The sequence below is a fragment of the Lysinibacillus canaveralius genome, assembly GCF_047301505.1.
Taxonomy (GTDB): Bacteria; Bacillota; Bacilli; order Bacillales_A; family Planococcaceae; genus Lysinibacillus_B.
This window is the reverse complement of sequence record NZ_CP154840.1, coordinates 2111024-2341709: the sequence shown is the minus strand read 5'-3', so window position 1 is coordinate 2341709 and position 230686 is coordinate 2111024. Positions and strand designations below refer to the sequence as shown.

Genomic DNA, 230686 nt, shown 5'->3' with positions numbered 1-230686 from the left:
CTTCTCTGTTTTTCTCAGGCAGCCTGCGTGTTACTTCCTGTATATATATATCAATTAGGTTCATGGTGCTCCTCCTCATTTAATACATTCATCAGCTTTTTCGAATTATCCAGCCATTCCTTCTTCAACAGCTCATAAATCGTTTTCCCTTCTTCACTTAGTACATAGTACTTTCTTGGCCTGCTATCGGAATTATCCCAGCTGCTTGTTACAAGCCCCTGCTTTTCTAACCTTCGTAGAAGAGGGTATAGCGTACTCTGGTCAATCATGACACCGGACTGTTCTAACAACTGTACGAGGGAATAACCATACCGTGGTATTTGCAGCTGACTTAACACTGCTAAGGTCAATGTCCCTCTTCTCAATTCAATTAATAAGGAATTTAATAACGTATTCATAATTCACCTCTACCCATACTATATGACATACACTGTATGACTTATACTATGCTTCATACACTATTTATGTGAGGGATTACCAAAAGTTAAGAAATTTTTTATTTTAAAATCCGTCTACAGTTTTATAGGGCGATTACATCAGCACTTATTCCGCTATCTAACCCTTCTTTACACCCCGATGTCTAACTTGAGAAGCTTGGACATAAAATAGCCATGTTTGAGTATAGATATATACCGTTTTTATCCTGCAATCATGGGTAATCGAATAAGAAAGCAGTTTATCGCTTTAGAAGAAACTTGAGAAAATAAGACAGCATTTGTTCATCTCGAAAGGTATCATCGATCCAAGTTCATGACATCATGCTGCAGCAAAAGGAAGTGAAATCATAATGGAAGAATGGATCAAGGATTTAATGAATAGCTGGGGGTATTTTGGTGTAGCTTTCTTAGTCGCGCTGGAAAATTTATTTCCTCCCATTCCATCAGAATTTATATTAACCTTTGGGGGATTCATGACGACCCGAACGAATATGACTGTCATTGGAGTCATTATTGCTTCGACGATTGGCTCTGTAGTAGGAGCTATCTGTCTTTACTTTCTAGGTAAGCTCGTCAGTCTTTCAGTACTCAAAAAAATGTTATCCGGAAAAACTGGTAAGGTCCTTCGCTTAAAGCCAAGAGACATTGACCGCTCGGTAGACTGGTTTCAAAGTCATGGATACATTACAGTATTCTTCTGTCGGTTTATACCTGTCATTCGCAGCTTGATTTCTATACCAGCCGGGGTAGCTAGAATGCCTCTTATTCCATTTCTAACGTATACCACTTTAGGAACTGTTCTATGGAATACAATTCTAATCGTTCTCGGCGCATGGGCAGGAGATAACTGGTCCCATATTTTAGATGTATTCAACCGTTATAAATATTACCTTTTCATTCCAGTCATTGTCTTTGGTAGTTATTTTTTTTATAAGTTTTATAAGAGAAGAAAATGAAGAGAATTTAACATATAACATAGGGAGAGGCCTGTATAGTAAACTCTAGATCACTTGGTTAAACCTTTGAGTGTGTCTAGAGTTTCTTGCATTTCTCTAAAAAGTTATCATAACAATTCAAATTGAGTTCTTTAGCAGTGGAGATTTTTGGAGCTAATTTGTAAGCTTGCCGGCAAATCAACGGAGTCACGTCTAGTCGTACTATTGCCGCTTATAAGAAGAAACCGTAATGATGAGTTTTGATCAAAACGGTTTCTTTTTGCTTAGTTAGAACATTTTATTACTTCAAGTGGTAAATGGATGTGTTGACAAATGCATATTACATTTTGACAAATTTACTTGTCAAAATGGATAAAGTAATTTACACTTAATGTAAGAGGTGAAGGAATTGAAAACAAGATTGAAGGAGCTTAGAGCACGGGAAGGAATGAATCAGACCGAGCTGGCGAAGCGAGCAAAGGTATCGCGTCAAACAGTCAGCCTGATTGAACGTGAGGAATTTGTACCTTCTCTGTTAATCGCTGTTCGAATGGCAAGAATCTTCAATGAGCCTATAGAAAGTATTTTTATTTTTGAGGAGGAGGAACTGAAATGAAACTGATTGCACAGGCACTAATGGGAGCGATAGTTGGATTTTTTGCTACGTTAGCCATTTTAAAGGGAGACATCGCGCTTTCGTTAGCCCGTTTTTCATTTGAATTGAATTTATTTTTATTAGTAGCAGGGGCATTACTTATTATCGGCTCAACTATATATTACTTCCAATTCAAACAAGCTGCACAGAAAGAGGTATCAGGCGAGGAGGAGGATGCACTAGATGACTGGAAATACAATAGATTCAGCGATATTTCAATGGCTATGCATGCTACATTAATCACGAATCTGTTATTCACGTGTACGAGTACACTTACTGAGCAGCCTCTTTGGATGATTTCGATAAGTGGATTGTTCCTTGTTATAAGCCTTGTGCTGTCATTTATCAAGCCAACACTTATAAGAATCATGTACCCGGAGCGTTCTTTTCCTTCTCCAAATGACAAGGACTATTCAAAGAAGCTGATGGAGATATCTGATGAGGGTGAAAGACATGTGATGCTGCAAGGTCTATACAAAAGCTTTAATTCAGTAAATTCGCTCTTGATGTTAGGTATACTGCTTTTGCTGTTTTATTCGCTCGCAAGCGGGGCATCTCAATTGTTTGGTATTACCGTGATTGCAGTGATTTTATTGTTTTCAAACATCCAGTATATTCTGAGCGTTAAGGGAAAATAGGTGTACTATTATCATTTAAAAAAATGGAGGAAAATACAATGGACATTAGTTTTTTCTGGTTTGCCATAGGGCTCGCCGCACTAGGCTATTTTATTGGAGATGGTTTAAAGAACATGCATGCTGGAACAAAGGGCAGCGGATATCGTACGCTCATTAAAGAGAGTGATTTACATTATTATGTCAACTTGAGCAGGGAAGAACTGGAGGAGCTAATTGAAAAGCATCCAGGTGCACCAAAAATTGAGCTCAAGGGAACAACTTACTACCCATACCAGCAATTTATGAACTGGCTCTCTTCTAATGAATTATACAAAAGTTAACTTAAAAGAAGCGGAGCAATTATAAGTATAATAGTTTAATTACGTGTTATAATACGATAGTACTTAGTCACTCATGCAATAAGAGGACTGCACAGCATAACATTAATTGTTATGCTGTGTTTTTTATTAGAGGAAGTTTCCTGTTTTTCCGTCTCTTTCAGCTAAAACTGTACCTCATGTTATAGCAATGGGTAAACATGACCCAAAGAAAGAAGACAAATGAGATAGCCGAATACAATTAACGCTGCATAAGGGGTCATCAATTTTGCCTAGAAGGTATGTAAAATTGTGATTAGAAAGCTATATTTATATAAAAATTTCATGCTGACAGTCATCTGCACAATATTAAACATTAAATTAGTGAACATAAAAAATGTAATATGATAGTAGATCACCCTTGAGGAATAACTCATATAACTGGTTTTTATAAGCAGAAGCTTTACAGCCTGGAGTAATAGTCATTTGTTGCTTAAAAGGCTATGCATCCTAATTTTAATCATGCTGGCATTGAAAGGATAATGGATGAACAGTTCACTCCGGCACGATTCCTTTTTTAAAAAAGTCGTCTAAGGAAGCAGCAACTTGGACTTTGCCATATTTTAAAATTTGTTCTGGATTATCACCTGCATCATGGAAAATTTGATAAACCGCTGATTGATTTGATTCAAAGTGAACAAAGTAAGGATCCCCAGAACCTATTGGATCCCCGCCAATACAAACATAGCCATGTTCCAAAATCGGAATGCCGGGATATGCCTTGAACGATTCATAAATCATATCTCTTGGCTGGTATATTTCCACATAGGCAATACCATCAAAATCTTCTTCAGGCTTGAATGCCTGCCAGCCTATCTCCATATGAATAAGCGGGACCTTAGCAATTAGACTTCCATACCAATCTGGTAATCTTTTTCCAAAATTTGTGTGCAGCAAAGCAATTTCTTCACTGGTAGCAGTTCGTCCTATGAGAGACTGCCCAAGCTTTTTTGCTCTCACTGTAAAGGCATTTGCCTCCTGAAAAATTGTTTTGATCATGTAAACCACCCCATTTTGTATTACCGGTCAAACAGAAAAGCCGGTTGTTTTCCTTTCAAACTCTATATAATCATCCCTTTATTTTATTTCTCTAAAAAATGGGTAATAACCTCTAAATAGTGCCTTCTTTCTTATAATTAAGGGAAAGACATTCAAAGAAGATACATGTTTAATGTTCGAGTTAATGAGGAATCTGAAATAGAAAGCAAGTAACATAAAAAAAACAGGAGGTAGTATATATGACTATTACAATGAGAGTAATCAGGAGAGGAAGAGTAGTAGAGGAAAAGATTTTCCCAGAAAAATCGATCGATCTTGTATTGAATTATTTCGGTGAAAACGATATGGCACCTGATATGACAAAGGATTATGAAAAATTGATTATGGCAAGTGCAGAAGAGGAAAATGCATATATTTGTATAGATGATACGGAAATGTCGGAACTAGATAATAACGATTTTGAAGCTAAATATACAGTAGACTATGAAGAAAAAATTGAGCATGAGCTATACCGAGTGCTGTCGAGTTAATACAGGCTCATAAGTGTCTTCCCATTCGCTAGCGGAATGAACACCGATCTCTAATAGAGATTGGTATTCAATTTAGCTTGTGAATGAAGAAACATGAGTTTTACTGGCTGATGGATTGCAGATGCCTTAAAAAAAGATCTTTTGTAATAACATTTAGGATACATTTGCTATGTGTTTCTGCCTCAATTTTTTCTAGCTCATCAGGAAATTTCGTCCCTACATCAATCAGCATATAAGGTAATTTTATCTGGGCTTTTTGAGAACGAAGATTATGTACCGCAGCACCTGCAAATACATATTCTAAACCCATCTCTTCAAAGGCGATTTTTAACATCATTTCCTTGGCTAGCTGGTTATATCCCATGCCCCAGTACGGCGCAGCGATCCACGTACCAATATGAGCAGTTTTACGATACGGGGATATAGATTTCAGCGTAATTACTCCAATTAATTGATCATCTTTATTAAGCATGACCCTGGAGAACTGTTTAAATTGCTTTTCTTCATGAAGAATAAAATCAATATATTCTTGTGTTCCTTGCAGGGAAACTTGCTTATCATTCAGCCCTAAAGCATCTTTCACCCGAGAGTCTGATGTAAGCCTAGCCATCTCTTCTGCATATTTTTGATCATGCTTGTCTAATTTTAGTTGAATCAAACGTTTTCCCCCTTTACACCTCTTGGTTCCGCAGTATAGCTGCTAATAGAAGGTTTAAGTATATACTGTTACTTTTCTCTATTCTATAATTTATTTAAATAATATATTTTTCAGAACCTACTTAAATAAATTTGAAAAATAATGCAGAGACTAGTGCTCACCTCACGATCTATAGTATAAGTACCCACAATTTAACTTCTTAACATTCTTCTAATAAAATTTTTTTACCGCTATGTAAAACACTGATTTCCAGAAAGAAATCAGTGTCGTGAACAATCTGTTTTTCTATGTTTAATGGAGAGTGTCATCTATAAAGCCAAAGAGCTTCTACTAAAAGAATGTACTTACTGGTTTCTGAATTAGAGGACTGGAATATATTTTCCTTACCATGTTTGTCTGAAATAGCCCCATATATAGTAGAAGGACCTAACGTTGATTTAGGACTAGCACTGACCCGTTACAAAAAGATACTATTACATAGCGCCTGTTAAAATTTAGAGGATCATTCTCCCTAACATTCGCTAAAGGTAGGGCAGCTTTTAGAAAAGCTTTGTCTAGTATATATTCTAAAGAGACTGAGGTTAGGAAGAATGCCGAGCGAAGTAATCATGTGCTTAAATTACTTTTTTAAAAATACTAGGTCTAAAATAAATAAGACTTCTATTGAATTATTATACTTTCCTCTGTATATTAATTATTACAGTTAACTACATAGGTGGTGAGGTTGGCCATATAGGTTGATTCTTGGCATAACTTTTATCACTAAGAGAGAAGGTTTTGAATGAAGAAATATAAAGGTGAATTGCTGATGCTCATCACGGCCATTATGTGGGGAAGTGGCTTTGTTGGGATGGCAATGGGCCTGGAGCATTGGACAGTTCTCCAATTGATGGCGCTCCGTTTTACGTTTGCTGCTATTTTATTAGCGCTTATTTTCCACAAAAAATTAAAGATGATCTCAAAGAGTGTTTTTTGGAAGGGCTCGATATTAGGAGCTATTTTATTTACGGCATTTGCCTTGCAGACACTAGGTCTTGAATACACGACTCCATCAAAAAATGCATTTTTAACCGCAATCAATGTAATCGTTGTACCGATTATTGCTTATGTTATTTATAAACGGCGGTTTGACCGCTTTGAAATTACTGCTGCTTTAATTGCAATTATTGGGATAGGTTTCTTATCACTCCAGGATTCCTTCACAATAAATGTAGGAGATATGCTATCCATACTTTGTGCAATTGCTTTTGCATTTGATATCTTTTATACGAATGTCTTTGTGAAAAAAGAAGATGCATTAGCGCTGACAATCGTACAATTTTTCGCTGCCTCCATTTTAAGCTGGATTGGTGTAGTTGGGCTTGGAGAAGTACCGACATCAGCAAGCACAGAAGGTATTCTAACAGTTGTCTATCTAGCGGTATTCTGTACGCTTGTTGCCTACGTATGCCAAAATATTGGGATGCAATATGCAGATCCGACGAAATCCGCCTTAATTCTTTCTACAGAATCTATCTTCGGAACATTATGTTCAGTCCTCATTTTAAATGAAATCTTGACGGGTAGAATGATTTTCGGCTGCTTCTTGATTTTCCTTGCTATTGTTATAGCCGAAGTAAAGCCCAGCTTTAAAAAATCTATTGCAAATGTTTGATTTAACGAGCTTTCCATTCTGTGGGAAGCTTTTTTACTTAAACCGTTACTTAATATTACTCAAATATACAATAGAGTACCATATAGACAATATATTAGATGGCAGTAATATTATCAAACACCGTTATCTCATCATTAACATAGAGGACAATTATTTCCGGCCCATTCTTAACCTTTCGTTCATAGACATATATTTGTACATCATTGTGAGCTTTATCCTCCTCTGCTTACTACTTACCTTGTGATAACGACCCACGGCAAACCTTTAATTGAATATTTTACCATATACTTTTATCGATAATGCACTTTAAAATTATCCAAAGAATCGATTGTCTACGATAGGTGCCAGTGAAGCAAAAAATGACTCGTATGATTAAAGCTAATTTCTCCATGCTAATTAAAAGGAGATGGAGTAGTTATGCGAAAAATTTTAGTGACAATAGGAGCTGTTCTTGCCGTAGGAGCAGCGATAACGTATATACCGACAATTATAAATGCTGAACAGCAGGAAACACCCGCACCTGCCTATGCAAAATGGGGAAGGGTAGCAATGGAGCATGCAAAATCTAAATATCCGAACGCATCCATTATCGATTATCTGCATATAGGCAGAGAAATGAACGATGAAAAGACAACTGAGACATTTAAACTTTGGTTAAAGGAAGGGGACCGTGAATTCGGCCTCTATTTACACATTACATTTTCAACTAAATCCGAGCAAATTCTTGAGGTAAAAGAGCAGGAAACGGATAAGTAATACTACAGATAATTTTCTTCTGCCTTCCGAGCAGCAGTATCTTTAAGGTATACAAAAATTCCATATATTGTATAATTTAAGAGTTGTAAATAAAAGGAGGGCAGCAGTGGAAGCAACGATACAATCTATCATAGCTAATTTAAATGACGTGCTGACAAATGAAAATTTTGTGGGGATTGGGTCTACCAGGAAAGCATTCAAATATAAACAGTTCGTCATAAAGAAATATGTACATGAAATAGGTTATCTCCAAACACAAAATGAAGCTGCAATTTATGAAATTCTACTTACAAGAGATTTGGCGGCTCATGTTGCACCAATATTATATGTTGACAAACACCTCATGATCCAGCCATTTTATGAGCAGTTGCCGCTTTGTAACAATAGCAGCTATGATTTAAATCTACAGGAGGAAAAGCGACTGACTGTAGATTTAAAAGAGGCGTTATCTATTATTGATCAGGAGCTTGACGGATTTGACTTTCGAGATAGCGGCAACTATGGACTTGATGATAAAGGAAATCTAATATTAATTGATTATGGGATGACAAAGACTTTGTATGAAAACAAATGGGTTCCCCTTGCAGAGGCTGGTATACTAGCTCAAATTGCGTTTGAAAGGTGCCCGTCGTGTGGCATCGAAAAGGAAATCCATACATATGGCAAGGAAGATCTAGATAGACGGTGTGTAGCCTGTGGAAAGGAGATAAGAGAGGAGAAGCAAGCAGCTTTCCAACCCCTTAACGTTGGAAGGCTGCTGTTTCGTTTAATAGGATGACCATTGCTGTCTCGTCACAAGCGAAAAATTTTGGACAGCCTAGGCAGTCTTTTCGAACCTTTTGGGGAATTGTCTCTTTTTGAATAACCTCAAAGCCGAGTTTAGAAAAGAAATCCACTTGATAGGTAAGGGAAATCATTCTACCAATACCCAGCTGTTCTGCATCATCAACAATTTTTTGAGTAATTTTCTTTCCGATTCCCTTTTTCATATGTTTGTCTGAAACGGCGAGGGATCGTATTTCGCTTAATGTTTCATCATAAATATACAAACTTCCGGCACCGATGACTTCATCATCCTCGACTGCAACATAAAAGCTTAAAAGATCTTCACATATAGAAGAATGTGACCGTATTAACACTAGCCCTTTCTTTGCGTTATGCTCAATCAAATTATAAATCCCCGGAACATCTGTTACCTTAGCTTTTCTAATCAACATTTTCAAAACACACCCTCATCATTTGTATATTTAAACAATTATATTTATAAATATAAAATATTATGTATTTCATTATTTGTCAATTTCGAATTTTATTAAATAGGATGATAGGCTTTACTTTCATGAAGCGGACAAGCAAAAGGGGTGTCTTGAAAAGAACATGCTTTTCATTATTGAGGGATAAAAGTAAGCTCCTTCACTTATAGACAGATTCCATAAATTAATAAAAAATTCTTCTTGCTCGCTGATTCTAAACCTCTTCATTTCCTTTTGAAGCTATCATGGCAGCTGAGAAAAACATATAATCATTTCAAATTGTTGTATAATATTGGGTAATATTGAGAACTTGTAATGCTAGCAGATGTAGGAGGTCTGTATGATCATTGGGAATGTATTATTTTTTGTTTTAATTTTTGTCTGTGCTGTTTATATTTTTTTCATCAAAGGACAAGGAGAATTTCTACAGCGTTATCTTTCTTTCCTAGTAATTACTTCATTTTTCTTTGCCGTGATTTTTGATGTAATGTGGGTTACTTGGCTTACTCTCCTTTGTGCAATTGGTCTGCTTATTCATTTAAAGCTATCTGCAAAGAAAACCATCGTATTTATTTTGTTCGCTGTTATTTATTTTGCAATTTACCGCGTTCCTACAAATCCAAATGATTTTGAAACATTTCTGCAAGATGAGCAAAATATTTTTTGTGCAGGGAATACATGTGTGGAAGTAAAGGAAGTGATCGTTCAAGGTCACTTGCAAATTCAAACGAATACCTATACAATCAATGAGTTTTCATTTAAGTGGTATACTGTCTTTGCTGTTGGTGAGGCCAAAATAGATAGTCAAGTAATTAGAGCTATCAATATAGCAGGTTATTGGATACTGTTAACTTAATGGAACGTATAGATGAGAACGATTCAAATATACTTTTTTTGCTTGTCGGGAAAGGTCCAGCTAGTTTGTTTAAATAATTATATACGAATAGTACATAAAAGGGATTTGGAAATATTTGTAGAATAGGTACATAGGATAGGAAAAAGGAAGTTAAGTGGGAGGGGGAGCAAAGTGAAACATAAAACGAACATTTCAATTGGTTTGATTAGCAGTCTTGTTTTATCGTTTTACGGTGCATACCATATTATGGACAAAACATCTGAAGCTAATTGGATGTCCTGGCTATTAGCAGTAAGCGGTTTTATAGGGTTCCTCGGAGGGATTTTGGAGTTAAGAAAATTCAATGCTGCCGAGAAATGATTTGATTTATATAGGATAATTGTCTAGTAAAAACATGAATAGTGGGGTTATAGGATTTATGAAGGGGAAAGCAATACTGCTCGATTTACTATTTTATTTAGCAATTCCACTTATTATGTGGAATACGCTTCGTGAAAGCCTTGGCGATTATGTCACGATGCTACTGGCTTCTGTTCCAGGAATTTTATATACAGTTTTTAGTTTCATCATACAAAAGAGAATCAATTTTTCCGGATTATTTTTACTGGTTATGCTGCTTGTTGGGACACTTATTGATATTTTGTCCGGCTCTGCACTTCAAATGCTTTGGAACAATGTGTATTACGGAGCATTTATCGGGCTCTTTTATATGGCAAGTATGCTGGTGAAGCGACCATTGGCTTATTATTTTGCATTAGATGGGGCAGAAATGATGGGTTACGAACGATCCAACGTGAAAACCTATCTCTTTTTAAAAAGAAATATGATTGTGCTCCATCTCATTACGTTTTGTTTTGGTCTACGCTCACTAATAATCGCAGCAGTGAATGTATATCTAATCAAGCAGTATGGTGTAGAAGCGTTCGAGCAAGGCATCGTTTTTAAACAGATCATATCGTGGGCACTTACCATCCTTACCACTCTTGGCTTCCTCTATGTTGCTAAGGGAGGGGGACAGCGGAATCCAAAAGAGACAGACCCGGCTATGTAATCTTATATATGGATCACTTTATGGCGGGAAGGCAGGGCTTTTCTAATTCTATATGAAATAGAGGTGGTTAGGTGACCCAAATTTGTTTAGTTAGACATGGTGAAACAGATTGGAATAAAGAGGGGCGACTACAAGGGAGAACGGATATCCCTCTCAATTCTATTGGTCGTGACCAAGCGATGCGATGCGGATATTATTTAGCGGAAAGTGAATGGGATATAATTATCAGCAGCCCGCTTTTAAGAGCGAAGCAAACAGCAGAAATTCTGTCGCTGCTTCTTCAAAAGCCCTTAATTACACTGGAAGCATTTATTGAAAGAGATTATGGAGAAGCAGAGGGATTGAGTGCTGTGGAAAGAATACGCCGCTTTCCTAATCGTCTTTATCCAGGCCAGGAAACAAGAGATGTGCTTACAAAGCGAGTGATGGAAGGGATTAGTTCTCTTCACTCGCGTTACTGCAATAAGCGTATCGTTGTAGTCGCACATGGGGCTGTGATAAACACCATTTTAGCGGTTATTTCAGATGGTCAAATTGGTTCAGGAAAAACAACACTTCATAATGCTTGTTTGAGTAAAATTCAATTTCAATTTGAAAAAAATAAGTGGGATTTACTTGAATATAATCAAATACTCCATCTGTCTGTAAGAGACGTTGAGGAACTCACATGATCAAGGCTGTTCTGTTTGACTTAGATGGTACATTACTAGACCGTGATACCTCTGTTCGTCTTTTCATTCAAAACCAATACGAGCGTCTTAAACCTTACTTGTCCCATATTGAGAAGGAAATGTATGTTGAGCGATTTATCGCACTGGATGATCGAGGTTATGTATGGAAAGACAAAGTATATCAGCAGCTAGTAGAGGAATTCAGTATCCCGTATTCTGCTGGAGATCTTTTAGCGGATTACCTCCAGGAATTTAAGCACCATTGTGTCCCTTATGAACATATACATAGCATGATTCAACAGCTGAAAAACAAAAGACTGAAGCTAGCCATTATAACAAATGGCTACGGACAGTTCCAGCTTGATAATATTAAAGCTTTAGGCATCGAAAGCGAGTTTGAGACCATACTCATTTCAGAATGGGAAGGAATAAAGAAACCGGATTCAGTAATTTTCCATCGGGCGCTAACAAAACTCGATGTAGAAGTATCAGCAAGCATTTATATAGGCGATCATCCGGTCAATGATGTGAAAGCGGCTAATCAGGCAGGTATGATCGGTGTATGGAAAAGAAATGAATGGTTTGAAGAGCGAGGAACTGATACGGGTTATGCAGTGAATGATCTACTAGAAATTCTAAAAATAATCGAGTCTATTGAAGGAGAAGATTCTTTATCAATAATCCGTTAATATGAATAAAAGGTAAAAACGGAAGGAGCTTTAAGGCCTTCCGTTTTTATTTGCATATGAGACTGGTATTAGTTTGGAACAAAGTTTGATTAAAAAACTTTTTTAAAGTATTGTTTATAAGCACATTTCAAACCCCTGTTTTAAAAAGATTGATCAAAATGGAGCTTTTCGTATTAAGTATGAGGATTTTAAAAATAGTATGATCATTCCCTAGGAGTACGGCCTCAAAATCACACCCTACTATTAAAGAAGGAATTACTTTTTACCATGTATGATTCAATCATCCCCTAATTTTGAGGATTTAATATGTAATACATTTCCTTAATCAGAGCCCTCTATTCAGGTACTTAAGTTTATTCCAGCTTCCCAGGTAATTTAAGAAATCATGCTCTTTCTTAATAATAAGAATTCACTTCTACCTTTCCATAGATCAATTAGCAAAATATTGAAAATAATATTAATAACATTGAATTGCGTAGATAACTGTCGAAATATATCTATATATAGTAATGGGGGAGAGCAAATGAAGAAAAATTTACAGTTACGAAGTATCTCAGGGAAGTTAATGTTACTAATTACAATAATAATAATTGTAACAGTCTTGATTATTGGTTCAACAAGTTATTTTATAGCCAAAAATCAGCTCCTAGAATCAGGAAAAAGAGAACTACAAAGTATTGTGGAAGGGGCTTATGCCTCATTAGAACTAATAAATGAGCAAGTAGAGACTGGTGAAATAACCATTGAGGAAGGAAAAAATCAAGCGAGAATATTATTAAATGGACCAGTGGATGAAGAAGGAGTGTATGATTACAAACAGTCTAATTTTACTTATAAAGAAAATGGTTATATTTTAGCTTATGACGAAGATTTATTTTTGCAACTTCATCCAACTAGAATGGGCCAAGCTCCGGATGATGATAATAGAAGCAATCGTGAGATGATAGTTACACGAAGCAAGTCCAGTAATGAAGCAGATCACTATGTAGTTTATTCTGATCATCAGTCAGATGGCTCATTTAAAGATAAATCAGTATATGCGGAATATTTCGAGCCTTGGGGCTGGACTATCGGGATTGCTGTTTTTCAAGATGAGTTTTACGCAGGATTAAACATTTTAAAATATGTTATCCTTGGCTCAACAATCGTCCTCATCATAATAAGTTCACTTGTGTTTTATTTAGCGATTCGAAAGAAAATAAATACATTAAAAGAGGTAGCTGAAGCATCTATAAAAATTGCCGATGGTCATGTGTATGTAACTAATCTACCTGAATCAAATGATGAAATTGGACAGCTTGCAACTGCATTCAATGAAATGTCTCAGCAATTATATAAACTGGTCGAAAAAACTAAGAATACTAGTGAACACTTATTGGATTCAGCGACAAACCTATCGGCAATTTCAGAAGAAACATCGGCTAGCAGTGAAGAAGTTGGTAGAGCAATTACCGAGATTGCTACTGGTACACAAGAACAAGCCCATGGTTTGGAAGAGATAAGCCGAAGAGTAGATTTATTATCAAGTTCTATAAGAACAATGGAAAAACAAAGTAAAGATATGTACGACATTACAAAACATGCAGAAAAAATATCATCTGAGGGAATTGAAATAGTTCATCAACTACAACAATCAAATACTGATTCGTTAGCAGCATCACAAGAAGTCAGTTATGAAATTAAAAATTTGAATGGTAAAATAAATGAAATTACCCAAGTAATGGAAACGATTGAGACAATCGCTGAGCAGACAAATTTATTAGCTTTAAATGCGAGTATTGAAGCAGCAAGAGCTGGAGAGTATGGTAGAGGCTTTTCAGTTGTCGCCGATGAAATCAGAAAACTAGCAGAACAATCGAAAAATGCAACTCATCAAGTACAAGGAGTGGTTTCCGCCATTGTTTCAGAAACTACTAAAACAGTTGAAACTGTAGAAGGAACAATGAAGACTGCTGAAAAGTTAAATGATGATGTAGTTCTAACACAAAGTAAGTTCGATCAGATGTCTGAGTCTGTTAAACAAATTGCAAAATCGATATTAGCAGTTAATAAAGAAATGGACGTTATGACATCCTATAATAAGTTGATGGGTGAAGGAATCGAAGGAGCATCTAGCGTTTCAGAACAGACGGCTGCTTCTGTACAGGAAATTGCTGCTTCTATAGTTGAGCAAATTAATGCAATTGCTGATGTCGCTAATGCTGCTGAAAAATTAACGGAATTAAATCGTGAATTGAATTCTATAATGGAACGTTATACTTTCTAAAAAGCTAGAGCTTTTTTAGCTGGTTTAAATTAGCTATAAAAGATTCCTCACGCAGCCTGTTGACAAGCCTTTATATCCAGTTTTGTTTGTCTTACTCGTCTGCTCCTGCCGTCATGCTCTCGTCGCAAATAAAGAACGACTCGCCCATGAACTTAAATTCTATTCTGGCGGCACGCCTTGTCTGGCAAACGATTTCAAGGCAGGGTGGGTAAAATTTCACTTTAATAAACTGTCTAAAAATACGTAAAGACAGAGTAAAAAACGATTATGCCTTCACTCTGCACATTAATATACTTTACCATTACTGAAGGTATTCCAGTATATTTGAAGCCAGTGGTAAACCACACAATAGATTATAAAACAAATGCATTAAATCAACTGAATTTAATGCATTTGTTCTTTTATAGGAGATTGGCCCGTCAATTTGATCATTTATATCCAAATTTTTTTGTTGTTAAATAACCAGGGACTGTTGATGAGAATTAGAATAGGATAAACCTTATTCGGATATGTCCCATATTTTATACGGCCAGTATTCTTTTTTTCATAAAACTTAATGAATTTTGGGTTGCTTCGTAGTAGATACCTTTATCCTTTAACACTAAATTTGCAAACAAGGTTGGCGTTCTGTATCCATTGTTTTTGTATTAATTGCTTAATCAAATTATTATTACCCACGGTGTTTATCCTTAACTAGCTTGATGCTGAATCACTTTAATACCTTTTCGAACTTACAAATCAACTCCTGGATCTCGCTCCGTTTTGGAAGCATGTTCAGCCATTGGTTAGGTATATTTAGCGTGTCGTAAGCAAGCGCTGCTAAACCACCTGTTAATGCGCCGATTGTGTCGGTATCCTTCCCAAGATGAACGGCCTTATGAATCGCCTCGTAATAATCACTGCTGTTCAGTAAACTCCAGTAAACGGCTTCTAGTGTGTCAATGACATAGCCAGAGCTTGCAATGTCATCACGAGGAAAATCACCAATTATAAACAGGCGTTCGAAATATTGTGCCTCACCAGGGAACTGTCTCAGCATCTTAGTCAACGCTTCGTTCGCATAGCGAATACTGTCGGCAATGCTAGACCCTTCAAGAATTTGATGGACAACAAGGGTGTAGTGATAACAACAAAAGGTGGAACGAATATGACCATGAGTTAACTCCGCGTACTCTTTGACAAACAAAAACAGTTCCTCACCTTGAATTTTCTTGCCATACGCCCATAATGATATGGGCAGTATCCGCATTAATGCACCGTTCCCATTACTGAATTCATCAGATTTTGCTAATTCATGCAGTCCAATTCGCTCCCACCGATTGATTACTTCTCTAATAGTAATTCCTACATCAAAGGCAGGCTCATCGTTAAACGTCCAATATCCACGGTACGCCCAATCGCAAAATGCCTTCTTCAGCTGATTAAGATTACCCTCGTTAATTAGATGATTCATTGTAATAAACATCATGGCAGAATCGTCCGACCATGTAGCAGCCGGAACATCCCAGCTGCCATAGCCGATCATTTCCTCTATTTGATATGTATCCCGCTCCAAAAACTCAACAGGAACACCGAAGGCATCCCCAATAGTAAACCCGTAGATTGCATTTGAAATGTTAGACATGTAAGCACTCCAATTCTTAATTGATATTTTTTATTTAAAAGACGAACGATTTCCTGCTCGGCAAGCGACTGAACATCTCCTAACAGGCGTGTCATCTTTATCAAAATGTTTTATAATGAAAATATAGAATTTTTATAATTTAATTATAACTTTTTGAAAATAATAAACCAATCTTGTGAAAGGAGGTTCTCTAAATGCCCCCATTTTTAGAAAATCCCTTTCTCGCATGGAAGGAGCCTTGCATGGACATTAAGCCAGTATAAGCCGACCCTATTATTTAGAAATTTTGAACAATGGGGGAAAGAAATTGAATAAAAATTATCAGTTTGCATTATTAATCTTTGGACAGACGACTGCCAACTTGGCGGATGTTTTTTATATTGTAGTGCTCATTAATATAGTCTATCAAACAACTGGCTCAGCATTTTATGCCTCAGTTGTCACATTTGCAACGACGATGGCTATTTTCGCTGCAGGCATTTTGACACCGATATTGCTTCACAGGATTCAAATGAATCGTTTACTAATCTATACACAGCTGCTGAAAACGGTATTGCTGCTGACATTATGGCTATATATTATGTATGCAGAGCAATTCCTCTTTTTTGTGTTAATAGCATTCGTCATCAGTATTTCATTTTTGGACGGCTTTGCCAATCCGATCAAACAAAGCCTTATTCCTCACTATGTGAAGCAGGAGGAACTAATCAGGGCGAATAGTCTTGCAGAATCAATCTACCAAATCATGCAGGTTACAAGCTGGATGATTGGCGGTGTATTATTGGTATGGTTTTCATCAGAGGGTGTCATCCTCCTCTCTTTTGGATTATATGTCCTTGCAACAGTTGCCTTTTTCTTTTTAAAGAAGGTGAGAGATGCTGGAGAGGAGCAGAGAAAAACATCACTTTTTTCTCAAACAACAGAGGGGTTTTCTATTCTCATACGCCATGAACGATTAAGAAAATTCCTGCTGATCAATGGACTCGAAAGTATCGCTTCGGCGGTTTGGATTTCCTCTATTCTCCTTGTGTATGTTGTAGAAGTAATCAATCAGGACAGTGCTTGGTGGGGATTCATAAATGCTGCATTTTTTGCTGGGTTAATTTCTATTAGTATATTAATGTACCGTTTTAATCAGTTTGTCGAAGCGAAAAGAAAGCCTATTGTGCTTATAGGAGCGGCTATAACGGCATTAGCCACCTTCATATTCGGCTATACGTCAATGGGTGTTATTGCATTGATTTGCTCCTTATTTGTTGGTATTGGAATGCAGATGAAGAGCATACCCCTTCAGACGTTGTTTCAACAAACGGCTCCAACAGAAAAGCTGGCTGTTTTGTATGCAGCAGAAGGAACCTTATTGACACTGCTTTTTGGCATTGCCAGTCTTGTATTTGGAATAATTGCGGATAAATGGAGTGCAGCATCTGTCTTCACTATATCGGCTATATGTCTCGTTGGGGTAGTGATGCTGTGTATTCAATTGTTGCTTCTGTATGAGCAAGAAGCCAAACAGTAAGTTCGATCATCAACTCTTTTGCTAGCAGGTGATTGAAGAGAGGTTACCCGAGTAGTCTGATTGCAAGTTAGGGCTATTCGAGGTTTCTTTTAAGACGCTAGAGAAACAAGTAAAGAAATTCGGTATTCATACAAAGGGGGAAGGGAAATGTATACGGTTGTAGTAGAAGGGGTCATCTCAATGGGTGATAAATGGTTATTAATAAGACGAAGCATGCAGGAGGAACATGAGCCCGGGGCTATTTCACTTGTTGGCGGCCGGGTAGAGACTACTGGGTTTTCTCATGATGTGCTCGAACAGGCGTTAAAAAGGGAAGTAGCTGAAGAAATCAATATAACAATTCAAAAAGAAATGCAGTATTTATGGAGCTCTTCTCTTAAAACGGCAAAAGGAGAGCGGGTATTGACTGTTGTGTTTCTATGTACTTATGAGGCAGGAGAGGTTTATATTAAACAAATAGAGGAAGTAGCAGATATCCTTTATTTAGATACAGAAACGGTTCTCGAATCAGAACAGATTCCCGATTACGTAAAAAAAAGCATTCAGCTGGCAGCACTAAGTATAAAACAAGAACTGGCTAAACAATGAAAAAACCTGTGTATGTAGTTGAGTTTAAATGACTAAAGAGAAATGAGAATTCTAAATCTATTCCGAATCGATTATCAGGAAGGTAGAGCGATTGTTTCTGAGTCATTTCAAGATTTTGATCAAAGATATTTAGAAAATGCTCTTACAGAGAGGGGGTCCAGCATTCTGCGGTGTTACCCAGTTACCTTTTTCTGTGTCGGATGAGGAAATTCTGGACCGACATCAAAAGGGTGTAAGAGCACTGTGTTTCAATACAAAAAGGGGCGGCTCGGAAGATTTGTCCAAGCTCGACCATTTTGCTAGAAGAGTTCGTGAGCTAGCCGGCTGGTAGAGTGAGCTATACATAGATAGTAGGGAACTTCCTGATATTTATTCTGTTATTGAGCAATTACCAGCCGTATCCATCAACCATCTCGGTTTATCGGCAGAAGGACTTCCGCATCTTTTAAAACTAGTGGACAAGGGCATCAATGTAAAGGCGACAGGCTTTAACCGGGTGGAACTGGATGTAGCAGAAACATGAAAGAAAATTGGCAACGTAAACCGGGCTGTGCTTATGTTCGGTACAGACTTGCCGTCTACAAGAGCAAGAAGACCTTTTGCCGTTTCTGATCTTGAACTGATCCAACAATTGTTTACGGATAAGATATTATACCGTAATCCATACGAGTGTTATTTGAGATGATACTAAATAATTTGACCTAACGAATAGAATATCGTTAGGTCTTTTTTGAAGCAGCAGCGTGCTGACTCTTTTTCTCTTCACTATTTAAATGCTTGAGAAGGTGGTTTTTCATTGCTGATAATGGATTAATTATAAATTGTTTATTTTTATTTGAGTATTCTATCGCTGCATTTGACATTGATAGTTGAGCAACAGCGATCGTTTGCTTCTTAAAGTCCTGATTTACCAAAAACTCTGATAAATGCTGGTCATGTTCCGTCGTTTTACCATGCATATATAAGTCAAAGGCTTTTGGGATTACTTCATATTCAATGGGAAAACTAATTTGGCCTCGCAGATAATTATGTAAACGGCCCATGGTCCCGGCAACCGTTCCTTCATTTGTAAACATCACCTGCACAGGTCTTGATGTTTGTTTGATCTCTTCAAAAAACGGTTCATCGATCTTCAAAACAGGAATGTTGATATTAAGTTTTATATGCTCCAGCAAGGTAATATAGTTTGTACACGTAATTAAAATCATATCTACGCCCGTTTTTTCAATCCACTTCAATTCATTTACTATTCGTTTGCTTAATTGACAAGTGTCTGTATTATTTTTTAGAAAATGAATCAGTCCAGGATCTACAAAATGCGACGCCTTAATCGGTAAATCTGTAAAGATCCTCTCGGTAAATTGTATATTTGAATGATGTGCGTGTAGGCAGCCAATCTGTTTCATAAATACCTCTTCTCTCGTATTTGATCTGAGTAAGTGATCCTAATCAAGTTTTCCTTCGCATTGACATCAGTGAATCATATGCTATTGTTGTGTTAAAAGGGGATGGAATAAATGTCCAATTTAACCATAACATTAGAAGGGCTTTTAAGCGATGAAAATATCGATTTATCAAATAAAGACTTAGACAAAATATTAAATCGAATGCTAGATGAAATCGGCAACCCAGACCCGTATTTACGGGATTACTGTATTTATCCAACATTTATCAAGCTAATAAGGGATAATGCTTTGACGCCTAAACAGGAAACACATCTGCTGGAAAGATGTTTGGATAATCAGCATCTATTTTTGGGGATAGAAAAAGAGGGCTGCTCCGATCAAGTGTTCACACGTTCATTCTCTGCACTTGTCATTGCCGACATACTGTATAAAGATGGTAAAAAATGCAATATAGAAGCTTTATTAATTGAAAAAGCTATAAAGGCAAGCATTCAGTATCTTTCTCAAGAAAAAGATCGCCGTGGTTATGTGGCTGAAAAGGGGTGGGCACATAGTGTGGCACATGGAAGTGATCTATTGACGAATGCTATTTTTCATCCGCTGTTTAATAGACAACATATGAATGATTGTCTCCAAGCAGTGAAGGCATGCCTGTTAGTAGAGACTGCTTATATCGATGAAGAGGATGAGCGTATCCTTAATATCATTGGAGCATTAATTCAAAAGGGTTTAGATGACAAAGCGCTGTTATTTTGGTTAGAAAGCCTACCAGGGGCCTATTCAGGAGAGGAGCATGCAAAATACCGCATCCACTGGAATGTAAAGAAATTTGCCAATACTTTATTCATCTACCTGCAGCGCAATGAACATTTCCCCCAAAGTAAGCAATGGATTTTGCGGCTGTATGAACGAACGTTTATCTAGGAGGACCTATGCAGAAAAGTCAGCTTATGAAACCTATAAGAAAAAATACCCCATTTAGTAGCAAGAAGAAATGGTCTACTACATTTATTGTAATTTACTATTTGTTAGGCAGGATACTTAGCGAAACATTTCATTTCTCTACAATAGAAAGCTATTTCTATTGCTTCGTACCAATTTTTATATATGTTTTATTTAGTATTAGCAAAAGGATGTATAAAGACTAGCATACCCACAAGTTTTATCCATGGATAAGGAACTCACTGAAGGAACCTATATTTGATGACGTGAGGTATTTGTAATGAGGAGGAGGTATAGCTATGAACATAAAAGACTTGCTGGTTTATCTACTTTTTGCTATAGGACTTTCCTCGTCATGATCATAGGAAGTACGGGTATAATTCTTTCGGCAATGAGTGATACGTTTCCAAATACCCGTTTTTTATCATACTAACTTCAATGATGGTAGTAACATAGAGTATTGGGTTGGGTTTACGTAAACATAGAATGTTAATTGCTGCGAGATGTAATGAACAGGATATTGAGAAACATCATTCTATTTAAGTAGGATAAATTCAAGCATACTTATCATCAACTGAAAGGGAAGGAGGCAATGTTTTGCTGCTCACAAGCCAACGCTTACAATATGAAAATTATACTCACCACGATATCGATTTTCTTACAACATTATTAAAGAATCCTAATATGGTTAGATATATTGGGAAGGGGGATGTTCGAACTGACGATGAAATTCATCAGTTTTTCGATTGGATAGTCGGTCATTATGAACGTAATGACCATTATGGTTTAAAATTGTTAATTCATAAAGATACAGGTGAAAAAATTGGCCATGCAGGCATAGTCCCTCAAATTATTGAGGAAGAGGAAGTATTAGAGATTGGCTACTGGATAGATGAAAAGCATTGGCACAGATGCTATGCGAAGGAAGCTGCTAATGCGTTAAAAGGTTTTGGATTGAATTTTTTACAACTAGACAAGATGATTTCTCTTATTCAAGTAGGGAATATAGCTTCAGAAAAAGTAGCTATCAGTATCGGAATGGTAAAAGAAAAACAAATAATGTTAAAAGAAAAAACGTGAATGTTTATACAATCTTTGCTTCCAATCGTTAAACATTCACTTTTAAAAACTCTATTATTTTTGAGCAGTAACTTGCATTACATAATAATCCACAACTATTTGATCGGGCGGGCTAATCGCAGTTGGGAGCTCATCTAATGAAAAGAATTGAAGAGCTGCCACTTCATTTTCTTCTTTCATTAATTGCCCGCTATATGTATTACAAATAAAGGCCGCCACCACATTATACACTTCATCCCCATGAGGGTATTGATAATACATATCTTTTCCAGAGAAAACTTGTAACAACGAAAGCTGGGCGCCTGCTAGTCCTGTTTCTTCAAAAAGTTCTCTGACCGCTACTTGCTCCAAAGATTCACCGGGCTCCATTGAACCGCCGGGAAGTCCCCAGCATCCATTATCTTTGCGAAGCTGAAATAATATTTTTTGCTCAGGGCTAACAACAATAACACATGCACCGACCATTATAACCGGTGATGTCCCGACTTTTTTACGAAGCTCCATAATATATCCCATACTAATACTCCTCCCACACTAATATTTAATCTGTTCTAACCTGACTAGTTCAAGCTGCTGGAATTCAGCTTTGATAATATCCGGCATTTTCAGCTCTTGCCAAAAAGCTAATCCAATTGCTGGATCGAATGCATTCAAAATGAGCGTAAGGATATTTCCATGAGTACCCACAACAATTTGAGCGTCTTCATAGTGCATTAAAATTTTTTGGAAAACGGGTACAACTCGTCTCTGGACAGCGAGATTGGATTCTCCGCCTTCGTAGGAAAATGCTGGATTGTTCCATACTCGATTGATAGCTCTTTCAAAATCCACCACGGGACCTAATGCCAACGTTCTTTCCTTCAACGCATCATAAGTAATCACTTGCTTTCTATTCCATTTTGCAATTCCTTGCACTGTTTCGATAGCTCTTTTATAAGGGCTCGATATAACAGCATCAATTTGTCGATCTTTTAACTTCTCCGTTATCAGATTCGCATCTTGAAGTCCTTTTAAAGATAATGGGCGATTGTACTCATCCGGGGAGTAGTTAGAATGGGCATGTCTTACAAAATAGACAACAGTCACAGCTTACCTCCTTCATCATAGCCGATCAAAAATATGAGTTATCAAACTAACGCTGATTTCACATCAATCAAAGTCTATTATACAATAAATGGAAGACAAAGATATACAAGGACACAAAGTTAAATATTTAGAATTTTCTTTATAGTTTACTAGTGAACTAATTGGCGTTATGATATGGATGAAAAAACTTTTATGAGGTGAGATCAAGATGAAATTACAAGATAAAGTCGTTATTATTACAGGCGGAGCTGGCGGTATTGGTACGGGTATGGCATTAGCTATGGCAAAAGAAGGGGCAATCCTTGCGCTAGTCGATGTGAACGAAGAAGCAGGAAAAGCAGTAGAAACAAAAGTTCAAGCAATCTCTCCAAAGTCGATGTTTTTCCAAGCAGATTTGTTAGACCGTGAAAACTTACCGAAAGTTGTCGAAACTGTTGTAAAGAAATATGGTAAGTTAGATGTATTAGTAAATAATGCGCATGCCTCGAAACAAAAGCCATTCGAAGAGATTACACAAGAAGATATGGATTTTTCTTTTGGCACAGGATTCTACCCAACATTTTATTTAATGCAGGCAGCCCTTCCTTATTTAAAAGAATCTCAAGGGAACGTGATTAACTTTGCATCAGGGGCTGGGTTATCCGGCCAGCCGACACAAACTGCGTATGCAGCTGCGAAGGAAGCGATTCGTGCCATTTCACGTGTAGCAGCAAATGAATGGGGAAAATACAATATCAATGTTAATCTAATCAGCCCAATTGCTAAGTCTCCGGCAGTAGAAGCTTGGGCAGAAGCATTCCCGGAAATGTATGAGAAAAGTTTATCTTCCATTCCATTAGGACGCTGGGGTGAACCAGAAGAGGATATCGGTCGAGTTGCTGTATTTTTAGCTTCTGAAGACTCTCGGTACATTACTGGGCAAACATTCATGGTGGATGGTGGTTCGATTCAGCTGCGCTAATATTTGAAGGAGCATCATATGCAAAAACCGAGTATATACGAATTGATTAACATGGTTGAACAAGTGAATAATGCAAGCATCATCAAATTTACAGAAGGGCTTTCACAACCAATTGGGATATCGGGTGTGATCGTATTGAGTGAGATAAAAAAGTGCGTAAAATGCAAGCCGATTGATTTAGCAAAACAACTTGGCTATTCAAAAAGCAGTATTACAGCTATCTCAACTAAATTGATGGATGCCGGCTATATTGTTCGCTCTGAGGACCAGCATGATCGCCGCACAGTCTATTTTTCAATAACCGAAAAAGGAACTGCTACTTTAAAGGAAGTAGAAATGCTTGGTCAAGATTATTATGCAACCATCTATTCTGTCTTGTCTGAAGAAGAATTGCACCAATATATACGAATTCAGCGTAAGCTATTGTTTCATATAAAAAATAAGTAGTTTATTTAAATGTTCTATCATCTGCTTGAAGGATGATAGAACATTTTTCGTTAATGAAATACACTTTTATACTAACTAATCGTAAATCATTACCTTTCGAACAGACAACAGACTATTTTTGAAAGTATCTATAAAATCAAAGGATTTTTCAGCAAATTCTTTTCAAAATGCTTCTTCACCTCGGGCCATTCTTCCTGAACAATGCTGTACATGACTGTATGACGAATTGTGCCATTTTTGCGGACCATGTGATTCCGTAAGATTCCTTCCTTAGTTGCGCCAAGTCGTTCGATTGCTTTTTGAGAGCGAATATTTTCATGGTCTGTTTTAATCTGCACCCGCTGTAGCCCTAATTGTTCAAAACAATATGTCAGCAAAAGGTATTTGCAATTCGTGTTGATATTTGTCCGCCAATACGCGGGGGTAATCCACGTATAGCCGATTTCTAATCGTTTATGCTGAAGTGATATATCAAAAAGTGTAGTACTGCCAATGATTTTGCCTGTTTCTTTACAGATGATCATGAGCTTATATGCTTGGTCGCTTTCGTGCTCTCTTAATGCATTTTCGACATATTGCAGAACTGCTTCCTCTGTTAATAGGGTATCAGACATATGCACCCATATAGTGGGATCTTTAGCAGCCTCCAAAATCTCTTTTACATCCTCCTGTGCAATAAGCCGCAATTGAACAACATCATTTTCTAATATACGTGGTTTCATAATTTCCCCTCCTTATCGTTATTAAAAGAAAAATTTGGTATGCTATACAGTACCAAAAACATTTATTTTCACCATACCAGGAGGGGCGAATGGAGCTTCAATTCATATTCACAAAAGATAAATCAAAATACATAATTATTTACGAGCAGTTAAAAGAGAAAATTATTAAGCAAATTATGAAGCCAAATGAAAAGCTGCCTTCCAAACGAAAGCTGGCGGAGCAATTAAATGTAAGTATTCATACGGTGAAGGAGGCATATGAGCAATTAGCAAGTGAAGGCTATATTTATAGTGCTGAAAGGTCCGGCTACTTTGTCTCACCTTATGACATAGCATGGCAGCAGCCTATATCCACCCAAACGGAAAAGGAGACAGAAGAGGATAAATCTGTTTATAATTTCCAAAACGGCCAGGTAGATGATCAGGCTTTTCCATTACGAGAATGGCTGAAAATATATAAGAAACAACTAGTTTCAACACATCTACCAAACGCCGACTGGCAGGGGGAGCGATATCTTCGAGAGCAGATTTCCATCTATGTGGAAAAATCAAGAGGGGTTTCCTGCAATGCTGATCAAGTTTATATTTACAGCGGGACTCAGCATCAGCTGCAGGAGCTATGCCGCTTTTTCGGCACTGTTCAGGCTGCCATCGAAGAACCAGGATTCAAAAGAGCAGCTGCTGTCTTTCAGCAAAATAGATTATCTGTTGAATATGTTCCTGTCGATGAAAAAGGGGCATCCCTTCCTCAGTCGGACTGTCGTTTTTATTATGTCACGCCAGCTCATCAGTTCCCGCTCGGAATGGTAATGCCGATTGACCGAAAGCTTGAATTATTAAAATGGGCAAGCGAATCAGGTACTTACCTTATTGAAGATGATTATGATGCAGAATTCCGCTACAAGGGCAATCCCATTCCTCCCCTTGCTCAAATCGATCAACTGCAAAGAGTGATTTACTTTGGAACATTCTCTAAAACATTGATTCCGTCTCTTCGAATAAGTTATATGATTTTACCTGTTGAGCTGCATGAGCAATTTCGTCAATTTAATAAGGAGCAAAAATCGACGGTTTCAAGAATTGAGCAGCGGGTGGTTGCTGAATTTATGGAAAGTGAACTTTACACGAAGCATATTGCAAAGATGCGGACATTATACCGGAAGAAGAGGGAGAAGCTGCTCGAATGTATCAATGAATGGTTAGGCAATAAGTTCGAAATAATCGGTGATTTAGCTGGGCTCCATATTATTTTGAAACTGCCTGAATGGCTGGCTGAAGAGAAAGCCATTCAGTTAGCAGCTCAAGCTGGTATTGCGATCGATCCCATCTCGTCATCGTATCAGACAATAGAAGTAGGGCATTATGTCATGATTGGCTATGGCGCGATTCCATTTGAAGAAATCGAAGAAGCGGTTCGACTACTCGCTAACGTATGGAAAAGTAACCAATGAGATAAAAATGGAAATTATTTGTAAAAATCATTGTGATTAATGCGGATACATTAGTGATGTAATGTATGATTTAGTTAACTAGCAGCGATATTGTCTATTAATAAGAGAGTTTTGTCTATTAAGAAGGTGATTTTGTCTATTACTACTCCGGAATTGTCTATTATCCAATGAAAAATGTCTATTATTATGACTAGATTGTCTAATAAAATTGGGAAAGTCTGCTACAAGCATGGGTTGACTGTTTAGTGAAATAAGAAGGCTTTTTTGAAGGGGTGTTCAAACTGAAATATATAGCGTTTATTTGTTAGCAGCTTTCATAATAGCTGGTTGTACGAAGCACGCAGCTGATTTTACAAATCCAAAAGAAAGGTAAATTAAACATGCCTACAATCAAATACGAAATTTTTATCAATGCCCCTATTCATATTTGTTTTGACCTTGCGAGAAACGTAAATGTACACACTGAAACGACAAGTAAAACGAAGGAAAGAGCGATTGATGGTGTTACAGCTGGACTGATGGAAAATGGTGATATAGTTACTTGGGAGGCTATCCACTTTGGAGTAAAACAAAAATTAACCGCTAAAATAATAGAGATGGAAGAACCATATAAATTCATAGATATTATGGTGAAAGGTGCATTCCACTCATTTACTCATACACACGTATTTATAGAAAGTGACGCAGGGACTATTATGAAAGATACTTTTTCTTATAAAGCTCCATTTGGAATTGTTGGGATAATAGCCGATCGATTATTTTTAGAAAAATATATGAGAGATTTTATTGTAAATCGTGCAAAAGAGTTAAAAAGGATAGCAGAAAAATAGTAATGGAACCACCTTACTCTTTTATAGAAAAGTCCCATTAAAATTTTACATACCAATACAAAAGGAAAAAGGTAATCTTTTCATCTCTTCACAAGGCTACCTAATTATATTTAAGAGTATAATTACGACTGAAAATATTTCTTCTATTAATCGAAATTACGCTCTTTGCCTTGCCTTAATTATCAAGAAATTTGGCCGATTCAGCAGCTTTTTGTATTTTTGGGGAGCCTGTTCCTTAAATAAAAGGGTTGGCTTCGGTTCGATTACTTTTTCAATGGCGAAAAATGAGAGGGTATCATTTAAAATGGTTTGAAGGGGGCGGCGGTAAAAAGGCACATCATATACCATGCCTTTTTATCCATTGATCAATAATGAGCTCTGTTGAATAGTATTGAAAATCCTTCAGAAGAGCGATGTCTGTGAAGGGGTGATGCACTGAGAACAAAAGTATCCCGTCCTGTTTCAGTACTCGTCTAAATTCTTTAAATGTTCGCTGCCAGTCCTCTAAATAATGTAGTATTAATGAACTGACGATAAGATCAAATGCATGATCTTCGAAGGGTAATTCCTCCTCTAAATCAAGACAAACTATGTCGGCTTGTTCTCCGACTCTACGTATAGCTGCGCTTACCATTTCTGGACGAATGTCTGTTGCTGCAACGTTTGCCCCTCGATTGATCAGCTGTTTCGTATACCAGCCTGCTGCACACCCAGCATCAAGTACTCGCTTTTCCTGTAAAGAAACAGGAATTTGCTCCAGCATAGCAGGGCGTTCGTAGGCGATATTGAATAACCCCTTTGTATCAACTGATCGCTCATAAATATGCGCTAACTGATCGTAAACCTCGGATACTTCTTTTTTCATCATTTGACCTCCCTAAATTTCAATCAATCCGCTTTCAAAAAGAGAACATTTGTTCTATAATAGAGGAAAAGGAGCGATACCTATGCGTGAACAAATTCTAAAAGCGATGAAGCGTCATCAATTAATCGACGTCATCTATATGGCTAAAAACGGCGACATTACAAAAAGACGTGTAAAAGTCTTGAAGATGGCAGGCGGCAGCCTGCAAGTCTATTGCTATACTAAAAATGCTAAGAGAACATTGATTCTTGAACAGGTTCTTGCGGTAAAGCCGGTTATCTTGAAAGAGCGGGGAGTCATTTGAATCGGTAAACTAAGTTCACTGTAGGCCTAAACGGTTATACAAACCTTTATTACTTAAAGTAAAAGGAAATATACATTACTCCTTTGTTTTCATTTCCTGCTCGATTAAATAACTTGTAAAGTGTTCGAATTCTCCTGTGAAACGGTGTACACCATCCACATGATAAAAGGTACTTGTTTCATCAAAATCAAAAAGTTCCGTTATCGGTGAAAAAACATAAATCCTTTTACCAAGCCCCAATGCTATGCCGAATTCAATATGGCTTCCTTTTCCGGCGGGAAGAAGAATGATAAGAAAATCAGAATTTGCTACTGCTTCTTTTTCTTCTTCACCAATTTGTTTAAGCACCTCGTAGGAAGCGGCCCGTCCATTTTTTGTCCAATCATATGCAAGTTTGAACCCCTTTATCTGCAGCTTTGCAGAGAGCTCCCTCACTAAATTGATATTTCTGAAACTCGATGCAATATAAAAATTCATACAATCTCCTCCTGTTCGTGACACAAACAAATTTTACCACTTACTTCCGCTATATGTAATCTATCAGAGAACGCTTGAACCTTGTCATGGATTGAAACAGCTGTTTAGAAGTAGAGAGCTTAAGAATTAAGAGTTCTAAATAGGGATTATTATTGCTACATATAAAGAAAAGGAAAAAAGGGGAGAACAGATGATTGTCGATGGCGTGTTCTCAGGTGGAGGTATTAAAGGATTCGCTTATGTAGGCGCAATCCAGGCGCTGGAGGAGCGAGGCATCAAATTTAGGCGTGTTGCAGGAACGAGTGCTGGCGCTATTTTGGCAACATTTGTCGCAGCGGGCTTTAATGCAGAAGAAATGGAAACAATCTTTGATGAGCTGAATATTAAGGGGTTGCTTGATTCACCAAAACGAGTGTTTCGGCTTCCTTTTTTAAAATGGCTTAATTTATATATGAATTTAGGGCTGTATCGGGGAAAGTTATTAGAGAAATTTTTTCAGGATACATTGGCGAAAAAGGGTGTGTGTACTTTCGGTGATTTACCGCCGGGGTCGCTGCGTCTTGTTGCTTCTGATTTAACGAATGGCCGCATAATCGTATTACCGGACGATTTAAGTAAATATGGTGTCAACAGCGAGACATTTCCGATTGCCCGTGCATTAAGAATGAGCTGCGGCATTCCCTTTTTCTTCGAACCGGTTTATTTACGGAATGGAAAAGGGGAGGCTGTTGTTGTAGACGGCGGGGTACTCAGTAATTTTCCTTTATGGATTTTCGATAATGGCAATAAAGAGCGGCCTGTTCTTGGGTTGAAACTAAGCAGCGCAAGCGAAGAAATCGCCCCTCATAAAATCGATAATGCGATCGATCTATTTGAAGCTCTATTTTCAACGATGAAAGATGCGCATGATAATCGCTATATTTCACGCAGACACGAACGGGATATTATTTTTATTCCAGTAGAGCACTACAGCGCCACCCAATTTGAGATTGACGATGAGACAAAGCAAAAACTAATGAGTATCGGACATGACAGGACAAAGCAGTTTTTGAAGAAGTGGAATCCTGTTTGGTAAGCAATTTGTCTGGTTGCAGATAAGGAGGTTTTACCTTTAACCTAGTTTACCTAGGCGGCTGGCCAATATACTCAATTGTTTTCATATGACTTCTCGTTAATTCAATTAGCTCTTCGATTAGCTCTTCCTTCGGCTGGGCAAAGTTTGTAGTAATCCAGTTTAGTATAATGCCATAGAAGCCAAATGCGGTGTAACGTTTAAACGTTTCCATATTCACATTACTACTATTAACTGTATCAAAACGAAATTGCTTCTTATAAATTTTCAAGATAGTTAACGGCAAATTAGTCGTTAATGAAGGAATGGTATCGGGCACGGTGAGAAGTTCAAAGAATTCCCGCTGCTCATAAAAATAATCCACTATATGAAATGACTGATGATTCAATTCTGATGAATTAATTTTTTTTATACGAAGATAAGGAACACTGACAGCTTCCTCTAACCCTTCCATCATGGCGGTTACCAATGCATCTGCTAAATCAAATTTGTCGTCGAAATGTTTATAGAACGTTGTGCGATTGTATTTTGCTTCCGCCACAATATCTGTTACCGAAACATTATGAAAGCCTTTTAACTTGACTAGCTTGATGAATGCCTGATAGAGATGGTCCTGTGTTCGTTGCTGGCGGATTGTTGAATTTTGTGTCATGGTTCTTCCTCCGTAAGGCGACATTTCCTACGTAAATGTCGCCGTAATAGACAGTTTTTACTTTATTAATGATTGTATCGAATTATTTAATAACCGTACAATAAAGGTGTTATACATCTAGTTAACAGGAGGTTGTATTCATGGCAAAATTACAAGACAAAGTAGCAATTATTACAGGCGGGGCTTCAGGAATCGGTGCTGCAACTGTTAAATTATTCGTGGAAAACGGGGCAAAAGTTGTAATCGTCGACTTGAATGAAGAAAAGGGCAAAGCATTCGAACAGGAACTTAAAGGAAAAGGTGCAGATGTACTTTTCATCAAAGCGAATATTACAAATGAAGAAGAAGTACAAAATATTTTCTCAACAACAGTTGAAAAATACAGCCGTGTTGATGTGTTATTCAATAACGCAGGGATTGGACGTGTAACGCCAACTGAAGAACTTTCTTATTCAGAATGGCGCAATACTGTGAACGTTGACCTAGATGGTGTGTTCCTTGTTGCACAAGCTGGTATTAAAGAGATGCTAAAAACAGGCGGCGGTTCGATTATTAATACTGCTTCAATGTATGGCTGGGTCGGTTCAGCAGGATCTGCAGCATACAATGCAGCAAAAGGCGGGGTTATTAATCTGACTCGTTCTTTAGGGCTTGAATATGCAACACGCGGTATCCGAGTGAACGCTCTTTGTCCTGGTTTTATCGATACGCCGATTATTCCGGAAGAAAGCAAAGAGGCTTTACGACAAATTACACCAATGCAGCGTCTTGGTCAGCCGGAGGAAATGGCAAAAGCCGTTTTATTCATGGCATCAGATGACTCGTCGTTCATGACAGGGAATACAATAACAGTAGATGGCGGTTATACTGCTCAATAAAATTAAAAATCGCTGACGAAAGCTCGTCAGCGATTTTTGATTGGCAAAGTTATTCGGATTAATTTCCTTATTCAAGAGAGATTGATGAGAAAAATAATTGTCAGCATGTAAAAAAATTAATAGTTAAATTTAATTAAAGATATACCTTCACCTCAAAAGCAAGCTCCCTCAAAAGCTTTCTCGTCTTGGCTTCAAAAATGCTAAACTCCATACAAATTGTGTCCTGCATGAACATATAAGCAACATTACCTTCAATGTCTGATTTTAATTCATTGGCTTTAATATGTATTGGCAGCATATTTGGTGATTCAAAGAATGTATCATCTACTTTCCATGTGCCAGACTCGAGCGTAATATCCTGTTCATATTTATTGGTAGCTTCGAATACGACATACATATGATTATTCGATTCATTATAATAAATGCTTGATACTTTCAAATGTAATGTATCGTCTTCCAGCAGGTTAAATGCAAGACCGGCATGATTTTCCGGCTCTCCAATCCAAGCCAGCCATTCGTCTATTGTCCATTCACTTTGCTTGCTAGTATCAAAGATTCTTCGTCCGATTGTAAGGTCGATATAAAATTTTTCTTTGTCCATAGTCTGCCTCCATTTTTTAAATTCTAGAAAAATATTAATTAACGAGTCTACATTAAAATCTATTTAGCTAAAAATTTCTCTGGATGCACCGTTCTTCTTTATGGGCTACTTTCAATATAACAGAAAGTTTTTGTAGAAATAAGTGGAAATCAAAAAACGAACAACACATACAATAATACAAAATCCATTCGTTAGAAAAGAGTACAATGTTAAGGTGCTAGAGAGTTAATAACCTCTAGCACCATTTATTTTGAGAAACATAAACCTAAAGTGATACATTGCTTCCTTAAATAAATCAAACCTAAGTTTTCTAATAAACCAACGGCCGATCCTGTCGATACAAAAGCAAATCCTCGCTGTGACCATGAACGATATCCTCTGCAATAAGCTTCGCCAAAAGCTGGCTATAGACCGTCCCATTGTCGCCAAAGGCAAATAAAAAATAACTGTTTGGATATGCGTCATAAATGCCTGCAATAGGCAGACCATCTACCGTCCCACCGTAAAATGCGGCATTCGTAAATTCCGCTTGCGCATGAATAGCTGGAAAGCGCTGATTACATTCCTTGATTAATAAATCGGCTTTATGTTTTAACTTACTATCTCGGTCTTCAGGGTAAGTAGTGGAGTCATCCAGCCCACCGATTATAATGCGGTTGTCCGCCGTAGTTCTCATATAAATATACGGCCGTGCCGTTTCCCATATGAGTGTTCGATTATGCCAGGTTGATAAGTCCGCCGGCTTTGTTGTGACAGTATATGTACTGCTAAAGGAAACCAGCTTTTCCTTTTTTAAATCGATACCTTCATAACCTGCAGCAAATATCACATGGCGTGTGCTAATCCCGTAGCCTGTTTTTGTGGAAACATTCGTGACTTGTTTATGATGGTCGAAATATTGACCATTCATTTCGGTTTGCTCGAAAATCCTTACTCCTTTATTTTTGGCATAACTAAGGAGTCCATGTGAGAATTTAAAAGGATTAAGATCTGCATCATTATAAGAATAAATGGCAGCTTCCGAACTGAATGGATACTTTGACGCTATTTCTTCTGTCGTAAAAAAATCTACCTCAAATCCGTGCTGTTTCAGTAAAAGATACTCATCCTTCAGCTTCTTCACATCATTACTAGTGCTGGCAAAATAAAGTGTATCTCTGCGGAAAAATTCGGGATCAATAGGAGAAGAGTGTGATGCAGATTCTATTTCATTGATGGCTTGTTTTAATAGCTGTAAATGTCTGCTAACAAGCTTACTGCCGAATGAATTTGTTAGTAATGTAAACATTTTCTCACCCGAATATTGGATTAAAGCTGTATTCGTACTTGTGCTGCCACTGCCGATTTTTCCCTTTTCAATAACAACTACGTCTAAACCTGTACTGGCCAAATAATAAGCGCATTGGGCACCTGAACTGCCGCCGCCAATGATTAATACATCGCATACAATATCCTTTGTAAGGGCTGGATAAGAAGGGGCGTCTTGTAATGTAGTTTGCCAATAGTATGTTCCTGACTGTAAGTTCATGAAAATCCTCCTGCAAAATCGCAATTTTATTGTCATTGTTTCCTGTGGCAACATATTTATGCAGAAGGTTAAGGGAAGAGAGGCTATCAGGATTATTACCATATAAAAGTACGTTTATGGAAAACTGCAAAAAAAACCTTCTAACCAATCGATTAGAAGGCTTTTGTTCATTAATTAAAATAATTTAATCAGAATATCGTATCCAATCATACCCATTGCAGTTAAACCATACAACGCAAAGCCGGCAGCTGGTCCAAAAACAATCAAACCACTTGGCTTTTTGAATTCCTTCACTAGCGGTACATCATTATAGAGCTCCACATCTTGTCGAATGTTTGATAAGTTAGCCATACATACCCCTCCTAATTAGGAAAATATTAGTTTTACCCAAAACCCTTTTGTTATTTATATTATATGTCGTTTGTGTCTAAATTTCAACATTTTTATTTTTTAACTTTATTTATAATTAAATTTTCTCTTTTAAAACTCATTTTTGTATTCATTTTCACAAATTAAACAAAAAATAATTATTGACAAATATAAATTTGTCATAAATATGAACTTGGTTGCTCGAACTGCAGAAAGTAGTATGGATATTTCCTCTATTAAAGGCAGGTAAAATAAAAAAGCTTCTATTATTAAGGAAGCTTTGGGAAGAACAGAGAACCGAAAATACTATTTAGTAGTAAGTGTTTATTTTGAACCGCATTTCCCCGGGGCAAATTCACGTCATCTTGCTTCCAAGTGGTGTATAATTATAGAGGTGTTATTGAAAAGTGAGTGAAATGTTGATATACCAGCATTTCTATGAAAGGAAAGAAATAAATGTTCGTATCAGAAAAGCAAATTGAAATCCGTTATGCGGAAACAGACCAAATGGGTGTTGTGTACCATGCCAACTACGTTGTATGGTGTGAAATTGGCCGTACGCAGCTTGTGAAGGATCTAGGTTTTGATTATGCGGGGTTAGAACAATCCGGTTATGTATCACCTGTACTTGATTTATCACTCCAATACAAAAAAGCTATGCGCTACGGACAAACAGCGACAGTTCGTACATGGATTGAAGCACATGGCAGACTCCGTACTACATATGGCTATGAAATTTTACATGAGGACGGCTCAGTTGCTGCAACAGCAAAGAGTGTACATACACTTGTTCACAAAGAGACATTTCGGCCGGTCGCTTTACGCAAAGTCGATGAAGCATGGGACAATAAATATGCAGCGGAAGCTCGAATCCAAGAATAATTCACAGAAGCTTATGAAATATTTCATAAGCTTTTTTCTCGCGCGGAAGCTCTACCAACGCAATCAAATTGTTGGTATAATAAAGCTTGTGACTATTTTTGAACGATTGAAAGAAAGGGTGTTCACATGCAGACGACCGCAACTGAAAAAATGCGTTTACATATCGTATTGACAAATACAGCTCGTGAAGCGTTGAAACAGCATGTTCCCGACGAACACGCCTTTTTTAATTTACAGAAAGCTTTTGTTGTATTTGTAGAAAAACTGGAGACAGACGGCGTGCAGCTATCGCTGACATTATACTTTGATCCTGTTGTAAACAAAGGGCTTGCCAAGAAATTTCCAGAACGAGTTTGTATTATGGACTGTTTATTTGATTTGAAGAGCGGGTTAGTAGCGAAAAGTTTCAGAACAAGAGGTATAGGTACCCCGGTTGCGACAAACCGCCGTGAGCGAATGCTTGTGCATTTCGTACCGACACGGATTAATGGCCATACGTATCCGGATCAGTTTATCAGCTCTCTTGCTGCTTTACCTTTTTCAAAGGAACGCTATGAATATGTCAATAAGCGTATTTCAAGCTGGGAAGGTTATTTAAAAGTATTAAATAAGAATGCGGAAATTGAAGACATCGAGGCAAATTTTTCAAGCCCTCGCTTTAATGCCGAGTTTTCACATGTGGTGGTGCAGCTGTCAGGGCTTGATGCAAAGCAATGGAAGCAGCTGAAAGGACTTAGCTCACGCGTTCGAGGCTATCATAAGGATCTAGGAGATGTCGTGAAAGTAAATCGTGGTGAACGGACAGTAGAAATTGAACTGAAACCCGATATGGCACGAATGGCTCGCAAGAACGAACTTCAATTCGAATTCAATAAGATCGAGTTTAGCAATGCGGCAACAAAAGCACAGCTGCAACGTCTCTTACGCGGTTTTGAGCGATTAAAGGAAGGGCTTGCGGCAAATGCTAACTTAGAGAATATTTTGTTTGAGGACAAACCTGTAATTGCTGAGCGCAAGAAAAATGTAGAGCTGGAATTTCACAATAATCTAAACGAATTCCAGCGTTCGGCTGTTTCAGGTGCCATGAGTGCGGAGGACCTGTACGTTATCCAAGGTCCACCGGGAACCGGGAAGACAACCGTTATTTCAGAAATTTGCTATCAAAATGCAAAAGCAGGATTGAAAACGCTTGTTGCATCACAATCCAACTTGGCAGTAGACAACGCACTCAGCCGATTGCTCTCGAATAAAGACATCAGGATTCTACGCTATGGACGAACGGAATCAATTGAAGAAGAGGGCAAAAAGTTCATCGAAGAAAATGTATCGGCGTACTGGAAAGAGCAGACATACCATGCTATTTCAACAGAAGTTAATGAGCATAGTGTGAAAGAACAACAGCTACAAGAAGAAATTGGAGCAACGAAGGACAAAATTTCTGCCTATGAATTTCAAAAAGTAGAGTTACAAAAGCAGATTGAGAAAAAGCAACAGGCAAAGATTCGTCTGGCCGAACTCGAAGATTCTATTACAGCGTTGAAAAAGCAGCTTAGTTCATTGAAGAGGGAACGCGAGGAGACAGAAGCTGCCCTTGAAAAGCTTCGGGCAAACATCGCTTCCTATGAGGCGGATATTACGAAGCTAAATGATGGGTTAGAGCAGTATGAAAGTGAAGAGAATGTGAAGAAGCTTCTCGATGAGGCATCAGACGAATTCGTTCAGGTTTCACAGGAGTTAGAGTTATCTGAACTATTAGAGGAACAAAGTCGTTGTCAAGAACAGCTCGCAGCTGTTGAGCAAAAGCTCACAAAACTAACAGGTGGTGCTACAGCAATCGAAGCACAAGCAGAGGAGATTACTGCTCTTAAGAAAGTGTATGAGGTGGAGAGCTATCTTGAGGAGCATGGACTTCGCCGCAGCTACGTGCTCGACCGGCTGCTCATGTCACTTGATGAGCGTCAGCAGCAGCTTGAGGCATATAAGGGAATAAAGGATGTTTCTTCGCGCCTCGAAAAAGCAATCGTCTATAGCGAAACAACGCTGGGTATTCATGTTGACCGCCTGCCGCTTCCCCCTCAGCACACGTACTCCGTTCAAGAGGTGAGTGATTTTCTATCCAAGCTGAGTAAAGCTTTCGTAGAGAAGAAAATAAATGTCTCAAATGGCACACGTTCCATTCAGGGGTTACACCTCCGAAAAGCGTTTATTGATGAGCAGCTTCATCGTTATAATGCACTAATTCAGGATACAGTAATCATTTTTGAACGACTCAAAGAAGCCTTGATTGCGGCACTTAAGGAACAGCAGGGAGCTAATGAGGCAGTTATCGATTCGCTGCGTGAACAAGTGCAGAAATGGAAAGGCAAACTGACTGTAACGTCAATGCATATCGAATCATTGCCGGTAAAAGAAGCAAGACCTGTCGAAACACTTCGCACACTGCGTATAGACGCTGATAAAACCAAAACTGAAATGGCCAATATCCTTGCTGTCATCTCGGGGATTACAGCAGAGAAGGATCAAAAGCTGGCGTCGCTGGAAGTGGTAGTAAAAGAATTGGAAAGTGGAGAGAAGCTGCTTACTAAAACAATTGCAGATTTGAAAGAAGTGAATAGCTCAGGAATTGCGCTTGAAAAGGAAAAGGAAGAGCTGGAGCTCCTTGTGAAGCAAAATCCTGAGGAAGCACTTGCGAATGTAGAAGAAAAGCTTGCTGCATCTTCCGTAAAAATCATGAATTTAGAAGAACGCATTAAACTGCTGCCTGTTACACAAAATCTGCAGAAGCAATGGCAGTCAATGCTTGAATCAGCGAATGAGCATGACCTGGATGAAATCCGTAAGCTTTATGTAAAACATGCCAACGTAATCGGAACTACTTGTGTGGCTTCTGCTAACAGGGAATTCATGGATAACTACCCGACATTTGATGTAGTCATTATTGACGAGGTTTCAAAAGCAACCCCGCCAGAGCTCCTATTACCAATGCTTAAAGGAGCAAAAGTTATTCTTGTTGGAGATCATCATCAACTACCGCCGCTTATTGGTGATGAAACATTCGAAGAAACGCTTGAGCAAGTTCTGAAGGAGAGCGATACGTTCGAGCAAAAACGTGAGCTTGAAAAGCTGCTGGAAGAATCTCTATTTGAGCGGCTTTATAAAAACCTGCCAAGGGCGAACAAGACGATGCTGGCAATTCAGTATCGTATGCATGAAAATATTATGGAAACCATTGCCCCATTTTACAAAAACGAAAGCGATGAACTGAAGTGCGGACTGCCGGATTCTGATGCCTTGCGCAATCATCAGCTGAAAACATCTCACTTTGATACAAACAACCATCTTCTTTGGTTTGATGTTCCAAACGAAAAGCGTTATTTTGAACAACGTATGCAGGAAGGTTCGAGTCTTTTCAATGAGGCAGAGCTCGCTATTATTAAGAAGCTGTTGCTTGAAATGAATGAAGCGACTGAGAAGGCAAAGGCAGAAGGGCGAATTCCAGCTGATGCGTTAAAATCAGTTGGAGTTATCAGCTTCTATGCTGAACAGGTTAAGCGGATTAACCGCTTAATTGAACAGGAAATTAGCGTGCCTCATCTCCATATTCGTACTGGGTCAGTCGATAAATTCCAGGGAATGGAGATGGATGTTATTTTTGTATCAATGGTTCGGAATAATGGCGGAAACGGAGAAATTGGGTTTGCGAAGGACTACAGACGACTGAATGTAGCACTTTCACGCGCACGCGAACTGCTGGCATTAGTAGGCAGTACGGAAATGTTTGCACAGAAGCCGAAGAAACGGGAAGTCCGTGATATGTACGCTCATGTGTTAAATACAGTAAAAGTGCAGGACGGCTACCGTGCATTTAAGGAGGCATAATCCATGGAACTTTTAACATTGCAAAGGCAGCTTGCTGATCAGCTGACCCAAATGGATGGTGCGAAAATCTTACACGACATGAGCTTCTGTATTCCTGTCCATTCCTTTAAGGTTACGTATAATCCTGTTTTAAAAAAACCGATGGATATTTTGATGAAAATGATGCTTATTTCTTTTCAAACGGGTGTGTTTAAGGATGGAGAGGCACTTGCAGATGTTCTCCTTGTAGAGCCGCTTTTCATAAATGATCTATTAAGCAAAATGAAAAAGACGGAGCTTGTTGAAAAGGAAGAAACACTACGTCTGACGGCTAAGGGTGAAAAGCAGCTCGCAGAGGGTGTATACGAAGAAGAGCTCGATGCAGTTAGTGATATTTTACAGTACAGCCCGCTTCACAAAGCCTTCCTGCCTGGTGATATTGAAGAAGTGCTGGAGTTTGATGAGTTTCCAGAGGAGCTTTCCTATGCAGCTGGTCTTGAAGTGAAGGAAGTAGTGGAAGACCAGATAATTGAGCTCCTTACTGATATGCAGGAGGACGACGATAAGGTAAAAACCTATGTAACCTCGATTCTTTCAAGTGAAGAAATACAAATCAATGATGTTCCGTGCCTAGCATATATCCTTCATGACACAAAAACAGATACGTTATTTGTTCGAGTATATAATACGCTAACAAAACAATGGGATACAGATTTAGAAGATGTACTTCATACGAATGAACGGGCAAATTGGAAGGGACAATACTTAGCGAAATGAAAGTTTTATAATGAGCACTAAGTAAGCAGTCATTAAACTTTTAGTTCGAAAAGGGGGATAATATATGGAAGCTGTGATTTTCTTCATTATCAGTCTCCCGTTTTCGGGCTGGGTTATTTGATTTGGCAAAAGGGTATTATAGGGCTTCTTGCTGGATTTGATGAAAAGACGTTTAAAGGAGATAAACGAAAAGTGGTAAAAGAGGGTGGGCAAACCGCCTATACGATTGCTGCGGGACTGATGATCTGCAGTATTTTATCTCTATTTATCAGCGGTTATGCGATTCTGCCCTTAGCAGCCATAATTGTTTTGGTAATATTTTGGATGAATATCCGCCTGAAACAGATTGAAAAAGAAGGGAAGAAGTGATTCAGCTAAGGTCATAGCTTTCCTTCACTTCCTTATAACTGTCTCTTGATAGCCCTCTTTAATTTACTTTAGGAATTTGAGTAAATAAACTACCTTCTTAAAATAGAACGAAAACATATATCTGAAAAATCGACCCTGCAGTAGCGCAGGGTCTTTTTGTTTATTATCAGCGGAAATTCAGTTCATTTTGTCCTGGAGTTACGAATTTATTCTTCAGTACGCATTTGGTACGTCTGCATTTCGTTATTATCAAATGCAAACATTTTACTGAATAGGTTGAGTGAAGCGATCTCGACTAGAAAAACACAAGTAATCGCCTATCTTATATGTAATATTCAGTTCATCCCAATTAAAACCGTATGTCCCCATGTTTAATAAAATACTAGTAAATATAGCAGCCATGCGCTGATTCAACTTACACTATGAGTAAAAATTACAAATCGGTTAATGTTATAAAAGGAATCGATCATTGTTTCTGATGTGAATAAACAAATCGAATAGTTAAGTTTTTAAAGAGCGGAAAGAATTTATTTGGTATGCGAAACATTTTTCCTTATGTGTAAGGCTTTTTCTGCATTCCTTGAGGACATTGGGAAGGATAGTAAAAGAATAAATCAGCACATAAAAGGGAAAATTGACATAGAGCAAATAGGCCGAAATAGTAACGATAATTTGTACAGCAATCTTAATTATTCTAAAATATGTTTTGTTACCCAAAAAGAAGGGAATAACCTAACAATGTATGGTCTATTTCCTCGAGAGGAGATAATTTTGAACAAAAGTAATTTGAAAAGCAGTGTATTTTTAGTATCAAGTATTTTTATATTAATATGTGTTTTTTTGGGGGCCCTTTCTCCCTCTACCTTTGAAAGGATAGCGACACAGCTTTTTTCCTTTACAACAGATTATTTTGGCTGGTTTTACCTATTATCTGTATTTATTATCGTGGTATTTTTAATTGCTTTGGCATTTTCTAAATACGGAACAATTCGACTAGGCGGAAAGGATGCTCGACCGGAATTCAAATTCCATTCTTGGATTTCTATGCTCTTTTCAGCCGGCCTAGGTATCGGACTCGTCTTTTGGGGCGTAGCTGAGCCGATGAGCCATTACTTTACTACGCCGTTTAGTGATGTTGAACCATTAACGACCGATGCTGCAAGGCTTGCAATGGGGTATTCGTTCTTCCATTGGGGTGTAAGCCAGTGGTCGGTGTTTGCTATAATGGGGCTTGTGATGGCCTTTATGCAATTTAATAAGAAGAAAGATTTGTTAATGTCTACAGCATTAGAACCTGTTACAGGTACTAATAAAGTGGTGAAAAATACAATCGACATTTTGGCAGTCATTGCAACAGTAATGGGTGTAGCCACTTCGATTGGGCTTGGCGTTTTGCAAACGAACGGAGGCTTGCATGCTGTCTTCGGTACACCGATTTCTGTTTGGGTACAATTGGCCATTATCGCTGTTATGTTTGTAGGCTACATGATGTCATCGATGACAGGCTTGCATACAGGTATTCGTATTTTAAGTAACGTCAACATGGCTTTAGCTCTCCTGATGTTATTATTTGTTTTTGTGACAGGTCCTACTGTATTCATTCTTGAAGCATTTATCTTGGCAATCGGCGATTACATTAATCATTTTGTTGAATATAGCTTACGGCTTCAGCCATATGTAAATGGTACATGGGTACAAGATTGGACTATTTTTTACTGGGCATGGGCAATTGCCTGGTCTCCGTTCGTAGGCTCCTTTATAGCACGGGTCTCAAAAGGACGAACTATTCGTGAATTCATCGTAGGGGTCCTGATCATTCCACCACTCATTTCCTGTTTTTGGATTGCTGTATTTGGCGGATCAGCTCTTTACTTCGATTTAAACGAAGGAACAAATATGGCAGAATCCGTAAGTAACGACTTAACGCTAGCGTTGTTCCATTTACTTGAACAGCTTCCGCTAACAATGATTGCTTCGATTACTGGCATTTTGCTTATTGTAATCTTCCTCGTTACTTCTGCCGACTCGGCTACCTTTATGATGGCAAGTATGACATCTAATGGTTCATTGGATCCAAGCAACCTTATGAAGGTAATATGGGGTGTGTTAATGGCTGCCATTGCGGGAGTTCTGCTTTTTACAGGCGGATTAGATGCACTGCAGACAGCTTCGCTTATTTCAGCACTGCCATTTACATTTATTGTCCTATTGCTGATTGTCTCGTTCTTGAAGATGATTAAGGATGAAATGGTGCCGATTTCCAAGCGTGATATTAAGCGCTTGAAAAAAATGAGAGAATATATTGAAAACGAAAAGAAATAACCATACTAACACGAGAAGACCGCAAATCAAGCAGAATTGCGGTCTTTTTTCTTGGTTGTTAAATGTATGTATAACACTTCATATCATGATAAACACTTTCTATTATAAACACGAAGGAAAAACATAAAGAAGCTGCTCGCGGAATCAGAATCAACTCTGCGGGCAGCTGCATGAAAAGGGTTAGTGGAAAATTTTTTCTACACGCTGAACGATTTCATCAGCAGAAAGTCCATTTGCATCAATTACTGGGCCTTCAATGACCGGCTCACTGATGCCCATTACGTTTCGATCCTGCCCTGTAATTACGCAGCAGTCGCATTTTTTCGCATCTGCTTCATTACGCAGCTGAATCACTTCGTAACCTTTTGCTTTTAATGCATCTTCAACGTTTGTTAACGATTGCTCAACACCAATAATTTGAGACATTCTTCTCCACCTCCTATATGTAATGTGTCATATCGCTTGAGTGTTTATGCACGTCATCTGCTTTTTTGTTTTGTAGAGATGAAGGAAATAACGGACTTATTAAGCAGCCTTCTACATCTTATATCTATTGGGAAAGTAGCTGTTATTTTGACGCACAGTTAATAGACTTGCTATTGTAGTAATATACATATATTTGTAAATCATTAGATTGAACAAAAGGGGGAATCGTTTTGAATTATATCGAAGTAAGTTTACATAAAGACAATAAACATGTAGCCATTGTTACTTTAAATCGGCCGGACATGCGACATGCGTTTAATACGCTGCTGGCGAAGGAGCTTTTACAAACATTCCGTGAACTGCAGCAAAGCAATCAAGTTCGTGTTGTCATCTTATGTTCTAGTACCGAAGATGCCTTTTGCTCCGGGGCTGATTTGAAGGAACGAAAGGGTATGACCGATGAAGACTGGAAAAAACAGCACAAGCTTTTCGAGGAAATGTTCGAGGCTCTTTCTAGATTGAAACATCCGACAATTGCTGCCGTAAAAGGCTATGCGCTTGCTGGTGGTTTCGAATTGGCACTTAATTGTGATGTAATCATCGCAGGGAAGAACGCTGCATTTGGTCTGCCGGAAGTGACAAGAGGCATCATGCCTGGATGTGGTGCTGCTTGGCTGCTGCCCAAAAGAGTGCCGCTTCATATCGCTAAAGAGTGGCTATTTACTGGACGTCTTTTCTCTGCTGAGGAAGCATTTCAAGCCGGCTTATTAAATCGAATGGTTGAGCCGGAAAACGTATTAGACGAAGCATTGGCTCTTGCAAATCTAATTAGCCAGAACGCTCCTTTAGGGGTGCAAGGTGTCAAAAAAGCAGCTGATGCCAGCACATTACCTGCAGACTTAGCGAGAGAATATGAGATACAAATCTATAATGAAGTCATTGCATCAGAAGACCGTATGGAAGGTGTATTGGCATTCAATGAAAAGAGAGAACCAAATTTTAAAGGAAGGTGATGAGTAGAATGAACAATCTATGGAATACTAATCTATCCGTGGCACAGGTCCGTATTGCGAGACCGACAGATCAGCTTCGGGAGATTGAACGGTTTTATTGTGAGGGAGTAGGTCTGGAAAAAGTCGGATCCTTTGAAGGACACCAAGGTTATAATGGACTTATGATTGGGCTGCCGAATACAGACTATCATCTAGAATTCACGGAGCATGAAAAAGGCAGTCCCTGTCCAGCACCAACAAAGGATAATTTACTTGTATTATATATTCCGGAAAGGAATACAATTGAGCGCATAGCGGCGAAACTTCAAGAGATGGGCTATCCAGAAGTCGAACCGGAGAATCCCTATTGGAATGAAAAAGGAATCACGATTGAGGACCCGGATGGCTGGCGTATCGTGTTAATGAATACATCAGGAATTTAAATAGTAAAATAAGGGACAATTCTGTAAGCAAAACTTGTGGAAATGTCCCTGTTTTTTGTACGTGGATTAGGCAGCGGTTAAAGTCTGAAAGAATTTTTTAATGATTTTTATTAGCTAAATGCTCACTCTATATACGAAAGCATTATAGGCCTTTAGGTTTATTTTTTTCTATAATTAGGCAAAATTCGCTATTGTACATTTTACATAATTTTATATATAATTCCATTTAGTTGCTAGAAGGTATATCCCGTGTTTCTTTTGAATATCCAATTAATATGTAGGAAGGGGAGAACGAAATGGAAGCCGCACAAGGGTTTGCAATTATCTTTACATTGCTTTTTATGGCGTTTTATCTTGGAATGATTATTTTCGTTATCTGGTTTATGATTACAATTGTCAAGAACTTAAAGATCCAGACAAAAATTTTGGAGAGCATCGAGTATAAACTGGATACAAAAGGTATGCATAAAACGATAGAATGAGGAGAGACGGTCCTATAAAGGGGCCGTTTTTTCATTCTTTGACCTTTATGGGATATCCTGGAACATGTTAAACGAGAAAGGAAATGAATTGGCTTGTAGAAGCGATTTGTAACTTTTTTATTATTAAAAAGTCTACTCCTCTAAAGGAGTGATCGAAATGAGAAAAATTATTATGCTGCTTACGGGAATCTTTATATTGGCTGGATGCAGCAACACTATTTTTAATACACTGACCAGCACCGAAACGATTATCGACTGGGTAGACTTTATTAAATGGGATGATAAGTCCTATGAAGTCATTTATGAAGGAGTTCTGGCTGACGAATCATATATAGGTGAGGTAAAGGGGACAGTAAAATTTAAAGTTGCTGACAATGTAACGAATCCCAATTATAAAACAAAAAACGGGGATGCGGCTTTTCATGAAAAAGGAACCGAATTTTTTGCGGTAAAAGATCATCCCGATCTGCTGGCCGTCAAAGATAAGGAAGAAATTGGCGGTTATCGATTGTACTATGCGAGAGATGAAGGAGCACCCAAGTGGCATTTCAAGGATGTGCCTCGGGAGCTCGTAAAACGCATCGAATTTTATTCTCTTTATACGGCCGAAGGAAACAAACAGTTATCTGCGTGGGAAAATCCAGAGAATCTCGACGTTATTTTACAATTACTTGCTACAAGCAAAGAGCAGCCTGACTTCAGTCCAAATACAACAGAGAAGGATCCGGATTACTATAATATCCTGCTTTATGCGGAAGGACCAATCGCTTATAGATATAACATCCAATTTGATGGAGAATCGTATTACTGGTTCCCTTGGGAAACACATATACTACCAGCCAGCATTAAACAATATATAGCTGTGGACTGATAGAAAGCTGGATAATTTAGATGATATCCTATTGAAGATAAAATTAAATCTCTTGTGTAAGAGGTTTGAATTGGAGCACGCTCAGCAGAAAGAAGAAAAATATTTTCATGTTTATTAAAAGCGAATAAAAGTTAGGGCAATCAATTTGATTCTTCACAAATAGTGAAGACAAAGTCGCTTTTGACTTTGTCTTCAATGTAAAAATCCCGTTTAGGAGATTCTTGTATGATCTTCTAAAATTGGAAAAACTCAATTCACCTATTTATTTCATGTGAGTCTGTATTACTTCACAATCAATGCAGGGCAGTTTACTCGCTTCATCACTTTATGACTTACACTACCAAGCACCATTTCCTGCAGGGAATTTAAGCCGCGGCTTCCAATAACAACGATATCAACGTTCGACTCGTTTGCATAGCGTACAATTTCCGGTCCGGGAGCACCTTTTAGAATAGTCAATTTGCAAGCGATGCCTGCTTCTTTTATAAACTGTTCGATTGGAGCTATTTTGCGGCGCCGTTCAAGCTCTAAGCTTTCGGGAGACGATGAATGCAGGACATCACGTTTTGATTTCTCAAAATCCGCTACATAGACAATATCAATCAACGAACCTTCCACGAGGCTTGCTAACTTAACTGCCTCTTTTGCAGCACGGATGGCGTTTTCTGAGCCATCTGCCGCCAATAAAATGTGGTGATACATCTCTTTTCCTCCTTAGTGACCGCCGGATAGACCAAGTAGTTTATTGTATAATTCTTCACTAGCCGGATTTAATCCTTTTACATGTACAATTGTTCCTTTTTTATAGTTTTACGAAAGTGTATTGATACAAAAACGACTTTCATTATCGTACTATTAATATTCCTGAAAAGAAATACTTTTGGGAAGGTTAGGGTTAATTATGATTTACGGATATAAACGGCCCATTCAAGGCGATAAAGAGATGCAGCAGCAGCTTCGAACTGTTACGCTTGAGAAAATTTATGAGATAACACATCCTTATGCGAAAAAACAGGGGAAAACAATTGGCAGACCCAAAAAATCGGATGATAATTTGAAAAAGGCATTTGATATGTATCAAAGTAAAGCATATACATTACAGGCAATCAAAGATGAAACTGGTATAAGCAAGTCAACCCTATACCGTTATATTGATCAGTTAGGAGAGTAGAGAGCAAATTTACAAAAGTTTAACAAGTATATCATCCCCTTGCTGCTCTAAAATCGATTTATTGCAGATTTGTAAAAGTACTCTGCGAACGCTTTGATGGGGTTTACAGAACTATTCCAGCCTGATATCTTAAAACAAAATATAGTGATTGTAAGCATGGTGGAGTCAGTCAATCTGGCATTGCCATGCTTTTTAACAGGCTGGAAAGAAGCTGCTTGTGAAAATTAAGCGCACAAAGGTACCAAATTCATTTTTTTGCGTCCTGGCGGTTTCTTCAATTAAAAGGGGGATATTATGCGAATACTTGTAGAGATTTTCTTAGTGTCATTTCGACTGGGATGTACATCATTCGGGGGGCCAACTGCTCACCTTGGCTATTTTCAGCAAACCTATGTTAAGCAAAAACAATGGTTGAAAGACGAAGAATATGCCGACTTGGTTGCACTCAGCCAGTTCTTACCTGGTCCTGCATCGAGCCAGGTAGGTATGGGAATTGGATTAATACGAGGCGGGGTGCTGGGAAGCATCGTTTCCTTTATCGGGTTTACAATGCCTTCGGTTTTACTGCTTATACTCTTCGCAGCTTTTTACGTACATACAGATATTGAGACCGGTTGGATTCAAGGGTTAAAGCTCGTTGCGGTTGCCATTGTAGCCCATGCAATCATTGATATGGCTAAAAAATTGTTAACAGGCTGGCGGCATTACTTGCTTGCTGGTGCAGCATGTTCTGTCATTCTCTTGTTAGCAACCCCGTGGACACAGGTAGCAGTTATCATCACTGCGGGGATTTTTGGGTATTTCCTACTTGAAGGGACAGTAAAAAAAGCTGCTGCAACACAACTGTTGTCTAAGAAGGCTGGAGCTGTTTTACTTTTTGCTTTCTTTACATTACTTATCACATTGCCATTAGTGAATCGTTACTTTACTGTAGAAGCTCTTATCTGGTTTGAAAAATTTTATACAGCTGGTGCTCTTGTCTTTGGAGGCGGACATGTAGTGCTGCCGCTTCTTGAAACGCAATTTGTTAGCAGTGGCATTATGTCAATGGAATCGTTTTTGTCTGGTTACGGTGCGACCCAGGCGGTACCTGGCCCGTTGTTTACATTTGCTGCGTATATCGGCATGGTGATTGGAGGAGTAGGAGGTGCTTTATGGGCAACCTTTGCTATTTTCCTTCCGGCTTTTCTGTTACTCTTAGGAGCGCTGCCTTTTTGGATCTCCTTAAGCGAGCATCCAAAGCTTCGAGGCGCTATTGCCGGAATGAATGCCTCGGTAGTTGGTATCTTAACGGCCGCGTTTTTTACACCGATTGTTTCTGATACCATTTCAGGTGTAGCGGATGGTATGTTTGCCATCCTACTATTCATATTATTAGTTAAATGGAAGTTGAAGCCTTCGAGTATCGTCATGCTTGGAATTGTCATAGGTCTTATTTGGTATTAATAATATTTCTTAGAAGAGTTATATAAAAATAGTCACTTAGAGGCAACCATTGTCTTCCTATTGGAATTATACGGACTAAAGGTTTTTAAATAATATTCATAACATAGTAGAAGCGGTTGGCCAGTAATCAATTATTGCTGATCAACCGCTTTTCGACCTTCTTTTTCTTCAGAAATTTTAGGGAACTTCCTTTATAATGAAGACGTAATGATAGGTAAAGCAGGAAAGGAGAGGAAGCCGTGCAATTTTTTTATTTATTATTTAGTTATCTTCTCGGGACTTGCATGACCGCCTATTTTGTCGGCAAGTGGAAGGGAGTCAATCTCCAACAGGAAAATACGGGAAACCTTGGCGCCCGTAATGCAGGTCGGTCGCTTGGAAAAATAGCATTCTTTTTAACGGTTTTAGGAGATGGTGGAAAAGGAATAGTCACTGTGTTGATTGGACGTTGTCTAGGATTCAATGACTTCTGGGTTACAGTAGGTATTTTATTTGTTGTCATGGGTCATCTTTATCCATTTTGGCTGCGGTTTAAAGGAGGCAAAGGAATTGCGACAGGGATTGGTGCTTTGCTTACATTCTCACCACTCTTACTGCTTTCATTTTTAGGAGGCCTCATCCTATCGCTGCCTTTTACCAAAAGCTTGACCATCAGCATGATTCTTGGATTCTTTACCTATAGCATGACAATTCTTTTAACAGGAAGATATGAGCTTGTAGTATTAATCGTTATGCTCGTCTTGCTGACTATCGAACATAGACAAAACATTATGGAAAGAGTGAAATAACATGTATTGGTGTAAAATCGCCGCAACTAAAAAGGAATTTGATGAAATTGCCGCACTTAATTACGAAACGTTTGTAGAGGAAATCCCGCAGCATCACCGAAATAAAGACCGCCGGCTTATAGATCGATTCCATCACGAAAATACATATATGCTAGTATACAAGGAACAGGAAATCGCTGGAATGATTGCTTTTCGAGCAGTACGTCCGTTCTCTTTAGATGAAAAAATTGGACCGATGGAAGAGCATCTTTCAAAAGAACTGTGTCAAAATCTTTGTGAGCTTCGTCTACTTGCAATAAAAAAAGAGCATCGGAATGGTCGAGCAATGCTTCGTCTGTTTAAAGCGTTATATGCATATTTTTATGAAGAGGACTTTTCGGCATGTGTGATTTCAGGTACGACTCGTGAGGAGAAAATGTATAAACAGATCGGTTTTGAACAATTTGCACCTTCAGTAGGTACGAAGGATGCGGAGTATCTTCCCATGGTAATTACAAAAAAAGCGATTGATCGATTCCGCTTACGAATGATGAAGGATATAAAAGTATTTTACCCTGGTCCCGTCAAGCAGACATTGCCGCTCCATCATACAAATATGTCCCATCGCAGTATTGACGCCATTAAGCTAAATAACAATATAAAAAATGGTTTGAAATCTTTAGCCGGTACCCGGTATGCTGCCACAGTGGTTGGATCAGGTACATTGGCAAATGAAATCATGCTAGGAGCTGTGAAAAATGCAGCGGGTAATCAACAAGGCCTGATGCTGAGTAATGGAGAATTTGGTGAACGATTGATCCGTCAAGCTAAACAGTGGGGGCTTTCCTATATAGAAAAGTCCTATGAGTGGGGTCAGTCATTTAACCTTGAAGAAATTGAAAAGATTATTAAAGAACAACAGGTTAGCTGGCTTGCCTTCGTTCACGGTGAGACATCAACCGGCACACTAAATCCATTAGCAGAATTACAAGCTCTGTGCACCACTTATAACGTCAAACTCTGTGTTGATTGTATCAGCTCTTTTGGTGCGCTGCCTTTTTCCTTAAAAGATGTTTTTTGTGCAACAGCGGTAAGCGGTAAGGCGATTGGTGCACTCGGCGGGCTTGCTTTTCTTTTATATAATGAGGCACCTTTAGCAGCTGAGGCTATTCCTTTTTATGTGAATCTCGCTTCTTACCATGAAACAATACCATTCACTGTGCCGGTCTATTTACTGGAGAATATTCAGCAGGCGCTGCTGCAATATCCAGAGCGCTATCGTTTGCTGCAGCAACGCCTTGAAACAGTACTTGCTTCACCGCTTTATGAAAACTTTGGCTTGCAAACGAAGCATTATCCGATTATTGTTACATTCGTGGAACTTAGAGAATTTACTACGTGTGCAAAGCTGAATGATTTTGATCTTCATGCAGCAAGCCGGTATTTGAAGCAGCGGGACTTCGTACAAATCAGTATGATTCAGCCATCTTTCGAAAGTGACTTTGCTGCGCTTGAACAGCTATACAAATACTACACGTAAGAAACGAAGCAGGAGGGGAACTACATACATGTCTGCCATACAAAATACAAGTCTCATCCTAGAGGGCGGGACATTTAGGACATTATTTACAGCGGGGGTGCTCGATACATTTATAGATGAAAAGATAGAACTGCCTTATATCGTTGCCATATCTGCAGGTGCTATCAATGCATGTTCCTATGTTGCTGGACAGAAGGAGAGGACCCTGCGCATTCTTTCTACATACCGACATGACAAGCGTTATATGGGAATCGGCAATTTCTTAAGGGAACGCAGCTATTTCGGATTGGATTTCGCCTATAATGTGCTGCCGAATGAACTCGATCTCTTTGATTGGGAAAAGTACCGCAGCTTTAATGGACAATTGGAATTCGGCGTTACAAACGCACTAACAGGACAAGTCGAATATTTGAATGCACTAGAAATGGATACGCGCTGCGATATGCTGCAGGCCACATGTGCGCTGCCGGTGCTATTCCCTGAAATTAATGTGAACGGAATCCCATATTACGATGGCGGTCTATCAGACCCAATACCAGTAAAGCAGGCTGAAAAACAGGGGTATGATAAGCATATATTTGTTCTAACACGTCCTGAAGGCTATCGTAAAGAGATGGATGGCAAAAGTAAATGGGTCATGAAGCTCTTTGCCCGTAAATATCCGAAACTCGCACTAGCAATGGCACACCGGGTAGAAGCCTATAACCAAACATTGGCTTATGTTGAATCACTTGAAAAAGAGGGAAGAGCCTTCATCTTCAGACCTGATCATGCGCTGAATAGCTTTGAAAAGCACGTGCCGACAATGAATCAAAACTATCAAATGGGATATACACAAAGTAGAAACCGATTGGATGAATTGGTGACATTCCTTGGGATTTAGAAGCTCCTATACAGACTATCCTAAAAATTTATGGATGACTGAGAGCCATAGTTAAGAAATTGACATTTGACTTAAGCACAAAAGGATTCATACCTTTTGTGCTTTTCTTGTTTTTTAAAAATCAATGTTTACTTCGATACCTGCATCGATTGAGCAATTGTTGTGTGTTGAACCTCTTTACTATTTTTTGTCTACAAAGCTTTGATGTAGAAACCGTGGCTCTTTATTTTTACTTCACTTTATTCGCTTCTGCATACTGTTCTTCATTTACAGGCTCAAACCATTGCCTTTCTGGTTTATCTGGATTACTTGTAGCAGCTAAGTGTACAAACCATGAGTCGTCTGCTGCCCCATGCCGATGCTTTAAGCCGGCTGGAATGTTCACCACGTCCCCAGCTTTTAAGCGTTGTGCGGGTTCACCTTCAGCTTGATAGTAACCTTCACGGGCAGTAACAAGCAGTATTTGTCCGCCAGCATGAGAATGCCAGTTATTGCGACATCCCGGTTCGAAAGTTACGTTGCCAATTGCATTTGGCCCGGGTGTGAGCATTTTTAAATAGCTATTTCCAATGGAAAATTGAGAATATGGGTTTGGTTCTCCTGCGTCAAATAAAAGAGTGTCTTTCATATCTTTGATAATCACAAACATTGCCTCCAGTAATTTTTAGAGATTTTATTACTGAATAAAAAGCTGGCCATACATTAAGGGCCCTACAATAAAATAATGGTACACTTTATAGTTAACTCTAAGTCAATCTTTTATTTAAAAGTACACCCTCATTGATTTAAGAGTTACTTTGACAATCTGTAAAGACCATGGTAGTATTCATTCAAAAATTTGAGTTCAATGTAAATCTATATTTTGATAATTAGGAGCCTAATAATATGAAAGAATATTCTATTAGTGAAGTTGCAAAAATACTGAACCTTACAACATATACCTTGCGCTATTACGACAAAGAGGGACTCATGCCTTTTGTGGAACGGACAGCCGGTGGAATACGCTTATTTAAAGAATCTGATATTGAAGCTTTAAGAGTCATTGAATGTTTGAAAGCCACCGGAATGCCTATAAAGGAAATTAAAAATTTCATTGATTGGTGTTCGGAAGGGGATGCCACGTTACAACAAAGATATGACATGTTCATCGAGCGGAAAGCTATTGTAGAAGCACAGATGATAGAACTGCAAAAAACAATGGAACTGATTAATCATAAGTGCTGGTATTATAAAACTGCAGTTGAATCTGGATCGGAAGATATTCATAAAAGCGACAAAATAGAAATACCTATTTCTAACTAATGAAAAGAGCCACCTGTATTTTAGTTAAATAAATGCAGTTGGCTCTTTCTCGTTATTTTGGATCTAATCAAATTAACGTATAGTATATGCTTCTTTGAAGATAACGATAAGAAATTCTACAGGCTACACCTGCAGAAGAAACTCCAGCATATTTAATAACCTAAAAAATTTATAAATTCCCCCTTGCCTTAGAGCTAACTCTAAGGAGTAAGCTCAATATATATCTATAGGAGGTAGTAACATGACAATTGAAAACAAAGTAGTAATCATCACTGGGGCTTCATCTGGTATTGGTGAGGCAACTGCAAAATTATTGGCGGGTAAAGGGGCTAAAGTAGTTTTAGGAGCTCGTCGCGAAGACAAGTTACAAGCATTGACTGAAGAAATTCAAACAGCTGGCGGACAAGCTATTTATCGTGTTACGGATGTTGTCAACCCAGATGATAGTCAGCAGCTTGTCCAACTGGCAAAGGACACTTTTGGCGGGGTAGATGTAATCTTCTTGAATGCAGGTCTTATGCCTAATTCATCTCTTTCAGCATTAAAAACCGATGAGTGGAATCGTATGATTGACGTTAATATTAAAGGAGTATTGAATGGCATTGCTGCAGTTTTGCCGACATTTACATCTCAAAAGTCTGGTCATGTTATAACTACTTCATCTGTAGCAGGGCTTAAAGCTTACCCAGGCGGTGCTGTTTATGGTGCAACAAAGTGGGCGGTTCGTGATTTAATGGAAGTTTTACGTATGGAGTCTGCGCTGGAAGGTACCAACATCCGCACAGCAACAATTTATCCAGCAGCGATTAACACGGAATTATTGGATACAATTACTGATAAGAATATTTCAGAAGGCATGACTGCGATGTATGAACAATTCGGTATCACACCTGATCGTGTTGCCAATGTTGTGGCATTCGCAATTGACCAGCCAGAAGATACGAATGTTAATGAGTTCACAATTGGACCAACAATTCAACCTTGGTAATAAAATAGAAAAGGACTAGAAGCTGTTCATTTTATAAAGTTAAGGCTGTCGAGGAGACATCGACAGCCTTTCTTTTTGGAAATAGGAAAGTTCAGTTCATATTAGACAGTTCTACTTTAATTCAAAGCCATTTACGTAACAGTCAGTCTATTATAAAGAAATGCCAGCCGTCATCGTGCATTTCTTTCGTAATAAGACCATTCATTTCTGCGTAGAGCGTATAACCTATAATTTCAGATATAATAATCGAAAACTCTTTTTCCGTTCGATCTCCATAGATGGCAAAAGCTATAGCCAAGGCTGTGTCATATCCATCTGCAATCTTGTTCACTATCCGCTGCAGTTGAAACGCAATCCGGTCCATGTTACGCTGCCCGATTTCCTGTAAACTAACGAATGGCTGCTGGTGACCGGCGAATACCATACTAGCATCAAATTGCAGGCAGATTTCCAGGGATTGCTTATACTGCATAACGGTAGGAAGAAGCTGTCCTTCCTGATCATGGTCAACTAGTGCACTCGTGGTACCTGTATAAAGTACAAGATCACCCGCAAACAACCATTTTGTCTGTGGATCGTAAAATAAGATGGAGTCCGGTGAATGACCAGGCACGGCTTTTACATGAAAATCATTCACAATGTCCCCATCTTGGAGAGGGATAATGTCAGCATTGATTCTCAACTGTTTACTTTCCTGCAAGGTTTTTTCTATCTTTGCCAGTCGTCGGCCTGCAAGATGCAGACAACCATAGTCTTTGTATAGTTGTTTAAAAAAGTCGAGCTTTTGCAACTGATAGTCCTTTGTCAAATGCAGCCGCTCAATAGCGAGAAAATGTGCATAAATAGGAACTGTCTTTTGCGATAAAATACGATTAACCATCCCTGTATGGTCACTGTGATGGTGTGTAAGCAGTATTTGATCAATGTCATGGACAGTAAAGCCATATTCCATAAGCTTACTGTGAAAAAAATCGTGAAATGCAGGAAAGTCGATTCCCGCATCAATCAGTGTCAACATGTCCCCGTTTTTATATAAATAACAGTTAATACTTTTCATCTGTCCATAGTGAATATCAAACAGTATCGGATATATCTCCTTTTTCCCCGCTTTTATGATTGGTGACATTCTTTACATCTCCTATCTTTTTCCCAATTGCAGATATGTTACTTTTCCCTTTGTTAAATTGAATCTTCATACTCTATTATTAATCATAACTGGAAAATGAAAAGCATCCAACAGAATTCTTCCATCAGAAAATGAGTACTGGAATCGTTCGATATGGAAGACCAAAGTTGCATATTGTTTGCGAAAAAGCGAAATTTCCTTAACAATAGGAATACAAGGAAGGAGATGACGGTTCTGAAAGCTGGTTCTTGGGTACATAATATAATCGGCATCCTTTTAATCATCGTCAGCATACTACAAGCGATCAACAGTTGGGATGAAAGCATGCTGAAATCTACTTTTTATCTACTTTTTGCGGCGGTTGTCGCAGTTCTCTTAGTCTTCTTAACAAAGAAGCGAAATGAGATCAAGCAGGAGGGAAAACAATAATATGAGTAAAATTAATATACCGATTTCTGTTCTAGACCTCGTCCCTGTACGAGAAGGACAGGATGCACATGATGCCTTCAATCGTGCACGAGACTTAGCGAAGCACGTAGATGAACTAGGTTATACACGATACTGGTTGGCAGAACATCATAATAGCCGCTCGATTGCCAGCTCTGCTACTCCAGTCGTCATTGGTTATATTGCAGAGGCAACAAAACAAATCCGCGTCGGCTCAGGAGGTGTCATGCTGCCAAACCATGTGCCGCTAGTGGTAGCAGAGCAGTTTGGTACACTGAATGCCATGTATCCGGGACGAATTGACTTAGGACTTGGCCGTGCGCCTGGGACAGACCCATTTACAGCGCGTGCTCTTCGCCGTAATATTGCTGGAGAGGACTTTGAAGAAAATGTTGTCGAGCTGCAGCGTTATTTAGCAGAGGCAAAAGAGACAGATTCAGTGCGTGCTTATCCAGGTTTCGGTGAACAAATTCCGATTTGGATTCTTGGCTCCAGTATGTTCAGCGCAGAGTTTTCCGCGAGAAGAGGAATGCCGTATGCATTTGCCTCCCATTTCGCACCTGACTACTTCACACGTGCAATTAAGTTGTACCGTGAGCAATTCAAGCCAAGTGAATACTGTGAAAAGCCGTATGTCTTGGCATGTGTTAATGCGATTGTGGCTGATACAGATGAAGAAGCGCACTATTTAGCAACGACTTTCTATCAGTTCTTCCTTTCCATCATTCGCCGTGACCACCAATTAATGAAACCGCCTGTAAGAAATATGGATGAGATTTGGTCACCATTCGAGCGGGATGCGGTCATGCAGCAGCGCCAGTACACATTTATTGGCAGTAAAGAAACTGTTGCAAAAGAACTGCAGAAATTTGTTGAGGAAAACGGTGTAGATGAAGTTATGATTAGTTCTTCTATCTATGACGATGAAGCGCGTAAATATTCATTTACATGCCTGCGTGACATGTTTGCATAATCAAATTTACTTATCTCTAACGCCGAGCCAGTCAAACTGGCTTGGCTTTTGTATTTGGTTAAATGCTTCTCGCTGCTTATACAAAAATCACTCTTTCACACTAGATAAATAAATAATAAGAAGGAATTTTGTAAGAATTATTGAATAATTTGCATCTCCGTGATACAATCTATCTAATTTAATCATCTTATCGAGAGAAGCAGAGGGATATGGCCCGATGAAGCTTCAGCAACCTCTAGCGCAGCTAGAAAGGTGCTAATTCCAGCAAGGTTTATCCTTGGAAGATAAGAGCGAGCGACTAAAAACCTCTCATTCTTATGCTGGAATGAGAGGTTTTTTTTGATTAGTGATAGAAATGGGGGGACATTGGAATGCCAATTAATATACCGAAAAGGCTACCAGCTGGAAATTTACTTAGAGAAGAAAAAATATTCGTCATGGAGGAGGACCGCGCTCGCACGCAGCAAATTCGTCCACTAAATATACTTGTATGCAATTTAATGCCTGAAAAAGAGAAAACGGAATTGCAGCTGCTGCGTTTACTTGGGAATACACCTCTTCAAGTGAATATTACCTTCTTAAATACAGCGACCTATGAATCGAGAAATGTATCCAAATCACATTTGCAGCTTTTTTACAAAACGTTTGATGAAATTAAGCATCGACGCTATGATGGAATGATTATTACCGGTGCGCCAGTTGAACGTATGGAATTTGAGGAAGTGCTATATTGGAAGGAAATTACATCTATTATGGATTGGGCAAAGGACAATGTCACGTCTATTATGAATATTTGTTGGGGGGCACAAGCAGCTTTATATCATCATTTTGGCATCGGTAAATACGAGCTTCCTAAAAAATGTTCCGGTGTTTATTCCCATGTCATAACGGATTTAACGGTTGACCTTGTACGCGGTTTCAGCGATGAATATGTAGCACCGCACTCCCGTCATACATCAGTTTCAATTGAAGAAGTCCGTAATCATCCCGAGCTGAAGCTGCTGAGCTATTCGGATGATGCCGGGGTATTTATCGTCCAATCGAAGGATAACAAACATATCATGATTACCGGACATCTGGAGTATGATGCTACCACGCTAAAAGACGAATATGTAAGAGATGTGGCAAAAGGAGATAATGTAGAACTTCCTGTAAATTACTTCCCGAATAATGATCCGTTAAAAGAACCAAAGAACACTTGGCGGGCTCACTCCCATCTTTTGTTCTATAACTGGCTGAATTATTATGTTTACCAAGAAACGCCGTACAAATGGGATTTTATCGAGGAAGATATCGAATATCATATTTAATGAAACATGGCTGTGCGACCGGTTACTATCGGGGCATAGCTTTTTTTATGAAGCAGCAGCAATAAAGTTAGAAAATTGAAACTATATAGCATTTTATTCGTAAATTAACTAAAAGGAGTTTATAAAAGGAGGGCTTTGCCATGCTATTCATCGTCGTTGTCCTTTCTATACCAGTATACGGCTATTGTATTTGGTCTTTATATGAGCCTGAGGAAGCCTTTTCTTCATGGATAAATGGCGCTATAAAGAAGTTCCTGAACTCTCCGATCTGCAGCTAAAACACATACGCTACGGCAGTATAACTGTGATAATTCTGATGTCGATCGGTATTTTAGCACTTGCCATTAATACAGTCGTATCAATAGTCAGATACTTTAATGGTTAACAAAGTTTATAATATCCAAACGTTAGGAGAGATTTGTCATGTGGAAACAGAAAATCATAGAAACAAAACGGGGTGCCTTTGAAATTTTCGAGTGTGGGGAAGGAGAGCCTCTTGCAGTTACACACTTATATAGTGAGTTTGATGAAAGGGGAAACGCTCTTGCTCATCCATTCACCCCTTACTATCATGTATTTTTAATCAACGTACGAGGTGCCGGACATTCTGTAAAAGCAAAAAATCCACAAGAATATCGAATGGAAGAGACGGTTGCTGACCTGGAGGCGATTCGTGAGAGCTTAGGCTTCGAAAAATGGGCTTTTGCTGGTCATTCCACGGGAGGGATGCTCGGTTTAAAATATGCAGCGATTACACCAGGGTCTATAAGCAAACTAATCGTGGGAGGGGCAGCTGCAAGTTACGAGTACGCTTTACATCCTGACTGTATGTACCATCATAAAAATAAAAACTATCCACGTATCATGGAGATTATGGAGGCACTAAATAATCCTGAGACTTCCGTAGAAAAACGGAAAAATCTCAGTTATGAATGGGCGCTGATGTCTTATTGTTCCGAGGAAAAGTTAAAGGACGCACTGAAGAAGCCAAACAGCGGCCGTACAATTGGAGAGCGTTTAGACTTTTTCAGAAAGGTAGATTACAGAGATTTTGATGTTAGAGAACAATTGAAGCATATTGATCTGCCAAGTTTTATTTATGCTGGTCGCTTTGATGCTCAATGTCCAGTGCAATTTGGCATTGAAATCGCAGAACTGCTTCCACATGCAGAACTCACAATTTTTGAAAAGAGCAACCATTTCCCGTTCTTAGAGGAGGCGGAAGCTTTCAAAGCATTCGTGGTTTCTACTCTACATACAACACATAGCTAGTCTGTCTCCTAAACAGGAAAAGCCGTGTTGCAATGAAAATACGGCTTTTTATTAGCTATTATTTTTTTATATTCTTGTACATCAGAATATCATCTACATACCGATTGTCTATTTTCACTTCATTTACTTTATGTCCTTCTTCTATAAAACCGAGCGACCGATATAAGTGAATTGCTCGTTCGTTTGAAGAAAGAACACCTAAGCAAACTTTTTCTATTTCCTCATGACATTCAGCCCAGGTCAGCAGGGCTTCAAGTAAAATTCTCCCAATTTTCATGTTGCGATATTCTTTCAGCACCATCATCCCGAAAGAACCTGTATGATTTAGACGAACACGGTTAGGGGATTGAAAAACCAGCCACCCTACCATTTCACCGTCAACTTCTGCTACGAGGATAATTTCCCGGCTATTTTGTAGAATATGTTGAATCCATTGCTTCTGATCATCAACGGTTTTATTGAACTCTTCCGGATCCGATAAAAGAAATTCCTTTTCTTCAATAATTTCTCTTTGGATTCTTAACATATTTTCAGCATCGTTTAGTAACCCTTCTCTTATTGTGATTGAATGTAACGTGTCCACTACTATTCCACCTTTCTCTTTTACAAAAAGAATATGTATAAAACAGCGTTTAAATAATTCCATATAAATACATTTTAGCGAATAAAATCAAAATAAAAAGTCCCTTAATTTTAGATCCTGGCCATTAGGCGCAATCAATCTCCTTTTAGGTACCTCCTTGATGTATGCATTAAGGAGGTACCTGTTGGAGATTTTTCTTACATACTAAATTACAGGATAATAATGTTCGTAACACGGATGAATATAAAACGGGGGTCTAGGCCCAATGATAGGTGCTTTGATCACCAAAGATTGATACGTTATTTGCGTTTTTTCGTTCGACTGATTCATTAATAAAAACCTTACTTTCGGATTGTAATAATAGTTGATTACCGTTACCTCCTATTTTTGATGCTCCTATAGTATTCAATTTTCAGAGCTTTTGACTATTAGTGGATGCACGCCTACTTCTTAATTCGCATATTCTAGGCAGAAGTCGTTTTGGGGAGGGATTCAATCCATTGACTAAGGAACAAAAATACCCGCTGTATCCCAACTACGGGAAGATAACTCGCTACGAGGAGATTGCATTAACTGTACCGGAGCAACGTCAATATCGCCAACCGGGTATAGAGGGTTTAATGATCCCAAAGCCAATTATTGAAAATCCGCTCTATATAGGAAGCGGAAAATTAAAAGGAAAAGTGGCCTTAATTACCGGAGGAGATAGCGGAATGGGGGCAGCAGCTGCCATTGCCTTTGCCAAGGAGGGAGCCGACGTCGCAATTTCCTACTTGGATGAACATGAAGATGCGACAAGGACAAAAAATAGAATTGAAGAAATTGGAAAACGGTGCCTTTTATTACCGGGCGATCTAAGAGAAAAAGCGCATTGTGCGGATATTGTGGAGAAGACAGTGGAGTCTTTTGGAAAGCTAGATATTCTATGTAACCATGTAGGGGTTCAATTTCAGCAATTAAACTTGACGGATATTACAGATGAGCAATTCGATGAAACATTTAAAATTAATATCTATTCTCATTTTTATACAACCCGCGCAGCATTAAAATACTTAACGGCAGGGAGTTCGATTATTAATACCTCTTCAGTAGTGGCCTTTGATGGGAATGAACAATTGATCGATTATACAGCTACAAAAGGGGCAAACATAGGATTTACCCGCGCATTATCCAAAAACTTAGTCAGCAAAGGAATTCGTGTGAATGCAATTGCTCCCGGACGGATCTGGACACCATTGATTCCTTCAAGTTTTTCTGCTGATCAAGTACCATTAGCAGGAAATCCAATGGATCGCCAGGGCCAACCATTTGAAGTAGCACCTACATTCGTCTATCTGGCATCGGACGATTCCAGATTTGTTACAGGCCAAACACTCCATGTGAATGGCGGTCAAGTTTTCGGTTAATGGAAAAATTTATAATATTTTTAAAATCATGAAGCGCACGCTGTTGCTAAAATAACATAAAAAAGAACGTAGAATAATAGTCAAAGAAAATCTCCTCTAGTCATAGAGAATTGGCGGAGGTTTTTATTGTTCATCAACCTGCTACAAGGAGTAGTGAAAAAAGCCGCTTGATAGAAGGGGATACATTCGTTTATCGTAAAAAAGACTATAGACAAACGCTATTGTTTCGCGTTATCTATAGTCTTACTTTCCTTTATGGGAATTTTGCTTTTTATACTATCTTGTGCGGATAAAATGCTGCGTCCAGTAGTTGCCGTTACTAGAATATCCAACACCGATATGTGTGTAATTGCTATTTAAAATATTCGCACGGTGGCCCGGAGAATTCATCCATGCGTTGACAACCTCTTCAGGGGAGCGCTGTCCTACCGCGATATTTTCACCTGCATAGCTGTAGGCAATATTGAAGCGGTTTAGGATATTTTGCATGCCGCCGTAATTTGGACTGTCATGACTCAAAATACGCGTAGCAGCCATATCATCCGTTTTAAACTGTGCAGACTGCATCAAGGAAGTACCCATCGCTAGTGGCTGAAGGCCATTTTCAACGCGTGCCTGATTCGTCAAGGCAATAACCTGATCTGCATAATTGTTACTTACCGGTCTTTCCGGAGCTCTTACTCCATCTCGCGCCCGTACAACAAAGCTTGCCATTTGGCCCCGTGTTACCGATGCATTTGGTGAGAATGTAGACGCCGATGTTCCGTTTGTGATGCCGGCGTTAAAAATAGTTTGAATATCGTATTTAAAGCTAGAACTGCTTGGGATATCATGGAATGGATACGTAATAGCCTTTGCCTGCTCTAACGAAAACGCACGAGTTAAAATTTTTGCCATCTGTGCACGCGTCAGCCACTCATTTGGACGGAATGTATGATCGCTGGAATAGCCGCTTATAATATTGCGTTCATTTAACGCCTGAATGGCATTATAATATTCAGAGTTTTTAGGTACATCCTTGAACTGCTGCTGAGCTTGATTGTTAGAAGTCAGATTGAGAGATTTCGCAATAATTTTAGCAGCTTGTGCCCGTGTTACGTAATTGTTAGGGCGAAATGTGCCATCGCTATAACCGGACAAGATATCTTTGGATGCCAGGTTTTCGATAGAGGCATAGTGGCTGTTCTTTGCCGGTACATCCTTGAATGTTGCAGCATCCGCCTTTATTGGCACAATACATGCTGCCAACATCAGGCAGCAGGCAAGGACTAGTTTGTTAATCTTCAAGATGTCTTCACCTTTCTTTCATAATAGTTTTTGATAATTATAGACGTCTATAAGTACCTATACCATCAAAAATTTACTTTGAAACGCAAACTTAAGTCTTATGAAATAGAAAGGGGATATTGTTAATAAACTGAAATGAATGTTACAGAAGATACATAAGGGAGAATAATGTAGATTATATAAATAACCCCATCTGCCTAGGGATGCAGATGGGGTTCAGCTCGTACATTCCCTCTCGAAATAGGGGAATGGGGATAATAATATATATGCGACTATGTAGTAATTTATTCTCTTATAACATAACGTTTGATTTCGAAAAGAAATACATAAAGCCTCACAAGAATAATAGGGCCAACATTTAGCTGACTTATGACTTCTGCCTAATTGTAAACAGAGCTTTCAGTACCTGTTACGAGATAGAATAGTTTTTCGTTCACAATGAGAGCCCATTGAACAATTGGGCCGAGACCGAAAGACATATTGACGGTACCAATGCCAATAGGGCCGCCCAGGAAGAAGCCTAGAACAGCAACCGTGATTTCCATCGTAGTACGTGCACGTCCAACGCTCCAACCAAGCTTATGCGTAACTAGAAGCATGAGTGTATCACGCGGACCGACACCAAGGTTTGCGACAATGTACATACCCGAGCCAAAGCCAAGGAAGAACAGACCAAAGCAAAAAGCAATCAATTGCGGGAAGAATCCATCAACGCTGGGTAATATACTGTTGAAAACATCAATAAAAATTCCGGCAAGAAACATATCCAAAAAAGTCCCCATCTTCGGGAAACGCTTCATTACGGCTGAATCGACAGCCAATATTAGCAGACCAACAATAATAGACCACGAACCAATTGTTAATCCTGCCGTTTCTGCGAGGCCAATATGAAGCACGTCCCAGGAGCCTACACCGATCAGTTTTGCTTTAATAGTTAAAGTGATGCCAAATGATAAAACAATAATGCCAAGTAAAAAGAATGCACTGCGCCAATAAATAAGTTTGTTCATAAAATTTCTCTGCCTTTTTCATATATCGGTAATAGACTGCTATATAACAAACTTTATTATAGCGGGGAGAAGGGGAGAAACGCGTTTTTCAGCAAATTCCGAAGATAAAGACTTTATCGCTCTTCTGCTTTCTTTCGTTTGGGATATGTAACCACACTACATAAAGCAACAGCCTAACAACAACAAAAGAAGCAATGAAAGAGAGCTCCTTCATTGCTTCTGTCTTATGCATTTTTCAATTCACGTTTCTTTTCGTCCTCTGCAATATAAAGAGCGCATGTTAAATCACCAGTAATATTAACCAATGTACGTGTCATATCAAGCAAGCGGTCGATCCCGATAATTAAGGCAATACCAGCAACCGGCAGACCTACTGACTCTAGCACCATGGCCAGCATAATCATACCAGCTCCTGGCACAGCTGCAGTACCAATGGAAGCCAGCACTGCTGTCAGCACCACGACCAGCATATCCTGAATAGATAAATCCACGCCAAATACTTGTGCGATGAAGATCGTGGCAACGCCTTGCATAATTGCTGTCCCATCCATGTTGATTGTGGCACCAAGAGGCTGAACAAAGCTGCTGATCGGTTTTGGAACACCTAATTTAGTTTGGGCTACATCCATTGCAATAGGTAACGTAGCACTACTGCTTGAGGTACTGAAGGCAACCGTCATTGCTGGAATAAATTCCTTCATTACTTTGATTGGATTTTGCTTCGCAAGCAGCTTCATAGCACCACCGTAGACGACAATAAAATGAAGTGCCAGTGCTAGGAAAACAACCACCATATACAAGAACATAGCTTTTAATGCATCAAAACCTTGTTTACCAACGGCTGAAGCGATTAACCCAAATGTTCCAATCGGCGCAAACTTCATGACTAATCCAACTAAAAACATCATTATTTCATTACCTTGTTCGAGGAAACGTTTAAAGATATCCACTTTTTCTCCTAATGCTGCAACACCAATTCCAATAAATAGTGCAAAGAAAATAATCGCCAGCATATCTCCAGAAGCCATAGCTTCAATTGGATTGGCTGGAATAATTCCTAGAAGTGTATCGGTAACTGGCGGAGCTTCACTCGATTCGTATTCTAAGTTGGTTGTATCAAATGAGCCCCCGACCCCTGGCTTTAAAAGTAATGCTAAAATTATCCCTATCGTAATAGCAACAGCAGTAGTAGAAAGGAAGAATACCATTGTTTTACCACCCATACGGCCGAGTTTCTTAGGATCACCAATATTGGCTACTCCCACCGCGATGGAGAAAAACACAAGCGGTACAATAAGCATTTTAATTAAATTCAGAAATATCGTACCTAGTGGTGTAAAGACATAACCGTCTAACGGCTCAAACCAGTTATCTGCAAAAATATTAATTAATATTCCTGTAATGGCACCAAGCGCAAGTGCCCATAAGATCCTTGTAGCTAATTTCATAATAGCCCTCCCTAAAAAGAATGAAAACGATAACAATTAGTTTATTTTCGCTGTAAACAGTATAAAAGAGTTTTTTCGAGAAAATAATTAATCGATTGAAATCGAAGTAATTTTGATAGAAATAACGATATTTAGTGTTTGAAGGACAAGAGAAACTTATAAATACCCTTGTGATAGAGGCTTTAGGAAGTAGTTTTCATTATCTATTAACCTATAAATTACAATTTCAAACAGCGTTTCTTCTTGTTAGACAGCCAAATGAGGGTGTCTTATACAATTTCAACTAATCTTTTAAAAAGGGATGGTTTGTAATCTTAAGTTTATGGAAATAGCCACTTTTCTAAAGAAGGGGGGCGTACTATTAAAAGACAGCGTTACTGGATCCAGGTACTGCTAAAACTGAAAGCTATGTAAAACAGCTGCAGAAGGCGATAGGTAGTTAGAGTATTAGCAATGAGCAAGTTCATTTAAATGAACCTATCCCTCAATTTGTTTACGTCATATGGAGTAGGTGAATCCTATCCAGGACAAACAAGTGCCTGACATCCCAAAATTATCTCGAAAACGTTCAAACTCAAATGGGGAACATCTATTTTTCAGTTGCTCCCTTTACTAAGTGAGGCAGCCCCTTAAACAAAATCAGTAAAAAAGCCATTCTACGAACATGTAGAATGGCTTTGTGGTTATTATGAATGCATAATCATACCACCGTTGACATGGATACATTGACCTGTAATGTACGAACCGTCATCGGATGCTAATAAAACGTAGGCACCTGCCAGTTCGCTCGGTTGGCCCGGACGCTTCATTGGTGTCTCTGTACCGAACTCTTCCACTTTATCCGAATCAAAAGAAGAAGGGATAAGCGGTGTCCAAATTGGACCTGGCGCCACCATATTGACGCGAATTCCATCATCAATAAGATTTTGAGCAAGGCTTCGAGTAAATCCAACAATCGCTCCCTTAGTCGTCGTATAATCAATCAACGTTTTGTGACCGCGGTAGGCATTAATAGAAGTTGTGGAAATGATTGAGCTGCCAGGCTTCATATGCGGAACTACCGCTTTAGTTAAATAGAAGATTCCATCCAGATTAATGCCGAACGTCTTACGCCATTGCTCAATTGTAATATCAACGAAGTGATCAACAGGGTACTGAACCGCTGCGTTATTCACTAAAATATCAATCTTGTTAAATGTATCAAGTGCAGTTTTGACAATCATGTCACTTGTCCCTGGTTCAGAAATGTCCCCAGGTGCTAATACTGCCTTAGCTCCTGCTTCTTCAACGAGGCGCTTCGTTTCCTCAGCGTCGCTTTGTTCTTCAGATAAGTAGCTAATTACTAGGTTGGCGCCTTCCTTTGCGTAAGCGATTGCTACTGCACGTCCAATCCCTGAGTCACCACCTGTAATAATTGCGACACGGTCCTTAAGTTTTCCGCTGCCCGCATATTCTTTTGGCTGAGTCGGAAGTGGCTTCATTTTTGATTCAATCCCGGGCTGCTTTTCTTGCTGTTGCGGTGGTGTGCCGCCTACTTGTTTGTTTTCAACATTTGTCATGAAAAAAGCCTCCTTTATATTGTCTCCCTACTTCTTTAACCGGCCATTATGATTTTAAACAATTTTTAAGACTGTTGAAGTCGAATAAAAAGGTTTGGAAACCCTTAATTCTTGGATTTCCAAACCTTTATTTTATTCGTATTTTAAAGTTTATATTGTTTCACAAGAGTATCAAGCTCTGTCGCAAGTGCTGCGAGGCGTTCTGTACCATTCGATACTTCAGTAATTAGTTCACTTGATTGAATGGCTGTTGCAGTTGTCTCTTCAATGCCGGCAGATGCTTCTTCTGTAATAGCCGAAATTTCTTGAATTGCTGCATTGATTGTTTGGCTTTCCGTTGCCATATTTCCGATATTATCGATTACGAGCAGTATATTTTCCGCAACATGCTGCATCGCTTCATTAATTGAGTTGAAGGTATTAGCTGTCGTCTGCAATTGTGCAGAGCCAGCGCTCGCTTCAGCGTAGCCTTTATCAAGGGACTTATTAACCTCAACAGTATCCTGTTGGATTGCCTGCATAATGATTGTAATCTCATCTACAGAAACAGCTACCTGATCGGCCAGTTTTCGTACTTCTTCTGCTACGACTGCAAACCCTTTTCCGTGTTCACCTGCACGTGCTGCTTCAATCGAAGCGTTTAGTGCCAGCAGATTCGTTTGGTTGGCAACGTCCTTGATAATCGCAACGAACGAGGAGATATCCTTTGTTTGATTATCAAGTTTGTCCATTTTCTTTTTTGTTTCCTCCACTACATGGAAGATAGAGGACATTTGTTCATTTGAACGGTTAATTTGCACTTTGCCATCATTTGAAAAATCAACAACCCTCGTAGTAAGTTCCTGTAACTCAACAGTGCGGGAATTAGTATTTTGCATTTTAAGTGCGTAGTCGTTCATAAGGGAAGAGAGTTCAGTTGCTGCATCAATCTGTCTTTCAGCACCGCTTGACAGCTCTTCCATTGTGTTCGCAATCTGCTGAGAACCGAGTGCAACCTCTTTTGAAGCAGATGCCAGCTCCTCACTATATGAGGAGACTTCTGCGGCCGATACAGTCACGTCTGATAAGGTATTTTTTAAATTCCCCTGGAAACTCCTGATGTTGATAATCAGTTCACCGATTTCATCGTTACGTTCCTTTACATGCAGCTCTTGTCGCAAATCACCCGTTGCCATGACAGTCATTTGTCCAGAAATAGCCTTCACTGGTTTAGAGATAGAACGGCTGAATAAAATAGCGATGATTATGCCTGTCCCAATTGCCCCGAGGAGTACAGCTACGGCAATAAAGAATATCTGTTTTTTCGTATTCCATATAATAGAGATGTCCTGACTAATATGTATTGTTCCGATAATTTTGGACTCAGTAGGATCATACATCGGCATGAATGTTTCATACAGGAGCTCATCCTTTTGCTGAATTGTTTCCCCGTTGTTCACAGCAGCTAAAATGGATTGATCTTTCATAGAATTTCCGATATGATCCGCCACTGAAGAAACAACAACCTTCTGCTCCTCGTTATAGAGATCGATTGCAAGACCTGGAACAAGATTCTGCAGGTCCTTAACAAACGAATCATTTAGACCTGTCTGGATTGTACCAACAATCTTTCCGTTAATCTTCAGCGGAGCAAAAGCCCTTACTGATAGACCGCTGCTTCCAAATTCAAAACCAGCCGAAGTCTCTCCGGTTAAAGCATTCTGAATGGCAGGAAGATCGCTTTTATCATCGCCAAATGACTCTGGGTTATGTCCCCTTACGAGTACCTTACCGTTAATGTCGCCGATTTCCATAACCGTTAAGCCATGTTCCTTATTCAATCGGCTATATAGAGGTAATATAGCATTTTGAACAGCGGCCCGATCTTCATCAGCAAGCGCTTGTAAAAGCACGCTGTCTTCAGCATATAAAGATGTGAGTTCTAGAAGTTCCTGAGAAGTTGTCTTAAAATGTTCTTGTACCATATACTCGAACTCTTTTTGCTGCTTTTCACTCATCGTATTTAAACTAGCAGTAGAAGTGAAAAAAAGGATTACTCCTGTAATAACGAGAGAGAGTATGATAACTGATAAAAATACGGAAATTAGTTTTTTGTTTAATGAATCAAATTTCATAGGCGCTCCTTCCTGATAATCAGCCTCATTATAGCACAAACGACTGGTAACTTTTACAGGATTTTCTGCTTACATAGTAAAAACCTGCTACACACTTGTAGCAGGTTTATATTCGTACTTTAGTTCACTTATTGCTGTATCAACAGATACATGTAAATTATGTCCGTTGAAAAACCATTCATCTGCCTTTTCAATATAGAAATGAACACCTTCTAGTTCAGTTTCCACACCGATTTCATGAGGAAGCTCTCGATTCATACCAAGAGAAAATCCTTCATGAAAAGGGGAGGAGCCGCCATATCTAGCATAAAAGCGAATGTAATCGCCGGGTTCTACCTCCATCTCTTCTTTAAACCATTCATATGCTTCATTTGCTATCAGTATTTTCAAAATTATCACCTCTAGTTCTATTATGCCGACACTCTAGCATAATGAAAATAAAAAGCCCTCAAAAAGAGGGCTTTTATTATAGAATGTTGAATGCTGAGAAACGTATGTGCTCTGATGAGTAGTAGATATCAGTTATATCCAAGTTACTTTCGGTTCTGTCCCATTCTTGATGCGCTGGATATTTGCACGATGACGATAGATGATAAAAGTGGATAAGACCGCTACTAAAATGCATAATGCCCATTCACCTGTGACAACTCCGTAAATAATACTGTAAATAAGTGCAATCAAAGATGCGATCATAGATGTAAGGCTGACCATTTTCGTAATTTTTAATGAAATTAAGAAAACGATAACCAGGATAACAAATAGCGGCCATGTATAACCGAGCAGCACACCCGCACTGGTCGCAACAGCTTTACCGCCTCTAAAGCTTGCAAAGATAGGAAACATATGACCGACAACAGCTATAGCTCCTAATAAGAGCGGATGAATTGATGAGTCTTGGAAATAAGGGATGAGCGGCAGTAATACAGCTGCCGTACCTTTGAGCACATCCATCACCGTGACGATGATGCCTGCTTTCTTTCCTAGGATACGGAAGGTGTTCGTTGCTCCTAAATTTCCACTTCCGTGTTCTCGTATGTCCGTTTTATAAAACGCTTTTCCTATCCACAGGCCTGAGGGAATCGAACCAATTAGATAAGCACAAAGTATTATCAATGCATTCACCATGCGTTGTGCCCCTTTCAATATTCAAAATTATTAGTTGGTGCTAATAGGTTGTAATAAATATTTTACACGCTTTTAAATAAATTAGAAAGTATTAATTTTGTAATGATGCGGCTTTATATAGAGGAAAAAGCCGATCTGTCATACAATTAACTAAAACAGACAGTCACTGGTGTAATTCAGTAGATAAGGAAATATTTTATTGTATATTTTGTGATAAAAGAAGGAAAAGACAAGGTGCTTCATGAATTTCAATAGAGCGTGAACTTTTAATGAGACAGAGTTAATGTTACAATAAATGTCTGATTGCGTTCTTTGGAAACATTGACATGGCCTACTTTTCGCAGTACGATTAGTAGTAAATAGAACGTTTGTTTGGTTTTGGAGGGGAATAGATTTGGCAAAAAAACAGCCAGGCATCGCGTATAACGACGATGCAATTCAAGTATTAGAAGGTTTAGAAGCTGTTCGTAAAAGACCAGGGATGTATATCGGTTCCACAGACGGGCGTGGCCTTCATCATTTAGTCTATGAAATAGTCGATAATGCTGTTGATGAAGCGCTTGCTGGTTTTGGTACACATATCATCGTAAAAATTCACGAAGACAACAGCCTAAGTGTACGTGACTTCGGACGCGGGATGCCTACAGGTATGCATAAAATGGGGAAACCGACTCCGGAAGTCATCTTTACGATACTGCATGCCGGCGGGAAGTTCGGTCAAGGCGGTTATAAAACAAGTGGAGGCTTGCACGGTGTTGGTTCATCCGTTGTAAATGCTCTCTCATCCTTTTTAGAAGTAACAATTCACCGGGATGGGGTCATCCATCGCCAGCGTTTTGAAAATGGAGGGAAACCCGCTACTTCACTAGAATCGATTGGCAAAACGAAAGAAACAGGTACCCTTGTCCACTTCTTACCGGACAAGGAGATTTTTTCTGTCACGAAGTTTAACTATGATACACTGGCGGAGCGCTTAAGAGAATCAGCATTTCTGCTGAAAGGCTTGAAAATTGAACTGATTGATGAGCGCGGCGAAGGCCAGCACGATGTTTTCTTTTACGAAAATGGGATCGAGGCATTTGTTGCTTACCTAAATGAGGAAAAGGATGTTCTACATCCAGTCAAATACGTGGAAGGGTCTCAACACGACATTGAGGTCGAATTTGCTTTCCAATTTAATGACGGCTACTCAGAGACAATCCTATCGTTTGTTAATAACGTTCGTACCCGTGATGGCGGGACACATGAAACAGGTGCAAAATCAGCCCTGACACGTGTATTCAATGAGTATGCACGCAAAATCGGCCTGCTGAAGGAAAAGGATAAAAACCTTGAAGGGACAGATATCCGAGAAGGTTTATCCGCTATCGTTTCTGTCCGTATTCCAGAGCATCTGCTGCAATTTGAAGGGCAGACGAAAGGCAAGCTTGGGACAAGCGAAGCGCGTTATGCTGTAGATACAGTTGTATCAGAGCAGCTTCTTTACGTACTCGAAGAAAACGCAGAATTGTCTGCCTCGCTTGTGCGAAAAGCTATTCGTGCGCAGCAGGTGAGAGAAGCCGCTCGAAAAGCACGGGAAGATGCCCGTAATGGTAAAAAGAATAAAAAAGGGGCAACCATTCTTTCAGGGAAATTGACTCCGGCTCAGTCGAAAAATGCGTCAAAAAATGAGCTCTACCTGGTAGAAGGAGATTCCGCAGGCGGTTCAGCGAAGCAGGGACGTGATCGGAGCTTCCAAGCAATCCTGCCGCTCCGCGGGAAGGTTATCAATACAGAGAAAGCCAAACTGCAAGACATTATGAAAAACGAAGAAATTTCTACCATCATCCATGCGATTGGTGCTGGGGTAGGCACAGATTTCAATGTGGAAGATGCGGCGTACGATAAGGTTGTAATCATGACCGATGCCGATACAGACGGCGCACACATTCAAGTCCTCCTATTGACATTCTTCTACCGCTATATGCGGCCACTTGTCGAAGCAGGGAAGGTGTTCATCGCCCTGCCACCTCTATACAAAGTATCGAAAGGCAGCGGAAAAAAAGAAATCATCGAATATGCCTGGACTGAAAGAGAGCTGCAGTCGGCTATGAAAAAAGTCGGCAAAGGCTATATTATTCAGCGTTATAAAGGCCTAGGCGAGATGAATGCCGATCAATTATGGGATACAACGATGAATCCTGAAACACGTACACTGATTCGGGTAACGATTGAAGATGCTGCACGGGCAGAGCGTCATGTGACAACACTCATGGGTGATAAAGTAGAGCCTCGTCGAAAATGGATTGAATCAAATGTCAACTTCGGTATGGAGGAAGACGGCAACATTTTGGAAAACGAGCACATTCATGAGGAGGAAGTATAATGTCACAGGAACGTTTTCAAGACTTACCATTAGAAGAAATTATGGGTGACCGTTTTGGTCGCTATTCAAAATATATTATTCAAGACCGGGCTCTGCCTGATGCGCGGGACGGCCTAAAACCAGTACAGCGACGCATTTTATATGCAATGTACAATGAGGGCAATACACATGATAAGCCATTTCGTAAATCAGCGAAGACAGTCGGTAACGTAATCGGTAACTTCCATCCGCACGGTGATTCATCCGTTTATGAGGCAATGGTTCGGATGAGTCAGGACTGGAAGGCACGTCATATGCTAATTGAAATGCATGGAAATAACGGTTCTGTGGATGGTGATCCGCCTGCAGCGATGCGTTATACAGAAGCTCGTTTATCGGCTATTTCGGCTGAATTACTGCGAGATATTACAAAACGTACGGTTGAGTTTGTGCCGAATTTCGATGATCAGGATATGGAGCCGACTGTATTGCCTGCACGCTTCCCGAACCTGCTTGTTAATGGTTCAACAGGGATTTCGGCGGGCTATGCGACTGATATTCCGCCACATAATTTGGCAGAAAGTCTGGATGCTGTATTAATGCGCCTGGATAAACCAGAGGCAACAATAGATGAGCTAATGACTGTGCTAAAAGGTCCTGACTTCCCGACAGGTGGTATTATCCAAGGGGTAGACGGAATTAAAAAGGCGTATGAGACAGGCAGAGGGAAAATTATCGTACGTGCCAAAGCGGACATCGAACCGATTAAAGGCAGCAAAGAGCAAATTGTCATTACAGAGCTTCCATACGAAGTAAATAAGGCAAACCTTGTGAAGAAAATCGATGAGCAGCGTCTTGATAAGCGATTAGAAGGAATTGCAGAAGTGCGTGATGAATCAGATCGTATGGGTCTTCGTATCGTAATCGAAATGAAGAAGGATATTCCAGCAGTAGGAATTTTAAATTACCTGTATAAAACAACGGATCTGCAAGTCGCTTACAACTTTAATATGATTGCTATTCACGACCGCCGTCCAACGATGATGACATTACCACTCATTTTGGATGCGTACATAGCCCACCAAAAAGAAGTGGTAACGAAACGCTCTGAATTTGATCTTCAAAAAGCGAAGGATCGTCTGCATATCGTAGAAGGATTAATCAAAGCTCTATCAATCTTGGATGAAGTCATTGCTACTATCCGAGGTTCGAAGGATAAACGTGATGCTAAAACGAATTTAATGACGAAGTTCTCCTTCACAGAAGTGCAGGCAGAAGCAATTGTCAGCTTACAATTATACCGTTTGACGAATACGGATATTACAGAGCTTCAACAAGAACATGAAGAGTTAACAAAGCTCGTTGATAAGCTTTCTGCTATCTTAAAGGATGAGAAAAAGCTGATTAAAGTAATTAAATCAGAGCTATTGGATATTAAAAAACGCTTTAGCGAACCGCGACGTTCTCAAATTCAAGCGGAGATTGAAGAAATTAAAGTGACATTGGACGTACTTGTACCAAGTGAAGAAGTTGTCGTGACAGTAACGAAGGACGGCTATGTGAAACGGACGAGCCAGCGTTCCTATGCGGCATCAAACGGCAAGGATTTTGCTATGAAGGAATCTGATTACCTGTTGTATGAAGAAACACTGAATACACAGCACTTCTTATTGCTCTTTACAAGCAAGGGGAATTATATCTATCAGCCTGTTCATGAGCTGCCGGATATTCGCTGGAAGGATCTCGGACAGCATATTTCAAGTATTGTACCGATCGATGCAAATGAAGAGATCGTTTCTGTTATTGGTGTTGATAAATTTGACCATGAAGACACATATATCTTTACTGCAACAAAAGAGGGCCAGATCAAGCGTTCAGCTCTTGCGGACTATGTCGTAACACGATATTCGAAGCCGATTAAGACAATGAACTTAAAAGGGAACGATGAAATGATGATGGCAGAGCTTGTTACTTCCAAAAAGCAAGTTCTTTTGACAGCGAACACAAGTTATAGTATACGCTTTGATATGGAAGAGCTGCCTGTGACAGGTGTTAAAACAGCCGGCGTGAAAGGGATTCAATTAAAAGAAGGTGAGTACCTGGCAGCGGCAAATATCCTAGAGCCAGGCACAGAGCAGGATATTGTCATTGTGACGCAGCGGGGAGCTGTAAAACGCATGAGCGTATCTGAAATTGAGCCAGGGAACCGGGCAAAACGTGGAGTTGTTACATTAAAAGAACTAAAATCAAATCCACATCGCGTCTTTGCAATTGTCGTAGTAAAGGTGTCTGACACAATTTTACTAGAAACAGAAAAAGGTGTGCAGGAAGAAATCCAGGTAGTCAATCTATCACGCGCCGACCGTTACTCAAACGGCTCATTACGTGTAGATACAGCAGGGGATGGTAAGCTTGTACGCGTTGTTACGGTAAAGCAGCAATAAGCAGCAGAGAACTCTAAAGCATTACGAAACGATTAGTCGTCTTCGTAATGCTTTTTGTGTTTCCTGTATTCTTTATCCAGCGTTTCCTTTTTCGACTTTGTCATTCGTACATGTGTAGAAAAATCAGTTGCACCACGTATTTCTGCTACATCTTTTCCATGCTGCCGCAATAGTTTCAAGCGTTTTTTTCTTGCTTCAGATTTTGCCAATTTTAACACCTCCTGTCCTATATTTTACCGGGCTGTATAGAAGGTGAAAAGTAAAAAGATTAAAACATCGTTTTCAAAATAGAAAGGACCATTACTTTTTGTCATTAGGTCTGTTAAATTGAAACTTTCTTTTCTATATAAAAAGACTCCTGACCGAAGTCAGAAGTCAAACCCCTTTATAAAACGTTGTTGAACCCTTTGTATGAATTAAAATTAGTGAGATACATCCTGAACAGAAATACCAGTTTGTGCTTTTACCTCTACTTCACGGTAAATCGTTGGATCTTCAGCAGGTGATAGGTAGCTGCCTAACCAACCAGCGATGAATCCTAGTGGTACAGAGATAATTGCAGGGTTTGTTAACATAATTAACGGATCTCCAACAAAAATCGCTTTTCCTTCTACTGGATTCCAAACGTTTGGTGACATAGATACTAATACTAGAGCTGAAATCAAACCTGTTAACATAGCCGAAATAGCGCCAGTTGTGTTAAAGCGTTTCCAGTAAATAGTGTAAAGGATTACTGGTAAGTTTGCTGATGCTGCAATACAGAAGGCGAATGATACTAGGAACGCTACGTTTAATGTTTGTGCACCTAATGCAAGAATGATTGAAACAACGGCGATTGCGATTGAGCCAATACGAGCAGCAAATACTTGCTCTTTTTCTGTAATTTTGCCTTTTTTAATAATCTGACCATAAATATCATGCGATAGGGCAGAGGCACCTGAAAGTACAAGACCAGCTACTACCGCTAAGATTGTTGCGAATGCTACCGCACATACAAATGAGAATAGGATATCGCCGCCTAAAGCTTCTGCAAGAAGCGGGGCAGCCATGTTACCCGCTGCATTTGCTGCAATAATATCATCCACACCTACAAATGCTGCTGCACCGAAACCTAGGAAGATTGTTAAGATATAGAAAATCCCTACAATCCATGTAGCCCAGATAACAGAAGAGCGAGCAGTTTGCGCATCTTTTACTGTGAAGAAACGCATAAGGATATGCGGAAGACCAGCTGTACCTAATACTAATGCAATAAGCATTGAGATTGTATCAATTCCGTTTGTATATTTTAAACCTGGGTTTAAATAGGCTTCACCATTTGCTGTTGCCGTTTTCATTTCTGAGAACATCGTTAAAATGTTGAAGTCGAATTTTGCTAATACAAGGAAGGAAATGATGACTGTACCTAACATTAATAAACAAGCTTTAATAATTTGTACCCAAGACGTTGCTGTCATACCACCGAAAAGCACGTAAACTGTCATCATAAAGCCTACCAAAAGTACCGCAACCCAATAAGGGATACCTAATAGTAATTGAATAAGTGCACCTGCACCAACTAGTTGTGCAATCATGTAGAACAATACGATAGTAATAGTCGAAAGGGCTGCAACCCCGCGAACTTTTGCTTTATCAAAACGAGCTGTGATCATATCAGCTAGCGTAAACTTACCTAAGTTACGTAAAGGTTCCGCTACGATGTAAAGTACAACTAAATAAGCTACTAAGTAACCGATTGAGAAGAAGAATCCATCGAAACCAAATAGGGCAATGGAACCAGCGATCCCTAAGAAGGATGCGGCCGATAAGTAGTCACCGGCAATAGCAAGTCCATTCTGCCAACCTGTCAAACCGCCACCGGCAGTGTAGAAGTCACTCGCACTTGATGTGCGTCTTGATGCCCACCATGTGATCACCAATGTTAAACCAACGATTGCTACGAAAAATATTATCGCTGTAGGACTCATTAGCTAACACCCCTTTCATATTCCTCGATGATAGCTTTTGCATCACGATCAAAGCTGTTTGCTTTTGCTACATATAAATGCGCAAGTACCCATGTCATGATGAATAATCCTCCAGAGTAAATCCACACCCAAGTGATATCCCCAATTGCCTTGTGATGTAAGATCTCTGTGTAAGAAGTTAATACCGGCAGCAGCATATATGCCACCATGAAAACCGCTGTGAGCGTCCAAAGAAAAGCGTTCTTTTTCTTTGTCAATTTTTTGAACGACTCCAACTGTGCGATTTTTTCATAATCCACAACTGGACTATTTTTCGCCATAAACATACCCCCTAATTTGTGAAAGTTTTTACTGCTTAATGGTTGTAAAATTCTACTTAATAGCTTTTACACCTCTCATTTTATGGGAGCGTTCACACAATTGCAATAGTTTTTCTAGAAATTATGCAAAAAAAATTTTTATAAAAATAGTTTAAAAGAGAAAATAAAAGTATTTTATAGAGAAATAATGATATTTTTTTGTGTTATATCACATGCAGTGGTGCTATTATTGAAGAAAAAGAGGGGGTTGACAAATAAAAAACAGCTGTATCTAATACAGTGCTGGTCAAATGTGAAAAGGAAAAAAAATATATTATATTATTCGTAATTAAGAAAATGAAAAAGAAATTAATATACTTTAATAGGAATTAATCGAAAAAATACGGGCTGTACAATAAGATTTTTTCTTATATACAGCCCGTATAATATACTTGAAAACTAGCAAATATATTATCGTGTTAGTGGGAAATGTCCGAGACAGAAATACCTGTATTCGTTTTTAAGCGAATTTCTTTATATACCTCTTCGGCCTGCTTTTGATCTGCTTTGCTGGCAGTAATTACAGTCGCGAGCTAACGTGCAAAGAAATCTAATCGTAATGCTTACCGGGTGTGCAAGCGGCACGATCAGTTCGCCTATAAAAATGGCAGCGCCTGAAGTGCTCTAGTTATTTAGTATCGTTGCTCCTAATGCATGGCACGACCCCAAACCTGGTACCATTGCTGCAATTGCCCTATAGGAGTTGAATTTCTACCAGTAGAATGACCGGCAAGTTTGCAGAGGCACCGATACAGAAGGCGAATAGCACTAAATGAAACGTTTAATGTCTGTGCAAAAAGCACCAGAAGAATACCTCCATCTTTCAATAGTTCACTATAAACATCTTGGGAATAGCTGATGAAGAAAAAACAGCTATCCACAAAGTGGTGAAAAGTCTGATTGTAAATTGATGTTCACGATTTTAGTGAATAGGTAGAAAAAATGCTCCCTTAACCGATAATTTACTCGGTTAAACTTTACAAATGAATGGTTATTCATTTATCATAGAGTTAAATTGTTAAATATTTTAGAAGATTCATTAAATGTTTAGCAGAAGGATAGGGGGAGAATGTATGGAATTACCGGTAATTGTGGCACCTATGTTTTTGATTTCTACACCTAAAATGGTGATTGAGTCATCAAGAGCGGGCATGATCGGATCATTTCCGCTGTTGAATGCCCGCCCTGCAAGCGAGTGCGCAAAATGGCTTCAGGAGATTAAGGAGGCATTGCCTACAGAGCCTTGGGCAGTCAATTTTATTTGTCATGAGCGGGAAAATGCTCGTTATGAAGAAGACCTCAATCTTATTAAAGAATACCAGCCGCCGATTGTTATTACATCTCTTGGCAACCCTGCACCAGTCGTTGAAGCGGTACATGCTTACGGCGGTAAAGTATTTGCAGATGTTATTTATGTTAAGCATGCAAAGAAGGCAGCGATGGCGGGCGTGGATGGTCTAGTGCTTGTGACAGCAGGTGCTGGTGGACACGGCGGGACATTGAATCCATTTGCATTTATTTCAGAGGTTCGGGCATTCTTTAATGGCATTATTTGCTTAGCTGGCACGCTTTCGAGTGGAGCAGATATTGTAGCAGCAAGACTTATGGGCGCTGACTATGCTTATATTGGTACTCGTTTCCTAACAGCAGCCGAAGGAAATACGACTGAAGACTTTAAGGATATGGTCATTGATAGCCAAATTGAAGACATTATTTATACAGATGCTTTCAGCGGGGTGCATGCTAATTATCTAATTCCATCGCTTATAAAAAATGGAATTGACCCGCGAAACCTTCAATCAAAAGGTAAACTCGATTTCTCTGTCATGACAGACGCCAAGGCGTGGAAGGATATTTGGTCAGCAGGTCAGGGCGTAGGGAATGTAAAAGAACGCCAAACAGTGGCGGAAATTGCTGCAGAGCTTCGTTCTCAAATGGAAACTGCAATCGAAAAGGCAGGCACGTTATTGTCTAAAGAAAATGTGTAAAAAATGGCCCAAGAGCGATCTTGGGCTTTTTATGTGGAAGAAAAACATAAAAGAAGAAGGTATATTCGTTCGATGGAATATACCTTCTAAGTAATTTAGATTTCGTATTCGATATTTTTAATCTGGCTATTACTGATTCTTGGGGAAGGCTGTGCATTATATACTCTTGAATAAGGAGGCACAGAATGCGTCAGCCAAATATTACTACCGAGCACTGTATCATGGCCGATTTTCGTCTGGCCGCCTAAAATCGTAGCACCTGCGTAAATAATGACATTGTCCTCAATATCAGGATGGCGTTTTACCCCTTTAATCGGATTGCCTTCTTCATCAAGCGGGAAGCTTAGCGCACCTAATGTTACCCCTTGGTAGATCTTTACGTTATTACCGATCGTACATGTTTCGCCAATTACGACCCCTGTCCCGTGGTCAATAAAGAACGATTCCCCAATCGATGCACCTGGATGAATATCAATACCTGTCAATTGATGCGCATACTCAGACATAATACGAGGGATGATTTTCACATCTAGGTTATAAAGTTCATGGGCGATGCGATGGATGCAGACCGCTGTAATGGATGGATAGCTTAATAAAATCTCCTCTGTGGAAATAGCTGCTGGGTCCCCGTTATAGGCCGCTTGAATATCTGTTTGAATTACTCTGCGAATCGTTGGCATTTTATTAATTAGCTCCATTACCACTTCATCCGCTTTTTCTCTGCATTTTTTTTCGCAGATTGGTGTGCCTTCAGCATCGCGGTTATAGATTAATACCTTTTCGATAATATCCCCAAGATCCATCGCGGCTGTTCGTAAGCAGTTGCTTGCTTCCGCATTGATTCTCATATCATTAATCGGTCTGCTCCCATACATCCCTGGGAATAATGCTACCTGAAAGTTATGAAGAATCTGGTAAATTGTATTTTTACCGTGTAAACCGATAGAATTCTCGATGTCCACGTATTGCCTATTAATCTCATCTAGAGAATTGGCGATATTCGGTACTTCGTTGTTCAACCATTCATTAAATTTCATAGCTTTATACCCCTTACAATTTATTAAGACAAATACTGCCTTGGCTACTATGTCTATTGCTTAACTTTTTTCATTGTACAATGATTTAGAAAATTATGCAGTAGTTCTGATTTCAGTTTTATAATGTAATAGCTAAAATTGTCTGCTTCCTTATTAGGTTTTTTTAAAAGAGGCAAATTCGATAGAACTGGAATCCCTTAAAAAAAGCTTTCTTGCATTGTACCATATGATTTATTTTGACAAAGAACGATTATTCACATGACCAACCGAAGACTCTCGTTAGGGTATAAATATAAAAAATCTTACATACTTATTGTTTTAAGCGGTATACATATAACAGGTTAGCAGTCATAAAGAGGAGTGTGTTGACTTTTAGGAACAAAGCTTGATAGATGAATTTCTCTCTTATTAAGGCAGATGAACGTACTATCAGAGACAGATTAATAAAATACACGGAATATATCTTTTATAGAGTAGCATATATCAAAATTAGGGAAATGAATATGCGGATGGAAAGTTAGCTGCTTAATAATGAGAGGGGGAGCAAGATGAGTTTTGGAAATCAAGTTCAGTTAAAAGTTTACCAGCACATTGAAAAGAATATCATTCCGGTTTCCTATGAGGAGCTGGAAGCAAAGGCAAAAGAGCGATTAGACGCAAAGCCGTATTACTATGTGGCGGCTTCTGCCGGGGCGGAGAGAACAGCAACACAAAATAATCGAGCGTTTGATAAGTGGCAGATTGTACCGAGAATGCTATGTGATACATCTTCAAGAGATTTACGTATCGAGCTTTTTGGTAAAAAGCTAAGCTATCCTGTTCTCCTGGCACCTGTAGGCGTACAATCGATTGTCCACCAGGACGGGGAACTGGCAACGGCTCGTGCTGCTGCAGCGATGGATGTTCCTTTCATTGCGAGTACCGCTTCAACGTTCAGCCTTGAAAAAATTGCTGATGAGATGGGGGATTCTCATCGCTGGTATCAATTGTACTGGAGCGGCGATCATGAAATTGCTGCCAGTATGGTAAAACGAGCAGAAGCAGCGGGGTATGATGCAATCGTCATAACACTTGATACGCCAATGATGGCCTGGCGTGAAAAGGATATTGAACATGCATATCTTCCATTTTTGGAAGCGCAGGGGATCGGTAACTACTTAGATGATCCTGTCTTCTGTTCTCGACTTGATTGTCCGCCGCATGAGGATATGCAGTCAGCTATTCAGCTTTGGGCGTCTATCTTCGGAAATCCTGCTTTAACATGGTCTGATTTAGAGTTTATTAAGAAGCAAACCTCGCTTCCGATTCTCCTCAAAGGAATATTACATCCCGATGATGCGAAGCTTGCAGTAGAGCATGGAATGGACGGGATTATTGTCAGCAATCACGGGGGACGCCAAGTCGACGGAGCAATCACAGCCATTGACGCCTTACCAGAGATTATCGAAGCTGTAGAAGATCAGATTCCAGTTTTAATGGATAGTGGTATACGTCGAGGTTCCGATATAGTAAAAGCCTTGTCCTTAGGTGCAAAAGCAGTTCTGGTCGGCCGTCCGTATATGTACGGTTTAGCACTGGCAGGAGAAGAAGGTGTAAAGCAAGTGTTGAGAAATTTGATAGCGGATTTCGACTTAACGTTAGCTTTGTCTGGTAAGCGGAACGTTCAAGAATTGAATCGTAGTGTATTAAAAAGGCTTTAGTTATATAGACTTTGATCCTCCCGTGCAAAAGAGGCGGGAGGACATTTTAATTGTTTTTTTAATAAGCAGCTTAAATATAAGTAAATGGTTATTTACTTATGCATATACTAACGTTATTATATAAGCAAATAGTTATTTAAGGAGGGTTTTGTTATGCAGATAGAGCTGATGGAAAAGCAGTTAAAGGCATTAGCAGATCAAAACCGTTTAAAGCTGCTTTCTTGCCTAAAGAGCGGGGAAGTGTGTGTATGTGAATTTGTAGATGTACTGAACATCTCACAGCCTGCTGTTAGCCAGCATTTACGTAAATTAAAAGAAGCAGGCATAATAAAAGAAAGAAAAGTTGGCACATGGAAGCATTACCGGATAGCCGATAATCAACCTCCCGTTGTTCAGTGTGTGATTGATGAGCTGGAAGCTGTGTCTCTTTGTGACTGCAAAGGTACGGAGGGTGGAACATGCTCGTCCTAGCCAGTTTGATTTTTCTCATCACCTTATTATTTGTTATTTGGCAGCCAAAAGGACTTAATATCGGATGGTCTGCCTGTGCAGGTGCTGTACTTGCATTAGTCGTTGGGGTAGTAGATATAACAGATGTAAGGGCAGTTGTTGATATTACGTGGAATGCCACAGTAAGCTTTATTGCAATAATTATGATTTCGCTCATATTAGATGAGATTGGATTATTTGAATGGGCTGCTTTACATATGGCACGTCTCGCAAAAGGGCATGGCATCAAAATGTTCATCTTTGTCAGCTTACTGGGTGCGGTTGTGGCAGCACTTTTCGCAAACGACGGAGCAGCCTTAATTTTAACACCGATTGTTCTGGCAATGGTCCGTCACCTGCAGTTTAAAGAACAGATGATTTTTCCGTTTATTATGGCAAGCGGCTTTATCGCAGATACGACATCGCTTCCGTTTGTCGTAAGCAATTTAGTAAATATCGTCTCTGCGGACTTTTTTGGAATTGGCTTTGTGGAGTATGCCATTCATATGATCCTGCCGAATATCTTTTCACTTATTGCCACAGTTACCGTGTTGCTGCTGTACTTTAATAAATCAATACCGCGCACATATGATGTGACGATGTTAAAGAAACCCCGTGAAGCGATTAAAGATGAAAAAATGTTCCGCTTATCATGGGTTATCCTAGGTATCCTTGTCATTGGTTACTTTTCAAGTGAATGGACAGCAATTCCGCTTTCATTCATCGCCGGAATCATCGCTATTTTCTTCTTGCTGATGGCACGAAGAAGCCCGGTAGTCAATACTTCAACAGTGATCAAAGGTGCACCGTGGAATATCGTTTTCTTCTCGATCGGTATGTATGTGGTTGTCTACGGACTGGGTAATGCAGGACTGACAGAGGCATTAGCAGGTGTCATTAACTACACAGCTGATCAAGGACTATTTATCGGAACGATTTCAATGGGCTTTATTGCGGCATTTTTATCTTCTGTTATGAACAATATGCCAACCGTTATGGTAAACGCTTTAGCTATTGCGGAAACGAATACCTCAGGGGTGCTGCGTGAAGCGCTTATTTACGCGAATGTCATTGGATCTGATTTAGGGCCGAAAATTACACCGATTGGTTCACTTGCGACACTTGTTTGGCTCCATGTATTAAGTCAAAAAGGCATGAAAATATCATGGGGCACGTACTTTAAAACCGGTATTATCCTGACGATTCCAATATTGTTTGTTACATTGATCGGGCTTTACATAACACTTTTGATTCTTTAAAGGGAGATAAAACATATCTAAAAAGTTGATCTATTTCTTATGCACAGGGAACTCTTGCCGCAGTCAAATGGCAGAAGGCTTTGGAAAAGAGGATTTACGTGATGAGTGGGAAGTGAAGAGTGCAGGTATAGAGGCACATGGCGTCAATCGGCTTGCTATAAAAGCAATGAAAGAGCTGGGCATTGATATATCCAGCCAAACATCAGATAGGATTGATTATGACACATTTCTTCAAGCGGATTTCATTGTTACGTTGTGCGGAGATGCAGCAGATAAATGTCCAATGACACCACCGCATATTCGCCGTGAGCATTGGGGATTTGTTAATCCGGCAAAAGCGACCGGGTCAGATGAAGAAAAGTGGCTTGTATTCCAGCGGGCACGTGATGAAATTAGTAAACGTGTAGAACAATTTAGTCATACAGGTAATTAATCAGGAGCTCGTCTCTTGATTTTTTTACCTCTTATATATAATCAAATGCTTATATAAAAAAACAAATTTGGAGGGAAAGAAAATGGAATTCAATATTATTAACCAATCTGCGGCTTGCTGTAAGCCGAGTACTGCATGCTGTGAAACAACATTGCCTGTGGCAGTTATCGGGGCAGGTCCAGTCGGATTAGCAGCAGCAGCTCATTTAAAACATCGTAATATTCCGTTCTTTGTAGTGGAGGCAGGAGAGCTTGCTGCTCATGTTCGTTCATGGCAGTATGTAACATTGTTTTCTCCTTGGAAATATAATATCGATTCTGCTGCACGCATATTACTGGAACAAACAGATTGGCAATCTCCGTAAAATGACCGCATCCCTTCAGGAAGGGAACTGATTGAGCTTTATTTAGCACCGCTTGCTCAGCTGCTTGAAAAACAAATTTACACAAACCATCGTGTAGAAGCCATAACACGCGAGGAAACGGATCGTATGAAATCGGTAAATCGTGAGAATAAACCATTTATCCTGCATGTAAATACTTGCTGTGGTACAAAGCAGATGAAGGCAAGTGCGGTAATAGATGCTACAGGCACTTGGGGTAATCCGAATCCTGCGTTAAGCAATGGTGTATGGCTGACCTCGGAGAAAAAGCTGGCTGACCGTATTGACTATCATATTCCGGATGTTGATGAAAACCATACACTTTATGCGAATAAACGAATAGCTGTGGTGGGCGGCGGTCATTCGGCAATTCATTCTTTATTAAATTTAGTAGCCGTAAAAGAAAAACACCCCGATACTGTTATTACGTGGATTCTACGGAAACTTCGTGTGGAAGATGCCTACGGGGGCGGCTCTAACGATGAACTGGCTGCGCGTGGAGAATTAGGTGTACGCATTGCTGGATATGTGCAAAAAGGGATTGTACAAGTAGAGACATCTTTTCGTATTCAAACGGTTTATGAACAGGACGGTATTGTACTGAAAGGTGAAAATAAAGTACTTGAATCATTTGATCGACTAGTAGTCAATACAGGAAGCCGGCCGACTTTTGACATGCACCGTGAACTGCGCTACCAGGCGGATGCTATTACTGAAGCAGTACCGGCTTTAGCGCCGCTTATCGATCCGAATGAGCATAGCTGTGGCAGTGTACCTCCGCATGGTGAAAAGGAATTGCGTCAGCCTGAACAGAATTTTTATATAGTGGGGGCAAAATCATATGGACGCGCACCTACATTTTTGATGGCAACAGGCTATGAGCAAGTTCGTTCAGTTGTCGCTTATTTAGCTGGTGATATAGAAGCTGCAAGAAACGTACAGCTCAGTCTGCCGGAAACGGGTGTCTGTTACAGCGGTATAGGCGGTTGTTGCTAGGAAAGGTATTGGGTAGAGCTTGCAGAAGGGTTGCATACACAACTAGTCTTTTAAGTAAAAGATCATTCTTTATGATTTACAAAATAAGGCGGTTTCCTTAACGGAAGTCGCTTTTATAGGAGGAACAAAATGATTCGGAAAATGGCGAATCAAGATATAGAGATTGTTGTTGCTATTTATCAGGAAGGGATGAATACGGGTTGATCAACCTTTGAAACAATCGCACCAACACCAGCAAAATGGGATATAAAATTTGATAAAGGTTTGCGGGTTGTCTACGAAGAGAATGGGGCTGTGCAAGGGTGGATATCTGTTACGCCCATTTCAGTGCGTGAAGTATACAAAGGTGTTGCAGAAATAAGTATTTACATCAGGCAATCTGTTTCTGGAAAAGGGGTTAGCAGTATTTTATTGGAAGCTCTTTGTGAAGAATGCAGAAAATCAGGTTACAGGATGCTTCAATCATCCATTTTTCTAGAAAAATAGTGCAAGCCATTAGAGTACACGAAAAAGCCGGATTTCGTTTCGTAGGCGTTCGTGAAAAAATTGCATAACGAGACGGCTCCTGGTATAACACAGTGTTGATGGAGAAGCGGCTGGTTGACTAGCTTTTTAAGTGTTAACATGCAGGATGATAGACGAGATATTTACCTATACGTGTGCTTTGATAGTTAATTAGAAATAAAAGGTGAAATTATGCAGGTAAATACATGGAATTGATAGGAATATACTTATTTCTAAGTAGAATCTGATAGGGGTTTTACTTTGGAGCAGCAACAATTCAAGATAATTAAGTATAACCCTAAGTATGCTGAGCAGACAGTAGAAATTAAACCCGATATTTATAAATATGGTTTAGAATATGCTATCGATGAGAGTAGACGTGCTGAGATTACACCAATTTTGAATAAATTTGCTTTAAAGCTTCGCAATGCCCCTTTAGTTCCTGACTGTAGTTTTGTAAGTGCGGATCGTTACACTTTTATAAAAAAATTACGAAATTAATATTAGTGTTAGTCTGAGCATGGAACAGTATATCCTTTTAAACTTTAAGTGATTTAGGACAAGTGCTTGACTTTCTGGTATAGAGTTATATTATTAATATCTCTCTTATGAAAGGTTACAAACGATTGATTGGGACAATTGTTGGCTGCTTGTAAGGATGTAGTATTTAAGTTTAAAATGTACTTGTTAATAACAGCGAACTTTGATAGAATCAAGCTAATTAAATGCATTTGCAGGGGGACACAGTTGTGTTGAGAAGGTAAAACCTGACCCTTAGAACCTGACCGTTAATACGGACGTAGGGAGCAAAGTACATATTATTTTCCTGTACTTACTATGGCTCCGCGTAATTTACGTGGAGCTTTTCTTATGCAAATACTTTAATTGCAGGGGGACACAGTTGTGTTGAGAAGGTTAAAACCTGACCCTTAGAACCTGACAGTTAACACTGACGTAGGGAGCAATTATAGGTGTAGTATACACTTTTTTGGGCGTCTCTATATTAATAGGGACGTTTTTTTGCACTTACGTCTATCTAGTGAGGAGGAAACTGTATGGGGTTTTGTAAAAAGTTCGAAAAGGTGCAGATATCTTTACTGTCGTTTCCGTTCTTTACAAAATTCCGGGTCCCAAACAACTTTACAAAAATTAAGTAAGGGGAAATTATAATGAAACTACATGAACAAACCGTTTTAGTTACAGGTGCAAGTAGAGGCGTTGGAGAAGAACTCGTTAAAGCTTTTGTTAAGGAGGGGGCTAATGTCGTACTGAATTATTATAAAAGCGAGGAAAAAGCAACGCGTTTAGCGCAAAGTTTGGGTCCTCAGGTTATCGCTTTACAAGCAGATATACGCAATCAACAAGAAGTGCAGCAACTGGTCGAAACAGCAAAGCAACATTTTCATACGCCGATTACAACCATAGTCAATAATGCGTTGATTGATTTCGAATTTAATCCACTTTCGCAAAAAAATGTGTTTGACCTTCAATGGACTGATTACAATAAGCAATTTGAAGGAACGATTAAGGGTGCTTTGAATAGTATTCAAGCATGTGTTCAGGATATGAAGGACCTGGGATTTGGTCGAATTATAAATATTGGGACAAATTTATTTCAGCATCCCGTAGTAGCTTATCATGAATATACAACAGCTAAAGCAGCATTGCTCGGATTTACACGTAACATGGCCAAAGAGTTAGGTGCGTATGGCATTACAGTCAATATGATGTCTGGCGGACTCTTAAAACAAACGGATGCGAGTAAAGTTACGACAGCAGAAGTATTTCAAATGATTGAAGCTGCAACACCGTTACAAAGAGTGACAACACCAAAAGAGTTAGCAGACGTGGCTTTATTCTTTGCATCACCTTGGGGATGTGCTATCACTGGGCAAAATTTAGTCGTTGATGGTGGTCTTGTTATGGATTAGGATTTCAGAAAAAATCGTTGCAGCGATTTTTTCACCTACACCGGGAATTGTTTGGAGTAGTTTATATTCTTCAAGTTGTACCGCTAACTGATCAATCTCACGCTCCAACGTAGAAAGCTGTTGGTGGTATGCTTGAAGTAAATCTATATATTCAGATTGACAAGCAGGCTATGAAAAAGGGTTGACTGAAATGGGTTACGTTTTGCAGCTGCGATTATATCCTCTGCTTTTTCATACGTTAATTTTCAAAATTGATAAGGGCTTGAATAAAATCAAAATGAACATACACTATGATACTAATCATATGAGGAACCGCTAATTAATAGGAGTAACGGTATACCTAATCATAAAAAAGTATTAGGGAACAACTATATGTTCCTAATACTTTTTTCAACAGGATTTATGCTAATTTCTTTTGTTTCAGGTCTAAATAATAACTAATGAACGTTAGTACACTTGCACAGACTGCAACGATCCCGCCAACCCATGCTACATCCATTAAATTACCTTGATAGTATACAAATCCGCCGAGTGCAGATCCAAATGCGATACCTAAGTTACTTGCTACTGGCATTAGTGAAGCAGCAAGTCCTGTTGCTTTAGGCTGATAAATGCCAGCGAGGTCAATTAAATAAAGCTGAGTAGATGTTGTTAAAAGGATGGCTGTTAACGACATCATACCAATGTTAACCATTCCTAATACATAATGATTTGAAGTCCAATATAAACTTGTTAGAACAACAGCTTGTATGAGAAAAACAAATCGAAGCCGACCAATTGCATTAAAGCCGGCAATCTTACCGGCAAGGATATTACTGAATATCGAGATAAATCCGTATCCAAATAAGATTAAACTAATTGACTGACTTGGTACTTCCATTCCTTTCAAAATAGGAACAAGGAAAGTAAAGACCGTATAAGTTGCACCAAACCCGAGAGCAGGAATGAAAAAGGCCATTAAAATCCTTGGCTTAGTCAATAAAGAAAATTGGTCTCGTATCGAACTGCGTATTTGGCTAAGCTTATGGGGCAAGACGAAATAGGATGTCAAAAATGCCAAACCACCTAGCAAAGTAGTAAACATAAAAGTGGCATTCCAGCCGTACCAATCGGAAATAATAGTACCAAGTGGCACACCAACGACATTTGCTAGTGTAAAACCACCGAAAATGAATGATATCGCAATTCCACGCTTTTCGATGGGCATAGTTTCACTTGCAACAATCATAGCTAAGGAAATTAATACGCCTGTTACAATCGCTTTTATAATTCGAAGTACAAGCAGCATCATATAACTTGTTGAAATTACGCACAAAGCATTTAATACGATGAAAGAACCTATTAAAAATAACATCCATTTACGCTTCGGAAAATGACTTGTTGCTGACATCACTATTGGTGTTGCGATGGCAAAGGTAATGGCAAACGCCGAAACGAGTGTACCTGCTTTTGCATTTGGTATATGAAGACTTGAAGAAATATCGGTTAATATGCCGACAATAATAAATTCGCTTGTCCCAAGAACAAATGTTAATAAAGTAAGTGTGAAAATGAGCAACCAATGTTGCTTAGATAATTTTGTGGGCTGCATAAATACCTCTTTTCTTCGATAAATGGAATTGTGTCATAGAGTAGATGCAAACTTAACCATCATACCACTAAATTATTTTTAGAAAAATCCTTTATTTAAATAAAAAAGAGGCAATCCGTAGTTTTGGACAACCTCTTTTTTATAATCAAAGCTTTACTCTAGGAAAGCTTTCGAGTAATGAATGACACCTTGCATATTTTCGAGAGCTTTAATTACTACATCAGGCACTTCAATTGGGGCTTGTATATTCCACAAGCTAGCACGTTTAAAACAAAACTTCTGATAATAATCTTTATGACCTAAAACAATTACTGAGTGATTACCAAGCTCTTTGGCGTTTTTTTACGCAGCATATATTAATTGACTCCCAATTCCTTTTTCTGCTACTCAGGCGTAACAGAAAAGGGAGCAAGGGCCAAAATTTCTACTGCCTGCACCAACTACAACTTTTAATTTATATAGAGGAATATGACCTATAATCTCTAATAAAGTAGAAAAAGAGGTTAATGCACCTAAAGCACCAGCAAAAAAGCTACACCGGTAACAAATAACAATAATACAAAAGCACCTTCAAACTCCCAATAAGTAGAGGCACCTGTAAATACACCTTCTAACCAAGTAGTACAAGCCTGGATGGTATCACCAGGACACTATCAAAACATTATGAATGCAAATTACACACATATTGGTGTAGGTTTTGTTGAAGATGGCTATTATTGGACACAACAATTTATTCAATTATAAACAAACAGAAAACATCACTATTAGGCTACTTGGCGACCAAATTCTATTGGCGTTAAGCAGCCTAACTTTTGTATATTTTGTATAGAAATCGACACAATTGTATTGTAGGAAAAATATGCAACCTTATTGATTACGTTCCGTAGATTTATTTACGAAGAGGAATAAAGATAATAAAAAATATGGCGGCCGGTTACTATTCTTATAATAAAACAGAAAATGACGAAAGATGGGGTGTGAAGCCGTGTCTACAAACGAACAACGTAAAGCCATGATTCGCCAAGAAATCATTAGCGAGCAATATCCTTACTCGGCGTAAAATACCCCATATTTTTATTTGGAAACCATACCAATTGCTCGTGAAATAGAAAACCCATCCAGGTACAAGGGAACTGTACCTGGATGGGTTTGATTTGTTTAGTGCCAAATAGCGCGTATGCCTTCTGCGGTAGATTGCTGTAATGTTTGCTGTAACTTTTCTTGTAGCGCGTCCTTCGATAATATGTTAATTTGCTTGCGCGCAGCTAAAACCGATGGCGCACTCATTGAAAATTCATCGAGACCAAGTGCGACAAGTAAAGGAATCGCGGCAGAATCTCCGGCCATTTCCCCGCACATGCCAACCCATTTCCCCTGTGCATGGGCGCTATCAATTACAAGCTTCACAAGCGCTACAATTGCAGGGTGAAATGGTTCATATAAATGTGAAATGGTTTCATTCATTCGATCAGCTGCCAATGTATATTGGATTAAGTCATTTGTGCCGATTGAGAAGAAGTCAACTTCCATAGCAAAAACAGGTGATAAAATGGCTGCACTCGGAATTTCAACCATGATGCCGATTTCGAAGTCACTTACTTCTACATCTTGTTCCAATAATACTTCTTTTTCCTCATCCAGCCACTGCTTAGCTTGGCGGAATTCATCGATTGACGAAATCATCGGAAACATAATTTTTAAGTTACCGTAGCTACTCGCACGTAGTAATGCTCGAAGCTGTGTACGGAATAGATCTTCGTTTGCGAAGCACAAACGAATAGCACGTAAGCCTAAAAATGGATTGTCCTCTTTTGGCATATTTAAATATGGGATAGCTTTGTCGCCGCCGATATCAAGTGTGCGTACCACGACTGGGCGTTCACCCATAACTGTTAAAACATCACGATAAATTTCGAACTGTTCTTGTTCAGTAGGCGCAGTGTCTCGCTCTAAGTACAGAAATTCTGTTCGAAATAAGCCAACGCCTTCTGCACCTTGCTCAAGTGCTTTCTTAGCATCGTCTAAGCTTCCTATGTTTGCAGCAAGTTCGACATGATGCCCATCTTTCGTTACTGTTTTTTCATGCAATAAAGCCTGTAAACCTTGGCGTTTTTCAAGTTGAACTTGCCTAAGCGCCTTATAATGTTCAAGTTGCTCGGCCGTTGGGTTAATAAAAATTTCGCCTGTCTCACCATTCATAATGGCGATATCACCACTTTGCACTTCAGACATGATGCCTGTAGCACCGACAATAGCTGGAATTTGCAATGAGCGTGCGAAAATGGCAGAGTGCGAAGTTTTACCTCCTTTTTCCGTGATAAATCCATGCGTGAATTCTGCATTCAATTTTGCGGTATCTGAAGGTGTTAAATCATGGGCCACTAAAATAGTAGGTTCTTTATAGTCGGAAACGCTTTCATTTGTGCCTGTTACCTTGCGCATTAATCGTTGTGAAACGTCGTTTATATCTGCTGCACGTTCCTTCATATACTCATCATCCAGTGCTAAGAAAAGCGTCACAAATTGATTTTGAACCGCTTCAATCGCCTGTGTAGCACCACTTCCTTCTTGAATAAGTGCTTCAATACCACCAATATATTCAGGGTCCTGCAATACAAGTAAATGTGCACCGAAAACTTCTGCTTCAGATGCTCCTAAACGTACAGCTGTTTGGGCTTCAAGCTGCTTTAAATCGATTTTTGAATCTTCTATTGCTTGCGTTAGCTTAGCTAATTCCTGTTCAGTTGTACCAATTTCTGTTTGCTCAAGTATTGTTGCAGGCTCAAACTTTACGATTTTTGCAATCGAAATTCCACTTGCAGCGGCAATTCCTTGAATTTTCATTAAATCAGTCCTTGCTCTGTTAAAATTGCGTCTAATTGCTGTAGAGCTACTTCTTCATCAGAACCAGTTGCTGTAATTGTAATTTCTCCGCCTGCTGGTACGCCAAGTGACATAACGCCTAAAATTGATTTCAAGTTCACGTTTTTCTCACCGTATTGTAAGAAAATTTCAGAAGAGAAACCGGCTGCTACCTTTACTAATGCACTTGCTGGACGTGCGTGTAACCCTTCCTTGCTTTTGATTGTAAATGTTTTTTGTGACATACTAAAAACCTCCATTTTTGAATGAATTTGATTGTTTTGTTGATATAACATTAACAATTTGAACGTTTGTGAACGATATATGATTGATTTTACAGAATGTTTCGTTTAAAATCAACTTAAAACTAATAACAACTCCATATTTTCATTTTTTATGGTGTTTAGTGAGAAGGTGATTACGATTATTTTTACAGAACGTCAACAGCAAATTTTAGCGTATTTGCGGCAATATGGTACGGCCACCTTACAACAACTTGTTGAATTTACTAATTCATCGGAGTCATCAATACGCCGTGACTTAACTGAGCTTGATAAGAAGCAATTCATAGATCGTTTTCACGGAGGAGCTACTTTGCGAAACCCGATGCTTGGTGAAAAAAGCTTACTGGAGAAATCTGTTGAATCGCTAGCTGAAAAGCAGCAAATTATGCAGCTTGCAGCCCAGCATATTCGTTTCGGTGAATGCATTTATTTAGATGCAGGTTCTACGATTTTACATCTTATACCTCATATCGCGAATAAACAGGTTAAAGTTGTGACTAATGGTTTAATGCATGTGCCGCTTTTAATCGAACAAAATATTGAAACTATTATCATTGGCGGTCAAGTGAAGGCGAAAACGCAAGCTATCATCGGATCTAAGGCAATTTCTCAGCTTCAAGAATATTATTTTGATCGGGCATTTATTGGTGCTAATGGATTTTCAGAGGTGCAAGGCTATACAACAGCAGACTTAGAAGAAGCGACATTAAAACGACTTGCGATTAAGCAGTCAAAGCAGGCGTATGTTGTTGCCGATCGCTCGAAATTTGGATTGAGTCAATTTGCGAAATTCGGCGATTTACAGGAAGCAATTTTAATTACAGCAGGATTAACTGATGCAGAATACGATCAAATCGATAAAAAAACGGAGGTGTTACGCGCATGATTTATACTTGTACGTTTGCACCAGCTATTGATTACACGCCTTATGTCGATCATTTCGAAACAGGGAAATTAAATCGAACAGCTGAAGTGAATTATTTACCGGGCGGCAAGGGCATTAATGTTGCACGCGTATTAAGTAGACTTCAAACAGAAGTAACGGCATTTGGATATGTTGGTGGTTTTACAGGTGCATACTTAAAGCAAACTTTGCAGGAGCAGAACATTAGGACCGATTTCATAGAGACAAATGAAATTACGCGGATCAATGTGAAAATTAAATCGGATGTAGAGACCGAGCTTAATGGTCCTTCACCGACAATTACAAGTGAGATGTACGCACAATTATTGAAGAAGGTAGAGTTTTTAGAAGAAAATGATTGGTTTGTCCTGTCAGGCACAGTGCCAACTGGCTTTGATTTAACAGCGTTACTCAATATCCTTTCTAGAAAAGGTATCCAGCTTGTTGCAGATATTGCAGGTCATGTGTTGTATGAAATCGTACCGTATCGACCTGTATTAGTGAAGCCAAATTTAGAAGAGCTTGGAGACCTGTTTGGTACTACTTTATTAACGGTAGACGAAGCGATTCCTTATGCGAAGCAGCTCATTGAGTTAGGTGTGCAGCATGTCATCGTATCACTTGGGGGCGATGGAGCTTTATTTGTTAGTGCCGAGGATATGTATTATGCAGCTGCACCAAAGGGCAAGGTTGTGAATACTGTAGGTGCGGGTGATTCAGTCGTAGCAGCTACAGTTGCGATGTATTGTGAAACGGGCGACTGGCAGAAGGCGTTTAGGCATGGGGTTGCAGCGGGGAGTGCAACAGCCTTCCAATTAGATTTATGTACGCAGCAGGATGTCTTAGCTCTAGTAAAACAGGTGATTGTTAAAAAACTTTAGGGGGAGTGTTTTATGCGAATTACAAACTTATTAACAGCAAACACGATTAAACTAAACGTACAAGCAGTGTCAAAGGATCAAATCCTAGAAGAATTAGCACAAGTATTAGTAGATGCCGGCAAAGTGAGCGACAAAGCAGCGTATGTTGCGGATCTACAAGCGCGGGAAGCACAGAGTTCTACAGGTATTGGGGAAGGAATAGCCATTCCACATGCAAAATCAGCAGCAGTTTCTGCACCAGCGATTGCATTTGGGCGCCAATTAGCAGGTGTTGAATATGATTCACTAGATGGTCAACCAGCAAAATTATTTTTCATGATTGCGGCAAACGAAGGTGCAAATAATGATCATTTAGAAACGTTATCAAAACTTGCAACATTTTTAATGGATCCAGAATTCAACGAAAAAATGATGACAGCTTCGACAAAAGATGAAATTTTAGCAGCAATTGAAGCAAAAGAAGGTGTCGAGGTTGCAGAAGATGTTCCAGTAGTAGCAACTGAGCCAATAGAAATGACAACATGCAAGCGCATTTTAGCTGTAACAGCATGCCCGACAGGTATCGCACATACGTTTATGGCGGCAGAAAAGCTTCAAACAACAGCAGCGCAAAAAAATGTAGCAATGAAGGTGGAAACAAATGGTTCGGGCGGTGTGAAAAATCGGCTGACAGCAGAAGAAATTGCAGATGCAGACGTAATTATCGTAGCTGCCGACACGAAAGTTGAGATGGCACGTTTTAATGGTAAAAAAGTCATTCAAACAAAAGTGGGTAAAGCAATTTACGAGGTAGATGCATTAATCGACCGTGCAATTTCTGGCGATGTGCCGGTGTATTCGCATGAAGGTGGCGGAGACGCTTCGAATGAGCATTCAGAGGGAACTGGCGGTTTCCAATTTTATAAACACTTAATGAATGGGGTATCGAACATGCTGCCATTCGTTGTGGGTGGCGGTATTTTAATCGCACTTTCATTCTTTTGGGGCATTAACTCTTCGAATCCGAACGACCCTTCGTACAATGAATTTGCAGCAATGCTTAACACAATCGGTGGCGGTAACGCATTCTTCTTAATGGTGCCAGTATTAGCAGGATTTATCGCCATGAGTATTGCCGATCGTCCAGGTTTTGCACCGGGTATGGTTGGTGGTTTATTGGCCATTACAGTGACAAATGATGCAGGTGCTAACTCAGGCTTTATAGGTGGTTTACTTGCAGGGTTCTTAGCAGGTTATATTGTATTAGGTCTCAAAAAAGTATTCGAAAAATTACCTACACAGCTTGAAGGGTTAAAACCAGTTTTATTCCTACCGGTGTTTGGTATTGGATTAACAGGTATTGCGATGATGCTAGTAAACCCTCAGCTTACGAAGTTATACACGGGGCTTACTAGTTTCCTAGAAGGTTTAAGTGGTACAAACACAATTCTTCTCGGCTTACTATTAGGTGGGATGATGGCAGTTGATATGGGCGGTCCACTCAACAAAGCCGCATATACATTTGGAATCGCGATGCTAGCTAGCGGTAACTATAACATTATGGCTGCGGTAATGGCCGGCGGTATGGTTCCTCCATTAGCTGTAGGTTTAGCAACAACATTCTTTAAAAACCGTTTCACGAAGCAAGAACGTGAGGCAGGGAAAACGGCTTATGTTCTTGGAGCATGTTTCATATCCGAAGGTGCCATTCCATTTGCCGCAGCAGACCCTGTTCGTGTGATTCCTTCATTTGTGCTTGGTTCTGCAATAGCGGGGGCATTAACAATCATGTTTGACATCGCATTACGTGCGCCACATGGTGGTATTTTCGTAATGGGTCTTGTAGACGGTGGTCTAGGAAAAGCAGCACTTTACTTAGTAGCTATTTTAATCGGTTCGGCAGTAGCAGCTTTTTCGATTGGATTACTTAAGAAAAAGGCTTAATAATAGGAGGTACTTTCTTCATCAAAGCGATTAGTTCACGCCAACCCCAAAATCACATTAGAGTTTTATGTACACCTATTGCCGAATGCAGATAATGACATTGCAGGCATTTTTCACAACGCTATCCAAAGTAACATTAAAAAATCGGGAAAACTCCTGCGGACAAATTGCGGACAAATCCATAAATCCACGCTTAAGGTAGGTAATCTTATAAAAAAGAAAAGCCCGTAAATATTGATATAACAACGTTTACGGGCAATTGAAATAATGGTCTCTACAAGTCTCGAACTTGCCCGCAATAAATTTAAGATAAATTAAATTCATTTCAGTTAAATAAGCCTGATTTAATAATGTTTTTAAGAAGCGCAAAATCAATACAGTTAAATAAAATCAGCACAAAAAAATAATTCTGCGGACAAAAGAGTAAACAAGTGGTTTGTATTACTCTTTTTTTGTTTTTTGTATTATAAATCTTCTGTTTATATAGGTAGGGGTCTCTGTATGTAACTTGCCTGTTCCTATTGCACTTTCTACTAACGATGATAACACCGCTAGGCGAGTTATCCAATTGATTGTATATTATATATCTTGTACGCGACAAAACCGCCTAAACGCTAGGGCGGTTTTATATTGCTATGTGCGTCCCTATGAATAAATTCTCCTTTGCTTTAAATTCCACTAACTCGACGGATTCTCACTGAATAAACGTTTTAGGTAATACAATCAATAACAGGTTCTCCAGTAATTAAGTATATGACCGTCTATCCTGTTGCAGGGTATGACAGCATGTTATTGAATTTAAATGGTGCTCATAGTCCGTTTTTTACGCGATCCATTGTTATTATTGAAGATAGCAACGGAAATTTAGGAGTAGGCTAGGTTCCAGGTGGCAATGAAATCACTCAGATATTAGAAGAAGCAAAGGAATTGATTTTAAATCAAAAGCTCGGAAACTATAAAACTATTTTAACAACGATTCATGTTGTGACAGCGGTAGAAGCAGCATTACTCGATTTAGTAGGGAAACATTAAACGTACCCATATGCGACTTATTGGGCGATGGTAAGCAACGTTCAAGTGTTAAAATGTTAGGGTATTTATTTTATGCAGGAGACCGAAAGAAAACAGATTTACCTTATCTCACATGGGAACGTGCAGAAGATAATTGGACTTATTTGCGCTATCAAGAAGCACTTACACCTGAAGTAATGGTGAAATTAGCAGTAGCTGCATATGAACATTATGGATTTGAAGATTTTAAATTAAAAGGCGGCGTGCACAAGATGAAATGGATGCGATTGAAGCATTGGCAAAATGTTTCCCGAACGCGCGAATTACATTAGATCCAAATCTATCGCATTGAAAGACAATAGGGTTAATTTATTTGAAACTATCAAAATCTTTTTTACAAAATGTTATGACCCGATGTTCTTGTAATTGTACGTTTCGTGAAGGAGGTTAACACAACTGTTTATACACGAATTATGCATTATGCGGGAGTCCACATAGTTTAAAAATTGAATAATTCTGATTAAGAAACCTAAGGTATAATATTTTATATGTATAGTATTAAAAGTATGAACTTCTTGTCCTTTTACAGCTGAATAGGCAGGGGATTGTAAAGTATCGAAAAGAAGGGAAATTAGCGTTCTATTCATTAGATGATCGTATTAATGGCAGATAACCTTGATAAACTTCCAAATACGATAAAGCAAAGTAAAAAAGCTCTGATGATTATTAAACAAAACATTATTTTTTCAATTATTATAAGGTAATTGCAATAGTGATGATTTTTCTCTGAATGGCTTACTCGATGGCTAGCAGTTTTAAGTGATCAGGGGGCTGCATTATTTGTTATTCTAAACTCGCTTAGTTTAATTAGAACAAAGTAAACGAAGGAGAAGTTATATATTAAGTATTTGGAGACAGAACTTTAACTGAAGATGGTTTAAAAGTTTATATAAACTTTTAAATTGGTGTCCAAAACTTTTTGTCTTTTTACAGAAAATCTCGCTTTCGTCTCACTATTTAAAGTATACTTTTGAGACAACTATAACTTCCTATAATTTATATTATGTAAACTAGAAAAAATCATCGGTAGAAGTGGGTCTGTCCCCTTAGATCTCCTTTATAATTTTAACATCAATAAAGCAGTTTATTTAATCTAACTGTATAAATAATGTGTAAAATAAAATCAAAACTCGTAGCAACTTTATTGATATAGCTACGGGTTTTGAAAGCATTTCTTGCCTTTTACTTTGATCTTAACAAGCGAAGCGAGTTTAAAATAACAAATAACACAACTCCAGTGTCGTTTAAAACTGCTAGCCATAGAGTAAGTCATCCAGGGAAAATCAACGCTATTGTAATTACCTTAATAATAATTGAAAAGATAATATTCTGCTTAATAATTATTAAGCTTTTTTACTTAGTTTTATCGTATATGGTAGTTTATCTAGATTATCGGCCATTAATACAATATAAGCTGTTTCAATAGTCGTATCAGTACCTGTGCCACCCATAGCGACTGTGTAGCCTTCATTTTGAAGCTTCTGAATGTCAGTCACTTTATCTTCCGGTAATAAATTTGCAAAGTAGCGTTCAACATTTACTTCAGTAGCAATCATTTTAGCAGCACCATCATTATCAACGGCTAACATTACCGTATGATTATCATTGTTTTGCTTAAATAAATTTAAGGTTGAGACAGTTGAAGATCGAATTTTATCTGATAAGGAAATTAAGCTGAAATCTGTTTATCTGTACCGATTATAACTACCGTTTTGCCGATGTTTTGAGTTTCAATGACTTTTTCACTCAGCGTAGTTAAAGGGACACCAAGCTCTTCGAACAACTTCAAATTTCCAGCATATTAAATTGTTTTCCTATTTTAGCTTGAACGCTCTTCCCTACTATACTTTGAAATCCGTACTACTTTTTCTCAATATTGCGATATACTACGTAATTTTTAATGGCTTTAGCAATAGGATGAGTGGAATATTCCTTAATGTTAGCGCTATGGCTAGTAATTCCTCTTCAGAAATCTCTTCCACCTGAGCCTCAGATACTGTAGGATTACCTTCAGTTAATGTCCCTATTTTATCAAATGCAATGGTATAACTCTTTCCGACAATCTCAAGGAATGTATCACCTTTAATAAGAACGCCATTTTTAGTTGCATTTCCAATAGCTACAATACTAGAGGTGTATAGATGCTTGCAAATTTATCAACAAATGCTTCTGTCGGTGCTTTTTTGTGCTTCTTCTGTAGCTTTAGAATCAAGTTTGATCAAAAACAATCCACAGACCCATAATTTAAGCTAAATTAAAAGAACCCGTTTTGAACAAAGTTTGTTCAAAACGGGTTAATTCTTTGTGAAACAGTGTGCAATTTTTATAAAAAAGTTTAATCATTCCTACTGTCGAATATCATTATTGAAGTAAATACTGACTAATTTAGAGATGTTAAGCATTCCTTTTTAAACCATAGAACTCTATTCAATCGATTAAGTTGCCAGTAGTTAAATTATAATTTAACCGGAACGATTCAGTAACTGCCTCTGATTCCATTGGTGTGACTATATATTTCACTTCTAACAAGAATCGATTATTCTGGTTTTCTAGTACAGTAATTTGATATCCAGATACATGTGTGTCACTTGTAAGTGAAACAAAAGCGTTTTCTATACTCTGATTGATTTTATTCTTCACATCTTCGTTTCCAAGTTTATGAATCTTCGGTAGATCGAAGTAACCTGTAGAACTACCTTTTTTCTCCCATATAAGGAACGCGCCATTGTTATTCTGTTTCACTTGTTTCGCAACTAGTTCCTTGGGTGCTGCCTCGTACTTAGAAAGGCTTGACTGTTGTACTCGAACTCCTGCGCCTAAATCGTAGACATTCATGTTGCCTTCTTTCGTAATTTTATGCACACGCCACATAGAACCCTTCTTTGCATTCATGTGGAACTGTACTGCGCCATTAGCATCTCTCTTATAAACCTTTACGTCTTTTGTAAAGACAAGTCGGCCAATTTGATAGTCGTATAATTCGTTTGCACCCCACATTACCTTTTCTTTTTGAGTCGAAGCATTTGTTGCCAGAGTAGATGCATCTACTGAGTTTCCTGCGATTGGTGAGAATAGCATCATTGCTGCTAGGACCCCTGCGCCTATAGTGCGTTTCTTCATGTTTATCTTCTCCTATAATTGAATTGATTTTAAGATTCAGAAAGTTGCTCTCCGATTGAAAATAGTAAAACCTTTAACAAATGATTTTTTCCAATTCTTTCTACTATTATACAAAGAACACATGAGAATGTATATTTCGCAAGAGATCTTTTTCACAATATGCTCCGTTTGTTGAATAAAAAAATCTGTACATTAACAGAGGATTTTTAATCAAACTTTTTTATAAATATCGCGACTTTATTTTAAACATCGTGTCTTTTTTATAAACATCGGAACTTTATTTCAAATCTACATCTTCTTATAGATGAATAATTTTAGCAATAGTAATATCAAACCTTTACTTTGTAATCTTCTTATTCTTCTTCATCAATTTCCCAATTTTCTTGTTGTGAAAAATCATATTCACACCAATTTTTCCAGTGTATATTGCTTTTCCCTAGTTCAATTAAATTGACGTCACGATGTTCTATTGCTCTTTCTAAAGATTTAAAAAATATATTTTTACTTGGTGGTAAATCTTCTACTTCTATATGCTGCCAATTTTCAGTCTTATAAAATGGTATCCATCTTGAATCCAAGTTAAACGTTTCTAGCAATTCATGCGCATTCAAGAAAAAAGCTGGTCGTAGCTCTTCTTTAATTAAACGTAATAGTGACGTTTCATATTCTATTGGATCATCAATAGCTAAATCATATGTTTGATACTGTTTAGGAACGAAATGGTATTCGTAGGTTTTTTCTAAAATAGTGATTTTGCCGTTAAATAGTTGTTCTTTTGATAATGCTTCTTCTGTTTCAAATTGAATAGTATCCAACGCTACAATACCAAAAGAAATGTCTGATTGGGTTGAATAATAATATACATCAGTTTGTGGACAGTCTTGATCGATACCTATTACTTGGAAAATTAGTAACCACTCATCTTTTTGTAGAAAAACATTAATACTTGCTGTAACGTAATCAAAGTTAGCATTTTCTAAAATAAGAAACTCATATTCTTTATAATGCATATCTAATATCGTAGTTAGATTCATATTTTATCTCCTTTTCTTTATCCCGCTTATTGTTCCTCCTTGTTTTCTTGAACAAGATATACAGTGAGGGAATAGTCTTTGTTTTTGTCCTTTTTTTGCTAATCCATTAGGAGGTTGATGATCTAGAACCCAGTTCCCTTTCTTTGTATCAGCTTTTTTAACTCCACACGTATGACATCCATGTTTATTCCCTATTTTATTCATTACTCTTCTTTCTTTTGTAGTGAAATCTCGTTTTTGACTGCGAGCTGGATAAGTTGTTTATTTTTACTCTAAATAAATAAGAGCCTTACTACATTTAGATATGGAATAAGGCTCTTAAAAGTTGATTGCTGCTATAATTATTAATCTTCAATCTCACTTCCCTGCACAGTTATTTCATTAAGATGCTTGATTATAAATTCTGCATCAAATCCTACGCCTTGTAGGAGGGCTGAACCACGACGATGTTGCCAAGGTAATCCAATAAAGTATAATCCTTTTACATTCGTTACACCCCGATGATGAATGATTTTCCCCTCTGCATTAAATAAATCGTCAATTTCTAACCAAGGGTAAATAGAATGGAAACCAGTTGCCCATATGATATTCTGGACCTTTGTAGTTGTTTTATCTTCAAAGGTTATTTCGTTATGTATTCCATTTATCACTCTAGGTTTTAAAATAATCTCTTTTCTCTTAAGTGCTTCTTTCAATTCATAACCAAAGATTGGATCACCTTTTTTCCGAATGGTTTTTCCCAAAAAAGAATTTGCACTTGCTTTAAGTATTCCGAACTTATCAAACCACCAGAAGATGCTTTTCTCCTGTATGGCTAAAGGCAAATAGGTTATCTTATTACTTATTGCTAAAAGTGTTTCTCTTTCCTTTGATAATTCATAAGCAATTTGAGCGCCACTGTTACCACCTCCTACTACAAGTACATTTCCTTCTTTCAACTGAGCAGGATTTTTATATTGTATCGAATGAATCTGAAAAACATCATTTGTTATATTACTTGAAAAGGGCGGGATTCTTGGAGATTGAAATGCCCCCGTTGCAACGATTACTTGTTTTGATTGAACTACACCTTGATTAGTTTCTATAGTAAAAATACCTTGTTGATGTTGCATTTTAACTACTTCAGTTTGAAATTGTATAGGAAGGTCAAATTCTTTTACATATTGCTTCAAATATGTAACTATTTCATCTTTCGCCGGGAATCCATGCCTTTCACCTTCAAGTGTTAAACCAGGTAAAGCATCGTACATTCTTGGGGTAAACAAAACTAAAGAATCGTATCGATCTTTCCAACTCTCTCCAACCTCTTTTCCTTTATCTATGATTAAAAAGTTGTGTTTAAATTTTTTTAAATAAAAGGCAGCAGCAAGACCCGCTTGTCCAGCTCCAATTACAATCGTGTCATACATAAATTTAGCTCCTTATTGTTTAGTAGACATGTTGTAAATTCTAGATGTTATTTTTAAAAATCGTTTTCAAAGGTAACGGCATAGTTGTTATAAGTAAAGCCTTGAACATGATATGCCTTCATTTCTTCTTTTGTGAGTTTCACTTGTTTACAGGCATTAACATTACATTCCTTTTTAAGTGCCAATGCAATAACAATCAGTTGTTTGATATGTTTATTATCTAATGAATAAAACGCTAATTTCCCTACTTTTCGGTACTTTACAATCCCCTGCCTATAAACGATGAGAAGCAGTTGCAGCAGAAAGACCCATAATATAGGCAATATCATAGACATAACTCATCAACTTTGCCTAATGCATAAGATATTCCTGTCCTATTTCCATCTGCAATTAATTTAACAATTGGACTACATTAGATACATTTTCTCTTTTTATATTTTACTTTGAATTCGATTAATTATTTTTTCGTTATAACAATAAATTCCATAAGTATCTTTCTTACTACTATAGATTACTCCTTTCATTCAAATGATCATTTGAATATAATGTACCATTTTTTTACTGATATTCAAACCGTTATTTGAATGAAAATAAAAAAGAATTGGATTATTCCAATTCCGAAATATTATGTATGTATTCAAATAAACTACTGTATACTACTTACAATTATCAGTAAGTGTTAAGTAAATAAAAAGAATATATTTAGAAGTTGAGAAAATTGTTCTGATCATACACCTATTAGCTGCGAATAAGATTTAAACAGCTTTGTTACCTTTCTGGATTCATATAACCGATCATTGGAATCAAAAAATATTACTAAGGCACTTATTCATCGGTATACAACAAGAATATCCCGCATATCGGCTCGTTTATCTATGAATACGGCTGCCAGGCTGTTGTCAGTTGATCGCCCCTTGGGTCTGCTATTATTTTCTTGTAAAGCCTTATTTGACATGCAAAAGCAAAACACCATTTTGTATTTTTTTCAAAATGGTGTTTTGCGTGAATAGTATTTTAATCTGTTATAAGACTTTTCATCTGTAAAAGCATATCAACATGAGGAATATTATCTTCTAAATATGTTTCGGATACAGCTTCAAAACCAAAGGAGCCATAGAATTTTCTTAAATACTCTTGAGCTTGAATTTTAACAGTTGTTTCTTGTAATTCGTTTTGAATAAAATCAAGCCCCTTTCTTAAAAGTTCCTGTGCAATCCCTTGTCCCCTGTATTCTTTTTTTACAATGACTCTTCCAATAGATACTTCTTGATAAGCAACACCTGCAGGTAGAATTCTTAAATAGGCAATGATTTCCCCGTTATCTTCTTTAAAAAGATGATAAGAAAAAGGATCTTTACCATCCACTTCTTGATAAGGACAATTTTGTTCCAACACAAAAATCAAGGTTCTTTCTTTTAAAATATTGTATAGTTCCACATTTGATAACTCGTCAAACTCTTTTAATTTCCAATCCATCTAACTTCACCTCTTATATTTTTTAAATGCAACAAATAGAATGTATCAACTTTTCTGCGAATTATTCTTTCTTTAAAAGATGATTCACATCATTGATTTGGTTGTATTTTGAAATATTCATACTCATTCGCCTTTCGGAAGTTATCCAATGGTTTTCGTCATAATCAAATCAATTTGTTCTTCCTCACCCATAAAAAATGAATGCGATCCTGTCTCAACGAATCCAGCTTTTTTATAAAAAGCAATCGCGTTTTCATTTTTCTCCCATACACCAAGCCAGATTTTCTTTTTATTGCTTACCTGTGCAATTTCTAACGCTTTTTTGAATAGATGCTTACCGAGCCCCTGCTTTTGGAATTCACTTTTTATATAAATTCTCTCAACCTCGAGGAAATCCTCTCCCATAGCTTCTGATTGCGCACTATCGGTATTGATTTTTAAGTATCCAGCGATGTCATTATTCACACTAATGAAAAAGAATTGAGAAGAACTATTAACTAATTCCTTTTCTAACTGTGTTCGGTTAAATGCCCGATTCAAATAGGCTGCCATGTTTTCAGGAGAATTTTGGTGCTGAAATGTCTCTTGAAAAGTTTTGGCGCTGATTTCTTGTAGGTTAGGTAAATCTTCTAATGTACACTTTTTTATATGAATAGACATATAGTCCGCTCCTATCTTATCAATATTGTCGCTTATTGCCCTTTTTTACATACTCCCAGTCTTTTTCCACGTTTGATCTTACACGCTGCAGCAAGTTGAAAAGGATTTCCGCTTCTTTTTCGGAAAAGCTTTCTAATGCCATTCGGTCAGAATAATCATGTTCTCGTTTAATAAAAGGATAGACTTTTTTTGCCTTTTCGGTTGGAAATAGTTTTTTGATTTTTTTATTTTGTTTATCGTCTTTCTTTTCAATGAAACCATTCAATTCGAGCTTCTTTATAGCCCGAGCTGCAGTAGTCCGGTCGACTTTTAGCATTTCTGCTACTTTCTCTTGAATGATACCAGGATTTTCACAAATACGTACAAGATACAGGTACTGCCCTTTTGTCAGGTCATATTCTTTGAATTCAATATTGCTGATAGAATCTAATGCTCTGGAAATCATTCCGATTTCTCGAAGAATTTCTTTCATAACTATCTCCTCCCTAGTTTTTATTGTAAATACAACAAAAACTTATAATGAATTTAACATTAATTTATTGCATTTGCAACAAAAATAAAACGACCAAATTTGGTCGTTAATTTGGAAATATGGTTAAAGTTCCAGTATGGCCTTCAGTCCTTCTTTTCTTGAGCAGCATACGAAGGTCTTAGAAAGTTTTTAATGAACAATCGTTTAAAAATGCTTGTTTTTGTTTTCTAGAAAGGAATTGTGTCATTTCAATCTCTTGATATCTAAATAACACACGGGTTTCATCCATCATTATGGGCTCTGTCAGCAATTTTGGATTCTTTTTAATGCGATGATACAATTCATCGATAGTAAGCTTATCTACTTCTTGCTGAAGGGCCATACCATCCTTTGACCGTGTCGATAGAAATTCTAGTTCTCCAGGCTCGCAATAATAAAGAAACTGCAAATAATCTTCATACTGAAACGGTCTTTTGGTTAAATCATACACCTCATACTGTATCCCGTGTGTTTCAAACCATTTCATCGCTCTTTTTGTATTCGCTTTCAATGAATGCGAGAAAATCTGTACTGTCAACTTGTCCACCTGCTTTTAAAAAGTGAAAGGAGCAGACGATTTGTCTGCCCCCAACCTTTAGTTTTTGGATTCGATTTGCTCTGTTACCCTCTCATCCGCTAAAGGTTTGTCCGATTTTTTTACTTCGATATACTGAATGTGATGGCCCTCTTTCTGGGAAATAGAGAACGTATAGCCTTGATAATAGATTTCCTTGTTCATATCTAGCTCGATATCCATCGTAAAATACCAGCCGCCCAATGTATCGATTCCATCTGCATTAAACTCAACAAATAGTAATTTTTCTACATCCGTTAAAAGTATCGTCGCATCTACTAAATAATGCTGATCTGCCAGTTTACGAACTTCCGGAATTTCATCATCATCAAACTCGTCACGGATTTCCCCAACAATTTCTTCTAGAATATCTTCTACGGTTACTAACCCGCTTGTTCCGCCGTATTCATCCAGCAAAATCGCAATATGGATTCGTTCGCGCTGCATTTTTTGCAGAAGATCATGGATTGGCGTTGTTTCAATTGTGCGGATGACTGGATTCACGAAATGAGTTAGTTGGAATGTTTCGGCAGAAACGCGATTTTTCATCCCTAATGTTAAAAAGTCTTTAATATTTAGGAACCCAATAATATTATCACGGTCCCCTTCAAAAATCGGATAGCGCGTATAGCGCTCCTCGGAAACGATTGTCAGCACTTCTTCAAAAGAAGCATGCAATTCAAACCCAACAATATCTGTACGCGGTACCATAATTTCCCGCGCAATACGATCATCAAATTCAAAAACATTGTTTACATAATTCAATTCGTTTTGGTTAATTTCACCTGACTTATAGCTTTCTGAAAGCAGAAGACGCAGCTCCTCCTCCGTATGAGATAACTCATGCTCTGAAGCGGGTTTCATACCGAATAGCTTAAGTAAAAGACGAGCCGAGCCGTTCAATACCCAGATAAACGGATAAAGGATTTTATAAAAAATTTGAATTGGTTTAGAAAACGCTAGTGTGACAGCCTCCGCTTTTTGAATAGCGATTGTTTTTGGTGCCAGTTCCCCTACTACTACGTGTAGGAAGGTCGCGATAATAAAGGCCGCCCCGATAGTGAAAACATGAATATAGTCAGTGGAAATACCAATCGATTCAAACATCGGGTGAAGAATGAATTCAAATGTAGGCTCCCCTACCATACCAATACCAAGGGCTGTTACGGTAATCCCCAGCTGACAGGCAGATAAATATTCATCTAAATGTGATGTAACTTGTTTTGCTGCTTGGGAACCGGTTTTACCTTCCGCCACAAGCTGATCAATACGTGATTGACGCACCTTAACGATCGCAAACTCGGTTGCGACGAAAAATGCTGTAAGCGCAATTAAAATTGCAAAAATAATCAAGTATATGGTCGTTGACAAATGGCTGTTCTACTCTCGTAGTAGAACATTCACCTCCTAAAATATTTACAATTATACTTTTCTCAATGAAACTATAACGTTGTGGTTTAACTATAACGTTTCGGTTATGCACTGTCCACTATTTATCCGTCTCTGTCACAAAATGCTCAAACCTTTTCTTATTTTCTCTTCATTACAGGACTTTTCTTGATGGAAATCATTACTTACTAGTTGGAGATCAAAAGAGGCCTCTTTGTTAAAGCCGCTTTCGCCTTTTCCAAACAGCCAGCTTACTATTGCACACAGTAAGCTGAAAGTCGCCGTTCACTATTTTTCTTTTCTTTAGTCCAGTAGGACGGCGCTTCAAAATAAGCAGGAAAAAGTGCTTCTTTTTACCTTATTTCAAAGTAAGATAAATAACCGTTACTTATACTTCATATCGTAGAGTACTGATTACGGCAGATTCTTTCGTATGAATAAATCAATACTTCGCATCGTACATAGCCATTGACAAGCAGGTATAGCTGTTTCCTTTTATTCGAATTTTAGAATGCTGTGATAATAAGGACGAAGGGGAGGTTTATATGAATGAAAAAATGATGGAAAAAGCTGTGCAGCTTGCGCTTGAAAGTGCCCAGACAAAAAACGGAGGTCCATTTGGTGCCGTTATCGTTAAAGAAGGCTTAATTGTAGGGATTGGGAAAAATTCAGTTACCACTCAAAATGATCCAACCGCCCATGCAGAGGTGATGGCTATACGGGATGCATGCAGAAACTTAAATACCTTTCAGCTAGATGGCTGTGATATTTATACATCCTGTGAGCCATGTCCAATGTGTTTGGGAGCAATTTATTGGGCTAGGCCTCGTAAAGTCTATTTTGCCGCCACACAGCAAGATGCCGCACAAATCGGCTTTGATGATCAATTCATTTACAATGAAATAGCAAAGGATAAATCCGAGCGTATGATTGAAATGAGACAGCTTCAGCCGAAAGGATATTTAAAACCGTTTGAGTATTGGGACAGATTGTCAGATAAAAATAGGTATTAGCAGCATTTCACTGCTGATTATGTGAAAACTCCCTTCGTACAGTAGCTCTCCAATGAATCTGCTTTTCTCTTAGAATGACAATTCTTCACCACGAATAATCCTTTTAATGCCGGTCAGCCATTATCGAGTTTTGCATTCTCTATTGTTTTATCTAAAAAAGCGACCTCTCAATCAATAAGAAGGTCGCTTTTCAAGAATATAGTTAGTGCTAATTAGGACTTATTGGTTGGAAATAAAAGAACTAATATGATCTACAAGTCCATCAGCAAGCGGCAGCGTCGGATTTGCATACGTAGCTAGATTTCCTGCCTGATCTGCCGGTGCTTCTTTTAACACATGGTTCATCTTGTCGAAGTACACAACCTCTGCACTTGGATCTGCTGCACCGAGTTTTTCTGCGTCTGTCACCTTCACTTGTAAATCATTTTTCCCTTGGACAATTAACACTGGTACATCAAGTGATTTAATGATGTCTGCGGGATTATATTGCAGCCAAGAAATCATATATGGCTGTACAGAAGGTCTAAATAAGGAATACAAGCTTTCCGGTACATCTGCTACAAGCTCTCCTTTTTTCAAAGAGGTAAGAATGGATTGACTCGTTTGCAATAGATCCGCAGGCAGTTGGGCAGATAATTGTTCAAGTAGCACTTCTTCTATCGGGCGGCCGGCACCTGCAATGGAAACGATTGAGTCTACCTCTGTCGAAGCTGCCGCAACCATACCAACTAATGATCCCTCGCTATGACCGATTAAATGTACTTCCGAGAAACGGGCGTCTTCCTTAACAGCCTTTACGATACTTTCGACATCCTGTGCATAGCTAGTAAACAGTAAATCCTCTTCCTTTTTTATAAGTGCGGCATTTTCGCCAACTCCCCGCTTATCATAACGAATCGTCGCAACCCCTTGTGCTGCTAACCCTTCAGCAAGCATTTTTAAGCTGTTATTTTCCCCGGCAATCGTATTACCATCTTTATTAGTAGCGCCCGAACCTGCAATAATAATGGCAACAGGCACCGGTGTGGAAGATTCAATAGCCGGCCATTGCAATGCAACTGCAAGTTCGCCGCCTGCTACGGGAACACTCCACTCCTCATACGTTACTTCCGGTACCTCATAAGGTGTCAAAGTCAGCGGGAACGACATGCCGTTTTGTGTGAAGACCGCTGTAATCTTCCCTTCTGCTGCTTTTCCTTCAATAACCATTTGAGAGCCTGCAATATCAATTTCTACCAGGAACGAATCACCTGTCGTTTTAATCGATTTGACAGGGTAATCCTTCAAGCCTTGCGCAGGAACAGAAAATGTACCGGTACTATCCTCTTTTATAGTTAATTGCACGCCTAAAGGACTTTGCGGAATTTCAATTGTCCCGCTCCAATGGCCAACAGGCAATGGCTGCTGTGAATCTTCTTCCATATGTAACAACCTGTATAGGAACAAGGCATATTGACCTCTCGTTAATTGCTCATTCGGTCGATAAAGACCTGTATTGCTAGTAGTAGTAATGTTGTTTCCAGCAAGAGCCTGCACGTATTCATAACTCCAGTGGCTGGCAGATACATCGTGGAAAGCGGCAGTTGTATCCGTTTTCAGCTCAAAAGCAAGCGTAAGGATTTTAGCCATTTGTGCACGTGTAACAGGTGCATCGGGTTTAAACGTAGCATCCTGGTATCCATTTATGATTCCTGCTTGATAAGCGTTTTGAATGGCATTGTAATATGGATGACTCGCCGGTACATCTGTAAAGGCTTTTGCTTCACGAATTGGCGGTAAGTCCAACATTTTATCGAGAATTGACAGTATATGCTGTCTAGAGATGGTTTCAAAAGGCCGGAATGTGCCGTCACCATAGCCGGTGATAATCCCCTCTGCCTTCAAATAGCTGATAGCTTCACTATATGAACTGGATGCAGCTACGTCCTTAAATGAGCTCTCTGCATTTACAGGTACGACTACTGCTGGGATCATCAATGTAGAGGCTAAAACCGTTGTATACAATTTCTTTTTCATTTTAAACCCTCCGTTTTCTCTATGCTTGATGCGGGATCTTAAGCTGCTCTATTCTTCTACTATTGCTATACGTAAAAAGTATACGAAAGTTTCAAAAAATAGCAGAAATGGATGTTAAAAAGGAATTTGATTCTTCTATTACGCCTTTAATAGGACCAAAGATTTTTGGATGAAACTAATGAATGTTCGGTTGTAAGGAAAACTACGAAGGATCCCGCCGATGGAGAAATCGCATTTTGCCTTTAAAAAGGCGAACGTTTAGTTGGTTTTTAGATTTAATTATTCGTTTTTTTTATACATATTTCCCTTACTATTTGATGAATTATAAAAATAGGAAAACGTGCTTAGCGAAATAAACAATTTGCCTTCTTATATGGGATAGAAGAGTAAAGGTATTTCCTTTACATTATGAAAAGATTCCAGCTAAAAAAAGGGATATGCCTCCAAGTCATGATGGGTCATATCCCTTATGTTATTTGCTTTTTACTTCCGCTCTAGCTTTGAGTCTGCATATAAGATTCTTCATACGGTTGAATGATGACAAATCCATCCCCTTCAAAACGCATTTGAATCGATTCTCCGCTGCCTCTTCCTATGAACGTTTTTAATGAAATATCCGTTTGGAATTCGGGCTGGAGATTCCCGGACCATGCTACCGTTGCATTCGGGTCCGTAATGATTGGTTTCCCGGGTGTTACACGCAATGTTAATGGCTCGTAATGTGCAGTAATTGCTACTAAACCTGTTCCTTCACAGCGAACATTAAACAAGCCGCCCGCCATCATACCGGCAACCTTTCTCATCAGCTTCACTTCATGTTTGATCGTTGGCTCAAATGCCAGTAAATCGTTGCCGTTTACATAAATTGATTCGTTCTGCAGATGAAGAATGATGATTTTTTTGCCGCTGTCAGCAAGATATAACTTTCCTTGCCCGGTTGCTTTCATAAGAGCGGCCCCTTCACCTGTTAATGCCTTTTTGAACATCGCTCCGATTCCGTGCTCTAGTACCCCTTCACGCTCAAATTTGATTTTTCCATGATAAGCAACCATTGAGCCCGCCTTTGCCCACACGAGGCTATCTAGATTCACTTCTAGCATGCGTGGTGTTTCCAATTCAAAAAAGCCTTCGCCCTTATCTACTTGTTCCGTATTTTTAATAAATTCATCAATCGAATATCGGTTCAATATCAACACTCCTCTAATTCTTACAATATACAAATCGTTACACAATTATGTAAAGAAAAAGAAATCCCTCCATATAGAAGGGGTTCTTTGCTGAATAGCAATCCATTTAGAAACCGCAGTCTTTATAGCACCTCTAACGGTGTTTTATGTAAAGGCCGCGGGAATATTGCCTCGATTAGATTGAGTTCTTCGTCATTAAGCTTAATCTCTAACGCTCTTGCATTGGCCTTTACATGTTCAGGATTACCCGATTTCGGGACGGCGATGACATCTCCTGCACGGATACACCAAGCTAATAATATTTGATAAACCGAGCATTTGTGCTGTGCAGCAATTTCCAGCAATATTGGATTTTTCGTAAAGTTGGCCTTCAACGTATCTCCATGGCCAAGCGGTGTATAGGCCATTAAAGGCATTTGCCGTTCACGCATCCATGGCAATAAATCAAACTCAATCCCGCGATTGCTCATATTATAGAGAACTTGGTTCGTAGCACAGTTTGCTGAAATCGTTTCTAGTTCCTTCATATCCGCTGCATCGAAGTTCGACACACCCCAGGCACGAAGCTTCCCTTCTGCCTTTAATTGCTCAAACATTTCAATTGTTTCTTCAAGCGGCGTATCCTCACGCCAATGCAAAAGATACAGGTCTACATAATCCGTTTGCAGACGTCTCAGGCTGTGTTCAAGACTTAGACGCATTTTGTCACCAGATGCATTCCATGGGTATACCTTTGTCACAAGCGCGAGTTGTGACCGATCGTACGGCTTTATTGCTTCTCCGACCAGCTCTTCAGCAAGCCCATCCCCATACATCTCAGCTGTATCTATAAGTGTGAGGCCATGCTCAATGCCCGTCTGAAGTGCCTTGATTTCCTGTGAACGCTTATCCGGATCTTCCCCCATATACCATGTACCCATTCCGATCGCTGGTACTTCTTTTAAACTTAATGGAAATAAACTCATCATTCATCTCTCCCATTTATAAAAAGTATTATATGTACGCTCCCACGCTTTTTCCCCACGTTCAAATTTCTTTATTATAACACTTCTACAAAAATCGCTGTGTCCCTGCTTTTTTATTAGTATTCAATAAAATGACATAATATAAAAGAGGCTATATTGCTATAGCCTCACGGATGAAAAATATACTATACATTATAGACAACCAGCTATACCGGCCACCTCGGCCTTTAGTAAGGAAGATTTTACAGATTAATGTTTCTGATAATACATGGAGTATAAGTCAAGCAGGGTCACTTTTCCTAAGCTGAATTCTGTTACTTCATTCGCCTGAAGGAAAGCTACAATACTTGTTACTTCCTGGGGAGCAGCGTTCTTTACATCAATAAGGGTTACACCATTCGGCAATGTTTGGATAGTAAGCTGCGGGAACTCTTTTACCAGAGTACTACGAACCGTCTCTGGCAGTATTTCCACTCGAATTGAAGTCAATTCTTTCTGTTCAAAGCCAGGGGATAAGTCGCTTACCAGCTCCAGTTCACCATTTTTAAAAAAGAAAATCCGGTCTGCATACTTCTCCAGGTTCTCAAGTAAATGAGATGCAACAATAATTGTTTTTCCCTCTGATTTCTTTTTCTCTAATATCATTGAAATAATCTCTACCTGAGTAGGATCTAGTCCGTTCATCACTTCATCCATCAGCATCATTTGTGTATCCGATACAATTTGCATCGCAAAACAAAGCCGCTGGCGCATGCCAAGGGAGTATGTGCCTGTTTTCTTATTGATATAAGAATTCATATCAAGTGCAGCGATTGTTTGATCAATCAGCTGCTTATCGCTGTTCCACATCGAGCAGTAAATCTTTAAATGCTCTCTGCCGGAAAGATAGTTATACAAATCACTCTGATCTGGCATCATCGAAATGAGCTGATGAATTTGGATTTCGTTTTTCTTACTTGTATAGCCTAGTTTTTCATTAAAAATAACTTGGCCGCTATGCGGGTTAAGGTAGTTCATTATGACATTCATCAGTGTCGACTTCCCTGTCCCGTTTGGTGCTACTAAACCGATGATTTCCCCTGGCCTGAACACAATAGAAATATTCTTTAGCACATCTCTTCCAGAAAAGCGGACACCGATATTTTTTAATTCAATCATATCTTCCCTCCGTCTCCATCCTTTACAATTGCTTAAACTTTCGGTGATTACTAATAATAAATGTAATAAGTAAGGCTAAACAGATACACAGACCAATGACAAGCATACCGTTCTTGAATGTAAGCATATGAGACTCATACACATAATTACGATAGCCGGAAAGCACTTGCCCTACCTGAATGAAGCTTGTCGGATACCATTCTACCTCTCGGATAAAGCCAATTCCTCTTGTGTAATACATAAACTCTCCGAATACAACAGCACATCCAATAAATAAATTAGCGAATTCATTTCGAAGCAAGATACTCGTTAAAAGTAACAACGAAATGATTAGCATAAACCAAAGAATGATAAACGCTGTATTCTGGAATATAAATTCTCCTAAGCTGATCAGCGAAAATGTCTTATCATCGTGTGAATAAATAGGAACAGGTAAATCAAAGCTGCCAAAGCCATGCTTCATCCCAATAATCAATAGACCTGCTGAAAGGGGTAAAAAAGCAAGTATACTGCCAAAGAGGGCTACTCCGCCTTTTGCTAGTAATTTACGCCAAGGCGACATTGGAAACCCTCTTAACAGCGTCGGATTCCTGCGGTCTTTCAGTACAATATCGGCCGTTAAAAGAATACAGCTGACAATAAGAATAAACGGTAAATACGATTGTAAAAGCCGCTGCCATGTCTGCAAAGCTGTTCTTTCTTCGAACACATCGATTGATAAGGCGTAGTCACCTTCTGCGTATCCCCCGTAACGGCTTGCAGCAGAGAGATAAGCAAAATGTCCATCCTCCCTTGCATAATGATTACCGTATGTATAATAGCGCGGGTGATAAAAGAGCATGTCTCCACCTGCATAGATCATCCAGTCAGAGTAGGTATACCATCCGGATGTCGCTTCTGCATATGCTTTCAAATCATTTTTAGCAAGAGCATCCAGCCGCTCCTTTTCAAATCGATTCCATTCAGGATATGTTTGCACAGCATACGCCGTCAAAGGATGCATTTCGCGGGTCATATCAACTGAATTTAAAAACTCTTCCTTCGTTAAATACCTCGCCTCCATTTCCTGTGCATCCACTTTTTCAATCGGATCATAGGAAGGAGCTGCTGTCATCGCATAATAAAAAGAAAAGAACAGCAAAATAACGTAGACAGCTATATTTTTCTTATTATAAAAAAAATGTAGAAATTCAAACTTGAAATAATTCAGCATACCCTAACCCTCCTATACTTTTTTTAGCTTCCCAGCAGTGAAGAAAGCTTTGACAATGACAAGCATGACGACAATGCAAACCCCGATTACCAGCAGGCCATCCGATGCTGGTAATGCAGCCGGTTTTGCAAGGTCGAGGGTCTCTCCATTTAAAATGCGACTAAAATTCAAGTAGTTAATAGGATTAAATGGAACAAGCGACATCATACTTGGGAACAAGTAAGGAGAAATATAGAAAAATAATTGTACGAACATTGTTAAGTACATATTTTTCAATAGCATATTTAATATGACCGATAACAGTATCGCAAATAGAGCAATCAAAATCATATAAAGAACAGAAATTCCTATATATTTAATGATTGAATATACTTCAATACTGCCGCTATAGACAGCGACAGGATAAAATGGGTCCCCTAATCCGTGGTAGTAAATTAACGGCAGGCTGCAGATAAACAGCAGCAAAATAAACATTCCTGTCATAAGCATAGAGGAAGAACATTTCGCCATGACATATTTTCCGAACGAAACAGGATAGCCTTTGATTAAGGAAGTATGTTGGAATTCTTCTATCAGGATGCCGCATGAATAAATGCTGATAAAAATAAACCAGAGTGAACCTATCAGGCCGAAAAGATAGCCAAGAAAATGAAAGTAGGACAATGGTTCTTCGGAAGCGAACTTTCCTTCTTTCTCTAAATGCTGATAATAGATTCGTTGGAGTTCATTTTCTGTTTTTGAAGGAAGGTACATAGCTATGTCCTTGTATCCCCCCATTTTAAATGCTGCATCCCTTAAGTCTGCCAGCTCTAAAGAGGTTTCTAAATACAAATCAGGTATACCCATTCTTACCGACATCCTTTGAGTCGATATGACACGTTGCTGACGTACAAGATTTTTATACAGACCGCTTCCATCCCCACCCTCGGAAGCATCTTTAATTTGAAATTTATACAGAGCAGAGGAAACAGATTGATAGTCACCGGTTCTTTCTTTTACCAAGTTACCTTTTTCCTCAGTTGTAATAAATGACATTAAACCAAACACAAATACCGCTACAATGATACAGGCAACAATATTTTTCTTGTTTGATTTTTCGATCATTATGACGGTCTTTAACACGTTCCTCATAAGCAGCCTCCATTTATTATATTCACCATATCACCCGCTCTTCTAAATGGCTTTATTCCTTCTTAATCGTTCATTAATTCCGAATCATCATAATATACTATTAATTAGAAATAATAGTAATTTTACCATTTTTAAAGAGTTGATAATACCATACAAAAAGACCTACCCCGCTATTATTCTGCTGCTTTTTATTATTCGCTTTTAATCGTCTGTTCTATTAGTTGCTTCTAGGTAAAATAATAGTTTTCCCGTTTTGAAAGGAACTTTTCGAGAAAAAACAAGGTAATTATTCGTTTTTATTGAAAGAAAGTATAATAAATTGAATTAAACGTTTGAAATACATGGTAATTTTTGGGTTATGTTTCTTGTCTTTCTATCTTTGTTTCGGTAAGATGAAGCCAGCTACCTGCCATTTTTTTCTTGTCTAAAATGGCTGGATTGCTGAATGAGCAAAAACCACAATGTTGAGAATGGGAGAATGAGTCGAATGGAACATAATGTACAAGTAAGAGAAAATCTATTAAATAGTGTAGAGACAGTGACTGATACGCAATTAAATGAAATCGTTGCTGAAGGGGTGTGGACCATTGCGCAAAATTTGGAACACCTTTACTTAATGGAGATCACAATCTCCAAAGGAATCAAGCAGGCGCAATCGCAGGAACAATATAGTGCTGTTAAGGAAAAGCCAATCCATTTAACGGTAGATCGTTCAACAAAAGTGCCGGCTCCAGCCCACTTGGAACCAACGACTGAATTCCAAACGTTAAGCGAATTAAAAAACAAACTTGCACAATCAAGAGAATTGCTTCTTCAAACAACCGCAGCCCTTACAGAACAGGATTTAAATGAAAAATCATTCAAGCATCCTGTTTTTGGCACATTGTCGATCCAGCAATGGATATCATTTGTCGGTTATCATGAAGAGCGTCACCTGCTGCAAATTGAGGAAGTAAAACAGCAGTTAAACTAATATAAATTTCGTGCCAGGAAAGCCTTTTATTCGGCTGAACTGGCATTTTTTTGTTCACTTTTCAGCAGTTTTTCTGAGAGGATAACTATTAAGAGACAAAATAAAGAGCATGAAAAGTTGATTTTTTTAGAAAATATGAAATATTATGTTATCGTGGAAGTATCTTACTAGAATTGGAGAGTTGTCGTTATGCAATTTAAAAAACCTGATGTAGAGCAATTTTTTCAAACACTGACAGTTGAAAGCTTTACGGTCAGTCCCGATGAAAAGCAGTTGGTATTCAGTACAAACTTAAATGGCCAGTTCAATATTTGGGCAATGGATTTACCAAATCAATTCCCCTATCCTTTAGCTTTTCCAAATCAAAGCACCTCGTTTCTTTCATATGCGAAAACAGGAGAATTTATCGTAACCGGTTTTGACAATGATGGAGATGAAAATATACAGCTTTATGCCCTTCCCCCTCAAGGCGGCAAATGGATACCGCTGCGCACAAATGAAGGAGAGCGCCATCACTTCAGTCATCTAAGTGAGGATGGTAAACGTCTTTATTATTTCGGAACGGTGGGAAATCCGACATACATCAACAACTTTGTTTACGATATCGAAACAGGAGAGGAAAAGCTGCTGCTTGAAGGCAGCGAGGCACCTACTGCCATTATTGCAGTGAGCCCTGATGAAACGTCATTTATTGCAGTAAAAGAATTCGGTAATACGTATTCTCTTGCTTACGCCTATATTGATGGAGAAGCGGTATTGATGACTCCTGCAACGGATGCGCAGTATACCGTTTCAGATGTTGTCTATACATCCGAAACAGAAGTATATTTCCTTACAAACCATGATTCAGACTTAACCTATTTAGCGAAGTTTGACCTGCAAACGAAGGAATTTACAACTGTCTTACAGCCGGAAAAAGAGGATTTTGGAGCGCTTCATTATTCAAAAAAGAATCAAGTACTTTACCTAGTGGGCTCCTACGGGGTAGAAGATCGAGTCTATGAATACTCTTTAGAAACTGGTGAGTTAAACAAAATTGACGCCCCTTCAAGCATTGTAGAAAAAGTTGTCGTAATGCCAACCGGCCACCTTTATGTACAAGGAAGAAGCGCTACACGTCCTACCAACCTTTTTGTATCGAAAGATAATGGTGTAACATGGGATGAGCTAACGAATTTCCGGGTACCGGGCGTTCGCGAAGAGGATTTAGTAGAGCCGGAAATTCTCACATACCCTTCTTTTGACGGACTTGAAATCGAAGCATTATTCTTTAAAGCAAAACCCGAAAATACAAACGGTCATGTGATTCTATGGCCGCATGGTGGGCCGCAATCCTTGGAACGTAAATGGTTCCGCTCAATGTTTCAGGTGTTACTGAACCGCGGCTATTCTATTTTTGCGCCAAACTTCCGAGGCTCTTCCAATTACGGGCTGAAGTTTATGAAAATGGTTGAAGGAGATTGGGGACACGGCCCACGCCTTGATAACCTGGAAGGTGTGGAATGGCTGATTCAAAACGGCTACGCCGATAGAGATAAGATGCTGTTACTAGGAGGCAGTTACGGCGGCTATATGGCGCTTCTTTTACACGGCCGCCATGCAGATTATTTCAAAGCGGTCGTCGATATCTTCGGACCAAGTAATTTATTCTCCTTCATTGAATCAGTGCCGGCATTCTGGAAGCCTTATATGGATCAGTGGGTCGGTAACGCGGAGAAAGATAAGGAGCGATTGACGCAGGATTCGCCAATTACTTATCTAGATGGCATGATTAAACCGATGCTTGTCATACAAGGTGCCAATGACCCTCGTGTCGTGCAGAAGGAATCGGATCAGATTGTTGCGGCATTAGAAGAAAAAGGCCGTCGAGTGGAATATCTTGTTTTGGCTGATGAGGGACACGGGTTTTCAAAAAAAGCAAATGAAATTCTTGTTTACCAGAAGATGCTTGAGTTCTTTGATCAACATATTTAAGGACCGATCTTTTGCCTATCCTTGGCATACTCTAATGAAGAACCGGAGTTTTATACTCAAAATATGAAGTAAGGAGTTGATTTTCGAATGGGATTCTTTAAAGCCTTCTTCATGTTCGTCGTACTGGCATTTTTCCTATATTTTGCCCTTTTATTTGTGATGAAAAGATTTCATTTTCACAAATGGTTAATGAAATCGCCAAATAAGAAAAAAAAGCGGAAGCGGCGAAACAACTATTCACATGATTCCGGTTCCTCCGATTCTTTTTGGGATTTTTTCTCTACCTCTTTTTCCAGCTCCGATACGAGCGGAGATAGTGGAGGTGATGGTGGTGGCGGAGGCGGCGGTGATTGATAGATGGCGCCCCTCCTCTACCAAACTTTTTTTAATAAAAATCACCCCAAACCATTTACTATATGGTTTGGGGTGATTTAGTTTATATTACGTAAATAACGGAGCTATACTTATTGAAAGCAACCAAATACCAGCTGGAAGCAGTAAGCTGATTGCTGCTTGGGACCACTTAAAATGCGCGTGTTTCTTTTCCAAGTACTTATCCGTTACAAAAAACAAAAGCGCGGCGAAAAGGCCGAAATAAAAAAAGAGAAGACCGAAAAAACTATGCAGAACGCCCGAAATGAGCAGTTTATCGGAAGTAGAGTTACTTTTCCTTGTAAATAACCAAGCCACTGCATCACTAATGATTGAAGCAGCGATACCATAGATCAACGTAATAGAAAAGCTAAAGATTAAGAAGCTGCCTATTCCTGAAATAATTGATATGAAAGCATCAGAAGCACCTGCTTCGACGATGACGCAAAATAGAACAGCAAATGCTGATCCGGAAATGGAGGCTGATATGATTTTTCTCTGTAACATGCTGTATTCCTCCTGATTCAGCAACCTTTATGTATTTATCATCTAGCAAACCCCTTCAAGCTAGTCATGATTATATTTCCTCAATGTCATAAACAACTACCTTTTCTTTGTTCAACATGAGAATAACTTCTGTTTTCTTCTCTTCCGGGATGCTTAAACGGATATACGTGCCATCTGCTGATGCACTAATTCCCGCTTCCCGCAGTACATTGATTGCCTGTGTGATATTTGTTACATACATTCGAAATTCTTTTTCCATGATTGCTACCACCTTTTATGTATCATTTTTCCATTCTATTATAGCATGGCAGTAAGTCATTCAACACTTTAGACCCTTCAATATGTTCTTGCAGCAGCCGTTCAATCAGCTGGACTAGTTCCTCTACTATATATTCAACCTAACTTCAGGGCTAATGATTTGTGTACTTGTAAATGAAATGTATAGATATACTAAATGGTAATGAAATATCTATCGAATTAATCTTTACCCCTTTTTATTTACGTATTGCACAAAGGGTGGAAAAAATGATCGAAGAAAGAAAACCGAAAAACGTGAAGCAATCAGAACGGGGATAAAGCTGCTTCATTAGTTTAAAAGATGACATCTGTACAGTACAGATGTCATCTTTTTTCTAGACTATTGAAGAGAAAATGGCTGAACATTTATCCTTCTATAGTTTTAATAAGATTTTCCCTTGATGCATTCTGCTTTCCATCAATTGATGGGCATACTGAACATCCTTTAGTTCAAACACATCAGCTATTGGAATGTGTACTTTTCCGGCAAGTAAATAGTCAAAAACTTTCATTGCTGCAGGAGCCAATCGCTTTGGATCCTCTTTACGGGTCGTTCCCAGGCTGAAACCCTTTATATTTCGGCAGCTGCTATGTACATCAGAAGTCGAAATCTGCCCGTTCTTGCCGCTGCTGTTGCCAAATTGTACAAGCGTTCCGTAATTGGCTAGGCAGGCAAGGCTTTTCTGTGTAATATCTCCTGCTACCGAATCGAAAATAACTGTTGCTCCTTTATCCTCTGTTTCCTCCACCACCGATTCGATGAAATTATCATAATGGCAAACTATGTCTGCTCCCAGCCGTCTTACGTAGTCTGTTTTTTTACTATCACCTATCGTAGCTATAATTTTACGTACACCGAAAAGCTTCGCAAATTGCGTTAGCATTGAACCCACTCCTCCTGCTGCACTATGAATAACAATTGTATCGTTTGGAGTAACCTGAGCAATGTCATGAAGCAGCATATAGGCTAGAATTGAAACGGTTGGCATCGCTGCTGCCTGCTCTAATGAAATACCCTCCGGTAATAAAAATACCAGCTCTTCTTGTGCCGCTACATATTCTGCATAAGATCCAGCCTTTGGAAATGCGATGACACGGTCTCCTTTTTTAAATCGGGTGTTTCCCCCGTCTTCCACAACCCCTGCAATATCCAGTCCAAGAGTAAAGGGAAACGTTCCTTTTGCCTTCGAACCAATTCTTGATTTGATATCCGCATAGTTAATACTTGTATAAGCACCTCTAATTAATACCTCATTTTTTGCTATAACTGGTAAAGGTATTTCTTCCATCCTCAGTACATCCGCTTTGCCAAACTCATACTGTCTGATTGCTTTCATCATTAGTTACACTCCCCATCTAATCTTCTATTACTCTCTCATTTATTATACACAAAATGGAAAATACAGGTTAATAAGACTTTCCCGCCAATAAAAATACCATTGCAATACTGCAAAAGATAGTAAATTGTTTTGTAATTTATAGTAGTATATTATAAAATACTATGAAAAAAGTAGGCTATATGATATATACGTAATATAAGGTGATTTTGAGGTGATTACGATGAAGCGACGTATAATGCAGGCTCTTCGGCAGCTTGAGCAAAATCCAAAGCTGCGTAGTATCCAATCCATTTCTGGAGGAGACATCAATGAAGCCTTTTTTGTAGAAACGGACTTACAACAATACTTTATCAAACTAAATAAAAAGCAGCCAATTGATTTCTTGCGTTTTGAAATGGATGGGTTATATAAAATAAGCGAGACACAGACAATAGCGTGTCCTCATGTATATGCACTGATGGAAATAGATGATATTCCAATACTGTTAATGGAGTGGATTGAAGGTCGAAAAACAAAAGATACAGAAACGCAGCTGGGAGAGAACCTTGCTGCACTGCATCTTCATGTAGGAACGCATTTTGGCTATGAAAAGCAGAGCTATATAGGAGGTTTGAAACAGGAAAACGCTCTTTTTGACGATTGGCTCTCTTATTACCGGGATTTTCGGCTGAAGGGGCAATTAGAGCGCGGGCGCGCAGAAGGACGAATTGCGAATGATCGAGAGAGGCGTCTGGAAAAGCTTCTTGATCAGTTGGACCGTTGGATTCCTTCTCAGCCTAAAAAGTCCATTTTGCATGGCGATTTATGGGGAGGAAACTGGATGACAGGTCCAGAAGGAACACCATTTATTATCGACCCTTCTGTACTGTACGGTGACCATGAGTTCGAACTTGCATTTACAGAACTGTTTGGCGGTTTTAATGACGACTTCTACCAATCCTATACTTCTGTTTTCCCTTTAAGTGACACATACGAAGAACGTAAAGAACTGTATCAGCTGTATTATTTGCTTGTTCATCTCAATCTATTTGGTGAATCATATGGTCGTCCAATTGATCAGATCTTAAAGAAATACGTCTCTCTGTAACAAAGTGGCTATTATATAAAAATAACGAAAGTATACCGAAGTAAATCAACTAAATTAAGAGAGGCAGCTATAAGAATCAATAGCTGCCTCTTTTATTCATTTACTGCTGTTTCATAAGTCCACCAATAGAATGGTGAATGGTAACGCGAATGGTCTCAGCCTTTCATAGTCATCTTTCCGATTTGAAGGTGTTGTCCAACATCGAAGATATAAGTGAAGCGTTAACCCTGGTAATCCCTCTTCAATAACCCATATACATAGTGATCCACAAAATGATCGTACAGCCATTCACTTTCCCTTATACAGCCTTCTTTCTGAAAACCAAGCCTTTCCGGAATGGCCTGGCTCTTTTGGTTGCCTGCTGCGGCCCGTATTTCAATTCGGTGAAGTTCAAGCTCTTCGAAGCAATATGCCGCTGCAGCTGCACATGCTTTTGTCATTAAGCCTTTTCCTTGAAAACCTTCACCGAGCCAGTAGCCGATGGAAGTAGACCTGTTGGACCAATTGATATTGTGCAATCCGATGATGCCGGCAATTCGCCCCTTATAGCGAATAGCTAATTGAAAGCCGTCATTTCGTGCGAATTGTTCAAGGGAGTACTGGATAAACTGCTCGGAATCCTGCGTTGTTGTTGAATAATCAACCCATGGCAGCCACTCTCGTAAATACGTGCGTGAGGAGTCGATCAGCTCTGCTAATTCCTTCGCATGACGTTTTTCAAATAATCCTAGCGATACTTCCTCATCTACCTTTATACAAAACATATATGCTATTCCTCCTCGTTTAATTTCTTTTTCATTACGCGCCATACTGGAAAGCTCACCTCTGGTTCAGGGACAAACTTTGTGATAGAAGTTTCTTCGCATTCGACAAAGTTCATTAGCAGCTGTGCTGCCTGATGATGTTCTTCTACATTTAAGTACTGATAAATATGTTTGAGCTTTTTCAGCGGTTTTGCCGGCAGAGACCGTTCGAGCGTCTTCATACCAAGCTGTGCTCGCTCCGGACAATAAATATGTAACAACAATTTAGAGAAATGGACGAGTGAATGATTAAGCATTTGGATGGACCATAGATCATTGCCCCGCTTGTGGCTGTAATAATACTGATAGAAGAACCATACTCTTCTTTTTCAAGCGAAAGACTATGCTGACAGATAAGAGCGTCTAGCCTTCCATCTGGGTCATACAAAACTTTTACCAAGTCCTTTGCAATATAAGTCTCTTTCGTCACCGTAAACAAATCGAGATGTACAAGATCTTCATACACTGCTAATATTTGCGGTGCAATTATATAAATATCATCGTGAAACAACAGTTCCTTATATGCCCGCACGTGGTCTAAACGCCTGGGGAGGAACTTCTCCACATCTTCCTTGTCTACAAGGCAGTATAAATCAATATCAGAATATTCATCGTGCTCATTTCTCCCCATCGACCCCTTTAAAAAGATTGCCTGCACAAGCTGATCCTGCTTCAAACTAGCAACAAGCTTCTTGACAGCTTCTTCAATTTTCATAAGGACATACCTGTTTTCTCTTTATGAGATAATTCTCCTTTTAAAGCTTCTATTAAAGACTGTGCCGCCTGTTCCTTACCGCTCACTTCTTGTATTTCTCCATTTCGCTTGATAAGAAGGTGCGGCTCTTCCTTGCCATAGAGAGATTTGGACGTATTCGCCACCATCATTTGTGCATCTGATGTTTCCATTCTCAGTCTAGCCCGGCTAATTAAGTAATCCATATCTTCGGTCGCTTCCAGTTTGAAACCGACAAGCGTTGTATGTGGCGCCCATTTCTTAATTTCGGCAAGAAGTTTTGGTGCTTTTTTAAAATGAATAACCGGCGGCTCATCCGATGGCATTTTGCCTTTTTCAGTCATTTCTTTGCCTGACTGATTAAAAACTTTATCAATCACCCAATCAGAGCCTGCTACTGCCATAATGACCACATCTACTTGCTTTTGCTCCAGCATTCCTTTTAGCTTTGAACCAAGATCTTCTATCCCTTCAAACCTTACTAGCTGCATTTGTTCCGCTTGCTCAGGCAGTTTTGCGAAATAGCCATGCATATAAATGACTTTTGCGCCAGCTGCCAATGCTTTTTCTGCCAGCATACACCCCATTGTTCCTTTTGAAAGGTTTGTATGGCCCCGGACATCATCCCACTTTTCCATCGTTCCGCCACTTGTAATCAACACTGTTTTGCCCTGTAACATAATGCTTCCCCCGTTGTTAACTTAATTGAATATATAAATTATTAAATTCGTTGTATCACTCCATTATATGGCATCCTATTTCTTCTCCGCAACATGATAGGGTTTCTGATTGTACTAGAAGAGAATATGCTTAGAGGGCTTCGCCATAAAGCAGCAATACCATTTTTATCAGTCTTTATATTCTTGCAAGAGGCGGAAGATTTTCCCACCCATATGTCAACAAGTTCAACCCCTCACCATATTGGGGTACCTCCTGGCTGTCAATTAACCTAGCGCCAAGTTTTTCATAAAAGTATCTGCTGTTATTCTGATCGAGCACCTTTACAATCGCATTACGGAAGCCCGTTTGGCAAAACTCTTGAAACAGCGCATCTAAAAGCAGCTTTCCGTATCCGTTACCCTGTTCTTCTTTGTAAAAGTAGATTGCTGTAACATCGCCATCATATTCAGGGTACTCCCCTTCTTTCACTGCTGAACCACAGGCAAATCCAATAATTTGCCCATTCTTCTCAGCAACTACTACGAGATTTCCTTCTATAGTCAAGTTGTTTTTCCACAGCTCTGTTCTTTTTCCTACATCCAGTCCAGCAATTATGGAGTCTTTCATAATCCCGCTATACGTCGTTCTCCAGCTCTCCACATGTACCTTTGCAATTTCTTCCGAATCTTCCCACACAGCTTTTCGAATTTGAATATTCATCTCATCATCCCCCTTTAAAAAATAAAAACTTCCCCTCTTAAAAAGAGGCGAAGTTATTTCCGCGGTACCACTCTCATTGACCATAATCGGTCCACTTATACTATAACGGTAGCTGCCGTCCATGCCTGGTTTCCTTTAGCATGAATCCTCCCGGACGAGTTCGAAATTCCGAATGCTGTCTTCCACCAGCCGACAGCTCTCTCTAAGACGGGATATTCCTACTACTTCCGATCACTGAATCAATATGAGGTTACGAAAACTATATAGAAAAAGGGAATGTTTCGTCAAGTAAATTTTTCCATTTATATTTTTAGATTTCGAAGAAATTGAAGACGCAGACATCTGAATGGTGTCTGCGCTTGTATTATTTCAAGGTTTTTTTGTAAAAGGGAAACATAACTTTCATGCGAGGGACCGATACTCCGTTACTTATAATGAATAGGAGCTTATGGATTCACCTCAAGTCAATTAGCTGTTTACTGTACCTAAGCAAACTTTCGCTCTAAAATTTGCTGGTTCTTCTCTTTGAATTTGTCATTATGTGAGGAGACCATTCCATATTCATTTGCCTCTGGTTCCATATAGAGCTTTGCACTGTTCACTGCGAGGACTGCATCTTGGAATGTACCTAAAATTAAGCCGACCTTATCATTATAAGTGACAATATCCCCCGCAGCGAAAATACCAGGAACAGTCGTCTTGCATTGTCCAGTACTAACTAAACAATAATTATCTTTTTTCTCCGGCTCAATTTCAGGTGCGAAATGTAACGAAACCTCTCTATTATATCCATGGCTGATCACAATATCGTCCACATTGATCGATAATATTTGACCATTTTGCTTAATTACGGCTGTTTCAATTTTTGATTTATCTTCATTAGACAACAACGAAGTGATTTCCGCATTTAGCAGTATATCTACATTATGATCTCGCAGTTTTTTGATTTGTGCTTCATGTGCTGTCAATTCTTCTTTACGGTAAATGACCGTTACTTTCTTGGCTACGTGTAATAGTTCGACCGCCCAATCAATTGCACCGTTGCCCCCGCCTGAAATTAACACTTCATGACCCGCAAAACGCTCTAAGCCTTTAATTGTATAGTGGAGATTTTTCATTTCATATTTTTCAGCACCTTCAATTTCAAGCTTAATCGGGCTAAAAATGCCGCCGCCAGTCGCTATAATAACAGTTTTAGAATAGTGATATTTTCCATCCGTTGTCTCGATTACAAATACCCCATTCTTTTTTCGGATTTCATGTACTTTTGAATTTAAACAAATTGTCGGATCGAAAGTCATCGCCTGCTGCTTTAGATTCTCAACAAAGTCCCCGGCTAGGATCGGCGGCTGACCACCAACATCCCATAACATTTTTTCAGAAAAAATATTGATTTTTCCGCCAAGCTTTGGCTGGAATTCGATAATCTTTGTTTTTAAATCCCTTAAGCCGCTGTAAAACGCACTATACAATCCTGCAGGTCCGCCGCCAATAATCGTCACATCGTATATATTCATTATTCATTCCTCCGAAATTTCAGTACAAAATTAATAAACTAAATTTTAAGAAACTGTATTGACATAAGTTGGTTACAAGTATAACATTCTTTAGTGATAATGAGAATCTTTTTCAATTATTTTGTTGAAAAGAATCTTCATTTATTCACTCATTCATAAGAAAAAGGAAGGTACGAACATGAAAAAAACAGTTTTCACCATGTTAATGGCAGTCATGATGTTATTTGCTTTAGTAGGCTGCTCTGATGAGTCATCAACAAAAGTAAATAAATCTGCCGGCACTTCAGAAACTGAAACTGAAACTGAGTCTGAAACAGCATACCCAATCACAATTAAGCACGCTTTAGGAGAAACGGTGATTGAGAAAAAACCTGAACGTATTGTGACAGTTCAATGGGCAAACCATGATGTGGCATTAGCTTTAGGTGTTGTACCGGTTGGCTTCTCGGCAGCAAATTTTGGTGTGCAAGATGACAGCGGTTTATTACCTTGGACAAAAGAAAAGTTAGATGAGCTTGGTGTAACAGATCCAAACGTATTTATGGATACGGACGGCCTTGATTTTGAAGCCATTTCAGATGCAAAGCCAGATGTTATTCTAGCCTCTTATTCAGGTATTACTCAGGAAGACTATGATTTATTAACACAAATCGCACCAGTTGTCGCATACCCAACAGCTCCGTGGGCAACTACTTGGCGCGAACAAGTAGAGCTCAACTCTAAAGGGATGGGTATGGAAGAAGAAGGTAAACAACTGATTGCAGATGTTGAAAAGATGATTGCTGAAAAATTAGAAGCATATCCACAAATTGATGGTAAAAAAGTGGTTTGGGTAAACTTCTCTGAGCAAGACCTATCCCAGTTACATATTTACACACCTGTGGATTCACGTGTTGCTTTCTTACATGAATTAGGCTTGTCTGTTCCTGAAAGCATTACAGAATTAATTACAGATCCAACAAGCTATTCATTAAATTTAAGTGCTGAAAACACAGAAGCTTTATATGATGCAGACTTAATCGTCGGTTATGGGAATGCAGACTTGTTAGCTGCTATCCAGGCTGACCCATTGCTTGGCAAGATTCCAGCGGTTGAACGAGGTTCAGTTGCATTTATTACAGCTGACACTCCATTAGTAGCTGCCGGAACACCTAACCCTTTATCCATTGAGTATACAATTGATGAATACCTAGAATTAATTGGCGGAGCAATCGATAAGATCAATGAATAATTCTTCGGTTTTGGGTAAAAAAAACGACTTTCATTTACCGAAAAACTTTAAAATTACGCTGATAGTGTTAGTGCTATTACTAATTGCTAGTATTGCAGCTTCACTGCTCTTTGGGGCTAGAGCAATCAGCATGCAGGAATTGGTGGATGGATTATTTTATCCGGACCGGGATTCTCATGGTGCGAACATTATTAGAAAACGCGTTTCTAGAACGATATTTGCTCTGTTTTGCGGAGCAGCTCTAGGGGTTGCGGGTGCGCTTATGCAAGCGGTTACCCGCAACCCTCTTGCCGACCCAAGTATTCTGGGGGTAAATACAGGCGCTTCGTTATTTGTTGTTTTCGGTATAGCTTATTTAAATATTACGTCTGCAAATCAGTATATTTGGTTCGCATTGATTGGTGCCGGTCTGACGGCTATTTTTGTTTTCGGAATCGGCTCGTTAGGAAGAGGCGGAGCTACACCAATCAAGCTTGTTCTTGCTGGAGCGGCAACGACAGCTGCCCTATCTTCGCTTGTAACAGCTATTATGATACCGAGCACTTATGCAATGGACCAGTTCCGATTTTGGCAAATTGGCAGTGTTGGTTCAGGTACTTGGGACAGCATTGTCACGTTTATTCCCTTTTTACTCGTAGGTCTTGGTATTGCATTTATCACAGCTCCAGCATTGAATGCTTTAGCACTGGGCGATGAAGTTGCATCGAGTTTAGGCGTGCATCCAACTTTCCTGCGATTTAGTGCTGCACTAGGCGGTGTTCTGCTATGTGGGGCTGCAACGGCTTTAGCCGGCCCAATCGGGTTTATCGGACTTCTTTCAACTCATGTAATGCGCCTCATTTTAGGACCGGATTTACGCTTTGTTATTCCGATGTCCGCTTTATCAGGAGCTATTATTTTAATTATTTCTGATTGTTTAGGCCGGGTAATCGGCAGTCCTGGAGAGCTTGAAGTGGGCGTTGTTACTGCCTTTATCGGTGCACCAATCCTTATATTATTAGCAAAGAAATCGAAAGTGCGGTCATTATGAAAAATGAATCTATTGAAATTAACTTTATACGTTCAGGGATGCAAAAAAGACGTAGACGCTGGTTACTTGTAACGGGTATTCTTACGCTCAGTACAAGCTTCTTATGTTGTCTCATGCTCATGCTCGGAAATACAATTTATCCTGTAAATGAAGTCGTTCGTTCCTTATTTGGAGAGCAGATTCAAGGTGTTACATTTGCTGTGAATACGATTCGTTTCCCTCGTATGCTGGCTGGTTTATTTGCCGGTTTTGCCTTTGGGGTAGCGGGTTATATTTTTCAAACAATGCTGCGCAATCCCCTGGCAAATCCTAACGTACTGGGGATTACATCCGGATCGAGTGTAGCAGCTGTATTTTGTATAACAGTACTTCATTCAAGTAATACAGTTGTTTCGATTGCCTCTGTAATAGCAGGTCTTGCCACCGTCATTGTGATGTATGTCTTATCAAAGGGCAAAGCCTTTTCAATCGGACGCCTTATATTAATTGGTATCGCCATTCAAGCTATGCTAGATGCTGTTATTTCTTATTTAATGCTCATAAGTGCGCAGCAAGATATTTCTGCAGCACTTCGCTGGCTAAGTGGCAGCTTAAATGGATCTCAATTAACCGAACTTCCCCCGCTTATGGTAGCGGTTCTTATTTTAACACCAGTTGCAATCATGTACGGGAAGCAATTGAGTATACTGGAACTCGGTGAACAAACCGCATCTTCTTTAGGTATTTCAACAGATAAAACACGACTCATCTTAATTGTATGTGCCGTATTTTTAGTTGCCATTGCCACGGCTACGACAGGTCCGATCGCCTTCATTTCTTTCCTTGCTGGTCCTATTGCAAATAGATTAGTCGGTGTTGGTGCATCCAATATTATTCCAGCTGGCTTGGTCGGTGTGAATATCGTATTAATCGCTGATTTAATCGGCCAATTTGCGTTTGAATATCGCTTCCCTGTTGGTGTAATCACCGGTTTAATAGGTGCTCCTTATTTAATCTATTTACTTATTAAAATGAATCGCAAAGGAGAATTATAATGGATAAGTCGCACTTGTTTCGAGCAGAGCACCTGGCAGCCGGCTATGAAGAAAAAACTATACTACACAATATCAATTTAGAAATTCCAAGCAATAAAATGAGCGTGATTATCGGCTCAAATGGCTGCGGAAAATCTACATTACTGAAAACATTAGCAAAATTGATTAAACCTTCACAAGGTGATATTACGCTAGATGGCAAGGCAATCAGAAAAATTCCACCAAAGAAATTAGCTCAAATTCTAGGCGTCCTGCCTCAATCACCAATCGTACCTGAAGGCATTACCGTTGCTGATTTAATTGGACGTGGCCGTTTTCCACATCAATCATTATTTAGCGGCTGGACAAAAAAGGACTATGAAGCAGTGGCTGAGGCAATGGAGATTATGAAGGTAACTGAATTTGCAGATTTAGATATCGATGAATTGTCCGGGGGGCAAAGACAGCGTGTTTGGATTGCAATGGCTCTCGCGCAGCAAACGGATATTTTGTTCCTTGATGAACCTACAACATTCCTCGATATTACCTATCAGGTAGAGATTTTGGATTTGTTGACGGATTTGAATAAAAAGTATGGTACAACCATTGTAATGGTATTGCATGATATTAATTTATCCGCGCGGTATGCAGATTATATTTTTGCCATGAAGGATGGACAATTAGTGTCTGAAGGGTCGCCAAAGGAAGTGATTACCGACTCATTAATTAACGACATTTTTGGTATGAACTGTGTCGTCATAGACGATCCTGTCTCCCATACACCGCTTGTCGTACCAATTGGGCGGTATCATTCGCATACTCATGTTAAATAACCCTAGCTGCTTTATCATTGTAAAGTAAAAAAAGAGAAATGAAGGCGACTCTTCATTTCTCTTTTTAGTAACCCCGATCGATAAATGGTACAACTTATCCAGCTGCAGTATCTTTTGGCGCTTTGCCCTTTTTCACTTCAATATAAATGAATATGATGACCTTCCTTTTCATAAATGCTGAAATAGTATCCTTGGTGACAAATTGAATTAAATAGACTTAAATCTTATACATATTGAAATGGCAGTATACTAATCAATAAAAAGCCTGCAGCTCAAGCTGGAGGCTAAATTTATGATTCTTATTAACAATAAATGGATCTCCAATTGTTTATCTCTATGTTAACTACGTAAAATTAAGGGCGGTATTCCTCCTAAACGAGTTTCATAATCACCCTCCCGAAAGTTCCCAACTAGCCTACGGTAAACAAATGTGTAGCTTGGCCATATAGATGCATTTCTTCCAGTTTGATCGATATACCAGCTTGTACATCCACCCTTCTCCCATACGGTGTCCTTTAGCGCCAAAGCTGTTTTTTCAACAAAGCGCTGCTGTGCTTCTCGTTTAGGTTCGATAACATCCAGTCTTTTTGCACGCATATGTTTCACTGCTTTCTGAATGTGCACTGCTTGTGCCTCCATCATCAGCAGAACTGATGAATGACCGAGACCTGTGTTTGGCCCTTGCATGAGGAATAGGTTCGGAAAGTCCGGTACTGTAATCCCCAAGTAGGCTTTCGGACTGCCATTCCAAACCTGTGCAAGTGTCTGACCTGCTTTCCCGTACACATACTCTGTTAAAGGGGCGTTCGTTACTTTAAAGCCTGTCCCATATATTAAAATATCCACATCTATAAAATGACCGCACTTATCGATTATGCCATCGGCTACGACTTCTGCAATGCCATTTATGTTCACTTCCACATTCGGCTGAGCGAGGGAAGGATAATACGTATTTGACAATAGAATGCGTTTACAGCCGATCTCATAGTCTGGTGTCAGCTTTCTACGCAAATTAGGATCAGAAATGGCACTGAACATATGTGATAACGCCTCTTCCTTTACCTTTTGCATCATCCTTGGGTGCTTGAAACCGAGTACCATGAATTCGCGTGCTGTATAGATCTTTAACCGGTTGGCTCGCTGGAGTAATGGGACATACCGGAATAGCCTTTTCTTTGTCTCGCTGATCGGGCTGTCTAATCGTGGAATGACCCATGCCGGTGTACGCTGGAATACATGAAGCTGCTGGACTTCCGGCTGGATTTCTGGAATAAATTGAATAGCTGAAGCTCCCGTGCCAATGACCGCAACCTTCTTGTTTGTCAAATCAAGGTTTGCCGGCCACTGCGCAGAGTGAAAACTTTGGCCTTTAAATTTTTCGATCCCATCCAACTTCGGAATTGATGGATCGCTTAATGCACCAAAAGCCCCTATCACCATTCTCGCTCGATATTCTCCTTCGTTCGTCTGGATATGCCAGATCCCCTTTTCTTCCTGCCAAACCATCTTCTGCACCTCATGATGAAAGCGTATAGAATCCAACAGACCGAACTGTCCAAAACAATCTTGCAAATAGCTGTGAATTTCGGGCTGTCCTGCAAAGCTATGACTCCAGTCTGGATTTTGAGCAAAGGATAGGGAATATAGATGAGACTCCACATCGCAGGCGCATCCTGGATAACGGTTGTCCCGCCAAACTCCCCCAATATCTCCGGCACGCTCCAAAATAATAATGTCATTTTCTCCAATTTGCTGTAACCTGACTGCAGCAATGAGGCCTGCAAAGCCGCTTCCGATGATAATAAATTTTGCATTTGTAGATTGCGTCATCTCTCCACACCCTTTTTTCTTTTGAATGAGTAGGCTGTTTCCTATATGTTAAGTCGCTTTTCTGTTATTACCTAAAGCTTAAAAAATCCTTTTCTTGAATCCAGTCACAATCGTTTCATTATATTCGCTGAAAAACCTAGTTATTCTTTTCCCCACGCGAATAAGAATAAGCCCGAAAAATGTCTTATTAATAGTGTTGGTATACCTCATACTGATAAATGGACAACTTCCGGATTAAAAACTTAAAACACCTTGCTGCGGCTGGGCAAGGTGTTTTTTAGTAGAAACAGTCTATTACTTTTCGCTGTCCTGTTTCTTCACATTATAAATCCTGTCGATAAGCGGTGGATGAGAGTAACGGAACCATTTGACGAGAAGCGGTGGATTTGACTCACTCAAGCTGGACTTGGCAAGTGCCTGGAATGTAGAAATCGCATCCTCTTCATTTTTTACAAGTTCAAGAGCATATTGATCGGCCAAAACTTCCTCATGACGAGATACCATATTTGACAATGGATCAGATGCAAAAAGAATGACGGACGATAGCAGTAAATAAAGTGGTAATGAATGGAGTTCTTGGATTCGTTTAATACGAAGTGTTTTGCCGTGCTTTCGAATTAAGCGGTTCATGATTTTCGCCACGAGCCAGAAAGATACGAACGTAATAGCGAAATAAAGAATCATTCCACGATAAACATCCTTCTTCACATAATGTCCCATTTCATGCGCCATCACAAAGAGGATTTCCCCTTCAGACAATTGTTTGAGGGTCGTATCCCATAGCACAATACGTGTATTACTGCCGATGCCGGTTACATAGGCATTCATCGTATTTGTCTGCTCAGCCATCTTCACCTCATATACATGCTCTGCCGGTATACCTGCCTGTCCGGCAAGGGTTAAGATTTTTTCCTCCAGCTGTTTATTCTCGATTGGCGTAAAATCATTGTATAACGGATCAATGATTTCAGGTTTTACGAATAAATAAAACAGCATAAGTGGAATCGTCAAAATCCACACATAAAGCCACCAGCGCTTGATGCTTCTCCGGATGAAGAAGTAAATAATGCTTACTATCATAAACGCCCAGGCAAAATCAAAGCAGAAATCGATTGCATTATGCTTCAGCCATTCAGCTGCAGGCTGTGTGCTGAGTCCATATTGCATTGATATCCAATGTGTCAAATAGCGCAGCGGCAGCATGAGAAGAGATGTTGTAAATGTTAAAAAGAACAGGTAAACGACCGTTTGTCCCACAACCCATTTCGAGGTTCTCTGCCCCCAGCGTTCAAACACCCGAGAAAGGCCGGTTATTAAAATAACAATATAAACAAGCCATTCAAACGGTGTAATGATGAAGTAAAGAAAATTCCTTGTTTTTGAATACCCTTCACTTAAATAAAGTTCTCGCTGTGACATGAATGTACTAGGATCAGCTACAGTTCCTCGTAAAGCATCCGGTACCCCGCTATTGTCACTTAAAAAAATATAAGCAAACATGGCAACTGCATAGACAACGTACAATAATAAGGCCCTGACAACCCACTTGGTTTTCATTTCATCCTCTTTTCATCGGTAAAGTGGTTAAAGAGCGGCCGACGCTTGTCTCAACGCTCATTCAATTTTACCGTTGAAAAAGTGAAAATATGAGGATTTCTTCATTAAATATCATAAATTTTATAATAAAATACCGTTGCATGCAGCGTGCCGTCTTCGGATTTCGCATACATGGGAATCCTGCCAGCTTCAATAAAGCCAAGGGATGAATAGAGGAGATTAGACGGATCACCTTCTCTCGTATCAAGAGTGACTAAGGATCTTTTCTCCAGTAACAACCTCTCCTCAGCAGCCTTCATCAATAATCTAGCAATGCCTTTTCTCCGGTAGCCCGGATGTGTCATTAACTTTGCAATTTCTGCCCGGTGAAGGCCGTTTTGTTTTGTACATAAATCTAGTTGAACTGTCCCTGCAATTTGACCGTCGATCTTCGCAGCGAAAACAATGATATTTGTCTGTAAAACACTCCTCCAATATGCTGCAGCATCCTCATATGAGAGCGGCGGCAAAAATCCAACAGATGCCCCATCATGGACAACTTTTATTAGCAATTCAGCCAGCTCATGAGCATAATCTACTGCTGTATCTACCTGTTCAATCATAATTGCATTTCCCATAAACAACACCTCTTCATTAATAATGATGTGAATTCCCATTTTTTCTTCTTTTTAAGAATTTAAAAAGATTGCCCGACAGGACAATCCTAGCATATCTCACTATTATTACAGATTCTCAACACCCTTTGGATAGAATGCTGAACTTCATCATTTAATGTGAAGGTCATGAATGTCTTTATATCTATCGTGGAGAGAGCATCGTTTACTAGCCTAAAAGCGGGCTAGTATAGAGATGAATCGGTACATCCTTGTTAATCAAAAATAAACCGACACATCCGAACTACCATTCGAGGGATAAATAAAATAACAGGCATAATAAAACTCTCAAAAACCGGAGCTATAAACTCTCCAACCACTATTTCTAGAAAACTTTCACTATCATATTCTTTTTGTTTTTTCTTTTTCTTTTTCTTTTTTGAGTTTGCCGTCATGTAACCACCTACCGGAATTAATTTTATTTCAAATAATTGTAAATATACTCTTATAGTAACCGACATTCCCCTTACTCATCAACTCTCAACACCTCGTATTTAAAACCTAGATATTGATAATTCTGTTTACGGTACATATCCTTTGCCGTATCTTCCCCGTCTGCGACCAGAATGATAGTTTTATCTGCGAAATGATCCATAACAAACTGCTGAATTTGACTTCCAATCCCGTTTCTTTGCATCGATTTTAAAACAAAGAAGTTATCGATTTCCACGATTTCCGGATGTTCAATTAAGTGTAAAAATCCCGCTGGCACTTCATCAACATAAGCAATGACAAAATGTCTGTCATTGCGTATAAAAAGATGCTGAAGCTGCTCTTTCTTTTCCTTTGCAAAATTAATACCGTAATGTAAATCTTCTTTATAATTCAGCTCAAGTGTAGCCTCTAGCTCATCTTCTGTTACAAATTGTACCTTTACTGCTGGGTTCCCCGTAGATGAAAATTTATTTGGTTCTATAGAATAGAGTTCCAAAAAACCAATTGAATAGCCCTCACGTGTTAGATACTCTGCTATTTCCCCGCTGATTTTTTCATTTGGAGGAAACGTAAACTTTAAATGATTCTGCCTATATTGTTTGTGATAGTTATGTAATAGCTGCTCAATTTCTTTAAACTCTCGTAAATTCGGCATCTTCTTGAAATCAATTAAATTACTGTCATAACGGCTTAACATGTCAGGAGTATGGTATTGTCTATACAATTCTTTTTCGTTTAAAAGATTTCCATCCCGATTAATATGATCAAATGTAATCATCTTTCTCTTCAACCTCTATTCTTTTTTTAAAAACAATATACTAATTAAATTGTGCCGCATATTACAGCGGCACTTATTTAACACCGGTTAATCCGTCAGGTGTCGAAGGTTTGAGGACGCCAAACTCTTAGCCAGCCTGCTGTCTTTTTCTCACGTTCTTTATTTTCTTTTTATTCCTTTTGACACCTTTTTCTGTTTACGTTTTGCTTCAAGCTTGTTTTGAGTATTTAGCTTTTTTTCGAGGAAGGCAATTTCCTTGCCAAGCTTTAAATAGCTCTGAAGCCTTGCTGTTTCGAGCTCCCCTTCTTTAATTGCTCTCTGGACAGCGCAATGAGGTTCTTTACTATGTGTGCAGTCACGGAATCGGCAATGTGCAGCAAGTGCTTCAATATCCCTGAAACTGGCGTCTAAACTTTCTCTTTGATCCCATAGCTGCAATTCGCGCATGCCTGGTGTATCTATCAGACATCCTCCAGAAGGCAGCATCAACAGCTCCCGGTGAGTTGTTGTGTGGCGTCCCCTAGCATCTGATTCACGTATGGATGATACTTTCATTGAATCATTTTCCATCAGAGCATTTGTTAATGAGGATTTCCCGGCGCCTGAAGAGCCAAGTAATGCCGCTGTTATGCCTTCTTGAAGAATTCCCTTGAGCTGTGCGATTCCTTCATTAGTGACCATACTTGTCAAAATATACTCAATACCCGGCGCATTACGCTCTATATCCATGATGAAAGGAACTGAATCATCACATAGATCTGCCTTAGTCAGCACAATAACAGGCTTTGCTCCGGAATCCCAGGCGGCCGTTATATAACGCTCCAGCCGGCGGATATTAAAATCATCGTTCAAGCTCATCACAAGAAATACGATATCTACATTGGCCGCTACAATTTGCTGTTCAATTTCTCTTCCTGCAATCTTTCGAACAAATGCGGAATGTCTCTTTAAAAGCTGATGAATAACAGCTTTTTCCTCTCCGGGCATCTTCTCAACGATTACCCAATCCCCAACAGCCGGGTAATCCAGTCGATTACTTGTTTCATAGGCAAAATGGCCAGAAACGGTTGCCAGCCACTCGCCTTGTTCGCATAGGACACGATACGAATGTTTATGCTCTAATATGATACGGCCAACTGAACGATTTTGCTGCCCGTCGATTAACTGTTCCTCAAAAAATGTTGTAAAACCAATTTGACTTAATTTCAACTGTACGTCCTCCTATTTATAAGAAAAATAAAAAACCTGTAACTGCAATTCAGCAGTTACAGGTTTACAGACGCACAGGGAAAAATTGCATAGTTAAACTATACAATACAGGCTTGTGAACATGAACTGGTTGAATTGCAGTTTCGCGAATCGTCTATTGTTCATCATGTCACATCACCTTCTTTCCATAATTTACATTAACTATACATTTCTTCAATTCGGTTGTCAATAAATGATTTGAATTTTATGTCCGCTTTCCAAGCGAAGAAATCACTATTCTTTAACAGCCAATTCACTTTCGATAAGCCATTTATAGTTTGTTACTTCTTCTCCGTTTGACGAAGTATAATCAACCATATAGACATTTATATCCTCTGCCGATTCAATCACTGCTGTAGCACCTTCCATGCCTTCCATGTGATTTGCACTGATTACAACCTCTGTACCTGGCTCTAACGGAGCTTCTTCTCCCGTTAGCAATTCTTCATGAACAACCCATTTATAATCTTTCACAGGCTCACCTTCTGTCAACGGTGTGTAAGAAACCATATAAACCGTCGTTCTATAGGCACCTGTTACCTCTCCTTGGGCACCTTCCATGCCCTCCATGTGATTTGCGAGAATTGTGACTTTATCACCCTCCTGGAAAGCCGGATCATCTGCCTTCATTAACTTTTGAGGAACTTCTTCTGGATTATCCTGATGCAGCTGCGAATGCTCGGCATTTTGATACTCCTCTGTTGAATCATCTGCATTGCTTTCTGTATTTTTTTCGTTCGCGTTCTCATCATTACCGCCGCATGCTGCAAGTAATCCCGCACTTAAGAAAGCGCCCGCTAACCATTTTTTGTTCATCATAGTCCACTCTCCTCTGTCGATTCTTGATTCAACTACCCTTTCCCCTTCAATTAGGCAACTAAAACGTAAACAGGCAGGTTCGGAATCTCTTTCTTGGATGATCTCTCCTTGTTACAACTCTGCTAGAAGGGCTCGCCAGCTTGGCGGCTATTTCACCTGTTTCTCCATTAAAATGCCCAAGGTGGATATTATTGATACATCTCGCGTTTTTAAATATGTAAAAAAGCTGTCTACGAATCTTGTAGACAGCTGCTTTTATTAACAGGTTATTTTTAAGTATTGTTCTACAATTGTAATTCAATATGATGGGCACTTACATATGTATTATTACCAATTTGAAGCGATGCTTCTATATCTACAATTGCTAGACTCGACAGTATCCCATCTTCCGTTTAAAAATAAAGTGTACGAATTGCAGCTTCCTTCCTCCTTAGCTGAAATTTATATTGTATTTCATGTTTACAACAAAAGCGCTCCTGAATAGAGGCGCTTCAGGCTGAAGACAAACTCAAAGAAATTTTAAATTGGCTTCAGTCTTTTTTCTATTTACAATTCATAGTAAGAAATCGTCGATTTCCGCTCTAGGCGCTACGCTTACCACGGACACGGCCTTAGCCTTCTCCCTCGCTGCGCTCAGTCCGGGTGCTTCAGCTCGTGCTGTTCCCTTTGGTGTCTTCGCGCCTGCCACTTCAATACTTGTATCAGCTACTGAAAAAGGGTGGCCCTTCTATATTTCTTACTATTCTGAGGTGATGATAACTATGATGACGAAAAACCAAATCAATGAACACGAACAACTTGAAATACTGACAATTGACCAGCTTGTACCAATGGACCATCTGTTTCGCAAACTGGATGCTGCCATTGATTTTACCTTTATCTATCCATTAGCAGAACATCTTTACTCTGCTGTTGGACGACCAAGCATCGATCCTATCGTATTGTATAAAATGACATTTGTTCAATATACATTTGGTATCCGTTCGATGCGTCAAACAATCAAAGAAATTGAAACGAATATGGCGTATCGTTGGTTTTTAGGTTTCGGTTTTCATACAGAAGTTCCACACTTCACCACCTTCGGTAAGAACTATGTTCGTCGTTTTGAAGAGAAGGATATTTTCGAACAAATTTTCTACCGGATTCTAAAAGAAATTATGGAGTATGGTTTATTATCAGAAGAGTACGTGTTTATTGATTCAACCCATGTGAAGGCCAGCGCCAACAAACGGAAGTACAATAAAAAAGTCGTACGTAAGGAAACACGTGCTTATGAAGAGAAGCTCCAGGCGGAGCTAAATTTGGATCGGGAGGAAAATGGGAAGAAGCCTTTTCCCCCGGAGAAGTTCGAACGCGAGGAAATGAAAGAAATCAAAGAGAGTACCACAGACCCCGAAAGTGGCTACTATGTGAAAGATGAGCGTACAAAACAATTCGCCTATTCCTTTCATACAGCGACAGACGTAAAAGGTTTTGTATTGGGGACGATCGTTACACCTGGGAATGTACATGATAGTCATCTGCTGCAGCCATTAGTTGAAAAGGTCATTGCCCATATTGGAAAACCTGTTGCTGTGGCAGCGGATGCTGCCTAATATGAGATGAAAGCGTCTCGTAGAGGCGACTCACAAAGAAAACTCAGTTGAAAATTACATTCAACTACCTGAGAAAATGACAAAATGCCTTGAGGGTCCGTCCCTCAAGGCATTTTGTCTTCACTCTGAAGCGCCTCTGAATAGAGGCGCTTAATGTGTTCATTACGGTATAGTCTGTATTCAATTCTGTAGTTGAGATCTGTTATTATGCAAATACACTTACAATTTGCAAAGGGATAGAAATTTTTACTCTTCATTTAACGTTCATTCAATGCAGCTTACTTCAAAAATCTTCGTTAAAGCATTGGTGTAGAGGCAAAGCTAGGCTAATTACTAACAGACGAACGCATAAACGAAGCTGATAGAAGGTTAAAGGGTTACTGTCTTGCTAACTATACCGTAACGTGAACAAATCTACTATAACATAAATATTCTGATAATTTAAGCGAGATGCCTAGAAGAAACTTTCATAACTTTTAGTTGTAATTATTACGTACTTTCCCTAAAATTCGTTATACTAATACAAGACTGATGTAGTATGGAGGTTTGTATGCTAAAGATAAAAAATATCGATTTTATTAAAGTGGTCTATGATGAATCTCTTTCCCATAATATATTTTCCATTGCGAATATTACTTTTTCGAATTATGAACCAATCTTCGGAGCACTTCTCTATTGGCAGAAAAATATGGACGATAAGGCATTTACGCCTGAAGGTGATTATAAATTCTTTTATGATATGGCGAACGTAACGTATTTTGCTTCGGTAAAATTCCCTAAGCATGTAAGGCTGACACGAGATCAGCGCCAAGAGCTTGCTTATATACTATTAGAGGAAAGAGGCTCAGTCGGTTCTTACAGCTTTGCTACACATGCTGGAAGAAAGAAGGGATATCCAGTTGAAGAAAGATTTCAAGAACTCGACTTCCCTGATGATTTTGATGTGACAGCGGTGCCTGCGTATGTTAAATCCGTTGTGACAAAGGTGGATCTGGATATGATTTTACATGAGTATCCAAACTATGATCAGGTATTTGTGGCGCAGTATGCCAAGTGGCGCTACCAAGTAGCACAGATGCATCCAAATGATCTAGAAGCTTATTTACCTTCTATTGATTTCAGTGTCATTTGTGCTATTAACCCATATTTGACGGAGGCATATTTGATCGATCATCTTTCTTCTGTAGACTTCGAGATGATCGCTAGTAACTACCCGGTTCTTAGCCGATTATCAAAGCCTTTCCGTGATTATATGTATACACAGTTAGAACCGGAGCTTGCAAAGGAACTTGAGGAATTTCTTGAAGCGGACGGAGAGGATGGCGAGGTGGAAGATATTCTCCCTTCCTTTGAAGAAGAAGAGGAAATGGCTGAGTTGGAGTTTTTTGAATATGACCGCGGAACAAGTAAATGGCCCGGCAGTGAGCATCTTGTAAAAGGAATCCCTTCCCTGGCATCACAATTATATGATCGATTTGGTTATAAAAAATTAACAAACAGAGAAATGGACCAGAAATTCTCAGCCTACTCAGAGAAACAGCTTGAGCTGATTAGCTATACGTTAGAGCAGCACTGGATTCACCGTTACCGAGAAATGCTTGACTGGTCGCTAATTTGCGAACATAACCCTTATCTAACAGAAGATTTTTTAGAGGCACATATTAAATATGTGGACTTTAATGCCTTAGGTAATAATACGGAATGCGAGCTTTCTGAAGGCTTTATGGATAAGCATATGAATAAATTCAATCATCAAAAGCCCGTTCCTCTTGTTATACGTCATCTGACAGAAACGCTCTATTTAACACATAAGGATAAAATTGTAGTGAACAGCCAGCTGCTGAACGAATATGGTGACTTGCTGGATGATGAACAATTCCTATTGCTGCAAAACTTGATTGAACCATAAGCCGATTTTTACAGCAGTTGTTGATATTACCTGTGCAGTATCTTCTATCATATGGAAAATTATAAAGAAAACAGACCTGCCGAGAAATCTATAACTTTCTGGGCAGGTCGTTTTTTTACTTGCTTTTATTATTTCATGATTTTCTCATAAGTTTCGACAATAAAGCTTTTATATTTTGAATCGGCAAATGATAAACAACCGTTATGTGCATAAAGAATATCCTGCTTGGCCCGCTCGTGATTGCCAAGCGTATGATAGGCTGCCGCTCTGATGGCAAATCCAAAATAAAGATAAACTAAATCAAACGGGTGGTATTGGAATTCCGGCAAGTAAAGTGTTGCTAATACATCTATCGCCTGCTGTGCTTCAGCAAGCTGCCAATGTGCATATGCCTGCTCTACTTGGAAAAGTGGGGAGACTAATGAGCCCTTCCCTCGCTTTTCTTCCAGTATAGGTAAAAAATCCTCTAATAGCATAATCGTCTTCCGATAATCTTTTTCGATGTAATTTGCGTAATGTGCAGTTGCATACATTAAAAACGTGTGCATTTGGAAATTCTGCGCAAGTTCATCGAGTAAACGAAGCTTTGTTAAGTACAACTGACTCTTTTCTTGATCCTCCATTTCAACAGCACGGGAGAACATCAGCCGATAAAAGTCTTCCAGCCTATAGTAAATGCGGTTACGCTTGGATAACTCCATCGCCTTACTTGTATACACCTCTGTTTGTTTAGAATCATTTAACGCACCGTATGCTAGAGCCAAATTGTAATATAAATCAAGCTTTACTAAATCATCCACCATAAATTCATGGTCATTCATCACCTGTTCACCTTGGAGAAGAAATTCGAGTACTGATTTATAATCCCTCTCTTCGTAGGCGTTCCAGCATAAGAAACTGTAGCCTTTTATGACGTATGTAAATGCATGGACTTCTTCGTATTTTCCAAGGATTTTTTTGTATTCCTGTAGATCGAATCCTAATTTCAGCTGACGTCTTGCACGCATCCATAAATCCATCAGCCGCACTTCTTCGAAATAGGAACCTTGTATTCTATCCATTTGAGGCGCTAATAGAAGAAGCAGTTCTTCTAGGATTTCTTCTTGTGTTTTCTCCCGGAAAACATCGGTTGCTTCTTTCATCATTTCTTCTGCCTGTAACAATAACGCACGTTTTTGTTCAAGTGATTGATTATGGAGTAAAGCCGTCACTTCCACTTCTAGCTGCCCTGCTATATAGCGAAGACTTTCCATGGATGGCTGAGCTTTTCCGTTTTCAATCAAGCTCAGCATGCCCTTTGTCAATCGATCGCCAGCCAACTGTGCAAGAGTCAATTTCTTTTCTTTACGTAATTTTTTTATCGTTCCACCTAATTCATTCATTCACTCACCTCTTTCTTCATCATAACAAATTTTAATATTTTTAAACATTTTTATGTAAAAAGTTAAAAGGGGAATTCTAAATGTTTAATTTTATTTAAAAATAATTGACGCTTTTTGAATATTGAACATATAATAAGTTTAATAAAATTAAACAAAATGGAGTGATAAAATGTTTGCGTCATTAACGAGGAGTTTATGGATGTCATTTACCTTTTTTGGATGGAAAGCGGAACAACAGCAGTCTAGTGCCTCAATGTCGATCCAGTATGAAGAAAAGGGAGAAATGGGTATCCAAGAAGCGTATAACCCTTATCGCCGTTCTCTGTATTAAAGTCTATATACACTTTGCTTCGATTAGAAAAGTACAATCGAGGCAGAGCTTGTTTTTAGCAAGGCTGTACTTATTGCAGGCTATAAAAAAAGCGCCGTATACTCATACGGCGCTTTCCTATGTTAACTTTGCGGATGGAGAGATTTTTCAATGTGATGAATGAAGTCGGTTACGTTAAGTGGTTTACTGAAATAGTAACCCTGTACATACTCACAGGAATAATTTTTTAATATTTGGAGTTCTCTTTCTTCTTCTACCCCTTCAGCTACAACGGCTAAATTCAAGGCATGGGCAATTTTAATGATTGCTTCTACCATGGCAACGCCCGTCTCTTCTTTGCTTATATTTTGAATAAATGAGCGATCAATTTTTAACGCGTCTATGGGGAATTCTTTTAAATAGCTGAGCGAGGAGTAACCCGTTCCAAAATCATCGATTGAAATAGTAATGCCCATCTTTTTGAGTTTTAGAATTTTATGAATAAGATCGCTGTTTTGATCCATCATGCTCATTTCTGTAATCTCAATTTCAAGATGATGGGGATCCAATGCAACTTCCTCTATGATTTTCTGCAGCCGTTCCACAAAGGTCTGTTCCGCTAAATGCTTTGGCGAAATGTTCACCGCCACACGAAGGTTTGTATTATATTGGTCATTCCACTGCTTCGCCTGCATCGCTGCTTTTGTAAGTACCCATTCCCCAATGTCAGCAATCAGCCCGCATTCTTCTGCAAACGGGATGAATTGATCAGGCGGAACAAACCCTAGTTCTTCATCTGTCCAGCGAATAAGGGCTTCCATTCCCTCCATCTTTCCTGTCTCCACAGTAATTTTCGGCTGATAATGTAATTCAAAAGCGTTATTTTGAAGCGCATGGTGTAGTTTCGTTTCCAGCATTAGCAATGAATCATTGATACCATTTAAATCGGCTGAATAAATGATGGAGATGTTCCCGTTCTTCTTTTTGGCTTCATACATGGCGATATCCGCGCATTTAATTATGTCAGATACCGAATCACCATGAGCAGGGAAAAGGCTGATTCCAATGCTTGCACTTGAATAAAATTCATATCCTAAAAAGCTGAAGCTTTCTTTAAAAATCGAAAGCATTCTTTCCGCCATTTCCTCTACTTGTGTGACATCTTTTAGAATGTACACGAATTCATCACCGTTCAGTCGATAAAACCTATCTTTTTGACTGTCTATAGTCTGCAGGCGATCCGAGATTTCTTTTAAAAAAAGATCCCCTACTTTATGGCCAAGACCGTCATTGACATTTTTAAAGCGATTGATATCCAACAGCAACACAGCAAAGGATGTATCAAGCTTTTTGCATTCCTTCACATCTTCTTTCAGTCTTTTCAATAGACTGCGTCGATTTGGTAAACCAGTTAAGTCGTCGTGATAAGCAATATGTGTTATTTGTTGAATGTTCTTTTGAGCCGTAATGTCTGTACGAATGGAGATATATTGATAAGGTTTACCACGGTCATCCATGAATGGAACAATCGTTGTCTGGACCCAATAGAGCGAACCATCTTTCGCACGATTGCAGATTTCACCGTGCCATGTCTTTCCTTTTCCTATTGTCTTCCACATATTTTTAAAGAATATTTGGGGATGGTAACCTGAATTTAAAATACGGTGATCCTGGCCGATCAGTTCGTCATGCGTATATTTTGATATCGCACAGAATCGATCATTTACAGATGTGATAATGCCTTGTTTATCTGTAATTGCTACAATAACGGCTTCATCTAGTGCTGATTTCATATCTTCTAATTCAACAATTGATAATTCAAGCTTTTCTAATGCTTTTGACTCATTCAAAGTTTGCATAAATTTCTCCCCATTCCCACATACTGACTCAAAACTCTTTATTTTATTATAATCCCACCACTTTCCAAATACAATAACTGTGAGAATATTAATAGTTTATAAAAAATGATCTATTACAAAAGAATTAATCGGAAACAAAGGTTTATGAAATCAACTTCTATAATCGTACCTAGCTTATACGTAAAATAGTAGTTTATCCTTGGAGCACCTATTATCCTGGAAATAATAACAGCCTTACTGAAAACTATTGTTCAGTAAGGCTGTTATGTGGCATCAGTGACTGGCGTATTCATCATGACTCCTTTTCCGCTCTGCCGATTCATTATAGGCATGAAGCTGCTCCTGGGATAAATTTAATATATAGTAACGAAAATTAATCGGTTCCAAATCATGCTTTTCACAGGCCTTCCTGTATGTTTCATAGCCATGGCGATAGTCATTCATCCTTCATTGCTTCCTTTCTTTGTGCGTGCTTGTTCATTAAAAGCATTTAATTGATCATGCGATAGCTGCATAATATAATAGCGGAAATTGATCGGCTCTAGCCCGAATTGTTCACATCTTTCACGATACACTTCATAACCCTCTTGATACATTGTCATGTGAAATGACCTCCTTGTACTATAACAGTTTTTATATTATGTAATTAATATAGTACAGAGAAAAGGCGGTGTCAATAATATTCAAAAAATTTTTATAAAAGTTTATTTCCTTTTTTACTATTGCCCTATTCATTTGATTTATTCAGCAGAAAGCAGCAACTGTAAATAAAAAAGGACTCCGTTATATAGACGGAATCCCATTTCGTTATAATATAGTACTGCTTGCAGTGGTTTTTCGAATAAGCACTTGGTACACCTTTTCTATTATAAATACGAGTATGAAAATAACTCCAATGATTGCTGCCATCATCCCGGCTATAGAAGTATCGAGCCATTTTGCTATATAATAGCCAGCAAAAGCTGCGATAGTGCCGAAACTAATACTAAAAACAAACATTTGCGGAACTGATTTGCTGATTAGGCAGGCAGTCGCTGCCGGACCGATAAGCATCGCGACAACTAAAATGGCTCCGACACTATCAAATGCTGACACGGTCGTTAAAGAAATAATCGTCATGAATCCGTAATGCAAAACGGTAATCGGCAGGCCAATTGATACGGCATAGATCGGATCAAAGGTAGAAAGTTTCATTTCCTTAAAAAATAGAAGCAGGAACCCTATGTTGATGACCAAGACCAACAACAGCATCCAAACGGCTTTAGGCATGGCAATGTTAAATAGAGTCCATTTATCCCAAGGTACAAAAGCAATTTCTCCCATCAGTACATGCTCTACATCGAGATGAACATTTCCCGCAAATAGAGTGATTAGCAGAACACCTAAAGCAAAAAGGGATGTAAATGTTACACCGATCGCAGCATCCTCTTGAATCCCAGACGTTTGCAGCAGCTGAACGAAGTACGCCGTCAAAAGCCCTGCACACGCTGCACCGATCAGCATCCAAAAACCGTTCAGTGTCTGTGTAATGAGAAAAGCCATAACAATACCGAATAGTACCGTATGACTGATGGCATCTGCAATCATGGACATTTTCCGAAGCACAAGAAACACACCAGCTATGCTGCAGGTTATACCGACTAAAATACCTGTTAGAATAATCCATAATTCAATCATGATAGATCCCCTTGCTTCCGAAATTTTGCTCTACGAATATACTTGCTGAACTGGCCTGATTTTGGACTGAATAAATAGGATATAAAGAATACCCCGGAGGCAAATAAGACGATAATCGGTCCTGTTGACAGCCCTGTTTCCAATGAGCTGATATACGTCCCGGCTACCCCGGCCAAACCGCCTGTAAATCCGCTGAACAAGAGCATGGTGTGCAGTCTGGACGTCCATAGTTTTGCACTTGCTGCTGGAATAATCAGCATGGCAGACATCAGGATTACGCCTACAGCCTGTATCCCTGTCACAATCGTCATAACAATGAGAGCGGTCAGTCCTGCTCTTAAAAAATCAATAGGCAACCCGATCCCTTTTGCATATAAAGGGTCAAAAATTATAAGTTTCCACTCTTTATAGAATAGAAGACTTACGACGATAATGATTCCAGCACTGATCAATAACCAGTTTAAATCCGACTTTGTCATCGTTGCAGCCTTCCCGAAAATAAAGTCGTTCAGCCCGCTTTGGTTGCCAAGCGGACTCCTGTTCACGATGGTTAGTAAAACAATTCCTACACCAAAGAAGACTGCGAGGACAAGTCCAATCGCGGCATCTGCTTTCAGCTTCGAGTACGCAACAATCCACTGAATGCAATATACAGAGAGTACGGAGGTAATAGCCGCCCCAATCATGAGAACGGGCAGCTCCTTTTGACCTGTCAGTAAAAAAGCAAGCGCAATCCCCGGGAGTGCAGCATGCGCAGCTGCATCTCCTACAAGGCTTTGTTTTTGGAGGAAGGAGAAGGTTCCGGTAATCCCTGCAGCAATCCCTAATAGCATCGTACCGGTCAATACCCAAAGCAAATTTCCAGATAACATAGTTTCCCTCCTAAATTGTCTCCATCAAGAAAAGGTGTCCGCCATATGTTTGCTGCACATTTTCGAGTGTAAAGACTTCTTCTGTCTTTCCAACTGATAAAATAGAACGATTTAACAGAATTGTATAATCGAAATACTCCTTTACCGTTTGAAGGTCGTGATGAACAACAAAAATGCTTTTTCCTTGTTCCTTTAAGTCTTTCAGGATATCAACCATTGTTTTTTCTGTCGCTGCGTCAACACCGGCAAATGGTTCATCAAGGAAATAAACTTGTGCATTTTGAGCTAAAGCCCGAGCTAAAAACACACGCTGCTGCTGTCCACCTGAAAGCTGGCCGATTGAGCGGTTTGCAAAGTTCTGCATACCTACACTTTCCAGCGCCTGTATAGCTGCTTCTTTGTCCTGTTTTGTTGGCCGCCTGAATAATCCTCTCTGGCCGTATCTCCCCATTAGTACGACATCAAATGCTGTTGTAGGGAAATCCCAGTCCACTGCGTTTCGTTGCGGAACATAGCCTACTGTAAGACTTTTTGGGTTAAATGGTTTCCCAAGAATCTCTACGCTCCCTGACTTATTGTGAAGCTGGTTTAATATCGCTTTTAGAAAGGTAGATTTCCCTGCCCCATTTGGACCAATAATCGCTGTTAAATGTCCTGAAGGCACCGAAATAGTTACATTTTCCAAGACAACCTTTTTGTCATATGCAACTGATAAATTATGAACCGTTAAAGCTTCCATTTTCTTCACCTACTTCAACGCATCGACAATTGTGTCGACATTATGTTTATACATACCGGTATAGGTTCCTTCGTCTGTTCCTTCAGCACCCATTGCATCCGAGAACAGCTCACCGCCGATTGTGATGTTATGGCCTTTTTCCTTTGCTCCTTCAATTACCGCCTTCATTGCTTTATCTGACACACTGGATTCCACAAAAATGGCCTTTATATGATGGTCCGATAAGAAGTTAACCATATTCTGAACATCTTTTACACCGTATTCAGCGTCTGTACTCAGTCCTTGAAGACCTCTTACATCAAACCCTTGGCTCTTTCCAAAATAATTGAAGGCATCATGTGCTGTTACAAGGATACGCTGACTTTCCGGAATTTCCTGAATGCGTGCATTGACATATGCACGCAAATCTTCAAGCTCTGCCAAATAAGCAGCCTCGTTTTTCTCAAAGTCGTCCTTGAAGTCTGGATATTCCTCGACGAGTGTTTGACCAACTGACTCTACAACGTCCTTCCACAATGTGATATCGAACCAGATATGTGGATCATGTAAGTCGGGATTGTCTTCGTCTGCCAGCAGCATTTCTTCATCCAGCGTTTCACCAACAGCAAGCACTGTCTTTTCTTCTGCCATTTGAGTGAAAATGTCTTGCATCTGCCCTTCAAGGTGAAGTCCGTTGTAAAAAATAACTTCTGCTTCATCCAGTTTTGTAACATCACTTTGGGTTGCTTTATATAGATGTGGATCTACCCCGGGACCCATTAACGTTGTGACATCTAAATGTTCACCACCAATTGCCCTTACTACATCTGCAATCTGACCGGTCGTTGCTACTACATCGCCTTCTTTTTCTTTTCCGCTTTCCTCATCTCCACATGCAGCAAGCAGTAATGACAACCCCAATACAGTAATCAATCGTTTCATCATTTACTAAACTCCTTTTATCAGTTTAAAAGAAACATATTGATCCATCCGTACCTTGCTCCGTTTCAAATGAGGAACAGTTAGGCAATTGGAAAACAACAGATCGATCATACGTATCAGTTGTTTCTTATACAACAATAAGTTTCCTTAAGGAAAAATATATGCTAACACGAAAGATAATGCAACCAATTTACACAAAAAAGTGTCCTCAATAAAAAAACGCCCCGTTATGGGACGTCCTGTTATTTATAAATTTATATAATTTTTTGAAAGAGTTTGTTGGATGGTCCCTCTTCTATTACCTTCTACTACTTGAAAGATAAAATGAAAAAGCGAATAGCTAAATAAATCATTTTACTTTACATAATAATATTATTGAAAGGATTCTTTTGCATAACTTCCCGAATTTGTTCATCCTCAATGTGTGTATATATTTGGGTTGTTGCCACACTAGAGTGGCCAAGAATATGCTGGAGACTCCGTATGTCTGCACCTGCTTTATACATCATTGTCGCGGAAGTGTGGCGCAGCTTGTGAGGAGTTAATTGCTCTTTTTGTAGAGAAGACCGATTGATCTGCTTGACGATTTTAGCTACAGTCTGTCTTGTAAAGCGCGTTCCCTTCTGCGAAACAAACAATGGTTCATCCCCTTCTCCGGTATAAGATCTCCTTTCCGGTAAATATTGTTCAAGTGCCGCTAAACAGGCATCATTCAAGTAAACCGTACGTTCCTTATTGCCTTTCCCGATTACTGTCGCTTTTCGTCCTTGAATAGAATGGAGATGTAAAGCACAGAGTTCGGACACTCGTATACCGAGATTCAAAAAGAACATAATTATACAGTAATCTCGCTTACTGTATGTTCTTTCATTAATGGAGGTGACGAAGACCTGCGCTTCCTCCATATTCAGATAAACCGGCTTGCGTTTCCCGATTTTTGGTGTTTCCAATTCTTCCGCGATATTGTACTCAATCAGACGCCGCTTTCCTTTCAAGTATTTGAAAAACGAACGCAGTGTTGCTACTTTTCTTGCCCTCGCTGCGGCTGAATTTTTTCGCTGTACCTCGCAGTACTCAAGGAATAAGTATAAATCCTCCAGTGTGAGTTCCTTAATCCACTCGATTGTTATATCAGAAATATCGATTGTATGTATTTCACTGATCGGAATATCATCCTGCACCGCTTTAAGAAAACGGAATGTAAGAACAAGATCGTATTCATATTCTTTTCGTGTACGCTGAGATTTTCCTCGTATCGTCGTTAAATAGATACAAAAATCTTTAAGTATTTTTGGTAGTTTGACTTGTGCCATGTGCTCACCTCTATCTTATATTTTATCACAAAAAAAGTTCCCAAATATGTATTTGGGAACTTTATTGCTATTTTTTATAAAAAAACGGCTTTTTTACGCTTCATATAGAACATTTGTTCTATATCCTGAGAATCGCATTCAGACGCATTGAAATATCATTTTACATATCTTCCCCCATCTCGATTCGTCTCAGCGCTATTACAAGAAATCGATTTACCGGGATCTACCCTAGTGAAATTCAATAGGTTTTTCTTTTGAAAGCTTGCCGATAATTGAAAAAGAGTAAGCATTCTATTATGCTGCTCTATCGAAAGCCCTTTTTGAAAATGGTGTGGTCATCTGCCTAGATGCACAAAATATATTTTTATACATAAGGTATTATGAAGTTATATGGAAAGAAGGTATGAAGACATGTATAATAATCCGTTCGAGGATTTTGGTTCTTCCAATAGGTTGTTTCCTCAAACACCTGGCGGGCAGTTCTTCCCGCCTGGGAGTCCTTTTCCACCAGGTGTCCCGCCACAACCCGGCGGGGGATTTGGTCCGCCTTTTGGGCCTCCTGGGCAAAACCAGCCGCCAGGACCACCGCCCGGATTTGTCCCGTCATTCCCCACTGCCCAAGCTTATGCTGGGGGAATGAATCGTTGTTTGTTCCGTAATACGTATGTATGGTTAAGAAATGGAAGGTCTTTTTGGTTCTATCCAATTTCGATGACACGGGATACTATTATAGGATTCCGCTGGAGTAATCGAAGAGGCTGGGTTTTCAGCTCCATTCGACGTAGCAATATCCTCACTTTTACATGTTTCTTCTTCTAGTAGCATTAAGGAGGAGCAGTAGATTTGTTCATTCATTAAGCTTAGGTCCTCTCCTTTTGGACCTGAGCTTTTTTGCGCAACTCACCGGACTTTAACATACGATGAGGTAAAAGAATTAGAGGTGACATATGATTCATAATGTAATGCCTGGTGAAACGTTGTCCCAAATTGCGAGGGATTTTCGGATACCTTATCAAAATTTACTCTCTGCTAACCCGTCCATTGTTAATCCGGATATCCTGTATGTAGGCCAACCTATTCAAATTCCGGGTTATCCGGATCCTAATACGCTGCCATATCGGATAGACATCTCTCTCAAAAAAAGGACGCTTCAGCTTTATAGAGACGGCGTTCTTCAAAAAACGTATCCCATTGCTGTTGGAAGAATGCTTCATGGCACACCTGTTGGCAGCTATATTATCCTCAATAAAGCACCGAACCCAGGAGGACCTTTTGGAACAATGTGGATGAGTTTATCAAAGGAGCATTACGGCATTCACGGAACAAATGACCCAAGCTCAATCGGCAAAGCTGTTTCACGCGGCTGTATCCGAATGCAAAATCGGGATGTTGAAGAATTAGCAAGTATTGTTCCTATCGGGACTGCGGTTGATATACATTTGTAGTATGTTTTGTGATATTAGAGGGATTACGGTTTGAATTACAGCTTTAATGAACGGAAAGCAACACAGCAGCAAAGCCCTGGAATGTTCTAGGGCTTTTCATGGAAAGAATATAGTTTAGTTATTTGATAAAAGCGTGATCTTCCTTACATATTCTTTGGCGCCTTTATGCCAAGAATTCGTAAGGACTCTTCCAAAACAGTTGATACACAATAACTGAAGGCTAATCTCTGCTGTATTCCTTCATCATCTGTTAATACCTTTGTCTGGCCATAGTACTTATTATAGATGCGCGCAAGTTTGAGCGCATATTTTGCAATAAGTGATGGGTCAGCCTGTTCATAAGCGGTATTAATCGTCTCTGGGAAATCTCCCAGCTGTAAAATCCCCTGCCAGGCAGTATCGCCTAAAGAAGCAAACTCGATTTTTTCAGGTATAAATTGCGCCTTATATAATAAGGAAGAAATTCTTGCATAAGTATACTGAATATATGGTGCTGTTTCCCCTTCAAAATTCAGCATCTGCTCAATGGAAAACTCGATATCGTTCATCCGGTGATTTTTTAGATCATTGAAAATAACCGCTCCTACTCCGACCTGCTCAGCTACCTTCTCCTTATCCTGCAGTGAAGGATTCTTCAGTTCAATGTTTTTCTTTGCCATCTCAATCGTTTCGGCAAGGACCTCCGCTAATAGTACAACTTTCCCTTTACGCGTCGACATCTTTTTCCCATCTTTTAATATCATCCCAAACGGAACATGCATCAATCGCTCCGCCCAGTTATAACCCATTTTTTTAATAACCGCAAACAGCTGATTGAAATGAAGCGACTGCTCATTTCCTACGACATAAAAGGATCTTGCAGGTTGATATTCTTGCCAGCGGTACATTGCTGCTGCCAGGTCACGCGTTGCATAAAGTGTAGCACCGTCTGTTTTTGTAATGAGACATGGCGGCATGCTATCTACTTCTACTACAAAGGCTCCTTGTGATTCAGCAAGCAGTTTCTTTTCGTTTAATTCCTTTATAACAGAATCCATCTTGTCGTTATAAAAAGCTTCCCCGTGATAAGAATCAAATGAAATACCTAACTGTTCGTAAACTTTACCGAATTCAGCCAGCGATACCTCTCTAAACAATTTCCAAAGCTGGGTAGCTTCTTCGTCTTGATCTTCGAGCGCCTTAAACGCCTGTCTAGCCAATTCATTGAGTCCGGGATTTTGCTCCGCTTCGTCATGAAACTTTACGTAGATCTTTAGCAGCTCCTCAATCGGAGAAGATGTAATTGCTTCTTTGTTTCCCCATAACTTGTATGCGACGATCAGCTTCCCGAATTGGGTTCCCCAATCCCCGAGATGATTGATTCGTACTGATTGGAAGCCAATCTTTTCAGCTATATTTGCTAGTGCATTACCGATAACTGTTGATCGTAAGTGTCCCATAGAAAATGGTTTTGCAATATTAGGGCTTGAGAAATCAATGACTACCTTTTTCCCATTTGCCTGCTTACTTCCGTAGCTCTCCTGTTCAGAAAGAATACGGTTAAGAATCCGGTTGATTGCATTTTCTTGGGCATAGAAAATGTTAATGTAACCGCCAACCACCTGTACATCTTTATATAACGTCTGTTGTAACTTCCCGGCCACTTCTTCTGCAATTAATTGTGGAGACTTCCGAAACTTCTTGGCTAGCGAAAAACAAGGAAACGAAATATCCCCTAAGTGTTCATACTTTGGTTTTTCAAGAAGCTCTTCTATCTCTTTGTAATCCAGCTGGCCTTCTAAAGCTTGCTCTAAGTCTTTTACAATTTGCTCCTGCATCCTAATTCCTCCCATATAAAAAGCCCCCGTCTCTAAATAGAGACGAGAGCATAGTTCCCGTGGTACCACTCTAGTTGCCGCATACAGCGACCACTTTCCATTGTTAACGGGGTGCCTCCCCGGAATTCCCTACTAATGTTCAGGAATCTTCTCCAAAGTGCGTTTCATTTATTCATTCGTATCAGGCTCACACCATTCCCTGACTCGCTTGCCGACTAAAATAAACTACTTTCTTTTTCATCGAATTTCGTGACATGTAATTTCAAATTATATTAGAGGAGAATCTTGGAATTGTCAACAGACAAAATCATAATAAACTTTTATTGCATATTTTTAACATCTTACACCCTGTGTTGTGTAAATTTAAGGAAAAAATGATTCACATACATCATGCTTCGTGTTTCTAATTAATTTACAATAGGACGTGTGAGGTTTATACATAAACGCCAGAAGAAAAAGTAGTTTTTGAGGAGGAGGAAGATGAAGTTTTGGCGGAATTACCGATTATTGATAGGAGGATTTGGCTTTTCTAACCTTGGAAACTGGATTTACCTCGTTGCGCTGAATGTATATGTATTGAATTTGACTGATTCAGCAGCTGCTGTCGCCGGTATTTTTATCGTTGGGCCAATTGCAAGAATTGTAGCCAGCTTTTTTGCAGGTTCCTTGATTGACCGGGCAAATAAACGAAAACTAATGATCGCAACAGATATAATACGTGGAGGTTTGATTATATTCCTGCCCTTCATGCAATCAATTTGGCTTATTTATACAGTTCTGTTTTTAACGAATATTGCAAGCAGCTTTTTCGGACCAAGCAGTATATACTACATTACTAAATATGTGAAAGAAGAAGATCGCACACGTTTCAATGCCCTGCTTGGCACCTTCAACTCTGGCGCATTTATGGTTGGCCCGGCTTTATCGGGAGCACTCATCTATTTGTTTAATCCATCCATAGCTATTTGGGTCAACAGCTTCACATTTTTTGTATGTGCACTCATTATATTTTACTTACCGGATGTAGATGAAAAAGTAGAAAACGTACGAGAACCTTTATCCCTTAACATGTTGAAAGCAGACTTTCTAACCGTGATGCAGTTTGCCCGTCAGGAAAGCGGATTTATTACTATCTACCTTGTTTATCAGCTTGCCTTGATGATTGCATTTGCCCTTGACTCTCAAGAAGTAACATTCATTAAGCAGAATCTAGGCGCTTCGGAAAGTATATATGGGCTCATAGTCAGTTTGACTGGAATTGGTGCGATCAGCGGAGGCTTACTAGCTGCCGCTTTAGTAAGTAAGTTTTCCTTGAAGTCTTACATTAGCGTTGGGTTTTCATTAACGATGATTTTTTATACGGTTTTCTATGCTTCATCAGTTTTATGGCTCGCCATCACAAGCTTCATTCTGTTAGGTTTCTTTATGGCCTTCAGCAATGCCGGATATGATACTTTTTATCAGAAGAGTGTACCCCCTGAGTTGATGGGCCGCTTTGGAAGTGTAGGGCTGATTTTGACAAGCACCGTCCAAATCCTATTTACGTTTTTATTAGGCATTTTTGCTGAAGTATTTACCCTGCAACCGGTCGCCGTTCTTCTTGGCAGTATCGGTGTACTGCTTGCTCTTATCCTTTCAGGGATTTTGTATACAAAACAGAGAGCTGTCGTCAACCAATAGGCGAATTCATAAACACCTTACGCTGGAAATAGGTAATGACTACCAAGGAACCAATGTAAGGTGTTTTCTTTTTGTCTTTAACTAACAAATAATAGTGATTACAGTCTCTGAAAAGGCTGTTTTCTAAGCTGGCATTTTTGTATCCGTAGGTTGGGCATAGCCATCTTTATAGTTTTCGTCAATTATTTGGCGAATTTCCTTCAATGATTTGCCTTCTTGATGCATTTTAACTGAGTTTACAGCGATTTCAATGCAAACATTACAACGGGTTCCATGATCATCCCATATAATCTTCCCGTCTTCTTTAACTTCCTGGATAAAGCAGTTCATGTTGCTTGTGTGGCCGGCAGATTCTCCACAACCACAGTAGCAAGGCATCCACTCTAAAACTTCGGGCGCCTGTCCGGCAATCTGATATGCTGCTCTAATTAAATCTGTTTGATTATCTAAAAATGATGGCAGAACTTCTGCACTTTCTGTCTGCTCCTGGATATCGCCGACGGCATGTTCATGTCCTGCATGATTTTCAGCCGTTTCTACTGGCTCTTCCTTTGGAGCTGCTGCCTCTTCATTATTACATGCTGCTAATAACAGAGCTCCCGCTACTAAAAATGACCATTTTTTCATGATAACTCTCCTAACTAAATAATAATCCTCATTCCAATCATATCGGATTAACAATAGAATATGGAATCAAAAATATGACCTCAAAGCAGAAGCATGGCTATTTTGTGACTTTTCTTGCTAATCAGTTGTTTTTTCTTCTAATAGATAAAGAATCATTTAGCAGCTTGTACTCACTCACCGGTCAAAATGGCGACTGGTGCTTAAAGAAACAATAAAAAAGCAAAACAGACGATAAGGAGATTCTCTCCAATAAGAATGGAGGAAGACCCCTGCGTAATACAGATACAAATATTAGTGAAAGAAGGTTATTATATCTCCAAGTGGCTCAATCCTTCACCATTTCCTGAAAATAGCTTTGTATATCAGCAGGCAGTTCCTCTACCTGGATGATTTTCAGCTTCTCTGTTCCAGGCGTCGTTCTTAGTAAATAAGCTGTGTCTTGATAGCTTAGTAATGTGAACTGTGAAATGATATGGGGGTAATTTTGAAGGTTACTTATAAATTCATAATCTTCCTCAGAAAAGGATTCCGTGTCTCCCTCGGCCAATAGCTTTTTTACCTCTTCATAGTCACCAGTATTTTGGATAGAACGAAACAGCTCAACTGAAGTGGACGGAGCCAGGTAAACGTTATGATATATGTTTGCAATGAGAAGACCTAAAGAGAGACCAACTAGTATGTATCCAAATGCAGCTTTCTTCATCGTTTAATCATTCCTTTCTTTTATATTGCAGCATGGGGTCTAATAGGAAACATGAAGCCCTAGAGCTAGATAAGCAAGTATGAGTCCAGGTGAGACTGCAACCCATCCTGGACTAAAACACGTAAAGTTACTTTGTATTCGTAAACCCGCCATCAATACGAATAACTTCCCCATTAATGTATTCTGCTTTAGAAGTCAGTAGGAATGTTACGAGTTCTGCTACCTCTTCAGCAGTTCCTAATCGTCTTTGGGGGATACCTGCTGTAGCATTCGCCTTCATTTCTGGATTTGCTTCATAAAATGCTTTGACCATTGGTGTTTCAGTTGGTCCTGGCGCAATGGCATTGACGCGAAGGCCTTCTTTTGCATATTCAGCTACCATACTTTTTGTCAGACCGATAATCCCATGCTTTGTCGCTGAATAAGTAACAACAGAATCTTGACCAATAACGCCTGCACTAGATGCTGTATTGACAATAGAGCCGCCGCCATTTTTCAGCATGACTTCTGCTACGTAACGAACTCCGTACAATGCACCCAGCAAGTTGATACCTACTATTTTTTCGATTTCTTCAATTGATGAATCTAAATAATAGGAGCCGCTTCCGGAAATCCCTGCATTATTGAAGAAATAGTCAATAGAACCAAAATGCTCTACCGTCTTGTCCACATAGTTTTTCACATCTTCTGCCTTCGACACGTCCGCTTTAATAAAGATAGCATTAGCTCCAGCCTTTTTCACTAACTCTACAGTCTCGTTTCCACCTTTTTCGCTTACATCGACGACCGCGATATTCACACCTTCTTGTGCTAAACGTTCAGCAGTTGCTTGACCTAAACCACTTCCACCGCCTGTAATGATTGCTACTTTACCCATAATAAAACCTCCCTAAGAGTTTTGTGCTACCATTTCATTATTACCTCAAAAGAAATTAATAAAACTTGTTAACTTAATGCTCTATTCAGGATGTGTTTACCTAAACTGAAATAAAAAAACGCCCAATCCTGCTGGCGGCAGGATTGGGCGTTTGATTGTTCGAAAGTATTACACATGTTTTTATATAAAAAGGAGTTTTTACGTTATTTACAATTCAACAAATTTGGAATAATTGCTTTTACCTGTAACAGCGGCTGTCCTGATTTTTGTGTCAAGGCTAGGATTATACCGCCTTCTATCATTGCGATAAGAGATGTGCTCAAGCTTTTTGCCATATCATCTGAATAGCCATGTTCCTTTAGCTTTTGAATATAAATGTCTTCCCAGCAAAAGAAAGTTTCTTCACAAGCTTTACGCATAGCTTCGGTTTCAAAGGCAGATTCTGCAGCCATTAATCCAAATGGGACGATGGAAAACCATTCTTCCTGCAGCCGTTCTTCTGAACTGAAGATTTCAGCAAGCATTTCCAAATGTTGCTGCACAGCTGTGACGGGATCTGCAATTTTAAAATTCTCTTTTAATTTATCGGCAACAAGATTTCTGGAAATGGTAAGTGCTTCAATAGCCAATTGCTCTTTTCCCTGCGGAAAATGATAATATAGCGATCCTTTTGGTGCACCAGATTCTTTTAATATTTGATTCATTCCAGTTGCATGGTAGCCTCTTAAACAAAACAACCGTGTAGCTGTTAATAATATCTTTTCTCTTGACTGATTATGATTCAATACGATACCCCCAAAATATAGCAATGGCTCTTCATCATTTTAATTACCTATTTTTTAAAAGTCAAATAGCCTCTATTTGTGATTTTACTCATACTTTTTTAATTAAAATCCTCAAAACCAACTAATTCTTTCCATGAAAAGCCTCTTCAAAGTACGCAGGTTTTAATCGCTGCCCCTTTCTTTGAATACATTTTATAACCTGCTCTTCATGTTATTAGTATACGAAATAAACGTATGTTAAAATAAATCGGTACTGTGAGGCAAAAAGTAATATATGTTTGGAAAGATTTCTAGTTCGTTCTTACATAGTCAACGTGATAGCAGCAGTTATTTTTAAAAGATGGCATGTATAGTGATAGGAGTTTCTTTTTAACTTAGATTTGAAGGAGTTGAGAAAGATGAACAAAGGTTGGGCGCTCGTTTTAGGAGGTGCCTGTATTGAAGTATTATGGGTGATTGGTTTAAAGCACGCGACTACTACTCTGGAGTGGATTGGGACCATCATCTGCATTTTGTTAAGCTTCTATTTCATCATTGCTGCTGGTAACTATATTCCGGTCGGCTCGGTTTATGCTGTTTTTGTAGGTCTAGGAACTGCTGGAACTGTGGTGGTTGATTTAGTAGTATTTAAAGAACCGATCGAATGGCCAAAGCTGCTCTTTATCGCTATGCTGCTTGCTGGAGTAATCGGACTTAAGCTTGTAACAGATAAGGAGAGTGATACATAATGGCCTGGCTGGCACTTATTTTTGCAGGGCTTTGTGAAGCATTTGGTGTGCTGATGATTATGCGGTTGAATAATCAACGAAACTGGCAGTCATTGGCTATGCTCGTACTTGGTTTTTCAGGTAGCTTCCTTTTACTTTCCTATGCAATGGAGACGCTGCCAATGAGTACTGCATATGCTGTCTGGACAGGTATTGGCGCATCAATCGGTGCCATATTGGGAATGATTTTCTACGGAGAATCCCGCAGCTGGAAGCGTATTTTATGTATAGCGCTCATTATTTCTGGGGCTGTTGGACTGAAGCTTGTTGCCTGAATGCTTTAAAGGAAGGCTGTTATCCTCCATAGGAAAGCAGCCTTCCTTTTAGTTTGCATATAGTTTTTTCTGATCAAGTTTCTTTTTTGTCCATACAAGTGTAAATAATAGGATTAATTCAAATGCGTTTGTAGCTGCATTGCTTCCAATATCAAACGGTACTGCACTGCCAAATGCCATGAGTACGGTACCAATCAGCATCCATGGCCATTTTGCTTTCCACCAAAGCATAATTCCAGCAATGATTAATGCTAACACTACCATAAGGATCATAATCGGCGGACCTGCAGCCTCTTCTGCTGAGGAGTAGCTTAATGCACCGTAATCTCTGGAAGCTTCCAAAACCAACCCGTTCAATTCTGTCGTATACTCCACAATCATTGCAGCGATTGTATACAAAGTGCCGATTAATAGTACCCAAGAGTTTTGAGCCCATTTAATATTTGCTTCTCGCATAACAGCTGCTGAAAATAAAATAAGGGTTGGTGTAAAGAGCGCATGGAACCAAAAGCGAAGTAAGTTTAAGGTTTCAAGAAAAGTCCCTTCTCCAATGAGAATGCCAACTCCATAAATTGCATTATCATATATAAGTGCTGCTACAACAAAAAAGATGACACTGGACAAAGTCCATGCGTTATGTGTACGCAACCCCCAAAATAGCAGAAATGCATAAGCAATTGCAAACAAGCCAAAAATAATTGAATCCATCTAAGCACCTCCTCTATCTCTATACCCACTGAAAGTATGATTATGCTATCCTGGATTCATTCTTAAAGAAATATGTAAAGCAATAATGAAGTGAATAGATTTTTTCAAATAAGATCCTTATTTGGTTAAAAGCAATATTTGTTTTTTGCTTTTAAAATCTGAATAATAACTTGTTTTTATTATTATTCCAAGTTTCTATATGATTAAGATAACTTCTTGTTTACTTTTCGTAAAATGATGTGTGTTTACTTTTTATTTGGAGCGATAAATTTTTTAATATAAAATAACAATTAGAGTCGGATAATGTGTTGATTTGAGCTGTTTAATTTGTGTAGATATTCTTTTACTTTCCATTCATTATTTGTTTAAGAATAGGCATTCTAGTATATATATGTTATAATTAACTTTTACTACGTATAAGGACGTGACTATTTTGATTAAAATTGAACTACCAAAACCTGATCTTGTGATCCGCCAACGCGAGCAAGCATTGAAACCTGGCGATGTACCGATTACTCCTTATTTTGGATTTATCGATTTCCATAAAATTACGCGTGATAAGGGCGGCATTTTTTTCTTCTATAACGAAAAAAACGAACTTCTATTTGTTGGGAAGGCTCGTAAAATCCGTCAACGTATCAAAAAACATTTTGAAGATAATGTTTCGCCAATGAAAAATCACCGTGATGAAATCTTTAAAATTGAAGTATATGAAATTGAAGATCCAATGGAACGTGAAATTTACGAAACATATGCCATTAATACATTACGTGCAAAATATAACACAGAGAAGGTCTTCTACTAATAGTCCTCCCCTCTTCATTATGTTTTATATTTACACGCTGAACGCAGGGGAAATTGTCTCTGCGTTTTTTTATTTACTAATATACTTTTGATTTTTAAGTTTACATAATAATGTTATCGGTAGAAATTATTCTTCAAGTTAAAGCGCTTTTACCGCATCCTTTCATAAAGTATATACAAAAAAGCGCCCACTCCGTTTGAAGGGGGGCTCTGTTATTATTTTTCGCAGGCTATTCCATCTTTATCGTTATCCAGCTTGCTATTCAGCTTATAAAGCTTAGCATTTACTGTAGCGCTAGATGCTTTATATGTGATTTTACCATCCTTTTGGCTTTTCACCGCATTTTTCGTATTTGCTGATGTCTTTACCCCATACTTATGAACTGCATTTAATTCCTTACACGTTTTGTATGACACTTCTCCTGCAGCTTCTACTTCACTCGTTGAAGTGATGGCTGGTACTGCAAAACCAAGTGTTAAAACTGTAGCAATAATGATTGATTTTTTCAAAGCTATCTCCCCCCTATTAGTTCATCATAAATTGAACGGTGGAAAATAGCATCCATAATTTTTTGCTATTATCAGCCTTATACTGTTAACTATTTTCTCTATAACTTTTCTCAAATTGAATTGGAAAAATTACATCTGCAACTGTTTCTCTGCTGTACTTTTCTGGTTATCAATTTTCTTAACAATAAAGAGTAGAATGATGATTCCGAGTAGACAAGTAGCAGTGCCTGCACCGGCTAGTACAGCTGAAACGCCAATCCACTTAGCTAACAGTGCCCCTGCTGTTGGAGCAATTAACATAGAGAATGTCTGAACAGATGTCGCTACTGCCGAAACCCTCCCCATCATTTCTTTTGGGGTCTCAGACTGCAGAATAAAACCATATGGCACTGATTCACCTGAACCTAACAATCCTAAGAAAAAGGCGCCAGCAATCCAGCCAAAATGAGGAAGCTCAATGACATTCATACTGCCTAGTCCCAACAAAATAATAACGGTGCCGCTGAAAATAGCTGCAGCTGCCATAAAGTGAATCGGTTTACGCTTCCATTGCGTCCAGTTCCCCATAAGCAGCGAACCTACCACACTCCCAAGACCGACAGCACTAATTAAAATACCGAAATCTCCTTCGCTGAAACCGAGTTTTTGAGCTACGAAAATAAACAGCCCATCATATAGGAAAATAATGAAGAAGGCGATTGATGATAGAAGGACAGAAATTTTTAATAAAGGTGTTTTCGAAATATGATGGATTCCGCCTAACAGCTCTCCCCAATACTTTGTTTTTTTCTCTTCCCTCTCCTGTTTTTCCACATCATTATGCTCTTTATGATCGTCAATTTTAGGCAGTGTCAATAAAAATAGAATTGCAATCGTAAAGCCTATCATCTCTACGACGAAAGGACTTCTTGCACCAAATAAAGCAATAATCCCACCGCCAAGAGCCGGCCCGACAATTTTCATTGTATTCATAGAAAGCTGACTTAGTGTTACTGCCTCTGGTAACTGGTCTTCCGTTACGGTATGTCTAATTGCACTTTGACGGGCCGGATCATAAATTGCCGCTACCGTTCCTTTTAAAAATACAAAAAGTAATAAAATATACAAGTTAGGAGCAAAGAATAAGCCTGCAACAAAGACAATCCTCAGTATTAAACAAATGATCATCACATGCTTTTTTGGAAGACGATCTACAAATACACTCGCAAACGGCCCGACAATTACCCATGGTAGTCCGATGACTACAATTACTGCAGCAATTGCTGTTTCATCCAAGCCCCACTGATAAGCAACAATTACTTGAATAGCCAAAAAGTCCAGCCAGTTGCCCAAATCAGAGAAGAGCTGTGCACCAAACAAAGAACGAAAGGAACGAACTTTTAAAGGTTTAAAAATACCTGCTTTCATCTATTAGCTCTCCTCTTCACTTTGAATAGCTGCCCGTCGCCTTGCAAGCAGTTTATCCGTATTACCGTTTGGATCCTGCCCGTTTGGAAGCTGTTTCTCCTCAAGAATATGGATTGATTCCTCAATCCACTTCAACTCAGCTTCCAAACGGAGTTCCCCGTAGCGGATTGATAACATTCCGTAATCACTAATATAAGAGGTGCCATTCGTCGGCCAATTTTTCACGAATCCTAGTAAATCCTCTGTCACTGCCTTTCTTTTTAATAAATGATCGATTAAAACTTCATCATCCATATCCGCATGCCAAGTAGACATCTTCATCAGCAATTCGTCTTTCACAACTGGGTAAGCCGGTGGAAGGGTGAGCCATTTTTCAAACTCTTTCCACCCTTTTGGTGTTAGCTCATATTGCTTCTTTTTTCGTCCCTCTTCCTCCTCTTCAATCGGATAGATCAGCCCTTCTTCTTCTAGCTTTTTTAGTTTCGGGTAAATGCTGCCGTAGCTCATGCCCCAATAAAGGCCAGCCGCCTTATGCTCGAATTCAGCTTTAATATTGTATCCAGTACTCGGCCAAAAGCTTAAAATAGCGAGTATAGAATGTTCAATGGACATCTGAAATCCCCCTTATATATCAGTTTGATATATCACCTTGTTACATATAATATGCTTAAATATTCTGAAAATCAATAAAAAAAGCCCTCTATATCATAAAAAATGACTTGAGGACTATGTTCATTTCTTTCTATAGTAAAAATAAAGACTTTCATTGCTACTTTGGCTGTTGGATAAGATGTTCAATCTTTTCCTTACCTCTGAAGCAGTTTTCCCAAGACTAACCGCTTCACAGGAAGACAAGTCAATATATATTAATAATCATTGATCTGAAGGCGCCTTCTAGACGAAATGATTGCCTTACTGCTTAACTATTTCATAAAAAAATGTTTTCATATAACTACCTACTTTTACATCTACTAATCAATTCATAATTTAGATACAAACAAGTTAAATAGATCATTTCAATATAATTTATTTACCATTGGATCAAAAAAAGCCTTTAAACATTTTTATGCTTAAAGACTTTTTCAGCCCAATCAACGATCTTTTTCTGTATTTCTACGATGCATTTCCCGCAAAACGTCCGAAACAATCCGCGTAATGAAATAGGCTGTTACAATCAAACCAATAATCCCCAAAACCATCATCCAGATAGACTGACTTGCATAGATCATTCCTACAACAAAGAGAATGAAGAAAAAAACGATTCCTATTATATAGGATACTGGCATTTCACTTTCCTCCTTATGCTGCTAGGGCTGACTTCTACCCTGTTGCTTTCCTTCCTCCACCATTCCCCGAAAAGTCTCTCTTTAAAAGTCTTGTTAGCTTTCACGACAAGATGAAAATGTATGCTGATTAGGTCATTTATAAAAAATAGCGAAATAATATTCATTGCTTCTATTCCAAATAATTTAACTTACTAAAAAACCGACATGTGGACTTACCCCTGTCAAGTAGACAGCTTTAAAAAAGACTAAGCAGCCATCTGGTGTCGATATTCTATCGGTGCCAGGTGGTTGAGTCGTTTTTGGAAGCGTTGGAAGTTATAAAAGTAGATGTATTGTTCAACGGCTTGTCTCACTGCTTCTTCCGTATTATCGTGTAAAAGATATAAACACTCGCTTTTAAAGTGCGAGAAGAACGACTCGATACAAGCGTTATCATGGCAGTTTCCTTTGCGAGAATGACTGCCAATCATGCCAAGTTGACCTACGGTCTGATGATACTTAATCGATGTGTATTGGAAGCCCTGATCCGAATGGATGATGCTTCGGTACACCTTTCTTTTTGCCGTCAATTCCTGTAGTGTGTCCATGACTAATTCTAAATCGTTACGCTCACTAATTTTCCAGGCGACAATTTCGTTGTTATATAAATCTTGTACAGCTGATAGGTAGAGAAAACCATTTTTCGTCGGTAAATACGTAATATCTGTCACGAGCACCTCATTTTCTACACGCTCTTTAAAATTACGCGCCAGCACATTATCAAATACACGCGATAGTCGATTCCCCCATATACGATGCTTTTTACGGATAATCGATTGAATACCCAGCTCACTCATTAATCGATAGACCTTCTTATGATTCACATGAAATCCTTTGTCCCGTAAAGCGATTTTCATACGAGGATAACCATACATTTTATGCGTTTGATGAATCCCTAAAATATGCTCCTTTAAAAGGATATCATCACGTTTACGTAACGATACCTTGCCATTTTTAAGCCATCTATAATAACCTGAACGTTCAACTTTCGCCATTTCAGTGAGCCATGTAATCGGATACCGATCTTTCATTTCTTCGATAATATGATAACGGTCTGGATAAGTGGGCATTCCTCCATTTACAGATTTGGATACTGCTTTTTTAAGTATTCTACCTGTGCCTTATAGTAATCACGTTCTTCTTCTACAGTTTTAAAGTGGGTACGTTTTCCTTTTAACGGATTCTTCACACCTTTCGCTCCAGAACCCGTAGATGGAAGGCGATTAAAGGCTTCAATTGATTCAACTTCTTTAAATTTTTTCACCCAGGCCTTCACTTGTGAAACATTGCGAATTTCATATCGATCCGCAATCTTTTGCATACTTTCATTGCTCGTTAAATAGGCTTGTACAATTTCTAACTTCAATTCATTTGAATACGTATTATTTTTTCGCGACATAGAGAAAATCCCCTTTAAGTAAAATGTTTATCTACAGCGTACTGTAGGTTTTTTAACATTGTCTACTTAAAGGGGATAATATCACATGCATATTTTGCATATCGGTTCATTTAAATATATGTAGCTGCACAGCAAAGGCTGCCTGGTGGATGACATACGGCCGTGATCAGTCAATGCCTTAACCATGACTCCAGGATTTGAAAGAGCCTTCAGCTTTATACTTTCAGCTTTAATAGTATAAGAGCTTTGAAACGTGAGCTTTCAGGTTTGAGCCTTCAGCTTTGAACTTTCAATTAAGGAAAACCCTATTTACTAGTTGTTTGATTGGCGTTTATTATTTCAACTCGTCAACGCCAAAAGACGAGCGACTGATCGTTTTTTGTTTTCGCCAGGCCATGCATAGTTTTCATTGCACCACTTCTATAAAAGTCGTCGCGTTCGATTCAGAAAGCACTGCATCAACCTCTGATTCAAATTCATTAATACGATCTTCCATAGCTTCGATTACTTTCTTTACCTTTAGCGGATCAAGCAGTTCGTATTCATTTCGTTTCATAAAAGTCTCTGTATGCAGCTCTACCTCTTCCGGTGTTTGCTTTTCTTTATTCCCCAGGATATTGACGAGATATGCTTCCAGTTTCTCCGGGAGTTCATCATTATTTTTTGCTGCTCGCTGTATCGCGTTATTATACTGCTGAATGAGAGTGGATAACAGATTTTTCTCATACTGTATCGACTGTTTTCGTTCAATCGCCTCAGCAACAGTCATTTCATGACTACCAACTTTTACTACTGTTCTTGCATTGGATTCTACAACTAATGCCTTCAAGCGGTTTCGGTAAGCAATTAGCCCGACAACCTTGTCATGCGAGCTTTGCATGTTTTTTATAAATTCCTCGACTTCAAGTCCGTCAATTTTTTTATCACTTTTTCGATGGGCAACAACCGCCTTTACTGCACGGTTTGCTTCTTCGATTCGTTTATGCAGCATTTTCAACTCCGTTAATGCACGGTGAATTGTCATTCTCTTAAACTCTGTCATATGAATCTCCTTTTCGATAAAAAATATCATTATAGGAAAATGATTTGTATGTTGGGCGTTCTGTAACTAAAATGAATCATCATTCTTTCATCAACTTACATGATATGAATAACAATTTATTGTTAGCTACGCATTATTGTACGTGAAATGCTTACGCTTATCCAGTATTTACAAATAGTAAATCTATAATTTCCATCCAAGTGACATCTCTTGATTTAATTGTTAGAGAAATGTTTCCAAAATGAAAGAAAGGGAATGAGAATCATACAAAACTTTTTACTGAACGAAGGGAATGATGTTGAAATGATGAAATGGTATCATACAGCAATGGCGGGAGCAGGTGTGGTATTCGGTATCGTAACAGGTGTCGTCATCTATATGAACTTTATTTCCGTAGTGTAAGGAATTGAGGGCAAGCCAGTATCTGGCTTGCCCTTCCTTTTTAGCCTGTTGATAATCTGCCATTCGTTCTGTCACATACAATCTCCCATATAGCTTTCCTTTATACAGTTAATTTCTTTTCGTTTTCACTACAATCAGAGCAAGTAAAAATAGAATGGTGCTTAATTTTTATTTATTTGCCGTTTTTAATAGTAATAATTATGTTGAACTCCTCTTACTAAACCAGCACTGAGTCCTATTAACAGCAGCACAACGATTGCATAACCATTTACTTCAATCATCCTCTACCCCTTCACATACCATTGCTCTATATCTGTTAGTAAACTTAACTTTCTCAATCAACTCTTCCTATACAACCATATTTATAAAATGCTACCATATAAAGTAAAGAAGTTTTTTTAATAATTCTATTATAAATAGACATTATCTATAGGGAGGTAAAAATGATGAAGAAGTTTTTCGAATATAATTGGCAAGTTAGAGATGAATGGTTTGAATGGTGTCATCAGCTTACCCATGACGAGTTGATAAAGGAACGACAAGGAGGAGTCGGCAGCTTCTTACATACGCTTTTTCATATTACCGAAGTGGAATTTAGCTGGATTCGCGCTATTGAAGGAAAGGAAGATTCCCCTTTTCATTTTGAAGACTTCAAAACGCTTCCTGAAGTCCGGTCCCTTTCTAATGAGCTGCGTATTGAAAACGCCGCATTTCTTCAAAAGGATTTATTGGCTATCAAAGAAGAATTCGTAACTGTGGTGTGGGATGATCAGTCATATTCAGTAGAAGATATTTTGCATCATATCATCGCCCATGAAATTCATCATATTGGCCAGCTTTCTATCTGGGCAAGGGATATCGGGCGTTCCCCGGTGCCTGCCAATTTCATTGGCAGAAAGCTTGGGTTATCCAGTGATTCGATTAAATGAAAAGACGTAACGAAAGAGGAGGTACATGAATTGAAATTTCTCCTGCTGCTTTTCGGTTTTCTTTCTATTTCAATATCAGCTTATAGTTTACTAACAAAAGATTTTTCATATGGCCCTGTTTCTATTTTATTTTTAGCAGCAATGTATCTTTTATTAGGTATACGAGATATGAAATTGAACGGAAAACGAGGATATGGCGTGTATATCATTTTGGCAGCACTCGCAGCCGGCACGATGGGGATGTTGTCTTTATAAAACATATAATGAAAGAACCCGTATGTTGAAATAGCTCCTTTCAATCATACGGGTTTTCTAACTTGAATTCTAATAGCTACATAAATTCTCTACTGAGAGAAATGATTATACCGGGCTAACACCGTGCTTGCGTTCTGTAAATGTCAATTTCTTGGATTTATAAGCATCTAAACGAAGCTCTAATGTTTTACGAAGTTCGTTCGGTTCAATGACATCATCAATAATTAATTCAGACGCTAAACGGTATACATCAATTTCTTTACGGTACTCTTCACGCTGCTGCTCGATAAATGCTGCCTGTTCTTCTTTAGGCAGTGCTGCAATTTTATTCGCATAAACAGCATTGACTGCAGCTTCCGGACCCATTACGGCAATTTGTGCACCTGTTAATGCAATACATACATCCGGTTCAAACGCAGGACCTGCCATTGCATAGAGACCTGCACCGTATGCCTTACGAACAATTACTGTAATTTTCGGTACTGTTGCTTCGCTCATCGCAAAGATCATTTTCGCGCCATGGCGGATAATACCCATTTTTTCTACTTGAGTACCGATCATAAAACCAGGTACATCTGCAAGGAATAGCAGCGGAATGTGGAAAGCATCACACAAACTAATGAATTTAGCTGCTTTGTCTGCAGAATCATGGAACAGTACGCCGCCTTTAACCCGCGGCTGGTTAGCAATGATACCGACAGATTGACCATTAATTCGAGCAAATCCCGTGATGATTTCAGCTGCGAACAGCTTCTTCACCTCACAGAATGAGCCTTCATCAATAATGCGGTCAATTAAGTCATACATATTAAACGCAGCATTTTGATTTGCAGGGATGATTTCCTCGATAGATTTTTCAAATGTCGCAGGAAGTTTAGGCTCTTCCACGTTCGGCTTATTTTTAAAGTTGTCTGGGAAGTAACTGATGTATTGTCTAGCATAGGCAATTGCTTCTTCCTCAGTTTTTGCTAGTACATCTCCACAGCCTGAGATCGAACAGTGCATCTTTGCCCCACCCATTGTCTCAAGGTCAACTTTTTCTCCGATAACCATCTCTGCCATACGAGGCGATCCAAGATACATCGATGCATTTCCTTCTACCATGACTACGACATCACAGAAGGCAGGAATATACGCACCACCTGCAGCTGAAGGACCGAACAAAAGACAAATTTGCGGAATACGCCCAGATAATTTGACCTGATTATAAAAAATACGGCCTGCTCCGCGACGTCCCGGGAACATTTCTAATTGGTCCGTAATACGTGCTCCAGCTGAGTCCACTAAATAAAGTAAAGGAACGCTAAGCTTTTCAGCCGTCTCCTGGATGCGGATAATTTTCTCAACTGTTCTCTTTCCCCATGAGCCTGCTTTGACTGTTGAATCATTTGCCATTACACATACAGTTCGTCCATGAATCTTTCCAATACCTGTGACGACGCCATCTGCAGGTAGGTCGCCTGCAAGTACATTGGCAAACGTTCCATCTTCAGCCTGTAATCCCTCATCAAATAGCAGCTCTAGACGCTCACGAACAAATAATTTTCCTTGTTCTTTATTCTTTTCATGATACTTTTCGTGACCGCCCTTTAATACGGTATCCTTCATTTCTTGGTGTTTATTATCAGCTGTTAATTTAGTCATTTCTCCCATCCCCCTTTTATTTGCCGCTGTAGACCGGTGAACGTTTTTCCTGGAAAGCTTTCAATCCTTCCAGCCGATCTTCCGTATGAAGTAATCGACTATAAGCTAATGATTCGATTTGTAGTCCGGTAGAAATATCCGTCTGCATCCCCTGATTGATAGCCGTTTTGGCCTGAATAAGTGACAGTGGTGCATTTTTAGCAATCTCACGTGCCAATTCCTTTGCCTGTTCCAGAAGATCTTGCGGTTCAACAATGTGCTCAATAATGCCGTATTGATAAGCTTCTTCTGCAGACAGTCGACGAGCCGTATAAATCAGCTCCTTTGCTTTTCCCGTACCAATAAGACGGGGGAGTCGCTGTGTTCCTCCTGCTCCTGGAATGATACCAAGTGCAGTTTCTGTCAATCCGATTTTTGCTGTACTGCTGGCCATCCGAATATCACAAGCAAGGGCAAGCTCAAGACCGCCTCCAAAAGCGACACCGTTAATAGCTGCAATAACCGGCTGTGCGAGTGATTCAAAATGATTCACCGTTTTGCCGATTAGTGCAATTGTTTTGCGGGTTTCTTCTTCATTCATCCCCTTGCGTTCCTTTAAATCGGCTCCGGCACAGAATGCTTTTTCGCCCTCTCCAGTAACAATTACTGCACGAATAGAACGATCATAGTGGATTGCTTCTAGTGCTTCGTTGATCTCTTGCAGCATCTGAACGGACAGCGCATTGGCTGCCTCAGCCCGAGTAAACACGACAACCGCTACACTATCTTGCACTTCTACTGTTACGAAATTTGGCATGATTCTTCCTCCCCTCGTGCAATAGCCACCATTTTAGATGATAGTTTTTTACCGACAATGTCTTCTAAGGATAGGGCTGTCTGCTGGATTTTTTTCAGGTTCACTCCTGTGTCGATACCCATCCCATGCAATAAATATAATAAATCCTCTGTTGCCACGTTGCCTGAGGCTCCTTTTGCATAAGGACAGCCGCCAAGCCCCCCGACGGCACTATCAAACTTTGTAATACCATGCGTCAAACTTGTCATGACATTTGCTAATGCTGTTCCTCGTGTATCATGGAAATGCATCGCCAGCTGTTCTGCTTTAAAATGACGCAGCATTTCCTGAAGCAGCGCATCCACTTGAGTCGGAACACCGACGCCGATTGTATCTCCAAGCGATATTTCAGAAATGCCCATATCAAATAATTTTTCGGCCACATATACGACCTGTTCTGGTTTTGTATAGCCATCGTATGGACATGAAATAACAGTAGAAATATAGCCGCGTACCGTTTTCCCTGCTGCAAGAGCACCATCAACAACTTCTTTTAAAACTGGGAAAGTTTCATCAATTGATTTGTTGATATTTGACTTGTTATGGCCTTCACTTGCCGACATAAACACACTCACTTCATCCACATCGGCATTAAGTGCTCTTTCTAGTCCCTTGCTGTTCGGCACAAGTGCAGCATACGTAACATCGTTGTTTCGCTTAATTTCTTTTAGAACTTCTACGGCGTCTGCCAGCTGCGGAATCCATTTCGGATGAACGAAGCTCGTAACCTCAATGTAATTGAGCCCCGTATCACTTAAACGATTAACAAGCTTTATTTTCTCTTCAGTCGAAATAAACGTCATTTCATTTTGCAATCCATCACGTGGACCTACCTCTTTAATTTGCACTTGCTTCGGCAGCTGCATGGACTACACTCCCTTATTCGATTTCGACTAGATCGTCGTCTACGTTGATAAAATCACCTTCAGCAGCAATGATTCGTTTTACTGTACCTGCCTCTTCAGCGGCAATTGGAATTTCCATTTTCATTGATTCTAAAATGACTACATCCTGACCAGCAGAAACTTGCTCGCCTTCCGCCACTAATATTTTCCAAACCGTTCCTGCCATACTCGCTTTTACTATTGTCATATATTATCCCTCCGCGTAAAATAGAATGTAGAGAAGCGGCACGCAGTAGATGTGATCTCGCCAAAGTTCAATCTTTCGCGCCACTTCTCGTTTTATTTACCTATTGCTGTTGCTTTTGGTAAATAATATTCCTCTACAAACTTTGTTGTTGTAATACCGCTTAAAAACTGCTCATGTGTCACTGTGTCCAACAGCATCGGAATATTTGTTTGAATTCCCTCAACTATATAATTCTGCAGGGCGTTAGCCAGTCTTGCACATGCTTCCTCACGTGTCGCTCCAAAAACGACCAGCTTCCCTATCATTGGATCATAGAAAGGAGTAACGTCGCTTCCTGTTTCTACGGCTACCTCATGTCTGATTCCTTCACCTTCCGGTAATACAAGCTTTGTAATTTTTCCGGGTGAAGGGAAAAATGTTACCGGATGTTCCGCATAAATTCGAACTTCGATTGCATGCCCTTTTTTCTGAATGTCTTCTCTTGAAAAGGCAAGCTTCTCGCCGTTTGCCACTTTCAGCTGCTGCTCGACAAGATCCAGTCCTGTAATCTCTTCTGTAACCGGATGCTCAACTTGTAATCTCGTATTCATTTCAAGGAAGTAAAAGTTTTGATCACGGTCAACTAAAAACTCAATTGTTCCTGCATTTGTATAGCCGATATGCTTAGCCGCCTCTACTGCTGCATCGAGCATTTTATTACGTGTTTCTTCTGATATAAATGGTGAAGGTGCTTCTTCCACAACCTTCTGATTGCGACGCTGGATAGAACATTCACGCTCAAATACCGGTACGACATTCCGATGTATATCTGCCAGTACCTGTACTTCCACATGATGCGGCTCTGCAATGAATTTTTCGATGAACATTGTGCCATCTCCGAAGAAACTTTGGGCCCGTTTTTGATTGCCCTCAAACGCTTTACGCAGTTCCTCTTCATTGTTTACCAGCTGCATCCCGATTCCGCCGCCGCCTGCTGATGCTTTCAGCATCACCGGATAACCAATCTCATCTGCAATTTTTGCTGCCTCGTCCGTATCTGCAATCGGTTCATTGACACCTTGTACGATTGGTACTCCAGCCTGCTGCATTGTTTTACGAGCTTCCAGCTTGCTGCCCATTGCCTGAATCACATCAGAGTTTGGACCGATGAATGTCAGACCAGCTTCTTCCACTCGTTTGGCAAAGGCAGCGTTTTCTGATAACAATCCATATCCTGGATGTACAGCATCCGCTCCCGTTTGCTTTGCTACGTCTAAAATGGCTTCCACATTTAAATAACTTTGAGCCACCGGCGGTTTACCGATGCAGAAACTTTCTGTTGCCTCTTTTACATGAAGGCTGTTAGCATCGGCTTCTGAATAGATAGCTACCGTTTCGATATCTAATCTTTTACAAGTTCTAATGATGCGACGTGCAATTTCACCTCGATTGGCGATGAGTACTTTTTTGAACATAACAAAACCTCCCTACTGCAGTGTTTTCACGAAGCCTGCGAACTGTTCGCGAAGTTTGAACTTTTGAATTTTCCCTGACGCCGTCATTGGATAGCTGTCGATGAAAAAGATATAGCGCGGTATTTTGTGTCTTGATATTTTCCCTGTACAAAATTCCTTGATTTCCTCTTCCGTCGCTACCTGTCCTTCTTTTAAGATAATCCAGGCTGCTGCTTCCTCACCATACTTCTCATCCGGTACCCCTGTCACCTGGACATCCAGCACTTTTGCGTGTTGATAAAGAAATTCTTCGATTTCACGAGGATAAACATTCTCTCCCCCGCGTATGATCATATCTTTCAGCCGCCCTGTGACACGCACGTAGCCATTTTCATCCATCGTGCCTAAATCCCCCGTATGAAGCCAGTTATCTGCATCGATTGCTTCTTCTGTCGCCTCCGGATTATTGTAATAGCCCTTCATAACGACATAGCCCCGTGCACAAATTTCTCCCTGTTCACCTCTAGGGACCTCTTCATTAGTACCTGGCTTCGTAATTTTCACTTCTACATTCGGCAGAGCGCGGCCAACTGTTTCTACCTTGAGATCTAATGGGTCATCTGCCCTTGTCTGCGTTAATACCGGCGAGGATTCTGTCTGACCATAACAAATTGTCACATCTTCCATTCCCATAATATTGATGACGCCTCTCATAACTTCTATTGGACAATTGGAGCCTGCCATCACGCCTGTGCGAAGTGTAGAAAGATCGAATTCCTTAATATTCGGTAAATTCAACTCACTAATAAACATTGTCGGTACTCCATGAAGCGCCGTACATTTCTCTTTTTCAACCGTCCGAAGCACTTCCTCGGGATGGAATTCCTGAACAGGAACCATCGTGCCCCCTGCCGAAACGATAGCCAATGTGCCGATTACACAGCCGAAGCAATGGAAAAATGGTACTGGGATACATAGACGGTCTTCGTATGTCAGCTTCATGCATTCTGCAATATTGATTGCGTTATTGATCAGATTTGAATGCCGGAGCATTACACCTTTTGGAAACCCAGTTGTTCCTGATGTATATTGAATATTGATGACATCATCATATGTTAAGGATTGTTTGCGCTGTTCTAGTTGTTCATCTGACACCTCGGTACCTTTTGCCAAAAACTCCTCGTAGGTAAAAGTCCCGGGATATTTCTTATCACTAATCACAACAACGGTTTTCAAAAGCGGCAGGCGGGCACTTTGTAAATTACCTGGATCACAGTCATTCAGCTCTGGGCAAAGTTCATATAATGTATCAATAAATGAGTGGTCCCGATACTGATCAATTAATATAATCGCTCTTGTATCAGATTGCTTAAGCAAAAATTCAAGTTCACTTGCCCGGTAATTCGTGTTGACTGTTACAAGCGGCGCACCCATTTTGCCAGACCCAAACTGCAATCCAGGCCACTGAGGTACATTCGTTGTCCAAACTGAGAAATGGTGTCCTTTTTCTAGACCAATTGCCATCAGTGCTTTTGCTGCTAAGTCACTGTGTTCGTTAAACTGTGCATAAGTCAAACGGTAATCGCGGTCTGTATACACTAATGCCTCTCTTTCTGGATATAGTGCAGCCTTTTCTTCAAGTAACTCACCTAACGTTTGATAAACCAATTCTGCCATACGCATTCCTCCCCTTATTTATTTGTCAATGAACTAACAGCCCAATACACGTGAAATAACAACGCGCTGGATTTCGGAAGTTCCTTCCCCAATTTCCATTAATTTAATATCACGTAAATGACGTTCAACATCGTATTCCGCCATATAGCCATAACCACCGTGAATTTGGATAGCTTGATTACAAGTACGGAAGCCCATTTCAGACGCAAACAGCTTAGCGAACGCTGCCTCTTTTTTGAACGGCTTTCCTTGGTCCTTCAACCATGCTGCCTTCATTACCATGTTACGAGCTAATTCAATTTCCATTGCCATATCGGCTAATTTGAATTGGATTGCCTGCAATTTTGAAATGGACTTCCCAAACTGTACACGCTCTTTCGAATATTGAAGAGCTTTCTCGTAAGCTGATTGTGCAATTCCGACAGATAATGCAGCGATCGAAATACGTCCGCCATCTAACGTATTTAAGAACTGCCCAAAACCTTTCTTTTCGTCTCCAAGTACATTTTCGCGTGGGACGCGTACATTATCTAAAATGATTTCACATGTATTTGATGCACGCACTCCCATTTTTTGATAATCTGAACGAATTGTTACTCCCGGTGTGTCGGTTGGCACGATAATGGCTGTGATGATATTTTTACCTCGGTCATCTTTACCTGTAACTGCTGTCACAACAATTTGTCTTGCATATCCTGCATTTGTAATCCAGCACTTCTCGCCATTAATAACCCACTCATCCCCCTCGATGTAAGCTTTCGTTCTTGTACCGCCTGCATCAGAGCCTGCATTTGGCTCTGTTAATCCGAATGAGCCAAGTGTCTTCCCCTGCGCCATCGGAACAAGATATTCTTGCTTTTGCTCTTCTGTACCAAAATTGTAGAAAGGCGTTGCTCCTAAGCTGACTGCGGCTGCATAGCTCAGACCAGTACCGCCGCATGCACGGCCGATTTCTTCTACTGCTAATGCATAGGAAATTGTATCTCCTCCTGAACCACCGTACTCTTCAGGAAACGGAATACCGAATAAACCAAGCTCCGCCATTTTATCAAAGCTTTCTTTTCTAAATTCATGCTTTTCATCTAGCTCGCGTGCATATGGAGCAATCTCAGCCTGCGCAAACTCTTTGACCATATCACGAATCATCTGTTGTTCTTTAGTTAGTTCAAAATTCATCCCATAATCCCCCTTTAGTTTGCCGACTATTCAGTCAGTACCGACTAGTCGGTTTGTACAATTGTTTTAAAAAACCAGGCTTCAATGACTGGTTGACTGCTCTTTTACAAAATGTACTTTTTCCCTTTTGCTTCTTCCATGCCCTGTTCTGTCATAATCCCTCTAAGAATCAAATCATTGAAATGGAGTGTAATTTGCTCCATACTCAGGCTGCCGTTCTGCCGGTACCATTTATATGTCCAGTTCACCAATCCTATGATTGCCATCGTTGTGATTGTTGTCGAAATCTCTGGTCGAAAATAACCGCTTTTTTTCCCATCCTCGATCACCTGCTCAATCAGCTTGCGGTATTCTGTTCTTTTTTCCTTGATGATATTTTTATATTCAGGCGGCAAATAAGCGCTTTCATCATAGAAAACAGTAATATGCCGCTGATACACATCAAATACGTTTGTAAACGCATACAACATAGCACACACTTTGTCGATCGGTGTCTCATTCTGGTCATAAGCTTTTTTAGTCTCTTTCAACACATGTGATATGAACACATCATGTATTTCATATAACAACGCATCTTTTGATTTAAATTTATGGTAAAATCCGCCCTTGGACGTTCCAGCAGTCTCAACAATTTCATCAACCGATACGCCGTGGTAGCCTTTATGCCTGAAAAGATCCAGTGCCGTTTCAATAATTCGTTCCTTCAATGATTGTACAACCATCAATTTCTCGCCTCCCATCAACCACCCCTTATAACTCAGGTTATTTTTTCAGCGAAAATACCTTTATTTTCTGCTTTTTGTCGAATAATACTATTTTCAATATAGCACCCATCATTTTTCGAGTCTAGTATATTACAATAAAAAGCATCGAAAGTAGCATTTTTTTCTGCTTTATGCATAGTTTTTTAGATTTTCAGTTACAGCAAAATCAGCTTCTGTTTTTTCCCGGATTTCCTCTACTGAGACACCTGCAGCCGTTTCAACCAGCATCATACCTTGATCAGTAAAGTCAAATACGGCTAAGTCGGTAATGAGTCGGTGAACTACCTGCCTGCCTGTCAATGGTAGCGTGCATTCCTTTTTAATCTTTGACTCTCCGTATTTTGATACATGCTCCATAATAACGATCACTCGTTTTGCACCTTGCACAAGATCCATCGCTCCGCCCATACCTTTTACCATCTTCCCTGGAATCATCCAGTTTGCGAGATCCCCGTCCTGAGACACTTCCATCCCCCCCAGAATCGCTACATCGATATGACCGCCGCGAATCATGGCAAAGCTTTCAGCACTGTCAAAAAAAGATGCACCTGGAACAGCTGTAACTGTTTCTTTACCAGCATTGATTAAATCAGGGTCTACCTTGCTGTCGTATGGATAAGGTCCAATGCCTAACAGACCATTTTCCGATTGCAGCAATACCTGATAATCACTCGGAATTTCATTGGCAACTAATGTAGGCATACCAATTCCAAGATTGACATTCATGCCGTTTTCAATTTCCTGTACAGCGCGCTTAACAATTCGCTCTTTTACAGTCGTCATCCAATCGCCTCCTCTGCTCGTGTTGTACGCTTCTCAATTTTCTTTTCATAAGCTTCTCCAAGGATTACATGCTGGACAAATACAGCCGGTGTATGAATTTCATCTGGATCTAGTTCACCAACCTCAACGATCTCTTCCACTTCGGCAATCGTAATCTTCCCAGCCGTTGCCATAATTGGATTGAAATTGCGGGCAGTTTTCCGATATACGAGATTACCCAGTTTGTCTGCTTTCCAAGCTTTTACGAAGGCAAAATCTCCTACAATTGCACGTTCCTCAATATATTCTTTTCCGTCAAATTCCTTTACTGGCTTCCCTTCGGCAATCGGTGTTCCAACCCCTGTCGCTGTATAAAATGCCGGGATACCAGCACCGCCTGCACGAATACGCTCTGCTAATGTTCCTTGTGGCGTCAGTTCCACTTCAAGCTCTCCGCTTAAATATTGCTGCTCAAAAATTTTGTTCTCTCCTACATATGAAGCAACCATTTTTTTGATCTGTTTATTAGCTAGCAATAAGCCCAATCCCCAATCATCAACTCCGCAATTATTACTAACAACGGTTAAATCCTTAATGCCTTTTTGACGAATCGCGTCAATTGCTATTTCGGGAATACCACACAACCCGAAACCTCCTACTAAAATAGTAGCGCCATCCCGCATTTCCTCGACGATTTCATGTATCGTTTTTTCTACTTTATGCATAAAATACCTCCTTTGGGTCAATTTACATTCATTATAAACATATGATTTTAAAATAGTAAACTAAAATATTCCCAATTTTTTTATTTTTAAAATAATAGTATTTTATAACGATAAAGATATCAGTCCTTCCAGACTACCAATTATCCTTTTTACTTTATGTATGATGAAACAGTTTTTATGTATGAGAAAAGCTATTTATATCGGTGCTAATACAGCTTTATCACACGTATAATGCAGTATATATTCAGATGGGTTAGTTATAGTGCGGACTGTAATTGAATGATTTCTTTTAAAAGGAGTGGAAAGTTGTTAGTAAAGCCTTATCAAATTATATTGGGTCTTATAGGTATCATTATGGGGATTGTTGTTGGTATTGTGCTTTATACACAATTTATTTCTACATTTTAGACAACACAGTGGAAAAAGCCAGGCTTTCTTCCTTCTCACATAGCGGGCGATTGTTTCTCGAAGATATTAGATGCTGGCCATGCTCTAATGAAAACAAAAAATGCAGGCGAAGCGTTATGCTTTACCTGCATTTTTTAGCGGTATGCCGATTAATGGAATACGATTGTTTTGTTTCCTTCAACGATAATACGGTTTTCTAAATGCCACTTTACCGCATTAGCTAATACACGCCGTTCAATTTTACGTCCGATTTTCTTCAGGTCCGGAACATCAGAACGGTGATCCACTCGTTCCACATCCTGTTCAATAATCGGTCCTTCATCCAGATCATTTGTCACATAGTGGCTTGTTGCGCCAATCAGCTTTACTCCACGGTTAAAAGCTCTTGTATAAGGGTCGGCTCCGATGAATGCCGGCAAGAATGAATGATGAATATTAATGATGCGGTTTTCAAAATGAGAAACAAAATTTGGCGTCAAAATCTGCATATAGCGAGCTAATATAAGTACATCCACCTTATATTCATCCATCAAACGGATTTGCTGCTGCTCAACCTGCTCCCGGATATCTTTATTGGCTGGGATATAGTAGAACGGAATACCAAGCGCCTCCACAATCGGACGCGCTGCCTCAGCATTACTGACAACAACCGCTATATCCATCTCTAAATCGCCGTTTTGCCATTCCCACAGCAGCTCCATCAGGCAGTGCGTTTCTTTTGATACATAGATTGCTGCACGCTGACGAATCGCCCGGTAATGGAAACTGAATTCCATATCATGTTTGACTGCAATCACTGAAAATTCTTTTTCCATATCATCTCTCTTCTGAACAAGATGGTCGCAATGATACTCAATACGTATGAAAAAAGTGCCGTTTTCTGGATCACTGGAATATTGACTCGATTCGATGATATTGGCATTATGTTTATGTAAAAATGAAGACAAGACGGCCACAATACCCGGTTTATCAGGGCATTTCACTAAAATACGAGCACGGTTTTGCAATTGTGTATCGTTCTTTGTGATAGTTGATGTAGTCATTCCTTTACTCCTTTTCTGCTATACCGATCATCGGTGCGATTTTTTCCATATCACTGATTATATTTTCCTGTTGCTTTATAATCCCTTCAAACCAGGAATGGATGACACGCTCGACCTCTTCTGTCGCTGCCATTCCCGCCTGCTGCGCAGCAACAAGCTTATTGACCATTGTTGTCCGCTCCTCATAAAACTTCTCCCGCTTTTGAATGTCTGTTCCAACATTTTCATTGAAAAGCTTTCCTAAATGAAGTATTCCAGTAATCATTAGCTTTTCTGCAAACAGTGAGGAGGCAACAATCCGCAGCTTATATTCGTAGGAAGCATTCAATGGTTCAAAATAATGATTCATCATTTCCTTAACACCCAATAAAATAGATTGAAGTTTACCTCCCTGCGATACAGTTAACACTTTTGTCTGGCTGAACATCGGCATAATAGCATTAATAGAATCAAAGTAATCTTTCACTTGTACAAACTGGTTGCTTTCTTCCTCAAACCGCCCCTTAACCTGCTCATTAACATATAAGCGCTGTACGTATGAGGCAAGCAGCAGCATGCCATTATATTGAATTTTTGCTGTCACGTGAAATGACCGTCCTTTCTTCCCTCGTCATTTCCACTGAAAATCTGAAGTTATTTCGTGATGAGCGTACCATATTTTCAATATTTTGAAAAGATTATCTTGAATATTCTGATAGTATTAGAGATTCTATCACCTGTATAATTAAAAATAAGTTTCTTACGACACACGTTTTGGTTTTAAAAGAGAAGGAGCTGATTCCAATCCAATCAAAAATTCATCTACCATTTGTTTATTTCCTTTTAGATACTGGGGAATCTCGGGTCGTAATGGTATATAGATTAGTATCACCAACCTATATAACAACAGCAGCGTTTAGTCTATCAGGCAATAGCGAATTCTTTTTTCTTAAAGACGGCGAGGATCTTGAAACATTCCAGCATGAAGGCAAACAGCCAGCAGCATCCTACAGTATCATTCTTTCTGAAGAACAGTTACGAACGATGGTCGACCGTATTAATTCCGCAATCCAGCTGGACAACAAGATCCGGTTTGATCCTTCAAACCCTATCGCGCAGCAACCCAATCATTTTCATCTCGTCGCCTCCGAATCCGATGCCGGCTCTCTTCGTGCTGCACTAGATAGATCTGACACCGTTATTCCCATTCCTGGCTATTTCGCATTTGGTCCATTATGGGCGGTGTTAAAAAAGGAAGGTCAAGCATACCGAAACGAATGGCTGTACGACCATATCAATTTGGAAATGGAGGTTGATGAATATGCGCAGCGATTTATCAACTCCCTGCGCCGGATTAGAGATATACCTACAAGTGTAAAAATTTACATATGGTACGGTTCCAATGCAGAGGAACAAACAATGCTGCGCTTCCTGATCAATTTATTAAAGGAATATAACAATGACATTATTTTGATTGATACCAACATAAACGGACATTTAAGCACCGGACAACTTTCCTTAAGCGATATGCAGACACTGTTCAGTACACAGCATAATAATGAACCGGTAAATTCAAAAGAACAGCTGCGGCTGCAGCGGGAATGGCATGCGCTTTCTGAAAGCAAGGCGGTGCTGCGTGTTTGGCAGGATGGTGTTTTAATAGATTCACCGGAAGATATTTATGATCATTTACTCATTGCGGCAATTCGAACACTCCAAAATGAGCAGGAAACATCTGATTTCATTCAAGTAACAGATGTTGTTTTTCACGTATTTTTCAATGCAGATACCTTCATCAACACATTATTCCTTGAATATAGAATTCGGTATTTGATTTATACAGGGGTACTGGCAGTTAAAGGGGTACCAAAATCTATGAGACATTACCGGGTCAAATTGAGATGACAGCACAGAAAAAAGGTACTTTCGTTCTCTAGACTATTACAATTACCATAACAAACTGCTTAAGTATTTCTTTCGTTATTTTTGAAACTTTTTTGATACTTGTCCGTATACATATATGGAAGGTAGCAAAATAGACTTTTATGTCTGTTTTGCTATACTTAAGTAATAACTATCTAAGATGGAGGCATAATATGAAAAAATTTGCAGCAGTATTTTTAGCATTTACCCTAGTATTTTCAAGTGTAGGTACACTATTGCCAATGTTTGATGATCATCAAGTGGAAGCAAAATCTTACAAATCGGGTAAAAAAGGCTTCAACTCAAACAACAATAATTCAAACATTCAAAGAAACAATGATGATACAAACACGAACAACAATGGCACTGTATCAAACAGTAATAATACGAACAACAAAAACACTGCAAATACTACAAATCAAAAAGGCGGTTTCTCAGCTGGCGGCTTGATGAAAGGTTTATTCATTGGTGGACTAGCTGGTCTATTATTTGGTAGTCTTTTCAGCGATTTAGGAATGATCGGATCAATTCTTGGCTTCCTGATCAACGCTGGTGCCATTTTGTTAGTTGTCTTCCTTATCGTGAAGCTTGTTCAAAAAATGACACGTAAGAAAGAAAAAGAGGCTAATAATGTATGGAAAAACTAATATTGCAGGAGCAGGACTTAATCAATGCAGTGTGCTTATTTCATGCTCGTTTCAAGCAGACACAGCCGGAATTAGTCGAGGTTGAGCTTTGCTATGATGATGCAGTTGGCTATACAGCAGAAGCATTTGTTAACGGTGTAATGGATGAATACAAGCAGGCAAATTTCATCACGGCAATTCGTCTCTATATTGACGAGCAGCTTGGCAAGGATTCGATGGCTGCACGCATTAATCTTGATATAGATGATGAACTGGGTATGATTGCAAATATCGAATGGTAATACGAAAAGACGTCTTCGAGGCGTCTTTTTTTTGTATGGAAAAGTAGAGAATTTTATAGATAGAGAATTAGACACAGCTGCACTTTTCTTGTGGTAAAATGCTGTTATAAGGAGGTATGGCGATGACTGAACTAAATAAACTAGTACGTGATAAAGTCCCTTCTCTCGTAACAAAAGATGGGGGCAGCTACTCATTAAAGCTGCTTTCTCCATTAGAGCACAAGCATGAAATAACGAAAAAACTATTTGAGGAATTAGAAGAATATCATGAAGCTAACTCAAAGGAAGCGGCGATTGAAGAGCTGGTCGATATGGTCGAACTTATTTACTCCGCTCTAAAGCTGCACGATGTTTCAATTGAAGAATTCGAATTAAAACGAAAAGAGAAAAAGAAGCTAAAAGGAAGCTTCGAAAAAGGAATCTATTTAAATAGCATTTCACAATAAAATAGGTGACAGCTAGCGACTCATACCGCTTGATAGCCTCTAACGTGTCCGATAAAAAGAGTTCAAAGGTAACTTCGCCTTTGAACTTTTACATAATGGAATCAAGCATCACATATTCTTTTGTCAATGTCTTCGTATCTTTTAAATAATAATATTTTACATTTTTAATAAGCATTTCGAGAAAAAAGCCCATTTCCGCCCGTGTTTCCAATGGCCATTCTACTAACGCTTCCAGCCCTTTTGTTGTAGGAAACTCATACAGACAATCTAACACTTCCTGCCGGTCGAACTTCAATAAATAATACTGCCCACTGCGAAGCTTCGCCAGCAATACGTACCGCGACATATACAATCCCCCTCTATTATTTTCTATTATTCTACATGATTCGAGCCGAAAACAAAAGAATCTTTTCCAAAATATGATTGTAAAAATTCTATTTTTACAAATTTATGATTTTATAGGAGCATTATACTTTCATAGACTATGTACCTGCCACTTACTTGATCATTACGGGGCGAAAACAAAATAAAATCTGCCACGTCTCATAGTAGTGGGCAGATTTTATCTTAGATGAAGAGTGATAATTAAAAATCTTCATTTTTAATGTTTCATATTACTGATTCCATTAATGATGGTGATGGTGGTGTTCGTAACCGTGCTCTTCTGCATACTTTCTAAAATTCTCAAGATCCTGCATCCCCGTAGACGTACCGTTCATCGCTTGCTCGGCACGTTCAATCAGTACATGCTGAAGTTTTGGATGATAGCCGAAGTAATCAGCAATCTGAATTTCTACGAGTGGATATCTTACTTGATAGCTTTCCCGCATTTTATGCATACGCTCCATCAGAATTCCTGTAAATAAGAAATATGGCAGCATGATTATTTTTTTCGCTCCAAGTCTTACACAACGGTCCATTCCTTCTTCCACTGACGGTGTTGTGACGCCCATAAACGCACTTTCCACCCATCGGACATCTAGTTTTTCCCAAAGCAGACGTGTAATCTTGTAAAAGTCTCCATTTGCTTCCGGGTCACTGCCTCCTCTTGCAACAAGAAGAATAGCCGTATCTTCATGCTTTGCTGTAGTATCAAAGCCTACCTCCGACAAGCGCGTTTTAAGAATTTCAAACACCTCATCATGAATCCCGATTGTTTGTCCGTATGTAAATGTAACATCGGGGAAGTGCTCTTTTGCATGTTCAATCTCTGCTGGGATGTGCATTTTAGAATGTCCCGCATGGAGTAGGATGATGGGAATGACATGGATCTCCTCAGCCCCCTTTTCAACACAAAGCTCAATGCCGTCTTCAATGTTTGGGGAAGCAAATTCTAAAAAGCAAGTTTCGACCATAATGGCCGGGTCAACTAAGTAGCTCGTACGTTTTACAAATTGTCTTACTTCCTCATTTCCAGCTTCCAGTTTACTGCCATGCCCAACAAATAAAATTGCTTTTTTCATCGCTTCTTGTTTCCCCCTTCTTTTTCGTTTTTTCAATTTTGATATCCCTTTTGTATAAGCTGGGGACACTTCCGACAGACCGTTTTCCGTCATACTGTAAATAACATGTGCGTCATCTGCCTCGTCATTGACGATATCACGGCCAACTTGTTCTTCAGGAACGCTGTACCATTTCCCCTCCGGATAAGCAATAACAACACATTTATCCCGGCAGCGCCCGTTGCATCTTGTTCTGGACGTGTGAATTGATTCATCCAGCTGTTGTTTCGCAATTTCATCTCTTATCGCTAAAGTGATTTCTTCCGCTCCAGCACCCATACATGTACTGCCGTTACAAATGAGCAAATGCTTTTGCATACCTTGTAAATTCCAAGTAGTCATACCCTTCCTCCTCTATACATGTAATTGCTTTTTATGCTCTAAACATTCAGCCAATTCAGGATGGCGTTTAATATATACAGCAAACGTTTCAATCTCGCTTGATTCCACTGAGTAACGCTCAATTAATTTTTGAACAAGCACGAGCACAAAGGCTTCAGGAACTTTTTTTACCAGCAGCTCCCCAGGCTTTGCATGTCACCCATTTGAACAGCACCTGCCGTAAGATCCACATATCCATCATGATAAATCAGCGTTATATCATCATAGACGGCGTTATAGCATGCTGAGTCACCGGCGTTAAAGCCAATGCGCAGCCTCTTTTTTGAGGCCATTCCTTCAATAGATTGCAGCAGTTCATTGATTTCCATTAGAAGCTGCCTGGATAGAAGCCTTTTGCTAAAATTTCAAGAGCTTCAGCGACACGTACACCTTCAGATGCTGCTGAAAGCGGGAGGATGACAAAGCGTTCATTTTGCACAGCAGGTGTTGTGCTTAACGCTGGGTCGGCCTTTAAGAATGCGATTTTTTCTTCAGCTGTTGTAGAACCATAATCAATCACAACAATAACCTCAGGTGCACGCTCCACTGCATCTTCTTTAGATACAGTTGTCCAGTTTCCTTCAACATCTGCAAAAATGTTGGTACCGCCTGCCATCGTAATAAGCTCATTCATAAAATTTTGTGCAGCAGTGAATACTTCTGTCTCCCCGCTGTCAAATACCAACACCGGCAAATCCTCTTTTACTTCAGGCAGTTTAGAAGTAATCTCATCAACATCTTTCGTCATTTGCGAAATAAGCTCTACCCCTCGCTCCTCCACTCTGAAAATTTTTGCGATATTGCGAATATCCTTATAAATATCTTCAAGGCTCGGCGAGGCCATAACGGATGACGATTGTAAATATGAATGAATCCCAAGTTCCATTAACTCCTCACGAGAAGCGATACTTTTTTCATCGAAAGCACTGCTCCAGCCACCATATAAAAAGTCTGCTCCGCTTTCGATTACCTGCTCCTTTGTCGGATATTGCGCTGCAAGTACAGGGACTTGTTCATATGCTTCTTGCAGCGGTTCATATATTTCATCATCCAAATAAGCAGTGCCGACCATCGAATCCTCAAGTCCTAAAGCCAGCATGATTTCTGTCACATGCTGATTTAAAGAAATTGCCTTTGTCGGTGCCTCCTTGTATTCCTGGTCCATGCCTTCATTCGTAACAAGAACCGTTTTGGAGGACGTTTCTTTGTCTACACTAGCAGCGGCGTCCTTTAATTCCTCTTCATTTCCGCATGCCGCAAGCAGGAGGATCGCTGCGAGGAATGCAAACCACACTTTATTCGCCTTCACCTATTTTCCCTTCTTTCCGCCTTTTCGAAATATATTGTATATGGGGTCTTTTTGTTTGTTGATCAGCTGTAATAACCGCATCTACTCGAAAAATTTCCTTTATTTTTTCTGATGTCAATACCTCTTCCGGTGTTCCGTGATAGTGGACTGCTCCATCCTTTAATACAATCAGTTCATCACAATAGGCAGCAGCTAAATTCAAATCATGCAGGGCTGCAATGATGGTAATTGGCAAACTATGAATCAAGTCCATTAATTGCAGCTGGTGCTCGATATCTAAATGATTTGTCGGCTCATCTAAAATGAGGACATCTGTTTTCTGCGCAAGTGCTCTTGCCACTGTCACCCGCTTTTTCTCTCCTCCGGATAAATTACTAAACTGACGATCTGCTAAATGTGTAATATCAGCGAGCGCCATGCATTGATCCACGATACGCAAATCTGCCTCTGTATCTCGGGCAAACAGCTTTTTATGTGGTGTACGGCCCATCAGCACAAGTTCCCTGACGGTAAAGTCAAAAATTACAGGTGATTCCTGACTGACGACCGCTACTTCTTTTGCATAATCTTTTTCAGGAATTTTCCATATGTCCTGCTCGTCCAATACGACGAGACCGCTCGTTGGTTTGAAATAGCGGTACATCATTTTTAGCAAAGTCGATTTCCCACTGCCATTTGGGCCAATCAAGCCGATGAAGGATCCCCTTTGAACCGAACAGATGATGTCGTTTAAAATTTGCTTGCCCTGTATTTCGTATGAAACATGCTGTACATCAAACATTCTCTATTCACCACCCCCAAACGAATAACTTTGTTTGCGAAGCATCCAAATGAAGAAAGGACAGCCGCATAATGCTGTTATAATCCCAATCGGCATTTCTTCCGGTGAAATAACCGACCTTGCAAAAGCATCTGCACAAACAAGAAAAACAGCTCCAATAAGAGCACTCATAGGTAATACAAACTTATAATTTGAACCGACAATCATTCGAACAATATGCGGAATAATAAGACCGATAAACCCAATCGATCCGCTCACAGCAACAAGGACACCAGTTAATAATGAAACAAGCACAATAATAACGAATCGGAACTTTTCGATTGACAGTCCTAGAGTTGCAGCAGTTTCTTCTCCCATAAGAAGGGCATTTAATTGTCTGTAAAATATGTTTAATAAAATAAATACGGTCGCAAAAACAGCAATCGGAATGCCAATATTGCTCCATTTAGCTCCTGCCAAACTACCAAGCATCCAATGCATTACTGCCTTAATACCGCCTTCTTCTTTAGAGGTCATCAGCATAAAATTCGCAGCAGCAGAGAAAACAAGAGAGATGGCAATCCCTGCAAGCAGCAGCCTTACAACAGATGTACGTCCGTTTACACGTGCCAATAAAAACACGATGGATACCGCAAGCATGGCACCAGCAAACGCCGCGATTGAGAGCGCATACATTCCTAAAAAACTGAACGTCCCGAACAAAATAACAGAAGTTGCACCGACTGAAGCACCTGATGACACCCCTAAAATGTATGGATCGGCAATGGAGTTACGGACAAGGGCTTGGATCGCCGCACCGCTAATTGCCAGACCTGCACCAACGACTACGGCCAATATTACACGCGGAACGCGAATCTCCCAGATAATAATTGCTTGTGCACTTGTTGGCTGCACACCGATATCTATAGCAAAATGAGAAAGTACCACTTGCCATATGATGAGCGGGGTTATATCAACAGAACCAACCATGACAGCGGCTGTCATCGCTAGTATAAGCAGGACGAACAAAGCGATCATTACTGTGTTAAATCTTTTTTTCATGTTGGGTCATTCCAATAGATCGCTTTACCGGTGTCCAGGAAATAATCGCTGCGTAAAATTGATGGCGGTAACAATAGCCATCTTGTGTCTTTACAATAAATGGCTCGAGTGCCTGCTCGATATGTTTCAGCTCAAACGTTTCATCAAGTATTTTTTTACTTTGTGCTGTAAGCAGCTGCTCCTTTGTTTCATACGTATAAGTACGCACTAGAGAAAGCATTTGACAATCTGCATGGATCCCGAGCTGGTACAGCATATTCAAAATTTCGATATAATCTCTTCTGGGATATTTAACGGAATAGCCAAACTGTTCATCCAACACTTGATAATGCGGTTGGATTGGACCGGTTGTCATGCCAATGATCGCTCTTTTTTTCGCTAGTTCATTCATCTTCTTAAGGGGTTCGAGCATGTGGTACATCCTATAAAAGCAATTGACCCCAATCACAACATCATGCTGTTCAAGTTCTGCCTCTTCCCATTTTGCATGAACAAATTGAACATTTGACGATTCATCAAAATATTGAGCTAAATACGTTAGTACACTTTCAGATGCATCTACGCACGTTAAGGCAGCAGCATCTTCTGCCAATGGAAAGGTATAATTGCCCCATCCTGGACCAATTTCAATGACAGTATCAGGAGCTTCAATATATTGCTTTATTGCCTGATAAATCGGTACAGCATAGTCCTCTGTCTGCTTATATGATTTTTTCTTCATCGACTGGTTCCAAAACGCTTCTTCCAACGTATCATCTACCATGCGTTGCGGCATGTTGCCATGCCAATCATGCATGCCCTCCTGCCAAATTTTTTCAAAATCAATGGCTAATGGTCCCTTCAAATGTGCCACTCCTTTTCTAAACACAAATATGAACAACAATGATTACCATCGGTTGATTGTTCACTGCCTAGTTCTCTAAACACTTGCATAAAAAATCATGTAGACAATGAAAAATCTACATGAGGAAAAGCAAGCACTAATATATGCAGTACAATGCTTCCCATAATCCCGTGGGTACACTTCGTGTCTATCTGGCAGGTCTCCTGACTTCACATCATCGCTAAACAAATCCCTTCCCGCAGTTGCAGTGGTGCTGATTTGCTGCTCCGTTTCACAGTGGCGGGTACCGTGGTGAACTTTCATCACACTTCCCTTTTAAGTAGTTCTCACTACACCAAACGACATGTTATGTAATAAATGAATAAATAAGTTCCATGTTTAGATGCTGGCGCACGTGCCGATCAAGCATTTCATATGCCTGCTCGCGGCGCTCTTCTTCTGCTTGCACTTGACCTTCAATTACTGTTAGACCCATTTCTAAACGAATGTTATTAAAATAATTTCTCGTAAACTGCCTGTTATGGAAAATGCCATGCAAATATGTGCCGATAACACGGTCATCATCACTTCGCACACCATCCGTACGTCCATCGTGCAGCTGGACAAATGGCTTGATTAAGCGTGTTGCCTTTGTACGGCCTAAATGGATTTCATAGCCTGTAACCTGTTCACCTGATGAAAGTTGTCCCGATACTTGCACTGTTTGCTTTTCAGGTACGAATACCGTTTCCAGCGGCAGCAGTCCCAGCGTTTTCGTTACTCCGCCAGCAGCTTCAACCGCTTGTTCATCAACCAATGTCTCGCCAAGCATTTGATAGCCGCCGCAAATTCCGAAAATGTAACTGCCGTTTTGGGCGGATTTATGAACAGCTTTCGCCAATCCTGTCTTCTCGAGCCACTCATAGTCTTCTACCGTATTTTTTGTCCCGGGTAAAATAATGACGGTCGGTCTTTTCAGTTCGGCTACGGATTTTACAAAACGGACACCTACATGCGGTTCATCCATTAACGGGTCAACGTCCGTAAAATTTGAAATACGCGGGAAGCAGATCACAGCTACATCGATTGAAAACTCTTCTGTTTGCGGTTTTTTTAGACGCAGGCTCGATAATGCCATAGAGTCCTCCGCTTCAATTTGAACATCGATATGCGGGATGACACCCAGGACTGGAATGTTTGTGTATTCCTCAAGCCATTCAACCCCGCTATCAAGCAATTCTTTCATGCCCCGGAATTTATTAATGATAATTCCTTTAACGCGTGCTCTCTCGTCGTCATCTAACAGCATCAGCGTCCCTACGAGAGAAGCGAAAACACCGCCTCGTTCAATATCAGCAACCAAAATAACAGCTGCATCTGTCTCGTGGGCCATACGCATGTTTGCGATATCCCGCTGCTTCAAATTAATTTCAGCTGGACTTCCCGCTCCTTCAAGAACAAGAATATCGTACGAATGGGATAAACGAGTTAGCGACTCTCTTACCTTTGGCATAAGCATTTCAACCAGCTGCTCCCGGTAGGTCACTGCATCGATATTTGTAAAATGCTTCCCGTGCACGATGACTTCTGACACCATATCCCCTTTAGGCTTAAGCAGCACAGGGTTCATATCGGTTGTTGCTGCAGTTCTTGCTGCTTCTGCCTGCACACCTTGAGCACGCCCAATTTCACCCCCGTCCTCCGTTATATAGGAATTGAGTGCCATGTTCTGTGATTTAAAGGGTGCTACACGGTAACCGTCGTTCGCTAATATTCTGCACAGTGCGGTACAGATGACGCTTTTTCCCACATCGGATGCTGTCCCTTGAATCATAATCGCCTTCATTAGAATTCAAGACCTTTCACAGCTGTCCGGTCTTGGTCAGCGTAGTAATGCTTCGTCGGCTCAATTGTCGATACAAGATCTGCGAGTGCGATAACTGCAGAATTTGCTGAACGCCCTGTAATGACAACATGCATGTGATGAGGCCGGTTCTGGATTGCTTCCAATACTTCTGCAAGAGGGAGTACATCATCAATCGGAAACTTTGTGATCGCCAGTGCATTATTCAGTTCATCAAGAACAAGTACATCCGTAGACTCATCCTGAAGAGCTTGCTTGGCTTTCAACCATGCTTTTTTGAGAGCAACACGGTGCTCTTCCGGTGTTTTCGTCCAAGTAAAGCCGATGCCGAGCTGTTCCGTTTCAACACCGAGCTTTCGAAGTGCAAGCTGTTCACCGTATGTGCGTTCAGGTGATTTAATAAACTGCAGGTACTTCACTGACATACCACGCCCAATCGCCCGGATTGTCAGACCGAGTGAAGCAGTCGTTTTCCCCTTGCCATCTCCTGTATAAACAAGCACCAATCCTTTTTTCGTCAAGGTTATTCCTCCTAAAGCCAAGTCGTCTTTTCACTAAAATGAGTGCGTTTCTTTTCCACTGCGGGTGCTTCCGCCGGATAACCGATAAACAACGTTCCGATAACACGCTGATTGTCTTTTGCGCCGATGAATTGATGCATACGCGCGTCATGAACAAGCCCTACACCACGTGTACGCCAAACAAAACCAAGTCCAAGCTCTTCTGCTGTCAGCCACATAGACATGATGGCGCTGGAAACAGCAAATTCATTATCCTTTGTTGCTCCCTCATCACCTTCTACCGTATCGGCAGTTACAACAATTACAAGAGGTGTTGTTTGAACGACCGCAAGGGAACTTGCCACAAGATGAGGTTTCGTAGGGAAACGTTCTTCTAAATAGGCTGATGCCATTTCTTCATAACGAGAGAGGCTCTCTCCCTGTAGAACATAAAAATGCCATGGCTCACGCATACGATCATTTGGTGCATATGTTGCCGCCTGCAGCAGCTGTTCAACCTTTTCCCGTTCCACCGGCTTTTGTTCATACTGCCGGATTGCCCGTCGCTGCTTCAATTTTTCAAGTACCATCATGTACTCATCACCCTTTCTTGATACCATTCAATTTGCTCTCTTACCTTTACAACATCACCGACTAGAATCATTGACGGATTTCGTATATTTTCGTTTTGAATACATACCGCAATTGTTTCAAGTGTCGCTGTAAAAGTACGCTGCTGGTCCATTGTGCCCCATTCAATAACGGCTACAGGTGTATCACAAGCCTTGCCGTTTGCCATCAGCTGAGCTGAGATATGTTCGATGTTTCCGACACTCATATAGAAAGCGATCGTATCAATCCCCTTTAAAGAGGACCAATCTATAAAGTCTTGTCCTTTTTCAGCTCTACCATGGCCCGTAACAATGGCAAAGCTTGTCGCATAATCACGGTGAGTTACCGGTATGCCTGCATAGGCAGGGGCTGCGATACCTGCTGTAATACCGGGTACGATTTCAAATGGAATTCCAGCTTGTTTCAAAACAGCTGCCTCCTCAGCTCCGCGGCCAAATACAAAAGGATCTCCTCCTTTTAGACGAACGACACAATGTCCCTTCAATCCTTCTTCTACCAGTAATTCATTAATTTCATCCTGGATCAGCGCATGTTTTCCAGGCTCTTTTCCACAATAGACCAACCTTGCTGACGATTTTGCATGTTTTAATAACTCTTTATTAACGAGACGATCGTAGGCGATGACGTCAGCACGCTGTATGCACTCCAGACCGTATACAGTTATCAGCTTCGGATCACCTGGACCTGCGCCAACTAGATACACCTTTCCATTCATCTTGTTGTCTCCTTTTGCAGCAGCTGCTGTAGAAACTCCTGGCATCTCTCCGTATTTCCTTGTCGAATCCATTGTAAAATCTCAGAAGAGACGAGTGTCTGCAGTGCTTGCTTTCTTATTGTAGGATCTTGTATGGTATCCATTAACTCAAAACGGGCTTGCTTTAAAAATGCCACATACTGTTCATAAGCCTCATCATAGGCAGCAGACAGTTCCTCTTTTACTTTCCTTGTTAACGTAGGACTTGCTCCAGAGGTAGAGGCAGTGAGTAAGAAATCTCCGCGCCGCACAACTGCCGGGTTAATGAAATCTACACGTCCCTTCGCATCTGCCCGGCTAAGGAGCTGCCAATGCTGTGTAGCTTGTTCGACTGCATCATTTATTTCTTCAAGATTAGTTGCAGCAAATATTAAGGCTGCTCCGTCCAGATCACTTGCTTCAAAATGTTTTTCACACCATGTTGCTGCACCTTGAAGAACGTAATCTTGTATCTCAGGTAAAATCGCTGGACTAATGATGACGACTTCTGCTTTTGTCGGTAATAAAGACTGTAGCTTTTGTCTCGCCACATGACCGCCGCCTACGATCAACACTTTTTTGTAATCAAGATTCAAAGAGACTGGATAATAACTCATCAACAACCCTCCTTACAGACTTTCAACCAGTTTTCAATCAGCTTTGGATTAGACGCAAAGTGAAAATGCGTATAGCCAGCTACCAGATTGCCATGCAAATAGCCTTCCGCCTGGGTACGGAACCTGCTCTTTGAAAAATAAGCTGGAGATGCATGAGTCCCTTCGAACGCTGAATAATGGAATTCGTGCCCCTTCGCTTGTTCTTTTTCACCAATTAAGAAATTGCCCGCTACGCCTGTAATTTCACGATAACCAAGTGCTGCAAGCTTATCCTGCATCACAACTTCCCCTTGTATCAGTCCGAGCATCGGTACACGTTTGCCGCTTCTTGTTACAATCGCTTCGGTACAATACATAAAACCGCCGCATTCCGCCAACGTCGGGAGCCCTTTTCGGATCGCTTGTTGAATCGAATCATTCGCTGTCTGGTTCTCAGCCAGCTGCTCTGCAAATTCCTCCGGGAAGCCGCCGCCGATATAAAGACCTTGTGCCTCTTTCGGTACTTCTTCATTAGCCAAGGGAGAAAAATAATGCAGGACTGCACCGGCAGCTTCTAACAACTCCAGATTCTCTTGATAATAAAAATTGAACGCAGCATCCTTTGCCACGGCTAAATGAACTTTCTCAGTTTTCTTCTTTTCAAAAATAGTAGAAGCATCAGGTAATTCGGGTGCCCTTGTAATGGCTAATAATTGGTCTATATCGACGGTTTCTTCAACCTTTTTTGCCAGTGCTGCAAAATACTCATCAAGCTCACCGCGCTCAATGGCCGGTACCAAACCTAGATGACGGCTCGGCAATGGTTCAACTGCGCCTTTTAGCAAATAGCCGATAACTGATACTTGGCATTCCTGCTCGATTGCTGCCTTTACGATATCAAAATGTCCTTTGCTGCCAAGCTGATTAACAATGACACCAACAATCTGGATTTCTTCGTTCAAAACTTGAAACCCTTTTACGATAGCCGCAGCACTTCGAGCCATGCTTGCTGCATTGACGATTAAAATGATCGGGCTTTTCGTTATAAGGCTTATTTCCGCTGTAGAACCAGTATCTTCTAACGGAGATTTACCGTCATACAGTCCCATAACTCCTTCGATAACCGCGACGTCTGCATCTTTTGAGGCTCTGCTGACAATTGACTGTACAACATCATGCGAAAGCATCCAGCTGTCAATATTTCGTGACGGACGTTTTGTAACGGCACTATGATAGGAGGGATCAATATAATCCGGCCCGCATTTAAACCCTTGTACAGAATATCCTCTATCCATCAAGGCCCGCATAATGCCAATTGTCAGCGTCGTTTTGCCGACCCCGCTCCCGGTACCGGCTAGAACGAATCGATTAATCATGGGACCCCTCCTTAAATAATAATCGTGCTACTGAAATGGTTGTGTTACCACTCTTCTTTTTAGTAAGGATGAGTTCAGACGTATTTGCATAGCGCATTGCAGCAGGTTCACTGACACCGTAAGCACCTGTATATTTAAACACCGTATCTGAAGGATTCGGCAATGGTATTTCGTTTAACTGTTCGGGGCTATAGGTGATAAATTCCCAATCATATTTAGCTGCTACTTGCAAAAATGCTTCCTCATCCTTTTTCAGGTCAATAGTTGCCAGTGTTTTCACGCTTTTTACGGAAAGCTGCAGCTCTTCTAGTGTCTGTAAAATCACCGTCTCTACCTCTTCAAGCGGAGTACCTCTATTACAGCCCATACCAATAACAAGAGATTTCGGGCGGTATACAACACCGTTCTCAAGGAGCACTTTTTCTTTTTCCGTTAATATCCTATCTGTAATAAGAAGGCTTGCATTTGGCTTTGCTTCGATTGCCTTGTTCATATTGTCGTAAAGGTGTAAGTTCGGCGGCATTGGTGTATCATGCATCCACCAGTCTGTTTCGCCAGTTTCCTGTACAATAGCGACCGGCTCCTCATTGACAACAGCAGCACTGACCGGAGTCAGCTTATCTTCCGCATCCCACACCCACCCGAAGCGTGCACCAAACAAATCAACAGGAATCGTTTTTTGCACGTCAGATGCCGTAGTAATGACAGGTTTAGCACCTATTGCCTCCGCCACTTCTTTCGTTAAAGCATTCGCACCGCCAATATGGCCGGATAAAACACTAATGACATGCTCGCCTTTATCATCAACAACGAGGACTGCCGGATCGACCTTTTTATCAATTAGTAATGGTGCGATCATTCGGACGACTGCACCAAGCGAAATAATTAAAATCATTCCTTTATATTGTTTAAAGAGAGCAGGGAGCAGCATCCGCACCGAGCCATTAAAAAGCTGAATACCTCGAAGCTCCTCATCTCCATACGCAAATTTCCCCATATAGTAAACGTCTACATAAGGAAAAAGTGAGGCATAGCGTCTTGCATGTGCTACGCCGTGTTTTGTGATTGCAACCAAGGCATATGGTTTTTTGACAACAATTTCAGGGATAATCCCTTCCTGCAACTCAATCATTTCTTCACACCTTTGCGATAACCATGTGTAAAGGTTTCATCATATAATTTTGAGCGGTAGTCCTTTTCATGGATATTTGGATCAAGAGCCCATCCTGCTAAAATCATAGCGTGCTTACGAATTCCATTTACACGCATTGCTTCATCAAGCTCAATAAGCGTCGTTCGAACGATTTTTTGGTCCGGCCAGGAAGCACGCTGAATAACTGCTACCGGCGTATCATCGGACCAGCCGGCAGATTGCAATTCTTTGACAATTTTCTTTGTCAATGTCGCACTTAAGAATAAGGCAATCGTACAATGATGACTTGCTAATTTATGTAATTGCTCAAACTCCGGTACGGCTGTACGTCCCTCTGCCCGTGTAAGAATAAGCGTTTGTGTTAAATCAGGAATTGTCAGCTCTGCGCCGACAGCTGCTGCAGAGGCAAAGACGGAGCTTACACCTGGTATGATTTCATAGCCGATGCCCCGCTCTTTTAATAAAGCAACCTGTTCCATCGTGGCACCATACATCGCAGGATCTCCTGTGTGCAGCCGAACGACCATTTTTCCAGCTTCAACCCTTGAGGTAATGCAGTCAACCATCTCCTGCAGATGCATTCCAGCTGTACGAATGATCTCAGCGGCCGGATTTCCTTTTGTAATCAGTTCTTCACTAACGAGTGAATCGGTATACATAATGACATCCGCTTCCTGAAGCTTTTTCAACCCTTTTACTGTAATTAAATCCGGGTCTCCAGGACCTGCCCCTACAATCCAAATTTTTTTCGTCATTTTCGCACCACCATACATGATAAATAGTTCAGTTCAGCTCCTGCCAAATCGTCAAGCTGCCAAATAATCTCCTCATCCGATGTCACCTTTGTCACTACATGTGCTCGGTCATAAAGCCCCATTTCCTTCAGCAAGGCAAGCATTTCATCCATTACCTTTGCGACTTTGATAAATACGATTGCATCATGGTCTTCGATTGCTTTTCTCATAGCGGTCATATCCTCATGTGCCGGAATCATCGCTACATGCTCATCTCCATCCGCAAGCGGAATACCAAGACGATTTGCTGAGCCATTAAAGGAAGAGATGCCTGGGATTGTTTCAATCGGAACTTCCGGATAAAGCTCTTGCATGAGCTTCATCAAATGAATAAATGTACTAAATAACATCGGATCGCCTTCTGTCACAAAAGCAACATCCTTGCCAGTGGATAAGTATTTATAGATTTCTTCAACCGATTTTCTCCACTCCCGATTGAGGATATCCTCGTCTTTTGTCATCGGAAATACAAGTCCAACCATTTCCTTTTCTTCTGGATTAATGTATACATCGACAATCCGCTGTGCATAGCTCTTGCTGCCTCGTAATTTCTTTGGATAGGCGATGACTGGACATTCCTTCAACATACGGAAAGCCTTTACCGTAATTAGTTCCGGGTCACCTGGTCCTACTCCTAGCCCATATAACACGCCTAAATTGCTCATTCCTCTGTTCCTTTCTTTGTTGCCGTAATGATAAAAATAGGATTCAATGGCTCAAAGCGTGTCATATCCAGAATCGGTTTGCTTCTCGCCAATTGAGCCTGCAAAATATTCACAGCACAGCCAAGTGCTTTTAGGCATTCAACCGCTTTGTATAAGTTTTCAATCGTAGCTACATTCATAACAAAACGTCCGCCCTGTTTTAGTCGATTGATACAAACTGTCAAGAGCTTCTCCATCTCACCGCCTGAGCCCCCGATAAAAATAGCATCGGGATCGGGAAATTCCTCTAAACCATCTGGTGCCTTTCCATGCCTAGTCGTTAAATCCACGCGGAAGCGCCTTTGATTGTCTAGGCAGTTCTCCAAATCAGCAGCATTTTTTTCGATAGCATAGACAGCCCCCTCACGTGCAATTTTTGCCGCCTCAATCGCAACCGATCCTGTACATGTACCAATATCCCAGACGATACTTTGCTTCGTCAGCTGCAATGCCTGCAAACTCAATATCCTGATTTCTTTTTTTGTAATAAGCCCCTTATCAGGTTTACGCTGACTGAATAATTCATCGTCTATTCCCAGAGGATAAGAAGCTGGCTTTGTAATTTGGCGCAGGATGACAACATTTAAAGGTGAGAAGCTCTGCTTTTCCATGTCATCTAATGAGTAAAATCCGCAGCGTTCGTTTGTACCTTCCAAGTTTTCAGCTACAAATGCTTCATATTCTGTCATGCCGTAATGCTTCAAATAGTTTGCAATAGCATTCGGTGTATTGTGCTCATCTGTTAATACAGCAACCTTTTTATACCCATCAATCCTTTGGGCAAAGCCTTTGATAGAGCGTCCATGAAGGCTCGTAATGTACGCATCTTGCCATGATTCCTGCATACGGGAAAAAGCAAGCTGCAGCGAACTTGCATAAGGGTAAATTTCCAGCGGTACCTTTTTCGCCAATACTCCACCAATTCCATAAAACAATGGATCACCTGATGCCAAAATGACAACCGATCGAGTTTCTTCTATTAAATAGTCCGCTATTTTAGAGAGACCGCCCTTTAATACCATTTTTTCACCTGCAAAATCCGGGAAAAAGCTCAAATGACGTTCTCCCCCAATAAGCACTTCACTTTCTTCAATCCAACGTTTATATTGAGGCAGGAGACCATCCGCTCCGTTATCCCCGATTCCAATCATTTTCATCGATTTCATCTATATTTTCAGCCTTTCCTAAGCATTCGCCCTTCATGGAATAAAGCGATGTGGATACGTTGATACCGCCCCTTACATGTGCGATCGCATGGTAGCAGCAGCTTTTACACATCTCTTCAAAAAATTCCGGTACATTGTGTTCCAGCATCCATTCTCCTACCTGTGAAGCCGTATTTGCTTCTACTACTTCTGATACTAACGTTTCAGGAGCGCCTGCCTTGCGAGCAAGCTGCTGCAAAAAGTGAAAGTCAACAGGCGCACTTTTGGAGTGCACCATCATGACACCTTGCGCGACCTTCGAAAACTTGCCCATCATGCCAACGAGAGATACATTCCGTATACCCAGCCGCTTGATATGCTTCAATGTAAAACCAACGAAATCGCCCATTTCAATAAAAGCTTCCTCCGGTAATTCCGGGTATTGCTGCATTGCATATTTTTCACTGCGTCCCCCTGTTGTAATGACAAGATGATCACAGCCAGCAGCCTTTGCTACACTAATCGCCTGTACAATACTTGCCATATAGGCTGAACTTGAAAACGGAACGACAGTACCTCTTGTTCCTAAAATCGAAATACCGCCGATAATACCGAGGCGTCCATTTAATGTTTTTTTGGCGATTTCCTCACCATCCGGAACGGAAATTACGGCTTCTACCCCCTGCTCTATAGCAAACTGCTTAGTCACTTCCTCTATGACCTGCTGCAACATCTTTCTAGGTACAGGGTTGATTGCTGCTTCTCCTACCGGCACAGGAAGCCCCGGCTTTGTGACTCGGCCGACACCAATACCACCGTCAATACGAACACCAGGAGTTGGCAATAAGCGGACTGTACTTTGGATACGGGCCTGATGGGTTGCATCTGGATCATCTCCAGCATCCTTAATCGTCTCACACATCACTGAATCTTCCGTGACCTGGAATGATTCAACTTGAAATGTCGCAAATTGACCGACCGGCAAATGAATCGTTACCTGTTCTGGTACCTCTTTTGTGATAAGCGCTATAAGAGCTGCCTTCGTCATTGCGGTAGCACATGCCCCGGTCGTATAGCCGTGCCGCATTTCTGAAGGGTCTTTTTTACTTTTCTTCTTTTGCTCGTTCATCTGCTAAAATCGAGATGGCATTCAGTGCGGCAACTGTTACCGTACTACCACCTTTACGTCCTACGTTTGTAATGAATGGTATCCCTTTTAATAGTGCCAGTTCTTCCTTTGATTCAGCAGCAGATACAAATCCGACCGGCATACCAATTATTAAATCGGGCTTAGCCATTCCTTCCTTAATCAGACGGATCAATTCCAGCAATGCTGTTGGTGCATTTCCGATTGCATAAATACCGCCTTCGTGTTCACGAACTGCTTTTTGCATGGAAATTATGGCACGTGTTGTTCCCTGTTCTTTCGCCTCTGCCCATACGTCTGGATCTGCAATATAGCAGTGCAAATCTCCTCCATGTTTTTGGAAACGCTTACGTCCTGCACCGCTTTCGATCATTTGCACATCGGCAATGACATGCTTCCCCTTTAAAATAGCTTGAATGCCCGCTTCCACTGCATCTGGTGTAAAGATAACACTGCGTCCCAGCTCAAAATCAGCTGATGCATGGATGACACGGCGAACAACCATCCACTGTTCATCTGTGAAAGAGTGTTCTCCCATTTCTTCCTTGATAATCGAAAAGCTATAATCATAGATTTTATCCGGGTCTACCGTGAGTGGTGTAAATGCTGTATTGAAGTTCATATTGGCCATCAGAAAATTCCTCCTACTTGCTGCTCTACCTCTTCAAACGTAGTACAGCGATTTTTATATTCAATCGTTGGTCGTTTAATTAAAATAATACCGATTCCAAGCTCTAAGGCCGCTTCCATCTTTTCATCGATAGAGCCCACCTTTCCACTTTCCTTCGTCACCATCTGGGTTACCCCATATTGTTTGTAAAGGGCTATATTCAGCTCTTTGGAAAATGGTCCTTGGATAGCAATGATATCTTTTTGAGCCAGACCAAGTGCTTCACACTTCTCCATATTTTCTTTATTGGGCAGCATACGGCATAACAGCCGAAGATCCTCGCCCAGCAAATGCTTCGTAAAAGTTGCAAGTGTTTTACTACCCGTCGTCAGCATGATCGTCCCTTTGCGTTTCTTCGCGACAAGGGCCGCTTCCTCATAGCTATCTACCTTCGTAATGAGGGCATGTTCAAATGACACATCCGGCCGTTCGTATCTTATATACGGAATATTCCGACATAAACTGGTATTCATCGCCGTTTTTGATGCCTCTTCTGCGAATGGATGACTAGCATCTACAATGCATGTTACAGACTGCTCGTCTACTAACTCTAGCATCTGTTCTTCATTCAACCGGCCGACTCGATACGGAATTCCTGCTTCTAGGAGACTCGCAGCTGCTGAATCCGTCACAACAGATGCCAGAAGGCTATATCCCTTCTTTTGCAGTCGGACCGCAAGTGCTCTAGCATCACTTGTCCCTGCCAAAAATAAAATCATGGAAATCCTCCTAATCACCGCACGGAGCTGGCTCAACTTCTATTTTCGAGCTCATATCGTGGTACGTGTAATGCAAAATTTTCTTCACGCGCTTGAAGTATTTGAACAAGCGCTCGTTCGGATGTGCATTTTGCTTATATTCATCAATTATCCTCGTCAATAGCGGAACAATTTCTTCCGGCTCTATTCCCTCAGCTACAGGCTGTGCTGCGTGAGCTGTCCGGCCGACTGGCTTGGCACCAATGAATAAATCAAATTTCTTTTTGCGATAAACGATTCCAATATCATCAAAGACTGCACGATAACAGGCCATTCCGCAGCCGTTAAAACCGATATGTAATTCCTTCGGCAGCTTCATTCCACCAAGTGTCTGCGCAATTTCTTCTGCATATGGTATGGATTCAGCTTTTTCGCCATAGCAGAAATCACATGCCTTCACGTTCAGCACGTCTCCAATCGGCAGTACAAGCAGCCCTTCACTACGCAGGCGACCTACAACCTCTTCCGGCTGTTCCGTCGGCATTTTCACAAGCAATCGATGCTCTGGTGTATATTCAATTGTCCCTTCCTCACCGACTATCTCCGCTAAAAGCATCATTTGCTTTGGTGTAATAATTTTATTGGCAACTCCAGGGCTTACAGCAAACTCAAAAATCGATTCGATTTTTTGCTCCACGATAACGGAAGATTTCCCGCTAACAAGTTCCAATGCCATATGTGCCATTTCCAGCGTGCTTTTTTTCGGCTTTTCCATTGCGGCTATTTTTTCAAATCCAGTCTGTGCTTCACCTGTTTCCTGATCGAGTGCCCATGGTTCATTTTCCTTGCGCAAGCGCTGATGCGGCTTGAGCGGCTGCACCTCTTCACCAAGCGTATATTTACGCTGATATCCTCTTGGTGTAATAATCTTGTTGTCATAAAAGAATGTCGAAGAGTTTCCTACAACCACGGTTGTCAGCATCCCAATATCATGGTCAAGCATTTCAGCGAGTGTCGTCAGTACGATGTTCTGACTTTCACGGTAGGCGCTTTTCACTAAACCAACAGGTGTTGCCGGCGAGCGGTATTTAAGTAAAATACGCTGAGCTTCAACAATCTGCCTAGTACGGCGGCCGCTTTTCGGATTATAGAACGCTACGACAAAGTCTGCCATTGCTGCTGCTTCGATACGCTTTTCAATAACTGTCCAAGGTGTTAAATGGTCACTTAAGCTGATCGTACAAGCGTCGTGCATGACTGGAGCACCGAGCAGGCTTGCACAGGAATTAATTGCTGAGATGCCAGGTACGACTTCTACCGCTACTCCTGTTGCTTCAGTCCATCCTTGTTCAATCAGCACTTCATATACGAGACCAGCCATCCCATACACCCCTGCGTCCCCACTTGAAATGACCGAAACAATATTTCCTGCTTCTGCCTGGCGAACAGCTTCCTGCGCGCGTGATACTTCTTCTGTCATCCCGGTACTAACGATAGATTTAGCCGTTACTAGATGCTCGATTAACTCAACATACGTTTTGTAGCCAATGATATAATCACTTTGCTTTAGAGCATCCACTGCACGTTTTGTAATATGCTCATAGTCGCCAGGACCAAAGCCGACAACGAATATTTTTCCCTTTTCCAATTTGTCCCCTCCAATTAGAAAGACATTTCACGGCCAAAATCGGCTGAAATGTTGAACTTTCTTTTGCAGATATCCATAAAAAAACTTTCGTATTTCATGAAAAAAAGCCTGTATTCCCTTTCCGGAAGAATACAGGCTTGTGAATTTATATATCGTATATACAAAAACATCTCTCAGCAATCGCTGGTTACCTGTACTTCCCCCTCCGAAAAGTCAGTTTCGCATCATAAAGCAGGTTTCCTGGCTCTTGCTTCCTCTTACTCTCACACCTTCCCCGCTATATGCGAGTGGTGTTGTGATTTCATCAGCAATTACAGTAGCGGGGGCTGCGCTCGATTTTCACGAACTTCCCTATTATCTCAAGTAATTGAGCACTTTATGATGTAGCTTATTCAATTGTTTTAAAACTTGTCAGAACAGCATATTCGCGCCTGTTTAGCTGTACTATGGAACATATACATGGAAATTCCACATGCACGGATAGCTGGCTCTAATGCCTTTACGGTTCAGTAACGCAAAGTTTTAAGTTTTCTTACCTTGTAAAAAGGGTGGCATTTTGTGCCACCGCTTTTTGGCTCATCAACTATTCGGCAAGTAGTGTTGAGCCTCTCCATTTTCTTTTCTCGAGTACATGAAAATGCTAATCGCTGATCATTGTCCACATGTCATAAGCGTAAGCAGCATTTACAAAATAAAAAAGCCGCCTCTTTATTCGGCAGCTTGAAATGGATACGCAAAAAATCTGCGCCCACTTCCTATACCCCGAAGAAATGTACAGTCGCCCAGCAAGGCAGGTCTCCTGGCTTCGCTTCATCCTTTGACGGCCCTTCCCGTATTTTCATACAGTGGGTTTATGTCGTCATCGTCAGCGTTTACAGTTGCGGGGACAGCGACGGCTTTACACCGTTCTTCCCTTTTAAACTACATAAAGTAGTACCTTGACTAGAACTATCACAATATATGGTTATATTAACAGGACCTAGTATAGCATGACTCTAAATTTTCTGTAAAGTCATTTTTTTCACGTTCCACTCTCCATTACGGTAATCAATCACCAAATATTCCCCGCCTGAGAGCATACCTTCTTGCCACAAAGTTGAAATAGGGCGCTGTTCAAGTGCCGCATACAAACAAGCAATCGAGACACCATGTGAAACAACAGCAATGTTTTGCTGCGAGACATGACATAAGCTTTGGAAAAACTCGAACATGCGCTCAGTTACTTTGCTGAATGGTTCCTGTGATACAGCAGTAAATGCTTCGGGTTGTTCACAATAACTGCGATACGCAGATTGCTTTAGCAGCTCTTTTACTGCTTGCCCTTGCCACTCTCCTAAAAATATCTCACGTAAGCGGTCATCTTGAATAATATGCTTTCTCGGAAACATAAGCTGAGCCGTCGTTACAGCTCGCCCAAGATCACTCGCATACACAACTTCCGGCTGCCAATCAACAGCTTTAGCCTGCCGCTTTCCCCATTTCGTCAGCGGCGAATCAAGCCACCCCTGGAGTAATCCCTGCTTATTCCACTCGGTCTCGCCGTGCCGATAGATTCTAATTGTTTTGTACATATTCCTTCAACACCTGCTTAAATATGTTCATCTGTTCTGGCCGCTTTAAGGCCACTCTAAACCATTTTCCATCTAGCCCAGTATAATTTTTTGTATGTCGGAGGACAACCCCCCGCTTGAGAAGATAAGCAAAAAAGAGATCAGGATGATAGATTGCCGGCAGTTTGAATAATAGAAAATTCGCCGAGCTGTTCGATACCTCACACCTATACTCCTGCAAAAATTCAGTTATATCTCTTCTCATTTTTGCACTATGCTGCCTGGCATCTTTAGTATACAGATGCTCTTGAAGACACAGACATCCTAGTTGAATGGCAACACCACTCACATTCCAATGGGGAAATAATCCAGCGAACTGCTGTGCACGCTGACTAATTATATATCCAAGCCTTATCCCTGCCAGTGCGTACATTTTTGTCATTGACCGCAGGACAATAAGATTCTCGTATTTACTGACAAGAGGTACGACACTTTCCGATTCATCTGTCCAATCCATAAATGCTTCGTCCACTACAATGGCACATTCTACTTTCCGCCCATACTGCAAAAGTTCCTCTATTTGCAATTTCGATGTTAAGACACCTGTCGGATTATTTGGATTGCATAGATAGAGTGCATCAAGCTTTGCCATTTGTTTTTTTAGCTTTTCCGTAGAAAAACGATATGTACAAATATCATCGACAAGAATTTGTTCTACTTGTACTTTTTCTTGCAGCAAGGTACGTCTATATTCTGAGAAAGACGGCTCCAGCAGTCCAACCGTTTTCCCTGAAAAATAACTGGCTAGCACCATTAGACATTCAGCAGCTCCATTCCCTGCGATAACCTGCTCGGGTATGACCTGATGAAACTGTGCTGCTTGCGAGCGGAATGGCTCGGCCTGTTCATTTGGATAGTGCGAGACAGCATCAATCATCGAAATCCATGCTTGTTTTACGGATTGTGGAACCCCTGCCGGATTAACATTTTCACTTAAATCAATAATAGTCTCTGGGACCTTTAAGCCAAGCATTTGATACAGGCTCTCTGCATTAGCCCCATGTGCTGGATAGTGCAAGAACAATCCCTCCTATAACAATCAGAAAATAAATAGTGACTAAATACATTTGTTGGATGGAATGTAAAATATGCTTTTTTTCCATTACGAAAATCGGCTGCCCCATATACGCTCGAAATGATTTTTTTCCCCCATAAGCATTTTCACCGCCAAGACGTATACCTAACTGGACCGCAGTTGCTGCCTCTAAATAACCGCTATTGGGACTAGGATGCTTTTTCGCATCATTTTTCCATTCAGCAAAACGATTTACAAACGGCTTATACATTGCCGCTTTCGTACAGACAAGTAATAACAAACCGGTTAGTCGACTTGGCAGGAAGTTAGCGACATCATCCAGCTTCGCTGCCGCATACCCGAAATCCTGATATCGTTCATTTTTGTAAGCAATCATTGAATCAAGCGTATTGATTGCCTTATACACCCAGGCACCGGTTGCACCAAATACTAAGCCATAAAACAAAGGGGCTGTCACCCCATCGCTTGTATTTTCTGATACTGTTTCAACCACACCTCGTACAATTTCACTTTCTTCTAAGTGTTCCGTATCCCGCCCAACAATCCAGCCAAGCTTTTCTCGCGCTGTATTCAGGTCTCCAGCATGTAATGCATTATAGACAAGCATTGCCGCCTCATCCAAGCTTTTTTGAGCCAATGCCAAACTGATAAGGGCGATTTCAACTAATATGCCTATTGTCCAATGAACCATATAGCTGAGCCAAACAATACTGCCAACGGTTAAAGCTGTTATTAACACAGTTACCGCTACAAGAAGAAACCCTTTACATTTTCTCCCGCTGTCTTTATTCCATAGCTCTTCTAAAAAAGCAATTAACCGGCCGATCCACACAACCGGATGCGTCCACTTTTTAGGATCACCTAGTAATCGGTCGACAAATACAGCACCGACACCGATGAGAACATGAATCAAAACACCACCTGCTTTACAATATTTTTCAATAAATATTTCCACTATACTACATGCTTTAATTTTTTTGAATAATCTTTATAAAGAAATCCCTTTTCTAAGCAAAAAAGCCATCCCGTAAAAACGGGATAGCTTCTAATATTATTTAGCTGCTATGTCGACAATTCTACCTTCTGTTTCAGTTGGAATTGTAATGCCGCTTGTTAAATGTTCAGCAAAGTTTTCCCAATCTGATAAACCTAAATCTGTTACCCGGCCCTCTTCGTAAGCTGCCTTAAATACATCAAACCCATCTCCGCCTTTTGCAGTGAACGCATTTGTAGCGATCGTGTATGTTTTAGTATCTTCAATTGCTGCATACGTACCGTCTTCATTTAATAATTCCACAGACACGATACGCTCTCCCGCCGGCTTAGAAGAATCATATGTTACGCGGCCTCCTGATACATGTAAGAAGCCTCCGTTTTCCTCTGGTGCATTTTTCACTGATACTTCAAAGGCTGCCTTCAACTCAGCACCTGTTGCATCCATTAATGCCAGTGTATTGCCGAATGGAAGAACTGTGATTACTTGTCCAACAGTTACTTTTCCTGCTGGGATGGCTGCACGGATACCACCACCATTTTGAATAGCTAGCACTACGTTTTTCTCCGTGTATTTCTGTGCTTTTGCTCGCATTCCATCTGTAATCAAATTACCAAGAATTGTTTCATTTGCACGTACACTTAATGGATTCTCGTCACTCTTACGCGGATTTTCCAATGCTGCTTTCAGTTCAACACCAATTTCCTTATTTGAAACTTCCTCTACACGCTTTTTGTATGGCTCGAGCATTTTCAAACCAGTTTCATCTGCTGCCACTTTTGCAATTTCAATCAGTTGCCCGTCATACTCTGTCACAACACCATTTTTGTCAAATGAAACATCGACTGTTCCAAGGAACTTGCCATATTCATTTGCCTGAACGATTAATGTAGCGTCCTTGGCTGTTCCAACTGAATTTGTATCTACTACGTAAGGTTCATTTAGTCCATCATGACTATGCCCCCCTACAACAATATCAATACCATCCACATTTTTTGCCAGCAGGATATCGTTATCCACATTTGGATTATCGTTAAAGCCAATATGTGTAAGGGCGATAATTTTATTTACGCCTTGTGCTTCTAGAGCAGCAACAGCCTTGTTTGCTTCTTCGATGTAATTTTCAAATGCAATCGAGCCAACAAACGCAATATCTTTTGTTTCTTCAGTTGTTAATCCAAAAATTCCGACTTTTTCGCCGTCGATTTCTTTAATAATGCCATTATAAATTTTCCCTTGCTCTGTTGTTACTGCATAGCTGTCGCTGAACATACCAGCAAACAAAGGATCTTTTGAGAAATCAACATTTGCTGTAATCAATGGGAATTTGGCACCTTTAACGAATTCCGTTAATGCTTTATGTCCCTCATCGCTTCCGCCTAGATCGAATTCATGGTTCCCGAATGTCATTGCATCAAAATTCATTGCGTTCATGAATTCTAAGTCTGCTTGTCCTAAAAACTCATTGAAGTAAAGCGTACCGCTGAACACATCACCAGCATGAAGCAGCAGCGAATTCTCACGGCTTGCACGCGCTTCATTTACCGCAGTCATTAATTGCGGGAAGGCTTCTACATGGGCATGTGTATCATTCACGTGTAAGATGGATAACTCAAATGCTTCTTCTTCCGGAGTAGTTGGCTGCTCTGTATTTTTTTCAGCCCATTCTAACCCGCGGACAATGAATGAAGCAAACTGGCCGCGTGTTACATTTGCATATGGACTGTATGTAGTAGCTGATGTACCTTTTGTCAGGCCGTTTTCATATAATGCAGCAATTGAACTGTAGTACTCATTACCAGTCGAGATGTCTTTAAAAGGTAGTGTTCCCTCACCTGTAATATTTAGAATCTTCGTCAGGATTTTAGAAAACTGGCCACGAGTAATCGGCTGGTTCGGCTTGAAAGTGCCATCTGAATATCCTTTAATAATTCCTTGGCTCGCCAAAGTTTGAATCGCATCATGATATTCATTAGATGATGCTACATCAGTGAATGGAGTGCCTGCAGTGCCTTTTTCTAATTCAAACGCATTAACAAGCATTTTTGCAGCTTGACCACGCGTAACAGCATGTCCTGGCTTAAATGTGCCATCCGAATACCCTTTAATGACACCCGCTTCTTGCAATGCAAGAATATTTTGATAATGGGAGTTAGTCTCCTTTACATCTGTAAATCCTGTATTTGCTGATACCCCTGTAACAGCTACTAGGCCTGCAGTCACAGCACCTGCTGTGAGAAATAACTTACGTTTCTTCAATAAAATACCCTCCATTCGAGATAATTGCCACATTTCCATTTTACATAATAAGCCCCAACTATTCTACAATTATTCTTTTAAATTCCCCCTCTTTATTTTAAAGCTTTTGTAAAACTTATAGTTTTTATCAATTCTAGCATATGATTTTTATTAGCTTGGCTTAAAGAAACGATATAAATCCTTTATTCATGATAGAACTACTTTTTTATTTGGTGATGAGTGCATCAAAAAAAATGCTCCAAAGACTCAATGTCAGTGGAGCATTTTCCTTCTACACTTGTGCTTCTGGTGTATTTACATTTGTTGAAAACGTTTTGAAGCTAAATAGGAATACAATTAACGCTAATATTGATGCTGTTGCCAGGAAAATCAGCAGTATGAGGGCATTGGATGAGAGCAATGCCGTATCACCTAGTGAAATAACCGCTTTAAACCCTGCATTCGAATATGTTAGCGGCAAGAACTTACTAATCACCTGCATGTTTTCTGGCAGCATTGGAATCGGTAAATTCGATCCTGTAATGGATAATTGTAATACGATGAATGCCAATCCTACAAATCGTCCAATATTATTGCCGACCGCTATCAGGAAGAAAATGATCGACATAAATGTCAAGCTAACGAAAATGGCAAATAGGATAAACAATAAAATATTTGTAACAGCTAACTGCAGCACGACCAAAACAAACACGGATACTAATAATGCCTGCAGTACTGCAAACAGCGCCAGTTTTAACCATTTGCTGATATACCAGCTAATCGCTGAAGAAGGACTCGTCGCCGGGCGTTTAAAATCAATGAAGAAAGATAAAATCAGCATACTTACGAATAGTGCCAGCGATAAGATGTATGGAGCTGTAGAGTCTCGATAGTATTTATAAGGGTTCACATTTTCACCCACTAGTTTAACAGGGCTTGCAAACATTGCTATATTTGCCTCTGAAACCTGCACTGCCCCAACTTCTTCTGCACCGCCTGCTAAAGCAGTTGCCAACTCCTTACTGCCATCTTGCAAACGAACTGTTCCGTCATTCAATTGTGTTACACCGTCTGTCAGTGAGTTCCAGCCAGTTGCTACTGTCGCATTTCCAGTACTGATTTGCGCTGTACCGGCCTTCAGCTCGGCAATGCCGTTACGCAGTGTCGACCACGATGACATTAACCTAGTGTTACCTGCTGCTACTTGATTGGCACCACTTACAAATGCGGAAGCCCCAGCGTTTAATTTTACAGCGCCATCTGCTAGAGAATTTGCCCCTCCTGCTACCTGTTGTTGTCCTGCAACCAGTTTATCAACGCCGGCAACAGCTTGCTGCTGTCCTGCAACTAACTTGTCGATGCCGCCAACTACCGATGTTTGCCCTGCAACCAATTGTCCAAGCCCTTCATTTAATGACTGGCTGCCCTCCACTGTCGCGCCAATACCTTGATTCACCTGTGATGCTACACCTGCTAGTTGTGTCAGGCCACCAGAAAGCGTTTCTACTTGCTTTGGCAAAGCACTAACATTTTCTTTCATGCCTTGAAGGTTCGTATTAATACCTTCTGCAAGCTTTAATAATTGCTGATACTCCTGAGATTGTGCAAGCTCGCTATTCGCTCCTGCAATTGCCTTCGCCAATTGACTTAACTGCCCTGCTGCAGTTCCTAAACCATCTATACCTCCCGCCAATGTTGGAATCGAGTTATTCAGCGTCGATACTTGGACAGCAATAGAGCTCAAATTTGAATCTAAAGCACTCGTACCTTGCTGAACTGTCTGTAATCCTGTAACGAGCTTCTCAGAACCCGCCTGAGCTGATTGGATTCCTTCTAATACTTGCGGGGCACCGCCTTTTAATTGCTGAAGCCCTCCAAGAACTTGGTTTTGGCCGCCTTTTAAATCAGTCAAGCCTGCAAGAACTTGATTAGCACCTGTTCCTAGAGATTTTGCTCCTGTGGCAAGTTGCGAAGAACCGGTTCCGATTTGGTTTGCCCCTTGTGCTAGCTGCCCTGAGCCATCTGCTAAACGCTTGATGTCCCCAGTCCCGCTATCAACAGCACTTAATAAAGTCGCTGCTCCAGTGTCTGCCTGCTTAGCCCCTGTTGCTAACCGCTCAATATCAGGAGCTTTTTCAGTCAAAGAAGTCAAAATTTGATCCGTTCCTTCTGACAAACTGATTGTGCCGTCCAGAATTTGCTGTGAACCGTCTGCTCCGGCCATGAATCCTTCTGCAATTTCCGGGAATTTGCCGAACACAGTAGACGCAAAAGTTGCTGTAATTTTATCCCCAAGCTGCTCCTTAATACGTTCGACAGCACTGTTCGTCACTTGCGAGGCCATAAAGTTCATACCTTCATTCTTAATGTATCGAATTTCTGGTATTTGAGGCTCCGCATCTAACACTGTGGTAATTTTCTGTGAGAAATCCTCTGGAATTTCAATGACCATGTAATAGTCATTCTCTTTCAAGCCTGCATCTGCTTCTTCCTTTGAGACAAAATGCCAGCCGAGTGTTGGACTATCCTTCAGTGTCTCCACAAGGTCATCTCCCACATGGATTGGATTCCCATCCGATATCGCGCCTTTGTCATTATTGACAATCGCAACCGGAAGATTATCCATGTTGTCATACGGTCCCCATTTCGCAGACAACAATACTGCTACATACACGATTGGTACTAACAGCACACCAATCAGTGTAAAGAGCAGTGCCTTATTGCCGATCAGCTTTTGAAGTTCTGATCGTAGTAAACCAAATGCCCCCATACAAAACCCCCTTTATTAAGCTTTAAATCGAGATAGTCGCCTATCTCTATAAACAATATATTCTATTAATTTCAAATTTTCCATCAATTTTTCAATTATTTTCTGCTTTATGTATAAAATCTTGTCGTTTAAATAATAATTTTGCTTACCAACATAATAGTGATATATAATTTTACTGATTATATATGCCTATATAGATAGGTTTTTATACCTTAATCGTTATTCGTTTTGAATATTGTGAAAATTTTAACAATAGCATTTTTCTCCTCACTATTTTTTTCCAGTTTTCATTTTTAGCTGACTCGCTAATGACCTATCTAATCATATATTTTTGTGCATTTTTGGAAATTCATATGTTACATTTATAAATCATACACCTGCTGTTTCTCTATTGTTTCATAGGCTTTACTATCCCTTAACCTGTTACCTTGAACTTTTTTAAGCACCTAGTGCTCTTAACAACCGCCTAAAATCCAAGATACGGGCGATGAAAATCACACAAATAGATGGAGGGAATATTTTATGCTTTTTGATGAAAATGTTAAAACGATTACAACAAAAAGACTACGATTAAGACTGTTCGACAAATCTGACGCTGCGAACGTAGCTGGACTATGCAATAACTACAATATTTATAAAAGTACCATGTATCTTCCCTTTCCATACAAGGTAGAAGATGCAGTATCTTGGATTAATCGACATGCGGACAATTTTAAAGCAGAAAGGTCCTATGAATTTGCTATTACCGATAACGAAACTGGCGAATTATTCGGAGCCATTGCCTTAAGTCATAACCATCATTTTAATAATGGCGAGCTTGCCTATTGGATTGGAGAGGAATTCTGGGGTAATGGCTATGCAACAGAGGCAGCGGAAGCACTTTTACAGTTTGCCTTTAAAGTAAAGAGCTACCATAAGGTATTTGCCCGCTACTTTGCTTCTAATCCAGCATCAGGCAAAGTAATGGAAAAGCTAGGTATGAAAAAAGAAGGCATTCTTATCGACCATATTAGAAAAGACGGCCGTTACGAAGATTTACTTCATTACGGCATACTCAACCCTTACGAATAAATCTTTTACTGATACAACCGCACGAATGTGCTCCATAGAAAAAAGATGCTTACCTGGTTAGTTGCTGATAAGCATCTTCTTTTTATTTTTAAACGATTAATAATAATTCCGAAAGTGAATCTACTACATAATCTGCCTTGTTTAATTCACTTTCCTGGGAAAAATCGAAGCGGACACCGATGGAAGTCAAGTCATTATCTTTTGCTGCACGAATATCAGACGCCCGGTCACCCACAACAAATCCGCTTTTGATGTCATTTTCTGTCTTGACCAGCTGCACAAGCTCCGACTTATTCCCCGATTCAATAAGCTCGATACTATATGTATGTTCTATAAAACGGTTAAGATTGTATGTTTCTACAATTGCCTTTAAATACTCCACCTGACCATTGCTTGCAATATACAAGCGGTATTTGCTGCTTAGTTGTTCAAGTGTTTCTTCTGCCTGCTGATAGAGAGCTCCTTTTTGCCCCTTTATTAATTGGATTAACTGCTCATGAAAGAGTGCATTACTTCTTTCACGAATTTCCTCTGAATGGTTCGGACATAACGTTTGCCAAACTTCCGGCAGGGTCGCCCCCATGATTTCCCGGTATTTATCGATTGGCGTATCACCCTCCCATAAGCTTTCCCCGCGTAATACATCAAAAGTTGCCTCAAGTGCCGGCTCTAAAATAAGATTTGTTTGGAATAATGTACCGTCCATGTCGAATATGATGGCTGATTTCATGACTGATTCCTCCTTGTTTAGTAGTGTAGAGTAAGACTGTGCTATCGTCTAAGTATTGTGGCACCAGGACATACCAACGGTCAAAATAGTCTATCCTAGTATTCAATCTTTTTCAAAATTTCACTTCCGCTACACAGCACAGCCGTACACTCCTTATAAATGACGATTTATCGTTAAAATGGTTTGAGGATGAGGTAATTTTCCTTCTTCATTTTCGAGTAATATCCCTACTTGATAAGCATTCTGTCAATTCAAAACGATCATTTCATCTGTAAACGACTGCTGCCTCCTTATTAAGCACTATTCATTCTCCATCATAATGACGAATGTTTCGTAGATGAATTCCTTGTAATGAGCAATTTGCGGCACCTCATTTTTTATCTTTGCCCATGCTTTTTTTGCATAGCGCATAGCTTCCTTCTTGTTGCCCAAATAATAGTGGCAGCGTGCAATATAGGCATCTATCACGTAAATTATCGCTAAATTTAAAGGGTGCTGCCCATTTCCAATTTCCCCTATCTGTTCTAGATGCAGAAGTGCTTGCTGATACTGTTCTTCCCCAAAAAATGCCTTTCCTTTTTCCATAAAGTAATAGGGTTCACCCTCCTGGTCAAACATCTTCCTAAATCGTTCGATGGATTGATGTGCCTTAGAGAATTGGTGTAAGTATTCATTGTAGTAATGTGCTTTAATCAAAAACACAGAAGCGATTGTCTCTTGATTGTCCATAAAGCGGCCTAACTGATACAGTTTCTTTATAAAGAACTGCACTCTCTCTGTTTCTCCCTCAAACATGGCACAAAAACAAGCGATTCGGTATAACTCTTCTAATCGATAAAAAAGGGAATAGCGCTTTGAGAATTCAATTGCCTGATCAAGTACAGTCAATGCTTCCTCATAACTGCCTTTCGCAAAAAGCAGAACCAGACGGTAATACAAAAATTCAAGCTCATCTATTTTATCTAATGTAGTGCTTAGACTGCTGTATAAGTTAGTCTTGTCTCTTAAATAATGATATGCCCGCTCATAATGCTGCTCATAAGTTAAATGGGCGATAACGAACAAATCCATTTTGGCACACTCACCATAAAAATTGAGCGAGGAATACAAATCGTGTGCTTTTTTAATATCCTCTTCCCAATGATCTGCCTCCATTTTACACTTTGAGAGACCATAAACCTCGTATAACTTAGCACTCTCAAAGGCTATCGGCAATTCAATTTCTGCTATCTTTTCAACTACTTGAATAGCTTTTTGAAATTCCTGGTTGTCGAAAAACTGCCGCGCTTCTTGATATAGCGTTCGTACCTCTTCGATGCTTATATCAACGAGCAGCTCCTCAATATTAACTTCCAGCCTCTGGGCAATGTAAGCCAATTTTTCCACAGAGGGCTGTGCTTTATCATTTTCAATAAGACTAAGCATAGAAACAGACATTTGATTTCCACAGACATGTTCAAGCGTTGCATTTTTCTTTTTTCTTAATGTTTTAATTCTTTTCCCTAGTGTATTCAATATTTTCCAGCCCCTTTTCTTTCATTATACAGAAAAATATCTATTAAAACAGAAGTTGAATTTTTAATTAAATTAAAAAATATTGTAATTATTAACCTAATTATGTAAAATTATTTTAACAACATTAAAAAAGGCGGTCTGATAATGGAAAAGAAAACTTCTAAATACAATTTATGGGCTTATACAGTAAGTGAGCTTGTTTCTGGATTAGGCAATGGCATCTATACATTTGGTATTAGCCTTTATATCCTTGCTGCTACGGGATCTGCCATTAGCTTTGCGCTCAATTTGATGCTATCCGCACTTCCAAGAGCGATTCTTGCCCCTTTAGCCGGTTATCTAGTCGATCGATATTCTAGAAAGGCAATTGTTTTAGTTTCCCGAATAAGTGCAGCTGCTATCATGACCTCTCTTCTACTGTTTAGTACAATTTACGAATTCTCTTTACCAGCCCTCTATACAGCAACTATCCTTTTATCCATTACATCTTTATTTACAGGTGTGGCATTGAGCTCCTCCATTTCAAGCCTAGTGCAGCAAGAACATATTCAAAAAGCTGTTACGATGAATCAGGCTGCCAGCTCTTTTTCCATGGTTCTAGGTCCCATCATTGCAGGGAGTCTTTTTGGATTTGTCTCTATTCATCTCTTTTTACTCATTCAATTAATCGGATTACTTATCACAATCCTTGTTGTATCGACGATGAACTTCAAATTGTTCCATCATGCTGATCCGGCTGCTCATCACGAAAAGTTTGTAGAGAGCCTAAAAACCGGTTTTCAATATGTGAAAAATGATCAGCTGCTATCAATCCTTGTCATCATTTCATTAGTCATTAATTTCTTTGCTGTCTGCGTTGTTGTAGGGATGCCATTCATTGTTCTGGAAGAATCGAATATCCGTCCAGCTCATTTTGGTGTTATAGAGGGAATGTTCGCTTTAGGTATGCTGATTGCTTCGGTCATTCTTTCTGTAAAGCAGGAATTTAGATTCCCATTGTTGAATGCAAAAAAAGGGATACTGGCGATCAGCTTGTTAATGCTCTGCATGCCCATCCCTTTAATATTCTCGTTTGATTATTTCTTTAAAGTCGGTTATTTCCTTATTATCGCGTTAAGTTACGGGATGATTATTATTTATATCAATACCCCTGTAGGAGTTATGCTGCAAAAAAGCATTGATGACGGACTGAAAGGAAGAGTATTTAGTTTTCTCGAAGTAACTGGCCAGATTCTTTCACCGCTTAGTATGATGTTGTATGGTGTTCTATTTGATTTCATCAGTGGTACTTGGACGTTACTGGCTACAGGATCCGTTTTATTCCTCGTTACGCTTTATCTAATCGGCAGGCCGCTGTTACGAAAATTTTATCCTGAGCTGGAAAACAGTAAATCCTTGTTCTAGCTTGTTTGCAGCGGTGAACTTAATTTGATATACAAATTCAAATGGTAAAGTGAGGAGAATGATGATTGTCTATCGTTAGTTTGCTTATTATTCTTTGGTCCTTTCTGCTCTCTACAATCGCCGCCTTCTGTATTCTTACATGGAGGAATAACAAAAGCCACAGTAGATGGACCGCTCTCCTAGTGAATGCAATGATTTTAACCGCAGCTGCTATGATTTTATATAAATATGACACACTAGTTTTTCATAAACAGACAGATGGTATTTTTGGCAGTTTAGGTATAAACGTATTACTATTTTTTATACCGATTAACAGCTGGATAACTTTTTTCTTGATTGAAGTAAAAAGGAAAGGTGTATCTCCCCTTTAAATGTAAAAGAACCTGCTCACATCTTTATTTGATGAGCAGGTTTTTCACATATTCCTTTTGATATATCATCAAATGAATAGGTCTCTTTAAGATTTTATTTCCTCGTACAATGCTCGCTCCACAAATTCCTCAAACGCCTCTTCCTCCTCAATAAAAGGGAAATGATTGCTTCGCAAGAAAGGCTGGAATTGTGCGTTTGGCATCAGTTCTGCTGTCTCCACACCATATTCATACGGACACTGCGCATCATATTTGCCGGCATATACAAAGGCTTGCACACCAACAGTCTTCAACTGTTCTCGTAAATCATATGAAGGGAGTTCCTTATATGAGTAATAATCAAGCCTCGGCGAAACTGTTTTCCCGCTATTCGGGCGACTGACCATCTCCTCGTAGGCCTGCTCATTATATAAGGACATAAGTGACCATTCCTTATTCACTTCTCTTCGCTTTTCGATAGTTGTCTCGGGGTTCCCCAGCAGTGCTAATATTTCTAGTATCCTTTTGTTATTAGGATTAGCACGACAATAAATACTATCTTTATGGTTCATATACTCAGCAGATGGACACAGTCCCCCTACAATGATTTTTTCCAAGCGTCCTGGATACATAATGGCATATTTCAGTCCAAGCATCCCCCCGGTTGAATGACCTGCAAATATCCATTGTTCTATTCCTAAGGACTCACGTACCGCTTCCAGGTCCTTCACGCTATCTTCCATACTATATTCATCATCAGAACAGGCAGCTCGGGAATTTCCACACCCCGTTAAATTGACTAAAAACACTTGATGGTGCTTTGTGAATTTGGATGCAAACAAATTTCCATTTTCATTGAATGCACTGTATAGATGTGTCACACACACTGGTTTACCCTGTCCTGTAGTAAATACTTCATATATCCCTCTTGGTGAATCGATCATGAAACGTTCCCACATAGCCTTGCCCCCTTGTTGTTTTTCATTAGTTATACCAATCAACTACTAATTAATAAACTCCGCATTTGTTCTAAAGCTTTCGTCATTATCTAACTTTAATATGCTGCGCAATTCGAAACTAACATTATTTAAGCTTTGTTCTTCCGCTATATAGTACGAAATACCGTCTATTAAATGGTCCGCACCTTGTATATCGATTGTATTGATCGATAAGTTGTTGGATTTAGAGAACTGTTTTTGCAAGGCATAGATTTGCTTAGCCGTTAAATCGGTTTCTACATTGTTCCCTAAAATATCGGTAATTTGTCCAATCTTAAATATGGTTCCTGCAGACATTGCTTCATCAATTGTAGCTGCTAAAAACTGCCGCTGTCTTTCCTCACGGGAGTATACCGCATTGACCGCTAGCTTTCTCATTCGTACAAAAGCAAGCGACTCTTCGCCGTTTAGCTGGGCAACTCCCTTTTTAAATTCGATTTTCGATCGGTCGTAGAAATTTTCTTCCCAGAAATCTTCTTTTATATCAATTGTGACACCGCCAAGTGCATCGACAATGTCCCTGAACCCGTCAAAATTCACCGCAACAAAATTATCGATAGGAATGTTAAGCAGTTTTTCCACCGTTTCTACTTGAAGCTTGATTGCCCCATAGCCCGTTATTGCTCCGTAGCTATAGGCCGCATTCAATTTATGTATTCCCGAATACTCTCCAGCATTTTCAATATTGACCCTTGTATCTCTTGGAACTGTTACCATATGAATCTCAGAAGCAGCCGGGTCAATCGTCATCACAATTTGAGTGTCTGCCCGTCCGCTCTTATCACCGCTTGAATAGTTCTCAACCCCTAATAATAAAACAGAAAAGGGATCATTAAATGTGACCTCCTCCTCTCTTAAATCAGATTTGCCTCCCGCTCTGTTTAAATCCACTTGTGAACGATCATACGCATTCTTGGCTTTTATAAAGGCATATGCCCCGAAACTCGATGTCAATAAAAGCAAAATTGAACCAATTATTAAGATATATTTTAAAAATTTTTTCTTCGGTCGAGCTCTTCTAGATCTTCTTGATTGCCTCTCCATACTAAATCCTCTCTTGCAGTTAAACACCGCTGTTCATTTTAAATTTCCAATTTTATATAGATGTTATAAAATTTATATAAAATTATATAACATTTAAACCAATTAATTCCACTATATTTAATCTATTCAATATAAGCTATAAATGGAGTGTCAAAAATGTTTGGATGTATAAGTACAAGACAAAGGAGATTACTATGTTTTCTTACAAAGTAAATGAGCAGATCGAAATAGAACTGTTACAACAGCATCATAAGAACGAGCTATTTGAATTGGTAGACCGCAATCGAAGTCATCTGCGTCAATGGCTGTGATGGGTTGACAAGAGGAAATCGGCAGAGGATTTTAATTCAATTATTCCAATGTGGCTGGATAATTACGCAAGGAATAGCGGGTTTGATGCTGGCATTCGGTATAATGGTCAGCTTGTTGGCATGATTGCGCTGCATTATATTGATTGGAAAAACAAGTCGACTAGTATCGGTTATTTCTTAGCAGAAGATGTACAGGGAAAGGGCATTATCACAAAAAGTATAAAGGCATTGATGTGCTACCTTTTTGAAGTACTTGATCTTCATCGAATAGAGATCCAGTGTGCGAAAAACAATGTAAAAGGTATTGCCATACCAGTTAAACTAGGCTTTCTCCAAGAAGGAATAAAGCGCGATGGGCAGTGGCTTTATGACCATTATGAGGATATACTTACCTTTAGTTATTTAAAAACTGACTGGAACGAAAGCAATACTAATTTTTCTGTAACTTCTAACGAATAATTTATACTGCTAAACCTAAAAAAGCGATCCGATTACGAAGGTGCGATTTCCTTTCCGTAATTTTGGATACGCTTTTATATTTTTAATATGGAACTGCATCGATTTCTGTTGGCGTAATAACCTTGTGCTCCCAACCTTCCTTTATCGCACCGTAAAGAACAGTATCCGAAATTGTCCCGTCAGCATTTTCCCAAGCTTTTCTCAGATAGCCTTCCTTTACAAAACCCGCTTTTGAAAAGCATTTACGCATCCCTATATTGTCTGCTCTTGTATAACCTTCTACACGGATTTTGTGTTTTGTTCCAAATAGATAGTCTTGCAGCCATTTGAGCGCCTTTACACCATATCCCTTGCCCCGCTGCTTCTCATCCAGCCGAATATCAAAAAGCGGGATAGAGTCATTCATATCATGGATCAATAAAAGCCCAACTTTTATGCCATCATCGATAATCCAATACGTTTCGCGTTCCTTCTGGTAGTAGCCTTGGTTGAAGGACTTTCGAATGGATTCTTCCGTAACCTTTTCATTTCCGTGATACGGCCAATTGTTTTGTATGTATAGTTGTATCAGTTCATCTATTTCATTTTCTAGTAATTTATATTCCATTGGGCCCCTCCAGTAACGTATGTAATATCTTATTTTTAATCGGCAAATCACCAATCAAAATGTTCCTTTTTAAAACTCATTTATAGATCCGAATATGTCGAACCATAATCATCTGCGGTCATATTCACATTCTAAAAAGTGTTTATTGCTGCGTCCCGGTAAACCAGCGTTTTTCATGTATATGTTCTTATTCCCACACATCATCCAAATGATCAGCATAGAACCCTATTGCCTTTTTGTAACTGCTGATTTCCTCGTTAGCTGTTTCATTAGCGATGGTTTTCAGCAAAATTCCCATTGCCTCACGGTGATCATGCAAATTGTAAAGCGTCATCGCATAAAATACTTTCATCGCCCCATTTTCAGGAAACTGGGACAATCCATCCTCAAGAAGCTTTCTCGCTTCTTCATACCGTCCGAGTGTACGATATGTGCTCCCAAGCCCGATCATAGCTCCCTGCAAATCTACTTCCTCTAATCCAAGTTCTATTGCCCGTTCATAATGCGGTACAGCCTTTGCTTCCTCACCAAGTAAATCAAAGCTCCAGGCAACTTGATATTGCAGGTAGGCATCCTCTGGATGAAGCCCTGCCACCTCTAATAGAAGCTCATTTGACTCCGTCAGCTGTCCTTTCTCGCGTAATAACAGGGCTTTTTTAATTGATTCTTCCATTTTTTCACACTCCCTTTACATAACTCACTCATTATTTATTAACTATTATATACACATTGGAAATTAAAGGAATACAAAAGACCCTTTCTACATTAGAAAAAGCCTTAGTAACCTACTTTCATATAACGTCAAATATCTTTGTATTCGACCTTTCTAATTGATGCATAGCCGATCAATAAACCAATGAATCCAAGTGAAAGAGGGATAGCAATAATTGAAAATACGGAAAAATTCTCGTTAGTAGAATTGACAAGGGACACTAAAATAAGCGCTGTGATAATCGTAGCTGCCGCTGACTTTTTACGCAGTCCAAAATAGAGAGGAATCAGACTTAATCCTGCTGAGGCTGCTGCACCAAGAAAGCTCTTCATGATATTATCTAAAACAGCTTCTTTTCCAATTTCTCCTGGAATAATATCAAACAGCCGATCCGCCGCATACATGCCTCCCTCGACAATCAACGAAGTAATCATAATATTGATAAATGTAAAAATGACAATAATCAGTAATTTTGCTGCCATAATTTTTTTCCGGCTGATTGGATAAGTAAACATAATATTGATTGAACCATTTTTATATTCGTCAATGATGATTTTCACAATAATAACGGAGGCAAAAATAAGAAATGTACCTCGTATGAGCGAATTGCTGATAAGCATTGCGGCATCAAAATCTTCAAACGGGATATTTGCATCACTTCTTTCAAGAACAAAAAACATGATAATTAAGGCAACAATTGCAATGTTCGCTATCAAAATACCAAGCCAATAATTATATAGCCTGAATTTCTTTATTTCTAAGGATATCAATTTAAGCATGGCCAGCACCTCCATTAATTATTCTCATAAAGTACTCTTCTAACGAATGCTCTTTCCGTTGAATTTTATTAATGAGCACGCCATTTAAAATAAGCACTTTTGATACTTCCGCTTCCGATACATCTGTTTCATAGATACGTATCGTATAGTCACCCATTATTTTAAAATTATCAACCTTCATGAGTTCATGGAGGACATATGTCGATTTCTTCGTGTCATCAACTTGTATCTCTATATATCTAACATTTTCGAAACGGATATTTTCCATTAGCACTTCTTGAAGAAGTTCACCGTCTTTTATAATGCCAATTGTATCTGCTATCTGTTCAATTTCTGCCAGAATATGGCTAGACATAAAGATTGTGATTCCGTAATCGTCCCTCAAATTTTTAAGCAGGGTACGTAATTCCTTGATGCCAACTGGATCAAGGCCGTTCAGCGGTTCGTCAAGAATTAAAAGTTCCGGCTTTGTGATGATCGCCCTGGCGAGTCCAAGTCTCTGCTTCATTCCTAAGGAAAACTCCTTTACTTGCTTACCTTCAAAATTCTTTAGTTGGACCATATCCAACGCCCAATCAATTGCCTCTTCATTGTAGTAACCAATATATTCACAATGAATTTTTAAATTTTCTCGTGCAGTCAATTTTTCGTAAAATATTGGATATTCAATCACATTTCCCATCTTTTTAAATACTTCATAAGAGGTCGGTGTTAATTTTTGTCCGAAAATACTCGTCTCACCCTTTGTTGGTTTGACCAAGTTTGTGATTATTCGCAATACTGTCGTTTTGCCTGCCCCATTCGGCCCTAGGAAGCCGTAGATTTCTCCTCTTCTTACATGAAGGTTTACATTCGATACTACCTCATTTCCATTGTATACTTTAGTCAAATTGCTTGTTTGCAGAATATACTCCATTGTCTTTCTCACTCCTTTTATCTTCCAAATTCAGTATATCGAAGGAAGTTCACATTTTTATTACCTATTACTTAAGAATTCCTTACTTTTTCCATTAAAGCTGTTCAAAAAAATCGTTGCCCTACCAACACATCTTGGTAAGGCAACAGGTGTTTTTTAAGTTTTTTCACAGCCTATACAGACCTTTTTTTCTGCTCAATTAACCGCAATAGATGTATCCCTTCAAAGCGGATTGATTTAGCCAGGGTATTTTTGCAGCTTCACTAAAAAGGAGGTTTTTTGAAACGGCTTACTTGAAAAGGTTATTTGCCCACCCATTTCTTCTACCAGCCTTTTCGTAATCGTTAGCCCTAATCCGCTGCCTTGGTTAACCCTGCTTCTGGAATCATCCATTGTATAGAGCCGTTCAAAAACTTGATCTTTATGTAATTCACTGATTCCTTTTCCTTTATCAAATACCTCGATAGTAACAAACTGCTGATCACTCATAATCTCTACTCCGAGCGTTTTACCTTCTTGGCCATGATGAATCGAATTTTTGATCAGGTTATGTAACACTCGTTCAATTTCTATGTTGTTCCCGTAGGCATAATAGGAATCCTCTGGAATGTTAATCGACACGTCAAAGCCTTTATTAGTTAACACTTCATAATAATCGAGGATTATTTTCCGGCATACCTCACTTATGTTGACTTTTGAAATCTCTATTTCCCGATCTCCTGCTTCAAGTTTCGTCAGCTCAAAAAAACGGTTGATCAATTCGAGGACTTCCACTGTTTTGGCATTAACCGTATGTAATAATTCGTTCTTTTTTTCGTTAGTAAGATTGTTGTCATTTAATAAAATTTCTGTATAGCCGAGCACGACCGTTAGAGGTGTTTTCAAATCATGGGAAATATTCGATAACATTCTCCTCATGGATTGTTCAATTTTACGATTGTCCGTTTCCATTACATGGGTAACATCCAGCAGCCGGTTGATTTGGACTAACAAAGACTTCATATGGTGTTCCTCGGTGAAGAGGAGTAATTTTTCACTCTTTTTATTTTCGATGATTTGCTGCAGCTCTTCATGAACTTTTTGAAGCTCATTACGCTGAAGGCTCCGCTTGTAAAATAGGTATATGTTTAAGCAAAGGGACAGTCCTAACAAAATGGTTAGATAGATCATTGATTTACAGTTCCCCTAACCTATATCCGATTCCCCATAGTGTCTTAATATATTTGGGGTTAGAAGGTTCATCCTCCACTTTTTCTCTCAGCCTTCGGATATGTACATTGATTACATTCATATCCTGCACATACTCTTCCTGCCAGACAAGCTGGTATAGCTGCTCCTTCGTGAATGCCTGGGTTGGCTTTGAAACGAGCAGCCTTAGAATGCCAAATTCTTTCGCTGTCAGCTTGATCTCTTGATCGTATTTTTTTACAGAATAACTTTCTAAATCGATTACCAGGTCCCCGACTTGCTTAATGGTGTCCTTGTTGGTTGCCTCGCTTTTTCGGTAGCTCGTCGTTCTTCGAATTAGTGCATTTACCCGGGCTGTTAATTCAATCAGCGAAAAAGGCTTGGCAATATAATCATCTGCACCAAGTCTTAATCCGAGTGCTTTGTCCACTGGCTCATCCTTGGCGGACATGATCAGTACTGGTACATAACTGTGCAGTCGAATCATCCGCAGACATTCAAGACCGTCAATAGTAGGAAGCATCAAATCCAGCAGTATTAAATCAACATTTTTCTTCTCGTTGAATAGGCGTAAAGCTTCTTCTCCGTCATATACAGACAGCACTGTATAGCCTTCCTTCGATAGACTCTCGCCTACCATTTTACTAATGGCTCTATCATCTTCAATAAGCAATATTGTATGGTTCAAGAAATAATCACTCCCCTTGTAAAAATTTTCATAAGATGCTGCTCATCCCCTTACAATATAACACATCACTATATGGTATTTACGTTAAAAAACCGATAGGAACACCCTATCGGTTTTTTATTTCTAAATAATCTATCCTTATAGAAGACCTGCTTCCGTTTTCAGTTGCTGCATAAGGTCTTTGACTGTAAGAGCGCGTACTTTCTCAAAACCGACTCCTGCCCACATGGACATTGCCTGGGGGTTTTCCTTTACTAGCGCTTGTTTTCGAATTAATTGAGTTATGAAATGAAGCGTCGGATAAGCTGCAGGTGCAACTGCTTCGTATCGTTGCATAAAATCATTTTCAAGACCTCTTGCCAGTCTTCCTGTAAATGTGCGCGTTAATTTTGTATTTGTAAACTGCTGCTCTATTAAAGCACGCTTATATATTGGGTTGGCCCCACTTTCTTCACAGCAAATGAATGCTGTACCAAGCTGAACTGCTGCTGCCCCTGCCTGTAAAAGTTCCTTTATTTGCTCCCCGTCCATAATGCCTCCTGCTGCAATGACAGGTATCTCAACCGTTTCAAGTACATCTGCAAGCAGATCAATCAGCGGTTTGTTGCCTATTGGATCTGTATTCTTAAAGGAAGCCCGGTGACCGCCTGCCTCTATCCCTTGCAGACACACTGCATTGGCACCTGTCTGCTGTGCAATGAGTGCCTCCTTTTCATCCGTCACTGTCACAATTGTATAAGTCCCGTTCTCTTGCAAATCACTAATAATCTCTTTACTTGGACAGCCAAATGTAAAGCTTGCAGCAGGCACTTTATAATGTTTTAGTAAGGCTAATTTTTCTTCCCATTCATCATCTGACCATGCTGGCAGCTCCAGTTTCATTTGCCAATCTTTTTCTAATATTGTTTTGTATGCTTCCACTTCTTCTTGCTTATCAGTTTCACGGGTCGGAACAAATACATTTACTCCATACAAAACACCTGCCTGCTCCATGGCGATGATTTCCGTTTCCAAGGCTTCAGCCGTTTTATAGCCGGCTGCCAAAAACCCTAGTCCCCCATTTTCACTAACTGCTGTCGCCAGTGCTACAGTTGAGATTCCCCCAGCCATGGGAGCCTGAATAATCGGATACTTGCAATTTTCTAGCATACTAGTTCCTCCGTCCACATTATTGATTACAGCTTTTTTACAGCTCTTATTTATCGTAACAATTTTCAGATATAATATATAGTTCGTATATTATATAATAGGTATTAAATATTTTGATAGCAGAGGGATGATTATATGGATATCGAGGCACTTAGAGCTTTCAAATATGTAGTTGAATCAGGCAGTATTTCCCAAGCTGCTGAACGGCTGAACTACTCACAGTCCAATGTAACAACCAAAATACATAAGCTCGAACAACAGTTAAAAACAACTTTGTTATACCGTCATAACCGGGGCTGTATCGTGACGCCAAAGGGTGAGGAGCTTTTCCAATACGCTTTACAAATCTTTAAAGCAATTGAACTTGCTGAATGTGCGATGCAGGACCAGGATCACCCTAAAGGTTCCCTGAAAATCGGCTCTATGGAAACGACGGCTGCTGTTCGTTTGCCTGAAATTTTGGCCTGCTACCACAAGGAATTTCCACTAGTGGAGCTTTCATTGCAACCAAGCCCGACGAAACAGCTGGTCGAGGCAATATTACAGTTTGAGATGGATGCTGCGTTCGTTTCTGGTCCAATTGTCCATACGCATCTTCACGCAGAAACAGTGTTTACGGAAAAAATGCTGCTCATTTCTTCGAAAGAGCAGCCAAATTTAGAGTTAGAATCTGCAACCATTCTTGTTTTTAGAGCCGGCTGCTCGTATAGATTCCAACTCGAAAAATATTTACGCTATGCAGGAATTAAATCTTACCGGCTAATGGAATTAGGCTCATTGGAAGCAATTGTCGGCTGTGCAGCGGCAGGGCTAGGCATCACCTTGCTCCCAGAGGCCGTTTACGATACCTATTCAAAATATTATAACCTGTCCTATAGCGAGCTGCCTGAAGAGTTTTCGATCATTGATACACAGCTCATTTCTCATAAGGAAAACCCATCAATAGCCCTCCAGCATTTTCAGCAGCTATTGAAAAAGACGTTGAAAAGTAGAGCTGTCGATAAAGTAGAATGCTAGCTGCTATTGGCAGCTCTTTTTTGGCCAGGGACTAGATTATTAGACATTTCCGGGGGCGATAATAGACAAAATCAATTGATTAATAGACAGATTTCTTTCGTTAATAGACAATCTAGGCACGATAATAGACAATTCGGTCCCATTAATAGACAATTACTAAAATACTCTAGGACATTTTTTCAAGTATCAAAAAATCCTTCGTTTTGTTGTAAGGGATGCTATGCTTTTCGCAAAAATGTATAAGCTCCTCAAATAAATCTGCTGGCGCAAAAGAAGCAAGGCGTATTGAAAACCCTTCTGTTGTTTTAATAGCAGCCGATTTTGTCTGCCAGCCAGTTCGTTTAAAATTAACTTGTTTAATGCTATTTTTGTCCACGCGTTTTTCATATAATTTCAGCCAAAGAAAATATGTTGTGAATGTTACATCATCTGCTCCGATGATAAATTCATACTTTATAAAAAGGGCGATAAGATTGATCGCCACTACAATTAACAACACTGCCGTAAGATAGACGGAATCCCATGCCATTCCTAATAAAGGCATTTGTAAAGCTGCCAATATTATATGTACCCCTTGCTGCGTCCTTGCTTTGTAAACCATGATCCCCCTCCTTTGTTTGTATCTGATATGCAGCTTGATAACGATCGATTAATAAATTCAGCTCCTTCTTAAGCGAAGTATCGTTACCCCTTTAAGTTGTCTCAAATGGTTTTTACCCGAAAGATTTTTAGGAGTAATTCTAAACTTTCCAATTGCTTCTAGCATTCTCCGCACGTAATATTGACAGCACGTTTCGCGAGCATCTTATCCAGCTGTCCTACAGGCATCTGCTTCTCCGCTGGCATAATCAGCATAACGGAAAACCGTTCACCTTCTTCAATAACTTTTCCACACTTTGAACAGCTTAGCTCTACCTCTTTAAAATGGTCTTTTAGTTTTTCCAGCATTTTTTGTCGCCTCTCTTTAAAATGTTATTTACCGTTTATTATACAATAAAAGGAAATATCCTGTAGTATCAATGGTCTTGTGAAAGCTCTGAAAAACCCACTAAACCAAGCTATATTTTGAACCAAACCATCATCCATTTCTGAATACCTAAAAATACTCCCCAGCATATCAAGCCCGCCCCAAAGGCAAGAAAAATGTGCAGATTATATTTGAGGGCTACATATACTCCTACAAGTAATGCGATCGTTGCAGGTAAACCGATAATCACACCTAGCAGGAATTGCTGAAGCTGCGCAGATGGCTGCCCCTGTATCTTCAGCCACATCAAACTCAGTAAACTGACTAAAGGTAACGCAGCTATAATTCCTCCATACAGCGGAAATCTTCTCGCGAGTTCCGTAACGGCCCCTATTAAACAAGCTGAAATGACTACCTTAATTACCGTATACATCTTTTGCCGCCTCACTTAACAAGTGAAATGCTTCTTCCACATGCTTTTGCTCTTCAGTTGATAACCGGGCGAAAACCTTCTCCAGCTTCTCACCGTCCAGTTCCGTATTTTCCTTTACGACCTTTATTCCCAGCTCACTTAGCGTAAGGTTGACAACCCGTTGATCCTCCGCAGAACGTTCTTTCATTACCCACCTTTGCTGTTCTAGCTTTTTAATATGTTCAGAAGCGGTATTATGCGATATTTGAAAGGCATCCGCAATTTTCCTAACAGTGACGCCCTCCTCTTTTTGAATCAATTGTAAAATACGTACACTTTGATGCGTAATATTCTGCTGCTGCGTTGGATGCAGGTAATAATAAATCGATGTAAAGCATTCATTTAATTTCTCCATTTCCTTTAACACTCCTTTTATATCGTTACATACGATTATATCGTATATATGGATATACTCAAACGATATACTTCTCAAAAAAATCCCATGTGAAACTGAAAATAAAAAAGACCTCCCATTTGAATAACAGGAACAGGTTCGGTACATGGGGAGAAAACCTTAAAAAGCATGGCCTACGGGGACGCAATTCACACTTGAATTGATGTCCCTATTCTTGTTGGTATATCAATGTTTATGGTGATTATTGATAGGAAATAGCATTACAATTGGTAAATAAATCATCAAAAGTACATAAATTTATGTACCCCTGCTAATTGGAATGCTAATAAGCTTGTTAATTAGAGGTTGGAATAAGTTTTTGTAAATAATTTTAAACATCTGAAAGTATCGAAGAGGACAAGGGTCTTTGTGCTAAAATAAATGATAAGGGGACGGCTTATTCGACAAACGCAGGCAGATTGTTAAAAAGCATTATTTAATCGCCGGAGGAAGATTTATGAAAAAAACTTTTGGGTTATCCATTATCCTTTTCACATTAATACTTGCCTCGTGTGAGGGAGTCTCAACTGCCTCAACGTTGATGGTGATTGAAAAAGGTCAGTCAAGCACCAACAAAGAATATTGGATTAAGGCATATGACCCTAACAATCAAGACAAAGAAGAAGCATTTAAGATAATGATACAAGAAAAGATGGTTTGGAACCTTATCGAGGAAGATAAAGAGTATTTCGCCTTGTATTCAGAAAAAGGAGATAATCTTCGGATTTTAGAAGACATTCAGCAGTAGTGGTTGGGAAAGGGTAATGCTAAGTGTCATCCTCTCCCAACAATAGAGCTCGTTTGCCGAATAAAGTATGAGACAAAAAAATGCTCAGGCATAATAAACCTGGGCATTTTTTCTTGCTTTTTATACTATTAATTTGGATGTGAACCATACACTAATTGGGGTGCGTTTTGCATTTTCTCCCCATCAACCGAACACGTTACCATTTGAGGCCCGTTTCTTTGCTGTCCTATTTGTTTTCATCGATTAATATTTCCATCATTTCAGCCGACACACCTTGATCTAACTGAGCATATTCATTGTTTCTTACCAACTCAATTTGATCTCCTGCAGGGCTTACCCAAAGTTCATACAGCATAGCCTTTGCCTCTACATCAGGATCTTTAAATTGGAAGATGAACAAGTAATCCGGAGGACGTTCCCTCTCTACCTTCGCTTTTTCCCAACGAGCATTCTGGATAATTGCCCGGACCTTTTCGACTTTCCTTTGCGCTGTTACTTTTTTGAACTCCTCATACTTCTCCTCTTCTCCAACCCGCTTCTCAATAAGTATATATTGATCACTATAAAAAACTGGCTTTGAACAAGCAGTCAATAAAATAAAACATACTCCCGTTACTACAACAACATAATAGAGATTCTTCATTCGTCTCTCCTTTTTCCATATATGTCGTTTTGTACTTTGGAAAGTTACAAAATACATATTATGAAAGGAGAATTATTCAGGATATATGCCACCAAGGAAGTCATTTACGGATTTTCTGTATTCACTTCTTTTGTCATACCAATATAATGGCAGCCTAGATCTAAAATAATAAAACGGTTATCTTTTTTGTATCCAAACCGGTGACCATCAACCTGTACCTAAAATGATACCTATCGTAATCAAAAAAATGATTCGTTTCATGCGATCACTTTCCTAGCCCTATTATTCCTTTTCTCTATCCTCTACCTGCAAATCCATGGCTAACCTCACCATATCCGCACATTGAATACCGTTTTCAAAAATCGGTTCCTCATAATGGCGTAAAAAGAAATCCCGGTCAATATGAGTTATCCGAAAGCCGCATTTTTGATACAGAGCCAGCTGTCCAATACTGGAATTACCGGTTCCTACTTCAATTGTTTGATAGCCTTCTCTACGCGCTGTTTCTATCGCATGCTGAATCAGCGCTTTCCCATACCCTTTATGCTGCTCAGATTCATCCACCGCAATGTTTACGAGCTCCATCGTCGCAGGTCTTGTTGGCAGTAAGCTGTATACACCAACTATTTTTTTCTCTTGCTCCATCACATAGCATTGCGCTCTTTCCATATACTGGCGCACGATTTTCTCTGACGGATCTGCCAACAGCAGTAAATCCATCGGGAGCAGCTCTTTTTTTTCTAGTTTTCTAATCATTGCTTTCACCTCTAACTATGCTTTGTACCAGGCAGGGACAACCTTTGTAAAGCCTTCATGATCTTCGATGAAACGCTCGACATGACGCAGCATCACTTCTTCATTGCCTTGCCTATGCCCCCAAACAATTGAAGAGAAAACATTCATCGCTAAATAGAGTGCATACAGTTCCCAAAAAGTATAAGGCGGTTTCCCGTTATGATAGCCTTCAATCATGCCAATCGCAAAAGGGATACTTTTTTCAGTACTGAACATACCGAGTTTGTTGAAGTCAAATATTGGATCGCCCCAATCAAAGCGGCCAAAATCAATGGCACCAGCATATTTTCCATTTTCAACAATCAGGTTCGACAGGTGAAAATCGTCATGCTGCAGCACGCATGGCCGTCCCTTCATTAATGGAATCCGCTCTTCGATAAAGCGGATGATCTGGTCATCCCCCGCTACTTTTATCGACAATTTCGGATACTGCTCTACATAGCGCTTATATTTGGAAAGCTGGTAGTCGTACCAAGTATTTTCCTCTGCTTCAATGGAGTGAATTTTCAAAAGATCCTGGCTTGCCTCCCACCCAATAGCATACTGTTCTGCTTCTGTTAATGTTTCAATAACTTCCTCTGCATCGCTTCCTTCGATAAAGGAGGTCACCATCTTTCCCTCTTCCATTGCAATAGGACGAAGCGTTTTGGCACCAAGCTGCTCAAGCTTCCGCAATAGCTCAAATTCCTGCTCCCGCCGCTCTTGGTTTCCTTCAAACAGCCGTACAAGTACTTTTTCATCTCCGTCTTGTACAACAAATTTTTGATCGTTTGAAAATCCTTTCGTAAGATGACGAAGGACTGTGTATTGTTCC

Annotated in this window: 237 protein-coding genes, 8 pseudogenes, 6 riboswitches and 2 other annotated features (2 of these 253 cut by a window edge); of the genes and pseudogenes, 97 read left to right on the top strand and 148 right to left on the bottom strand. The window is 39.7% G+C overall.

Annotation, left to right across the window (positions count from 1 at the left end; all coding sequences use genetic code 11):
• A protein-coding gene (locus tag AA0Y26_RS11850) for an HAAS signaling domain-containing protein (RefSeq protein ID WP_413361879.1) crosses the window boundary here: on the bottom strand, positions 1-64 show its beginning. It extends 932 nt beyond the left edge of the window; 64 of the gene's 996 nt are visible here — the first part of the coding sequence; the start codon lies at positions 62-64; its stop codon lies beyond the left edge, outside the window.
• A complete protein-coding gene (locus AA0Y26_RS11845) occupies positions 51-398 on the bottom strand; it encodes a PadR family transcriptional regulator (protein ID WP_413361877.1) in 348 nt (115 codons plus the stop codon). The genes AA0Y26_RS11850 and AA0Y26_RS11845 overlap by 14 nt, the downstream gene beginning before the upstream one ends.
• A 389-nt stretch (positions 399-787) precedes the next feature.
• Here AA0Y26_RS11845 and AA0Y26_RS11840 point away from each other — a divergent pair, with 389 nt between their 5' ends.
• From AA0Y26_RS11840 to AA0Y26_RS11825, 4 genes are all read left to right on the top strand, one after another.
• Positions 788-1393 carry a DedA family protein gene (locus AA0Y26_RS11840; RefSeq protein ID WP_413361875.1) on the top strand — a complete coding sequence of 202 codons (606 nt, stop codon included), beginning with the start codon at positions 788-790 and terminating at the stop codon, positions 1391-1393.
• 388 nt (positions 1394-1781) lie between these two features.
• The gene (locus AA0Y26_RS11835) at positions 1782-1988 is read left to right on the top strand and encodes a helix-turn-helix transcriptional regulator (protein WP_413361873.1); all 207 of its coding nucleotides are present in this window, start codon (positions 1782-1784) and stop codon (positions 1986-1988) included.
• On the top strand, positions 1985-2665 hold the full coding sequence (locus AA0Y26_RS11830) for a DUF3169 family protein (protein WP_413361871.1): 681 nt from the start codon (positions 1985-1987) through the stop codon (positions 2663-2665). The genes AA0Y26_RS11835 and AA0Y26_RS11830 overlap by 4 nt, the downstream gene beginning before the upstream one ends.
• A gap of 38 nt (positions 2666-2703) precedes the next feature.
• Positions 2704-2985: a DNA-binding protein gene (locus AA0Y26_RS11825; protein WP_413361869.1), complete on the top strand. Its 282-nt coding sequence runs from the start codon at positions 2704-2706 to the stop codon at positions 2983-2985.
• Positions 2986-3516: 531 nt separating this feature from the next.
• On the opposite strand, the gene AA0Y26_RS11820 is transcribed toward AA0Y26_RS11825, so the two are convergent.
• Positions 3517-4020 (bottom strand): hypothetical protein, encoded by a 504-nt coding sequence (locus AA0Y26_RS11820; protein WP_413361867.1) that lies wholly within the window; start codon positions 4018-4020, stop codon positions 3517-3519.
• Positions 4021-4259: 239 nt separating this feature from the next.
• Between AA0Y26_RS11820 and AA0Y26_RS11815 the strand changes: the two genes are divergently transcribed.
• Positions 4260-4550, top strand: a complete 291-nt coding sequence (locus AA0Y26_RS11815) for a hypothetical protein (protein ID WP_413361865.1) — start codon at positions 4260-4262, stop codon at positions 4548-4550.
• Between the two features lie 100 nt (positions 4551-4650).
• Here the strand turns inward: AA0Y26_RS11815 and AA0Y26_RS11810 are convergent, their stop codons facing one another.
• The gene (locus AA0Y26_RS11810; protein ID WP_413361863.1) at positions 4651-5208 is read right to left on the bottom strand and encodes a GNAT family N-acetyltransferase; all 558 of its coding nucleotides are present in this window, start codon (positions 5206-5208) and stop codon (positions 4651-4653) included.
• Positions 5209-5989: 781 nt separating this feature from the next.
• Here AA0Y26_RS11810 and AA0Y26_RS11805 point away from each other — a divergent pair.
• The 3 genes from AA0Y26_RS11805 to AA0Y26_RS11795 all read left to right on the top strand — a co-directional run bounded on the left by AA0Y26_RS11805 (position 5990) and on the right by AA0Y26_RS11795 (position 8396).
• The gene (locus tag AA0Y26_RS11805; RefSeq protein ID WP_413361861.1) at positions 5990-6862 is read left to right on the top strand and encodes a DMT family transporter; all 873 of its coding nucleotides are present in this window, start codon (positions 5990-5992) and stop codon (positions 6860-6862) included.
• Positions 6863-7279: 417 nt separating this feature from the next.
• Positions 7280-7618 carry a DUF3889 domain-containing protein gene (locus AA0Y26_RS11800; protein ID WP_413361859.1) on the top strand — a complete coding sequence of 113 codons (339 nt, stop codon included), beginning with the start codon at positions 7280-7282 and terminating at the stop codon, positions 7616-7618.
• A 106-nt stretch (positions 7619-7724) separates the two neighbouring features.
• Positions 7725-8396 (top strand): protein kinase, encoded by a 672-nt coding sequence (locus tag AA0Y26_RS11795; protein ID WP_413361857.1) that lies wholly within the window; start codon positions 7725-7727, stop codon positions 8394-8396.
• Here AA0Y26_RS11795 and AA0Y26_RS11790 read toward each other — a convergent pair.
• The gene (locus AA0Y26_RS11790) at positions 8359-8835 is read right to left on the bottom strand and encodes an N-acetyltransferase (RefSeq protein WP_413361855.1); all 477 of its coding nucleotides are present in this window, start codon (positions 8833-8835) and stop codon (positions 8359-8361) included. The genes AA0Y26_RS11795 and AA0Y26_RS11790 overlap by 38 nt on opposite strands.
• A 376-nt stretch (positions 8836-9211) precedes the next feature.
• Here AA0Y26_RS11790 and AA0Y26_RS11785 point away from each other — a divergent pair, with 376 nt between their 5' ends.
• The 6 genes from AA0Y26_RS11785 (at position 9212) to AA0Y26_RS11760 (ending at position 14404) form a co-directional block, all read left to right on the top strand.
• A complete protein-coding gene (locus AA0Y26_RS11785; RefSeq protein WP_413361853.1) occupies positions 9212-9727 on the top strand; it encodes a hypothetical protein in 516 nt (171 codons plus the stop codon).
• 171 nt (positions 9728-9898) lie between these two features.
• Entirely contained in the window at positions 9899-10087 is a 189-nt protein-coding gene (locus AA0Y26_RS11780; protein WP_413361851.1) for a hypothetical protein, read from the top strand.
• Positions 10088-10145: 58 nt separating this feature from the next.
• Positions 10146-10778, top strand: a complete 633-nt coding sequence (locus AA0Y26_RS11775) for a VC0807 family protein (protein ID WP_413361849.1) — start codon at positions 10146-10148, stop codon at positions 10776-10778.
• Between the two features lie 71 nt (positions 10779-10849).
• Positions 10850-11449 (top strand): histidine phosphatase family protein, encoded by a 600-nt coding sequence (locus AA0Y26_RS11770; protein ID WP_413361847.1) that lies wholly within the window; start codon positions 10850-10852, stop codon positions 11447-11449.
• Positions 11446-12138: an HAD family hydrolase gene (locus AA0Y26_RS11765; protein ID WP_413361845.1), complete on the top strand. Its 693-nt coding sequence runs from the start codon at positions 11446-11448 to the stop codon at positions 12136-12138. The genes AA0Y26_RS11770 and AA0Y26_RS11765 overlap by 4 nt, the downstream gene beginning before the upstream one ends.
• 523 nt (positions 12139-12661) lie before the next feature.
• Positions 12662-14404, top strand: a complete 1743-nt coding sequence (locus AA0Y26_RS11760; protein WP_413361843.1) for a methyl-accepting chemotaxis protein — start codon at positions 12662-12664, stop codon at positions 14402-14404.
• Between the two features lie 709 nt (positions 14405-15113).
• On the opposite strand, the gene AA0Y26_RS11755 is transcribed toward AA0Y26_RS11760, so the two are convergent.
• Positions 15114-16028, bottom strand: coding sequence for an ADP-ribosylglycohydrolase family protein (locus tag AA0Y26_RS11755; protein WP_413361841.1), 915 nt, complete (start codon positions 16026-16028; stop codon positions 15114-15116).
• A 307-nt stretch (positions 16029-16335) separates the two neighbouring features.
• On the opposite strand from AA0Y26_RS11755, the gene AA0Y26_RS11750 reads away from it, so the two are divergent.
• The 3 genes and pseudogenes from AA0Y26_RS11750 (at position 16336) to AA0Y26_RS11740 (ending at position 18820) form a co-directional block, all read left to right on the top strand.
• Positions 16336-17547, top strand: a complete 1212-nt coding sequence (locus AA0Y26_RS11750) for an MFS transporter (protein WP_413361839.1) — start codon at positions 16336-16338, stop codon at positions 17545-17547.
• 147 nt (positions 17548-17694) lie between these two features.
• Complete coding sequence (locus AA0Y26_RS11745; RefSeq protein WP_413361837.1) at positions 17695-18135, top strand: NUDIX hydrolase; 441 nt, start codon at positions 17695-17697, stop codon at positions 18133-18135.
• A gap of 42 nt (positions 18136-18177) precedes the next feature.
• Positions 18178-18820 (top strand): annotated as a pseudogene (locus tag AA0Y26_RS11740) (2-pyrone-4,6-dicarboxylate hydrolase).
• Between the two features lie 34 nt (positions 18821-18854).
• Here AA0Y26_RS11740 and AA0Y26_RS11735 read toward each other — a convergent pair.
• Positions 18855-19541, bottom strand: a complete 687-nt coding sequence (locus AA0Y26_RS11735) for a hypothetical protein (protein WP_413361835.1) — start codon at positions 19539-19541, stop codon at positions 18855-18857.
• Between the two features lie 111 nt (positions 19542-19652).
• Here AA0Y26_RS11735 and AA0Y26_RS11730 point away from each other — a divergent pair, with 111 nt between their 5' ends.
• Entirely contained in the window at positions 19653-20465 is an 813-nt protein-coding gene (locus AA0Y26_RS11730; protein WP_413361834.1) for a DUF2785 domain-containing protein, read from the top strand.
• 615 nt (positions 20466-21080) lie between these two features.
• Positions 21081-21563, top strand: coding sequence for a GNAT family N-acetyltransferase (locus AA0Y26_RS11725; protein ID WP_413361832.1), 483 nt, complete (start codon positions 21081-21083; stop codon positions 21561-21563).
• A 54-nt stretch (positions 21564-21617) separates the two neighbouring features.
• On the opposite strand, the gene AA0Y26_RS11720 is transcribed toward AA0Y26_RS11725, so the two are convergent.
• Both AA0Y26_RS11720 and AA0Y26_RS11715 read right to left on the bottom strand, forming a co-directional pair.
• A complete protein-coding gene (locus tag AA0Y26_RS11720; protein ID WP_413361830.1) occupies positions 21618-22079 on the bottom strand; it encodes an NUDIX hydrolase in 462 nt (153 codons plus the stop codon).
• Positions 22080-22097: 18 nt separating this feature from the next.
• Entirely contained in the window at positions 22098-22649 is a 552-nt protein-coding gene (locus tag AA0Y26_RS11715; protein ID WP_413361828.1) for a histidine phosphatase family protein, read from the bottom strand.
• A gap of 208 nt (positions 22650-22857) precedes the next feature.
• Between AA0Y26_RS11715 and AA0Y26_RS11710 the strand changes: the two genes are divergently transcribed.
• Both AA0Y26_RS11710 and AA0Y26_RS11705 read left to right on the top strand, forming a co-directional pair.
• The gene (locus tag AA0Y26_RS11710) at positions 22858-23610 is read left to right on the top strand and encodes an SDR family NAD(P)-dependent oxidoreductase (protein ID WP_413361826.1); all 753 of its coding nucleotides are present in this window, start codon (positions 22858-22860) and stop codon (positions 23608-23610) included.
• A gap of 18 nt (positions 23611-23628) precedes the next feature.
• Positions 23629-24057: a MarR family winged helix-turn-helix transcriptional regulator gene (locus AA0Y26_RS11705; protein ID WP_413361824.1), complete on the top strand. Its 429-nt coding sequence runs from the start codon at positions 23629-23631 to the stop codon at positions 24055-24057.
• Positions 24058-24185: 128 nt separating this feature from the next.
• On the opposite strand, the gene AA0Y26_RS11700 is transcribed toward AA0Y26_RS11705, so the two are convergent.
• Complete coding sequence (locus tag AA0Y26_RS11700) at positions 24186-24779, bottom strand: GNAT family N-acetyltransferase (protein WP_413361822.1); 594 nt, start codon at positions 24777-24779, stop codon at positions 24186-24188.
• Between the two features lie 89 nt (positions 24780-24868).
• Between AA0Y26_RS11700 and AA0Y26_RS11695 the strand changes: the two genes are divergently transcribed.
• Together AA0Y26_RS11695 and AA0Y26_RS11690 are read left to right on the top strand one after the other, a co-directional pair.
• Entirely contained in the window at positions 24869-26230 is a 1362-nt protein-coding gene (locus AA0Y26_RS11695; protein ID WP_413361820.1) for a PLP-dependent aminotransferase family protein, read from the top strand.
• Positions 26231-26610: 380 nt separating this feature from the next.
• Positions 26611-27060, top strand: a complete 450-nt coding sequence (locus tag AA0Y26_RS11690; RefSeq protein WP_413361818.1) for an SRPBCC family protein — start codon at positions 26611-26613, stop codon at positions 27058-27060.
• Between the two features lie 337 nt (positions 27061-27397).
• Here AA0Y26_RS11690 and AA0Y26_RS11685 read toward each other — a convergent pair whose 3' ends face one another.
• A complete protein-coding gene (locus AA0Y26_RS11685; RefSeq protein WP_413361816.1) occupies positions 27398-27928 on the bottom strand; it encodes a class I SAM-dependent methyltransferase in 531 nt (176 codons plus the stop codon).
• 79 nt (positions 27929-28007) lie between these two features.
• On the opposite strand from AA0Y26_RS11685, the gene AA0Y26_RS11680 reads away from it, so the two are divergent.
• On the top strand, positions 28008-28229 hold the full coding sequence (locus tag AA0Y26_RS11680) for a transcriptional regulator (RefSeq protein ID WP_413361814.1): 222 nt from the start codon (positions 28008-28010) through the stop codon (positions 28227-28229).
• A 75-nt stretch (positions 28230-28304) separates the two neighbouring features.
• Here AA0Y26_RS11680 and AA0Y26_RS11675 read toward each other — a convergent pair whose 3' ends face one another.
• Complete coding sequence (locus AA0Y26_RS11675; protein ID WP_413361812.1) at positions 28305-28706, bottom strand: group-specific protein; 402 nt, start codon at positions 28704-28706, stop codon at positions 28305-28307.
• 190 nt (positions 28707-28896) lie between these two features.
• On the opposite strand from AA0Y26_RS11675, the gene AA0Y26_RS11670 reads away from it, so the two are divergent.
• Complete coding sequence (locus tag AA0Y26_RS11670) at positions 28897-29781, top strand: patatin-like phospholipase family protein (RefSeq protein WP_413361810.1); 885 nt, start codon at positions 28897-28899, stop codon at positions 29779-29781.
• Positions 29782-29827: 46 nt separating this feature from the next.
• Here the strand turns inward: AA0Y26_RS11670 and AA0Y26_RS11665 are convergent, their stop codons facing one another.
• Positions 29828-30430: a TetR/AcrR family transcriptional regulator gene (locus AA0Y26_RS11665; RefSeq protein WP_413361808.1), complete on the bottom strand. Its 603-nt coding sequence runs from the start codon at positions 30428-30430 to the stop codon at positions 29828-29830.
• 140 nt (positions 30431-30570) lie between these two features.
• Between AA0Y26_RS11665 and AA0Y26_RS11660 the strand changes: the two genes are divergently transcribed.
• Positions 30571-31308, top strand: coding sequence for an SDR family NAD(P)-dependent oxidoreductase (locus tag AA0Y26_RS11660; protein WP_413361806.1), 738 nt, complete (start codon positions 30571-30573; stop codon positions 31306-31308).
• A gap of 133 nt (positions 31309-31441) precedes the next feature.
• Here the strand turns inward: AA0Y26_RS11660 and AA0Y26_RS11655 are convergent, their stop codons facing one another.
• The 3 genes from AA0Y26_RS11655 to AA0Y26_RS11645 form a co-directional block, all read right to left on the bottom strand.
• On the bottom strand, positions 31442-31909 hold the full coding sequence (locus tag AA0Y26_RS11655; protein WP_413361804.1) for a hypothetical protein: 468 nt from the start codon (positions 31907-31909) through the stop codon (positions 31442-31444).
• Positions 31910-32219: 310 nt separating this feature from the next.
• The gene (locus tag AA0Y26_RS11650) at positions 32220-33437 is read right to left on the bottom strand and encodes an NAD(P)/FAD-dependent oxidoreductase (RefSeq protein ID WP_413361802.1); all 1218 of its coding nucleotides are present in this window, start codon (positions 33435-33437) and stop codon (positions 32220-32222) included.
• A 174-nt stretch (positions 33438-33611) separates the two neighbouring features.
• Positions 33612-33788, bottom strand: a complete 177-nt coding sequence (locus tag AA0Y26_RS11645; protein WP_413361800.1) for a hypothetical protein — start codon at positions 33786-33788, stop codon at positions 33612-33614.
• 474 nt (positions 33789-34262) lie between these two features.
• Between AA0Y26_RS11645 and AA0Y26_RS11640 the strand changes: the two genes are divergently transcribed.
• The 5 genes from AA0Y26_RS11640 to AA0Y26_RS11620 all read left to right on the top strand — a co-directional run bounded on the left by AA0Y26_RS11640 (position 34263) and on the right by AA0Y26_RS11620 (position 42014).
• Complete coding sequence (locus AA0Y26_RS11640) at positions 34263-34688, top strand: acyl-CoA thioesterase (protein ID WP_413361798.1); 426 nt, start codon at positions 34263-34265, stop codon at positions 34686-34688.
• A gap of 126 nt (positions 34689-34814) precedes the next feature.
• Positions 34815-38567, top strand: a complete 3753-nt coding sequence (locus AA0Y26_RS11635; protein ID WP_413361796.1) for a DEAD/DEAH box helicase — start codon at positions 34815-34817, stop codon at positions 38565-38567.
• A gap of 3 nt (positions 38568-38570) precedes the next feature.
• Positions 38571-39323, top strand: a complete 753-nt coding sequence (locus AA0Y26_RS11630; RefSeq protein ID WP_413361794.1) for a nucleoside-diphosphate sugar epimerase — start codon at positions 38571-38573, stop codon at positions 39321-39323.
• Between the two features lie 117 nt (positions 39324-39440).
• Positions 39441-39692, top strand: coding sequence for a hypothetical protein (locus AA0Y26_RS11625; RefSeq protein ID WP_413361792.1), 252 nt, complete (start codon positions 39441-39443; stop codon positions 39690-39692).
• Positions 39693-40430: 738 nt separating this feature from the next.
• Positions 40431-42014 (top strand): BCCT family transporter, encoded by a 1584-nt coding sequence (locus AA0Y26_RS11620; protein WP_413361790.1) that lies wholly within the window; start codon positions 40431-40433, stop codon positions 42012-42014.
• A 180-nt stretch (positions 42015-42194) separates the two neighbouring features.
• Here the strand turns inward: AA0Y26_RS11620 and AA0Y26_RS11615 are convergent, their stop codons facing one another.
• Complete coding sequence (locus tag AA0Y26_RS11615; RefSeq protein ID WP_413361788.1) at positions 42195-42440, bottom strand: YkuS family protein; 246 nt, start codon at positions 42438-42440, stop codon at positions 42195-42197.
• A gap of 230 nt (positions 42441-42670) precedes the next feature.
• Between AA0Y26_RS11615 and AA0Y26_RS11610 the strand changes: the two genes are divergently transcribed.
• The 4 genes from AA0Y26_RS11610 to AA0Y26_RS11595 all read left to right on the top strand — a co-directional run bounded on the left by AA0Y26_RS11610 (position 42671) and on the right by AA0Y26_RS11595 (position 45228).
• Positions 42671-43453 carry an enoyl-CoA hydratase/isomerase family protein gene (locus tag AA0Y26_RS11610; protein WP_413361786.1) on the top strand — a complete coding sequence of 261 codons (783 nt, stop codon included), beginning with the start codon at positions 42671-42673 and terminating at the stop codon, positions 43451-43453.
• Positions 43454-43461: 8 nt separating this feature from the next.
• A complete protein-coding gene (locus AA0Y26_RS11605; RefSeq protein WP_413361784.1) occupies positions 43462-43875 on the top strand; it encodes a VOC family protein in 414 nt (137 codons plus the stop codon).
• A 296-nt stretch (positions 43876-44171) separates the two neighbouring features.
• Positions 44172-44357, top strand: coding sequence for a hypothetical protein (locus AA0Y26_RS11600; RefSeq protein WP_413361782.1), 186 nt, complete (start codon positions 44172-44174; stop codon positions 44355-44357).
• Positions 44358-44514: 157 nt separating this feature from the next.
• Positions 44515-45228, top strand: coding sequence for a membrane lipoprotein lipid attachment site-containing protein (locus tag AA0Y26_RS11595; RefSeq protein WP_413361781.1), 714 nt, complete (start codon positions 44515-44517; stop codon positions 45226-45228).
• Positions 45229-45510: 282 nt separating this feature from the next.
• Here the strand turns inward: AA0Y26_RS11595 and AA0Y26_RS11590 are convergent, their stop codons facing one another.
• The gene (locus tag AA0Y26_RS11590) at positions 45511-45930 is read right to left on the bottom strand and encodes a universal stress protein (RefSeq protein WP_413361779.1); all 420 of its coding nucleotides are present in this window, start codon (positions 45928-45930) and stop codon (positions 45511-45513) included.
• A gap of 199 nt (positions 45931-46129) precedes the next feature.
• Here AA0Y26_RS11590 and AA0Y26_RS11585 point away from each other — a divergent pair, with 199 nt between their 5' ends.
• The 6 genes from AA0Y26_RS11585 (at position 46130) to AA0Y26_RS11560 (ending at position 51035) form a co-directional block, all read left to right on the top strand.
• Positions 46130-46399: a helix-turn-helix domain-containing protein gene (locus AA0Y26_RS11585; RefSeq protein ID WP_413361777.1), complete on the top strand. Its 270-nt coding sequence runs from the start codon at positions 46130-46132 to the stop codon at positions 46397-46399.
• Positions 46400-46495: 96 nt separating this feature from the next.
• Entirely contained in the window at positions 46496-46627 is a 132-nt protein-coding gene (locus AA0Y26_RS11580; RefSeq protein WP_413361775.1) for a hypothetical protein, read from the top strand.
• Between the two features lie 66 nt (positions 46628-46693).
• Positions 46694-47845 (top strand): chromate efflux transporter, encoded by a 1152-nt coding sequence (gene chrA / locus AA0Y26_RS11575; protein ID WP_413361773.1) that lies wholly within the window; start codon positions 46694-46696, stop codon positions 47843-47845.
• 239 nt (positions 47846-48084) lie between these two features.
• Positions 48085-48633, top strand: a complete 549-nt coding sequence (locus AA0Y26_RS11570; RefSeq protein WP_413361771.1) for a glycerol-3-phosphate acyltransferase — start codon at positions 48085-48087, stop codon at positions 48631-48633.
• Between the two features lies 1 nt (position 48634).
• Positions 48635-50152, top strand: coding sequence for an aminotransferase class V-fold PLP-dependent enzyme (locus tag AA0Y26_RS11565; RefSeq protein WP_413361769.1), 1518 nt, complete (start codon positions 48635-48637; stop codon positions 50150-50152).
• A 28-nt stretch (positions 50153-50180) separates the two neighbouring features.
• A complete protein-coding gene (locus tag AA0Y26_RS11560) occupies positions 50181-51035 on the top strand; it encodes a patatin-like phospholipase family protein (protein WP_413361767.1) in 855 nt (284 codons plus the stop codon).
• Positions 51036-51264: 229 nt separating this feature from the next.
• Here AA0Y26_RS11560 and AA0Y26_RS11555 read toward each other — a convergent pair whose 3' ends face one another.
• Entirely contained in the window at positions 51265-51672 is a 408-nt protein-coding gene (locus AA0Y26_RS11555) for a cupin domain-containing protein (RefSeq protein WP_413368179.1), read from the bottom strand.
• A 248-nt stretch (positions 51673-51920) separates the two neighbouring features.
• Between AA0Y26_RS11555 and AA0Y26_RS11550 the strand changes: the two genes are divergently transcribed.
• Together AA0Y26_RS11550 and AA0Y26_RS11545 are read left to right on the top strand one after the other, a co-directional pair.
• The gene (locus tag AA0Y26_RS11550; protein WP_413361765.1) at positions 51921-52337 is read left to right on the top strand and encodes a MerR family transcriptional regulator; all 417 of its coding nucleotides are present in this window, start codon (positions 51921-51923) and stop codon (positions 52335-52337) included.
• Between the two features lie 241 nt (positions 52338-52578).
• Complete coding sequence (locus AA0Y26_RS11545; protein ID WP_413361762.1) at positions 52579-53325, top strand: SDR family oxidoreductase; 747 nt, start codon at positions 52579-52581, stop codon at positions 53323-53325.
• Positions 53326-53467: 142 nt separating this feature from the next.
• Here the strand turns inward: AA0Y26_RS11545 and AA0Y26_RS11540 are convergent, their stop codons facing one another.
• Positions 53468-54451 carry an MBL fold metallo-hydrolase gene (locus tag AA0Y26_RS11540; protein WP_413361760.1) on the bottom strand — a complete coding sequence of 328 codons (984 nt, stop codon included), beginning with the start codon at positions 54449-54451 and terminating at the stop codon, positions 53468-53470.
• Positions 54452-54676: 225 nt separating this feature from the next.
• Here AA0Y26_RS11540 and AA0Y26_RS11535 point away from each other — a divergent pair, with 225 nt between their 5' ends.
• The 5 genes from AA0Y26_RS11535 to AA0Y26_RS11515 all read left to right on the top strand — a co-directional run bounded on the left by AA0Y26_RS11535 (position 54677) and on the right by AA0Y26_RS11515 (position 58453).
• Entirely contained in the window at positions 54677-54880 is a 204-nt protein-coding gene (locus AA0Y26_RS11535) for a hypothetical protein (protein ID WP_413361758.1), read from the top strand.
• A 1-nt stretch (position 54881) separates the two neighbouring features.
• Positions 54882-55871 (top strand): LLM class flavin-dependent oxidoreductase, encoded by a 990-nt coding sequence (locus tag AA0Y26_RS11530; protein WP_413367990.1) that lies wholly within the window; start codon positions 54882-54884, stop codon positions 55869-55871.
• 184 nt (positions 55872-56055) lie between these two features.
• Positions 56056-56162, top strand: a riboswitch (SAM riboswitch).
• An 80-nt stretch (positions 56163-56242) separates the two neighbouring features.
• Positions 56243-57181 (top strand): homoserine O-acetyltransferase MetA, encoded by a 939-nt coding sequence (gene metA, locus AA0Y26_RS11525; protein ID WP_413367988.1) that lies wholly within the window; start codon positions 56243-56245, stop codon positions 57179-57181.
• A gap of 140 nt (positions 57182-57321) precedes the next feature.
• The gene (locus AA0Y26_RS11520; protein ID WP_413367986.1) at positions 57322-57459 is read left to right on the top strand and encodes a hypothetical protein; all 138 of its coding nucleotides are present in this window, start codon (positions 57322-57324) and stop codon (positions 57457-57459) included.
• Between the two features lie 145 nt (positions 57460-57604).
• Positions 57605-58453, top strand: a complete 849-nt coding sequence (locus AA0Y26_RS11515; protein ID WP_413367984.1) for an alpha/beta fold hydrolase — start codon at positions 57605-57607, stop codon at positions 58451-58453.
• A 58-nt stretch (positions 58454-58511) separates the two neighbouring features.
• Here the strand turns inward: AA0Y26_RS11515 and AA0Y26_RS11510 are convergent, their stop codons facing one another.
• The gene (locus AA0Y26_RS11510) at positions 58512-59036 is read right to left on the bottom strand and encodes an N-acetyltransferase family protein (RefSeq protein WP_413367982.1); all 525 of its coding nucleotides are present in this window, start codon (positions 59034-59036) and stop codon (positions 58512-58514) included.
• 500 nt (positions 59037-59536) lie between these two features.
• On the opposite strand from AA0Y26_RS11510, the gene AA0Y26_RS11505 reads away from it, so the two are divergent.
• Positions 59537-60442: an SDR family oxidoreductase gene (locus AA0Y26_RS11505; RefSeq protein ID WP_413367980.1), complete on the top strand. Its 906-nt coding sequence runs from the start codon at positions 59537-59539 to the stop codon at positions 60440-60442.
• 276 nt (positions 60443-60718) lie between these two features.
• On the opposite strand, the gene AA0Y26_RS11500 is transcribed toward AA0Y26_RS11505, so the two are convergent.
• The 7 genes from AA0Y26_RS11500 to plsY all read right to left on the bottom strand — a co-directional run bounded on the left by AA0Y26_RS11500 (position 60719) and on the right by plsY (position 68985).
• Positions 60719-61729 (bottom strand): S-layer homology domain-containing protein, encoded by a 1011-nt coding sequence (locus AA0Y26_RS11500; protein WP_413367978.1) that lies wholly within the window; start codon positions 61727-61729, stop codon positions 60719-60721.
• Between the two features lie 380 nt (positions 61730-62109).
• On the bottom strand, positions 62110-62739 hold the full coding sequence (locus AA0Y26_RS11495) for a YczE/YyaS/YitT family protein (protein ID WP_413367976.1): 630 nt from the start codon (positions 62737-62739) through the stop codon (positions 62110-62112).
• A gap of 224 nt (positions 62740-62963) precedes the next feature.
• Positions 62964-64187 (bottom strand): dicarboxylate/amino acid:cation symporter, encoded by a 1224-nt coding sequence (locus AA0Y26_RS11490; protein ID WP_413367974.1) that lies wholly within the window; start codon positions 64185-64187, stop codon positions 62964-62966.
• 686 nt (positions 64188-64873) lie between these two features.
• The gene (locus AA0Y26_RS11485) at positions 64874-65746 is read right to left on the bottom strand and encodes an SDR family oxidoreductase (protein WP_413367972.1); all 873 of its coding nucleotides are present in this window, start codon (positions 65744-65746) and stop codon (positions 64874-64876) included.
• A 143-nt stretch (positions 65747-65889) separates the two neighbouring features.
• Positions 65890-67860 (bottom strand): methyl-accepting chemotaxis protein, encoded by a 1971-nt coding sequence (locus AA0Y26_RS11480; RefSeq protein WP_413367970.1) that lies wholly within the window; start codon positions 67858-67860, stop codon positions 65890-65892.
• 87 nt (positions 67861-67947) lie between these two features.
• A complete protein-coding gene (locus AA0Y26_RS11475) occupies positions 67948-68250 on the bottom strand; it encodes a HesB/YadR/YfhF family protein (RefSeq protein WP_413367968.1) in 303 nt (100 codons plus the stop codon).
• A 132-nt stretch (positions 68251-68382) separates the two neighbouring features.
• A complete protein-coding gene (gene plsY, locus AA0Y26_RS11470) occupies positions 68383-68985 on the bottom strand; it encodes a glycerol-3-phosphate 1-O-acyltransferase PlsY (RefSeq protein ID WP_413367966.1) in 603 nt (200 codons plus the stop codon).
• 394 nt (positions 68986-69379) lie between these two features.
• Here plsY and parE point away from each other — a divergent pair, with 394 nt between their 5' ends.
• Together parE and parC are read left to right on the top strand one after the other, a co-directional pair.
• Positions 69380-71350: a DNA topoisomerase IV subunit B gene (gene parE / locus AA0Y26_RS11465; RefSeq protein ID WP_413367964.1), complete on the top strand. Its 1971-nt coding sequence runs from the start codon at positions 69380-69382 to the stop codon at positions 71348-71350.
• The gene (gene parC, locus AA0Y26_RS11460) at positions 71350-73773 is read left to right on the top strand and encodes a DNA topoisomerase IV subunit A (protein WP_413367962.1); all 2424 of its coding nucleotides are present in this window, start codon (positions 71350-71352) and stop codon (positions 73771-73773) included. The genes parE and parC overlap by 1 nt, the downstream gene beginning before the upstream one ends.
• Positions 73774-73805: 32 nt before the next feature.
• Here the strand turns inward: parC and AA0Y26_RS11455 are convergent, their stop codons facing one another.
• From AA0Y26_RS11455 to AA0Y26_RS11445, 3 genes are all read right to left on the bottom strand, one after another.
• Positions 73806-73982 (bottom strand): hypothetical protein, encoded by a 177-nt coding sequence (locus AA0Y26_RS11455; protein ID WP_413367960.1) that lies wholly within the window; start codon positions 73980-73982, stop codon positions 73806-73808.
• 213 nt (positions 73983-74195) lie between these two features.
• The gene (locus tag AA0Y26_RS11450) at positions 74196-75740 is read right to left on the bottom strand and encodes a cation acetate symporter (RefSeq protein ID WP_413367958.1); all 1545 of its coding nucleotides are present in this window, start codon (positions 75738-75740) and stop codon (positions 74196-74198) included.
• Positions 75740-76060 (bottom strand): DUF485 domain-containing protein, encoded by a 321-nt coding sequence (locus tag AA0Y26_RS11445; RefSeq protein WP_413367956.1) that lies wholly within the window; start codon positions 76058-76060, stop codon positions 75740-75742. The genes AA0Y26_RS11450 and AA0Y26_RS11445 overlap by 1 nt, the downstream gene beginning before the upstream one ends.
• 1112 nt (positions 76061-77172) lie before the next feature.
• Between AA0Y26_RS11445 and AA0Y26_RS11440 the strand changes: the two genes are divergently transcribed.
• Positions 77173-78087: an NAD(P)H-dependent flavin oxidoreductase gene (locus tag AA0Y26_RS11440; RefSeq protein WP_413367954.1), complete on the top strand. Its 915-nt coding sequence runs from the start codon at positions 77173-77175 to the stop codon at positions 78085-78087.
• A gap of 95 nt (positions 78088-78182) precedes the next feature.
• Here the strand turns inward: AA0Y26_RS11440 and epsC are convergent, their stop codons facing one another.
• Complete coding sequence (gene epsC / locus AA0Y26_RS11435) at positions 78183-79124, bottom strand: serine O-acetyltransferase EpsC (RefSeq protein WP_413367952.1); 942 nt, start codon at positions 79122-79124, stop codon at positions 78183-78185.
• 548 nt (positions 79125-79672) lie between these two features.
• Between epsC and AA0Y26_RS11430 the strand changes: the two genes are divergently transcribed.
• From AA0Y26_RS11430 to AA0Y26_RS11390, 9 genes are all read left to right on the top strand, one after another.
• Positions 79673-80824, top strand: coding sequence for a lactate 2-monooxygenase (locus tag AA0Y26_RS11430; RefSeq protein ID WP_413367950.1), 1152 nt, complete (start codon positions 79673-79675; stop codon positions 80822-80824).
• 153 nt (positions 80825-80977) lie between these two features.
• A complete protein-coding gene (locus AA0Y26_RS11425; protein WP_413367948.1) occupies positions 80978-81295 on the top strand; it encodes an ArsR/SmtB family transcription factor in 318 nt (105 codons plus the stop codon).
• The gene (locus tag AA0Y26_RS11420) at positions 81283-82572 is read left to right on the top strand and encodes an arsenic transporter (RefSeq protein WP_413367946.1); all 1290 of its coding nucleotides are present in this window, start codon (positions 81283-81285) and stop codon (positions 82570-82572) included. The genes AA0Y26_RS11425 and AA0Y26_RS11420 overlap by 13 nt, the downstream gene beginning before the upstream one ends.
• 13 nt (positions 82573-82585) lie before the next feature.
• Positions 82586-83005 carry an arsenate reductase (thioredoxin) gene (arsC, locus tag AA0Y26_RS11415; RefSeq protein WP_413368177.1) on the top strand — a complete coding sequence of 140 codons (420 nt, stop codon included), beginning with the start codon at positions 82586-82588 and terminating at the stop codon, positions 83003-83005.
• Positions 83006-83087: 82 nt separating this feature from the next.
• Positions 83088-83369, top strand: a complete 282-nt coding sequence (locus AA0Y26_RS11410; RefSeq protein ID WP_413367945.1) for an NAD(P)-binding domain-containing protein — start codon at positions 83088-83090, stop codon at positions 83367-83369.
• Positions 83370-83495: 126 nt separating this feature from the next.
• Positions 83496-84383 carry an NAD(P)-binding domain-containing protein gene (locus AA0Y26_RS11405; protein WP_413367943.1) on the top strand — a complete coding sequence of 296 codons (888 nt, stop codon included), beginning with the start codon at positions 83496-83498 and terminating at the stop codon, positions 84381-84383.
• Positions 84384-84677: 294 nt separating this feature from the next.
• Entirely contained in the window at positions 84678-84869 is a 192-nt protein-coding gene (locus AA0Y26_RS11400; RefSeq protein WP_413368175.1) for an N-acetyltransferase family protein, read from the top strand.
• A 279-nt stretch (positions 84870-85148) separates the two neighbouring features.
• On the top strand, positions 85149-85388 hold the full coding sequence (locus AA0Y26_RS11395) for a hypothetical protein (RefSeq protein WP_413367941.1): 240 nt from the start codon (positions 85149-85151) through the stop codon (positions 85386-85388).
• Between the two features lie 224 nt (positions 85389-85612).
• Positions 85613-85710: riboswitch (TPP riboswitch) on the top strand.
• 56 nt (positions 85711-85766) lie between these two features.
• Positions 85767-85865: riboswitch (TPP riboswitch) on the top strand.
• A 191-nt stretch (positions 85866-86056) separates the two neighbouring features.
• The gene (locus tag AA0Y26_RS11390) at positions 86057-86818 is read left to right on the top strand and encodes a 3-oxoacyl-ACP reductase (protein WP_413367939.1); all 762 of its coding nucleotides are present in this window, start codon (positions 86057-86059) and stop codon (positions 86816-86818) included.
• Between the two features lie 400 nt (positions 86819-87218).
• Here the strand turns inward: AA0Y26_RS11390 and AA0Y26_RS11385 are convergent, their stop codons facing one another.
• Positions 87219-88409 carry an MFS transporter gene (locus AA0Y26_RS11385; protein ID WP_413367937.1) on the bottom strand — a complete coding sequence of 397 codons (1191 nt, stop codon included), beginning with the start codon at positions 88407-88409 and terminating at the stop codon, positions 87219-87221.
• 153 nt (positions 88410-88562) lie between these two features.
• Positions 88563-88892, bottom strand: a pseudogene (locus AA0Y26_RS11380) (GNAT family N-acetyltransferase); the annotation flags it as partial.
• Between the two features lie 132 nt (positions 88893-89024).
• Between AA0Y26_RS11380 and AA0Y26_RS11375 the strand changes: the two are divergent.
• Positions 89025-89153: pseudogene (locus tag AA0Y26_RS11375) on the top strand (CAP domain-containing protein); the annotation flags it as partial.
• A 414-nt stretch (positions 89154-89567) separates the two neighbouring features.
• On the opposite strand, the gene ptsP reads toward AA0Y26_RS11375, so the two are convergent.
• Entirely contained in the window at positions 89568-91253 is a 1686-nt protein-coding gene (gene ptsP / locus AA0Y26_RS11370) for a phosphoenolpyruvate--protein phosphotransferase (RefSeq protein ID WP_413367935.1), read from the bottom strand.
• Complete coding sequence (locus AA0Y26_RS11365; RefSeq protein WP_413367933.1) at positions 91253-91516, bottom strand: HPr family phosphocarrier protein; 264 nt, start codon at positions 91514-91516, stop codon at positions 91253-91255. Before AA0Y26_RS11365 ends, ptsP begins: the two co-directional genes overlap by 1 nt.
• 151 nt (positions 91517-91667) lie before the next feature.
• Here AA0Y26_RS11365 and AA0Y26_RS11360 point away from each other — a divergent pair, with 151 nt between their 5' ends.
• The 5 genes and pseudogenes from AA0Y26_RS11360 to AA0Y26_RS11340 form a co-directional block, all read left to right on the top strand.
• Positions 91668-92441, top strand: coding sequence for a DeoR/GlpR family DNA-binding transcription regulator (locus AA0Y26_RS11360; protein WP_413367931.1), 774 nt, complete (start codon positions 91668-91670; stop codon positions 92439-92441).
• Entirely contained in the window at positions 92438-93340 is a 903-nt protein-coding gene (gene pfkB, locus AA0Y26_RS11355) for a 1-phosphofructokinase (RefSeq protein WP_413367929.1), read from the top strand. The genes AA0Y26_RS11360 and pfkB overlap by 4 nt, the downstream gene beginning before the upstream one ends.
• A gap of 12 nt (positions 93341-93352) precedes the next feature.
• On the top strand, positions 93353-95263 hold the full coding sequence (locus tag AA0Y26_RS11350; RefSeq protein ID WP_413367927.1) for a fructose-specific PTS transporter subunit EIIC: 1911 nt from the start codon (positions 93353-93355) through the stop codon (positions 95261-95263).
• Between the two features lie 753 nt (positions 95264-96016).
• A pseudogene (gene gudD / locus AA0Y26_RS11345) lies at positions 96017-96614 on the top strand (glucarate dehydratase); the annotation flags it as partial.
• A gap of 313 nt (positions 96615-96927) precedes the next feature.
• Positions 96928-97155, top strand: a pseudogene (locus tag AA0Y26_RS11340) (cation-transporting P-type ATPase); the annotation flags it as partial.
• 522 nt (positions 97156-97677) lie between these two features.
• Here the strand turns inward: AA0Y26_RS11340 and AA0Y26_RS11335 are convergent.
• The 10 genes and pseudogenes from AA0Y26_RS11335 to AA0Y26_RS11290 all read right to left on the bottom strand — a co-directional run bounded on the left by AA0Y26_RS11335 (position 97678) and on the right by AA0Y26_RS11290 (position 106489).
• On the bottom strand, positions 97678-97923 hold the full coding sequence (locus AA0Y26_RS11335; protein WP_413367925.1) for a hypothetical protein: 246 nt from the start codon (positions 97921-97923) through the stop codon (positions 97678-97680).
• Positions 97924-98761: 838 nt separating this feature from the next.
• Positions 98762-99454 (bottom strand): hypothetical protein, encoded by a 693-nt coding sequence (locus AA0Y26_RS11330; protein ID WP_413367923.1) that lies wholly within the window; start codon positions 99452-99454, stop codon positions 98762-98764.
• Positions 99455-99807: 353 nt separating this feature from the next.
• Positions 99808-100488 (bottom strand): DUF7003 family protein, encoded by a 681-nt coding sequence (locus AA0Y26_RS11325; RefSeq protein WP_413367921.1) that lies wholly within the window; start codon positions 100486-100488, stop codon positions 99808-99810.
• A 344-nt stretch (positions 100489-100832) separates the two neighbouring features.
• Positions 100833-101897 carry a flavin-containing monooxygenase gene (locus AA0Y26_RS11320; RefSeq protein WP_413367920.1) on the bottom strand — a complete coding sequence of 355 codons (1065 nt, stop codon included), beginning with the start codon at positions 101895-101897 and terminating at the stop codon, positions 100833-100835.
• Between the two features lie 155 nt (positions 101898-102052).
• Positions 102053-102421, bottom strand: a pseudogene (locus AA0Y26_RS11315) (ArsR/SmtB family transcription factor); the annotation flags it as partial.
• Positions 102422-102911: 490 nt separating this feature from the next.
• Positions 102912-103373, bottom strand: coding sequence for a GNAT family N-acetyltransferase (locus tag AA0Y26_RS11310; RefSeq protein ID WP_413367918.1), 462 nt, complete (start codon positions 103371-103373; stop codon positions 102912-102914).
• A gap of 141 nt (positions 103374-103514) precedes the next feature.
• Complete coding sequence (locus tag AA0Y26_RS11305) at positions 103515-104033, bottom strand: GNAT family N-acetyltransferase (protein WP_413367917.1); 519 nt, start codon at positions 104031-104033, stop codon at positions 103515-103517.
• 19 nt (positions 104034-104052) lie between these two features.
• Positions 104053-104505: a MarR family winged helix-turn-helix transcriptional regulator gene (locus tag AA0Y26_RS11300; RefSeq protein ID WP_413367915.1), complete on the bottom strand. Its 453-nt coding sequence runs from the start codon at positions 104503-104505 to the stop codon at positions 104053-104055.
• Positions 104506-104683: 178 nt separating this feature from the next.
• A complete protein-coding gene (locus tag AA0Y26_RS11295) occupies positions 104684-105082 on the bottom strand; it encodes an ArsC/Spx/MgsR family protein (protein WP_413367914.1) in 399 nt (132 codons plus the stop codon).
• 57 nt (positions 105083-105139) lie between these two features.
• Positions 105140-106489: a hemolysin family protein gene (locus AA0Y26_RS11290; RefSeq protein ID WP_413367912.1), complete on the bottom strand. Its 1350-nt coding sequence runs from the start codon at positions 106487-106489 to the stop codon at positions 105140-105142.
• A 563-nt stretch (positions 106490-107052) separates the two neighbouring features.
• Between AA0Y26_RS11290 and AA0Y26_RS11285 the strand changes: the two genes are divergently transcribed.
• Positions 107053-107520, top strand: coding sequence for a nucleoside deaminase (locus tag AA0Y26_RS11285; protein WP_413367910.1), 468 nt, complete (start codon positions 107053-107055; stop codon positions 107518-107520).
• Positions 107521-107739: 219 nt separating this feature from the next.
• Here AA0Y26_RS11285 and AA0Y26_RS11280 read toward each other — a convergent pair whose 3' ends face one another.
• From AA0Y26_RS11280 to AA0Y26_RS11255, 6 genes are all read right to left on the bottom strand, one after another.
• Positions 107740-109536 carry an alpha/beta fold hydrolase gene (locus tag AA0Y26_RS11280; RefSeq protein WP_413367908.1) on the bottom strand — a complete coding sequence of 599 codons (1797 nt, stop codon included), beginning with the start codon at positions 109534-109536 and terminating at the stop codon, positions 107740-107742.
• 494 nt (positions 109537-110030) lie between these two features.
• Positions 110031-110723 (bottom strand): AIM24 family protein, encoded by a 693-nt coding sequence (locus tag AA0Y26_RS11275; protein ID WP_413367906.1) that lies wholly within the window; start codon positions 110721-110723, stop codon positions 110031-110033.
• A 122-nt stretch (positions 110724-110845) separates the two neighbouring features.
• Positions 110846-111691 (bottom strand): aldo/keto reductase, encoded by an 846-nt coding sequence (locus AA0Y26_RS11270; protein ID WP_413367904.1) that lies wholly within the window; start codon positions 111689-111691, stop codon positions 110846-110848.
• Positions 111692-111937: 246 nt separating this feature from the next.
• Entirely contained in the window at positions 111938-112846 is a 909-nt protein-coding gene (locus tag AA0Y26_RS11265; protein ID WP_413367902.1) for an ABC transporter ATP-binding protein, read from the bottom strand.
• A gap of 22 nt (positions 112847-112868) precedes the next feature.
• On the bottom strand, positions 112869-114059 hold the full coding sequence (locus AA0Y26_RS11260) for an ABC transporter permease (RefSeq protein WP_413367900.1): 1191 nt from the start codon (positions 114057-114059) through the stop codon (positions 112869-112871).
• A gap of 12 nt (positions 114060-114071) precedes the next feature.
• Positions 114072-115190 (bottom strand): ABC transporter, encoded by a 1119-nt coding sequence (locus AA0Y26_RS11255; protein WP_413367898.1) that lies wholly within the window; start codon positions 115188-115190, stop codon positions 114072-114074.
• 487 nt (positions 115191-115677) lie between these two features.
• Here AA0Y26_RS11255 and AA0Y26_RS11250 point away from each other — a divergent pair, with 487 nt between their 5' ends.
• The 3 genes from AA0Y26_RS11250 (at position 115678) to AA0Y26_RS11240 (ending at position 118491) form a co-directional block, all read left to right on the top strand.
• Complete coding sequence (locus tag AA0Y26_RS11250) at positions 115678-116163, top strand: DinB family protein (RefSeq protein WP_413367896.1); 486 nt, start codon at positions 115678-115680, stop codon at positions 116161-116163.
• A 189-nt stretch (positions 116164-116352) separates the two neighbouring features.
• A complete protein-coding gene (locus AA0Y26_RS11245; protein WP_413367894.1) occupies positions 116353-118137 on the top strand; it encodes a S9 family peptidase in 1785 nt (594 codons plus the stop codon).
• Positions 118138-118224: 87 nt separating this feature from the next.
• Positions 118225-118491, top strand: coding sequence for a hypothetical protein (locus tag AA0Y26_RS11240; RefSeq protein WP_413367892.1), 267 nt, complete (start codon positions 118225-118227; stop codon positions 118489-118491).
• Between the two features lie 87 nt (positions 118492-118578).
• On the opposite strand, the gene AA0Y26_RS11235 is transcribed toward AA0Y26_RS11240, so the two are convergent.
• The 3 genes from AA0Y26_RS11235 to AA0Y26_RS11225 all read right to left on the bottom strand — a co-directional run bounded on the left by AA0Y26_RS11235 (position 118579) and on the right by AA0Y26_RS11225 (position 120653).
• Entirely contained in the window at positions 118579-119016 is a 438-nt protein-coding gene (locus tag AA0Y26_RS11235) for a hypothetical protein (RefSeq protein ID WP_413367890.1), read from the bottom strand.
• A 70-nt stretch (positions 119017-119086) separates the two neighbouring features.
• Entirely contained in the window at positions 119087-119275 is a 189-nt protein-coding gene (locus AA0Y26_RS11230; protein WP_413367888.1) for a hypothetical protein, read from the bottom strand.
• Positions 119276-119687: 412 nt separating this feature from the next.
• The gene (locus AA0Y26_RS11225) at positions 119688-120653 is read right to left on the bottom strand and encodes a quinone oxidoreductase family protein (protein ID WP_413367886.1); all 966 of its coding nucleotides are present in this window, start codon (positions 120651-120653) and stop codon (positions 119688-119690) included.
• A gap of 220 nt (positions 120654-120873) precedes the next feature.
• Here AA0Y26_RS11225 and AA0Y26_RS11220 point away from each other — a divergent pair, with 220 nt between their 5' ends.
• The gene (locus tag AA0Y26_RS11220; protein WP_413367884.1) at positions 120874-121740 is read left to right on the top strand and encodes a fructosamine kinase family protein; all 867 of its coding nucleotides are present in this window, start codon (positions 120874-120876) and stop codon (positions 121738-121740) included.
• Positions 121741-121961: 221 nt separating this feature from the next.
• Here the strand turns inward: AA0Y26_RS11220 and AA0Y26_RS11215 are convergent, their stop codons facing one another.
• From AA0Y26_RS11215 to AA0Y26_RS11190, 6 genes are all read right to left on the bottom strand, one after another.
• Positions 121962-122504 (bottom strand): GNAT family N-acetyltransferase, encoded by a 543-nt coding sequence (locus tag AA0Y26_RS11215; RefSeq protein ID WP_413367882.1) that lies wholly within the window; start codon positions 122502-122504, stop codon positions 121962-121964.
• A 5-nt stretch (positions 122505-122509) separates the two neighbouring features.
• Positions 122510-122725 (bottom strand): hypothetical protein, encoded by a 216-nt coding sequence (locus AA0Y26_RS11210; protein ID WP_413367880.1) that lies wholly within the window; start codon positions 122723-122725, stop codon positions 122510-122512.
• Positions 122722-123258, bottom strand: a complete 537-nt coding sequence (locus AA0Y26_RS11205; protein ID WP_413367879.1) for a nucleotidyltransferase domain-containing protein — start codon at positions 123256-123258, stop codon at positions 122722-122724. Before AA0Y26_RS11205 ends, AA0Y26_RS11210 begins: the two co-directional genes overlap by 4 nt.
• On the bottom strand, positions 123255-123956 hold the full coding sequence (locus AA0Y26_RS11200; protein ID WP_413367877.1) for a phosphopantothenoylcysteine decarboxylase: 702 nt from the start codon (positions 123954-123956) through the stop codon (positions 123255-123257). Before AA0Y26_RS11200 ends, AA0Y26_RS11205 begins: the two co-directional genes overlap by 4 nt.
• Before the next feature lie 175 nt (positions 123957-124131).
• Entirely contained in the window at positions 124132-124656 is a 525-nt protein-coding gene (locus AA0Y26_RS11195) for an N-acetyltransferase family protein (protein WP_413367875.1), read from the bottom strand.
• Between the two features lie 40 nt (positions 124657-124696).
• Positions 124697-124900, bottom strand: a binding site (T-box leader).
• 241 nt (positions 124901-125141) lie between these two features.
• On the bottom strand, positions 125142-126173 hold the full coding sequence (locus tag AA0Y26_RS11190; protein WP_413367874.1) for an NAD(P)/FAD-dependent oxidoreductase: 1032 nt from the start codon (positions 126171-126173) through the stop codon (positions 125142-125144).
• Positions 126174-126351: 178 nt separating this feature from the next.
• Here AA0Y26_RS11190 and AA0Y26_RS11185 point away from each other — a divergent pair, with 178 nt between their 5' ends.
• Genes AA0Y26_RS11185 through AA0Y26_RS11170 form a run of 4 tightly spaced genes read left to right on the top strand, consistent with a single transcriptional unit; the run spans position 126352 to position 130280 of the window.
• A complete protein-coding gene (locus tag AA0Y26_RS11185) occupies positions 126352-127404 on the top strand; it encodes an iron-siderophore ABC transporter substrate-binding protein (protein WP_413367873.1) in 1053 nt (350 codons plus the stop codon).
• A complete protein-coding gene (locus tag AA0Y26_RS11180) occupies positions 127397-128434 on the top strand; it encodes a FecCD family ABC transporter permease (protein ID WP_413367872.1) in 1038 nt (345 codons plus the stop codon). Before AA0Y26_RS11185 ends, AA0Y26_RS11180 begins: the two co-directional genes overlap by 8 nt.
• Positions 128431-129468: a FecCD family ABC transporter permease gene (locus AA0Y26_RS11175; RefSeq protein WP_413367870.1), complete on the top strand. Its 1038-nt coding sequence runs from the start codon at positions 128431-128433 to the stop codon at positions 129466-129468. The genes AA0Y26_RS11180 and AA0Y26_RS11175 overlap by 4 nt, the downstream gene beginning before the upstream one ends.
• Complete coding sequence (locus AA0Y26_RS11170; protein WP_413367868.1) at positions 129468-130280, top strand: ABC transporter ATP-binding protein; 813 nt, start codon at positions 129468-129470, stop codon at positions 130278-130280. Before AA0Y26_RS11175 ends, AA0Y26_RS11170 begins: the two co-directional genes overlap by 1 nt.
• Positions 130281-130619: 339 nt before the next feature.
• Here AA0Y26_RS11170 and AA0Y26_RS11165 read toward each other — a convergent pair whose 3' ends face one another.
• From AA0Y26_RS11165 to AA0Y26_RS11135, 7 genes are all read right to left on the bottom strand, one after another.
• Complete coding sequence (locus AA0Y26_RS11165; protein WP_413367866.1) at positions 130620-132110, bottom strand: flavin-containing monooxygenase; 1491 nt, start codon at positions 132108-132110, stop codon at positions 130620-130622.
• A gap of 294 nt (positions 132111-132404) precedes the next feature.
• Positions 132405-133667, bottom strand: coding sequence for a M48 family metallopeptidase (locus AA0Y26_RS11160; RefSeq protein WP_413367864.1), 1263 nt, complete (start codon positions 133665-133667; stop codon positions 132405-132407).
• Positions 133668-133771: 104 nt separating this feature from the next.
• The gene (locus AA0Y26_RS11155; protein ID WP_413367862.1) at positions 133772-134284 is read right to left on the bottom strand and encodes an N-acetyltransferase family protein; all 513 of its coding nucleotides are present in this window, start codon (positions 134282-134284) and stop codon (positions 133772-133774) included.
• Between the two features lie 251 nt (positions 134285-134535).
• A complete protein-coding gene (locus tag AA0Y26_RS11150) occupies positions 134536-134781 on the bottom strand; it encodes a hypothetical protein (RefSeq protein ID WP_413367860.1) in 246 nt (81 codons plus the stop codon).
• A gap of 5 nt (positions 134782-134786) precedes the next feature.
• On the bottom strand, positions 134787-135533 hold the full coding sequence (locus AA0Y26_RS11145) for a GNAT family N-acetyltransferase (protein ID WP_413367858.1): 747 nt from the start codon (positions 135531-135533) through the stop codon (positions 134787-134789).
• A 159-nt stretch (positions 135534-135692) separates the two neighbouring features.
• Positions 135693-136742 (bottom strand): ribosome small subunit-dependent GTPase A, encoded by a 1050-nt coding sequence (gene rsgA / locus AA0Y26_RS11140; protein ID WP_413367856.1) that lies wholly within the window; start codon positions 136740-136742, stop codon positions 135693-135695.
• Positions 136743-137015: 273 nt separating this feature from the next.
• Complete coding sequence (locus tag AA0Y26_RS11135; protein ID WP_413367854.1) at positions 137016-137600, bottom strand: YdhK family protein; 585 nt, start codon at positions 137598-137600, stop codon at positions 137016-137018.
• Between the two features lie 761 nt (positions 137601-138361).
• Between AA0Y26_RS11135 and AA0Y26_RS11130 the strand changes: the two are divergent.
• Positions 138362-139192: pseudogene (locus AA0Y26_RS11130) on the top strand (transposase); the annotation flags it as partial.
• A 553-nt stretch (positions 139193-139745) separates the two neighbouring features.
• Positions 139746-141104, top strand: coding sequence for a nucleoside-diphosphate sugar epimerase (locus AA0Y26_RS11125; protein WP_413367852.1), 1359 nt, complete (start codon positions 139746-139748; stop codon positions 141102-141104).
• A gap of 128 nt (positions 141105-141232) precedes the next feature.
• Here AA0Y26_RS11125 and AA0Y26_RS11120 read toward each other — a convergent pair whose 3' ends face one another.
• On the bottom strand, positions 141233-142486 hold the full coding sequence (locus tag AA0Y26_RS11120) for a helix-turn-helix domain-containing protein (protein WP_413367850.1): 1254 nt from the start codon (positions 142484-142486) through the stop codon (positions 141233-141235).
• 199 nt (positions 142487-142685) lie between these two features.
• Here AA0Y26_RS11120 and AA0Y26_RS11115 point away from each other — a divergent pair, with 199 nt between their 5' ends.
• Entirely contained in the window at positions 142686-142817 is a 132-nt protein-coding gene (locus AA0Y26_RS11115) for a hypothetical protein (RefSeq protein WP_413367848.1), read from the top strand.
• A 122-nt stretch (positions 142818-142939) separates the two neighbouring features.
• Here AA0Y26_RS11115 and AA0Y26_RS11110 read toward each other — a convergent pair whose 3' ends face one another.
• The 9 genes from AA0Y26_RS11110 to AA0Y26_RS11070 form a co-directional block, all read right to left on the bottom strand.
• Positions 142940-144655 (bottom strand): putative bifunctional diguanylate cyclase/phosphodiesterase, encoded by a 1716-nt coding sequence (locus tag AA0Y26_RS11110; RefSeq protein ID WP_413367845.1) that lies wholly within the window; start codon positions 144653-144655, stop codon positions 142940-142942.
• Positions 144656-144928: 273 nt separating this feature from the next.
• Positions 144929-145099 carry a transcriptional regulator gene (locus tag AA0Y26_RS11105; RefSeq protein WP_413367840.1) on the bottom strand — a complete coding sequence of 57 codons (171 nt, stop codon included), beginning with the start codon at positions 145097-145099 and terminating at the stop codon, positions 144929-144931.
• The gene (locus tag AA0Y26_RS11100) at positions 145096-145257 is read right to left on the bottom strand and encodes a transcriptional regulator (protein WP_413367838.1); all 162 of its coding nucleotides are present in this window, start codon (positions 145255-145257) and stop codon (positions 145096-145098) included. Before AA0Y26_RS11100 ends, AA0Y26_RS11105 begins: the two co-directional genes overlap by 4 nt.
• Before the next feature lie 205 nt (positions 145258-145462).
• The gene (locus AA0Y26_RS11095; RefSeq protein ID WP_413367836.1) at positions 145463-146332 is read right to left on the bottom strand and encodes a metal ABC transporter permease; all 870 of its coding nucleotides are present in this window, start codon (positions 146330-146332) and stop codon (positions 145463-145465) included.
• Positions 146329-147204, bottom strand: a complete 876-nt coding sequence (locus AA0Y26_RS11090; protein ID WP_413367834.1) for a metal ABC transporter permease — start codon at positions 147202-147204, stop codon at positions 146329-146331. Before AA0Y26_RS11090 ends, AA0Y26_RS11095 begins: the two co-directional genes overlap by 4 nt.
• Positions 147205-147214: 10 nt before the next feature.
• Positions 147215-147943 carry a metal ABC transporter ATP-binding protein gene (locus AA0Y26_RS11085; protein ID WP_413367832.1) on the bottom strand — a complete coding sequence of 243 codons (729 nt, stop codon included), beginning with the start codon at positions 147941-147943 and terminating at the stop codon, positions 147215-147217.
• Positions 147944-147952: 9 nt separating this feature from the next.
• Complete coding sequence (locus AA0Y26_RS11080; RefSeq protein WP_413367830.1) at positions 147953-148867, bottom strand: metal ABC transporter solute-binding protein, Zn/Mn family; 915 nt, start codon at positions 148865-148867, stop codon at positions 147953-147955.
• A 356-nt stretch (positions 148868-149223) separates the two neighbouring features.
• Positions 149224-150177 carry a tyrosine recombinase XerC gene (locus tag AA0Y26_RS11075; RefSeq protein WP_413367828.1) on the bottom strand — a complete coding sequence of 318 codons (954 nt, stop codon included), beginning with the start codon at positions 150175-150177 and terminating at the stop codon, positions 149224-149226.
• Between the two features lie 364 nt (positions 150178-150541).
• Positions 150542-150883 carry a hypothetical protein gene (locus AA0Y26_RS11070; RefSeq protein WP_413367826.1) on the bottom strand — a complete coding sequence of 114 codons (342 nt, stop codon included), beginning with the start codon at positions 150881-150883 and terminating at the stop codon, positions 150542-150544.
• Between the two features lie 241 nt (positions 150884-151124).
• On the opposite strand from AA0Y26_RS11070, the gene AA0Y26_RS11065 reads away from it, so the two are divergent.
• Positions 151125-151622 carry a L,D-transpeptidase family protein gene (locus AA0Y26_RS11065; protein WP_413367824.1) on the top strand — a complete coding sequence of 166 codons (498 nt, stop codon included), beginning with the start codon at positions 151125-151127 and terminating at the stop codon, positions 151620-151622.
• Positions 151623-151765: 143 nt separating this feature from the next.
• Here AA0Y26_RS11065 and argS read toward each other — a convergent pair whose 3' ends face one another.
• Positions 151766-153439, bottom strand: coding sequence for an arginine--tRNA ligase (gene argS, locus AA0Y26_RS11060; protein ID WP_413367822.1), 1674 nt, complete (start codon positions 153437-153439; stop codon positions 151766-151768).
• Between the two features lie 35 nt (positions 153440-153474).
• Positions 153475-153689, bottom strand: a binding site (T-box leader).
• Between the two features lie 230 nt (positions 153690-153919).
• On the opposite strand from argS, the gene AA0Y26_RS11055 reads away from it, so the two are divergent.
• On the top strand, positions 153920-155119 hold the full coding sequence (locus AA0Y26_RS11055) for an MFS transporter (protein WP_413367820.1): 1200 nt from the start codon (positions 153920-153922) through the stop codon (positions 155117-155119).
• Positions 155120-155242: 123 nt separating this feature from the next.
• Here AA0Y26_RS11055 and AA0Y26_RS11050 read toward each other — a convergent pair whose 3' ends face one another.
• The 4 genes from AA0Y26_RS11050 to AA0Y26_RS11035 all read right to left on the bottom strand — a co-directional run bounded on the left by AA0Y26_RS11050 (position 155243) and on the right by AA0Y26_RS11035 (position 158111).
• A complete protein-coding gene (locus AA0Y26_RS11050) occupies positions 155243-155746 on the bottom strand; it encodes a PCYCGC motif-containing (lipo)protein (RefSeq protein WP_413367818.1) in 504 nt (167 codons plus the stop codon).
• A 325-nt stretch (positions 155747-156071) separates the two neighbouring features.
• Entirely contained in the window at positions 156072-156449 is a 378-nt protein-coding gene (locus tag AA0Y26_RS11045) for a hypothetical protein (protein WP_413367816.1), read from the bottom strand.
• A gap of 127 nt (positions 156450-156576) precedes the next feature.
• Positions 156577-157326 (bottom strand): SDR family NAD(P)-dependent oxidoreductase, encoded by a 750-nt coding sequence (locus AA0Y26_RS11040; protein WP_413367814.1) that lies wholly within the window; start codon positions 157324-157326, stop codon positions 156577-156579.
• A 203-nt stretch (positions 157327-157529) separates the two neighbouring features.
• Positions 157530-158111, bottom strand: a complete 582-nt coding sequence (locus AA0Y26_RS11035; protein WP_413367813.1) for a TetR/AcrR family transcriptional regulator — start codon at positions 158109-158111, stop codon at positions 157530-157532.
• Positions 158112-158509: 398 nt separating this feature from the next.
• Here AA0Y26_RS11035 and AA0Y26_RS11030 point away from each other — a divergent pair, with 398 nt between their 5' ends.
• The gene (locus AA0Y26_RS11030) at positions 158510-158839 is read left to right on the top strand and encodes a DMT family transporter (RefSeq protein WP_413367811.1); all 330 of its coding nucleotides are present in this window, start codon (positions 158510-158512) and stop codon (positions 158837-158839) included.
• On the top strand, positions 158839-159153 hold the full coding sequence (locus tag AA0Y26_RS11025; protein ID WP_413367809.1) for a DMT family transporter: 315 nt from the start codon (positions 158839-158841) through the stop codon (positions 159151-159153). Before AA0Y26_RS11030 ends, AA0Y26_RS11025 begins: the two co-directional genes overlap by 1 nt.
• Before the next feature lie 48 nt (positions 159154-159201).
• Here the strand turns inward: AA0Y26_RS11025 and AA0Y26_RS11020 are convergent, their stop codons facing one another.
• Positions 159202-159861, bottom strand: a complete 660-nt coding sequence (locus tag AA0Y26_RS11020; protein WP_413367807.1) for a phospholipid phosphatase — start codon at positions 159859-159861, stop codon at positions 159202-159204.
• Between the two features lie 433 nt (positions 159862-160294).
• Between AA0Y26_RS11020 and AA0Y26_RS11015 the strand changes: the two genes are divergently transcribed.
• Positions 160295-160666 carry a nucleotide excision repair endonuclease gene (locus AA0Y26_RS11015; protein ID WP_413367805.1) on the top strand — a complete coding sequence of 124 codons (372 nt, stop codon included), beginning with the start codon at positions 160295-160297 and terminating at the stop codon, positions 160664-160666.
• A gap of 215 nt (positions 160667-160881) precedes the next feature.
• Here the strand turns inward: AA0Y26_RS11015 and AA0Y26_RS11010 are convergent, their stop codons facing one another.
• From AA0Y26_RS11010 to AA0Y26_RS10980, 7 genes are all read right to left on the bottom strand, one after another.
• Positions 160882-161175, bottom strand: a complete 294-nt coding sequence (locus AA0Y26_RS11010) for an excalibur calcium-binding domain-containing protein (protein WP_413367803.1) — start codon at positions 161173-161175, stop codon at positions 160882-160884.
• 129 nt (positions 161176-161304) lie between these two features.
• On the bottom strand, positions 161305-162582 hold the full coding sequence (locus AA0Y26_RS11005; RefSeq protein WP_413367801.1) for an MFS transporter: 1278 nt from the start codon (positions 162580-162582) through the stop codon (positions 161305-161307).
• Positions 162583-162585: 3 nt separating this feature from the next.
• Complete coding sequence (locus AA0Y26_RS11000) at positions 162586-163194, bottom strand: helix-turn-helix transcriptional regulator (RefSeq protein ID WP_413367799.1); 609 nt, start codon at positions 163192-163194, stop codon at positions 162586-162588.
• A 479-nt stretch (positions 163195-163673) separates the two neighbouring features.
• Positions 163674-163868 carry a hypothetical protein gene (locus tag AA0Y26_RS10995; protein WP_413367797.1) on the bottom strand — a complete coding sequence of 65 codons (195 nt, stop codon included), beginning with the start codon at positions 163866-163868 and terminating at the stop codon, positions 163674-163676.
• A 245-nt stretch (positions 163869-164113) separates the two neighbouring features.
• Positions 164114-164977 (bottom strand): IS3 family transposase, encoded by an 864-nt coding sequence (locus AA0Y26_RS10990; protein ID WP_413367795.1) that lies wholly within the window; start codon positions 164975-164977, stop codon positions 164114-164116.
• Positions 164978-164985: 8 nt separating this feature from the next.
• Positions 164986-165306, bottom strand: a complete 321-nt coding sequence (locus AA0Y26_RS10985) for a transposase (RefSeq protein WP_413364128.1) — start codon at positions 165304-165306, stop codon at positions 164986-164988.
• Between the two features lie 406 nt (positions 165307-165712).
• Entirely contained in the window at positions 165713-166348 is a 636-nt protein-coding gene (locus AA0Y26_RS10980) for a hypothetical protein (protein WP_413367793.1), read from the bottom strand.
• Positions 166349-166603: 255 nt separating this feature from the next.
• On the opposite strand from AA0Y26_RS10980, the gene AA0Y26_RS10975 reads away from it, so the two are divergent.
• From AA0Y26_RS10975 to AA0Y26_RS10965, 3 genes are all read left to right on the top strand, one after another.
• Positions 166604-166750, top strand: coding sequence for a hypothetical protein (locus tag AA0Y26_RS10975; protein ID WP_413367792.1), 147 nt, complete (start codon positions 166604-166606; stop codon positions 166748-166750).
• Between the two features lie 446 nt (positions 166751-167196).
• Positions 167197-167679, top strand: a complete 483-nt coding sequence (locus AA0Y26_RS10970) for a DinB family protein (RefSeq protein WP_413368173.1) — start codon at positions 167197-167199, stop codon at positions 167677-167679.
• A 30-nt stretch (positions 167680-167709) separates the two neighbouring features.
• Positions 167710-167934, top strand: coding sequence for a hypothetical protein (locus AA0Y26_RS10965; RefSeq protein WP_413367790.1), 225 nt, complete (start codon positions 167710-167712; stop codon positions 167932-167934).
• Positions 167935-168039: 105 nt separating this feature from the next.
• On the opposite strand, the gene AA0Y26_RS10960 is transcribed toward AA0Y26_RS10965, so the two are convergent.
• The 12 genes from AA0Y26_RS10960 to AA0Y26_RS10905 all read right to left on the bottom strand — a co-directional run bounded on the left by AA0Y26_RS10960 (position 168040) and on the right by AA0Y26_RS10905 (position 180076).
• Positions 168040-169578: an acyl-CoA carboxylase subunit beta gene (locus AA0Y26_RS10960; RefSeq protein WP_413367788.1), complete on the bottom strand. Its 1539-nt coding sequence runs from the start codon at positions 169576-169578 to the stop codon at positions 168040-168042.
• A gap of 16 nt (positions 169579-169594) precedes the next feature.
• Positions 169595-170374, bottom strand: a complete 780-nt coding sequence (locus tag AA0Y26_RS10955; RefSeq protein WP_413367786.1) for an enoyl-CoA hydratase — start codon at positions 170372-170374, stop codon at positions 169595-169597.
• Positions 170359-171279: a hydroxymethylglutaryl-CoA lyase gene (locus AA0Y26_RS10950; RefSeq protein WP_413367784.1), complete on the bottom strand. Its 921-nt coding sequence runs from the start codon at positions 171277-171279 to the stop codon at positions 170359-170361. The genes AA0Y26_RS10955 and AA0Y26_RS10950 overlap by 16 nt, the downstream gene beginning before the upstream one ends.
• A gap of 13 nt (positions 171280-171292) precedes the next feature.
• A complete protein-coding gene (locus AA0Y26_RS10945) occupies positions 171293-171505 on the bottom strand; it encodes an acetyl-CoA carboxylase biotin carboxyl carrier protein subunit (RefSeq protein ID WP_413367782.1) in 213 nt (70 codons plus the stop codon).
• A gap of 92 nt (positions 171506-171597) precedes the next feature.
• Positions 171598-172959 (bottom strand): acetyl-CoA carboxylase biotin carboxylase subunit, encoded by a 1362-nt coding sequence (locus AA0Y26_RS10940; RefSeq protein ID WP_413367780.1) that lies wholly within the window; start codon positions 172957-172959, stop codon positions 171598-171600.
• A 12-nt stretch (positions 172960-172971) separates the two neighbouring features.
• The gene (locus AA0Y26_RS10935) at positions 172972-174615 is read right to left on the bottom strand and encodes an AMP-binding protein (RefSeq protein ID WP_413367778.1); all 1644 of its coding nucleotides are present in this window, start codon (positions 174613-174615) and stop codon (positions 172972-172974) included.
• A gap of 33 nt (positions 174616-174648) precedes the next feature.
• Entirely contained in the window at positions 174649-175791 is a 1143-nt protein-coding gene (locus AA0Y26_RS10930) for an acyl-CoA dehydrogenase family protein (protein ID WP_413367776.1), read from the bottom strand.
• 104 nt (positions 175792-175895) lie between these two features.
• Positions 175896-176513 (bottom strand): TetR/AcrR family transcriptional regulator, encoded by a 618-nt coding sequence (locus AA0Y26_RS10925; protein WP_413368171.1) that lies wholly within the window; start codon positions 176511-176513, stop codon positions 175896-175898.
• 171 nt (positions 176514-176684) lie between these two features.
• Positions 176685-177338 (bottom strand): CoA transferase subunit B, encoded by a 654-nt coding sequence (locus AA0Y26_RS10920; RefSeq protein ID WP_413367775.1) that lies wholly within the window; start codon positions 177336-177338, stop codon positions 176685-176687.
• A complete protein-coding gene (locus tag AA0Y26_RS10915) occupies positions 177335-178042 on the bottom strand; it encodes a CoA transferase subunit A (RefSeq protein WP_413367773.1) in 708 nt (235 codons plus the stop codon). The genes AA0Y26_RS10920 and AA0Y26_RS10915 overlap by 4 nt, the downstream gene beginning before the upstream one ends.
• Before the next feature lie 557 nt (positions 178043-178599).
• Complete coding sequence (gene purU, locus AA0Y26_RS10910) at positions 178600-179493, bottom strand: formyltetrahydrofolate deformylase (protein ID WP_413367772.1); 894 nt, start codon at positions 179491-179493, stop codon at positions 178600-178602.
• A gap of 4 nt (positions 179494-179497) precedes the next feature.
• Positions 179498-180076 (bottom strand): hypothetical protein, encoded by a 579-nt coding sequence (locus tag AA0Y26_RS10905; protein ID WP_413367770.1) that lies wholly within the window; start codon positions 180074-180076, stop codon positions 179498-179500.
• 266 nt (positions 180077-180342) lie between these two features.
• Here AA0Y26_RS10905 and AA0Y26_RS10900 point away from each other — a divergent pair, with 266 nt between their 5' ends.
• The 4 genes from AA0Y26_RS10900 (at position 180343) to AA0Y26_RS10885 (ending at position 182769) form a co-directional block, all read left to right on the top strand.
• Positions 180343-181377: a DUF1835 domain-containing protein gene (locus AA0Y26_RS10900; protein WP_413367768.1), complete on the top strand. Its 1035-nt coding sequence runs from the start codon at positions 180343-180345 to the stop codon at positions 181375-181377.
• 191 nt (positions 181378-181568) lie between these two features.
• A complete protein-coding gene (locus AA0Y26_RS10895; protein ID WP_413367766.1) occupies positions 181569-182042 on the top strand; it encodes a hypothetical protein in 474 nt (157 codons plus the stop codon).
• Positions 182030-182323 (top strand): DUF2653 family protein, encoded by a 294-nt coding sequence (locus tag AA0Y26_RS10890; protein WP_413367764.1) that lies wholly within the window; start codon positions 182030-182032, stop codon positions 182321-182323. The genes AA0Y26_RS10895 and AA0Y26_RS10890 overlap by 13 nt, the downstream gene beginning before the upstream one ends.
• Positions 182324-182445: 122 nt before the next feature.
• The gene (locus tag AA0Y26_RS10885; RefSeq protein ID WP_413367762.1) at positions 182446-182769 is read left to right on the top strand and encodes a phosphoribosyl-ATP pyrophosphohydrolase; all 324 of its coding nucleotides are present in this window, start codon (positions 182446-182448) and stop codon (positions 182767-182769) included.
• Positions 182770-182857: 88 nt separating this feature from the next.
• Here AA0Y26_RS10885 and AA0Y26_RS10880 read toward each other — a convergent pair whose 3' ends face one another.
• The 27 genes from AA0Y26_RS10880 to AA0Y26_RS10750 all read right to left on the bottom strand — a co-directional run bounded on the left by AA0Y26_RS10880 (position 182858) and on the right by AA0Y26_RS10750 (position 210915).
• Complete coding sequence (locus AA0Y26_RS10880; RefSeq protein ID WP_413367761.1) at positions 182858-183115, bottom strand: hypothetical protein; 258 nt, start codon at positions 183113-183115, stop codon at positions 182858-182860.
• A gap of 280 nt (positions 183116-183395) precedes the next feature.
• Complete coding sequence (locus AA0Y26_RS10875) at positions 183396-184613, bottom strand: CbiX/SirB N-terminal domain-containing protein (RefSeq protein ID WP_413367759.1); 1218 nt, start codon at positions 184611-184613, stop codon at positions 183396-183398.
• Positions 184614-184625: 12 nt separating this feature from the next.
• On the bottom strand, positions 184626-184754 hold the full coding sequence (locus AA0Y26_RS10870) for a hypothetical protein (RefSeq protein ID WP_413367757.1): 129 nt from the start codon (positions 184752-184754) through the stop codon (positions 184626-184628).
• A gap of 26 nt (positions 184755-184780) precedes the next feature.
• On the bottom strand, positions 184781-184981 hold the full coding sequence (locus tag AA0Y26_RS10865; protein WP_413367755.1) for a hypothetical protein: 201 nt from the start codon (positions 184979-184981) through the stop codon (positions 184781-184783).
• The gene (locus tag AA0Y26_RS10860) at positions 184981-185961 is read right to left on the bottom strand and encodes an ABC transporter substrate-binding protein (RefSeq protein ID WP_413367753.1); all 981 of its coding nucleotides are present in this window, start codon (positions 185959-185961) and stop codon (positions 184981-184983) included. The genes AA0Y26_RS10865 and AA0Y26_RS10860 overlap by 1 nt, the downstream gene beginning before the upstream one ends.
• Positions 185948-186742, bottom strand: coding sequence for an ABC transporter ATP-binding protein (locus tag AA0Y26_RS10855; protein WP_413367751.1), 795 nt, complete (start codon positions 186740-186742; stop codon positions 185948-185950). Before AA0Y26_RS10855 ends, AA0Y26_RS10860 begins: the two co-directional genes overlap by 14 nt.
• Before the next feature lie 3 nt (positions 186743-186745).
• A complete protein-coding gene (locus tag AA0Y26_RS10850) occupies positions 186746-187783 on the bottom strand; it encodes a FecCD family ABC transporter permease (RefSeq protein WP_413367749.1) in 1038 nt (345 codons plus the stop codon).
• Positions 187767-188636 carry a class I SAM-dependent methyltransferase gene (locus AA0Y26_RS10845; RefSeq protein ID WP_413368169.1) on the bottom strand — a complete coding sequence of 290 codons (870 nt, stop codon included), beginning with the start codon at positions 188634-188636 and terminating at the stop codon, positions 187767-187769. The genes AA0Y26_RS10850 and AA0Y26_RS10845 overlap by 17 nt, the downstream gene beginning before the upstream one ends.
• Positions 188637-188802: 166 nt before the next feature.
• A riboswitch (cobalamin riboswitch) is annotated at positions 188803-188981 on the bottom strand.
• Positions 188974-190452: a cobyric acid synthase gene (locus tag AA0Y26_RS10840; RefSeq protein WP_413367747.1), complete on the bottom strand. Its 1479-nt coding sequence runs from the start codon at positions 190450-190452 to the stop codon at positions 188974-188976. It overlaps the preceding riboswitch by 8 nt.
• Complete coding sequence (locus AA0Y26_RS10835) at positions 190452-190991, bottom strand: cob(I)yrinic acid a,c-diamide adenosyltransferase (protein WP_413367745.1); 540 nt, start codon at positions 190989-190991, stop codon at positions 190452-190454. The genes AA0Y26_RS10840 and AA0Y26_RS10835 overlap by 1 nt, the downstream gene beginning before the upstream one ends.
• A gap of 11 nt (positions 190992-191002) precedes the next feature.
• Complete coding sequence (locus AA0Y26_RS10830) at positions 191003-191563, bottom strand: nitroreductase (RefSeq protein WP_413367743.1); 561 nt, start codon at positions 191561-191563, stop codon at positions 191003-191005.
• Positions 191560-192318, bottom strand: coding sequence for a uroporphyrinogen-III C-methyltransferase (gene cobA / locus AA0Y26_RS10825; RefSeq protein WP_413368167.1), 759 nt, complete (start codon positions 192316-192318; stop codon positions 191560-191562). Before cobA ends, AA0Y26_RS10830 begins: the two co-directional genes overlap by 4 nt.
• The gene (locus tag AA0Y26_RS10820) at positions 192315-192953 is read right to left on the bottom strand and encodes a bifunctional precorrin-2 dehydrogenase/sirohydrochlorin ferrochelatase (protein ID WP_413367741.1); all 639 of its coding nucleotides are present in this window, start codon (positions 192951-192953) and stop codon (positions 192315-192317) included. The genes cobA and AA0Y26_RS10820 overlap by 4 nt, the downstream gene beginning before the upstream one ends.
• Positions 192953-194305, bottom strand: coding sequence for a cobyrinate a,c-diamide synthase (locus AA0Y26_RS10815; protein ID WP_413368165.1), 1353 nt, complete (start codon positions 194303-194305; stop codon positions 192953-192955). The genes AA0Y26_RS10820 and AA0Y26_RS10815 overlap by 1 nt, the downstream gene beginning before the upstream one ends.
• Complete coding sequence (locus tag AA0Y26_RS10810; RefSeq protein WP_413367739.1) at positions 194301-195440, bottom strand: cobalt-precorrin 5A hydrolase; 1140 nt, start codon at positions 195438-195440, stop codon at positions 194301-194303. The genes AA0Y26_RS10815 and AA0Y26_RS10810 overlap by 5 nt, the downstream gene beginning before the upstream one ends.
• Positions 195437-196216: a precorrin-4 C(11)-methyltransferase gene (cobM, locus tag AA0Y26_RS10805; RefSeq protein ID WP_413367737.1), complete on the bottom strand. Its 780-nt coding sequence runs from the start codon at positions 196214-196216 to the stop codon at positions 195437-195439. The genes AA0Y26_RS10810 and cobM overlap by 4 nt, the downstream gene beginning before the upstream one ends.
• Entirely contained in the window at positions 196213-196920 is a 708-nt protein-coding gene (gene cobI, locus AA0Y26_RS10800) for a precorrin-2 C(20)-methyltransferase (RefSeq protein ID WP_413367735.1), read from the bottom strand. Before cobI ends, cobM begins: the two co-directional genes overlap by 4 nt.
• Positions 196917-198116, bottom strand: a complete 1200-nt coding sequence (gene cbiE / locus AA0Y26_RS10795) for a precorrin-6y C5,15-methyltransferase (decarboxylating) subunit CbiE (protein WP_413368163.1) — start codon at positions 198114-198116, stop codon at positions 196917-196919. Before cbiE ends, cobI begins: the two co-directional genes overlap by 4 nt.
• Positions 198091-199233, bottom strand: coding sequence for a cobalt-precorrin-5B (C(1))-methyltransferase (locus AA0Y26_RS10790; protein ID WP_413367733.1), 1143 nt, complete (start codon positions 199231-199233; stop codon positions 198091-198093). Before AA0Y26_RS10790 ends, cbiE begins: the two co-directional genes overlap by 26 nt.
• The gene (locus tag AA0Y26_RS10785; protein ID WP_413367732.1) at positions 199208-199882 is read right to left on the bottom strand and encodes a precorrin-8X methylmutase; all 675 of its coding nucleotides are present in this window, start codon (positions 199880-199882) and stop codon (positions 199208-199210) included. Before AA0Y26_RS10785 ends, AA0Y26_RS10790 begins: the two co-directional genes overlap by 26 nt.
• Positions 199882-200640, bottom strand: a complete 759-nt coding sequence (cobK, locus tag AA0Y26_RS10780) for a precorrin-6A reductase (RefSeq protein WP_413367730.1) — start codon at positions 200638-200640, stop codon at positions 199882-199884. Before cobK ends, AA0Y26_RS10785 begins: the two co-directional genes overlap by 1 nt.
• A 10-nt stretch (positions 200641-200650) precedes the next feature.
• Positions 200651-202267, bottom strand: coding sequence for a precorrin-3B C(17)-methyltransferase (cobJ, locus tag AA0Y26_RS10775; protein WP_413367728.1), 1617 nt, complete (start codon positions 202265-202267; stop codon positions 200651-200653).
• A 212-nt stretch (positions 202268-202479) separates the two neighbouring features.
• Positions 202480-202661, bottom strand: a riboswitch (cobalamin riboswitch).
• A gap of 377 nt (positions 202662-203038) precedes the next feature.
• Positions 203039-203223, bottom strand: a riboswitch (cobalamin riboswitch).
• 39 nt (positions 203224-203262) lie between these two features.
• A complete protein-coding gene (locus tag AA0Y26_RS10770) occupies positions 203263-203838 on the bottom strand; it encodes a histidine phosphatase family protein (protein ID WP_413367726.1) in 576 nt (191 codons plus the stop codon).
• Positions 203822-204895, bottom strand: coding sequence for a pyridoxal phosphate-dependent aminotransferase (locus tag AA0Y26_RS10765; protein WP_413367724.1), 1074 nt, complete (start codon positions 204893-204895; stop codon positions 203822-203824). The genes AA0Y26_RS10770 and AA0Y26_RS10765 overlap by 17 nt, the downstream gene beginning before the upstream one ends.
• Entirely contained in the window at positions 204870-205862 is a 993-nt protein-coding gene (gene cbiB, locus AA0Y26_RS10760) for an adenosylcobinamide-phosphate synthase CbiB (protein ID WP_413368161.1), read from the bottom strand. Before cbiB ends, AA0Y26_RS10765 begins: the two co-directional genes overlap by 26 nt.
• A gap of 102 nt (positions 205863-205964) precedes the next feature.
• Positions 205965-208166 carry a 5'-nucleotidase C-terminal domain-containing protein gene (locus AA0Y26_RS10755; protein WP_413367722.1) on the bottom strand — a complete coding sequence of 734 codons (2202 nt, stop codon included), beginning with the start codon at positions 208164-208166 and terminating at the stop codon, positions 205965-205967.
• A 271-nt stretch (positions 208167-208437) separates the two neighbouring features.
• Positions 208438-210915: a YhgE/Pip family protein gene (locus AA0Y26_RS10750; RefSeq protein WP_413367720.1), complete on the bottom strand. Its 2478-nt coding sequence runs from the start codon at positions 210913-210915 to the stop codon at positions 208438-208440.
• Positions 210916-211437: 522 nt separating this feature from the next.
• On the opposite strand from AA0Y26_RS10750, the gene AA0Y26_RS10745 reads away from it, so the two are divergent.
• Complete coding sequence (locus AA0Y26_RS10745; RefSeq protein WP_413367718.1) at positions 211438-211986, top strand: GNAT family N-acetyltransferase; 549 nt, start codon at positions 211438-211440, stop codon at positions 211984-211986.
• 88 nt (positions 211987-212074) lie between these two features.
• Here AA0Y26_RS10745 and AA0Y26_RS10740 read toward each other — a convergent pair whose 3' ends face one another.
• Both AA0Y26_RS10740 and AA0Y26_RS10735 read right to left on the bottom strand, forming a co-directional pair.
• Entirely contained in the window at positions 212075-212716 is a 642-nt protein-coding gene (locus AA0Y26_RS10740) for an HAD-IA family hydrolase (protein WP_413367716.1), read from the bottom strand.
• Positions 212717-213016: 300 nt separating this feature from the next.
• On the bottom strand, positions 213017-214231 hold the full coding sequence (locus AA0Y26_RS10735; RefSeq protein ID WP_413367714.1) for a helix-turn-helix domain-containing protein: 1215 nt from the start codon (positions 214229-214231) through the stop codon (positions 213017-213019).
• Positions 214232-214375: 144 nt separating this feature from the next.
• Here AA0Y26_RS10735 and AA0Y26_RS10730 point away from each other — a divergent pair, with 144 nt between their 5' ends.
• Together AA0Y26_RS10730 and AA0Y26_RS10725 are read left to right on the top strand one after the other, a co-directional pair.
• Positions 214376-215635 (top strand): MFS transporter, encoded by a 1260-nt coding sequence (locus AA0Y26_RS10730; RefSeq protein WP_413367712.1) that lies wholly within the window; start codon positions 214376-214378, stop codon positions 215633-215635.
• A gap of 182 nt (positions 215636-215817) precedes the next feature.
• Complete coding sequence (locus AA0Y26_RS10725; RefSeq protein WP_413367710.1) at positions 215818-216006, top strand: hypothetical protein; 189 nt, start codon at positions 215818-215820, stop codon at positions 216004-216006.
• Between the two features lie 86 nt (positions 216007-216092).
• Here AA0Y26_RS10725 and AA0Y26_RS10720 read toward each other — a convergent pair whose 3' ends face one another.
• Together AA0Y26_RS10720 and AA0Y26_RS10715 are read right to left on the bottom strand one after the other, a co-directional pair.
• Complete coding sequence (locus AA0Y26_RS10720; RefSeq protein ID WP_413367708.1) at positions 216093-216944, bottom strand: alpha/beta fold hydrolase; 852 nt, start codon at positions 216942-216944, stop codon at positions 216093-216095.
• A 45-nt stretch (positions 216945-216989) separates the two neighbouring features.
• Positions 216990-218027 carry an LCP family protein gene (locus AA0Y26_RS10715; RefSeq protein WP_413367706.1) on the bottom strand — a complete coding sequence of 346 codons (1038 nt, stop codon included), beginning with the start codon at positions 218025-218027 and terminating at the stop codon, positions 216990-216992.
• Positions 218028-218221: 194 nt separating this feature from the next.
• Here AA0Y26_RS10715 and AA0Y26_RS10710 point away from each other — a divergent pair.
• Positions 218222-218797: pseudogene (locus AA0Y26_RS10710) on the top strand (GNAT family N-acetyltransferase).
• Positions 218798-218879: 82 nt separating this feature from the next.
• Here AA0Y26_RS10710 and AA0Y26_RS10705 read toward each other — a convergent pair.
• From AA0Y26_RS10705 to AA0Y26_RS10675, 7 genes are all read right to left on the bottom strand, one after another.
• A complete protein-coding gene (locus tag AA0Y26_RS10705; protein WP_413367704.1) occupies positions 218880-219404 on the bottom strand; it encodes a GNAT family N-acetyltransferase in 525 nt (174 codons plus the stop codon).
• Between the two features lie 187 nt (positions 219405-219591).
• Complete coding sequence (locus AA0Y26_RS10700; protein ID WP_413367702.1) at positions 219592-220077, bottom strand: tetratricopeptide repeat protein; 486 nt, start codon at positions 220075-220077, stop codon at positions 219592-219594.
• A gap of 128 nt (positions 220078-220205) precedes the next feature.
• The gene (locus AA0Y26_RS10695; RefSeq protein ID WP_413367700.1) at positions 220206-220895 is read right to left on the bottom strand and encodes an ABC transporter permease; all 690 of its coding nucleotides are present in this window, start codon (positions 220893-220895) and stop codon (positions 220206-220208) included.
• Positions 220888-221811, bottom strand: a complete 924-nt coding sequence (locus AA0Y26_RS10690; RefSeq protein WP_413367698.1) for an ATP-binding cassette domain-containing protein — start codon at positions 221809-221811, stop codon at positions 220888-220890. The genes AA0Y26_RS10695 and AA0Y26_RS10690 overlap by 8 nt, the downstream gene beginning before the upstream one ends.
• Positions 221812-222048: 237 nt before the next feature.
• Entirely contained in the window at positions 222049-222981 is a 933-nt protein-coding gene (locus AA0Y26_RS10685; RefSeq protein ID WP_413367696.1) for a sensor histidine kinase, read from the bottom strand.
• 4 nt (positions 222982-222985) lie between these two features.
• A complete protein-coding gene (locus AA0Y26_RS10680) occupies positions 222986-223687 on the bottom strand; it encodes a winged helix-turn-helix domain-containing protein (RefSeq protein ID WP_413367694.1) in 702 nt (233 codons plus the stop codon).
• A gap of 138 nt (positions 223688-223825) precedes the next feature.
• Positions 223826-224836 (bottom strand): NAD(P)H-dependent flavin oxidoreductase, encoded by a 1011-nt coding sequence (locus AA0Y26_RS10675; protein WP_413367692.1) that lies wholly within the window; start codon positions 224834-224836, stop codon positions 223826-223828.
• A 135-nt stretch (positions 224837-224971) separates the two neighbouring features.
• On the opposite strand from AA0Y26_RS10675, the gene AA0Y26_RS10670 reads away from it, so the two are divergent.
• Positions 224972-225853: a LysR family transcriptional regulator gene (locus tag AA0Y26_RS10670; protein WP_413367690.1), complete on the top strand. Its 882-nt coding sequence runs from the start codon at positions 224972-224974 to the stop codon at positions 225851-225853.
• A gap of 166 nt (positions 225854-226019) precedes the next feature.
• Here AA0Y26_RS10670 and AA0Y26_RS10665 read toward each other — a convergent pair whose 3' ends face one another.
• The 4 genes from AA0Y26_RS10665 to AA0Y26_RS10650 all read right to left on the bottom strand — a co-directional run bounded on the left by AA0Y26_RS10665 (position 226020) and on the right by AA0Y26_RS10650 (position 227647).
• Positions 226020-226454, bottom strand: a complete 435-nt coding sequence (locus AA0Y26_RS10665; RefSeq protein WP_413367688.1) for a hypothetical protein — start codon at positions 226452-226454, stop codon at positions 226020-226022.
• 158 nt (positions 226455-226612) lie between these two features.
• A complete protein-coding gene (locus AA0Y26_RS10660; protein ID WP_413367686.1) occupies positions 226613-226801 on the bottom strand; it encodes a hypothetical protein in 189 nt (62 codons plus the stop codon).
• Between the two features lie 110 nt (positions 226802-226911).
• Positions 226912-227253 carry a DUF3147 family protein gene (locus tag AA0Y26_RS10655; RefSeq protein ID WP_413367684.1) on the bottom strand — a complete coding sequence of 114 codons (342 nt, stop codon included), beginning with the start codon at positions 227251-227253 and terminating at the stop codon, positions 226912-226914.
• Positions 227237-227647 (bottom strand): MarR family winged helix-turn-helix transcriptional regulator, encoded by a 411-nt coding sequence (locus tag AA0Y26_RS10650; protein WP_413367682.1) that lies wholly within the window; start codon positions 227645-227647, stop codon positions 227237-227239. The genes AA0Y26_RS10655 and AA0Y26_RS10650 overlap by 17 nt, the downstream gene beginning before the upstream one ends.
• Positions 227648-228143: 496 nt before the next feature.
• Here AA0Y26_RS10650 and AA0Y26_RS10645 point away from each other — a divergent pair, with 496 nt between their 5' ends.
• On the top strand, positions 228144-228434 hold the full coding sequence (locus AA0Y26_RS10645; protein WP_413367680.1) for a hypothetical protein: 291 nt from the start codon (positions 228144-228146) through the stop codon (positions 228432-228434).
• A gap of 226 nt (positions 228435-228660) precedes the next feature.
• Here AA0Y26_RS10645 and AA0Y26_RS10640 read toward each other — a convergent pair whose 3' ends face one another.
• The 3 genes from AA0Y26_RS10640 to AA0Y26_RS10630 form a co-directional block, all read right to left on the bottom strand.
• Positions 228661-229077 carry a hypothetical protein gene (locus tag AA0Y26_RS10640; RefSeq protein WP_413367678.1) on the bottom strand — a complete coding sequence of 139 codons (417 nt, stop codon included), beginning with the start codon at positions 229075-229077 and terminating at the stop codon, positions 228661-228663.
• Positions 229078-229359: 282 nt separating this feature from the next.
• Positions 229360-229833, bottom strand: a complete 474-nt coding sequence (locus AA0Y26_RS10635; protein WP_413367676.1) for a GNAT family N-acetyltransferase — start codon at positions 229831-229833, stop codon at positions 229360-229362.
• Positions 229834-229848: 15 nt separating this feature from the next.
• A protein-coding gene (locus tag AA0Y26_RS10630; RefSeq protein ID WP_413367674.1) for a phosphotransferase family protein crosses the window boundary here: on the bottom strand, positions 229849-230686 show its 3' portion. Its footprint extends 5 nt past the window's final position; only the last 838 of its 843 coding nucleotides appear in the window; its start codon lies off the right edge, out of view — the gene reads right to left on this strand; it ends in the stop codon at positions 229849-229851.

Excerpts from the sequence above, each read along its gene's own strand:
- AA0Y26_RS11845 (WP_413361877.1), bottom strand. The coding sequence starts at position 398 with ATGAATACGTTATTAAATTCCTTATTAATTGAATTGAGAAGAGGGACA.
- AA0Y26_RS11840 (WP_413361875.1), top strand. The coding sequence starts at position 788 with ATGGAAGAATGGATCAAGGATTTAATGAATAGCTGGGGGTATTTTGGT.
- AA0Y26_RS11830 (WP_413361871.1), top strand. The coding sequence starts at position 1,985 with ATGAAACTGATTGCACAGGCACTAATGGGAGCGATAGTTGGATTTTTT.
- AA0Y26_RS11825 (WP_413361869.1), top strand. The coding sequence starts at position 2,704 with ATGGACATTAGTTTTTTCTGGTTTGCCATAGGGCTCGCCGCACTAGGC.
- AA0Y26_RS11820 (WP_413361867.1), bottom strand. The coding sequence starts at position 4,020 with ATGATCAAAACAATTTTTCAGGAGGCAAATGCCTTTACAGTGAGAGCA.
- AA0Y26_RS11815 (WP_413361865.1), top strand. The coding sequence starts at position 4,260 with ATGACTATTACAATGAGAGTAATCAGGAGAGGAAGAGTAGTAGAGGAA.
- AA0Y26_RS11805 (WP_413361861.1), top strand. The coding sequence starts at position 5,990 with ATGAAGAAATATAAAGGTGAATTGCTGATGCTCATCACGGCCATTATG.
- AA0Y26_RS11800 (WP_413361859.1), top strand. The coding sequence starts at position 7,280 with ATGCGAAAAATTTTAGTGACAATAGGAGCTGTTCTTGCCGTAGGAGCA.
- AA0Y26_RS11790 (WP_413361855.1), bottom strand. The coding sequence starts at position 8,835 with ATGTTGATTAGAAAAGCTAAGGTAACAGATGTTCCGGGGATTTATAAT.
- AA0Y26_RS11785 (WP_413361853.1), top strand. The coding sequence starts at position 9,212 with ATGATCATTGGGAATGTATTATTTTTTGTTTTAATTTTTGTCTGTGCT.
- AA0Y26_RS11775 (WP_413361849.1), top strand. The coding sequence starts at position 10,146 with ATGAAGGGGAAAGCAATACTGCTCGATTTACTATTTTATTTAGCAATT.
- AA0Y26_RS11765 (WP_413361845.1), top strand. The coding sequence starts at position 11,446 with ATGATCAAGGCTGTTCTGTTTGACTTAGATGGTACATTACTAGACCGT.
- AA0Y26_RS11760 (WP_413361843.1), top strand. The coding sequence starts at position 12,662 with ATGAAGAAAAATTTACAGTTACGAAGTATCTCAGGGAAGTTAATGTTA.
- AA0Y26_RS11755 (WP_413361841.1), bottom strand. The coding sequence starts at position 16,028 with ATGTCTAACATTTCAAATGCAATCTACGGGTTTACTATTGGGGATGCC.
- AA0Y26_RS11745 (WP_413361837.1), top strand. The coding sequence starts at position 17,695 with ATGTATACGGTTGTAGTAGAAGGGGTCATCTCAATGGGTGATAAATGG.
- AA0Y26_RS11735 (WP_413361835.1), bottom strand. The coding sequence starts at position 19,541 with ATGAAACAGATTGGCTGCCTACACGCACATCATTCAAATATACAATTT.
- AA0Y26_RS11730 (WP_413361834.1), top strand. The coding sequence starts at position 19,653 with ATGTCCAATTTAACCATAACATTAGAAGGGCTTTTAAGCGATGAAAAT.
- AA0Y26_RS11720 (WP_413361830.1), bottom strand. The coding sequence starts at position 22,079 with ATGGGATATATTATGGAGCTTCGTAAAAAAGTCGGGACATCACCGGTT.
- AA0Y26_RS11710 (WP_413361826.1), top strand. The coding sequence starts at position 22,858 with ATGAAATTACAAGATAAAGTCGTTATTATTACAGGCGGAGCTGGCGGT.
- AA0Y26_RS11705 (WP_413361824.1), top strand. The coding sequence starts at position 23,629 with ATGCAAAAACCGAGTATATACGAATTGATTAACATGGTTGAACAAGTG.
- AA0Y26_RS11700 (WP_413361822.1), bottom strand. The coding sequence starts at position 24,779 with ATGAAACCACGTATATTAGAAAATGATGTTGTTCAATTGCGGCTTATT.
- AA0Y26_RS11695 (WP_413361820.1), top strand. The coding sequence starts at position 24,869 with ATGGAGCTTCAATTCATATTCACAAAAGATAAATCAAAATACATAATT.
- AA0Y26_RS11690 (WP_413361818.1), top strand. The coding sequence starts at position 26,611 with ATGCCTACAATCAAATACGAAATTTTTATCAATGCCCCTATTCATATT.
- AA0Y26_RS11685 (WP_413361816.1), bottom strand. The coding sequence starts at position 27,928 with ATGATGAAAAAAGAAGTATCCGAGGTTTACGATCAGTTAGCGCATATT.
- AA0Y26_RS11680 (WP_413361814.1), top strand. The coding sequence starts at position 28,008 with ATGCGTGAACAAATTCTAAAAGCGATGAAGCGTCATCAATTAATCGAC.
- AA0Y26_RS11675 (WP_413361812.1), bottom strand. The coding sequence starts at position 28,706 with ATGAATTTTTATATTGCATCGAGTTTCAGAAATATCAATTTAGTGAGG.
- AA0Y26_RS11670 (WP_413361810.1), top strand. The coding sequence starts at position 28,897 with ATGATTGTCGATGGCGTGTTCTCAGGTGGAGGTATTAAAGGATTCGCT.
- AA0Y26_RS11665 (WP_413361808.1), bottom strand. The coding sequence starts at position 30,430 with ATGACACAAAATTCAACAATCCGCCAGCAACGAACACAGGACCATCTC.
- AA0Y26_RS11660 (WP_413361806.1), top strand. The coding sequence starts at position 30,571 with ATGGCAAAATTACAAGACAAAGTAGCAATTATTACAGGCGGGGCTTCA.
- AA0Y26_RS11655 (WP_413361804.1), bottom strand. The coding sequence starts at position 31,909 with ATGGACAAAGAAAAATTTTATATCGACCTTACAATCGGACGAAGAATC.
- AA0Y26_RS11650 (WP_413361802.1), bottom strand. The coding sequence starts at position 33,437 with ATGAACTTACAGTCAGGAACATACTATTGGCAAACTACATTACAAGAC.
- AA0Y26_RS11645 (WP_413361800.1), bottom strand. The coding sequence starts at position 33,788 with ATGGCTAACTTATCAAACATTCGACAAGATGTGGAGCTCTATAATGAT.
- AA0Y26_RS11640 (WP_413361798.1), top strand. The coding sequence starts at position 34,263 with ATGTTCGTATCAGAAAAGCAAATTGAAATCCGTTATGCGGAAACAGAC.
- AA0Y26_RS11635 (WP_413361796.1), top strand. The coding sequence starts at position 34,815 with ATGCAGACGACCGCAACTGAAAAAATGCGTTTACATATCGTATTGACA.
- AA0Y26_RS11630 (WP_413361794.1), top strand. The coding sequence starts at position 38,571 with ATGGAACTTTTAACATTGCAAAGGCAGCTTGCTGATCAGCTGACCCAA.
- AA0Y26_RS11620 (WP_413361790.1), top strand. The coding sequence starts at position 40,431 with ATGTATGGTCTATTTCCTCGAGAGGAGATAATTTTGAACAAAAGTAAT.
- AA0Y26_RS11615 (WP_413361788.1), bottom strand. The coding sequence starts at position 42,440 with ATGTCTCAAATTATTGGTGTTGAGCAATCGTTAACAAACGTTGAAGAT.
- AA0Y26_RS11605 (WP_413361784.1), top strand. The coding sequence starts at position 43,462 with ATGAACAATCTATGGAATACTAATCTATCCGTGGCACAGGTCCGTATT.
- AA0Y26_RS11600 (WP_413361782.1), top strand. The coding sequence starts at position 44,172 with ATGGAAGCCGCACAAGGGTTTGCAATTATCTTTACATTGCTTTTTATG.
- AA0Y26_RS11595 (WP_413361781.1), top strand. The coding sequence starts at position 44,515 with ATGAGAAAAATTATTATGCTGCTTACGGGAATCTTTATATTGGCTGGA.
- AA0Y26_RS11590 (WP_413361779.1), bottom strand. The coding sequence starts at position 45,930 with ATGTATCACCACATTTTATTGGCGGCAGATGGCTCAGAAAACGCCATC.
- AA0Y26_RS11585 (WP_413361777.1), top strand. The coding sequence starts at position 46,130 with ATGATTTACGGATATAAACGGCCCATTCAAGGCGATAAAGAGATGCAG.
- AA0Y26_RS11580 (WP_413361775.1), top strand. The coding sequence starts at position 46,496 with ATGGGGTTTACAGAACTATTCCAGCCTGATATCTTAAAACAAAATATA.
- chrA (WP_413361773.1), top strand. The coding sequence starts at position 46,694 with ATGCGAATACTTGTAGAGATTTTCTTAGTGTCATTTCGACTGGGATGT.
- AA0Y26_RS11565 (WP_413361769.1), top strand. The coding sequence starts at position 48,635 with ATGTATTGGTGTAAAATCGCCGCAACTAAAAAGGAATTTGATGAAATT.
- AA0Y26_RS11560 (WP_413361767.1), top strand. The coding sequence starts at position 50,181 with ATGTCTGCCATACAAAATACAAGTCTCATCCTAGAGGGCGGGACATTT.
- AA0Y26_RS11550 (WP_413361765.1), top strand. The coding sequence starts at position 51,921 with ATGAAAGAATATTCTATTAGTGAAGTTGCAAAAATACTGAACCTTACA.
- AA0Y26_RS11545 (WP_413361762.1), top strand. The coding sequence starts at position 52,579 with ATGACAATTGAAAACAAAGTAGTAATCATCACTGGGGCTTCATCTGGT.
- AA0Y26_RS11540 (WP_413361760.1), bottom strand. The coding sequence starts at position 54,451 with ATGTCACCAATCATAAAAGCGGGGAAAAAGGAGATATATCCGATACTG.
- AA0Y26_RS11535 (WP_413361758.1), top strand. The coding sequence starts at position 54,677 with ATGACGGTTCTGAAAGCTGGTTCTTGGGTACATAATATAATCGGCATC.
- AA0Y26_RS11530 (WP_413367990.1), top strand. The coding sequence starts at position 54,882 with ATGAGTAAAATTAATATACCGATTTCTGTTCTAGACCTCGTCCCTGTA.
- metA (WP_413367988.1), top strand. The coding sequence starts at position 56,243 with ATGCCAATTAATATACCGAAAAGGCTACCAGCTGGAAATTTACTTAGA.
- AA0Y26_RS11520 (WP_413367986.1), top strand. The coding sequence starts at position 57,322 with ATGCTATTCATCGTCGTTGTCCTTTCTATACCAGTATACGGCTATTGT.
- AA0Y26_RS11515 (WP_413367984.1), top strand. The coding sequence starts at position 57,605 with ATGTGGAAACAGAAAATCATAGAAACAAAACGGGGTGCCTTTGAAATT.
- AA0Y26_RS11495 (WP_413367976.1), bottom strand. The coding sequence starts at position 62,739 with ATGAACAAACTTATTTATTGGCGCAGTGCATTCTTTTTACTTGGCATT.
- AA0Y26_RS11490 (WP_413367974.1), bottom strand. The coding sequence starts at position 64,187 with ATGAAATTAGCTACAAGGATCTTATGGGCACTTGCGCTTGGTGCCATT.
- AA0Y26_RS11485 (WP_413367972.1), bottom strand. The coding sequence starts at position 65,746 with ATGACAAATGTTGAAAACAAACAAGTAGGCGGCACACCACCGCAACAG.
- AA0Y26_RS11480 (WP_413367970.1), bottom strand. The coding sequence starts at position 67,860 with ATGAAATTTGATTCATTAAACAAAAAACTAATTTCCGTATTTTTATCA.
- plsY (WP_413367966.1), bottom strand. The coding sequence starts at position 68,985 with ATGGTGAATGCATTGATAATACTTTGTGCTTATCTAATTGGTTCGATT.
- parC (WP_413367962.1), top strand. The coding sequence starts at position 71,350 with ATGTCACAGGAACGTTTTCAAGACTTACCATTAGAAGAAATTATGGGT.
- AA0Y26_RS11450 (WP_413367958.1), bottom strand. The coding sequence starts at position 75,740 with ATGAGTCCTACAGCGATAATATTTTTCGTAGCAATCGTTGGTTTAACA.
- AA0Y26_RS11445 (WP_413367956.1), bottom strand. The coding sequence starts at position 76,060 with ATGGCGAAAAATAGTCCAGTTGTGGATTATGAAAAAATCGCACAGTTG.
- AA0Y26_RS11440 (WP_413367954.1), top strand. The coding sequence starts at position 77,173 with ATGGAATTACCGGTAATTGTGGCACCTATGTTTTTGATTTCTACACCT.
- epsC (WP_413367952.1), bottom strand. The coding sequence starts at position 79,124 with ATGAAATTTAATGAATGGTTGAACAACGAAGTACCGAATATCGCCAAT.
- AA0Y26_RS11430 (WP_413367950.1), top strand. The coding sequence starts at position 79,673 with ATGAGTTTTGGAAATCAAGTTCAGTTAAAAGTTTACCAGCACATTGAA.
- AA0Y26_RS11425 (WP_413367948.1), top strand. The coding sequence starts at position 80,978 with ATGCAGATAGAGCTGATGGAAAAGCAGTTAAAGGCATTAGCAGATCAA.
- AA0Y26_RS11420 (WP_413367946.1), top strand. The coding sequence starts at position 81,283 with ATGCTCGTCCTAGCCAGTTTGATTTTTCTCATCACCTTATTATTTGTT.
- AA0Y26_RS11410 (WP_413367945.1), top strand. The coding sequence starts at position 83,088 with ATGGAATTCAATATTATTAACCAATCTGCGGCTTGCTGTAAGCCGAGT.
- AA0Y26_RS11405 (WP_413367943.1), top strand. The coding sequence starts at position 83,496 with ATGAAATCGGTAAATCGTGAGAATAAACCATTTATCCTGCATGTAAAT.
- AA0Y26_RS11390 (WP_413367939.1), top strand. The coding sequence starts at position 86,057 with ATGAAACTACATGAACAAACCGTTTTAGTTACAGGTGCAAGTAGAGGC.
- AA0Y26_RS11385 (WP_413367937.1), bottom strand. The coding sequence starts at position 88,409 with ATGCAGCCCACAAAATTATCTAAGCAACATTGGTTGCTCATTTTCACA.
- ptsP (WP_413367935.1), bottom strand. The coding sequence starts at position 91,253 with ATGAAAATTCAAGGAATTGCCGCTGCAAGTGGAATTTCGATTGCAAAA.
- AA0Y26_RS11365 (WP_413367933.1), bottom strand. The coding sequence starts at position 91,516 with ATGTCACAAAAAACATTTACAATCAAAAGCAAGGAAGGGTTACACGCA.
- AA0Y26_RS11360 (WP_413367931.1), top strand. The coding sequence starts at position 91,668 with ATGGTGTTTAGTGAGAAGGTGATTACGATTATTTTTACAGAACGTCAA.
- pfkB (WP_413367929.1), top strand. The coding sequence starts at position 92,438 with ATGATTTATACTTGTACGTTTGCACCAGCTATTGATTACACGCCTTAT.
- AA0Y26_RS11350 (WP_413367927.1), top strand. The coding sequence starts at position 93,353 with ATGCGAATTACAAACTTATTAACAGCAAACACGATTAAACTAAACGTA.
- AA0Y26_RS11335 (WP_413367925.1), bottom strand. The coding sequence starts at position 97,923 with ATGTTAGCCGTTGATAATGATGGTGCTGCTAAAATGATTGCTACTGAA.
- AA0Y26_RS11330 (WP_413367923.1), bottom strand. The coding sequence starts at position 99,454 with ATGAAGAAACGCACTATAGGCGCAGGGGTCCTAGCAGCAATGATGCTA.
- AA0Y26_RS11325 (WP_413367921.1), bottom strand. The coding sequence starts at position 100,488 with ATGAATCTAACTACGATATTAGATATGCATTATAAAGAATATGAGTTT.
- AA0Y26_RS11320 (WP_413367920.1), bottom strand. The coding sequence starts at position 101,897 with ATGTATGACACGATTGTAATTGGAGCTGGACAAGCGGGTCTTGCTGCT.
- AA0Y26_RS11310 (WP_413367918.1), bottom strand. The coding sequence starts at position 103,373 with ATGGATTGGAAATTAAAAGAGTTTGACGAGTTATCAAATGTGGAACTA.
- AA0Y26_RS11305 (WP_413367917.1), bottom strand. The coding sequence starts at position 104,033 with ATGTCTATTCATATAAAAAAGTGTACATTAGAAGATTTACCTAACCTA.
- AA0Y26_RS11300 (WP_413367915.1), bottom strand. The coding sequence starts at position 104,505 with ATGAAAGAAATTCTTCGAGAAATCGGAATGATTTCCAGAGCATTAGAT.
- AA0Y26_RS11285 (WP_413367910.1), top strand. The coding sequence starts at position 107,053 with ATGAATGAAAAAATGATGGAAAAAGCTGTGCAGCTTGCGCTTGAAAGT.
- AA0Y26_RS11280 (WP_413367908.1), bottom strand. The coding sequence starts at position 109,536 with ATGAAAAAGAAATTGTATACAACGGTTTTAGCCTCTACATTGATGATC.
- AA0Y26_RS11270 (WP_413367904.1), bottom strand. The coding sequence starts at position 111,691 with ATGATGAGTTTATTTCCATTAAGTTTAAAAGAAGTACCAGCGATCGGA.
- AA0Y26_RS11265 (WP_413367902.1), bottom strand. The coding sequence starts at position 112,846 with ATGATTGAATTAAAAAATATCGGTGTCCGCTTTTCTGGAAGAGATGTG.
- AA0Y26_RS11260 (WP_413367900.1), bottom strand. The coding sequence starts at position 114,059 with ATGCTGAATTATTTCAAGTTTGAATTTCTACATTTTTTTTATAATAAG.
- AA0Y26_RS11255 (WP_413367898.1), bottom strand. The coding sequence starts at position 115,190 with ATGAGGAACGTGTTAAAGACCGTCATAATGATCGAAAAATCAAACAAG.
- AA0Y26_RS11250 (WP_413367896.1), top strand. The coding sequence starts at position 115,678 with ATGGAACATAATGTACAAGTAAGAGAAAATCTATTAAATAGTGTAGAG.
- AA0Y26_RS11245 (WP_413367894.1), top strand. The coding sequence starts at position 116,353 with ATGCAATTTAAAAAACCTGATGTAGAGCAATTTTTTCAAACACTGACA.
- AA0Y26_RS11240 (WP_413367892.1), top strand. The coding sequence starts at position 118,225 with ATGGGATTCTTTAAAGCCTTCTTCATGTTCGTCGTACTGGCATTTTTC.
- AA0Y26_RS11235 (WP_413367890.1), bottom strand. The coding sequence starts at position 119,016 with ATGTTACAGAGAAAAATCATATCAGCCTCCATTTCCGGATCAGCATTT.
- AA0Y26_RS11230 (WP_413367888.1), bottom strand. The coding sequence starts at position 119,275 with ATGGAAAAAGAATTTCGAATGTATGTAACAAATATCACACAGGCAATC.
- AA0Y26_RS11225 (WP_413367886.1), bottom strand. The coding sequence starts at position 120,653 with ATGATGAAAGCAATCAGACAGTATGAGTTTGGCAAAGCGGATGTACTG.
- AA0Y26_RS11220 (WP_413367884.1), top strand. The coding sequence starts at position 120,874 with ATGAAGCGACGTATAATGCAGGCTCTTCGGCAGCTTGAGCAAAATCCA.
- AA0Y26_RS11215 (WP_413367882.1), bottom strand. The coding sequence starts at position 122,504 with ATGTTTTGTATAAAGGTAGATGAGGAAGTATCGCTAGGATTATTTGAA.
- AA0Y26_RS11210 (WP_413367880.1), bottom strand. The coding sequence starts at position 122,725 with ATGAAGACGCTCGAACGGTCTCTGCCGGCAAAACCGCTGAAAAAGCTC.
- AA0Y26_RS11205 (WP_413367879.1), bottom strand. The coding sequence starts at position 123,258 with ATGAAAATTGAAGAAGCTGTCAAGAAGCTTGTTGCTAGTTTGAAGCAG.
- AA0Y26_RS11200 (WP_413367877.1), bottom strand. The coding sequence starts at position 123,956 with ATGTTACAGGGCAAAACAGTGTTGATTACAAGTGGCGGAACGATGGAA.
- AA0Y26_RS11195 (WP_413367875.1), bottom strand. The coding sequence starts at position 124,656 with ATGAATATTCAAATTCGAAAAGCTGTGTGGGAAGATTCGGAAGAAATT.
- AA0Y26_RS11190 (WP_413367874.1), bottom strand. The coding sequence starts at position 126,173 with ATGAATATATACGATGTGACGATTATTGGCGGCGGACCTGCAGGATTG.
- AA0Y26_RS11185 (WP_413367873.1), top strand. The coding sequence starts at position 126,352 with ATGAAAAAAACAGTTTTCACCATGTTAATGGCAGTCATGATGTTATTT.
- AA0Y26_RS11180 (WP_413367872.1), top strand. The coding sequence starts at position 127,397 with ATGAATAATTCTTCGGTTTTGGGTAAAAAAAACGACTTTCATTTACCG.
- AA0Y26_RS11175 (WP_413367870.1), top strand. The coding sequence starts at position 128,431 with ATGAAAAATGAATCTATTGAAATTAACTTTATACGTTCAGGGATGCAA.
- AA0Y26_RS11170 (WP_413367868.1), top strand. The coding sequence starts at position 129,468 with ATGGATAAGTCGCACTTGTTTCGAGCAGAGCACCTGGCAGCCGGCTAT.
- AA0Y26_RS11165 (WP_413367866.1), bottom strand. The coding sequence starts at position 132,110 with ATGACGCAATCTACAAATGCAAAATTTATTATCATCGGAAGCGGCTTT.
- AA0Y26_RS11160 (WP_413367864.1), bottom strand. The coding sequence starts at position 133,667 with ATGAAAACCAAGTGGGTTGTCAGGGCCTTATTATTGTACGTTGTCTAT.
- AA0Y26_RS11155 (WP_413367862.1), bottom strand. The coding sequence starts at position 134,284 with ATGGGAAATGCAATTATGATTGAACAGGTAGATACAGCAGTAGATTAT.
- AA0Y26_RS11150 (WP_413367860.1), bottom strand. The coding sequence starts at position 134,781 with ATGTCGGTTACTATAAGAGTATATTTACAATTATTTGAAATAAAATTA.
- AA0Y26_RS11145 (WP_413367858.1), bottom strand. The coding sequence starts at position 135,533 with ATGATTACATTTGATCATATTAATCGGGATGGAAATCTTTTAAACGAA.
- AA0Y26_RS11135 (WP_413367854.1), bottom strand. The coding sequence starts at position 137,600 with ATGATGAACAAAAAATGGTTAGCGGGCGCTTTCTTAAGTGCGGGATTA.
- AA0Y26_RS11125 (WP_413367852.1), top strand. The coding sequence starts at position 139,746 with ATGCTAAAGATAAAAAATATCGATTTTATTAAAGTGGTCTATGATGAA.
- AA0Y26_RS11120 (WP_413367850.1), bottom strand. The coding sequence starts at position 142,486 with ATGAATGAATTAGGTGGAACGATAAAAAAATTACGTAAAGAAAAGAAA.
- AA0Y26_RS11115 (WP_413367848.1), top strand. The coding sequence starts at position 142,686 with ATGTCATTTACCTTTTTTGGATGGAAAGCGGAACAACAGCAGTCTAGT.
- AA0Y26_RS11110 (WP_413367845.1), bottom strand. The coding sequence starts at position 144,655 with ATGCAAACTTTGAATGAGTCAAAAGCATTAGAAAAGCTTGAATTATCA.
- AA0Y26_RS11105 (WP_413367840.1), bottom strand. The coding sequence starts at position 145,099 with ATGAATGACTATCGCCATGGCTATGAAACATACAGGAAGGCCTGTGAA.
- AA0Y26_RS11100 (WP_413367838.1), bottom strand. The coding sequence starts at position 145,257 with ATGACAATGTATCAAGAGGGTTATGAAGTGTATCGTGAAAGATGTGAA.
- AA0Y26_RS11095 (WP_413367836.1), bottom strand. The coding sequence starts at position 146,332 with ATGATTGAATTATGGATTATTCTAACAGGTATTTTAGTCGGTATAACC.
- AA0Y26_RS11090 (WP_413367834.1), bottom strand. The coding sequence starts at position 147,204 with ATGTTATCTGGAAATTTGCTTTGGGTATTGACCGGTACGATGCTATTA.
- AA0Y26_RS11085 (WP_413367832.1), bottom strand. The coding sequence starts at position 147,943 with ATGGAAGCTTTAACGGTTCATAATTTATCAGTTGCATATGACAAAAAG.
- AA0Y26_RS11080 (WP_413367830.1), bottom strand. The coding sequence starts at position 148,867 with ATGATGAAACGATTGATTACTGTATTGGGGTTGTCATTACTGCTTGCT.
- AA0Y26_RS11075 (WP_413367828.1), bottom strand. The coding sequence starts at position 150,177 with ATGGCACAAGTCAAACTACCAAAAATACTTAAAGATTTTTGTATCTAT.
- AA0Y26_RS11065 (WP_413367824.1), top strand. The coding sequence starts at position 151,125 with ATGATTCATAATGTAATGCCTGGTGAAACGTTGTCCCAAATTGCGAGG.
- argS (WP_413367822.1), bottom strand. The coding sequence starts at position 153,439 with ATGCAGGAGCAAATTGTAAAAGACTTAGAGCAAGCTTTAGAAGGCCAG.
- AA0Y26_RS11055 (WP_413367820.1), top strand. The coding sequence starts at position 153,920 with ATGAAGTTTTGGCGGAATTACCGATTATTGATAGGAGGATTTGGCTTT.
- AA0Y26_RS11050 (WP_413367818.1), bottom strand. The coding sequence starts at position 155,746 with ATGAAAAAATGGTCATTTTTAGTAGCGGGAGCTCTGTTATTAGCAGCA.
- AA0Y26_RS11045 (WP_413367816.1), bottom strand. The coding sequence starts at position 156,449 with ATGAAGAAAGCTGCATTTGGATACATACTAGTTGGTCTCTCTTTAGGT.
- AA0Y26_RS11040 (WP_413367814.1), bottom strand. The coding sequence starts at position 157,326 with ATGGGTAAAGTAGCAATCATTACAGGCGGTGGAAGTGGTTTAGGTCAA.
- AA0Y26_RS11030 (WP_413367811.1), top strand. The coding sequence starts at position 158,510 with ATGAACAAAGGTTGGGCGCTCGTTTTAGGAGGTGCCTGTATTGAAGTA.
- AA0Y26_RS11025 (WP_413367809.1), top strand. The coding sequence starts at position 158,839 with ATGGCCTGGCTGGCACTTATTTTTGCAGGGCTTTGTGAAGCATTTGGT.
- AA0Y26_RS11020 (WP_413367807.1), bottom strand. The coding sequence starts at position 159,861 with ATGGATTCAATTATTTTTGGCTTGTTTGCAATTGCTTATGCATTTCTG.
- AA0Y26_RS11005 (WP_413367801.1), bottom strand. The coding sequence starts at position 162,582 with ATGAAAGCAGGTATTTTTAAACCTTTAAAAGTTCGTTCCTTTCGTTCT.
- AA0Y26_RS11000 (WP_413367799.1), bottom strand. The coding sequence starts at position 163,194 with ATGTCCATTGAACATTCTATACTCGCTATTTTAAGCTTTTGGCCGAGT.
- AA0Y26_RS10995 (WP_413367797.1), bottom strand. The coding sequence starts at position 163,868 with ATGCCAGTATCCTATATAATAGGAATCGTTTTTTTCTTCATTCTCTTT.
- AA0Y26_RS10990 (WP_413367795.1), bottom strand. The coding sequence starts at position 164,977 with ATGCCCACTTATCCAGACCGTTATCATATTATCGAAGAAATGAAAGAT.
- AA0Y26_RS10985 (WP_413364128.1), bottom strand. The coding sequence starts at position 165,306 with ATGTCGCGAAAAAATAATACGTATTCAAATGAATTGAAGTTAGAAATT.
- AA0Y26_RS10980 (WP_413367793.1), bottom strand. The coding sequence starts at position 166,348 with ATGACAGAGTTTAAGAGAATGACAATTCACCGTGCATTAACGGAGTTG.
- AA0Y26_RS10975 (WP_413367792.1), top strand. The coding sequence starts at position 166,604 with ATGAGAATCATACAAAACTTTTTACTGAACGAAGGGAATGATGTTGAA.
- AA0Y26_RS10970 (WP_413368173.1), top strand. The coding sequence starts at position 167,197 with ATGAAGAAGTTTTTCGAATATAATTGGCAAGTTAGAGATGAATGGTTT.
- AA0Y26_RS10960 (WP_413367788.1), bottom strand. The coding sequence starts at position 169,578 with ATGACTAAATTAACAGCTGATAATAAACACCAAGAAATGAAGGATACC.
- AA0Y26_RS10955 (WP_413367786.1), bottom strand. The coding sequence starts at position 170,374 with ATGCCAAATTTCGTAACAGTAGAAGTGCAAGATAGTGTAGCGGTTGTC.
- AA0Y26_RS10950 (WP_413367784.1), bottom strand. The coding sequence starts at position 171,279 with ATGCAGCTGCCGAAGCAAGTGCAAATTAAAGAGGTAGGTCCACGTGAT.
- AA0Y26_RS10945 (WP_413367782.1), bottom strand. The coding sequence starts at position 171,505 with ATGACAATAGTAAAAGCGAGTATGGCAGGAACGGTTTGGAAAATATTA.
- AA0Y26_RS10940 (WP_413367780.1), bottom strand. The coding sequence starts at position 172,959 with ATGTTCAAAAAAGTACTCATCGCCAATCGAGGTGAAATTGCACGTCGC.
- AA0Y26_RS10935 (WP_413367778.1), bottom strand. The coding sequence starts at position 174,615 with ATGGCAGAATTGGTTTATCAAACGTTAGGTGAGTTACTTGAAGAAAAG.
- AA0Y26_RS10930 (WP_413367776.1), bottom strand. The coding sequence starts at position 175,791 with ATGAATTTTGAACTAACTAAAGAACAACAGATGATTCGTGATATGGTC.
- AA0Y26_RS10925 (WP_413368171.1), bottom strand. The coding sequence starts at position 176,513 with ATGGTTGTACAATCATTGAAGGAACGAATTATTGAAACGGCACTGGAT.
- AA0Y26_RS10920 (WP_413367775.1), bottom strand. The coding sequence starts at position 177,338 with ATGACGACTGTAAAAGAGCGAATTGTTAAGCGCGCTGTACAGGAAATT.
- AA0Y26_RS10915 (WP_413367773.1), bottom strand. The coding sequence starts at position 178,042 with ATGCATAAAGTAGAAAAAACGATACATGAAATCGTCGAGGAAATGCGG.
- purU (WP_413367772.1), bottom strand. The coding sequence starts at position 179,493 with ATGACTACATCAACTATCACAAAGAACGATACACAATTGCAAAACCGT.
- AA0Y26_RS10900 (WP_413367768.1), top strand. The coding sequence starts at position 180,343 with ATGGTATATAGATTAGTATCACCAACCTATATAACAACAGCAGCGTTT.
- AA0Y26_RS10895 (WP_413367766.1), top strand. The coding sequence starts at position 181,569 with ATGAAAAAATTTGCAGCAGTATTTTTAGCATTTACCCTAGTATTTTCA.
- AA0Y26_RS10890 (WP_413367764.1), top strand. The coding sequence starts at position 182,030 with ATGGAAAAACTAATATTGCAGGAGCAGGACTTAATCAATGCAGTGTGC.
- AA0Y26_RS10885 (WP_413367762.1), top strand. The coding sequence starts at position 182,446 with ATGACTGAACTAAATAAACTAGTACGTGATAAAGTCCCTTCTCTCGTA.
- AA0Y26_RS10880 (WP_413367761.1), bottom strand. The coding sequence starts at position 183,115 with ATGTCGCGGTACGTATTGCTGGCGAAGCTTCGCAGTGGGCAGTATTAT.
- AA0Y26_RS10875 (WP_413367759.1), bottom strand. The coding sequence starts at position 184,613 with ATGACTACTTGGAATTTACAAGGTATGCAAAAGCATTTGCTCATTTGT.
- AA0Y26_RS10865 (WP_413367755.1), bottom strand. The coding sequence starts at position 184,981 with ATGGAAATCAATGAACTGCTGCAATCTATTGAAGGAATGGCCTCAAAA.
- AA0Y26_RS10855 (WP_413367751.1), bottom strand. The coding sequence starts at position 186,742 with ATGTTTGATGTACAGCATGTTTCATACGAAATACAGGGCAAGCAAATT.
- AA0Y26_RS10850 (WP_413367749.1), bottom strand. The coding sequence starts at position 187,783 with ATGAAAAAAAGATTTAACACAGTAATGATCGCTTTGTTCGTCCTGCTT.
- AA0Y26_RS10840 (WP_413367747.1), bottom strand. The coding sequence starts at position 190,452 with ATGAAGGCGATTATGATTCAAGGGACAGCATCCGATGTGGGAAAAAGC.
- AA0Y26_RS10830 (WP_413367743.1), bottom strand. The coding sequence starts at position 191,563 with ATGATGGTACTTGAAAAATTGAAGCAGCGACGGGCAATCCGGCAGTAT.
- cobA (WP_413368167.1), bottom strand. The coding sequence starts at position 192,318 with ATGAATGGAAAGGTGTATCTAGTTGGCGCAGGTCCAGGTGATCCGAAG.
- AA0Y26_RS10820 (WP_413367741.1), bottom strand. The coding sequence starts at position 192,953 with ATGAGTTATTATCCAGTCTCTTTGAATCTTGATTACAAAAAAGTGTTG.
- AA0Y26_RS10810 (WP_413367739.1), bottom strand. The coding sequence starts at position 195,440 with ATGATTGAGTTGCAGGAAGGGATTATCCCTGAAATTGTTGTCAAAAAA.
- cobM (WP_413367737.1), bottom strand. The coding sequence starts at position 196,216 with ATGACGAAAAAAATTTGGATTGTAGGGGCAGGTCCTGGAGACCCGGAT.
- cobI (WP_413367735.1), bottom strand. The coding sequence starts at position 196,920 with ATGAGCAATTTAGGCGTGTTATATGGGCTAGGAGTAGGACCAGGTGAC.
- cbiE (WP_413368163.1), bottom strand. The coding sequence starts at position 198,116 with ATGAAAATGATTGGAATCGGGGATAACGGAGCGGATGGTCTCCTGCCT.
- AA0Y26_RS10790 (WP_413367733.1), bottom strand. The coding sequence starts at position 199,233 with ATGAACGAGCAAAAGAAGAAAAGTAAAAAAGACCCTTCAGAAATGCGG.
- AA0Y26_RS10785 (WP_413367732.1), bottom strand. The coding sequence starts at position 199,882 with ATGGCCAATATGAACTTCAATACAGCATTTACACCACTCACGGTAGAC.
- cobK (WP_413367730.1), bottom strand. The coding sequence starts at position 200,640 with ATGATTTTATTTTTGGCAGGGACAAGTGATGCTAGAGCACTTGCGGTC.
- AA0Y26_RS10770 (WP_413367726.1), bottom strand. The coding sequence starts at position 203,838 with ATGTACAAAACAATTAGAATCTATCGGCACGGCGAGACCGAGTGGAAT.
- AA0Y26_RS10750 (WP_413367720.1), bottom strand. The coding sequence starts at position 210,915 with ATGGGGGCATTTGGTTTACTACGATCAGAACTTCAAAAGCTGATCGGC.
- AA0Y26_RS10745 (WP_413367718.1), top strand. The coding sequence starts at position 211,438 with ATGCTTTTTGATGAAAATGTTAAAACGATTACAACAAAAAGACTACGA.
- AA0Y26_RS10740 (WP_413367716.1), bottom strand. The coding sequence starts at position 212,716 with ATGAAATCAGCCATCATATTCGACATGGACGGTACATTATTCCAAACA.
- AA0Y26_RS10730 (WP_413367712.1), top strand. The coding sequence starts at position 214,376 with ATGGAAAAGAAAACTTCTAAATACAATTTATGGGCTTATACAGTAAGT.
- AA0Y26_RS10720 (WP_413367708.1), bottom strand. The coding sequence starts at position 216,944 with ATGTGGGAACGTTTCATGATCGATTCACCAAGAGGGATATATGAAGTA.
- AA0Y26_RS10715 (WP_413367706.1), bottom strand. The coding sequence starts at position 218,027 with ATGGAGAGGCAATCAAGAAGATCTAGAAGAGCTCGACCGAAGAAAAAA.
- AA0Y26_RS10705 (WP_413367704.1), bottom strand. The coding sequence starts at position 219,404 with ATGGAATATAAATTACTAGAAAATGAAATAGATGAACTGATACAACTA.
- AA0Y26_RS10700 (WP_413367702.1), bottom strand. The coding sequence starts at position 220,077 with ATGGAAGAATCAATTAAAAAAGCCCTGTTATTACGCGAGAAAGGACAG.
- AA0Y26_RS10695 (WP_413367700.1), bottom strand. The coding sequence starts at position 220,895 with ATGCTTAAATTGATATCCTTAGAAATAAAGAAATTCAGGCTATATAAT.
- AA0Y26_RS10690 (WP_413367698.1), bottom strand. The coding sequence starts at position 221,811 with ATGGAGTATATTCTGCAAACAAGCAATTTGACTAAAGTATACAATGGA.
- AA0Y26_RS10685 (WP_413367696.1), bottom strand. The coding sequence starts at position 222,981 with ATGATCTATCTAACCATTTTGTTAGGACTGTCCCTTTGCTTAAACATA.
- AA0Y26_RS10675 (WP_413367692.1), bottom strand. The coding sequence starts at position 224,836 with ATGCTAGAAAATTGCAAGTATCCGATTATTCAGGCTCCCATGGCTGGG.
- AA0Y26_RS10670 (WP_413367690.1), top strand. The coding sequence starts at position 224,972 with ATGGATATCGAGGCACTTAGAGCTTTCAAATATGTAGTTGAATCAGGC.
- AA0Y26_RS10665 (WP_413367688.1), bottom strand. The coding sequence starts at position 226,454 with ATGGTTTACAAAGCAAGGACGCAGCAAGGGGTACATATAATATTGGCA.
- AA0Y26_RS10660 (WP_413367686.1), bottom strand. The coding sequence starts at position 226,801 with ATGCTGGAAAAACTAAAAGACCATTTTAAAGAGGTAGAGCTAAGCTGT.
- AA0Y26_RS10655 (WP_413367684.1), bottom strand. The coding sequence starts at position 227,253 with ATGTATACGGTAATTAAGGTAGTCATTTCAGCTTGTTTAATAGGGGCC.
- AA0Y26_RS10650 (WP_413367682.1), bottom strand. The coding sequence starts at position 227,647 with ATGGAGAAATTAAATGAATGCTTTACATCGATTTATTATTACCTGCAT.
- AA0Y26_RS10645 (WP_413367680.1), top strand. The coding sequence starts at position 228,144 with ATGAAAAAAACTTTTGGGTTATCCATTATCCTTTTCACATTAATACTT.
- AA0Y26_RS10640 (WP_413367678.1), bottom strand. The coding sequence starts at position 229,077 with ATGAAGAATCTCTATTATGTTGTTGTAGTAACGGGAGTATGTTTTATT.
- AA0Y26_RS10635 (WP_413367676.1), bottom strand. The coding sequence starts at position 229,833 with ATGATTAGAAAACTAGAAAAAAAAGAGCTGCTCCCGATGGATTTACTG.